Source organism: Azospirillum griseum (genome assembly GCF_003966125.1).
GTDB lineage: Bacteria > Pseudomonadota > Alphaproteobacteria > Azospirillales > Azospirillaceae > Azospirillum > Azospirillum griseum.
In genome coordinates, this window is sequence record NZ_RXMA01000010.1 from 1 (window position 1) to 195,028 (window position 195,028).

The window sequence follows — 195,028 nt, forward strand, 5'->3', positions numbered from 1 at the left end:
GGTTGCACGAATTGCTCCCGTGGAATTGGAAAGCCGCTCAAAATATCAGGAAAGCAGCCTGACCGCGTCACTCGCCGGATGGTTACGGTGGTCGCCACGCTGGCCACCGGCAACGACCGCTCGCGCCGGGTGGTGGAGCGGCTGGGGATGCGCTTTGTCGGCGAGGGCCGGTACGAGGGCGAGCCGTGCCTGGTCTATGAGGCGCGCCCGGCGGGAACCGACCGCTGACCGCTGCCGCTGACCGGTCAGGCGAAATCGCGGAAGCTGTCCGCCGTGGCCCGGTCATAGCCCTGGCTGGCGCGCAGCAGTTGGCGGGTGTAGGGCTGGTGCGCCTCGCCCCGGCGCAGCGCCTCCACCGTCAGCTCCTCCACCAGACGCCCGCGATTCATCACCGCCAGCCGGTCGCACAGGTTGGCGACGACCGCCAGATTGTGGCTGACCAGCACCATGGTCAGCCCATGGGCGGCGCGCAGGCGGCGCAGCAGGTTGAGGATCTCCGCCTGGACCGACACGTCGAGCGCGGAGGTCGGCTCGTCCAGCAGCAGCACGCGGGGTTCCAGGATCAGGGCGCGGGCGATGGCGACGCGCTGGCGCTGGCCGCCCGACAATTGATGCGGGTAGCGGAAGCGGAAGGAGGGGCCGAGTCCCACCTCGCGCAGCGCCCGGTCGATCCGGCCATCGGCGTCGTCCAACCCGTGGATGGCCACCGGCTCGGCCAGGATCCGGTCCACCGAATGGCGGGGGTGGAGCGAGCCGTAGGGATCCTGGAACACCATCTGGCAGGTCTTGAAAAAGCCCTTGCTCCGTTTCGCCGTCTGGTCGGTGCCGCCGATGGACAGGCGGCCGGTCCAATCCGGGTTCAGGCCGCTGACCGCGCGCAGGACGGTGGATTTGCCCGATCCCGATTCGCCGACCAGCCCATAGCATTCGCCGTCCGCCACGCGCAGCGACACGCCATCGACCGCCACCACCCGCTGCGCCCCATGGCCGAAGGCGACCTGGAGCGATTGAAGGTCAATCATGGGCGCGCTCATCGCTGGGCCTCCGCCGCCGGACCGTCGGTCAGCCACGCCGGATCGCGGGTCAGCACCGGCAGGTCGCGGCGGTTGTCGTCCAGCCGGGGCAGGCTGTCGAGCAGGCCGCGCGTGTAGGGGTGGCGGGCGTTGTGCAGGTCGGCCGCGCGGCAGCTTTCCACCACCCGCCCGGCGTACATGATGAGCACCCGGTCGCAGAAGGACGCGACGAGATTCAGATCGTGGCTGACGAAGATCATGCCCATGCCGCGCTGGCCGCACAGATCGTCCAGGATCGCCAGGATCTGCATCTGCACGGTGACGTCGAGCGCGGAGGTCGGCTCGTCGGCGATCAGCAGGGCGGGGTCGGGGATCAGCATCATGGCGATCATGATCCGCTGGCCCATGCCGCCCGACACCTCGTGCGGGTAGCGGTCGTAAACCCGTTCGGGATCGCGGATGCGCACCGCCGCCAGCATCTCCAGGGCGCGGCGCTTGGCCTCGCGGGCGCTGGCGCGGCTGTGGACGCGGTAGGCCTCGGCGATCTGGTGGCCCACCGTCATCACCGGATTCAGGGAGAATTTCGGATCCTGCATCACCATGGCGATGTCGCTGCCCCGGATGGCGCGCAGCCGCTTGTCGGACGTAGTGCGCAGATCCTCGCCGCGAAAGGCCAGCCGGTCGGCGGTGACGCGCCCCGGCGGCGGAACCAGCCCCAGGATGGAGCGCCCGGTCATCGACTTGCCGGACCCCGACTCGCCGACGATTCCCAGCTTTTCCCGGCCCAGGGTGAAGGAGACGCCGCGCACCGCCTCGGTCACGCCCTGGCGGGTGGGGAAGGACACGCGGAGATTCGACACCTCCAGCAGCGGTTCGCTCATCGCCTCAATCCCCCTTCGGATCCAGCACGTCGCGCAGCCCGTCGCCCAGCAGGTTGAATCCCAGACTGACGACGAAGATGGCCAAACCGGGCATGGCCGCGACCCACCATTGTTCGAGCACGTTCTGACGCCCGGCGGCGATCATCGCCCCCCACTCCGGCAAGGGCGGTTGCGCCCCCAGCCCCAGAAAGCCCAGACCGGCGGCGGTCAGGATCACCCCGGCCATGTCCAGCGTCGTCCGCACCACCAGCGAGGCGACGCACAGCGGCATGATGTGGCCCAGCACGATGCGCGGCCCCGACGCCCCTTGCAGCCGGGCCGCGCTGATGAAATCGGCGTGGCGGATGGTCAGGGTTTCGGCCCGCGCCAGACGGGCGTAGGGCGGCCAGGAGGTGATGGCGATGGCGATCACCGCGTTTTCGATGCCGGGGCCAAGCGCGGCGACGAAGGCCAACGCCAGGATCAGCTTGGGAAAGGCGAGAAAGATGTCGGTCACACGCATCAGCGCGGCGTCGACCCAGCCGCCGCGATAGCCCGCCACCGTGCCGATCACCAGCCCGATCACCGGGGCGGTCAGCGCCACCAGCGCGACGATCATCAGGGTCAGCCGCGCGCCGTGGATCAACCGGGACAGGATGTCGCGCCCGAAACCGTCGGTCCCCAGCCAATGCCCGGCCGTGGGCGGTTGCAGCCGGTTGGCGAGATCCTGGTCATAGGGATGGTGCGGGGCCAGCAGCGGGGCCAGGGCGGCCACCACCACCAGCGCCAGCACGATCAGCAGGCCGATCATCGCCATCCGGTTGCGGCGGAAGGCGCACCAGCCGGCCCAGGCGCGGCCAAGCCGGGCCTGCGCGCGCGACTGCGGCGTGTCGGTGGTCAGCCACGCGCGCCAGGAGGGGCTTTGGGGTTGGCGGGTCATGACGGGAGCCTCATCGCGCGCGCGGGTCCAACAGGCGGTAGAGCAGATCGGACAGCAGATTCAGCCCGATGAAGACAACGCCCACCACCAGCGTGCCGCCCAGCACCGCGTTCATGTCGGCGCTCAACAGCGAGTTGGTGATGTAGAGGCCCAGACCGGGCCAGGCGAACACCGTCTCGGTCAGCACCGACCCTTCCAACAGGGTGGCGTAGGACAGCGCGATCACGGTGATGAGCGGCACGGCGATGTTGCCGAGCGCGTGCCGCCAGACCACGCGAACCTCCGACAGCCCCTTGACCCGCGCGGTGGTGATGTATTCCTGGCGCAACTGGTCCAGCATGAAGCTGCGCGTCATCCGCGCGATGTAGGCGACGCTGTACAGCCCCAGAATCGAGGCGGGCAGCACCAGATGGTGCAGGGCGCTCCAGAACACGTCGGTTTCCCCGGCCAGCAGAGCGTCGATGGTGGCGACCCCGGTGCGCGGATCCACCAGCCCTTCGTAAAAGACATCGACGCGGCCCGGCCCCGGGACCCAATCCAATTTGGCGTAGAACAGCAGCAGCCCCATCAGCCCCAGCCAGAAGATCGGGGCGGAATGGCCGATCAGCCCCAGCAGGCGGATGATGTGGTCGAGCCAGCCGCCGCGATGGGTGGCGGCCAGCACTCCGGCGGGGATGCCCAGCGCCGCACCGATCACCACGGCGACCGTCGCCAGCTCCAGCGTGGCGGGAAACACCCGCAGCACGTCGTCCAGCACCGGGCGGGAGGTGAGGATGGAGGTGCCGAGATCGCCCTGCAACACGGCCACGAGGTAGCGCAGGAACTGCCGCCACAGCGGCAGATCCAGCCCCAGTTCACTCCGGATGCGGGCGTAGGTGTCGGCGGTGGCGCGGTCGCCGACGATGGCCAGCACCGGATCGATCGGCACGACCCGGCCGATCAGGAACGTGACCAGGATCAGGCCGAACAGGGTGGCCGCGACCGAGGCGATCAGGCCAGCGGCGCGGGTCAACGCGCGCGGGGAGGAACCGGTCAAGCGCTTCGCCCTCGAATGGTTTCAACCGATAAGGATGACAGGCAATCACACTCGCCGCCGTCTGCAAAGCCTTGTGTCATAAATGAGTGGGATGTTTCTGGCCCTTTGGTCAGGAACGCGGGCGCGTTGAAGCGGACTCCGCCGCCGTTTATGGTGGGAACCGGCGCGGCGACCGATGGCGCTGCCAAACCTGTTGGGGGGAATTGAGATGCGGATCGACGGCGAAGCCTACCGGACCATCTGGCCGGTGGAGGATGGGGCGGCGGTGGCCATCATCGATCAAACCCGCCTGCCGCATGATTTCGCCATCGTCCATCTGACGACGCTGGAGGAGACCGCCCACGCCATCCGCGCCATGCTGGTGCGCGGCGCGCCGCTGATCGGGGCGACGGCGGCCTATGGCGTGGCGCTGGCGATGCGGGCCGACCCATCCGATTCGGGGTTGGAAACCGCCTGCGCCACCCTGCTCGACACCCGCCCGACAGCGGTCAACCTGCGCTGGGCGTTGGAGCGGATGCGCGACCGGCTGGCGGCGGTCCCGACCGCCTTTCGCGCGACGGCGGCCATGGGCGACGCGGCGGTGATCGCGGACGAGGATGTGGCGATCAACCACGGCATCGGCCTGCACGGGGCGACGCTGATCCGCGCCGCCGCCCGCCGCAAGGGCACGGACGAGCCGGTCCAGGTGCTGACCCACTGCAACGCCGGTTGGCTGGCGACGGTCGATTGGGGCACGGCGCTGGCCCCGGTCTACGCCGCCTTCGACCAGGGCATTCCGATCCATGTCTGGGTCGATGAAACCCGCCCGCGCAACCAGGGGGCCAGCCTGACCGCCTGGGAGTTGGGCCGCCACGGCGTGCCCCACACGGTGATCGCCGACAACGTCGGCGGCCATCTGATGCAGCATGGCATGGTCGATCTCTGCATCGTCGGCACCGACCGCACGACGGCCACCGGCGACGTCTGCAACAAGATCGGCACCTATCTGAAGGCGCTGGCGGCCTTTGACAACGGTGTGCCCTTTTACGTCGGCCTGCCGTCGCCGACCATCGATTGGGGGATGAGCGACGGCGTGCGCGAAATCCCCATCGAGCAGCGCGACGGGCGCGAACTGACGCACATGACCGGGCGCACCGCCGATGGCCGACTCGAAACCGTCCAGATCACGCCCGACGGCAGCGCGGTGGCCAATTACGGGTTCGACGTGACGCCCGCCCGTCTGGTGACGGGCCTCATCACCGAACGCGGCGTGTGCCCGGCCAGCCGCGAGGGGCTGCTCGGCCTGTTTCCCGAACGGCGCTGACGGACGTTTTGGGCGTGCGCTGTCTGGCGGTGGGGATCACCTCACCGCCGGGCGGCGCAACAGGCGTCGCCACAGCGGGCGGGGGCGGGGAGTGGCGTCCTGTTCGGCCAGCCACTGATCGGCCAGTTCCCGCACCTGCCAATCGCCGAGGAAGCGTTCGCAATCGACGGCGGCGTAAAGGCGCACGCGCTCTTTGCCGAGTCGTTCGAAATACTCCAGCGTTCGTTGGCGGTCGACGTCTTCCAGGATCCGCGCGCGTTCGGCGGATGGGCGTCCCGTGGCGAGACGGGAGGAGAGACGGCGGTGTCCGCCTTTGTGCGATTCCCCCATGCCCACATAGTGGGTGAGTTGCGACACCGGTGCAAGTGTTTGATCGGCAAGGCCATCGCCGATTGGTGCGACGTTCTGCCCCGCAACCGGCACGACCATGGCGTGTGCGATCGCTGGGGGAGGCCCCGGAATGGTCACAGCGATCCCCGTCCGCCCATCCCATATGCATGTTGTGATGACGCGCGTCGGCGGTTGACGGGGCGCGGGCATCAGACCGTCGAACACAGGAGACAAGGAGAGGTCCGATGACCACGACGATTCAACGCACGACCATGAGCAAGACGACGCGCGCGGCCACCGGTCTGACGCTGTTGGTGCTGGCGGCGGGTGCCCTGGGCGGCTGTTCCAACCTGAGCCATCGGGAAAACAACGCGCTGGTCGGCGGTGGCCTGGGGGCGGCGGGCGGTGCGGTCATCGGGGCTGTGACCGGCGGCAGCGCGCTGTATGGCGGCCTGTTGGGCGGTGCTGCGGGTGCGGCGGTCGGCGCGCTGTCCAGCGGCGAGCGTCACGGGCGTTGATCGGGTGGTGTGACCGGCTGGTGTCCGCTCAGCCCGCACCCCATCAGCCCGCGTCGTCCTCCTCATCCTCGAATTGGTCGAGGCTGAGGGACCGCACCTCCGGCGGTGGTTGCGGGGTGGGGGGCGGCATGGCCTGCGCCCGGCCCGGCGGGCGCGGCGGCAGCCCGGCACCGGGACCTTTCAGCGGGCTGTTCAGCGTGCCTTTCGGGCCGATGCTGGGTTCCTCGCCGAAATCGGGCAGGGGCGGGATGCGGTCCATGATGATGCGGATCAGGCCGATGATGCGGTCGGTCTGCGCCCGCAACGCCGTCCCGCGTTCGCCGTCATAGAGCGGATCATCCAGGAATTTGCGGATCTCCACGACGCTGCGCAGCTCCACCCCGCACATCTCGTGCGTGCCGATGGGCAGCGCCTTCACCCGCGCGTAGGCACCGAAGAAGGCGGCGGTCCCCTCGACGAACAGCACGACCATGCGGGTGTGCAGCCGTTCCAGCGCCGTCGTCATCGCGTCGATCAGGTCCTCCATCTCCTCCGGGGCGGCGTCCAACCGCTCCTGGGCGACGGCGGCGAGCGCGAAGAAATCGCGCACCCGGCGGCTGAACCGGCGATAGCGGGTCAGGCCGCCGATCGACACCCGTTCGCGCGCGTTCACCGCCAGCTCGTTGGCCTGTTTCAACATGGCGTCCAACCGCATCAGCAGCGTGGCGATTTCGCGCTGCCGTTGGGCGGGGGTTTTGGCGACCGGCGGGGACGCGGCGCGACGTTGGTGAATCGGGCGGTTCATGCCGCTGCAACCATGTCCTTTCTCATCGACTCCACGGGGGTTCGGGTCATGGTCCTCTGGCCCGCGATCATTTCGCGGTGCGCACGGTCAGGGATTTTTGCGCGCCGTTGCGCACCACCGTAACCTGAACCGGGGTGCCAACGCGCAGCAATCCGATGCGGTTGCGGAAATCGGTGGCGCTGCGCACCGGGCGGCCATCGACGGCGATCACCACGTCGCCGCTGCGCATGCCACCGCTGTCGGCGGGCGATCCCGGTTCGATCTTGGCGATCAGCGCGCCCTCGTCGCCCACCAGATTCAGGCTTTCGGCCAGATCGGGGGTCAGATCCTGGATGGCCACGCCCAGCCGCCCGCGCCGCACCTCGCCATACTCGCTCAATTGGTCGATCACCGAGCGGACGATGCTGACCGGCACGGCAAAGCCGATGCCGACCGACCCGCCCGCCGGACCGATGATGGCGGTGTTGATGCCGATCAGCTCGCCGCTGAAGTTGACCAGCGCGCCGCCGGAGTTGCCTGGGTTGATCGACGCGTCGGTCTGGATGAAATCCTCGTACCCCTCGATCTTCAGGCCGCTGCGGCCCAGCGCGGAGACGATGCCCGACGTCACCGTCTGCCCCAACCCGAAGGGGTTGCCGATGGCCACGGCGAAATCGCCGACCTTCAGCTTGTCCGAATCGCCGATCGGCAGGGCGGTCAGGCCCTTGGCCTCGATCTTCAACAGGGCGATGTCGGTGGCGGCGTCGCGCCCGATCAGCTTGGCGCGCAGACGGCGGCGGTCCTTCAGGGTGACGGCGATCTCCTGCGCGTTCTCCACCACATGGTTGTTGGTGACGACCAGACCGCGCGCGGCGTCGACGATCACGCCCGACCCGGCGCTCATCTGCGGGCGGGCTTGCGGCTGGTCGGGAATGTTGAAGAAGCGGCGGAACAGCGGATCGCGCAGCAGCGGGTTTTCCGCCTGCGGTGCGCGCGACAGGACCGAGATGTTGACGACGGCGGGCGTCACCTGCTCCAGCATCGGCGCGATGGTGTGGACCCCGGTGACACCGGCGGGCAGGGCCGCCGCCGCCGGGTTGACCGTCAGGCCGCCGCCGGCAACCATCCCCAGCGCCAACAACGCGGCCGCACCGACCGCCGCCGCCATCGCCGCCTTGCCCGTCCGTGCCGCCAACCCTGCCGTCAACCGCGCCATGGCTCCGCCCTCTCCGTTGTGAACCGGGCTGATTTGGGAGAAAAGGAAAGCGTGTTCAAGCCCGTTGCCGCCATCATAGCCGACGCCGACACCAGATCGGAACGGCCATCATGCGCCATGGAACGGGGGCGTCGTCGGATCGCTTGGCCCGGGGGGCGCTCTCGGGGTAAAGTGGGGTCATAGCCCTTTGGGATGGGCGACGGGTCAGAGGTGAATCGCTTGGGGCGGATGGATGGGATGAGCGGCGGGCCACTCCTGGAACTGACCGAGCAAGATTACTTGCAGATGGAAGAGGCGCTGTCGCAATCGGCGCGCGGTCGGGCCTTTCTGCGCATGCGCGACCGGCGCAGCCGCGTGGTGGCCTCCGATGATTTCCAGCGTCTGGTCGGGCAATTGGAGGGGCAGGTCAACCGTTTGGCCGGTTTGGGGCCGATGGGCATGCCGGGTTCGGTTGGTGCCGTGGGCGGCGACCAGCGGTTCCAGCAGGAATTGACCGCCATCACCCAGGTGGTGCGGGAGGCCCGCAGCGACATCGCCGCCCTGAAGGCGACCGACACCGGATCGAACCGGATCGAGGCCGCGACCAGCGAGCTGGACGAAATTGTCGCGGCGACGGAACGCGCGACCACCGATATCCTGAACGCGACGGAGAAGATCCAGGAAATCACCATGTCGATCCCGCGCGACGATCCCGATCTGGCCGAACAGATCGACGCGATCGAAGCCTGGTGCATCGAGGTGATGACCGCCTGTTCCTTCCAGGACATCACCGGCCAACGCACGACCAAGGTGGTGAACACGCTGCGCTACATCGAAGAGCGCGTGAACACCATGATCGAGATTTGGGGCGTGGAGCGGTTGGCCGGGGTCGGGTCCAGCGCCGGACCGGGGGAGGATGTCACCTCCCACCGCAAGATCGGCGACACCCGACCCGACGCGCATCTGCTCAACGGGCCGCAATTGGGCGGGCCGGAGGTCAGCCAGGACGCCATCGACGCCCTGTTCGACAGCTTTCCCGCCGCGATGGAGCGCGCCGAACCGGCGTTCGAAACCTCGCCGCCACCCCCACCTCCGCCTCCACCCCCGCCACCCCCTCCGGCGAAGAAGAAGGCGGCTCCCCCGCCGCCGCCACCTCCCCCGGAACCGACCGGCGGCGGGACGGAGATTTCGCAATCCGACATCGACGCCCTGTTCGCGTGACCGTTTGAGTGATCCCTGATGGCGCAAGACGGCAAATCCCGCATCCGATTGTCCCAGGAGCAGCTCGACCGGGTCTGCGAACGCCACCTCCGTTTTCTGGAAGGGCGTCCGAACGGGGCGCGGGCCAATCTGCCGTTCTTTGACCTGTCGGGGTTGAACCTGTCGGGGCGCGATCTGACCGGGGCGCACATGTCCGGCGTCATCCTGCGCGACGCCAAGCTGGTGGGCGCGCGGCTGGACCACGCCGACCTGTACGGGGCCGATCTGCGCGGGGCCAACCTGACCGAAGCCCGCCTGTACCGCACCGACATGCGCGGGGCCAACGTGCGCGGCGCGCAGCTTGACGGGGCCACCATGGTCGAAGTCGATCTGCGCGACGGCAGCGTCTACAACCGCAGCAGCGACGGTGAGTTGAAGGTCGTCGGTTTCGATCCCGGTCCGGCGGACATGGCGTCGGCCAAATTGACCAACGCCAACATGGCGCGCGCCCGGCTTTCGGGCAGCTTTGCCCAGGCCGCCGATTTCACCAACACCTCGCTGTCGGGCGCGCGGCTGGACCGCACCGATCTGCGCGGCTCCAACTTCACCGGGGCCGACCTGCGCGGGGCCGACCTCAACGGCTCCGACCTGCGCGGCGCCATTCTGACCGGTGCCCATGTGGACGAGGTCGGGATGATGCAGGCGATCCGCAGCGACGAGGACGCCCGCCGCGCCGCCCGCGAGGCGCAAGCCGCCGGAGCGGCGGCGGAACCGGAGCCGGACGAGGAGGCGGTGGTCGCCGCCGAAATGCCGGCCCTGCCCGCCGAACAGCTTGATACCATGCTGAAGCAGCACATGATCTGGCTGGGGACCAGCGGCAAGCAGGGCAGCCAGCTCGACCTCACCGGCCTCAACCTGGAAGGGGCTGACCTGTCGGGCAAGATCATGACGCTGGCCAAGGGGACCGGGGCCAAGCTGCGCAACGCCCGCCTGCACGGCGCGCAGCTTCAGGCCGCCCAGTTCGACGGGGCCGATCTGCGGTCCGCCGACCTGCGGTCGGCCGATCTGCGTGGGGTGAAGCTGGACCGCGCCATCCTGATCGATTGCCAATTGGACCACGCCAACCTCGGCATGCTGCTGATCAGCGCCGGGGCGAAGGTGATGCGCGCGTCGCTGGTGCGGGCGCGTCTGGCCGGGGCGTCGCTGCTGCAAACCAACATGAAGGGCAGCGACCTGACCATGGCCGACCTGACCGGCTGCGACCGCAGCTCGGTGGTGCTGGACGACGCCATCCTGGAAGGGACCCGGCTGGGGGCGGTGTGAGGGCGCAGCCCCCCGGTCGCCGCAGGCCCCCACCGTCGGCGTCAGGCCGCCCGAATGGTCCCGAGGAAACGGCTCATTTCCTGTTTCAACCGCTGGGCCTGATCGGTCAGAGCGTTGGCGGCCCCCAGCAACTGGGACGCCACCGCCCCGCTGGTCATCGCGGCGTTGGTCACGGTTTCCATGTCCTCGGCCACTTGGCGCGCACCCGTCGCCGCCTCTTCCACGCTGTGGGCGATGCCGCTGGTGGCGGCCCCCTGCTGGTCGATGGCGGCAGCGATCACGGTTCCCAACTCGTGGGCTTCGCCGATGGTGGTGGCGATGCCCTGGATGGCCTCCACCGCGTCGGTGGTCGCCGTTTGGATCGCGGTGATCTGGGAGGCGATGTCCTCCGTTGCCTTGGCGGTCTGGTTGGCCAGCGCCTTCACCTCGCTCGCCACAACGGCGAAGCCCTTTCCGGCCTCCCCGGCGCGGGCGGCTTCGATGGTGGCGTTGAGCGCCAGCAGGTTGGTCTGCCCGGCGATGGACTGGATCAGCCCGACGATTTCGCCGATCCGATTGGCCGCCTGGGCCAGGCTGCCGACCGTTCCATCGGTGCGGGCGGCTTGCTGGGCGGCGGTGTCGGTGATGCGGCTGGATTGGAGGATGTGCTCGGAGATGGCGGCGACTGCGGTGTTCATCTCCTCCGTCGATGACGCGACCATCCGCACATTGTCAGAGGTTTGCAGGGAGGCCGAGGCGGCGCTCGCCGCCCGTTTCTGGGTGTTGTCGGTGGCCGCCGCCAAATCCTGGGCGCTGACGCGCAACTGTTCGGCGGAGGCGGCCACGGTGCCGACCACCCCGGCCATGGCCGCTTCAAATTGGTCGGCCATGCGGATCATGGTGGCGCGACGCTCCCGTTCCGCCCGTTCCTGGGTGGCGGCGGCTTCGGCCTGAAGGCGCAGCATCTCCGCGCCGTTGCGCTTGAAGACCTCCGCTGCGCGGGCGAGCGCACCAATCTCATCCGCCCGATCCAGGCCAGGGATCGTCAAATCCTGGCGGTTTCGGGCCAAATCTTCGACGGTGGTGGTGATCGCGCGCAGCGGCGCGGTGATCGACCGGCGAACCATCAGCGCGGCCAAGCCCAGCACGGCAAGGATGCCGCCGATCGCCAATCCGCCAAACAACCAGCGCATGGAGTGTTCGAACTGGGCCAGATCGGCGACGACCCAGTCGATTCGCTCGTTGTTGCGCTTGGCCAGCGCCTCAATGGCGCGGTTCAGCGCTTGCCGATTGCTGCGGTTGGCGTCGTTGTCGCCAAAGGCACGAGCGGCGGGCGATCCCTGGCTGCGTCCCAACTCGACCAATTGAGTGCGGAACTGGATGAAGGACCGAGCGGCGGCGCGCGTCTGTTCAAACTCCCCGTGCAAATCGCCGGGCGTGACACGCTCCCACCTGTTCAGCAGATCGTCCAACTTGCGCAGATTGGCCAGCAGAGGTTTGCCGAACGCCTCGACCTCCGCAGGGCTGTTGGCGATGTAGATCCCTCGTGAATCCATGACCACAGCCAGAACGGTGGCGTTCACCTGCTCGCCGATGACGGCGCTGTTGGATGCCTCTTGTATGTTATCGACTTTGGTCTGATAGACATTCAGAGCGTACCAAGCCAAAGCAGCAATGCCCAGAGAAACGGCCCCCAAAAGAACAATCAGGGTATAGACGCGGAATGCAATGCTGGATGCGAAAATCCTTGGCATGGTTTTCTCCGCCAAAGTTAAAAGTTGGCTTTATCTTAAAATTCTTAGTGACTACTCTTAACATATGATGGTGTGAATTTCATGGCGAAATCTGATGATTAAAAAGAAATTTATCGAAAGTAAATTGTAATTTCTCCCCATTCTTGGAAATGACTTTTCCAACATTTGGTTGGAAACATTCGCCCACTGACTGAAAGATGTTTGGTCTGAACGCCTTAGCTTGACGGAGTGGGGGAGCGGTGGCACGCTTTGATCAAGCGGGGAACGGACGCCAACACGTCCCGCAACGAATTGGGGGAACGTCAACGGCCATGACCAAGTCGGAACTGATCCAACGTCTGGCGGAGCGCAATCCGCACCTGTACCAGCGCGACATCGAAAAAATCGTCGGCACCATCTTTGATGAGATCAGCGAGGCGCTGGCCCGTGGGGATCGGGTGGAACTGCGCGGATTCGGCGCGTTCTCGATCAAACGGCGCGACGCGCGCACTGGTCGCAACCCGCGCACCGGGGAATCGGTTGACGTGGGCGAGAAATGCATCCCTTTCTTCAAGACCGGCAAGCAACTGCGGGAACGGCTGAACACCGATTGACCGCTCCCCGCCGGGCTTGGGGAACCGTTATCGCGAGGAATCGTCGCTGTGCGTTATCTGTCTTGGATCGTCACCCTTCCGATCGCTTTGGTCGCCGTTCTCTTCGCGGTGTCCAACCGCGAGGGCGTGACCCTGTCGCTCTGGCCGCTGCCCTTCACGCTGGACGCGCCGCTGTATCTGGCCGCGCTGCTGGCGCTGTTGGCCGGGTTTCTGGCGGGCGGCTTCGTCGTGTGGAACAGCCAGCGCCGTCACCGCCGCCGCGCCCGGCGCGAAAGCAACCGCGTCCTGTTCCTGGAGCGTGAGGTGAAGGAGGCGCAGGCCCGCGCCGCCGCCGCTGAAAAGCGTCTGGCCGAGCTGTCGCGCCCGGTGTCCGGCCCGCTTGGCGGTTTGCCGGTGGCCGCGCCACCGACCAACGCGCTGACCAACGCGCCGACGACGGTGCATTGATCCGACCCGATCCGGCCCGGTTCCCGCCGCCGCACGCCGCCATCGGTTGGTAGGCCGTTCGTTTGCCGGATGGTCCGGCGCGCGTCGTCGTTTCGGGAGCCTTGCCGATGCGGATCATCCCCGGTGCCGAACTCCGCTCCGTCCTGCATTACCCGATGCTGGTTGAACGGATGCGGCAGACCTTCCGCGCCGGGGTGAACGCGCCGCCCCGCCACGAACACCGGGTGGACACCTATGGCAAGAGCGACGCGTCGCTGTTGCTGACCCCGGTCTGGCAGATCAACCAGTCGATCGGCCTGAAAATCGTCACCGTGTTTCCCGACAACGGCGCGCAGGATCTGCCCGCCGTGCAGGGCGTTTATCTGCTGATGGACGGCAAGACCGGGGTGCCGCAGGCCATCATCGACGGGCCTGCGCTGACCAAACGGCGGACGGCGGCGGCCTCGGCCCTGGCGGCCTCCTATCTGGCGCGGCCCGACTCCGAACGGTTGCTGGTGGTCGGCACCGGTGCCCTGGCCCCCGAACTGATCGAAGCCCACACGGCGACCCGCCGGATCAAGCAGGTGCTGGTCTGGGGCCGCCATCTGGACAAGGCCAAAAAGATCGTCTCCCGCTTCCACCGCCCGAAATTCAAGATCGAGGCGACCGACGATCTGGAAGGGGCGGTGCGCGGCGCGCACATCATCACCTGCGCCACCCCGGCGACCGACCCGATCATCCGGGGGGCGTGGCTGGAGCCGGGCCAGCATCTCGACCTCATCGGCGGTTCCACCCCGGACGCGCGCGAGGCCGACGACGAGTGCATCCGCCGCGCCCGCGTCTTCGTCGACACCCGCGAAGGAGCCTGTCAGGAGGCGGGCGACATCGTCCAACCCCTGCGCGACGGCGTGCTGACGGCGGACGACATCGCGGGCGACCTGTTCGACCTGACGCGCGGCGAACGGGCGGGGCGCCGCTATTACGACCAGATCACCGTCTTCAAATCGGTCGGCACCGCGCTGGAAGACCTCTGCGCCGCGCAGTTGGCGGTGGAGATGGTGCTGCACAACGACTCGATCCGGTGAGGGGAGAGGGTGTTTTGACACAGATGAACACAGATAAACACAGATGGACTTTGATGATGGGTTGGTGGATTTGTGATTGGATGGGCTTTTTGGGTGAATTCCATTTTTTAATTAAAGAATAACCTATATATTCATTTTTAGAAATCGCGATAAATTCCACTATTATTAAAAATTATCTTTCTAAATCTGTGTTCATCTGTGTTCATCTGTGTCAAAAAAACCGATCCCAGCGCCCCACTCATCCCCAACCCTCACCCCCAGCCCTACGGCCGATGCTGATCCGGCCTCTCTCCCCCGCACTGGCGCGCGCCGGTTCCGCTTGCTAGGGTGCGGGCCGTTCCGATGACCTTGGTTTTGGGAGGCTCTGCCCCATGATCCCCGCCGCTTCGCGCGTGTTCTGTTCCATCGACACCACCGAGATCGACGGCGCGCGCCGTTTGGCCGCCCAGGTCAATGGGGTGGTCGGCGGCATCAAGCTGGGGTTGGAGTTCTTTTCCGCCCAAGGCCCGGCGGGCATCCGCGCGGTGGTGGGGGAGGATGGCCCGCCGCTGTTCCTGGATTTGAAGCTGCACGACATCCCCAACACGGTGGGGGCGGGGGTGCGCGCCGCCTTGCCGCTGAAGCCGGCCTTCATGACCATCCACAGCTCCGGCGGTCCGGCGATGATCCGCGCGGCGGCGGACGCGGCGGCGAGCGCCGGGGCGATCCGCCCGAAGATCCTGGCCGTCACCGTGCTGACCAGCCTGGACGACGGCGATCTGGGCAAGGTCGGGCAGTCGGTTCCGGTGGCCGATCAGGTGACGCGGCTGGCCCTGCTGGCGCGGGATTCGGGGGCCGACGGCGTTGTCTGCTCCCCGGCGGAGGTTGCGATCCTGCGCGCCGCCTGCGGACCGGATTTCATCCTGATGGTCCCGGGCATCCGCCCGGTCTGGGCCGCCGCCAACGATCAGAAACGCATCATGACGCCCGTCCAGGCGCTGGCCGCCGGGGCTGACCATCTCGTCATCGGCCGCCCGATCACCGCCAGCGACGACCCCGCCGCCGCCGCCCGCCGCATCGCGGCGGAGATCGCAGAGGGCGTTGGCACAGAGGGCGTTGGGGGTGCCGCATGACCGTCGCGGCCAAAATCTGCGGCCTGTCGGAACCCGACACCCTGCGCGCCGCCGTGGCCGGTGGGGCGCGCTACGTCGGCTTCGTCTTCTACCCGCCCAGCCCGCGCGCGGTCGCCCCGGCGTTGGCGGGGGAACTGGCGCGGCTGGTCCCGACCGGCGTGCGCTCCGTCGGGTTGTTCGTCGATCCCGACGACGCCTTTCTGGAGCATGTCCTGGGGCAGGTGCCGTTGGACATGATCCAACTGCACGGGTCAGAAAACCCGCGCCGCATCGCCGAGATCAAGGCCCGCCACCGCATGCCGGTGATGAAGGCGATCAAGATCGGCGGGCCGGACGATCTGGCGCTCGCCGCCGCCTGCGCCGAGGTTGCCGACCGCCTGCTGTTCGACGCCAAGCCGCCCAACCGCAGCGACGCCCTGCCCGGCGGCAACGGCGTGGCCTTTGACTGGACGCTGCTGGCCGGTCGCCGCTGGGACAAGCCGTGGATGCTGTCCGGCGGGTTGACCCCGGACAATGTCGCCGAGGCGGTGCGCGTCACCGGTGCCGTGGAGGTCGATGTCTCGTCGGGCGTGGAAGACCGTCCGGGCCACAAGGACGCGGGCTTGATCCGCGCCTTCCTGTCCAACCTGTCGGGGCTGTGAGATGAGCGCGCTCCGGCTGTCGCGCCTGTCGCTGGTGGCCGGGGTGGCGCTGTTCTTCACCCTGGTCGCCTGGGGCAACCTCGCCGATTACGGCAGCAACTTTGCCTTCGTTCAGCATGTGCTGTCGATGGACACCACCTTTCAAAGCCCGGCGCTGATGGGGCGGGCGATCACCGACCCCACCCTGCACCACGCCGCCTATTGGCTGATCATCGGCTGGCAGATCCTGACGGCGGCGCTGTGCTGGGCCGGGGTGGGGCGGCTGTGGCGGGCGCGGAACGGGTCGGCGGCGGCCTATGACACGGCCAAGGGGCTGGCCCTGCTGGGCGTGACCGCCGGGTTCCTGCTCTACGCCGTCGGGTTCGTCACCATCGGCGGCGAATGGTTCGCCATGTGGCAGTCCCAGACCTGGAACGGCCAACGCAGCGCCCACCTGTTCCTGACCATCCTGGGCGTCGTTCTGCTGCTGCTCGCTCTGCCGGAGACGGACCGGCGGTGATGGGGGCGCTGATCCCCGCATGGTGTTGACCCGCCCTTTCGGCTAGGATGATGGTATGAGCGACACCACCTCCTCCCCGTCCGCCACCGAACTGCTGGGCGTGGTTCTGGACGAGCATTTGCGCTGGATCGGGCAATGGCACCGTGCGGCCTTTTTCCGCGACGGGGTGGGCGGCGAACGCCCCTCCGCCCCCGCCGCTTTCGCCGCCTGGTGCGTGGCGGCCAACCGCGACGATCTGGTCCACCAGCCCGCCGTTCTGAAGCTGGCCAACCTGCACGAACAGATGCACCGTCAGGCCAAGCTGGTGCTGCTGAAGGCGTCGGGCGGCGACACCCCCAGCGAGGGGGAGTATGAGGCGGTCATCGCCCGGTTTGAGGAATTCGTGCTGCATCTGCGCCGGATGGAGCGCGCCTTCGGGGCCGCCGCGTCGGGCCTGGATCCGTTGACCGGCCTGCGCACCCGGCGCGGGATGATGGAGGCGCTGGAGCGGGAGCACAACCGGTTCCACCGCACCGGCCAACCCTATTGTCTGGCGCTGGCCGACATCGACAAGTTCAAGAGCATCAACGACACCTACGGCCACGACATCGGCGACCGCGTGCTGGCCGCCACCGCCGCCGTCATCAGCCGGGGCGTGCGCAGCTTCGACGAAGCCTTTCGCATGGGCGGTGAGGAGTTCCTCGTCTGCCTGAAGGAAACGGAGATGGAGGAGGGCTTCGCCGTCATCGACCGGCTGCGGCTCGACCTGATGGAGTCGCCGGTGCTGCTGGCCGATGGGCGGGAGATTCCCGTTACCGCCTCCTTTGGGCTGGTGGAGGTGGAGGACGACGCCAGCATCGACGATCTGCTGATCCGCGCCGACCGCGCGCTCTATCAGGCCAAGCACGCCGGGCGCAACCGGGTGATCCGCCACGGCGTGGACCGCCCCCCCGCCGTTCCCGCCAGCAAACCGGCCCGTCCGCGCGCCTGACGGCGGCACTGATCGGGGCTTGGGCGGCTGCGGAACATCCTCATCTTGGCTGAAGCTCATCTTGGCTGAACTGGGGCGGGGGGAGTAGGATCGCCGCCAATTTCAGCCAATGGCGATCCAAACCCATGCGCATCGAACCCGCGTTCCCCAACCTGTTCATCCTCGACCACCCGCTGATTCAGCACAAGCTGACGCTGATGCGCGACAAGCAGCGCTCGACCGGCGGCTTCCGCACCCTGCTGCGCGAAATCTCGCTGCTGATGGGCTATGAACTGACCCGCGACCTGCCGCTGACCACCGAACGGATCGAGACGCCGTTGCAGGAGATGGACGCCCCGGTCATCCTGGGCAAGAAGCTGGCGGTCGTGCCGGTGCTGCGCGCCGGGCTGGGCATGTCGGCCGGTCTGCTGGAACTGGTCCCGTCGGCGCGCGAGGGCCACATCGGCCTGTACCGCGACCACGACACCAAGCAGCCGCATGAATATCTGGTGAAACTGCCGCCCGCCGACGGCCGCCTGTTCATCGTCGTCGATCCGATGCTGGCCACCGGAAACTCCGCCGTCCACGCCTGCGACGTGCTGAACCGCCACGGGGTGGAGGACGCCAACATCCGCTTCATGTCGCTGGTCGCCGCCCCGGAGGGGGTGCGCCGGTTCCACCAGTCCCACCCGGATGTGAAGGTGTTCACCGCCTCGCTCGACAGCCATCTGAACGAGGACGCCTACATCGTTCCCGGCTTGGGCGACGCGGGCGACCGGATGTTCGGCACCAAGTAACCGGCCCTGCGACGGCGGCGCGGCGGGACGGGGTGTTGGGCCGGAATTGTTCCGGTTTTCGCAACACTCTTCCCCCGCGCCGCGCTCTTAACGGGCGGGATGGAAACGGTTAACTCTGGACTCGTGCTTTTTGAGAGGAGTCGTCCGATGACCGCCGCTGTTCCCACCGTCCGCCCCGTGATCGCTTCGGTCGAAGGGATGCCCACCTCCGACGGGGCCGGGGTGTCGATGACCCGGATGCTGGGCACGCCGCGTCTGCGCACGCTCGACCCCTTCCTGATGCTCGACCTGTTCGGGTCGGACGAGCCGACCGACTATCTGGCGGGCTTTCCCGATCATCCCCATCGTGGCTTTGAAACCGTCACCTATATGCTGGCCGGGCGGATGCGCCACGCCGACAGCCGGGGGCATGAGGGGGTGATTGAAACCGGCGGGGTGCAGTGGATGACCGCCGGGCGCGGCCTGATCCATTCGGAAATGCCCGAACAGACCGAAGGGCTGATGAAGGGCTTCCAGCTTTGGATCAATCTGCCCGCGCGGCTGAAGATGACCGAACCGCGCTATCAGGAATTCCCGGCCGACCGCATCCCGGTGGAAAATCGCGACTCGGGCGTGCGGCTGGTGGTGATCGCCGGAACCACCGCCCAGGGGACCAGCGGGCCGGTGCGGGCGGAGGCGACCGACGCGCGTTACTTTGACGTGACCCTGCCCGCCGGGCAAAGCCTGGACGAACCGGTTCCTTACGGCCACACCGCGTGCCTGATCCTGTTCGAAGGCAGCCTGCGCGTGGGCGCGGAAACGGGAGAGCGCAACGGTCCGCGCGTGGTCGTGCTGGGGCCGGGTGACCGCATCACCGCCACGGCGGGGGCGGTGGGCGCGCGTTTCCTGCTGCTGTCCGGTCGTCCGCTGGGCGAACCCATCGCCTGGGGCGGGCCGTTCGTGATGAACACGCGCGAGGAGGTGATCCAAGCCTTCCGCGATTACGAGGAAGGCCGGATCGGCTGAGGCGTGGTGAGGCCCGGCGGCTGGCGTTCGGGGTTATTGGCCTTGAGGAACGGCGGCCAGCCGTTGCGGGATCAGCGCGCTCATGACGCGGCTCTGGTCGTCCAGCCGACGAGCCTGTTCGTCCAGCCGACCATCGATCCGCGACAAGAGCTGATGAACCAACGAGAGGGTGCTTTTGATCTCGGTGATTTCACCCGCTTGGCGGTGCTGCTCGGCTTCAATGGCGGCGAGGCGTTGATCGGTGTTGGCTGACATCGCGCGATCCTTCGGGGCGCATTCCTTTGGGGTGGGCGCTTCGCCCCTCCGACACCTCAAAAATTGGACCAACGCGCTTGCCTGTCAACCCTTCGTTTCATTCGTCTGATCGGTGCCCGGCGTCGCTGGGGGGAATGGGCGGGGCGTGTGCGCCTGGTCGCGTGTCAGCAATCCTTTGATCCGCCGCCCCTTGCGGCAACACACGCCTTGCGCGCCGTCGATCCCCGGTTATCATGCCCGCTCACGACAACCGGAACGGCGGCAAGGGGTCTGCGATGGGTTGGAAAGGTCTTTTGGGCGGGTTGGTGATGGCGGTGATGGCCGCTGTCGGTGTCCAGCCCGCCGCCGCTGCGGATTTTTCCAAGGCCGATCTGGGACCGGAAGGGGCCTGGACCAATCAATGCGATGTGGACCGGATGACCGACAGCAAGGTCTGTCGCCTGATGGTCTACCGTCTGTTTGATGACGGCAAGGAGGTCGGCTTCATCGCCTTGAGCGTCATTCCGACCGGCAGCGACTATCACTTGTTTTTGACCACCAGCCAGGGGCTGGTCGATTCCTGCGCCATCCGGGTGGATCGCCAGCCGCGCATCGAATCGCACATCGCCACGCTGAACATGTGCATGTTCCCGAACTTCGTGTCGGGCCGGGTCGCCGACCAGTTCCGCAACGGCTCGTCGATCCTGGTCCGCGTCAATTTCGTCAAGGCGGGCAAGCGCGACATCGATTTCCCGCTGAACGGCTTCTCGCGGAATTTCGAAGAGATGCAGCGCAACCTGCAATGAGGGGAGTCGCCCGACTTCCGGGTGGGCATGAAAAAGGCGCGTTCGACCGTCGGTCGGCGCGCCTTTTTGCTTTTGGAAACGGTAAGGGATTGAGCCAGAAGGCGCGGTTCAATGCCGGGTGCGGGCCGGGGTGACGTAGACGCCATCCCAATCAACCCCGAGCAGGGCGTCGTCGCCCGCCGCCTCCACCAACTCATCGTAGTCGTTGGCGTCGATCAGGCCAAAGATCGAGGCGGTTCCGTTGGCGTCCAGATCGCACGTCACCACACGCCCGCCAACCTCGACGGAGGTGAAATAGACCTCCGGCAGTTCCAGACTGTCGAGATCGCAGGTGACGGCCTGTTCGATGTCGTGGATGGCGCGCGCGCTCAAGGAGGAGCGCAGCGCGGCAGCCTGGGAGGCCCAGAGGATGCGGGCGACCCGCGCGGCCGGTTGGGCATCGACCGAAGCGGCGCTGCCGTCGGTCTGGTCGGTCACGCCAACCGGCTGGACATCCGCAACCGGGCTGTCGGGTGCGCGCATGAACATATCTCCGCAGTCGAACGAAACCACACTCACGCCTAGGGGGTTAACGGGTTGTTAAGACGGCGTGCGGGGCGCACCGGATTCCGCCCTTTTCAACGCGCTCAGGGCGGTCGCGATGGCGGCGCCCACCCGCGCGTTGTGGCGAATCAGCGCCATGTTGGCGATCAGGCTGCGCCCTTGCGTCAAGCGCTCCAGCCCGGCCAGCAGATGCGGGGTGATCGCCTTGCCGGTGATGCCCTGCGAGTCGGCCTCGGCCAACGCCTGTTCGATCGCCTGCTCCATGGCGTCGGCGTCCAGTTCGTCGGCGGCGGGGATCGGGTTGGCCAGCAGAACGCCGCCCTCCAGCCCCAAATCCCATTTGGTCTTCAGGATCGCGGCGACCTCGGCGGGGCTGTCGCAGCGCTGATCGACCGGCAGGCCGCTGCGGCGGCTGTAGAAGGCGGGAAACTCGTCGGTCTGATAGCCCAGAACCGGCACGCCGCGCGTTTCCAGCACCTCCAGCGTCTTGGGCAGGTCCAGGATGGATTTGGCCCCGGCGCAGACGACGCAGACCGAACTGCGGGCCAACTCGTCAAGATCGGCGGAAATGTCGAAGCTGCGTTCGGCCCCGCGATGCACCCCGCCGATGCCACCGGTGGCGAACACGGCGATTCCGGCCAGACGCGCGGCGATCATGGTGGCGGCCACCGTGGTCGCTCCCAAGCTTCCGGTGGCGAGCGCGATGGGCAGATCGCGGCGGCTCAGCTTGCGCGCCGCGCGCCCGGCGGTGGCCAGCCGTTCCAGCGCCTCGTCGTCCAGCCCGACGCGGATGCGCCCATCCATCACCGCGACGGTGGCGGGAATCGCCCCGGCGCTGCGCACCTCCGCCTCCAGCGCGCGGGCGGTGGCGAGGTTGTCGGGGTAGGGCATGCCGTGGGAAATCACCGTCGATTCGAGCGCCACCACCGGGCGGTGGTCGGCCAGCGCGTCGGCGATCTCAGGCGTCACGGTCAAAACACGGTGCATGGCGGGTGTCCGTTGGGCGTTGGTGGGGGCGGGGTCAGTGTAGGCGCTTGCCCCGGTTGGCTCCATGCTTTCGCCTTTGGGTGCCGGTGGCGCGGTTTGAGGGGTGTGCTGATCGTGTGGATGGATCGGGCTGGTTTCACAAACGGTGTGAAACCCGGATCGGCGGGCGTGTTGCGGATTTCCAGTGTAATTTTCTGCCAACGACTGGACAATTCGGCTTGTGAAATACCGTGGTGTCCGTGTAAAAAATCACCATCCAACAGGCCAGCGCTGGGGGAGGCGATGCGCGCCATCCGGGCACGCCCCGCCCGCGCGCTGGAACCGGGGCCGGGCCGTGCGCCAGGGTCCTCTTCATCCGTGTCCTTCAGGGGTGGTCGCGATGCTCCGCATCTCCAAAAAGCTGATGTTCGCCATCGAGGCGGTTCTCGACATCGCCTACAACGCGGGCACCGAGCCGGTGCAGTCCGGGGAAATCACGCGCCGCCAGGGCATTCCGAAACGCTATCTGGAACAGGTGCTTCAGCAATTGGTGCGCGACGGCGTGCTGGCCGGGGTGCGCGGGCCGCGCGGCGGCTACCGGCTGGCGCGCGAACGGCGGCGCATCACCCTGGGCGAGATCGTCCGCGTCGTCCGCTCGATGGAAACCGCGTCGGACCCGATCGAGGAACCGGCGGGGTCGATTTTGGGCCACAAGGTGGTTCGGCCCTTGTGGGGTGAGCTTCAGGAAGAGACGATGAAGCAGCTCGACACCATCACCATCGAGGATCTGTGCATGCGCGCCCGCGCCGCCGGTGTGGAAAGCGAAACCGAAGACCGCATCGACTTTACGATTTGATTCGGCCTGTGGGACGGGTAAATTCCAATCCAGGTCGTTGAAATCGGAAAAAACAACACATCACAGAGGTGAAATCATGGCTGCTCCCGAGTTTCGCGGCAAGATTTACGACAGCGTCCTCGACACCATCGGGGCCACGCCGTTGGTTCGCCTGTCGCGTTTGGCCGCCGACGCGGGCGTCAAGGCGCAGGTCGTTGGCAAGCTGGAGTTCTTCAACCCGCTGGCCAGCGTCAAGGATCGCATCGGCAACGCCATGATCGAAGCGGCGGAAGCCGCTGGCACGATCCAGCCGGGCCGCACCACGCTGGTGGAGCCGACGTCGGGCAACACCGGCATCGCGCTGGCCTTCGTCGCCGCCGCCAAGGGCTACCGCCTGATCCTGACCATGCCGGAAAGCATGTCGGTCGAACGGCGCAAGATGCTGAAGCTGCTGGGGGCCGAACTGGTGCTGACCCCGGCGTCGGAAGGCATGAAGGGGGCCATCCGCAAGGCCGAGGAGATCCTCGCCGCCGATCCGAACGCCTTCCTGCTCCAGCAGTTCAAGAACACCGCCAACCCGCAGGTTCACCGCGTCACCACCGCCGAGGAAATCTGGGCCGACACCGCCGGTGCGGCGGACATCCTGATTTCCGGTGTGGGGACCGGCGGCACCCTGACCGGTGTGGGCGAGGTGCTGAAGCAGCGCAAGCCCGGCTTCCGAGTCGTCGCGGTGGAGCCGGAAGACAGCCCGGTCCTGTCGGGCGGCATGCCCGGCCCGCACAAGATCCAGGGCATCGGGGCCGGCTTTGTCCCCGACATCCTCAAAAAGGATCTGATCGACGAGGTGGTGCGCATCTCCAACCAGCGTGCCTTTGAAACCGCCCGCAAGGTCGCCCGCCTGGAAGGCGTGCCGGTCGGCATCTCGTCGGGCGCCGCGCTGGCGGCGGCGCTGGAGATCGGCGCGCGCCCGGAGAATGAGGGCAAGCTGATCGTCGTCGTTCTGCCGTCCTTTGCCGAGCGTTACCTGTCCACCGCCCTGTTCGAAGGGCTGGAATAAGGCGCAAACCGCCGCGTTGGGGGTGTGTGCCCCAACGCGGCGGACACTCCGTTCGGTCGTGCGCGCTCCCTGGAAAATAGGGCACGCAATTTGACTTTTTCGCCGCATTTTCGTATTTTCAAGGCTGATTGTCCGTGCTGGTGGTTGGCTCAACACCGTGACGCGGTGGTGTGCTGATCGGGAGATCGCCATGAGCGTGTCCATACCGAACCTGTCGCTGTCGAATTTTTCGCAGCTGAAGGGCAAGACGACTGGCGTCGCCGCCAATGGCGCGCCCGCCGATTACCGCACCTTCACGGTCAGCAAGCCCGGCGAATTCAATTTCAAGATCAACAACAGCTTCACCAACGTCGACATCGTCGACACCAGCACCAACAAGGTGATTGCCAACCTGCGGTCGCAGCAGGACGCCACCGACGTCAGCGCGCGGTTGGGGCCGGGCACCTATTCGGCGGTCATCTCCCAAGCCAACCGCACGGCGGGGCAACGCGATTACTCGTTGGACGTGACGGAAAAGCAGAACATCCTGATGACGGCGGGCGGTGCCGTGATGAAGGGCACGGCGCAGCCACCCGGCAACGGCGACACCGGCATTCAAAAGCACAACATCACCGTTGTTCAGGGCGGCAGCTTCACCGCCAACTTCACGTTGCCCAACTCGCGCTGGGCGATGATGACCAAGGAGGGGAAAGTGGTCGCGTCCAGCGACTCCTCCAACCCCGACGGGCAGGATTTCTTCAAGAAGCCGACCTACAAGATTGATCCCGGCGAGTATCAGCTCGTCATCATCCCACCGTCGAAACTGTCGTCACCAACACCCTTCCAGTTCAATTTCGTGCCGCGCGATCCGACGGTTCAGGCCAATGGAAGCACCACCCAGGAAAGCGAGATTTCCAAGACGCTGCGCGAACGCCAGGTGCGTTTGAAGCAGTGGGCGGCGGAAGCCAAGAGTTCGTCGACCAAGGCCTGAGCCTGACGCGCACCAGAGTCCGGCGCTCGGTGCGCGCTGGTTGCGCCGCTGCGTGTCTGCGCTATGCTGTCGGCCATGGACTTCACCGACGATCAACTTCACCGCTATTCCCGCCACATCATCCTGCCCGAAGTGGGCGGGGTGGGACAGGAACGGCTGTTGCGTTCCAAGGTTCTGGTGGTTGGGGCCGGGGGGCTGGGCGCGCCGCTGCTGCTCTATCTGGCCGCCGCCGGGGTTGGCACGCTGGGCGTGGTCGATGACGATGTCGTTGACCGTTCCAACCTGCAACGGCAGGTCATCCACGACGAATCCGGGCTTGGCCGTTTGAAGGTGGAGAGCGCGGCGGCGCGGATCGCCGCGCTCAACCCCGATGTGCGGGTGCAGGCCCACCCCACGCGGATCACCCGCGACAACGCGCTGGAGTTGATCGGCGGGTATGATCTGGTCGCCGACGGGTCGGACAATTTCGCCACCCGCTTTTTGCTGAACGACGCCTGTTTTCTGGCGAAAAAGCCGCTGGTTTCGGCGGCGATCTTGCGGTTTGACGGGCAAATCAGCAGCTACAAGGCCCATCTGGGCGCGCCGCACCCCTGTTACCGCTGCCTGTTCCCCGAACCGCCGCCGCGCGGGCTGGTGCCGTCCTGTTCGGAGGGTGGGGTGCTGGGCGCGTTGGCCGGGGCGGTCGGCTCGCTCCAGGCGACGGAGGTGCTGAAGGAACTGTTGGGGCTGGGCGAAAGCCTGTCGGGCAGCCTGCTGATGATGGACACGCTGCACGCCTCCTTCCAGCGCATCGGTTTCAAGCGCGATCCGGCCTGCGCGCTCTGCGGCGACCATCCGACCATCCACGATCTGTCCGCCCATTGACCGGGCGCGGCCCGTCTTCGAGGTTCATCATGGCTGACCAGCCAACCGCCCCAGCGGCCCCGTCGGGCCTTGCCATCGTTGTGTTCGCCGGGGGCTTTGACCGCGTGCATTACGCGTTGGTGATGGCCAGCGCGGCGGCGGCGACCAACCGACCCGTCACCCTGTTTTTCACCGGCCGCGCCCTGCTGGCGCTGAGGCGGGAGGATGAGGCGGGCGCGCCGGGCTGGCATGGCCTGGATCCCGCCGACGATGGCAGCGCCCCGGCGGAGCGCGACCGCTTTTTCACCGGCAACGGGCTGGCCGGGTTCGACGAGCTGCTGTCCGCCTGCGTGGCGCTGGGCGTCACCGTGATGGCCTGCGAGATGGGGATTCGCGCGCTTGGGCTGCCGTCCGGCGCGCCCCTGCGCCCCGATGTGCCGGTGACGGCGGGCGGCGTCGTCACCTTCCTCAACGACGCGCCCAAGGGCGGCGCGATGCTGTTCGTGTGACGATCCATGACCACCACCGATGCGACCCCGGCCGATGCGACCCCTGCCGACCAGGCCCACGATGACATCCGCGCTGTCCTCGACCTTGCCAACCGGTTCGAGGCCATCGCGGCGGACGGGTTCGAGGGACGGCCCTATCGCGCGGCCCTGGCCGCGCTGGCCCAACAGGTGACGGCGCAGCCGGGCATGGCCCCGCGCGTGGCCCACGCCCTGGGCATCATGATCAACCTGATCGGCGAGAGCGACCCGGCGGGCCGCTTCGCCGCCAAGATCGCCATCCTGCGCGAAGGGGTGGGGTTGCTGGAGGGGTGATATGCGCCGGGCGGGGATCGGCCATGCGTCACGTTTGCGGTTGCCGGTCCGTCTTGTCGGTGATTGCAACGCCAAAAGGATCGGACCCGATCATGGACAGCCGCTTCACCGTTTTCGCCGACGCCCCCGCCCTTTACAAATCCCTGGTCGCCGTCACCGCCGCGCTCAACGCGTCGGTGCTGCCCGCCGGGTTGAAGCATCTGATCGATCTGCGGGTGTCGCAGATCAATGGCTGCGCCTTCTGCATCGCCAAGCACAGCGAGGAAGCGCTGCGCGATGGCGACCGCGCCGAGCGGCTGGCGGCGCTCCCCCATTGGGCCGAGTCGCCGCTCTTCACCCCGGACGAACGCGCCGCGCTGACCTGGGCGGAGGCCCTCACCCGCAGCGAGGCTCATCGTGTGGATGAACTGCACGCCGCGTTGGGTCGCCATTTCAGCGCCGAACAGATTGCTGTCCTGACCGTGGCGGTGGCGGCGATCAACGCCTGGAACCGGGTGGGCATCGCCCAATTCCGCGAACCGGTCGCGGCAGCGGCCTGAGTCGGCGCGTGAGCGGGGCAACGGATCGTCCGGACCACGCCCCGCTCGCCCTGTTCGCGGGCGAGCGGGGGCGCTTGCGGGCCTTGGCCTACCGGCTGTTGGGATCGGTGGCGGAGGCCGACGACGTGCTGCAAGACGCCTGGCTGCGGTGGAGCGCGGTCGAAGCGTCGGCGGTCGCCTCCGCCCCGGCGCTGCTGACCACCATCGTCACCCGGCTGGCGTTGGACCGGCTGCGCGCGGCGCGCGCGGTGCGGGAGCGCTATTACGGGCTGTGGCTGCCCGAACCCGAGGTGTCGGTGTGGGAGGAGGAGGCCGACGAGGCCGACTCCACCCCCATCGCCCTGATGCTGCTGCTGGAACGGTTGGGGCCGGATCAGCGCGCGGTGTTTGTGCTGCGCGCGGCCATGGATCTCGATTACGCCGACATCGCCCCGATTCTGGGAAAATCGGTGGAGGCCTGCCGCCAGATCATGCGGCGGGCGCGCGAGAAAATGCGGGACGTGGACGAGTCCGGGCCGCCGCGCAGCCAGACCGCCGGGCGCAAGCTGGCCGCCGCCTTTGCCGAGGCCAGCCAACGCCGCGATTACGCGGGCATCGTCGCCCTGCTGGCGGACGAGGCGCAGTGGTTGAGCGACGGCGGCGGCGTGGTGCGGACCGCCATCAACCCCCTGCGCGGCCCTGACCGCATCGCCCGCTTCATCCTGGGCGTTCAGCGCAAGCGCAACAAAAGCTATGGCTTCACCCCCGTGCGGGTGAATGGCGGGCCGGGCCTTCTCGTCACCTTCGGCGGGACGTTTCACGCGGTGTGGGGGATGGAGATCGCCGACGGGCGGATCGCCCGGCTCTATCAGGTGTCGAACCCGCACAAGCTCGGGCATGTGGTCCGGCCCGCTGCGGACACGGCCCCGTCAGCGCTGTAGCGACTCCAGCCAACGGTCGAGCTGGTCGAGGTTGACCGGGCGGTGCAGGACGGGAAAGGGTTCGTCCCCCGCCGCGCCGACCGTTTCCCCGCCGACACCCTCCGGGCTGGCGGTGACAAGGATGCGGGTGTGGGGGTAGAGCATCGCCGCGAGCGCGGCGGTGCGCTCGCCGCTGCCGTCCGCGCCGTGGCGTTGCAGCAGGGCGACGCTGGGGGCCTCCGACCCGATCAGGGTCAGGGCGTTCATGCCGTCGCTGGTCGCCGACACGCGGAAACCGCGCGCGGTCAGATGCTGGATCAGGGTGGCCCGCTGCTGGGGATCGTCATCGGCCACCAGCGCGCGCCGACCGCCGGGTTCGGGCGTTTGGATGTCGGCGTCAATGCTGAACACCGCCGTCTCCTTGTCGCGATCGGGGCGAGGATCGTTCATCAGGGTTTGACGATAGACAGATGCGCTAAGGTTGTAAACCCGGCGTGGGTTGGGGTTTTCCCCGCTTGATCGTCACCACCTCACCGCGCTGCATCAGGGCCAGCATCGGCAGGTCGCTGGGGCGGTTGCCATAGCCCCAGGTGGTTCCGATCGGGGCGTGCTCCTGCATCCAGGCGCGCACCCGGTCGGCCTTGTCCCGCCGCACGCAATTGCCGGTGCTGAGCCGCCCGGTCAAACGGTCGTCCACCACCTCCATGCCGGTGGCCAGCAGATCATCCACGCCCAGGCCGCGCAGCAGGGCGGGCATGTACAGGTCCAGCGCCCCGGTGGCGACGACCACGCGGCGGCCGTGACGTTGGTGGGTCTTCAGGATCTCCAGAAGCGGCGCGTGCCAGCGGACCCGCCGGACCATCCGTTCGGCGGCGGCGGCGGCGTCGGCCAGCGGCAGGCCGCGCAGGGTGCGCTTCAGATAGACCGCCTTGACCGATCCGGGAAAATCCACCCCCGGCCCCTTTCCCCGCACATGGCGGTGCAGGCAGGAGCGGATGGCGTCGGCCAGGGCCAGGGCGGCGCGGCGCTGCCCGATCACCTCACCCACGAACATCGGCAGGCTGTCGCCGTGGATCAGCGTGCCGTCGAAATCGAAAAACGCCACGCCCGGGGCATCATGGTCGATGCCGGGCGGCGGCGGGGTGGGGAGAGCCGTGGTCTGCATGGCCGGGTTATCACGCCGGGTGGCGGAAAAGGGCAAGCGGATTCCCGCAGGATCAGGGGCGATCCGTGATGACCAGGAGGCCGGACGATGGGGAGAGGCGCTCAGGCCCCGTCGCCGGAGTCGCTGCGCCGGTTGCGCGGCACGCCGTACAGCTCCAGCCGGTGGCCGATCAGGTCATAGCCCAGCTCGCGGGCGATGGCCTCCTTCAGCCGTTCCATCTCCTCGCTGGTGAACTCGATCACCTCACCGGAATTCACATCGATCAGGTGATGGTGATGGTCGGTGCGGGTGCCTTCGTAGCGGGCGCGGCCATCGCCGAAATCCAGCCGGTCGATGACGTGCGCCTCTTCCAGCAGCCGCATGGTGCGGTAGACGGTGGCGATGGAAATCCGGTGGTCGATGGCGGCGGCGCGGCGGTGCACCTCTTCCACGTCGGGGTGATCGGTGGCGTCCGACAGCACGCGCGAGATCACGCGCCGCTGGTCGGTCATCTTCAACCCCTTCTGGACGCACAGATCTTCAATGCGCGACGTCATGACGCTCCCCTGCGATGGCGTGACGGATGGGAGCCTGTCCCCCGCCTCCCGGCAAATACCCGACCATCATACTGTGTTTCAAGCCGATTCTCAAACCGTCACGCGGGCCGTTACGCGGGCCACCGCCGTGGCGGTCGGGGGGAAAGGATGGCACGCGCATGGCCGCTTTGACATCGGGATTGAAACCAATTGCTCATAAACCACTGTTACCGTTTTCCTAACGCTTAAGCGGGCCGGATCGCCCCCGGCTGGCGTTGGCGGCGGTGTTTGGGAGGCTCAAGCCATCGTGACGTCCCCTCCAGTGAACGGTTCGGCCCCGTCCTTGGGCGATGGAGAGGCGGTCTACACCGCCGCCGGGTTGGCCGTGCCCGTGGCCCCGCTGGCGGCGGACGGGCTGTGCGGGGACGCGCGCGACCGTTTCGCCCGCAAAGCCGATCTGTGGGCGCTGGCGGTGGTCGGGCGCGACGGTTGTCCGGTCGGGCTGGTGGAGCGTCACGCCCTGCTTTCCGCCTGTGCAACCACTCCCGACTGCGACCAGCGCCCCATCACCGAGGCGATGGATCCGGCCCCGCTGCTGGTCGAAGCCGCCTTGCCGTTGGGGGAGGTCGGGCGGCGGTTGGCCCGTTTCCGCCCCGCCCCCGGGCATGGCAGCTTCATCGTGGTGGAGGCCGGTCTTTACCGGGGCTTGGCGACGGTGGCCGATCTGATGCTGCTGTCTGCCGAACAGTCCGACCTGCGCGCCCGCCAGTTGGAGGCGGCCCGGCGGCAGGCCGATCAGGCCAACCGCGCCAAGACGGCCTTTCTGGCCAACATGAGCCATGAGATCCGCACGCCGCTCAACGCCATGATGGGCTTTGCCGAAATCCTGGAACAGGAGGTTCTCGGCCCCCACACCATCCCGCTCTACGCCGAATACGCCCGCGACATCGCCGACAGCGGGCGGCACCTGATGGATCTGATCAACGATCTGTTGGACCTGTCGAAGGCGGAGGCGGTGCGGCTGGAGCTGTCTGAAACGCGGATCGATGTGCCGCGCGTGGCGGCCAGCGGCGCGCGGCTGCTGTCGGAACGGGCGTCGCGCAGCGGCGTGCGCATCGTCAGCACCGTGCCGACCGATTTGCCGCCCCTGCGCGCCGACGAACGCAAGCTGCGTCAGATGCTGCTGAATCTGCTGTCGAACGCGGTGAAGTTCACCCCGCGCGACGGGGTGGTGACGGTGGGTGCCCGCATCGCCAACACCGGTGCCCTGTGGCTGTCGGTGCACGACACCGGCATCGGCATGTCGGGATCGGAGCTGGCGCGGGCGATGGAGCCATGGGGGCAGATCGACAGCGCGCTGGGCCGTGGCCATGTCGGCACCGGTCTGGGGCTGCCCCTGACCAAATGCCTGATCGAACTGCACGGCGGGCGGCTGGACGTGGTCAGCACGCCCGAACGTGGCACGACGATGTCGCTGATCTTCCCCGCCGCGCGGGTGGAACGCTAAATAAGGTTCAGTTACTCTTCACAGCCCATTGGGCCACCATAGGCTTTGATAAAGGATGTCATCATCCAACAAGCCCATTCATCTGTCATGAAGCTGTTCTCATGCATGCAAATTTGGAAATCACGCTCTAGATTTCCAGTTTGACTTGTGTCTTTGACGCCTGCAAAAGCGCAAATTAGCTTAAAAGTAAAGTCAATAAACATTTTCTCCATGAAATCATCTGATAAATCAGCAGATTTTTGGCTAAATAAAGCAGCCCAATTGTGTTCTGTGCACGTTTTCAGAAGTAGAGCGCATATCTTCTCTTGGTTTATTCTCTGATCTTTTTTGTATGCGTTCCTTACTTTAAACAAGGAAACATTGTAAAAATATGCCTTAACAAGATTGCTTGCGCCATCTTCTTTAACGCACACAGCATCGGATAGATTGTGATCACGCAGAGCAATGCGATTGCATGTCTTAACACTAATCTCCGCAGTTTTTTGAACAACATCGATACGGTTTAATTTCTTGAAATCGGAGGGTTGAAAATCATCAACGGAATACAATGGCATGATACCGCATTCTAATTGCAAAAATGGCAGCTCTAGTGAGCTGCCATTTCAATTGATTCTGTTTATCAACAAGAAAAACAGGTCTACTTCGTTATGGCATCATAACGACGAATGCCATCCGCAATAAGCTTTTCTTCGTTTTCGATCAGGAAGCGCAGAACCTTGCCATCATCATGCTCCGGTGATGAGTTTGTCATCTTCAGATCGTCAAGCGTACGTTCACGGCTTGGAGCAGACTCTAGTGTGGTTGAAGGAACCGTCATGGCATTTGACCGAAGTTAAACCTTTTCCAGGTGATAGATTGAATCCTCCCCCATAGAGGCCAACTCACCTTACTTTAAAAATTATATAGACCTATTCCTGCTGCCTTTCAATCAGGATAAATCAAAAACAAAGGTGAAAAAATCCTATATAAATACAATTGGATGATTTCGGTTAATCCGTTGATTTGGCTTAGAGCGTCGCGCCAAAAAAGTGGCGCAACACGGCGCTCTAAGCCTTGATTTATCGAGAAAATTCACGCGTTGAATCGATTCTGATTTAACGCGATCTGCCCCCAAATGCATACATAGGAAGTCATTGAGAAATATCAGATATAGGAAGTTGAAAAACAAGCAAGGCGGTCTCCCGCCTTGCTGAATTCTCTCTTGATCAATGCCTCTTGTGGTCAGCCCCTTACGCCAGACCCTTTTCCATCGCACCGGCCATGCGGCGGGCGAAGGCGGCGGGGTCGGGGACCGGTTCGCCTTCAACGATGCGGGCCTGATCCAGCAGCAGCCACGCCGCATCCTCCAGCGCCGTCGCCGCGCCGTCGGCCTTGGCCCGGTCGGCCAGACGCTTGATGAGCGGGTGGGCGGGGTTGATTTCCAGGATGCGCTTGGCGGTGGAGCCGCCCAACTGCTTGTGCTGCTTCAGCAGGCGTTCCAGATGCATGTCCATGTCGTTGTCGTCCGACACCAGACAGACGGCGCTGTTGGTCAGGCGTTCGGACTTGCGGACGTCCTTCACCGAGTCGCCCAGCGTCAGCTTCAGCAGGGCCAGCAGATCGACGACCTCGCCGTCGGGGGTCTTGTCCTCCGGCTTGTCCTCGCCGCCCTGGATCTTGCCCAGATCGGCCCCGCCGCGCGTCACCGACTTGAAGGGTTTGGAGTCGTAGACGCCGACCGACGGCATCCAGAACTCGTCCACCGGGTCGGTCAGCAGCAGGACCTCCACGCCCTTGGCCTTGAAGCCTTCCAACTGCGGGCTGCGCAGCAGGCTGTCCACATCCTCACCCGAAATGGTGTAGATGGCGTCCTGGCCCTCCTTCATCCGCGCGACATACTCGTCGAGCGAGACCAGCCCGTCGCCGACGGTGGAGCGGAAGCGCAGCAGCTTCATCAGCTCGTCGCGGTGCTCGTAATCCTCGTACAGACCTTCTTTCAGGACCGCGCCGAATTTCTCCCAGAAGGTGGCGTATTCGGCGGCCTTCTCGCTGTCCTTGGCCTTCTTGGCCAGCTCCGACAGGATGCGGCGGGTCAGACCGGCGCGGATCTTGGCCAGCATCGGGTTGTGCTGGAGCATCTCGCGGCTGATGTTCAGCGGCAGATCCTCGCTGTCCACCACACCCCGGACGAAGCGCAGATAGGGCGGGATCAGCCCCTCGGCCGCGTCGGTGATGAACACGCGCTTGACGTACAGCTTCACCCGGTGGGCGCGTTTGGGGTCGAACAGGTCGAACGGCTTGGTCGAGGGGATGAACAGGAGGTTGGTGTATTCCAGCGCCCCTTCCGCCCGCCAATGCAGGGTCAGCCACGGCTCGTCAAAGGCGTGGCCGACATGGTGGTAGAATTCCTTGTACTGCTCCGCCGTGATCTCGTTCTTGGAGCGGGTCCACAGGGCCGACGCGCTGTTCAGCGCCTTGGCGTCCTCGCCCTCGCCGAACAGGATGGGGATGGCGATGTGGTCGGAGTATTTGCGGACGATGGCCTGGAGCCGGTGCTCCTCCAGATACTCGTCATCACCCTCGCGCAGATGCAGGATGATCTTGGTGCCGCGCGGCAGGTCGGCGACCTCGGCGATGGTGAACTCGCCCTTGCCGTCGGACTGCCAGCGCCAACCCTGGCTGTCCCCGGCCTTGCGGGTCAGCACCTCCACCCGGTCGGCGGCCATGAAGGCGGAGTAGAAACCGACGCCGAACTGGCCGATCAGGTTGACGTCCTTCTTGGCGTCGCCCCCGTTGGCCTTCAGCGAATTCATGAAGGCGGCGGTCCCGGAGCGGGCGATGGTCCCGAGATTGTCGACCAGATCCTGGCGGTTCATGCCGATGCCGTTGTCGGCGACGGTCAGGGTCCGCGCCTCCTTGTCGGCCAGCAGGCGGACCTTCAGATCGGGGTCGTCGGACGAGAGTTCAGGCTGGGTCAGCGCGGCGTAGCGCAGACGGTCGCAGGCGTCGGACGCGTTGGACACCAGTTCGCGCAGGAAGACTTCCTTCTCGCTGTAGAGCGAGTGGGCGACGATGTCGAGCAGACGGCTGACCTCGGCCTGAAAACTGAGCCGTTCCTCGGTCATGGTGGGCACCTTCATCCGTGTGGTGGGCGTGATCTTGAGACGGCGGAGATATGTGAAAGCGGCTCCGCCGTTCAAGGGGGAACGGCGCGCAAAAACACATCGGGCCAAGGGGATGATCCCTTGGCCCGGCGCGGTTGGTGCGGTGATGGCGCGCTTACTTCTTCGGCTTGCCCGCGTCCGCCGGGGCCGGGGTGGGGGCGGAGGTCTGGGGGCCGCCCAGCAGCGGGGCCATGTCGCCGCCGTTCAGCAGCAGTTGGCCCGCCTCGGTCAGCTCGATCTTGTAGCTGCGCAGCTCGGCCCCGCTCTCGTCCTTGCTGATCTGGCCCATGGCCTGGAGCATGCCGATCATGCCCAACGCGTCCTGCGCGTCCTTGTCCAGCTTCTTGCCGGGGGCGGGTTGCAGGGCCTTGGCCGCCGCGTCCAGCCCCTTCAGCAGGATGGTGACGCCGCCGACGACGCCGAAATCGGATTTGGGGGCCACCCGCATCGCCCCGGTGGCGGTCCCGGTGGTGGCCGGGGTTTCGACCTTCAGCGCGTCGAGTCGCAGTTCGGCCCCGGCGTCCACCAGCGCGGCCATGGTCCGGGCGATCACCGCGTCGGGCGTGGGCAGCGGGGTGGCTGGGGCCGGGGCGGTCTTGGCCTTGTCCCCCTTCTTCGGCTTCGGTTCGGCGGAAGCCTCCATCGACAGGGCCAGATCGCTCACCCCCTGCCACAGCGCGGCGTTGGGCAGCTTGGCCACCGACAGGCCGACCTCGACCGTCTTCGGGACGAAGGCGACGGGGGCGGCCAACGGAGTCATGGTGAAATCGCGGGCGGACAACCCGGCGCTGATGGTCGAGAAATCCTGATCCAGCGCGGCGACGCCGGTGGAGACCGACAGATGGCCCAGATCGATCTTGGTCCCGTCGCTGGGGTCGGTGCCGCTCAGGCCGGACAGGGTGAAACGGCTGTCGAAACCGGCGATGGTCCCGCGCAACACGGGCAGGATCTCCGCCACCTTCGGCGGCTTGCCGGTGGCGGACACGCGCTGTGCCATCGTCTGCAAGGCGTTGATGCGCGAGAAATCGGCGCGGGTGTAGGTGTTTTCCACCGACAGACCGGCCATCTTGAAGACGTCGCGCTTCTTTTCGTCGGTGGCGATGATGTTGCTGAATGCGAAGTTGGAGGGGCCTGACCAGGTCGTCGGACCGTCGGCCTTCAAATCCTGCTTCAGCACCACCCCGCCGATGGTCAGACCACCCTTGCCGTCCGGGCTGGTCACGGCGACGTCGTTGAACGTCCCGTCCATCGTCAGCATGGTTTCCAGCGCGGCCGACCACACGCCGCTGAAGCTTTGGCGGCCCAGCGTGACGGTGGCGGCGTCCTTGTAATCCTCCTCCTGCTCGTCAAAGCTCTGGACGAGGATCTTGTTCGGCAGGGTGACGGACACGCCGAATTGACCGCCGTCGCGCGGGGTGACGCTGAGCAGCACGGTCCCGACCTCGATCCGCAGGCCGTCGCTTTCCGCCGCCAGACGGGGCAGGGCGATGTCGTAATGGTCGCCCGACACCTTGACCGTCGGTTCCCCATCCCATTCGAAGCTCACGTCGCTGTCGTCGGTGCCGGGCGGCATCCAGCGGGTCAGCCCGCTTTTCAGCGTGCTGGCCAGGGCGCGGGCACCCGCGTCATCGACCACGGGCACGTCGGCGCGCACCGGTGACCACGCGGTGACGGCCAGCGCGAACAGGCCGCCCGCCAACAGGCCAGGCGCAACGGAACGGACGGATGGACGACGCATCGGTGGTCTCCCTTTGGGAATGGTTTGAACCAGTTAACCCTGATATTCGACGTTGGTCCACCCCCACCGAAACGGAGGATCGGGTTGACCTGTGTCAGAAATCCAGGTCCGCGTAATGGCGGGGGGGCGGGCAACCGGTGATGTTGTCGGCCAGGATGGCGCGGAAGCTGGGGCGCGACTTGATCCGCGCGTACCAGTCCTTGGCCTCCGGGTTCTTGTCCCACGGCACGTTGTCGATGTAATCGACGCAGGACAGCGCGGCGGCGGCGGCGATGTCGGCCAGGGTGAAGGTCGGACCGGCCAGCCAGGGGCGGCGTTCCGACAGGAAGGCGATGTAATCCAGGTGGTAATGGATGTTGGCCAACCCGGCGCGGATCGCCGGGGCAAAGGGATGGCCCTGGCCCGACAGCCGTTTCATCAGCTTTTCGCCGACCAGATTTTCCGTGACCTCGCGGTCGAACTTCAGCAGGAACCAGTCGGCCAACCGCCGCACCTCCGCCCGGTGCACCACGTCGCGCGGCAGCAGCTGGGTGTTGTCGGGGTAGGCCTCCTCCAGATACTCGATCAGCGCCCAACCGCCGACGATGACCGCGCCATCCTCCTCCACCAGCACCGGAACCTCGGCGGCCGGGGTCATGCGCAGGAAGGCGTCGCGCCGTTCCCACGGGCGTTCGATCACCGGCTCGAAAGGAATGCCCTTTTCGGCCAGCGTGATGCGGACGACGCGCGACAGCACGTTCAGCGGGTGATGGTACAGGATCCTCATGGCGGGCGGACTTTAGCGCAACGCAGCAGAGGAAAACAGCCCGCGCGTGCGCCTCCCTCTGTGGCGAAGCTGACGCAAGGCCAAACCTGTTGATTGTGGGGAAAACGAAAACGGCGGCCCGGCAAGGTGCCGGACCGCCGCTCTCAGGGTTGCGTGGGTCCTGTTATTCGGCCGGGATCGCCTTGGGCAGCGTCACCGGAACCGCCAGACGGCTCAGCATCTCCTTGGGCACGATCTGCCAGAACTTGCCGAGTTCCCGTTCCCAATCGTTGAGGATTTCGGCGGCGAAACGGCTTTGCGTTTCGGCGACGTGCTCCTCGATCAGGCTGCGGAGCTGGGCTTCGTAGTGGCTGACCTCGACGCGCTGGAAGATGACGCTTTCGTCGTTGATGTAGAGCGGCAACTGATCGGCCTCGTCATAGACATAGGCCATGCCGCCGGTCATTCCGGCCCCGAAATTGTCACCGACCTTGCCGAGGATGACGGCGACACCGCCGGTCATGTACTCGCAGCCGTTCGATCCGCAGCCCTCGACCACCACGGTGGCCCCGGAGTTGCGCACCGCGAAGCGTTCCCCGGCCTGACCGGCGGCGAACAGCTTGCCCGCCGTCGCCCCGTACAGAACGGTGTTGCCGATGATCGTGTTCTTGTTCGACTCCAGCGTGCTGTTGCTGGGCGGACGGACGACGATCATGCCGCCCGACAGACCCTTGCCGACATAGTCGTTGGCGTCGCCCATCACCTCCAGCTTGATGCCCTGGACCGCGAAGGCCCCGAGCGACTGACCGGCGGTGCCGCGCAGGCGGACGGTGATGTGGCCGGGTTGCAGCCCGGTCATCCCGTATTTGCGGGTGATCATCGACGACAGGCGGGTGCCGATGGCGCGCTGGGTGTTCCGCGCGTTGTAGGCGAGCTGCATCTTCTCGCCCTCTTCGAACAGCGGGCGGGCGTCGGCGACGATGCGGGCGTCGAGCGTGTCCGGCACCTCGTTGCGGCCCTGGAGCGTGCAGTAGCGCGCGTTCTCACCCGGATCGACCTGGGCCAGCAGCGGGTTCAGATCGAGGTCGTCGAGGTGTTCGGCACCACGGCTGACCTGATGGAGCAGATCGGTGCGACCGATCACCTCGTTCAGCGTGCGGAAGCCCAGCTTGGCCAGGATCTCGCGGACCTCTTCGGCCAGGAAGGTGAAGAGGTTGACCACCTTTTCCGGCGAGCCGATGAACTTCTCGCGCAGCTTTTCATCCTGCACGCAGACGCCGACCGGGCAGGTGTTGGAATGGCACTGGCGCACCATGATGCAGCCCATGGCGATCAGGCTGGCGGTGCCGATGCCATACTCTTCCGCGCCCAGCATGGCGGCGATGACGATGTCGCGGCCCGTCTTCAGACCACCGTCGGTGCGCAGCCGCACGCGGTGGCGCAGACGGTTCAGCGTCAGCACCTGATGCACCTCCGACAGGCCCATTTCCCAGGGCAGACCGGCGAACTTGATCGAGGTCTGCGGGCTGGCACCGGTGCCGCCGGAATGGCCGGAAATCAGGATGATGTCGGCGTTGGCCTTGGCCACGCCCGCCGCGATGGTGCCGATGCCGGACCGGCTGACCAGCTTGACCGTGACCTTGGCGTCCGGGTTGATCTGCTTCAGGTCGTAGATGAGCTGGGCCAGATCCTCGATCGAATAGATGTCGTGGTGCGGCGGCGGGCTGATCAGCATCACGCCGGGGGTGGCGTGGCGCAGCTTGGCGATCATCTCCGTCACCTTGAAGCCGGGCAGCTGCCCGCCTTCACCGGGCTTGGCCCCCTGGGCGACCTTGATCTCCAGCTCGCGGCACTGGTTCAGGTATTCGGCGGTGACGCCGAAGCGGCCCGAGGCCACCTGCTTGATGGCGGAGTTCCAGTTGTCGCCGTTCTTGTCGGGACGGAAGCGCGCCGGATCCTCGCCGCCCTCCCCCGAGTCGGATTTGGCGCCGATGCGGTTCATCGCGACGTTCAGCGTGCCGTGCGCCTCGGGCGACAGGGCGCCCATCGACATGCCCGGGGTGATGAAGCGCTTGCGGATCGCGGTGATGCTTTCCACCTCGTCCACCGGCACGGCGGGCTTGGTGGAGCGGAACTCCAGCAGGTCGCGCAGCTGCATCGGCGGGCGGTTGTTCACCTGCTCCGAATATTTCTTGAAGGTGGTGTAGCTGTCGTTGGTGACGGCCTGTTGCAGGGTGTGGATGACCCCACCCTCCCAGCCATGGCGGTCGCCCGATTTGCGGAAGCGGTAGAAGCCGCCCACCGGCAGGGCCACGACCTCCTCGTCATAGGCCACGGCGTGCTGTTCCAGCACCTTCTTTTGGATGCCGGTCAGGCCGATGCCGGAAATCCGGCTGACCATCGCCGGGAAATGCTCGGCGACCAGGGCGCGCGACAGGCCGATGGCCTCGAAATTGCCGCCGCCGCGATAGCTGCTGATGACCGAGATGCCCATCTTGGACATGATCTTCAGCAGGCCGTCGTCGATGGACTTCTTGTAGTTCGCCATCGCCTTTTCCAGCGGCAGCGCGCCCAGCAGGCCGCGACGGTGGCGTTCGGCCACCGCTTCCTGCGCGAGATAGGCGTTGACCGTGGTGGCCCCGACGCCGATCAGCACGGCGAAGAAATGCACGTCCAGGCATTCCGCCGACCGCACGTTCAGCGAGGTGAAGGTGCGCAGGTTGCTACGGATCAGGTGGGTGTGGACGGCGGCGGTGGCGAGGATCGCCGGGATGGCGGCGCGGTCCGCCCCCATCGCCTCGTCCGTCAGCACCACATGGCTGGCCCCGCCGCGCACGGCGTCCTCGGCCTCCAGGCGGATGCGGCGCAGGGCGTCGCGCAGGGCGTCGGGACCGCCATCGACCGGGAAGGTCGCGTCGATCTGCGCCAGCGTGTCGCCCATATAGGCGCGCATGGCGCGGAATTCGGCGGTGGTCAGCACCGGGCTGTCGAGCTGCAGCAGGCGGGTTTGGCTTTCATCCTCGTCCAGGATGTTGCCCAGATTGCCCAGACGCGTCTTCAGGCTCATCACGCGGCGTTCGCGCAAGGAGTCGATGGGCGGGTTCGTGACCTGGCTGAAGTTCTGGCGGAAGAAGTTGTGCAGGCCGCGATATTTGTCGGACAGCACGGCGATGGGGCTGTCGTCGCCCATCGAGCCGATGGCCTCCTTCCCGTCCTCCGCCATCGGGTGGAGGATGAGTTCCATGTCTTCCATGGTCAGGCCGAAGGCCATCTGGCGCTTGCGCAGCCCGGCCTTGTCCATCTCCGACGGCTCGCCCTTCTCGGCGGCGGTCTTGACCAGCTCGTCCAGGTGGGTGGTGTTCTTCACCCACTGGCCCCACGGCTTTTGCGCGGCGAGGTGATCCTTCAGCTCGCGGTCGTGGTAGAGCTTGCCCGCCACCAGATCGACGGCGATCATCTCCCCCGGACCCAGGCGGCCCTTTTCGATGACCATCGCCTCGTCGATCTTCACCATGCCGGTTTCCGAGCCGCCGATGATCAGGCCGTCGGTGGTGATGGTGTAGCGCATCGGGCGCAGGCCGTTGCGGTCCATGCCGCCGACGACCCAACGGCCATCGGTCATCGCCAGGGCGGCGGGGCCGTCCCACGGCTCCATCACCGAGTTGCAGTAGGCGATCAGGGCCTTGTGGTTGTCCGGCGTGGTCTTGGAGCTGGTCAGCGCCTGCGGGACCAGCATCATCTTGACCATCGGCGCGGTGCGACCGGCGCGGACCATCACCTCGAACACCGAGTCGAAGGCACCGGAGTCGGACAGGCCGACGCCGATGATCGGCTTGAGATCCTGCATGTAGGGGCCGAAGGCCGCATGCTCCATGCGGGTTTCGTGCGCCTTCATCCAGTTGACGTTGCCCTTCAGCGTGTTGATCTCGCCGTTGTGGGCGAGCATGCGGAAGGGCTGGGCCAGCGGCCAGGTGGGGAAGGTGTTGGTCGAATAGCGCTGGTGGTAGATGGCAAAGCTCGACTCGAATCGCTCATCCGTCAGATCGGGGTAGAAGGTGGTGAGCTGTTCGGCCAGGAACATGCCCTTGTAGATCAGCGAACGGGCCGACAGCGAGCAGATGTAGAAATCGTTGATCTGCTCCCCGCGCACCGCCTTTTCGATGCGGCGGCGGATGATGTAGAGGTCCAGCTCGAACTGCTCGTCCGACACGCCCTTGGTGTTGCCGACGATGATCTGCTCGATCTCCGGCCGGGTCGCGTTGGCCTTCTCGCCGATGATGTCGACGTTGATCGGCACCTGACGCCAGCCATAGATGTAATAGCCGAAGGCGAGGATTTCGGTTTCGACGATGCAGCGGCAGGCTTCCTGCGCGTCCAGGCTGACGCGCGGCAGGAAGACCTGACCGACCGCCAGATTGTTGTCCGGCGCGCGGTGGCCGATGATCCGCACATGGTCCTTGAAGAACTTCTGCGGGACCTGGACATGGATGCCCGCCCCGTCGCCGGTCTTGCCGTCGGCGTCCACCGCGCCACGGTGCCAAACGGCCTTCAGCGCCTCGATGCCTTTTTCGACCACCGAACGGCGGGGCTTGCCGTCAATCGCGGCGATGAAGCCGACGCCGCAGGCGTCGTGCTCATCTTCCGGGTTGTAGGCGTTGGCAGTGGTCAGGGCCGCTGCGTTGGCGCGGAACTCTTCGACGAACTGCTCACCCTGGTTCAACTCGGTGGTCATGGAACGACCCTTTCACAGTCTTGACGTTGACCTGAGGGGGAATGGCCCCCTTGGGGTAGAGGGGGGCGGACCGACGCTGCCCCCATCCTGACCCTCGCCCGGTGATGATCGGGGAGGGGACTGCCGCGCCACCGCACAGGGGCGGCGCGGGCCAACATGCGTTATTCCGCCGCCGTCGCCAGGGCGTCCGCCTTCAGCGCTTGGGCGTAGGCGTGGATCGAGTCCGCCGCGTCGCGGCCATCGCGGATGGCCCAGACCACCAGCGACGCGCCGCGCACGATGTCACCGGCCCCGAACACGCCGTCGATGGCGGTCATCTTGGTGCGGTGATCGACCAGCAGCGTGCCCCAACGGGTGACGGTCAGGTCCGGCGCGCCGAAGGCACCGGGCAGATCCTCCGGCTCGAAGCCGAGCGCCTTGATGACCAGATCGGCGGGTTCGGTGAACTCCGACCCTTCGATGACCTGCGGGGTCTGGCGGCCGGTGGCGTCGGCCACACCCAGATGGATGCGCACGGCGCGGACGCCGGTGACGACGTCCTCACCGGTGAAGCCCTCCGGCGCGACCTGCCAGACGAATTCGACGCCCTCTTCCTCGGCGTGCGCCACCTCGCGCTGCGAGCCGGGCATGTTCTTGCGGTCGCGGCGGTAGAGGCACTTGACCGACGTGGCGCCCTGGCGGATCGCCGTGCGCACGCAATCCATCGCGGTGTCGCCGCCGCCCAGAACCACGACCTTCTTGCCCTTGGCGTTCAGCGAGCCGTCGTCATAGGCCGCGACCGAGTCGCCCAGGCTCACCTTGTTGGAGGTGGTCAGGTATTCCAGCGCGGGCACGATGTTCTTCAGGCCGCAGCCGGGGGCCTTGATGTCGCGGGCCTTGTAGACGCCGGTGGCGATCAGCACGGCGACGTGCTTGGCGCGCAGATCGGCGAGGCTGGCGTCGCGGCCAACCTCGAAATTCGGGTGGAAGACGACGCCCGCGTCGGCCAGCAGCTTGACCCGGCGGCCCACCACGTCCTTTTCCAGCTTGAAGCCGGGGATGCCATAGACCAGCAGGCCGCCCATGCGGTCGTGACGGTCATAGACATGGACGGCGTAGCCCTTGGCGCGCAGCTCCTCGGCGGCGGCCAGACCGGCGGGACCGGCCCCGATGATGCCGACCGACTGGCCGTTCTCGCGCGAGGGCGTGCGCGGCTTGACCCAGCCCTGTTCCCACGCGGTGTCGGTGATGTACTTCTCGACCGAGCCGATGGTGACGGCCCCGTGGGTCGATTGCTCGATCACGCAATTGCCTTCGCACAGGCGGTCCTGCGGGCAGATGCGACCGCAGATTTCCGGGAAATTGTTGGTGGCCTGGCTGACCTCATACGCCTCTTCCAGGCGGCCTTCGGCGGTCAGGCGCAGCCAGTCGGGGATGTTGTTCGAGACCGGGCAATGCACCTGGCAGAAGGGAACGCCGCACTGCGAGCAGCGGTTGGCCTGCTCGTTGGCGCGTTCGGTGCTGAAGCGGGCGTAAATCTCGTTGAAGTCCTGGCGGCGCTCCGCAGCGGAGCGTTTGTCGGGCATGGTCTGCGCGGTGTGCACAAAGCCCAACATCTTCTGGTTCGCCATGACCTCTGCTCCTGTTGCGTGGCGTCGCGCGCTTGCGGGCGGTCGCCTGACCGGGCGGCGTCGGGCATGCCGGTGCGCCGTCGGTTGGGTTGAAACCGAACACCCGCGCTTGTGCGGGTCCTCGTCATATAACGCATGCCGCGATGCGGCGAAAGCACAAAAACGACGAAAGGTCCTGTTTGTTGACCTTTTCATCGGCAATGACGTGCGGGCAGTGGCGTTTCCGGTGGAGCGCCGCAAAAGTGAAAGAAAATTAGTCCCAAATCGGACCTATGACCAAAAAGGGCGGAAAACCGCCCTGCGGTCGCCAAGCCGGTTGGTCCCTGCTATAAGCCGCCGCGAAGCCTCCCAACCCGCAGCCAAGGCGTTTCCGCGCATGCTGATCGACCAATATCTTGACGCCATCCTGCTCGGCCTCGTCGAGGGCGTGACCGAGTTTCTGCCGGTGTCCTCCACCGGCCATCTGATCCTGCTCGACACGCTGCTGGGGTTCGACGGCCCGCCCGGCAAGGTGTTCGAGGTGGTGATCCAGCTGGGCGCGATCCTGGCGATCTGCGTGGTCTATTTCGCCCGCCTGTGGCGGGTTGCGGTCGGGCTGAAGGACGATCCCGCCGCCCGCCGCTTCGTGCTGTCGGTGCTGCTGGCCTTTTTGCCCGCGATGGTGTTGGGGGCGGGGCTGCACGGCTACATCAAGAGCGTGCTGTTCAACCCCACGGTCGTCAGCGTCGCCCTGATCGTCGGCGGCGTGGCGATCCTGCTGGTCGAACGGGTGGTTCCCACCGCGCGTTACCACGCCATCGAGTCGTTTCCGGCCCCGCTCGCGCTCAAGATCGGCCTGTGCCAGTGCCTGGCGCTGATTCCCGGCGTGTCGCGGTCCGGGGCGAGCATCCTGGGCGCGCTGCTGATGGGGGTGGACCGCAAGGTGGCCGCCGAGTTTTCCTTCTTCCTGGCGGTCCCGACCATGGCGGGGGCGACAGTCTATGACCTTTACAAGAATTGGAAGCTGATGAGCCTCGACAGCGGGCTGCTGATCGCCGTCGGCTTCGTCGTCGCCTTCCTGGCGGCGGCGCTGGTGGTCAAGACGCTGGTGGATTTCGTCGGGCGCTACGGCTTCGCCCCGTTCGGCTGGTACCGCATCGCGGTCGGCGCGGTGATGCTGGCGGCGCTGTATTTGTGATGCGTGTGTGGTGGTCCGGCGGATTATCGCCGAGAGACCACCATACGCTTGATTGTGACCAGGGTGTAAGGCGTGGTTGAGGGCTTTCCTGCAACCATGTAGTAGGTCCCTGTTGGTGGAGTTTTTTGACGCACTTGGTAAATGATTCCGCCAACGACGTTGGGTGAAAATGTAGCGTGGGCAGAAACGATGTTTAGAAGTTCGCCATCTACCATGCGTTGTTTGTCACAAGTGTATGGATCTTTGACTATTTTTTCTAATGCGACCATAAGTCCGCTGATTTCAGATGGATCGGGAGGAAAAGTAATCTTATTAAAATCAACCAACACAGGCTCGGTCATCGCACACCGGAGGCTAGGGTGATTTCAACACCCTGCCAGCACACGTGTTTCATGGCAACTGTGTTCAACCGATGGGATTCAGTTGCCGTTAAAACAGCTCAACCCCATCCTCTTCCTCTGTGCCAAACACGGCTATGCGAGTGCCCTGGCTGTCAAGAATTTCGACTATTAAATCGTCAGGGCAATCGTCGTGGATGGCTTGTGCCAAATCGAATAAGGGCGATTTCAGTGTCAACGGGTTTAACGTGGGATTGTGCTTGTAGGGTGCGGTGGTGGCGAAAGTCACCTGTGTAACGTTTCGACCAATCGATAACTGCTCTTCCGGCGGTGTAGTGACCCCAGCTGAAATTAAAGCAGGAGGCTGCTCGCGCTCCAGCTCCGCCATCACCAGATCGAGATCGCGCTTGTCTTCATCCGACAGCGACCGAACACGCACCCGTGACAGAGCCATAACGCCACGGCTGGTGTCGTACAACTCCTCGCGGCTGGCCAAGCGCAGATGAGAGGGCGGCGACTCGGCTGTCGGCTGCCTTTGGATCACAACCGGTTCGTGCCTCAGGGCGGGCGTCTGATGCTGCAAAGGACGGCGTTCCGGCGACAGGGCAACCGGATGCGCGGCCATCCCAGGGTGAGCACGATCCGAAGTTGTGGATGTGGAAAAGCCAAGAAGCGTGTTTTGGCTGTTGCTGTTGTTCTTCCAGGACACCGGACCGTCTCCAAAGCCTTTGCGGAACAGACACGCCAGCGCTTCAGGTTCAGACGGGGGCGCTTCCCAGAATCTGAAGCGGGAAGCATAGGCGTGGCTTGCCGGTCTGTCAAATCATCTGGGAATGGAAACACCCGCATCCAAGGGGGGAAAACCCGAATGGGGCAACCCCGGCGGTCCTCCGGGTGCCCCATCTCATTCGTTCGCTTGGCTCAGTGCGCGCCGCCGGGAACCGTCGGGTTGCGGCCACCGACGATGAAGCGGGCGAGGTAGGTCGGGACAACGACCTCGCAGGAGGACAGGGCGGTGATGCCCAGGTCGGCGAAACCGGCGGCGGTCGGCGACACCACATTGTCGCGCTTGAGCAACTCGACCTGATCGCGGGTCAGCGCCGGGGCCAGCACCGGCACCTTTTCCAGGACACCGCCCAACGTTTCGGCGACGGTCCAGGGGACCGGAACCAGGCAGCGGCTGCGGTGAACCTCCTTCATGGTCAGTTGCAGCAGCTCCTTGAAGCTGTAGGCGCGCGGGCCACCCAGCTCGAAGCTGCGGCCCTTGGCGCTGTCCAGGCTGAGGGCGGCGGTGATGGCCTCGGCCACGTCGCCGACATAGACGGGCTGGAAGCGGGTCGTGCCGCCGCCGATCAGCGGCAGGGCCGGGGCGATCTGGGCCATCGCGCCGAACTTGTTGAAGAAGCCGTCCTCGGGGCCGAACACGACGCTGGGGCGCAGGATGGTGGCGGCCGGGAAGGCCGACAGCACCGCCTGTTCGCCCGCCGCCTTCGACCGCGCGTAGGAGGAGGCCGACCCGGCGTCCGCCCCCAGGGCCGAGACATGGACCAGACGGCCAACCCCGTTGGCGGCGGCCAGACGGGCGATGCGGGCCGGGGTGTCGACATGGGCGGCCTGGAAGGTCTGCGCACCGCGTTCGAACAGCACGCCGATCAGGTTGATGGCGACGTCCGCCCCCTGGAGCGCGCGGGCGACCGATTCATCCTTGGTCACGTCGGTGGCGAAGGGAACGATCTGGCCGACCGCGCCCGCCGTCTTCAGGAACGCCGCCTTGGTCGGGTTCCGCGTGGCGATGCGGACGATGGCGCCGGACTTGGCAAGACGCCGGATCAGGTGGCGGCCAATGAAGCCCGAGCCGCCGAACACCGTGATAACCTGAGTGCGAATGGACATCGACCGTCTCCCCATGCTGATGGCGTCACGCGGTTCGCGGGGCCGCGCCCGCGCGCCGATCAGCCCGCTGTGCCATGAATTCCGCGCAAGCTTATAGCGAATGCGCCCGCGCCAAGCTAGCCCTTGCGCCGCTGGGGATTTGCCCGGATGCCGCAGGCCGGGCAATGGGGCGGGCGGGCGCGGTTCAAAAAAATGCAAGGCGGGTGAAAATAGATGTTGACGCTGCCGGGCCGGATCATTAGAAAACGCCCCACACCGAGCACCGAAGCCCAGGTGGCGGAATTGGTAGACGCGCAGGTTTCAGGTACCTGTGGCAGAAATGTCGTGGAAGTTCGAGTCTTCTCCTGGGCACCATTTCTTTCTACCCGGCTGCGCCGCATGCACAACTCCTTCGCAAGAGGGAAACAGTGCAGAGCGGCGTTCGTCGTTTCTGGGGTCCGTGGCCGGGGGCCTGACACTCCGGGAAGCGACCATGTCCATTGAATTGCACGTCGGCGATCTGCCGGATGGCCTCGACCTCGCCGCCACCGCGCGCGACAACGCCATCGCCATCGACACCGAAACCATGGGGCTGAACCCCCACCGCGACCGTCTGTGCCTGGTCCAATTGTCGACCGGCGACGGCAGCGCCCATCTGGTCCAGTTCCGCCAGGGCGCATACGACGCCCCCAACCTCAAGCGGCTGCTGACCGACCCCGCCGTCACCAAGCTGTTTCACTTCGCTCGCTTCGACGTGGCGGTGATGAAGGCCTATCTCGGCATCACCTGCCAGCCGATCTATTGCACGAAGGTGGCGTCCAAGCTGGTCCGCACCTTCACCGACAAGCATGGGCTGAAGGATCTGAGCAAGGATCTGCTGGGCGTGGAGATGTCCAAGCAGCAGCAGTCCTCGGATTGGGGGGCCGCCGACCTGAACGCCGAGCAGATGAAGTATGCCGCCTCGGACGTGCTGCACCTGCACGATCTGAAGGCCAAGCTGGACGTCATGCTGGCGCGCGAAGGCCGCACCCATCTGGCCAAGGCCTGCTTCGATTTCCTGCCCGCGCGTGGCGAGCTGGATTTGGGCGGCTGGGAAATCCCGGACATTTTGGCGCACTGATCCACCGGAATCCGCGCAGGATCATGGCTCCGGCCCCGTATCGGACGGGGCCGGGTTTGACCCGGCGCGCGGCGGTGGGCATACTGCGGGCGCGGAGACCGTCGGGTTCCCCCGGCGGTTTCGCCGTCTGCGCTCCTTTGCCGAAGGCCCACTGCGTTCATGTCCAGCCTGATGAATGAGGTCGCGGAGTTGATCACCGATTTGACCAGTCGGCTTGCCGCCACGGCGTCCGTGGCCGACGACACCGCCGTGCCGGGACCATCCGAAACGGGCGCGCGCCGCCCAGAGGATGATCTCGCCTGCGCGGCCCGTGTTCTGCGGACGGAGGCCGAGGCGTTGGGCGCGCTTGCCGATGGCCTGAACGGCGCGTTCCTGCGCGCGCTTGACCTGTTGGGTGGTGTGTCGGGGCGGGTCATCGTCACCGGCATGGGCAAATCCGGCCATGTCGGGCGGAAGATCGCGGCGACGCTGGCCTCCACCGGCACCCCGGCCTTCTTCGTGCATCCCGGCGAGGCCAGCCACGGCGACCTGGGCATGATCGCCCGCAGCGACGCCGTGCTGGCGCTGTCCAATTCCGGCAACACGCACGAGCTGTCGGACATCATCGCCTACACCCGGCGATTCGACATTCCCCTGATCGGCATCACCAGCCGCGACGCTTCGGCTCTGGGTGAACAGTCCGATGTGGCCTTGATCCTTCCCTCGGCCCCCGAAGCCTGCCCGCTGGGGCTGGCCCCGACCACCTCCACCACCCTGATGCTGGCGCTGGGCGACGCGCTGGCGGTGGCCTTGCTGGAACGGCGCGGCTTTTCCGCCGCCGATTTCCGCGAATTCCACCCCGGTGGGCAATTGGGCCGCGCCCTGCTGAAGGTGACGGACATCATGCACAAGGACGACGGGCTGCCGCTCTGCCGCTTCGACGCGTCCCTGTCCGAGGTGATCCTGGAGATGACGGCCAAGCGGCTGGGCTGCGTCGGCGTCACCGACGCGCAAGGGGCGCTGATCGGCATCATCACCGACGGCGACCTGCGCCGCCATCTGGCCCCGGAACTTCTGTCCGAACGGGCCGACCGCATCATGTCACCCCGGCCCAAGACGATTCGCCCCAAGGCGTTGATCGCCGAGGCGCTGCGGGTGATGAACGACAAGCAGATCACCACCCTGTTCGTGATCGAGGCCGACCGGCCGCTGGGCATCGTGCACATCCACGATTGCCTGCGCGCGGGCGCGGCCTGATCGGCCGGACCAACGGGAAAGGGGCGTCTTCATGACCACCGAGGCTCCAGGGTCCGATCAACGCGGCCCCGGTCCGGCGCTGGCCGCCGCCAAGCGGGTCCACCGCCGTCGCGACACCCGCCCGGTCAGTCGCCTGTACAGCCGTTTCGTCACCGGCATGAAGGTCGTGCTGCCCGCGTCGGCGCTGGCGCTGGTGGCGGTTCTTGCGGCGTGGCCATCGTTGAACAGCGTCCCCACGCCGCGCATCGCCGCCGACAAGGGGCAGACGGAAATGGTCAAGCCGCGCTATTTCAGCGTGGATGAACACAACCAGCCCTTTTCCCTGGTGGCCGCCCAGGCTGACAAATCCACCGACCAGCCCGACATCGTTCTGCTGGATCTGCCCGAAGCGGAATTGACCGAGACGGGCGGCACCTGGGTGACGATCCGTTCGGACAAAGGATGGTACAATCAGGTCACGGGCATTCTGCTGATGCGTGGCCATGTCCGTTTCCTGCGCGACGACGGCAGCGAGTTCACGACGGAAGAGGCGGAAACCGACATCCGCAAGGGCAACGCGTGGGGCAACGTCCCCGTTGTCGGGCAGGGGCCGCAGGGCGAAATCAACGCCAAGGGCTTTCGTATGACCGACCATGGCAAAACCGTGGTCTTCCTCAATCAGTCCAAGGCCGAGGTTCAGGCGGCAGAGCGTCCGGGAGGAAAGAAGCGGTGATGCAGCGATGGGGCAAACCGGGAGCGGGATTCGCCGCGCCGAGCACGCCGGACGGGGTTCTGCGCGCCTGCCGCGCCGCCGGGTTGGCCTTGGCCCTGATGGCCGGGGGGGGCGGAATGGTCGAAGGGGCGTTGGCCCAGGGGCTGCCGGGCATGGCGGCGGGCAAGACCCCGGTGGAGGTCAACGCCGATCAGGCCATCGAATGGCACCAGGATGTCCGCGCCTATGTCGCCCGTGGCAATGCGTCGGCCAAGCGCGGCGAATCCACCGTCTATGCCGACGTGCTGACCGCCTATTACCGCGAGGTTCCCGGCAAGGGGAACGAGGTGTTCCAACTGGTGGCCGAGGGATCGGTGCGGCTGGTCAGCCCGACCCAGCAGGTGTTCGGCGACCGTGGCGTGTATGATGTCGACAAGCAGATCGCCGTCGTCACCGGCAAGGCGCTGAAGCTCATCACCACCAAGGACGTCGTCACCGCCCGTGACAGCCTCGAATATTACGAGGCGCGGGAACTGACGGTGGCGCGTGGTGACGCCGTGGCCGTGCGCGGCACCGACCGCATGCGCGCCGACGTGCTGATCGGCCAGTTGAAGAAGATGCCCGACGGATCGACGCAGATGGAACGCATCGACGGGTCCGGCAACGTGGTGGTGACGACGATCAACGACGTCGCGGTCTCTGACAAGTTGATCTATTCCATCGCCGACAACGTCGCGGTTCTGATCGGCAACGTGAAGATCACGCGCGGCGACAACCAGATCAACGGCGAATCCGCCGAAATGAACATGACGACCAAGGTCAACCGGGTCATCGCCGGCCCCAACGCCGGGCGGGTCAACGGCCTGCTGATTTCCGGCCAGAAGCCGGAGGCCGACGGCAAGGCCCCCCCGAAGCCAGTTGACGGGAAAAAACCGTGACCCAACCGCCCCGCACCCCCCCCACGCTGGGGGACAGCGCCACGCCGAGGGAGGGCCTGATCGCCCGCCATCTTGGCAAGTCCTTCAAAAAACGGCCGGTCGTGCGCGACGTTTCGGTCAGCGTCCAGCGGGGGGAGGCGGTGGGGCTGCTCGGCCCCAACGGGGCGGGCAAGACGACCTGCTTCTACATGATCACCGGGCTGATCGCCGCCGATTCCGGCTCCATCACCCTGGACGGGCAGGACATCACAGCCCTGCCGATGTACCGCCGCGCCCGGCTGGGCATCGGCTATCTGCCGCAGGAGGCCTCGATCTTCCGGGGCATGACGGTGGAGAACAACATCCGTTCGGTGCTGGAGGTGGTGGAAAGCGACCGCGACGCCCGCGAAGCGATGCTGGACGAGCTGCTGGCCGAATTCTCCGTCACCCATCTGCGCCGCGCCCCGGCCCTGGCCCTGTCGGGCGGTGAGCGGCGGCGTGTGGAGATCGCCCGCGCCCTGGCCGGGCAACCCCATTTCATCCTGCTGGACGAGCCGTTGGCGGGCATCGACCCCATCGCCGTCAACGACATCCGCGAGCTGGTCGGTCATCTGCGCGACCGGGGCATCGGCGTCCTCATCACCGATCACAACGTCCGTGAGACTTTGGACCTTGTGGATCGGGCATACATCTTGCACGATGGGGTCGTACTGATGGAAGGCGGTCCCGAAGAGATCGTGGCGCACGAAGGTGTGCGCAAGGTCTATCTCGGCGACCGATTCAGCCTCTAGCTTTCGGTTTCCCACCCATGGCGCTCGCGCAACGGCTCGATCTTCGGCAAGCTCAAACCCTGGTGATGACACCGCAGTTGCAGCAGGCGATCAAGCTGCTGCAACTGTCGAACATCGAGCTGTCGGATTTCGTCGATCGCGAGATCGAACAAAATCCGCTGCTGGAGCGCGACAGCGGCCCCGGCGACGGCGGCGACGCGGCGGCGGGGGAGATCAGCGGTGGGCTGGACGGGCCGGTCGGCGAGTTCGGCGGCAGCGCCGACGGGCTGAACGGGCGCGACGACGGACCGGCCGCGCCGCCGACCGACGGACGCACCCGCGACACGGTCGAGATGACCTCGTCGGAAACCATGGGCGCGTCGTCCGAAGCCCCGCTCGACACCGATTTCGAGAATGTCTATTCCGACGACCGTTTTTCCGACGGGTCGGACGGTGGCAACGAGGTGTATGGCTCCTACAGCGACCGGGGCGGGCGCAGCGGATTCGACGACGACGACTCGAATCTGGAAGCGACGCTGACCGGCGAAAAGAGCCTGCGCGAGCATCTGATCGAACAGCTCAAGATCGACCTGCCCGACCATGGCGACCAGCTCATCGGGCTGGCCCTGATCGATATGCTGGACGGGGCGGGCTGGCTGGTCGGCTTCGACGCGGAGATCCTGGCCGGGCAGTTGGGCTGCGACGCCGCGCGGGTGGACCGGGTGCTGGCCGCCTGCCAGCGCTTCGATCCGGCGGGCATCTTCGCCCGCTCGCTCAAGGAATGCCTGGCGATCCAGTTGCGGGAAAAGAACCGGCTGGATCCGGCAATGGAAACGCTGCTCGACAACCTTGATCTGCTGGCGGCGCGCAACCTGCCCGCCATCATGAAGGTGTGCGGGGTGGACGCGGAGGATGTGGCCGACATGGTCGCCGACATCCGCAAGCTGAACCCCAAACCGGCGATGCTGTTCGACCACACCCCGGCCCAACTGGTGACGCCCGACATCCTGATGCGGGCCAACCCCGGCGGCGGCTGGCTGATCGATCTGAACCCGGACACGCTGCCGCGCGTGCTGGTCAACCACCGCTATTTCGCCAAAATCTCCGATTCCACCAAGAACAAGGCGGACAAGGAGTATCTGACCGAGAAATTCCAGTCGGCCAACTGGCTGGTGAAGTCGCTGCACCAGCGCGCCACCACCATCCTGAAGGTGGCCAGCGAGATCGTGCGCCAGCAGGACGCCTTTTTCATCCACGGCGTCTCGCACCTGAAGCCGCTGATCCTGCGCGACATCGCCGAGGCCATCGGCATGCACGAAAGCACGGTCAGCCGGGTGACGACCAACAAGTTCATGGCCACGCAGCGCGGCGTGTTCGAACTGAAGTATTTCTTCACCTCCTCGATCCAGGGGGCCGATGGTCAGGCCGCCCATTCCGCAGAAGCGGTTCGGCACCGCATCAAAACCATGATCGACGCCGAAAAGGCCGAAGACGTCTTGTCCGATGATAAACTTGTCGAAATCCTCCGCAGCGAAGGGATCGACATTGCGCGGCGGACCGTTGCGAAGTATCGTGAAGCTATGAAAATACCGTCATCGGTGCAGAGGCGCCGCGCCAAGATGTCACGTATGTAGCGGGACTTGCATGGTGTGGGCTTCGTTGACAGGCTCCACAACCGTCACTAAGGTCCCGCCCCGCACGCGAGATCCAGCCGTCTTTACACCGTCCCCAGCGGATCAATTTTTGGAAACGTTCCAACATGCAACTGACCGTCAAAGGCAAGCAGCTTGACGTGGGCGACGCCCTGCGCACCCATGTGGCCGACAGCCTGAACGCCGTGGTCGGCAAGTATTTCAACAAGCCGATCGAAGCCAACGTCGTCCTGACCAAGGACGCGCACCTGTACAAGGCCGATATTCAGGTCCATGTGGGCCGTGGCATCGTCCTGCAAAGCGCGTCGGACGCGACGGAGCCGTACCCGGCGTTCGACACCGCGTGCGACAAGCTGGCCAAGCGTCTGCGCCGCTACAAGAGCCGCCTGCGCGACCACCACAGCGAAAACGGCGCTGCCGAGGTCATCCCCGCCCGCTACCAGATCCTGGAAGCCGAGGCGGAGGAGCATCACGAAGAGGTTCCGGCCGACGCCGCCCACCCGATGGTCGTCGCCGAAATGGAAACCTCCATCGCCACCCTGTCGGTCAGCGAGGCGGTGATGCGCCTTGAACTGGCCCAGGCCCCGGCGCTGATGTTCCACAACGGCGCGCACGGCCGTCTGAACATGGTCTACCGCCGTGCCGATGGGAACATCGGCTGGGTCGATCCGGCGGAGAAGGCCGGGGCCTGATCCCCGGCTCCGACGTCCGGCCCGAACCGTCATGCTCGACCTCATCACGCCGCAAGCCATCCTCCCGCACCTGAAGGCCGGCAACAAAAAGCAGGCCTTGCAGGAGCTGGCGCGCAAAGCGTCCGAGCTGACCGGACAGCCCGAGCGGACGATCTTCGACGTCCTTCTGGACCGCGAGCGGCTGGGCACGACCGGCGTGGGGCATGGCATCGCCATTCCCCACGGCAAACTGTCCAGCCTCGACCGCGTCCACGGCGTCTTCGCCCGTTTGGAGCGGCCCATCGATTTTGACGCCATCGATGAGCAGCCGGTCGATCTTGTCTTTCTGTTGCTGGCCCCCGATCAATCGGGTGCCGACCACCTGAAGGCGCTGGCCCGCGTGTCGCGGCTGCTGCGCGATCAGTCGATGTGCGAAAAACTGCGCGGCGCGCAATCCGGCGACGCGATCTTTGCCTTGCTGACCACCCAGCAGGAAGCCACCCCCGCCGCGTGACGGGGGCCTCAACACCGGAATTCAAAAGGGCCGCCGCCTCCGTCGCGCGGCCTTTTTCTTTGGCGTGGCGGTGGGCGCGCGCGGTGGCGCGGGGCGCTGGGGTGGGGTAGACTGCGCGGCATGACGAACGCGCTGCGCAAGCCGTGGATTTCCCCGGACGACTACCTGTCAGCGGAACGGGTGGCGGAGGTGCGTCACGAGTATGTCGATGGCGAGGTCTTCGCCATGGTCGGGGCCAGCCGACGGCACGCGCAGATCGTGGCGCGGTTCGGCCACGCCATCCGGCAAGCCGCGCTCCGCCGGGGTTGCGACGCTTATCTCAACGACGTCAAGGTTCGGGTCGAGGCCGCGAACGCCTATTATTACCCGGACGTGGTCGCCACCTGCGCGCCCGGCGACGATGATCCTTACGTGGTCCACGCCCCGGCCCTGATCGTCGAGGTCCTGTCCGACAGCACGGAGGCCGTCGACCGCCGGGAAAAGCGCGCCAACTACCAGAAAATCCCCAGCCTGCGGGAAATCGTGCTGGTGGCCCAGGACGACCGCCGTGTCGAGATTTACCGCCGTGACGGCCCCCATTGGGTGGCCGACATCGTGACGGAGGGCGACGTCGCGTTGACGTCGCTGGACCTCACTTTGCCGCTGGCCGCGCTTTACGAGGATTGAGTGGGGGCGTCAACGCGCCGCCTGAGCGCCCACCTCCGCCTGCCTCCTTGAGCCTGCGGATGATTATTCCGGCGGTGTCCTCAGCCTTCCGGCCAGTTTCAGGATTTGTTCAATGTCTTTGAACCCCTCCGCATAGCGGGCAACGACGCTGATCGCCTCCGTCTGAGTGGCGACGAAGTAAAGCGGCGCGGTGCCAGCGGCGACGAGCAGGCTGTAGGCGGTTCCTTTCACCAGAAGCCCGCGAAACTCCTTGCCTGAGTCCTTCATGAAGCGCCAGAGCGCCCCGGCTGTGGCTTTGACCGCCATGCCCGGCACGCGCAGCGCCTTCAGCAATAGGTTGCGCACCGTCGCCATCAACAGTGCGACCCGCCGTTTTTTCAGCGCCGGAACGGCGGGTTCGGCGGCGTCTTCGGACAATCCGGCCAAAGCGGCTCGGGCGTCGGGGCCAAGAAGTTCGGCCTCTTCGGCGCCGCGCCGGATGGCGTCCAGGCCGCTGCGGGCGGTTTCCGCGTCTTCCACGGACGCCATGGCGTCAACCAGCCGCTCGATGTCCTGGCGAGCCAGATCGGGTAGGCTGGCGCACAATTCCTTGGCGGTGAGGTCAAGGTCGATCAAGTCGGCCAACACCCCAGCGGACAATTCCCGTTCGTCCTGCGGGGTGTTGTGGGCGTCGGCCAAGGCGGTGATGGACAGGCTGCGGGACTTGACCAACGCTGGGCGCAGATCGGTAACCCGTTCAGTCAACACGTCCAACAATTTGCCAATCTTGCGGCGGATGTCGGGATCGGTGTTGGTTCGCTCCAACCGCTCGAACAGACCGCCCGCCTTCTCGCGGGTTTCGTCCAAAAAATCCTGCGCCAGTCCACCATCTTCCGGCAACGCGTCCGGCGGCAGAACCACCATGCGCCCGTCGCGCCAATCGAACTGATAAGGGGCGGGCTGCTGGCCGGGGAGGGCGTCCAACGCTTCGGTCAGTTGGATGGAAAGGTCATCGGTGGGCGGGGGGGATGGGACGGTCTGTTCCTCCGCCAACCAGCGCGCGATGTCGGTGTTGATTTCCTCGGCTGGACGCTTCCACCACACGTTGGACTGCGTAGCAATGCGCCTTGTCAGGGCTTCACCAAAGGCGTCCCGTGGAGTTGTTGTCGCGTCGAAGGGAGAAAGAGCCTCATACCATCGGATCCAGCACTCGAATCTGTGACGTGTGGCAAGCTCGCTGTTGGCCAAATGATGCCATTTGGCTTGAAGTCTTTTCGGGGCGTTCCCATGCCAAAGCGGTTGCCTTGCCAGAAGGGCACTCCGTTTTGGGCTAGGAAATTCCTTGTGTAACTCAAGCCAAAGCGCATCAAGGGATATCGATAACCAAAGACGGCGCACGCCGTCATCGTCTTTGTAGTCGTCATTGTCTTCGTAGGCGGCATCGGCGGCGGCGTAGGTCGCGCTGCCGACGGTTTGGGTGGCACAGTTTCTGGCAACCTCGACGTCGTCATCGTGGGCGGCGGCGCTGGCGGCTGCGGCGCATCCTGCGGCTGTCACGGCTCCTGCGGCAGCTTGCATGGCTCCTGCAACGTTGCCGACGGCGCTATTCACCGCTCTGTACGTAGCATCTGCGGCGTCGTCGGCGGCGGCAGAGATTATACGATCAGCTTGGTGTGTATGTAGCGCCGATGACAGTAAGTTTGATCGAAAGGCTACGATGATTAAATTCTTATCGCGATTCAGTTTGGGTCCAACCTGTGGAGGGTTGGTTAGGTCTCCTAATGCGGGCAATACGCGCAATGCACTGCGGAAGGCAATGATCTGCGACCAAGCGGCGGGCTTGTCTTTCAGCCAATCCTCCAACTCGTCGGGATTGTTGAGCTTCAGCTCTTCAGCCATGCATCGTCCGTCGCAATCGCTGCCACAGGCTTTGTGATTGTGGCGTACGTCAGCCCCAGACGGCACGCGCGCCACGGCGCAAAGCTATTCTCGGAAAATAGCAAATTACCGGGGCAAACTCTACCGAAGAAGGTGAGGCGGGAGCGTGCGCCGATGATCACCTTCTCCCATTCCGGTGGGGGGAACGCCTGTAAACCGCCTCCCTCACCCCCGCTCCGCCCACCCCATGTAGTTCACCCCCAAATCCCGCGCGTTCAGTTTGAACGTGTCGGTCAGCGGGTTGTAGGTGACGCCGGTCAGGTCGCGCATGGTCAGGCCGTGGGCGCGGACGGCGGTGGCGAGTTCCGACGGGCGGAGGAATTGACGCCAATTGTGGGTTCCGCGCGGCAGCCAGCGCAGGACATATTCGGCCCCGACGATGGCCATGGCGAAGCTTTTAGGCGTGCGGTTCAGGGTGGCCAGGAACAGGACGCCGCCGGGGGCCAGCAGGTCGGCGCAGGATTTCAGGAACAGCGGCACGTCGGCGACATGCTCGATCACCTCCATCGCCAGCACCACGTCAAACCGTTCGCCCGACGCCGCCAGCGCCTCCGCCGTGGTGGCGCGGTAATCGACGGTCACGGCGTTTTCGGCGGCGTGGGTGGCGGCGGTCTTGATGTTCTTGTCCGACGCGTCCACCCCGACCACCTCGGCCCCCATGCGGGCGAAGGGTTCGGCCAGCAGCCCGCCGCCGCAGCCGATGTCCACCAGCCGCAGCCCGGCCAGCGGGCTGGGGGCCAGCGGGTCGCGCCCCAGCCGCTGGCATACGGTGTCGCGGATGTAGGTCAGGCGCAGCGGGTTCAGCCGGTGCAGCGGGCGGAATTTGCCGGTGGGATCCCACCATTCGGCGGCGATGGCCGAGAAACGGGCGACGTCCGCCGGATCGATCGTGCTGGCCCCGCCGCCAACGCGGTCAGCCGGGGTGGACGGGCGGGAAGGGGCGGTCGCGGTCATCGGGGCGGGATTCCATAACAGAGGGACGGTTGGCATGCGGGGCAACCTTGCCTCGCTGTGAACGAGAGAGTATGGATACGCCGCCCCGCGCCGGCAACGGTAGAGCGGGGGTGCCGCACGCCGCCCTGTTCCACGCGACATAACCACGCGCTGGGGGCGGCCAGAGATTGGTGTGAGGTATGGCGCGGATCGTCCTGAAATTCGGAGGCACGTCGGTCGGCGACATCGACCGCATCAAGAACGTGGCTCGAAAGGTGGAGCAGGAAGTCAAGGCGGGCCATCAGGTGGCCGTCGTCGTGTCGGCGATGTCCGGCGTGACCAACCAGCTCGTCAAATACTGCAACGACATCGACAAGCTGCACGACGCGCGTGAATACGACGCCGTGGTGGCCTCGGGCGAACAGGTGACGTCCGGCCTGCTGGCCGTCGCCCTGCAGTCCATCGGCATTCCGGCGCGCTCGTGGGCGGGCTGGCAGATCCCGATCTACACCGACGACACGCACGGCAAGGCCCGCATCGTGTCGATCGACACCACCCAGATGGAAAAATCCCTGCAAACCGGCGAAGTCGCCGTGGTCGCCGGGTTCCAGGGGGTGACGAAGGACGGGCGGATCACCACGTTGGGCCGTGGCGGCTCCGACACCTCGGCGGTGGCGCTGGCGGCGGCGGTCAAGGCCGACCGTTGCGACATCTACACCGACGTCGATGGCGTCTACACCACCGACCCGCGCATCGTGACCAAGGCCAAGAAGCTCGACAAGATCACCTACGAGGAGATGTTGGAGCTGGCCTCGCAGGGCGCGAAGGTGCTGCAAACGCGCTCGGTCGAAATGGCGATGAACCACCGCGTGCGCGTGCAGGTGCTGTCGAGCTTCGAAGCCGCTGCGGGCAGCGCGCTTCCCGGAACCCTGGTTGTTGACGAGGACGAGATCGTGGAAAAGGAAGTTGTGAGCGGCATCGCCTACAGCCGCGATGAGGCGAAGATCACGCTGGTCGGCGTCGCCGATCAGCCGGGCGTGGCCGCCAGCATCTTCGGCCCGCTGACCGATTCCGCCGTCAACGTCGACATGATCGTGCAGAACGTGTCGGAAGACGGCAAGTCCACCGACATGACCTTCACCGTCGGCAAGGCCGACATCGCCCGCGCCGTCAAGGTGCTGGAGGATGCGCACGAAACCTTGAAGTTCAAGCGGATCGTGTCGGACGCCAACGTCGTGAAGGTGTCGGTCATCGGTGTCGGCATGCGCAGCCACGCGGGCGTGGCCCAGCGCATGTTCCGCGCGCTGGCCGACAAGGGCATCAACATTCAGGTCATCTCGACCTCGGAAATCAAGATTTCGGTCCTGATCGCCGAGGAGTATGCGGAGCTGGCGCTGCGCGCCCTGCACACCGCCTACGGCCTGGACGCCGCCTGATCGCGGCGTTGACACAAGGCGGGACGGGTCGGCCATGACCGAAACCACGGCACGGGCGCGGCTCGACCAGCTTTGGGCGCGCGGGTGCGCCTTTCTCGGCACACGCACCGCCGTGATGGGCGGTGCGATGAGCTGGGTGTCCGAACGGCATCTGGTGGCGGCGATCTCCAACGCCGGGGGGTTCGGGGTGTTGGCCTGCGGGTCGATGCCGCCCGACGCCCTGGCGGCGGAAATCGCCGCCACCCGCGCGTTGACCGACAAGCCGTTCGGCGTGAACCTCATCAACATGCACCCCGAATTGCACCGGCTGATCGACGTCTGCCGGGAACAGGCGGTGGGGCATGTGGTGATCGCGGGCGGTTTGCCGTCCGGCGCGACGCTGACCCGCATCAAGGATGGCGGGGCCAAGGCCATGGCCTTCGCCCCCACGTTGGCCAGCGGGCGGCGTCTGGCCCGGCTGGGGGCCGACGCGCTGGTGATCGAGGGGACGGAGGCGGGCGGCCACATCGGCCCGGTTTCCACCACCGTGCTGGCGCAGGAAATCTTGCCCGATCTGCGCGAGGTCCCGGTGTTCGTCGCCGGTGGCATCGGGCGCGGCGAAGCCATTCTCTCCTATCTGGAGCTGGGGGCGGCGGGGGTGCAGATCGGCACGCGCTTTGTCTGCTCCACCGAATGCATCGCGCATCCCAATTTCAAAAAGGCGTTCATCCGCGCCTCGGCCCGCGACGCGCAGGCGTCGGTGCAGATCGACCCGCGTTTCCCGGTGATCCCCGTGCGCGCGCTCGCCAACGCGGGCAGCAAGGCGTTCCTGGACCGGCAACGGGCGGTGATCGCCAAGGTCGATGCGGGCGAACTGACCCGCGACGAAGGGCTGTTGGAGATCGAGCATTTCTGGGCGGGCGCGCTGCGCCGCGCCGTGATCGACGGCGACGTCGAATTCGGATCGCTGATGGCGGGGCAGAGCGTCGGCCTCGTCACCCGCGAACAGCCGGTGGCCGACATTCTGGCCGAATTGATCGCCCAGGCTGAAACGGCGCTGGCGGTTCGTCATCGGGTTGGGGCAGTCTGAGGGTTGTACTGGTAAGACCAATGGGTTGAGACGCCGGGCGGCACGCCCGGCCCCGGCAGGGTGGAAGGGGTGGAGAGCATGGGCAGGACCTACGATGGGGCCTCGTCGCGGCGTTTGCTGGCCTCTCTGCGCGACATCATGGCCGCGTCCGGGACCGGTCAGGAGCGGCTCGACAAGATCGTGTCGCTGATCGCGGCGGAGATGAGGGCCGATGTCTGCTCCTGCTACGTCATGCGCGCGGGCGAGGTGCTGGAGCTGTTCTCCACCGAGGGCCTGAACAAAACCGCCGTCCACAACACCCGCCTGCGCGTGGGCGAGGGCATCGTCGGCTACGTCGCCAACCACGCCCGCCCGGTGGCGCTGGACAACGCGCCATCCCATCCCAGCTTCGCCTACCGCCCGGAAACCGGCGAGGATCCCTTCCTGTCGCTGGCCGGTGTGCCGATTTTGCGCGGCAGCAAGGTGCGCGGCGTGCTGGTGATCCAGCACAAGGACCGCCGGGGCTATGCGGAGGAGGAGGTCGAAACCCTCCAGACCATCGCGATGGTGGTGGCCGAACTGATCGCCCAAAGCGAACTGGTCAGCCCGTCGGAGGTGTCCACCACCGGCGATCCCGTCCTGTTGCCCGCCCGCCTGTCCGGCACGGCGATGAGCGCCGGTCTGGCCATGGGGCTGGCGGTGATCCACCGCCCGCAACTCACCGTCCGCCAGATGGTGGCCGAGGACAGCGAAGCGGAGCTGGAGCGCTTCAACGCTGCGCTCGTCACCATGCACAGCGCCATCGATGACCTGCTGGAAGCGGTGACGCTGGCGGGGTTGGGCGAATCGCTGGACATTCTGGAAACCTACCGGATGTTCGCCGAGGATCGCGGCTGGCTGTCGCGCATCCGCGAGGCGATCCATGTCGGCCTGACGGCGGAAGCGGCGGTGCAGCAGGTGCAGAACGACACCCGCGCCCGCATGAGCCACCTGACCGACCCCTACATCCGCGAACGCGTGCAGGATCTGGAGGATCTGACCAACCGGCTGATGCAGCATCTGGCGGGCAAGACCTCCGGGGCCGACGCCGCGACCCAGCCGGATGACATGATCCTGGTCGCCCGCTCCATGGGACCGGCGGAGCTGCTGGATTACGACCGCTCCCGCCTGCGCGGGCTGCTGCTGGAGGAGGGGACGCCGTCCAGCCATGTTTGCATCGTCGCCCGTGCGCTGAACATCCCGGTTGTCCAGGCCAGCGAGGCGCTGAACCGGATCGAGCCGCTCGACCAGCTGATCGTCGATGGCGACCATGGCCAGGTCTTCATCCGGCCCGCCGAAGACATCCAGATGGCCTTTTCCGAAGCGGTGGCGTTGCAGCACCGCAAGGAGCAGATGTACGCCGAAATCCGCAGCCTGCCGTCGGTGACGCGCGACGGGGTGCCGATTTCGATCCAGTTGAATTGCGGCCTGCTGATCGACCTGCCGCATCTGAAGGCCAGCGGGGCGGAGGGCATCGGCCTGTACCGCACCGAAATCCCCTTCATGGTGCGCTCGTCCTACCCCGATGTGCAGGCGCAGACCGATCTGTACGCCCGCATCATCGACGAGGCGGGCGACAAGCCCGTGATTTTCCGCACGCTGGACGTCGGCGGTGACAAGATACTCCCCTACATGAGCGGCGAGGCGGAGGAAAACCCGGCCCTGGGCTGGCGCGCCGTGCGCATCGGGCTGGATCACCCGTCGCTGCTGCGCCAGCAACTGCGGGCGCTGCTGCTGGCCGCCGCCGGGCGTCCGCTGTCGGTGATGTTCCCGATGATCGCCGAGGTGGCGGAGTTCGACGGCGCGCGCCGTCTGCTGGATCTGGAGCTGAAGCGGCTGGCCGCCCAGGGGGTGGAGGCTCCCAGCCGCCTGCGCGTCGGCACGATGATCGAGGTGCCGTCCCTGCTCTGGCAGTTGCCCGCCCTGCTGCCGAAGCTGGATTTCCTGTCGGTCGGCTCCAACGACTTGACGCAATATCTGTTCGCGGCCGATCGCGGCAACCCGCGCACCTCCACCCGCTATGACTCGCTGTCGCCGCCGATGCTGTGCGTGCTGCGCCGTCTGGTCGATGAATGCGCCAGGCACAAGGTGTCGCTGAGCCTGTGCGGCGAAATGGCGGGGCGGCCGCTGGACGCCATGGCGCTGATCGGGGTCGGTTTCCGCACCCTGTCGATGTCGCCGCCGTCGGTCGGCCCGGTCAAGACCATGCTGCGCTCGCTGGAGGTGGCGGCGCTGCGCGATTACATGACCGGCCTCTATTTCGGCAGCGACCACAGCCTGCGCGACAAGCTGAAAACCTTCGCCAAGGACCACGGCGTGGACATCTGAACGGTCGTTTCAACGCTTGCCGGGCGTTGTCACCGGGGATGCGTCCCGCGCACGGTCATTCCGGTTGCGCCGCAGGGGTGGCTTGTCGTACCCCTTTTGGCAAAGGCGTCCGGTGGCGGGGCCTAGTGGCGAGCAGACGGCGATTCCATGGCCAAGCGCAAGGTTTTCGACAGCTTCGATTCGACCCCGACCGGCCCGACCGTGGCGCAGACGTTGCGGGACGCGCGTCTGGCGATGGGGCATGAACTGCGCGACGTCGCGACGATGCTGCGCATCCGCTATCCTTACCTGCAAGCCATCGAGGATGGCCGGTATCAGGATTTGCCGGGATCGGCCTACGCCGCTGGCTTCCTGCGCTCCTACGCCGAATATCTCGGCCTGGATCCGGTGGACATCGTCGCCCGGTACAAGGCCGAAGCGGCGGGCGCGATGCGCGACCAGGAGCTGTATCTGCCGACCCCGGCGACGGAGGAGCGGATCCCCGGCGGGACCCTGCTGCTGCTGACGCTGATCCTGGCCGGGGCCGTCTATGGCGGCTGGTATTATCTGTCGGCGACCGACCGGTCGATGGCCGATCTGGTCCCGCGTCTGCCCGACCGTCTGGTGTCGTTGCTCGACGCGCTGCCGACGAAGAGCGGCGGTCCGACCTCCGCCGCCGACAGCGCCCCGGCGGCTCCGGTTCAGGCTCCGGTGGTCGCCAACCTGTCCACCGCCGCTGCGCCGCCGGTGCCGCCGCTGGTGTCCGGTTCGACCGTGACCGCGCCGTTGGGCGCTCCGGCTCCGGCGGCCCATGGGACCATGACCACCACGACCGCTCCCGCCACGCCCGGCGCGAACGGGGCGGCGACCGCCGCCAGTGCCACCAGCGCCGCCGCCGCCAACGCTGCGGCCGCTGCGGCGGCAGCGCTTCCGCCCAGCCCGGCGGCCCCGGTGATGATTCCGCCCTTGCCCACCATCAAGCCCACCCCGTCGCCGGTGGTCGCCAGCGCGGCGGACGACGAGGATTCGGAAAGCTCGCCGCAGGAGCCGACGCCGTTGGCGGCGGCGGCGACCGCACAGGCGGCTTCCGCGCAAGCCGCCCAAACGGCGGCCAACGCTGCGGCGGCCAATACCACGGGGGCGAACGCCGCCCGCACCCCGGCGGAGCCAGCCAACCCGAACGCCAAGGTCTATGGGATGCAGAATCAGAATCCCAAGCTGATCATCAAGGCGACCCAGGAAAGCTGGCTGCAAATCCGCGATGGCAACGAGATCGTGTTCACCCGCGTGCTGAAGCCGGGCGACACCTACCGCGTGCCCGACAAGGTGGGCGTGCGCATCCGCACCGGCAACGCCGGTGGGCTGGTGGTGGTCGCCGACGGGGCGGAAAGCCAACCCTTGGGGTCGGTCGGCATGGTGCTGCGCGACGTTCCCATCGACGCCAGCGGCGTGGTGAAGAGCCGCTGACCCGTGGTCCACGCTTGAAACCATCGCGCCGGACCGCATGTCTGGCGTGATGGTGTTGCTTGTGAGAGGTCTGTCATGTCCGTTCGCGCCTATCGCCAGATTCTGCGCCGCAAGTCCCGGCAGATCCGGGTTGGCAACGTGTTGGTCGGCGGCGACGCGCCGATTTCGGTCCAGACCATGACCAACACCCCGACCACCGACGTCAAGGCGACGGTCGAGCAGATCCAAGCGGCGGAGCGGGTGGGGGTGGACATCGTCCGCGTGTCCTGCCCCGACCGGGAATCGGCCCTGGCGCTCAAGGACATCGTCAAACAGGTTTCGGTTCCGGTCGTCGCCGACATCCATTTCCATTACAAGCGCGCCATCGAGGCGGCGGAAAGCGGCGCGGCCTGCCTGCGCATCAACCCCGGCAACATCGGCTCGGCCGAGCGGGTGCGCGAGGTGGTGAGGGCGGCCAAGGATCACGGCTGTTCGATGCGCATCGGCGTCAACGCCGGGTCGCTGGAGCAGGATTTGCTGGAGAAATACGGCGAACCCTGCCCCGAAGCGATGGTGGAAAGCGCGCTCAATCACGCGAAAATCCTGGAAGACAATGATTTCCGCGAGTTCAAGATTTCGGTGAAGGCGTCCGATCCCTTCCTGGCCGTGGCCGCTTACCAGGGCTTGGCCGAGGCTTGCGACTATCCCCTGCACATCGGCATCACCGAGGCCGGGGGGCTGCGCGCGGGCACGGTCAAATCCTCCATCGGGCTGGGCATGCTGCTGTGGTCGGGCATTGGCGACACCGTGCGCGTGTCGCTGTCCGCCGAACCGGCGGAAGAGGTGCAGGTCGGCTACGAAATCCTGAAATCTCTGGGGCTGCGGCGGCGCGGGGTGACGGTGATCTCCTGCCCAAGCTGCGCCCGCCAGAATTTCGACGTCATCAAGACGGTGGAGATCCTGGAAGCCCGTCTGGCCCACATCACCACGCCGCTGACCCTGTCGGTGATCGGCTGCGTCGTCAACGGCCCGGGCGAGGCGCGGGAAACCGACATCGGCCTGACCGGCGGCGGCAACAACACCCACCAAATCTACCTGTCCGGCGTCACCGACCACCGGCTGAAGGACCAGGACATCGTCGCCCACCTCGTCGGTCTGGTCGAGAAAAAGGCGGCGGAGATCGAGGCGGCGAAAGCGGCGGCGGAGGGGTAAGGGTTTTTGTCCACCGATGAACACAGATAAACACAGATAGAAGAATGGATTGAAATTTTAGTGATCGTGGTGAGGCGCGTTCCTGACCTGATCACGCCTCGCCACGATAAAGATCATCTGTGTTTATCTGTGGAAAAATAAAACCTTTCCTCTCTCATTCAATCCCCCCGCAACTGGCAGGAATGAAACGACCCCCGGCGTGACCACCGCATCCTATCTTGTCATCGGCGCCAGCCACCGGACCTGTTCCGGGGTGATCCGTGATCGCCTCGCGACCGATGACGTGGAGGTGCCGGGCGTGCTGGAGCGGTTGCGGGCCGTCGGGGTGACGCAAGCGGTGTGGTTGAGCACCTGCGACCGGGTGGAGGTTCAGGCCGTCCACCCCCGCCCGAACGAGGCGGCGTTGGCCATCGCGGCGGTGATGGCGGAGCGGGTCGGGATGGCGGCGGCGGAGTTCACCGATCAGCTCTACATCCGCACCGGGCCGGAGGCGATCCGCCACCTGTTCGCGGTCGCCTGCTCCCTCGACAGCCAGATCATCGGCGAGCCGCACATTCTGGGCCAGTTGAAGGCCGCCCATCGCGGGGCGGCGACGCAGGGGGTGACCGGGCCGGAGTTGGAGGCGGTGTTGCAGGCCGCCTACGCCGCCGCCAAGCGGGTGCGCAGCGAAACCCCGATTGCGGAGGGGGCGACCTCGCTCGCCGCCGCCGCCATCCAGGTGGCGCGCGATCTGCACGGCGATTTGCGGCGCTGCGCGGCCCTGCTGATCGGGTTGGGCGACATGGGCACGCTGGTGCTGGACGGGCTGCGCGAGGCCGGTTTGCCGCGCCTGACCGTCGCCGCCCCGGTGGACCGCCGGGCCGAAGCGGCGTCGCGGCGGCTGTCCGGCCATTTCGCGCCGTGGGCCGATCTGGACGCGGCGCTGGCCGGGGCCGATATCGTCGTGACCGCGACCGGGTTGGGGCGCTATATCCTGTCCAGCGCGATGGTGGAGGTGGCGTTGAAGCGCCGCCGCCGCCGTCCGATCTTCGTCGTCGATGCGGCGATCCCGTCCGACGTCGATCCGGCGGTGGCCGGGATGGACGGGGCCTTCGTCTATGATCTGGCCGATCTGGAGCGGGTGGCGCTGCAAGGCCGGGTCGGGCGCGAAGCGGCGACGCAAGCCGCCTGGAGCATCGTGGAGGAGGCGGTCGCCGCCTTTGCCCGCGACCGCGCCGAACGGGCCGCCGTGCCCGCCGTGGCGGCGCTGCGGGCGCATTTCGAGCGGGAACGGCGGCGTCTGCTGGCCGATCACAGCGGGTTGGACGCCGGATCGGCCACCCGGCTGCTGGTGAACCGGCTGCTGCATCACCCGTCGGAAGCCCTGCGGGAACTGGCGGCGGATCCGGAGGGTGGGAACGCGATGGGGCTGGCCGAACGGGCGGCGGCGGAACGCTTGCTGTTCCGGCTGTTCCATCTGGACGGGGTGGCGGAGGAACGCGCGGCGACGGAGTGCGCCGGGCAGGACAGGGATGAGGACGAGCGACGTGAATCTGGACGACACCTTCAATAAGGTCGTGGCCCGCCATGACGAACTGCGCGACGCGCTCGCCGCCGGTCTGGTCGATTCCGGGGAGTTTTCCCGGCTGTCCAAGGAATACGCCGACCTTACCCCCATCGCCGACGCCATCCTGGCCCTGAAAAAGGCCAAGGGCGAAGCCGCCGATCTGGCCCAGATGATCGCCGACCCCGACGGCGACGCCGAGATGAAGGCGTTGGCGGAGGAGGAGTTCCGCGACCTGTCCAAGCGCATCCCGGAGTTCGAACGCCGGGTGCAACTGTCCCTGCTGCCCAAGGACGAGGCCGACGAAAAGAACGCCATCCTGGAGGTGCGCGCGGGCACCGGTGGGGACGAGGCCGGGCTGTTCGCCGCCGAACTGTTCGAGATGTACCGCCGCTACGCCGGTTTGCGCGGCTGGCGGTTCGAGGTGATGGACGTCAGCGAATCCGGTGTGGGCGGGTACAAGGAGGCGACGGCCAACATCACCGGGCGCAGCGTGTTCGCCCGGCTGAAGTTCGAATCCGGCGTCCACCGCGTGCAACGGGTTCCGGCGACGGAGGCGCAGGGCCGCATCCACACCTCCGCCGCCACCGTCGCCGTTCTGCCGGAAGCCGAAGAGGTGGACATCCACATCGACGAAAAGGATTTGCGGATCGACGTGTTCCGCTCCTCCGGCCCCGGCGGCCAGTCGGTCAACACCACCGACAGCGCGGTGCGCATCACCCATTTGCCGACCGGGCTGGTGGTCAGCCAGCAGGATGAGAAATCGCAACACAAGAACAAGGCCAAGGCGTTGAAGGTGCTGCGCGCCCGCCTGTACGATCTGGAGCGCGCCGCCAAGGACGCCGCCCGCGCCGCCGACCGCAAGAGCCAGGTCGGCAGCGGCGACCGTTCCGAACGCATCCGCACCTACAATTTCCCACAGGGCCGCGTCACCGACCACCGCATCAACCTGACGCTCTACAAGATCGACAAGATGATGGCGGGCGAAGCGCTCGACGAGTTTGTCGATGCCCTGGTGTCGGAGGATGAGGCCGCCCGTCTGGCCGACATGGGGTGAGGCCGCCCCTGCTTCACCCGAACGGAGACCCCCTGTGACGATCACCCTGTCCGCCCTGCGCCGTCTGGCCGAAACCCGCCTGCGCGGCGCGGGGGTGGACACCCCCGATCTGGACGCGCGGCTGCTGCTGGAACACGCGCTGGGCGTCACCCGCACGGATTTCATTACGAAATCGGAACAAATTATAGCGGCGACGGATCAGGCCCGCGCGCTGGCTCTGATCGACCGGCGCGCGGCGCGCGAGCCGGTGGGGCGCATCCTGGGGCATCGGGAGTTCTGGACGATCGATCTGGCCCTGAATCCCGACACGCTGGAACCCCGTCCCGACACCGAAACGGTGGTGGACGCGGTGCTGGCGGCGATCCCGGACCATGACGCGGCCTTGACCCTGCTGGATCTCGGCACCGGAACGGGCTGCATCCTGCTGGCGCTCCTGTCGGAACTGCCCAACGCGCGCGGTCTGGGGGTCGATCTCAGCCCGCTGGCGGTCGCGGCGGCCCGCGACAACGCCGACCGCAACGGGCTGGCGGCGCGGGCGCGCTTCCAAACCGGCGATTGGGCCAGTGACATCAAGGATCGTTTCGACATCGTTGTGTCAAACCCGCCCTACATCCCCAGCGCCGACATCGCCGCCCTTGCCCCGGAGGTGCGGGAGCATGACCCGATGCGCGCCCTGGATGGCGGGCCGGACGGGCTGGATCCCTACCGCGTCATCGCCGCCCAATTGCCGGACCTGCTGACTCCCGGCGGGCTGGTGGCGTTCGAGGTCGGCCAGGGGCAGGCGGCCGATGTCGCCGCCCTGCTGGAACGCCAGGGGTTGGGCGACATCGCCCGGCTGCGCGATCTGGGCGGGATCGAACGCTGCGTCCGCGCCCGGAACGGCGGCTCCACCGGGGGCTGAGAAAAGACGGGATGGGCAAAAAAAGGATTGGATTGACCGGCGGCGGCGGATAGTGTGCGGTGATACGACCGAGATTGTGGCGTGTGCGGGCCTTTGTGCCCTGGCGTGGGGCAACGCCGGGCGTTTCACCGCAACAGGCAGGCGCAGCCGCCCGAACCGTGTCGTTTGATCCCCGTGACCCATCCATGGATGACCATGGCGGGCTTGGCGGCCGAACCGAACAGGTCGGAAGGGCCGCTGCCGCGTTCCGGGGAATGCGCTTCTCTTGCATGGGGCCTTAAGAGCCGAATGAGACAGGGACCGAACTCCAGGCGTTCGCGTGGCCGTGGCAACAATGGCGGCGGGGGCGGGGGCGGTGGCGGTGGTGGCAACGGCGGCGGCAACAACGCCGGTCGCCGTCAGAATGTGCCGCTGCGCCATCAGAACTTCGACAGCAACGGGCCGGACGTGCGCATTCGCGGCAACGCGTGGCAGGTCCATGAGAAGTATCAGGCGCTGGCGCGCGACGCGATGTCGGCGGGCGACCGGGTGCAGGCGGAAAACTACCTGCAGCACGCGGAGCATTACCTCCGCATCATCAACCAGATCCAGGAATCGGAAAACCGCCAACGCGGCGGCGCACCGGCGTCCGGCCACGCCCAACCCTCCAGCAGCGCCGCGCAACCCGGCGATGATGAGGATGGCGGGGGCGAGGATGAGGCCGACGGCGTCGAAGAGCGCGCCACGGTCAACGCCTGAGGTCAACGCCTGACGGCTGGTGAGGGTCCGGGAAACCGTTGGCCCTCATCCGACCGTCGTGTTTCGGTTCGCCCCGCTTGCGCCGGGGTAGCGGACGGTGGGCCGTAAAGGCGGGCTGTGGAGCGTGGCCAGCAAATGAGGCTGTGTTCAGGCCCCGGTCAATTCCCCTCGGTCAGCTCCACCCGGTCGCCCAGGGCGATGCGCCCGTCGGCGATCACGCGGGCGCGCAGGGCGATGTGGGCGTGGCCATAACCGCGCTCCATGATCGGCCCCAGGGCCAGATCGGCCACGCCGCTGTCCGGATTCACGTTGTTGGCCGGGCGGCACTCCACCGCCTCGATCACGCGCAGGGTGGCCCCGCCGACGGTCAGTTCCCGCCCGATCCACGCCCGTTCGGCCCAGGGGGCCAGCCCATCCAGCAGCAGATTGGCGCGCATCCGGCGCGGGTCGATCGGCTGCTTGGCGATCCGCTCCTCCACATCGCGCAGGCTGGCGCGGTTCAGCAGCAGCAGCGACGGCTCCTCGGTGTCGCCGAACGACCCGCCGTCCTTGGCGTCGACCAGACGCGGCATGCCGGGGACGATGCCCGCCAGATAGGCGGCGAAAAACTGCTCCAGCAGCGTCCGCCCCATCGGCTGGTCCAACCGCCCGCGCGACACCTGCCGCCCGCCCCGCCGGATGATGAGCGACTGGGTGTCCTCATCGAACAGGGTGTCGAGCGCGGCCAGCTTTTCCGTGCGGTCCAGCGTGAAGAAATCGGAGGGCAACCGCCAACCGTCGGACTCCGTGTCCAACGCCGCCGGGCCGTGCAACAGCCCATAACGGCGGTCAAGCGGAATGGCCTGCCCGGCGGTCAGATCGACGGCGGGCAGATCCTGGCCGCTCAACCCCTTCACGGGGTAACGGCGAATGGCGGCGACGGTGGTGTTCATTGCACTGCACAATGAACAGGCTGGGGTCGGATCTGTCAACCACGGCGAAGGTCTGGGGGTGGTGAGCAAGCACCCTTATCGGTTGAATTTTGGTGTTCGCTCGTGTCATTTTGGCGGCGCTTCTTCCGCCACCGGCTCTTTGCTCCGCATGATTGATCTGCCCAGCGCCATCAACGATTACCGATCCCGTGGAGTCACCTCGTTCCATGCCCGGGCGGACAATGTTGCCTTTGAGGAAATTTTGTCGGCGGAGCGTGTGGCGGGTTACGTCGCGCACCCGTCTGTAACCCCTGATTGGGCGGAGCATCACAGCGGCTATGTTGGCGCGCGGATCAACCGCAGCGGGCGCGCTGTGCCGGAAACCTTTGAGGCGATCAACGGACCGGCCCATCTCAACCGGTTGGACGAGAACCAGTTCATCGTCCGGGTCGAGGCGGTCGATTGGGTGCTGAAGGAGAAGGGCCTCAGCGTCGCCCAGCTTGTTGGTTGGTGGGCGGTGGTGAAGGGCGCGGCCAAAGCGGACCCGCATGAGCGGGAAGAGGCGCAAGACAGCCTGGATGAGCTGTTCGATGTCTGGAACCGCAAACGCGACAACCGGCCCATCTTCGCCGGGTTCGAGGGGGATGTGGCGGATGATCTGGCGGCTTTGGATTGGCCCAACCGCCTGCGCGACCGCTGGGGCCTGGGGCATTACGCGCCCTTTTCCGGCCAGAGCATCACGGTTCTGCTGATGCGCTATGCGGTTCGGGATGTGGTGAAGACGGTTGCCAAGCGGGGCGGCGCTGCCTTTGCCCGGCCCACGGCGTTGGATGGTGGGTTGAACGACTGGTTTTTTTCCGCGCCGAAAGGCGTGTCGTTCGGTCGGGCGATGGATCTGCAACCCGATGGGAATTGCGAGCGCCACGTTGCGGAAATTCTGCATCAGCGTATAGACTACCGCGTCAGCCACGCGGCGCGGCTGGGTGCGATCACCGCGCCATTGCCCGCCGTGTCGCTGCGGCAGCGGCGCAACGATCACCTCGCCTGTTTGCAGTATCACAGCGACCGGGACGATTTCGGACAGGACATTCCCGCGCATGTCGTCGATTGATCCCATTCCCCCGCGCCCGGATCATCCGTGGTGGGCGGACTTCGAAGCGGACCCGGCGGCGGCGTTCGATGGGGTGATCCGTAGCGTTGCGGTTCCGTTTCCCTACAGCCGTGGCGAACCGCGCGAGGCGCTGGCCCTGCTGTTCGGGGCCTTGTCCGAACAGGACGCGCTGCGCGCCCAACTGGATCAGACGCTGGGCGACTGGATCGAGCGGCGGCGGCACGACGAGCCAGACCGGCGGCTCTCCTATGGCCTGGAACGCTACATTCAGGAGCTGTCCGACGCCCTGCATCTGATCCACCGGCTGGATCTGCGGAACAGCGCGGAGCGGTTGCGGCGGGGTTATTTTCTGTATCGCGGTTGGTTTGGCGCGCTGCGGTTGAACGACGCGCGCGACGCGCTGGGCGCCTTTTGGACGGTGTTGGCCCACAGCCAGACCGACGCCCGGTTCCTGTCGCGCTGGTACGCCCTGTGCGAAGAGGCGGCGCGGGCGCGCAACCCGGTGGATCTGTCCATCGGGCTGCTGGGGTTGCGGCAATTGCCCGCCGATGGCGATCCCAAACCGCTGGACGCCGCCCTGTCCGGTCTGGCCCGTTGGGGGGCGCTGTTGGGCGAACAGGACCACGCGCGTTTCCGGCGGCAATGGCGTGCCTTGCGCGCGCTGTACCCCCGTGGGCCGCAGGCCTGGGTGGATCACGTCCTGCCGCTGCTGAAGGGGCGCAACGAACCCTTCGCCGACTGGTGGCGGGCGGAGTTGCCGAAGACGAAGGGCGGCGGGGCGCGAGGGGGCTTTGCGGTCAATCCTCCCTTGGCACGCGTTCAGAGTCTTGCCGAGCGCATCGGTTACGAGCCGATTGAACGCGTCCGCCCAGACATTGAACGGTTGATCGACGACCAACTCCACTACGCCGAAGCGACTGGTGTGTCGCATTACGTGGTGCGGACGGCTTGCAACATCGGGACGCGGGTTTTGGCTGACGCGCCCGACCTGGCGTACCGGCTGGCCCGCATCGCCGTGCGCTGGGAACCGCACAACCCCTTTGGTTGGAATTTGTGGAGCGCTTCACTGATTGGTCTGGGGCGAGACGATCTGGCTGAATTGCTGATGTGGGACATCACCCGCCGTTTTCCCGACGATGCAGCTAGCCGCCCCGCGCTGGCGGAGCTTCTGGGGCGGACGGGCCGTGATGCGGAGGCCGAGGCGCTGTACCGGGCGACGATGGACCGCTTCCCGGACAATGATGTCAGCCGCACCGCCTTCATCACCCTGCTGATCCGCCGGTCGCGTCTGGCGGAGGCGGAACGGTGGTTGCCCGACCTGCGTCGTTTGAATACTGAGAGCGCCAACAACCTCACCGCTGCGCTCAACCGGGCCAAGCGGGGGGAGCCGCCGTTTGCCGGGCACGGATCGACGACGCGCGCGTCTGTGGGGAACGCCCGCGACCTCGATGCGGAGGCGGTGCGCGGCGATGGCCGGGCGGCGCGGGCCGCGTTCCGCCTGTCGATGGCGGCGGATGGCGCAGCGGGGGGCGACCCGTGGCGGGAGGCGGCGGAGGCGGAGTTGGCCGACCTGTTGCGCGACCGTCCCGACCACGCCGCCGCGCGGCTCATCCAGGTCCGCCACGCCCAAGCCGGGGCGGCGGATCGGGCGGCGCGCTGGGCGGCGTTGGCCTGTGCCTATCCCAACGATTACGGCCTGCGGCTGGACGCCGCGCGCGCGACGGCGGACGCGGCGGCGTTGGCGGGTTTGATGGAGGATTTTCCCCGCCGCGCCCCGGTCACGCGGCTGGCCCGTTTGCAAGCGGGGCTAGGCGACGCCGCCGACGCGCACCAGCTGACCGACTGGCTGGCGGACAAGGTGCAGGATGGTGATCCGGTCCTGTCCAGCCTGTGGACCAGCCTGACGACCCGCATCGGCCCATCGCCTGACCCGCAGCGCCTGACCGCTCTGGCGCAGAATGATCCATCGGGATGGCTGGCGATCCGTTTGTCCGACGCCGCCTTTGCCGCCACCGGCGACGCGCTGCCGCTGGTTGCCTGACGTCCCCTCCGGCCCCTGTCTCTGAGCCGCGACGTTTCTCCGCACCCCCTTTGCGGCGATGCCCTTTCCCGCGCCATGGTCTTGCGTGGCGGATGGCCATGACTACATCTGGTGCAGCATCCTTGCGGATCGCACATTCGTGGATCGGAACGACCGGGCTGCCGCGCGGACGGTCGTCGGAAGAAGGGGGGCCGCCTCATGGATTTCGAGAAATACACCGAACGCAGCCGGGGCTTTGTCCAGGCCGCGCAGACGCTGGCGACCCGGCGGGGCCATCAGCGGCTGACGCCGGAACATCTGCTGAAAACCCTGCTGGACGACAAGGAGGGGCTGGCCGCCAACCTGATCCGCGCCGCCGGGGGCGATCCCGTGGCCGCGCTGTCCGCCGTGGACGCGGAGCTGGACAAGCAGCCGAAGGTGGAGGGCAGCGGGGCCGGGCAACTGTTCCTGTCGCCCGAGCTGTCGCGCGTCTTCGAACAGGCGGAAAAGGTCGCGGAAAAGGCCGGGGACAGCTTCGTCACCGCCGAACGCATCCTGCTGGCCCTGACGATGGCCGACGGCACCCCGTCCGCCCGGCTGCTGAAGGCGGCGGGCGTCACCCCGCAGGGGCTGAACACCGCGATCAACCAGGTCCGCAAGGGCCGCACCGCCGACAGCGCCAGCGCCGAGCAGGGCTATGACGCGCTGAAGAAATACGCCCGCGACCTGACCGAATCGGCGCGCGAGGGCAAGCTGGATCCCGTGATCGGGCGCGACGAGGAAATCCGCCGCACCATCCAGGTTCTGGCCCGCCGGACCAAGAACAACCCGGTTCTGATCGGCGAACCCGGCGTCGGCAAGACCGCCATCGTCGAAGGGCTGGCCCAGCGCATCGTCAAGGGCGACGTGCCGGAGGGGCTGAAGAACAAGCGGCTGCTGGCGCTCGACCTCGGCGCGATGGTGGCCGGGGCCAAATACCGTGGCGAGTTCGAGGAGCGGCTGAAGGCCGTGCTGTCGGAAATCCAGGCGGCGGCGGGCGAGATCGTCGTGTTCATCGACGAGCTGCACACGCTGGTCGGGGCGGGCAAGGCCGATGGGGCGATGGACGCCTCCAACATGCTGAAACCGGCGCTGGCGCGCGGCGAGCTGCATTGCGTCGGCGCAACCACGCTGGACGAATACCGCAAGCACATCGAAAAGGACGCCGCACTGGCCCGCCGTTTCCAATCGGTCTTCGTGCCCGAACCGACGGTGGAGGACACCATCTCCATCCTGCGCGGGCTGAAGGAGCGGTACGAGGTCCATCACGGCGTGCGCGTGACCGACGCGGCCATCGTCGCGGCGGCCACCCTGTCCAACCGCTACATCACCGACCGCTTCCTGCCCGACAAGGCCATCGACCTGATCGACGAGGCGGCGAGCCGCCTGCGCATGGCGGTGGACACCAAGCCGGAACACATCGACGAACTCGACCGCCGCATCATCCAGTTGAAGATCGAACGCGAGGCGCTGAAGCGCGAGTCCGATCAAGGCTCCAAGGACCGTTTCGCCAATCTGGAACGCGAACTGGCGGAACTGGAGCAGGAATCGGCCGAACTGACCGCCAAATGGCAGGCGGAGAAGGACCAGCTTCAGGGCGCGCAGCGGATCAAGGAGGATCTGGAAAAGGCGCGGACCGAACTGGACGCCGCCCAGCGCGCGGGCAACTGGGGCCGGGCGGGCGAGCTGACCTACAGCGTCATCCCCAGCCTGGACAGCGCGCTGAAGGCCGCCGAGGCGCACGCCGCGAACCGGATGCTGAACGAGGAGGTGCGCGACACCGACATCGCCGGGGTGGTCAGCCGTTGGACCGGCGTGCCGGTGGACAAGATGCTGGCGGGCGAGCGGGAAAAGCTGCTGGCGATGGAAAGCCGCCTGCGCGGCCGGGTCATCGGCCAGGAGGAGGCGATCGTCGCCGTGGCCAACGCCGTCCGCCGGTCGCGGGCGGGGTTGCAGGATCCCAACCGTCCCATCGGCTCCTTCCTGTTCCTCGGCCCCACCGGCGTCGGCAAGACCGAACTGACCAAGGCGCTGGCCGAATTCCTGTTCGACGACGAAACCGCCATGGTCCGGCTCGACATGTCGGAATACATGGAGAAACACTCCGTCGCCCGCATGATCGGCGCGCCCCCGGGCTATGTCGGCTATGAGGAGGGCGGGGCGCTGACCGAGGCGGTGCGCCGTCGGCCCTATCAGGTCGTGCTGTTCGACGAGGTGGAAAAGGCCCACCCGGACGTTTTCAACGTGCTGCTTCAGGTGCTCGACGACGGGCGTTTGACCGATGGGCAGGGGCGGACGGTGGATTTCCGCAACGTCGTCATCATCATGACCTCCAATCTCGGCTCGCAGGCGCTGGCCGAACAGGCGGAGGGCGAGGATTCCTCCGCCGTGCGCGGCGAGGTGATGGAGGCGGTGCGGGCGCATTTCCGCCCCGAATTCCTCAACCGGCTCGACGAGATCCTGCTGTTCCACCGGCTCGACCGGCGGCACATGGGCGGCATCGTCACCATCCAGCTGGGGCGTCTGGTCAAGATGCTGGCCGACCGCGACATCACCCTGGAGGTGGACGCGGCGGCGACCGAATGGCTGGCCGAGGCGGGCTATGACCCCGTCTATGGCGCGCGGCCGCTGAAGCGGGTGATCCAGCGCGAGCTGCAAAACCCGCTCGCCACCATGATCCTGGAGGGCTGCGTCAGCGACGGCCAGACGGTCACGGTGGGGGCGGAGGCCGGGGTGCTGACCATCAACGGCGTGGCGGTGTCCGAACAGGGCCGCCGCACCGACGCGCCGGTCGCCAAGACCGTGCATTGACGGCGCGCTGACCGGAACGGCGCGCCCGTCTCCCGCCACAGGGGGGGGATGGGCGCGGCGTTCTGCGAATTCCCAAACAGCCCCATCGACACCGGCATCTGAGCGCGCTAGATCCAGGCGATGACCGACACCACCCTCGCCGCTCGCGGCGTCGCGCTTGATCTGCTGCGCGACGTGCTGCGCAAGTCCGTTCCCTTTGACGACGCGTTCGACGCGCACCCCGACCTTGCCGGGCTGGAGCCGCGCGACCGTGGTTTCGTCCGTGTGCTGGTCGCCACGGTGCTGCGCCGTCTGGGCCAGATCGACGAGCTGATCCAGACCAGCCTCGCCAAGCCGGGGCTGCCCAAGGCGGCGATCCACGACATGCTGCGGTTGGGGGTGGCGCAACTGGTCTTCCTCAACACCCCGCCGCACGCCGCCGTGGACACGGCGGTGGAGCTGGCGGCCCAGCGCAACGCGGCCCCCTACAAGGGCCTGATCAACGCGGTGCTGCGCCGGATCGGGCGGGAGGGCGCGACGCTGGCGGCCCAGCAGGACGCCGGGCGGCTCAACACCCCCGATTGGATGTGGCTGTCCTGGCGCACCGCCTACGGCACGGCGCGGGCGCGCGGGATTGTCGAGGCGCACCTGCACGAGGCCCCGCTCGACTTCACCGCCAAGAACGACCCGGCCCCCTGGGCGGAGCGGTTGGAGGCGGCGTTGCTGCCCACCGGCACGCTGCGGCGGACGACCAGCGGTTCCGTGCCGGAATTGCCGGGCTTTGACGAGGGCGCGTGGTGGGTTCAGGATCTGGCCGCCGCGCTGCCCGCCAAGCTGTTCGGCGATCTGCGCGGCAAGCGCGTGTTCGATCTGTGCGCCGCCCCCGGCGGCAAGACGGCGCAACTGGCCGCGCAGGGTGCCCGCGTCACCGCGCTCGACCGCTCGGCCAAGCGGCTGGAGCGGGTGACGGAAAACCTCGCCCGCCTGCGGCTGGAGGCCGAGGTCATCACCGCCGACGCGGCGGCCTGGACGCCGGAGGAGGCCGCCGACGCGGTGCTGCTCGACGCCCCCTGTTCGGCCACCGGCGCGGTGCGCCGCCACCCCGACATCCTGCGGGTCAAGACGCCCGACGACATCGCCAAGCTGGCCAAGGCGCAAGGGCGGCTGCTGGCCCACGCGGTCGATCTGACCAAGCCGGGCGGGACGCTGATCTACTGCACCTGCTCCATCCAGCCGGAGGAGGGCGAGGCGCAGATCACCCGCCTGCTGGCGCGCGACGCGCGGGTGCAACGCCACCCCATCACCCCGCACGAGTTGGGCGGTTTGACCGAGATCCTGAATCCGCTGGGCGAGGTGCGTTCGCTGCCCGGCATGCTGGCCGATCTGGGCGGCATCGACGGGTTCTTTGTGTCCCGGCTGCGGCGTGTCGGCGCATGATTGGGCGCATGATTCATGGCGGCCCGGCGGTTCCGTGCCTTGCGGCGGCGGCGGTGACTTGATAGGACACAGTCATGCCCCTGTCCTTGCTGCACCGCACCGCAACACGCCTGCCCGCCGGCCGTTTCCGCCGTCAGCGGTCCTGAAGGGGTGGCCGCGATGGGCAAGGGGGCGGGCAAGGGGGCGGGCAGGGCCTCGGGCGGCGGCGGGCGGTTCCGCAGCGGACTCGCGCGGATCGCCTACGGCAACCCCCTCTATTCCTTGATCTTGAGCGGACGGGCACCGGCGGCGCTGGCCGTCGTTCCGCCCGATCCCTGGCCCGGCGACCCCAGCGATGGTTCGGCCTTTCTGGCCGGAATGCTGCGCATGGCCGGGCAATCCATGGCCATCGACCCCAACGGTGAACCGCCCTGGCGGATGCCGGGGGCCAGCCCGGTTTGGTTGAAGGCGCTGCACGGATTCGACTGGATGCGCGACCTGCGCGCCGTCGGCGGCGACATGGCGCGGCGGCGGGCGCGGGTGCTGGTCTGGTCCTGGCTGGAACACAATGGCGGCTGGAACAGCCAAGGTTGGGCACCCGACACCCTGGGCACCCGGGTCGCCAACTGGATCGGCCTGCATGATTTCTACTGCGCGTCGGCTGACGACGAGTTTCGCGCGCGGGTGTTCGAGCATCTTGGGCGGCAGGTCCGCCATCTGGCCCGCGTCCTGCCCGCCCGGTTGGACGGCGCGCCACTGATCGCCGCGATCAAGGGGCTGGTCTATGGCGGTTTCTGCCTGCCCGGTCTGGAGCGGGCGGGGCAGGACGGCTTGCGGCTGCTCGACCGCGCCCTGCCGGGCCAGATCCTGCCCGATGGCGGGCATGTGGAACGCAACCCGTCGGCGCATCTGCGGGTGCTGCGCGACCTGATCGACATCCGCGCGGTGCTGCGGGTGGCCCGCGTCGAGGCCCCGGAATCCCTGCAACCGGCCATCGAGCGGATGACTCCGGCCCTGCGCTTCTTCCGCCACGGCGACGGCGGTCTGGCCCTGTTCAACGGCGGGCGGGAGGAGGAACCGGCGCTGGTGGACACCGTGCTGGCCCAGGCCGACGTCCGTGGCCGCACCCTGCGCAGCGCCCCCCACAGCGGCTATGAGCGGTTGATCGCCGCGCGCACCCTGGTCCTGCTCGACACCGGCGCGCCGCCCTCGGCCGGGTTGGACCGGATGGCCCACGCCGGAACCCTGTCGATGGAGATGTCCGTCAACAAGGAGCGGCTGATCGTCAATTGCGGCAGCCACCCGGCCCAGCGCGGGCCGTGGCGCTTGGCGCTGGCCGGATCGGCGGCCCATTCCACCGTCGTCGTCGCCGACACCAATTCGGCGGAGGTGCTGGAGGCGGGCGGGCTTGGCCGCCGCCCCGCGCATGTCGGCTGCGAGCGGCAGGAATCGGGCAGCGCCGTTCTGGTCGTCGCCACCCACAACGGCTACAGCAAGGGGTTCAGCCTGCTGCACCGCCGCCGCGTCTATCTGGCCGACAACGGTGAGGATCTGCGCGGCGAGGACACGCTGGAACCGGTGCTCGGCGCGCAGGCGACCGACCAGCCCTTCGCCATCCGCTTCCACCTGCACCCGACGGTGCAACCGATCCTGGTGCAGGGCGGGGCGCAGGTGATCCTGCGTTTGCCCAGCGGCAACGTGTGGCGGTTGCGGGCGACCGGCGTGGCGCTGGAACTGGCCGAAAGCATCTATCTGGGGACCGGCGACGAACCGCGCCGCACCATCCAGATCGTGATGCACGGGCATAGCGGCCCCGACGGCGTGACGGTCAAATGGGCCTTGCGCCGCGAACGCAAGGCGGCGTAAATCCCGCCATCCGCCGTGGCCGGACCTGATCGCCGAGGCGCTTCGCATCAGCGGACGGGAACGGAGGCACGGACGAACAGGATCGACGCACGGACGAACGCGGGGTATTCACTCTGTGTTTATCTGTGTTCATCGGTGGACACAAACCGGGTTGCGGCCCGGTTGGGCTTTCCACAGATAAACACCGATAAACACGGATGATTGTCTTCACGCTCATCCGTGCTTTTCTTATTCCGTGTTCATCCTGTGTGTCTTCTGGCCGCGTCGTGCCCGTGCAACACCACACGACCATCAGGAACACGCCATGAGTCCGCCGAAAGCCAACCACGCCCCCGCCCCCGACAAGGTTCGCATCACCCGCGCGCTGATTTCCGTGTCCGACAAGACCGGTCTGGTCGCGCTGGGGCAGGCGTTGGCCGCCCGTGGCGTGGAAATCCTGTCCACCGGCGGCTCGGCGCAGCGGCTGGCCGAGGCGGGCGTGCCGGTGAAGGAGGTGTCCGACCACACCGGTTTCCCGGAAATCATGGATGGCCGGGTCAAGACCCTGCACCCGCGCGTTCACGGCGGCATCCTGGCCCGCCGCGACATCCACGCCGACGCGATGGCCCAGCACGACATCCCGCCGATCGATCTGGTGGTGGTCAACCTCTACCCGTTCGAAGCGACGGTCGCCCAGGGGGCTGATTACGCCAACTGCGTCGAGAACATCGACATCGGCGGCCCGGCGATGATCCGCGCGGCGGCCAAGAACCATGATTTCGTCACCATCATCACCGAACCCTCGGATTACGAGGCGGTGATCGACGAGCTGGCGGCGCACGACGGCTGCGTCACGCTGGGGCTGCGTCGCAAGCTGGCCCAGCGCGCCTACGCCCGCACCGCCGCCTATGACGCCGCCATTTCGACCTGGCTGGCCGGTCAGCTGGGCGAAACCTTCCCGCCGCGCGTCACCCTGTCGGGCGCGCTGGCGCAGACCCTGCGCTATGGCGAGAACCCCCACCAGCAGGCCGCCTTCTACGTCACCGGCGACCAGCGCCCCGGCGTGGCGACCGCCGTGCAGCTTCAGGGCAAGGAGCTGTCCTACAACAACCTGAACGACACCGACGCCGCGTTCGAGCTGGTGGCCGAGTTCGAACAGCCCGCCGTCGCCATCATCAAGCACGCCAACCCCTGCGGCGTCGCCCAGGGGGCCAATCTGCTCGACGCCTACCGCTCGGCCCTGCTGTGCGACCCGGTCAGCGCCTTTGGCGGCATCATCGCCGTCAACCGCTCGCTCGACGCTGAAACCGCCGAGGAGATCGCCAAGCTGTTCGCCGAGGTGGTGATCGCCCCCGACGCGGACGACGCGGCCCGCGCCCTGCTGGCGACCAAGAAGAACCTGCGCGTGCTGCTGACCAAGGACGTGCCGAACCCCGCCGACACCGGGATGATGATCAAGCATCTGTCGGGCGGCTTCCTGTTGCAGAACCGCGACTCGGGCCGCGTCAACCCGGCGGAGCTGAAGGTCGTGACCAAGCGCGCGCCGACCGAACAGGAACTGGCCGATCTGCTCTTCGCCTTCCGCGTGGCCAAGCATGTGAAGTCGAACGCCATTGTCTACGCCAAGAACGGCGCCACGGTCGGCGTCGGCGCGGGGCAGATGAGCCGCGTCGATTCGGCCCGCATCGCCGCCATCAAGTCGGCGGAAGCGGCCAAGGCCGCCGGTCTGTCCGAACCGCTGACCAAGGGGTCGGTCGTCGCCTCCGACGCCTTCTTCCCGTTTGCCGATGGCCTGCTGGCGGCGGCGGAAGCGGGCGTGACGGCGGTGATCCAGCCCGGCGGCTCGATCCGCGACGCCGACGTGATCGCGGCGGCGGACGAAAAGGGTCTGGCCATGGTCCTGACCGGGATGCGCCATTTCCGCCATTGATCGCGGGCGGATGGATCGCACGCTGATCGCGCGCTGATCGTCAAACGGAAAAGGGCCGGTTCCCCGCGTTGGGAACCGGCCCTTTTTTTGTCGCTTTGGTGGCGGTGGACGCTGTGAACGGCGCGTCAGGCCGCCGTGGACTTCACCAGCGCCGTGGCGGTGGCCGGGGGCAGGCCCGGTTCCATCAGCGACACGGCCAGGGTCGGAGCCTTCCATTCCAGGCTGTCAAACGCGCCGCAATGGCCGCACAGCCCGCCCCAGGCGTGGCTGACGGCGTTGCAGGACCCGCAGGTCCAGGCCGGATCGGCGGGGGCGTTGGCCGCCTTGGCCAACCAATCGCGGGCGGCGGTTTCGTCGTGGCGCTCGTTCCGCTCCAACTCGGCGAGCAGGCGGTAGAGGCGGTGCGACGGCTCGATGCCCAAGGCGCGCTTCAGATGGTCGCGCGCCTCGCCCCACAGCTTGGCGTCGAGCGCGGCGCGGGCGAGCGCGATGTGCGATTCGACGTGGTTGGGGGCCTGGGTCAGCAGCTTTTCGAACAGCTTGACGCGGGTCAGCGCGTCGTAGCTGCCCAGCACCTCGCGGTAGGCTTCGGCCAGGTCGGGGTGCGGGGCCTGTTTCCAGGTCCGCTCCACCACCTTGGCGGCGGGCTTCAGCCGACCGGCGGCGACCAGCAGACGGGCGAGACGCGCGGCGGCCGGAACGAAACCGGGCAACAGGTCGTGCGCCGATTGCGCGTGGGCCAGGGCGGCGTCGCTGCGGCCCCGCCGCTCCGCCTCGAAGCTGCGTTCCAGCAGCAGGACGGCGCGGTGGCGGCGGCCATCCTCGGTCGGGATCGCGCCCGCCTGGATCGCCTGTTGCAGCGTGCCTTCCGCCGACGCCCAATCCCCGGCGCGGGCTTCCAGATCATAGAGGGTGCCGAGCAGCCAGGGGGTGTTGGGTTGCAGGGCGCGGGCCTTGCGGGCCAGCTCCAGTGCCTCCACCCGGTCGCCGATCTTGATGGCGTGGGTCAGCAGACCGCGCAGGCCGAGAAAGGCGGTTTCCGGGCGGTCGAGCATGGCGGTGAAATACTGCTGCGCGGCGCGGTCGTCGCCCTGCAACTGGGCGGCCTGGGCGGACAGCAGCATGGTCAGCGGCGGCTCGTTCAGCAGCCCGTCGGCCTTGCGGGCCATCTTGCGCGCGGTCACGGCGTCGCCCGCCGCCACCGCGACCATGCCCTGGGTCAGGGCGCGGTAGCCCGCCTCGCGCACGCGGGAACGGCGGTAGCGGCGGATGCTGCCCGGTGCCCGCAGGACGGAGCGGAGGAAACGGTAGCCGAAGGCCGCCAGCCCCATCGCCGCCAACGCCAGCAGCAGCGCGACGGTGAAGGACATTTCCACGACATAGCCCAGCCAATGGACGCTGACCATGCCGGGCCGTTCGACCAGCCAGACCGCCGCCGCGATGACGGCGGCGAGCTTCAGGATGAACCAGAGGGCGCGGATCATTGGGTCGCTCCCTTCCCGCCCGACGCGGTGGTCAACAGGGCGATGGCGCGCTGGGTCAGGGCGCGGGCGGCCTGATCGGCGGCCAGACGGGCCTTGGCCTCGGCCAGCCACGCGGCGGCGGCGGCACCTCCGGGGCCTTGCAGGGCCGTCAGCTCCTCCACCGCCTTGGCGAGGTTGTTTTCGTTCAGGGCCGCTTCGGCGCGGGCGACCACGGCGTCGGCCCCGGTGCCGACCACGCCGCCGCCCTCGCGCCGGACCGTGACCAGGGTGGTCAGCTTGCCGGTGACGCTTTCGATCCAGTTGCTGCCGTCACCGCGTTCGGCGGCGCGGACGATCTCCGACGCCAGCGGGCGGAAGCGGTCGGTGATCTGCGCCTGGGTCGGGATGCCCTTGGCGGCGAAGGGGGCGACGGCGTCCAGCGGCTGGGTCACGCCGGCGTCGGCGATGCCCAGCGCGCGGACGCTCTGCAAATCCTGCTGGAACGGCTGCCCGGCGGCCAGCGTGGCGCGCAATTGCCCGGCAGCCAGCACCAGGGCTTGCGCGGCGACGCCCGAGTCGCGGCGGGTTTCGACGCTCTGGCCGACGCTGGCGATCTGCTGCTTGAGCGCGTCGATCTCCTTGCCCAGATCCTGCGCCGCCTTGGTCCCGGTCCCCAGCGCGGTCAGGCGCTGTTCCAGCCCGTCCAGACGCGCGGTGTCGCCGCCGCCGGTCGCGGCGGGGCGCTTTTCCAGGCTGTCGAGTCGTTGGGTCAACTGCCGCACCGCCGCGTCGAACGCGGCGCTGTCGCCCGCCGGGGCGGCGGCGCTGGCGGCCGGGCGCTGTTCCAGCTTGCCGACGCGGTCGGCCAATTGCTGAAGCTGGGCGCGCAGGGTGGGGTCGACGCTGGCCGGGGCGGAGGCTGCCGGGACGCTCGCCCCGTTGGGCCAGCCGGACAGCTGCGGCCCCCACCAGGGTTCGGCCAGGGCGGCGGCCCCGACCAGCAGCGCCACGATGGACAGCGCGCTGGCAAAGCCACCCGCCGCGCGCGGCTCCTCCAGATAGGAGGGCGAGGGCGGGGTGATAGTTTGAACCGGTTCAGAAACGATCTTGTCCGGCTGGGCGGCGGGCGTCGGCTCGCTCAAGGGCGCGGTGGTCGTTTTGGTTGCGGAAGGAGCGTTGTCGGTCGGCGCAACCTCCGCGCTGGCGGCAGCCGTGGCGCTGGCCGGGGTTTCCGGCGTGACGGGGACCGCAGCGGTCTCGGCGGGGGTGCTGCTGTCGCTGGTGGTGCGCTCTTCCGACGGGGTGGCGGCGTCGAGGTCGGCGTCGTCCAGGGTGATGGCGTGTTTGGTCGCCGCGCCGCGCAGGTCAGCGTGACGGGCCAGCGGGATCGCGCCGCGCTTCTTCCAGCCCTGCACCGTGGTCACGGGGATGTCCAGCTTGTGGGCCATCGGGCGGATGCCGCCAAACCGTTCGACGATGCGGTCCACCGCGCCGGTGTCGCTGGTGCCGCCGACGGTCTGGGGAGCGGTCTGGGGGGCGGTCTGGGAGGCGGTGGCGGGGCTGCTGGTCGACTCACCATCCTGTTCGGTGACGGGACGGTCGGCACCGACACGCTCGGGGCCTGGACGAGAGGTCATGGGGTGTACCTTCGGTTCGCTGTTGTTCGTCGCAACGCCACAGCCACCGAACCGGCATCCTCACCCCGTACCGCCGGTCAGCGGCGGCAACAGGTCGAGCAAGGCGTCCTGATCCGGTCGGGACGCCACCCGTACGCGGTGCCACGGCGTTTCACCGCCTTGGCCGTACGCGCGGGCAGCCTCCGCAACGGCGGGGCTGAGGCAGAGCGCATCGACCGTACGACACCGGTCGATCAGGTCCGCCTCGGCCAGCAACTTAACAAAGGAACGCGCGGTGCGGGGAGAGAAAAACAAGACATTGCCGATCGCCGACGTACGCAAAAACGCCGCAGTCGGCGCGGACAGCGCGGTGGCGGGTACGGCGTCGTACAGCACGGCGCGGGTCAGGGTGAATCCGGCCGTTCCCAGCAGCCCGGCCAGATCGCCCGCGACCTTGCTGCCCGCCACATGCAGCAGGGAACCGTCCACCGGCTGGCAACGGCGGCGGACGAGGTCGGCCAGCGCGTACACATCGCCCGCAGCGCTCTCCACCTGGGAAAACCCGGCCCCGGTCGCCGCCCGCGCGGTGGCGTCGCCGACGGCGTAGACCGGGCGGTCGCGGCGGTCCGTACGCCGCGCATACCCCCGTACGCCGTTGGCGCTGGTGAACAGCAACGCCTGTACGCCGGTCAGGTCCGGTTCCGGCCCGTCGAGCCACACCATCTCCAGCATCGGTTCGATGGCGCAGGCGTAGCCCAGGGCGGACAGCCGCCGCACCAGCGGTTCGGCGTCCTCCCATGGGCGGGTGACGAGCAGACGCGTACGCCCGTCCGTCGAGGGGGGAACCGGTGCGGCGGAGCGGTCGCTCATGCGGTTTCGGTCAGGGCGTGGTGAAGAAATCGGCGGGAAGCTGCGCCTTGATCTCCGCCCCGGCGTCGGCCCCCATCGTGGCGGCGTCGCCCGCCGTTCCGCTGCGCGCGGCGTGGAAGACGCGGCGTCCGTCGTTCGACAGCACCTTGACCCGCAGGGACAACGCCTCGCCGTCCAGCGTCGCCAGCGCGGCGATGGGCGTGCGGCAGGACCCATCAAGGGCGGCGAGCAAGGCCCGCTCCGCCGTCACCCGCGTGGCGGTGGCCGCGCAGTTCAGCGGGGCGATCAGGGCGCGGGTGGCGTCGTCGGCGCTGCGGATTTCGATGCCGATGGCCCCCTGCGCCACGGCGGGCAGCATGGTGTCCGGTTCCAGGATCGTGGTGATGCGGTCGGTCAGGCCCAGACGGCGCAGCCCGGCGAGCGCCAGCAGGGTGGCGTCCACCTCCCCGGCGTCCAGCTTGGACAGGCGGGTTTGCACGTTGCCGCGCAGCGGGAAAATGGTCAGATCAGGGCGCAGCTCCAGCACCTGGGCCTGACGGCGCAGACCCGCCGTGCCCACCACCGCACCCGGCGGCAGATCGGCCAACGCGCAGCCGGTCCGGGAAAAGAACGCGTCGCGCGGATCCTCGCGCGGCAACAGGGTGGCGATCTCCAGCCCGTCGGGAAGCTGGGTCGGCACGTCCTTCATCGAATGGACGGCCAGATCGGCGCGGCCATCAAACAGCGCCTCCTCCAGCTCCTTGGTGAACAGGCCCTTGCCGCCCGCCTCCGCCAGGGTGCGGTCCTGGATGCGGTCGCCCGTGGTCTTGAGGATCACGATCTCGATCGCGCCGGGAGCGGCGAGGTGGGGGTGGGCGGCGATCAGGCGATCGCGGGTTTCGTGGGCCTGCGCCAGCGCCAGCGGGCTGCCGCGCGTGCCGATGCGGAGCGGTTGCGTCGTCGTCATGGCGTCCACTTCTAGGCCATCCGCGCGGCTTTGCAAGGGTTGGCTCAGCCGGAGTCATCCGGCTTGCTGCGGCGATCCGGCGCGGCCACCGACGGCGACGATGCGGGGGCTGGCATCGGTCCAGGGCGCGCCGTCGAAATCGCCGTGGAACGCGTCGGCCCTCAACCCGGCCTCGGCCAGCATGGCGGTCAACTCGGCCCGGTCGATCATCCGCCAATCGAAGGCAAAGCGGGTGGTGTGGATGCCGCCATCGGGCCGCAACTCGTCGTACCAGCCGGTGATCCGCTGCACCCCACGCCCGTCCACCGCCGACAATTGGGCGTGACGCACGTAAGGATGGCCGGTGCGCGGGTTGCGGCGCGGCTGCGATGGGGCGGGGGCGTGGTCGGCCTCCTGCGGCAGCGTGGCCGGGTTCATCACGTCCAGGGCGAAGCGGCCATCGGGGGCGAGGTGACGGGCACCGGCGGCCAAGGCCCGCACCGCCTGCGCGCGGTCGGGGATCAGCATCAGCAGGTTGAAGGGCAGCAGCAGCAGGCCCGCGCCGGGATGGGGTGGGGCGAGCGCGGGCAGATCCAGCGCGGCGGCGTCCTGCCGCACCAGCCGCAACCGCGCCCGCGTGTCCGCCGACTCGGCGGTGAGCCGGTCGCGCAGGTGGTCGAGCATCGCGTCGGCAATCTCCACGCCCCACACCGCGAACCCCCGGCGGGCCAGCGGGATGGCGATCCGCCCGGTCCCGCAGCCCAGTTCCAGCACGGGCCGACCACCCGCCGCGTGCGCCGCCGCCTGTTCGGCGTAGAAGCCGACATCGCCCAGCAGACCGATGCGGGCCAGCGCCCGCACCGCGTCCGGGCTGGCCGGGCCAAGCTCCAGCGAGGGGTAATCGGCGTCGTAATAAAGGATGCTGGCGTCGTCGGCGGGCGTGTCGGGGTTCATCGACGGTCCAGGGTGGGGATCTGGGGCTGGGATCTGGGGCTGGGATCCGGGGCGGGGGGCGCGGAAAGGGGAGCCGGGGGAGGGAGGCCGCCAAAACCCTATACCCACGCCGCCAACGCGGCTAGTTTGGCGGCATGATCGTCCTGGGAATCGAAACGAGCTGCGACGAGACGGCCGCCGCCGTCGTCACCGACGCGCGCGAGATCCGCGCCGACGTGGTCCTGTCGCAATTGGACGACCACACGCCCTATGGCGGTGTGGTCCCGGAAATCGCCGCGCGCGCCCATCTGGAGCATCTGGACGGGCTGGTCCGCCGCGCCATGGCCGAGGCCGGGGTCGGCTTTGGCGATCTGGACGCCATCGCCGCCACCGGCGGGCCGGGGCTGATCGGCGGCGTCATCGTCGGGGTGATGACCGCCAAGGCCATCGCGGCGGCGCGCAACCTGCCCTTCGTCGCCGTCAACCATCTGGAAGGTCACGCCCTGACCGCGCGGCTGACCCACGACGTCGCCTTTCCTTACCTGCTGCTGCTGGTGTCGGGCGGTCACTGCCAATTGCTGGTGGTCGAGGGCGTCGGGCGCTACCGCCGACTCGGGACCACCATCGACGACGCGGTCGGTGAAGCCTTTGACAAGACCGCCAAGCTGCTGGGGCTGGGCTATCCCGGCGGGCCGCTGGTGGAACAGGCCGCCGCGCGGGCCAGAAACCCTGGCCGCTTCGCCCTGCCGCGCCCGCTGGTCGGGCGGCCCGGCTGCGATTTCTCCTTTTCCGGCCTGAAAACCGCCGTGCGGCGGCATGTGGAGGAGGTGGGCGCTCTGTCGGGCGCCGGACTCTCCGACGCCGACCGCGACGACCTCGCCGCCGCCTTTCAGGCCACGGTGGCGGAGGTGATGGCCGACCGTTGCGCCCGCGCCATCGCCCGTTTCAAGCAGGATCACCCGCAGGGCGGCGCGCTGGTCGTCGCCGGTGGGGTGGCGGCGAACAAGACGCTGCGCGCCCGTTTGCAGACGCTGGCCGACCGCGAAGCCATGCCCTTCGTCGCCCCGCCGCTGCGGCTGTGCACCGACAACGCGGCGATGATTGCCTGGGCCGGGATCGAGCGGTTCCGGTTGGGCGAACAGGATCCGTTGAGCTTCGCCCCGCGCCCGCGCTGGCCGCTCGACCCCAGCGCCGCCCCGGTGATCGGGCGGGCGGGGGTGGGGTCGGGCGTGAAGGCGTGATGACGTCAGGCCCTTTGCCGCAAGGATCGCTTCCATGACCACCCATCTGTCTCCCGCCCTGTCCCGCATCGGCGTGTTGGGGGCCGGGGCCTGGGGCACGGCGTTGGCGCTGGCCGCGCACCGCGCCGGGCGCGACACCTGGCTGTGGGCGCGCAAACCGGCGCAGGTGGCGGCGATGGCCGCCGACCGCGAGAATCGCGATTACTTGCCCGGCGTGCCCTTCCCCGAGGCGCTGCGCGTCACCGGCGACCTTGCCGACATCGGGGCGTGCGACGCCGTTCTGCTGGTCTCGCCCGCCCAGCACGCCCGCGCCATGTGCGCCCAACTGGCCCCGGCGTTGCGCCCCGGCGTGCCGGTGGTGGTCTGCGCCAAGGGCATCGAGCTGGACAGCTTCGCCCTGATGAGCGAGGCGGTGGCGGCGGCGCTGCCCACCGGAACGCCGCTGGCCATCCTGTCCGGCCCGACCTTCGCGGCGGAGGTGGCGCGCGGTTTGCCGACGGCGGTGACGCTGGCCTGCGCCGACGCCGCGCTCGGGACCGCGCTGGTCGAGGCGCTGGGCAGCCGCAGCTTTCGCCCCTACCGCAGCGACGACGTGATCGGATCGCAGATCGGCGGGGCGGTGAAAAACGTGCTGGCCATCGCCTGCGGCGTGGTCGAGGGCCGACGGCTGGGCGACAACGCGCGCGCCGCGCTGATCACCCGTGGGTTGGCGGAAATCACCCGGCTGGCGCTGGCGCTGGGCGGGCGGGCCGACACGCTGATGGGGCTGTCGGGCCTGGGCGACCTGACCCTGACCTGCTCCAGCCTGCAATCGCGGAACATGTCGCTGGGTGCGGCGCTGGGCGCGGGCCAGACGCTGGCCGACATCCTCGCCGCCCGCCGGTCGGTGGCCGAGGGCGTTTACACCGCCGCCGCCGTGGTCGGTCTGGCCGCGCGGCTGGGGGTGGAAATGCCGATCTGCGCGGCGGTGGACGCCATCCTCAACCGGGGGGCCGGTCTAGACGCCACCATCGACGGGCTGCTGTCCCGCCCGTTCCGGGGCGAGGGGGCCTGAGGCGCACGAGCACCCTCGGCAAAGGCAACGCTGACAAAAGCAAAGTCGGCAAAAACAAAACCGGGAGCCTCGCGGCCCCCGGTTTTTTCATGCCGTCACCGGCAACCGCTGCGCAACGATCAGGCGTTGTTCATGCGGTTGTCGATCAGGTCCGTCACCACGCCCGGATCGGCGAGCGTCGAGGTGTCGCCGAGCGAGTCGTGTTCGTTCGCGGCGATCTTGCGCAGGATGCGGCGCATGATCTTGCCCGACCGGGTCTTCGGCAGGCCGGGCGCCCACTGGATCAGGTCCGGCGAGGCGATCGGGCCGATTTCCTTGCGGACCCAGTTCACCAACTCCTTGCGCAGCTCTTCCGATGGCTCTTCCCCGGCGTTGAGCGTGACGTAGGCGTAGATACCCTGGCCCTTCAGGTCGTGCGGGTAGCCGACGACGGCGGCCTCCGCCACCTTCGGGTGGGCGACCAGCGCGCTTTCGACCTCGGCGGTGCCCATGCGGTGGCCCGACACGTTGATGACGTCGTCCACACGGCCGGTGATCCAGTAATAGCCATCGGCGTCGCGGCGGCAGCCGTCACCGGTGAAATACTTCCCGGCGAAGGTCGAGAAGTAGGTCTGGACGAAGCGTTCGTGGTCGCCATACACCGTGCGCATCATGCCGGGCCAGGCGTCGGCCATGCAGAGGTTGCCCTCGGTCTCGCCGTCCAGAACCACGCCTTCGTTGTCGACCACGACGGGCTGCACGCCGAAGAAGGGCTTGGTCGCCGAGCCTGGCTTCTGGCCGATGGCCCCGATCAGCGGGGTGATCAGGATGCCGCCGGTTTCCGTCTGCCACCAGGTGTCCACGATCGGGCAGCGGCCATCGCCGACGACGTTGTAGTACCACAGCCAGGCTTCGGGGTTGATCGGCTCGCCCACCGACCCCAGGACGCGCAGCGACGCGCGCGAGGTCTTCTTCACCGGGCCTTCGCCCTCGCGCATCAGCGAGCGGATGGCGGTCGGCGCGGTGTAGAAGATGTTGACCTTGTGCTTGTCGATCACCTGCCAGAAGCGGGAGACGTCCGGGTAGGTCGGGATGCCTTCGAACATCAGCGTGGTGGCACCGTTGGCCAGCGGGCCATAGACGATGTAGCTGTGGCCCGTGACCCACCCCACGTCGGCGGTGCACCAATAGACGTCGCCGTCCTTGTAATCGAAGACATACTGGTGCGTCATCGACGCGTAGACCAGATAGCCGCCGGTGGTGTGCAGAACGCCCTTGGGCTTGCCGGTGGAGCCAGAGGTGTAGAGGATGAACAGCGGATCCTCCGCGCTCATCTCTTCCGGCGGGCAATCGGCGGACACCGACGCGACTTCCTCATGGTACCAAAGATCGCGGCCCTCGGTCCAATCGACCTTGCCGCCGGTGTGCTTGACGACCAGCACATGCTTGACGACGCCCGCCGCCGCCACCGCCTTGTCGGCGTTGGCCTTCAGCGGCACCTTGCGGCCGCCGCGCAGACCCTCGTCGGAGGTGATGACGAAATGGCTGTCGCAATCGACGATGCGGTCCTTCAGGCTGTCGGGCGAGAAGCCGCCGAAGACGATGGAGTGGATCGCGCCGATGCGGGTGCAGGCCAGCATCGCATAGGCCGCTTCCGGGATCATCGGCAGATAGATGGTGACGCGGTCGCCCTTCTTGACGCCGTTCTTCTTCAGCACATTGGCCAGACGGCAGACCTGCTCGTGCAGTTCCTTGTAGGTGATGGCCTTGGACACGCCCGGGTCATCGCCTTCGAACAGGATGGCGGTCTGGTCGCCACGGGTGGCGAGATGGCGGTCGATGCAGTTGGCCGACACGTTCAGCGTGCCGTCGTAGAACCAGCGGATGTGCACGTCGCCGCTGAAATCGACGTCCTTCACCTTGCTGTAGGGCTTGATCCAGTCCAGACGCTTGCCCTGCTCGCCCCAGAAGCCTTCGGAATCCTCGACCGACTGCTTGTACATCCGGGCATAGGCGTCGGCATCGATGTGCGCCGCCTTGGCAACCTCGTTGGACACCGGAAAATAGCTGTTGTCGCTGGTCATAGCTGCGCGATTCCCCCGTTGGCCTCCGCGTTGATTCGGAAGCTGTTTGGTGGGCGGCGGGCCGCCGCCCGTGTTGAGGCGTATTATCCACACAAGTTGCAGTGCGAACAAGCGGAACGGCCCGAAGACACCCCCGACCAAAGGAGGATTGTGTCGTGTTGCGTGCTGCGCGAGACTTATTATTCCCTAGACATATCTTCGGGTTTTCCCTGATTCGCGCGCCCCACCGCGACCGGGTGACGCAACGGCGGGCACCGGTATGACCATGGCCTCTTCTTGACCGGTCTTGATCGAAGCGGCGACAGGCCCTGTTTTTCTTGTGAAGCGACGCTTGAGTGGAAGGCTCGGGAATGTCCCTTGCTTAACGGGGCTTTAACCGGGCGTCCCTACCATCATGCGGTGTGCCGGGATCGTCTGGACAAAGGGCGGAACAGGGATCAGAGGATGACCAACACAACCAGCGCGGATGAAGCGGTCGTGGCGGACGGCGCGGTGCAGCGGCAACCCATCGCTAATCGAGTCATCACCGATCACGCCATCGCCAACGCCGCCCGGTTGACCCAGATCGGCGACCGCACCAGCCTGATGGCGATCGACGCCACCTTGCGCCTGTTGCCCGCCGGGGGGCTTGATGGAGCCTCGCCGCTCGGCCTGTCCAACGCGGCGGCCGCACAGGAGGTGCGGGAACTCGCCCGCCGGATGCTTCAGGCCACCCAGGATTTCCAGGCGGCGATCCGCGAACCGGCGGACGGTTGAGCAAGAGTGCCGGGGGATCGGGGGCTTTACGCCTCGATCCCCGCGAGCGAACACACGCGCGCCCATTCGGCGTCCGTCACCGGGCAGACCGACAGGCGGGATTGGCGGACCAGCGCCATGCCCTGCAACTCCGGGTCCGCCTTCATCTGCTTCAGCGTGACCGGCGTGACCACCGGCTTGACCGGCTGGACATCGACCATGCCGAACCGTCCCGCCGGATCGCTGGGATCGGGGTAATAGGTGCGGGCGATCTCCACCACGCCGACCACCGCCAACCCTTCGTTGGAATGGTAGAAAAAGGCGCGGTCGCCGACCTGCATGGCCTTCAGGTTGTTGGACGCCTGATGGTTGCGCACGCCGTCCCAGTGGGTGCGCCCGTCAGCGAGCATCCGGTCCCAGGAGTATTTGAAGGGTTCCGATTTCAGCAGCCAATAGGCCATGGTTCCGCCGCTCCCGCTCAGGCCTTGGGGAAAACGCGGCGCCAGGGGCGGATCGTCACGCTGTCGAACAGGCCGGCCTTGGCGTAGGGATCGTTGGCGGCGAAGCTCTGGGCCGCGTCGGCGTCGGCGCATTCGACGATCAGCAGGCTGCCGACCATGCCCTGCGCCCCGGCGGCGTCCGGTTCGGACAGCAGCGGACCGGCGGCGAACAGGCGATCCGCGTGGTTTTCCAGATAGGCCAGATGATCGGCGCGGTTGGCGGCGCGGATGTCGGCGGCCCCGGCTTTGTCGGTGCAATGGAACATGTACAGCATCGGAAAAACGCTCCTCCCGTTCGGTGGGGCGGGAGCCTAACCCAGGTGGCTGCGTTGGGAAAGGCCGGTTGGAACCGTCCACAGGCGCGCCCGCGCTCACCCTCCGGTCAGTTGACGCAACTTGGCGAAGGGGTGATCCGGGTTGACTGCTGCGCGCCCGTTTGCCTTGCCTCCGCCCTTGCCGCCGGGGGTCGGTCCGGTTGGCCGCCGCCGCTTCCACGTCACCGCGCCATCCTCGGCCTCGGCGCGGGTGTAGCCCAGGCCGGTGAGCACCGCCGCGACCTCCTCCGCCGACAGGCCGACGCGCTGGCCCAACGCCACCTCGCGCACCGGCGCGTTCGTTTTGACCAGCCCCAGCAGCTCCGTTTCCAGCCGGTCGAGCATGTCCACCCGCAACGCCCGCGCGCCGCCTTTGCCGGGCATGGTTTTACCGGGCATGGTCTTGCCGGGCAGGGGATAGCCGATGGCCTCCCAGAAGGCGGGCGGGGCGTCCGCCGGATCGACCGCCACCCGGCCCGGCGGCGGCAGCGGCACCGGCAGGGGATGGCGCGCGGCCACCGCCCACAACAGCCCGCGCAGGGCCACCGCCGCCGGTTTGGCCAGGGCGGTCAGGTAGAGATGCGACACCCCCAACCGCACGCCCAGCCGGGCCAGCGCCTTGCGGTCCTCGCGCGACAGGCCCTCGACCAGGGCGGCGACCGGCGCGCGCGCCAGCACCCCCAGCCCCTCGACCAGTTGGAAGACCAGCCCGCGCGCCGCGCCGGACAGGCCATTGCCAGCCGTCGATCCGGCCCCATCGGTGGCCGCCAGGGTGAACAGCGGTTTCAGCCGCGCGGAGATGTGCTGTTTCACCCAACTGTCGAGGCGGAGGCGCACCCGCTCGCGCTGGGCCTGATCGAGCATCCCGTCGTCGAACGGAACCACCAGCGGCGACAGCACCGACGGCCCGGCCCCCAGCCGCGCCACCGCCAACCCCTGCGCGCGCAGCACGCCATCGGGATCCAGGGCAAAGGCGCTGTCGGGATCCTGTTCGAAGGCGCGCAGCCGTTTGGCGAGTTCGTCGCGCAGGGCGCGGCGCGCGGCGGTTTCCAGGGCGCGCGCCTCCTCCGACCGGTCGGGGGCGTCGGCGACGAAGCGGAAGCCCTCCAGACGGCCGACGACGTGCCCCTCCACCACCACCTCCCCGTCGGCGCGCACGCCGCCGATCAGGGCGCGGCCATCCTTCAGCGTGCGCGACAGGGTGGCCGACCGGCGGTCGATGAAGCGTTGCGTCAAGCGCTCGTGCAGGGCGTCGGACAGCCGGTCCTCGATGGCGCGGGTGCGCTCCTGCCAGTGCAACGGGTCGCTCAACCACGCCGGGCGGTTGGAAATGTAGGTCCAGGTGCGGATGTGGGCGATGCGGGCGACCAGCGCGTCGATGTCGCCCTCCGTGCGGTCGAGCCGGGCGATCTGCTTGCCCACCCAATCGCTGTCCAGCCGCCCGAAGCCGGTGCGCAGGGATTTGAAGATCTGCGCCAAGAGCCGGGTGTGGGCGTCCGACAGCACCTTGCGGAAATCGGGGATCTGGCAGACCTCCCACAGCAGCCGCACGGCGTCGCGGCCCTTGGCCAGATCCATCACCTCGGAATCGCGGACCAGGGCCTGGAGGGCGAGATGGTCGTCGGCGTCGCGCGCGCGGTGCAGTTCCGCGATGGGCGCGCGTTCCTCCAGCGATTTCAGCAGAAAGCCCGGCGTGTCGAATCGCAGGGCGCTGTTGCGCCAGGTCAGCGTCTTCAGCGTTTCGAATTCGTGGTTTTCCACCCGGTTGATGGTGTCGGCGTCCAGTTCCCCCACCTCGTCGGTGGTGCCGAAGGTGCCGTCGCGCATGTGGCGACCGGCCCGCCCGGCGATCTGCGCCACCTCGGCGGCGCGCAGGCGGCGCGGGGCGAAGCCGTCGAACTTGACGATGCGGGCGAAGGCGACATGGTCCACATCCATGTTCAGGCCCATGCCGATGGCGTCGGTCGCCACCAGATAATCGACCTCACCGGCCTGATAGAGCGCCACCTGCGCGTTGCGCGTGCGCGGCGACAGGGCACCCAGAACCACCGCCGTGCCGCCGCGCTGGCGGCGGATCAGCTCGGCCATGGCGTACACGTCGGTCGCGGAAAAGGCGACGATGGCCGAACGCGGCGGCAGCCGGGTGAGCTTCTTGTGCCCGGCGTAGGTCAGTTGGGAAAAGCGCGGGCGGTTGATGAACTCGGCGCGCGGAATCAGCTTGCGGATCAGCGGCTGCATCGAGTCGGAGCCGAGAAACATCGTCTCCACCAGACCGCGCGCGTTCAGCAGCCGGTCGGTGAAGATGTGGCCGCGTTCGGGATCGGCGCAAAGCTGGATTTCGTCCACCGCCAGGAAATCGACCACGCGGTCGAGCGGCATGGATTCGACCGTGCACACCCACCAGGACGGGTTGGGGGGCAGGATCTTTTCCTCCCCCGTCACCAGGGCGACGGCGTTGCGGCCCTTGATGGCGACGATGCGGTCGTAATTCTCCCGCGCCAGCAGACGCAGGGGAAAACCGATCATGCCCGATTTGTGACCAAGCATCCGCTCGATCGCCAAATAGGTTTTGCCGGTGTTGGTCGGCCCCAGCACGGCGACCACCCGGCCACCCAGCCCCAGACCGCCGCCCGACGAAGCGTGAGAGGACGTCATGATGGTAAGCTTTGGTGGGTCCGGCGGCGCTTTGCAAGACTTTGGCGCGCGGGTGGCGCGCGGGTGGGCTGCCCCGTCAGGGTGCTTTGGGTTTGTCCGCCGGTTTGTCTGTCGTTTTATCCGACGCCTTTTCCGGCGGGGCGCTGGCCATCTTGGCGGCGCGGTCCAGATTGACGGCGGCTGCGCGGGCAAACGCGCTGTCGGGGGCCAGACGCTTGACCAGCGCCCAATCCTCGCGTGCGGCGTTGACGCTGCCGCTCAACGCCTTGACGTTGCCGCGCAGCAGGATGGTTTCGGGATCGCCGGGTTTCAGCTCCAGTGCGCGGTCGATGTCGGCCAGGGCCTGGCGGTGGTTCGACAGCGCCTTGTGCGCGGCGGCCCGGTACAGATAGGCGTCGGCGCGTTTGGGGTCGGCGGCGAGCGCGGCGTCCAGATCGGCCACGGCGTCCCAGAAACGTTCGGCCTCCGCACGGGCGAAGGCGCGGTCGATCAGCAGATCGACGTCGCCCGGCTGCTTGGCCAGCGCGGCGCTGTACAGCGTTTCGGCCTTGGTCTGGTTGCCCGCGCGCAGCCACGCCCACCCGCCGCGCGCCAGGATGGCGGCGGCGGCCTTGGGGTCGTCCTTGCCCAACAGCGGGGCTAGCGTTTCCAACTGCTCACCCGCCGCCTTGAACTCCCCCTTGTGGAAGCGGGCCAGGGCCTGACAGAGCCGGGCGTAATCGCCCCCGCCGCTGTCCTGCCAACGCAGGGCGCGGTCCAGCGCGGCGACCGGGTCGCTCTCCGCCTGGGCCGCGCACTCCTTCAGCTTGCGGTTGATGTCCTGGGTTGCGGAAGCCGTAGCCGGGGCTTGGGCGGTGGTTGTGGTCGGGGCGGCGGCCTGGGCCAGCGGCGGAAGCGCGACCGTCGCCGACAGGGACAGGGCGGCGAGCGCGATGAAAGCGTTGCGTCGGATCATGGTGGCCTTACACTCCGCCATCACCCGACCCGACGCAAGGGCTTGCCACCAGGCCCGCCCAAGGACGTTTCCTGATGCCCGATTCCCGCCCGACTCCCCCCCGCCTGTTCGTGTTTGGTCTTGGCTACACCGCCCGTGTCTTTGCCGACCGGCTGCGCGCCGAGGGCTGGCGCGTCGCCGCCACCTGCCGCAGCGAGGAGAAGCGCGCGGCGCTGGCCGCCGATGGGATCGAGGCGTTTCTGTTCGACCGGGGCAAGCCGTTGGCCGACGCGGCCGCCGCGCTGGCGGGAACCACCCATCTGCTGGTCAGCGTGCCACCCGACGCCAAGGGCGACCCGGTGCTGGATCATCATGGCGCGGATCTGGCCAGTCTGGTGACGCTGGATTGGGCGGGCTATCTGTCCACCACCGGGGTCTATGGCGACACCAAGGGCGATTGGGTCAGCGAAGCGGCGTGGCTGAAGCCGACCGGCGACCGCCAGAAACGCCGCGTCGAGGCCGAACGCGGGTGGCTGAACCTGTACCGTCAATACGGCGTGCCGGTGCATCTGTTCCGGCTGGCCGGGATCTATGGGCCGGGGCGCAGCGCGCTCGATTCGGTGCGGGCGGGCGAGGCCAAGCGGGTGGACAAGCCGGGACAGGTCTTTTGCCGGATCCATGTGGACGACATCGCCACGACGCTGCGCGCGTCGATGGACCGCCCGACCCTGGGCGCGGTCTACAACGTCGCCGACGATCTTCCGACCCCGTCGCATGAGGTGGTCGAGTACGCGTGCCGTCTGCTCGGGCTGGACCCGCCGCCGCTGGTTCCCTTCGAACAGGCTGATTTGTCGCCGATGGCCGCCAGCTTCTACAGCGACTGCCGCCGGGTGAAGAACGATCGCATCAAGCAGCGGTTGGGGGTGACGTTGACCTATCCCGATTACCGCACCGGTCTGGATGCTCAATTCGCGGCGGAGCGGACGGCGTGAGCGGGTAAGAACAGATTGCTTTGCCCCCTAAGCAAAACAAAACATACTCGGATACTTATCGCAAACGTCACACAAGAATCGGTTAGCCGGAAAAGGATATTTAATAATCACCCCGGATCATGTTTGGATTGGTGACGACCGTCCGGCGAGGTTCTGGGGCATGAACAGCGCGATATCCACTTTGTTGCCAAGCGACCTCCCGTCCTCCCCTGAAAGCCGGGCTACGGGAAGTCTGGAATCCGCCGCGTTCCGGCGACAGATGGACGAGGTGGTGGCGCGCATCCCGATGCACGCCATCCGCTCTGTCCTGGACGCCGTGGATGGTGCCTCCAGCTCCAACGGCGAACGCGCCCGGCATCTGCGCGAGGCGTTGGTCGATCACTTCAACCGCCTGCGCCCGATGAAGGCGCGCCGTCTGTTCACCAGCCTGTTCGAACCCTTTCTGGTGGACGACCACATCCTGTACCGCGCGCCCGAAGCGGTCCCGGCGCTGATCCAGCGGGTGGACATGGGCGGCATCTGGGCGGCGCTGGTCCAGTACGCGTTTCCAGGGCTGGCCGCCGAGGTTCAAAACCATCTCGATGATCTGTCGCGCGATGCGATGCTCGACGCCGTGATGGCCAGCCCGCAGGCGATGGCGATGCGCGAGACGATGCGGCGCGAGGCGCTCGGCCATCTGATCCGGCTCACCGCCGACCGCAAGGCGTGCGACCGCTTCCTGGCGCTGGCCAACGACGAGGCGCTGCAGGACGCCCGCCTGCGCACCCAGTATCTGAACCGCAAGGCCACCATCGACAGTGATCTTCTGGGCTTTGTCCGCGCGTTGCTGGAGCACAACGCGGTGCTGGTCCCCCTGACCGAACGGATGCGCCGCGACATCGAGGCGATGCAGGACAACGGCGACGAACGATCCGCCGAGGTCGATTGCCAATCCGCCCTGATGGTCGGCTTCGTTCGTCGGGTGCGCGATCTTGGGGTTCCCTTCCGCGACCAGAGTCAGATTCTGGCCTGGTTCGCCCCGCTCTATGGCCTGAACGTCAAGCGGCGCTACGACGTTTTCCTGCGCCACATCCGCGAGCATGGCGGGCCGACGGTGCGCGAGTCGCACCCGCTGCTGCGCGCCCTGCTGGCCCACTTCAACGCCGCCAGCATCACCGTGCGCGAGGTGGTGGACGGCATGTTCGGCGATGTGGACATCCGCGATGGCGGCGTGCTGTCGGTCAACACCGCCACGCGCGAGCTGATGGCCAACGCGGTGGAGCGGCTCGACCGGTCCCTGACGGCGCTCACGGGCTGCGGCTTTCTCGCCAGCCGCAGCAGCGGCCCGGCGATCCGCGCGCAATTGACCGACGTCAGCCGCTGTCTGACCGGCACGGTGATGCCGGCGTTGGCCGCGCGCCTGCAAGCGGCGATGATCTCCCGTCACAACCCGGTGGCCGATCACGAGGATGTGGTGTGGCTGCTGGAACTGGTGTGTCGCTGGGGGCGTTATCTGGGAGCCGCCGGTTACGCCAACCCGGAGCTGAAATCGCTGCGGATGTTTGCGGTGGAAAGCGGGCGCATCGCCTTCATCCAGGCCATGAAGGCGGAGGAGCATGAAAAGCCGACCCACCGCATGGCCCATCTTCTGCGCATCCGCCGCCTGATGAAGGCGATGGGTGAGAGCGTCGACCCCTGGATCAGCCCGGTCAGCCAAGGATTGCACCGCGTCGTCCACGTCTATCTCGCGGACATCGCGACGATCAGCGAGGATGAATGGGCGGTGATCGACGCCTTTGTCGCGTCCATCCGCGCCGAACTCACCCGCTCCCGCCATTGGCAAAGCGCCGATTTCGTCGCCATCCTGCGCCTTCACGAAACCCGGCGACGGTGAGCGCAGCGCGGCGGCCACACTCCTGGTGATGAACAAATTTCGTTCGCTGCAGGGTGCTTTGTGGTAAGCTACCCGCCCGTTTGTGGCCAACACCTGCCCTGCGGCCCTGTCGCCACCCGCTCAACCCCACCGACCCGACGCCGAGACGATCCCAGCAATGAAAATCACCATTGAACGCGCCGCCCTTCTCCGGTCCTTGGGTCACGTGCAAAGTGTGGTCGAGCGGCGGAACACCATTCCCATCCTGTCGAACGTCCTGCTGCGCGCCCAGCACGACGAGCTGTCGCTGGCGGCGACCGACATGGACCTGGAGATCATCGAGTCGGTGCCCGCGACCGTCAGCACTCCCGGCGGAACCACAGCCCCGGCCCACACCCTGTACGACATCGTGCGCAAGCTGCCCGATGGATCGCAGGTGGAGTTGGAGGTGGAGGGCGGCGGCTCTCAGTTGACCCTGCGGTCGGGGCGTTCGCAGTTCCGCCTGTCCTGTCTGCCGGTGGATGATTTTCCGCAATTGTCGGGTGGCGATCTGCGTTACAATTTCGATGTGTCCGCCGCCGATCTGCGTGGCTTGATCGACCGCTCGCGCTTCGCGATTTCGACCGAGGAAACCCGTTATTACCTGAACGGCATTTACCTGCACGCCGCCGTCAGCCGCAGCGCCGGTGGTGAATTGCCGGTGCTGCGCGCGGTCGCCACCGACGGCCACCGTCTGGCGCGCGTCGAAGTGCCGTTGCCGGAAGGGGCGACCGGCATTCCCGGCGTCATTGTGCCGCGCAAGACCGTGACCGAGATTCGCAAGCTGATCGACGAGGCCGCCGCCGGCATCGCCATCTCGCTGTCGGAAAACAAGATCCGCTTCGCCTTCGACTCGGTCGTCGTCACCTCCAAGTTGATCGACGGCACTTTCCCGGATTACGAACGCGTCATCCCGGTGGGCAACGACAAGGTGATGGAGGTGGACGCCAAGCTGTTCGCCGCCGCCGTGGATCGTGTCGCCACCATTTCGACCGAAAAGAGCCGGGCGGTGAAGCTGGCCTTGACGCGCGGCGTCATGACCCTGTCGGCGACCAGCCCGGAGGCGGGCAGCGCGACAGAGGAGTTGGAGGTCAGTTACCAGGAAGGGCCGCTGGAGATCGGCTTCAACTCCCGCTATCTGCTCGACATCACCCAGCAGATCGAGGGGGAGGGCGCGCGCTTCACCCTGGCCGACGCGGCGTCGCCGACCATCATCCGCGACGTGGCCGACAGCACCGCGCTCTATGTGCTGATGCCGATGCGGGTGTGACGGCGGTTGCTGCGCCGCCCGTTCTGCCGTGACCGTGCTCGCCGCCGCCGTTCGGCGCTCTGTCCCCATGCGATCCCTCCCCATGCGATCCGTCGCCTTGCGGACCGATGGCCGCTGCCCTCCCGGGCCGCGCCTTGCCGGTGCCTGCCATGACGGCTGACGCCATGCCGGTCGAGGATGCGGGCGTTCCCCGTGGCGTCACGCCCGCGCTGGCGGTGCGGCGGCTGACGCTGACCCGCTTTCGCGGCTATGACAGCGCACGGCTGGACTGCGACCGCCGCCCGGTGGCTCTGATCGGGCCGAACGGGGCGGGCAAGACCAACCTGCTCGAAGCCATCAGCTTTCTCACCCCCGGCCGTGGCCTGCGCGGCGCGCGGCTGGCGGAGGTGGAGCGCATCGGCGCGCCCGCCGGATCCGGCTGGGCCGTCGCCGCCACCCTCGACACGCCGGGCGGCCCGGTGGAGATCGGCACCGGGCGCGAGCCGCCGCCGCCCAACCCACGCCCCAGCGACCGCGACCGCCGCGTCGTCCACATCGACGGGCGACCGGCGAAAAGCCAAACCGCGCTGGCCGACCATGTGTCCGCCCTGTGGCTCACCCCCGCCATGGACCGGCTGTTCGTGGAAAGCTCCAGCGGACGCCGCCGTTTTCTCGACCGGCTGGTCTTCGGCTTCGATGCGGGCCACGCCGGGCGGTTGTCGCGCTACGAACACACGCTGCGCGAACGCGCCCGGCTGCTGCGCGACGGGCGGTTTGACGACGGGTGGCTCGGCGGGTTGGAAGACCAGATGGCCACCACCGGTGTGGCCGTCGCCGCCGCCCGGCGCGAGGTGACGCAGCGGCTGCGCGCCGCCTGCGACCGCGCCGTCGGTCCCTTTCCCGGTGCCGATCTGACGGTGGCGGGCACGGTGGAGGAGTGGCTGGACCAAGGCCCGGCGCTGGAGGCCGAAGACGCCCTGCGCCGCAGCCTGCGCGACAGCCGCCGGCGCGACGCCGACAGCGGCGGTGCGGCGGTCGGTCCGCACAAAAGCGATCTGGCCGTGCGCCACGCCGCCAAGGACATGCCCGCCGCGCTCTGTTCGACCGGGGAGCAAAAGGCGCTGCTGATCGCCATCGTGCTGGCCAACGCCCGGCTGTTGGCCGCCGAACGCGGGGCCGCCCCACTGCTGCTGCTGGACGAGGTCGCGGCCCATCTCGACCCGGACCGGCGCGACGCCCTGTTCGGGGAGATTCTGGCGCTGGGCGCGCAGGCCTGGATGACCGGAACCGACGCGGCGGTCTTCGCCCCGCTGGCGCAGGAAGCGGCCCGCGTCTTCGTGGACGACGCCCGCATCCGGCCCGGATAGCGGCGAACACGCTCCGGTCTCTTCGCGCCGGGCGGGCGGGCGAAAAAACGCGCGAAAAAACGCAGGTGGCGGCAGCGAAACCGCCGAAACTCTTCACGGATCTGGTATAGTCGGCGCATGGCACAGGAAGCACTGAAAAACGACCTCCCGCAGCAGGACTATGGGGCCGAGTCGATCACCGTTCTGCGCGGGCTGGACGCCGTGCGCAAACGTCCGGGCATGTACATTGGCGACACCGACGACGGGTCGGGTCTCCATCACATGGTGTATGAGGTGGTCGACAACGCCATCGACGAGGCGCTGGCGGGGTACTGCGACAAGGTCGAGGTGCAGCTCAACGCCGACGGATCGGTGACGGTGCGCGACAACGGGCGCGGCATCCCCACCGACATCCACGCCGAGGAAGGCGTGTCGGCGGCGGAAGTCGTGATGACCCAGCTGCACGCGGGCGGCAAGTTCAACCAGAACAGCTACAAGGTGTCCGGCGGTCTGCACGGTGTGGGCGTGTCGGTGGTCAACGCGCTGTCGGAAACGCTCGATCTGCGCATCTGGCGCAACGGGCGCGCCCACACGATGCGGTTCCGTCATGGCGTGGCTGACGCGCCGCTGGCCGATTCCGGTCCGGCACCGCAGGTTTCCGATGGCAAGGGCGGGACCAAGCCGCTGAGCGGCACCGAGGTGACGTTCCTGGCCTCGAAAGAGACCTTCAGCAACACCGAATTCGATTACGCGACGCTGGAACACCGGTTGCGCGAGCTGGCCTTCCTGAATTCCGGCGTCCGTCTGGTCTTGACCGACGCGCGCGGGGTGGAACCGAAGGTCCAGGATCTGCATTACGAAGGCGGTCTGGAAGCGTTCGTGTCTTACCTCGACCGCTCCAAGGTGGCGCTGCACAAGCCCGCCGTGACGCTGAAGGCCGAACGGCCCACCGAGCATGGCGGCATCGTCACGGTCGAATGCGCGTTGCAGTGGAACGACAGCTATCACGAAACAACGCTGTGCTTCACCAACAACATCCCGCAGAAGGACGGCGGGACCCATCTCGCTGGGTTCCGCGCCGCCCTGACCCGCGCGATCAACAATTACGCCAACGAATCCGGCATCGCGAAAAAGGAAAAGGTCAATCTGTCGGGCGATGACGCCCGCGAGGGCCTGACCTGCGTGCTGTCGGTGAAGGTGCCGGATCCGAAATTCTCCAGCCAGACCAAGGACAAGCTGGTCTCGTCGGAGGTTCGTCCGGTGGTCGAGACCATCGTCGGCGAGGCGCTGGCCCAGTTCTTCGAAGAGCATCCGGCCGACGCCAAGCGCGTGGTGATGAAGGTGGTGGAAGCCGCCGCTGCGCGTGAGGCCGCCCGCAAGGCGCGCGAGCTGACCCGGCGCAAGGGCGCGCTGGACATGGCGTCGCTGCCCGGCAAGCTGGCCGACTGCCAGGAGCGTGACCCCGCCGGTTCCGAACTGTTCATCGTCGAGGGCGACTCGGCGGGCGGCTCGGCCAAGCAGGGGCGGTCGCGCCAGTTCCAGGCGATTTTGCCCCTGCGCGGCAAAATCCTGAACGTGGAGCGCGCGCGTTTCGACAAGATGCTGTCCTCGGCGGAAATCGGCACGCTGATCGCCGCGCTGGGGACCGGCATCGGGCGCGACGAGTTCAACGCCGACAAGGCGCGCTATCACAAGATCATCATCATGACCGACGCGGACGTGGACGGCAGCCACATCCGCACCCTGCTGCTGACCTTCTTCTTCCGGCAGATGCCGGAGTTGATCGAGCGCGGCTACCTCTACATCGCCCAACCGCCGCTCTACCGGATCAAGCGTGGCAACGCCAAGGAACGCTATCTGAAGGACGACCGGGCGCTGGAAGAGTATCTGGTCGAAGCCGCGCTGGGCGATCTGTCGGTGCAATTGTCCGACGGCACGCTGCTGATCGGCGATCAACTCTCCGGTCTGGTCGAACAGGCGCGCGCCGCCCGCCCGGCCATCGACACGCTGGCCCGCAAGGTCGGCAACGCCACGGTGGTGGAACAGGCCGCCGTGGCCGGTGCCCTGTCCTCCAGCCTCGCCCACAACGCCGAGGCCGCCCTGACCGCCGCCCAGGCGGTGGCGGAGCGGTTGAACGCGCTGCTGGAAGACGGCGGTTGGCGTGGTGAAACCCTGCCGAACGGCGGTTACGCCGTCGTCCGCACCCGGCGCGGCGTCACCCATCGCCACCGCTTCGACACCGACCTGCTGAAGAGCGGCGAGGCCCGCCGCCTGGACGCCCAGGCCGCCGACCTGCACCGCGTGTTCGGCACGCCGGGCCGCGCCTTTGAAAAGCAGAAGGAAACCCGCGCCCTGACCGGCCCGGTGGCGCTGTACGACACCGTCATGGAACTGGGCCGTCGCGGCGTGACCATCCAGCGCTACAAAGGTCTGGGCGAGATGAACCCCGATCAATTGTGGGAAACCACGCTGGATCCGACCAAGCGGTCGCTGTTGCAGGTTCGCGTCCACCACGCCGATCAGGCGGAGGAGGTCTTCTCCACCCTGATGGGCGACATCGTCGAACCCCGGCGCGAGTTCATCCAGGACAACGCGCTGAAGGTCTCGAATTTGGACGTGTAAGGATGGTGCTAGGGGCTGCGGGCCGAAAAACGCCCGTTTGTCCGGTCAGCAACATTCTATTGAATTGAAAAATATACAGAAATTATGGAAAGAGCGGGCGGAAGCGCCCGCTTTTTCCATGTCTGGCCTCTTCCTATCCTTACGCACTTGTGGTGGCGTGTTCGCGACTTCCCACCGCGCTCCGGCGTGAGCGCGCGCCGCAGGACCGGCGGTTGCCCGGCGTATCAGGGTCAGACCATTTTGGCGGCTGATCATGAGCGGACACCCGACACGACACACCGACAGCCTGCTGCGCAAGGCGGTGCAACACCACAAGGCCGGGCAGACGGAGCGGGCGGCGCGGTTTTACCGCGAAATTCTGCGCCTCGACCCCGGCCACGGCGACGCTGCGCATTTGTTGGGGCGCATCGCCCATCAGGATGGTCGTCCGCAGACCGCCGCCGCCCTGTTCACCACCGCCGCGCGCGGCAACGCCACGGTTGCGCCCTATCATCTGGCGCTGGGGCTGGCGCAATGGGACAGTGGCAACCCGCGTGCCGCCGCCGCCAGCGCCCGCCGCACTCTGACCCTCTGCCCCGACGACGCTGACGCGCTGTGCCTGCTGGGGGCCGCCGCCGGGAGGTTGGGCGACCGCCGGACCGCGCTGCGCTGCTTTCACGCCGCCGTCCGCGCCGCGCCCCGGTTGCCGGAGGCGCGCACCGGTTTGGGGCGGGTGTGGGAACGCTTGGGCCGCCCTGAGGCCGCCCTTGGTTGCTATCGTGCCGCCACCCGTTTGCGGGGGTGCGACGCCGACGGATGGCGCGCGCTGGCCGACGCCTTTCGCCGTTTGAACCGTCCCCTGGAAGCCGCGTCCGCCTATCAGGAGGCGCTGAGGCTTCGGCTGGATTGGGTGGCTGTTTGGGCGGGTCTGGGAAGTGTCTGGCACGCGATGGGGCTGACCACCGGGGCGCAAGAGGCCTACACACAGGCGCTGCGCCGTGACCCAACCCATGCGGACGCGCGCAACAATCTCGGGCTGCTCCGGTTGGGGGTGGGGCAGGATGCGGCGGCGCTTCGGTCGTTGACCACAACGCTGACTCTCGCCCCACAGCACGGCCCGGCCCTGGTCAATCAGGGCCTGGCCGAGGCGTCCGTCGGGCGGTTTGACGCGGCCGTTGCCTGGCACCGTCGCGCCATCGCGCTCGATCCCAACCAGTCGGAAGCCTGGAACAATCTGGGCGTCGCGCGCAAGGGGCTGGGCCAAGCGGCGACGGCCTGCTGGAAACGGGCGCTGGCGCTCAACCCGGCCTTTGCGGACGCGCTTGGCAATCTGGGCGTCGAGGCGACCGCTGGCGGGCGGGCGGGGGACGGTGTCCGCCTGTTGCGCCGGGCCAGCCGACTGATGCCGGAACACGCGCCGTTGCGCGCCGCCTGCGCCCGCGCGCTGTGCGATGCGGGGCGGCTTTTGGCGGCGGCGGAGCACAGCCGGAAAGCGTTGGCGCTGGTCCCGTCGCTGATCAGCCCCCGCCAGACCTTGGCCGTGATTGAAGCCCGGTTGGGGGTTGTCGCCCCGAAACGCGGCCTGATGGCCATGGGGGTCGCCCCGCCAGCGGAGTTCAGCCGGGGGATTCTGGCGTTGGATCGCGCGGCGCTGGCTCCTGGATGGGACGATTGTCTGCACCGTCCCGATCACACCCATCCTGTGCCTGCCCGAATGTCAGGACCTGGCGCGTTGGCGGCGATCCCTGAATGGGGGGGCGAGACGCTGGCGGGCAAGCGCTTGATCATCACCACCCCATCGGAGGCGTGTGACGTGTTTTCCGCCGCCGCCTGCTGGCCGGACGCTCTCACCCTGGCGGAGCGCGTCGACATCCGCTGCACGTCCGAGGTGGCGGGCTTGCTGGCCCGGGCCATGCCCCGCGCGGTCATCCGGATCGTTGGCGATCCCGACGCCGACGAAAACCTGGATATGCCAACCGTTCAGAGCAGCGCCGCCGCGTTGCCAGACCGCTTGCGCGGGCGGTTGGGCCGTTTGCCGGTACGCGCGTCCTGGCTTTACGCCGATGCCGGGCGGATGATGGATTGGCGGGATCGCTTGGACCGTTTGGGCGGCGGTCTGCGGGTGGGGGTGATTCAGCGGGGGACGGGGGAGAGAACGCGGGCGCTGTCCGCGATCGATTGGGAGCCGGTGTTGCGCGTGCCCGGACTTGTCTTCCTCGACCTTTCGGACGAAAGGGTGGGGGATGGCCCGAGGGCGGCGTCCTGGGCCGCCCCCCTGTCAGACGGTTGGCGGGGTGATGTCGAGGAAACCGCCGCGCTGTTGAGCTGCCTGGATCTGGTGATCGCCCCGCCGCGTTCGTTGGCGGAACTCGCCGCCGCGTTGGGGGTGCCGGTCTGGTGTTATGGGGTGCGGGCGGGAGATGGGGCGTTGCCGTTTCCCGTCGGGGCGATGGTTCGGGCGATCCACCCGGCACCGGGGCAGGCCCTGGCCAGCGTCGTGCCGCGAATCGCAACCGATCTGCGGCGTCTGGCCCGCTTGAATCGCGCGGATGACGCCGCTGCCATGCCACGCGACGCAGCGCAGCGCCGCCTGAACTGAGCGCATAACCCTTACGGCCCTTGCGTCACCCATTCGTCATCTTTGTTGTGGTGGAGGATGGCCGCAATTCCGGCGTGACACGGCCCTGGATTGCGGGTCTCATCCATCATTCGCAACACAAAGGACACGCGCCGCCCGTGTGCGGCGTCGGGAGGAGCGGGATGGGGGTTTTGGCGACGGTTCTGGTCGCGGCGGTCGGGCTGCTGCATGTCTGGATTTTGATTTTGGAAATGGTCCTGTGGACCAAGCCGATGGGGCTGCGGGCCTTTGGGAATTCGGCGGAAAAGGCGCGGATCACCGCCGTGCTGGCCGCCAACCAGGGGCTGTACAACGGTTTCCTCGCCGCTGGCCTGTTCTGGGGGCTGATCGACCCCGATCCCGCCGCCGCTTTGCGCATCAAAAGCTTCTTTTTGATCTGCGTGATCGTCGCCGGTGTCTATGGCGCGTGGACGGCCAGCCGCAAGATCCTGTTCATCCAGGCGCTGCCCGCCGCGCTGGCGCTGGCGGCGGTCTGGCTGTCGTGAGCGTGGCTGAGGGGGTGGGGCGCTCAGTGCCCCGCCTCTTCCCGCCACGGGCCGACATCCTCGACGACAAAATGCGGGCCACGCCGATCCTGGTCGCGGCGCAGGATGAAGCGGTTGGTGCCGCCCGCCTTGATCGTCCACAAACCAACGCTGTCCAGACCACCGCCGCTCAACGGACGGATGTCCAGCTCAACCGGGATCGGGTAATCGCCCAACCGTTTCAGGGCGCGGTCGGCGCGCACGCGGTCGTCGGGCGGCAATTGCTCCATCGCGCGGGCGTCGAAACGGTCGCTTTTGACGTAGCGGGTTCCCAGGCCCTGGATCGGGCTGGATGGCGCGCCGGGATCGGTTGCGGCCCGCCGCGCCATCAAACGCCAGCGCGCCCGCGCGCACTCCACCACCGCGTCGGCGTGGGCCAGGCGCAGCCGCTCCAGCAGGGGCGGAAACAGCGGCAGCAGCGCCCGCCGTTTGAAGGCCACCCGCTCCATCACGCCGTGCACGGCGTTGTCGGCGCTGGAGGCCGCCTCCGGCAGCAGCGCGGTTTCCGCCTGGAGCAAAGGGCGAATGTGGGTGGGATCGCCGCTCAACTCCACGTCCTGCAAGCGGTGGCGAAACCGCTCCTGCGCGTCGTGCATCTGGGCAAGCGCGGCGGCGATCACCGACGCGGCGGCGTCTGCTGGCAGATCGGGTGACAGCGGTGCCAGCCACGCGTCGGCGAACAGGCGGTGGGTCGTGACCATGGGACGCGCGAAGGGACTGGTCAGCCGTCGGCGCGCATGCGGGCGATGATGGCGTCGAGCACCGCCGCCGCCTCGTCGTTGGCAACCTGGCAGGTGCCCGCCGCCTGATGGCCGCCGCCACCATACTCCAGCATCAACGGGCCGATGTTGGTCTTGGAACTGCGGTTGATGATCGACTTGCCGCAGGCCAGGACCGTGTTCTGCTGCTTCAACCCCCACAGCACATGGATCGACACGTTGGTGTCGGGGTGGAGCGCGTAGATCATGAAGCGGTTACCGGCGTAGATTGTTTCCTCATTGCGCAGATCCAGCACCACGACGTTGCCGTGCACGGTGGAGCAGCGCTTGAGCTGGTCGACGAATTGTTCCGCGTGCTGGGTGTAGAGGTCCACCCGTTCCTGCACGTCGGGCAGCTCCAGAATCTGGTCGATGCTGTGGGTGCGGCAATAGTCGATGAGGTCCATCATCAACTGATAGTTCGACACCCGGAATTCGCGGAAGCGGCCCAGCCCGGTGCGCGCGTCCATGATGAAGTTCAGCAGCGTCCAACCGGTGGGGGTCAAAATGTCGTCGCGGTCGTAGCGGGCCGAGTCGGCCTGATCGACGGCGGCCATCATCTCGTCCGAAATGGTCGGAAACCGGTCCTTGCCGCCATAGTAATTGTAGACGACGCGGGCCGCCGACGGGGCCGACGGGTCGATGACGTAATTGGGCTTTTCCCCGACGCGGATGGTTTCCGACAAATGGTGATCGAACACCAGATGGGCACCGTCCACATAAGGCAGGTTGGTGGTGATGTCGCGGTCGGTGATGGCGATCTTGCCGTCCTGCATGTCCTTGGGGTGGACGAACTTGATCTCGTCCAGGATGCCAAGCTCCTTCAGGAGCACGGCGCACACCAGCCCGTCAAAGTCGGAACGGGTGACAAGGCGGTATTTCGCGGCGTCGGACATGCGGGCTTCCCTTGGGCAACGGAACCATCAACACGCGCGCAAGGGTAGTCGCGAGACCACCGCTGCGCAATCCCTTAACCATGACGACGCGGACCATGGATCGCCGATTTGGCGCGGCGTGTGGACGCGGGGCGTGCCTAATCTTTCCAGCCCGATCCACGGGTGCTACAGCCATCGGATTGCCTGAATCCCAAGGATGGTTGCTATGACCGAACAGCCCAAGCCCGACGCGGCTTCCGCCCCACCCAACACCACAGCCGACGCCCAAGCCGCCACACCCAAGACGGGAGCTGCCACAGGGCCGGAACAGAAACCCGGCGAAATCGGCGGCCCGCAGGGGCCGGAACCCACCCGTTATGGTGATTGGGAGTTCAAGGGCCGTTGTTCCGACTTTTGATTCGCACCGTGTCGGCGACCGGAGCCGGGGGCGGGCGCCACCCCTCCCGCCTCCTCGTCGAAGCCGCCGTCTTCCTGCCTGTTCTTCTCCGCCCTTCTGGTGTCACGCGCCGTGTCGGCCCGACGGCGCGCGGCAAACGGATCGCTGGGCGCAATCAAAACACGCCTTGCGTGTTTTTTTGAAATCCCCACCCCGTGAACACGACGAAAATTGAGAAGAACTGTCGCACAAAGAGACATTTGTGCATGGGCTGTAATCGATGATACAAATAAACTCAATGCGCGAAAAAGCCTCGCTGATTGCTCAAATCCAATTATAATTACCCCCACAACACGCCTTATCCTTAAATCGCTTCAGAGCCTTCAAGGGTTTGCTGTTGTGAACCTATTGTTTCATTCCACTCAATTCAGGAGAACATCATGCAGGCCGCCTCGACCGACTTCGCCGTTACCAAGAAAAATGGCGAGAAAGTTTCCGTCGTATCCTTGGTTGTTGGTGATCTGTGCATTCTGGAGGAGGGGAGCGAAAGCATTTATGAGGTTGTTTCAAAAGACGATGACATTGTTGTTTTCAAGTCGGGATCCGAGCACGCCGCCATCTGCTTGAATCAAGACATCAGCGACGAATGGAAAGCCCTGCTGGAGGCTTCGACCTCCGACGCCCCGGCCTCAGACGATGAAACGATCGATACCGTCGACGATGACGACACCGAAGGGGCGGGTTTCATCAAGGCTCTGGCCAAGCGGACCATTGCCGTCATCCCCAACAAGGTGAATCCCTTTACTGGGAAGGGGATTCTCACCCCCGTGCTCAAGGTCACGCCCATCAACACGGACCTTCTCAAGACGAATGATCCGCAGGTTGCCGGCATCGCTGGCCTGCAGAAGGGTGACATTCTGCTCAAGCAACTCAAGGTGAAGCTGAAGAACTGGGATTCCGTGTTGATCGCTGCGGCCCAAGGCGGTCTGAACGATTCGGAGCACAGCTACCTCGGTTCCAGCACGCTGACCCACGCCATGATATACATCGGGGATGGCAAGGTGGTCGAAGCGGTGCGCAAAGGGGTGGGCGTCACCAAACTGAACGCATCCAGCAGCTTCAACGACAGCGACTACAACGAATACAACTTTTACGTTCTGCGCTGCAAGCACGGTGACGTCGCCCAAAAGGCGGTGGATGCGGCGCTGGAACTGGTCACGACCACCGAACCGCACCACGCAGGAACCGAAGTGAAGGTGAAATACAACGACAAGGAATTGTATCTGGGTATTGGCTTCCGGGCCGCGCAGAAATTCTCGTCGAAAATCGTGTTCGAACCTCTCGACCTCATCACGGCGATGGGCGATGCGACCAACAGCTTCATCCGGAAGCTGCGGGGAGGGAACAAGCCTGAACTGTTCTGTTCCGAACTGGTTGCGTACTGCTTCCACGTCGCCGCTGACAAAACCGGACGTCGGCGCTTCTTCAAGAGCGCCCAGCAGGACCGGATCGCGCCGGAAGAGCTGTATGTGCTGGGCCGCGAGGACGGCACCAACTTCACCTATGTCGGTGAACTGCACCAACACCGCCGCTGACCGCATGGGCAACGCGCGGGCGGAAACCGTTCTTTCCGCTCGCGTGGAGCCTGCGATCGCTTTCGTGCTTTCGGCCCAACCTCACATCTCCGGTCCAACCGCATGAGAAGGTGTCCAAGAATGCCGCCACAGATTGATTTCGCTCTGCTTGCCGCGCGGCTCCATCTGCTGTGGCGGCGCACGATCAAGGCGGTGCCGTTGGGGGTGTTTGTGGTTTGCGTGACCGTGGCGGTCTGGGTGACGGCCTTTCCAGCACTGGCGCTCCGTTCGGCGGAGGTCGTTGGACCGCCCTCCGCGACGGGAGCCGATACGCCCGCAGCACCGCTTGACCAGCTTCGGAGCCGGGCAAGCTATTGGCGGTCGGGCGACGAACGGACACTGACCTACTGGATCAACCTCCGCTCCTTCTGTCACACCGAAGCCAATCCAGACACCGGGTGTGCCAGGGCGGACGGCATCTCCGCCAATCTGGCGGCGGCGGCGCAGGATTGGATGGACGCCTGCCCTGATTGCCGCCTGCGCTTTGAGCGGGTGGATCGGAAGGACAAGGCGGTCTTCACCGTCCAATATGTGACGCGGACGCGCGACAGCCCGTTGCCGCCGCGCTACGTTGCCCACGCCTTCTATCCATTTTCCGCCAAGACCTCCCGCGTGCTCCGCATCTCGTCACGCTACCGGACCGATCACCCGGACTATGACGCCGTCGGTGTGCTGCGCCATGAGTTGGGGCATATCCTGGGGTACACGCACGAACACGCGGCGGCCGATCCCAAACAACAAACGACCTGCGGCTGGACCGGTGAACGCCTGCCCGCCAAGGTGCGCGCGATTGCCGTGACCGAATACGACCCTCAGTCCATCATGCATTACCCCTGCGGGACCTCACGGGCCAAGGCGACCTTCGCCCTGTCGCCACGGGACATTGCGGGGCACCGGGCGCTGTACGGCCCTTCCCCGTCTCCCTGACCGGCGAGAGGCCACACAACCAGGGCCGCCCCTTGCGCAGGGGTGCCCCGGCGGTGGCTTTGCGCGTGTCAGTGACTCATCAGCACGGGCACGGTCATGTGCTGGAGGATGAAGCGGGTCATGCCGCCCAGCACCAGTTCGCGCAGGCGCGACCGGCCATAAGCCCCCATCACCAGCAGATCGCACCCTTCGTCGGCGGCCATGTTCAGCAGGCTGTCACCGGGTTCCACCACATCGGTGACGACGTGACTCGCCTCGACCTTGCAGCCGTGGCGTGACAGGTGGCGGGCGATGTCGGCGCACGGTTCGTCGCCCAGGCCATGCGGTCCGGTCTTCGGGTTGGCGGCCATCACCACCACGCGCTTGGCGCGGCTCAACACCGGCAGGGCGTCGCCGATGGCGCGCGCGGCCTCCCGACTGCCGTTCCACCCCACCAGCACCCGTTCGCCGACGCTGGCGAACCGCCCGGCGTAGGGAACCACCAGCAGCGGACGACCGGCCTCGAACAGCAGATCCGCCGGTTGGGCCACCGGGGTGTCGCGGTCGCGGTCCGGGTCGGGCTGGCCGACGATGATGAGGTCGGCGTACCGCCCGCGCACCGCCGCCGCGATGGTCGGATCGCCGTCCACCGCCAGCCACTCCGACCGGTCGGTCAGGCCATGCTGGCGCATCACGGTGGCGAAGTGTTCAGCCTGACGAGCGGTCTGCTCGTCGCGGTTGCGACGGCGGGTGGCGCGCAGAGCATCGGGAAGTTCAGCTTCGATGTAACCGGGAAGCAGCACATCGTTGACGGCGTACAGGCCGGTCAGATGGGCGTCGTTCTGGGCCGCGAGACGGGCGGCGAGGTCAAGACGCACCGCCGACGCGGCGCTGTCATCGACCAGAACGAGCAGATCTTTGAAAGACATGGCGTGTTCTCCCCGGCGTTCGCTGATGCGTCCGCTCATTGCGGTTGTTGGCTGGGAGCCGCCCATGCGGGCCAACGCCCCCACTTCGCTTGGCAGTATAGGCTCACAAACGACCGGCGCGACCAGCCGAAAGCGGGGCACAGGCATACGAACTTCGCGGCTCACGACCAGAGGCGGCGGGGGCCTGTGATCGGGGGGGACCGCCGAAAGTATCCCCTCCGACAACCGCCTGCGTATGGGTTTGCTTTTGACGGGTGGGCGACACATCGCGTAAGTGTTGTGGGGTCAATTGTCTCACGTGTCCTCGAATTTCTGGCGCCATGACACCCGATACCCACATCACCGCCTTGGTCGAGGCTTTGTCCGCCGCTCCGTCCGGTGATCCGGCGCTCGACACGTTGCGCCAGATCCTGGACGCCATGCCGGTGATGGTCGGGGTTTTCGACCGTGACCGGCGGCACATTTTCGCCAACCGCGCCTACCTCGAGATGCTGGGGACCACGCTTGATCGGCTGGTCGGCACCACCATCGGTGACATTCTGGGGCCGGACACCTTCCGCAGCACCTTGGGGGCGGCCAAACGCGCGCTGGATGGCGAGGCTGTGGTGTCGGAAGCCTGGACGATCCAACCCGATGAGCGCCAGCGCTACTTTCTGCGGATGCACGCGCCGCACCGAGCACCGAACGGGGCCATCGCCGGTTACTTCATCGTCATGCAGGACATGACGGAGCGGCGGCAGACCGAGGATGACCTTTTCCGACTGGCCTATTACGACCCGGTGACAGGTTTGGCCAACCGCCTGATGCTGTTGAAGCATCTGGCCGATTACCGGGCGATGGGCGAACCCTTCACTCTCATCATCCTGGACATTGACCGTTTTGCCGATGTCCGCACCAGCCTGGGACAGGGCTTCGCCAACGAGTTGTTGGACGATCTGGCGCATCGGATGGGCGCGCATGGGACGGCGTTCGATCTGATCGCGCGCGTCAGCGATCACGCCTTTGCCCTGCTGATCGCCGGCCCCTGCGACCGTCCTGCCGTGGAGGAGGCGGTCGAGGAGTTGGCCGCCATTGTGCGGTCGGCGCGCTCCAACACGGGCGGCACGGTGTTTCTGTCGGCCAGCATTGGTGTGGCTGTGGCCCTGCCCAGCCATGAACGCCCGGAAGACGTGCTGCGCGACGCCGAAATCGCGACGGGCCGCGCCCGCGAATTGGGGGGCGGGCGGCAATCCTGGTTCGATCCGGCCATGCATGGTCAGGTCGTGGAACAGGTGCGGTTGGAGCATGATCTGCGCGGGGCGCTGGCCAGCGGCACCGATCTGTGGGTGGCCTATCAGCCCATCGTGGAGATGGTGACGAGCGGGTTGGCCGGGTTCGAGGCGTTGGTGCGCTGGGATCATCCCGAACGGGGCAACATTCCGCCGGGTGTCTTCATTCCGATTGCGGAAAGCACCGGCCTTGTGGTGACGCTGGGCACCTGGGTGCTGCGCGAAGCCTGTCGGCAGATCGCCATCTGGCAGGAGGAGCGGGAACCCGGTTCCGCTCCGCTGTTCATCAGCGTCAACCTGTCCACCCGCCAACTGGCCGATCCGAACTTCGTCGATGTCGTGCGGCAGGTGCTGCGCGAGACCGGTGTCGAACCGTCTTGGTTGAAGCTGGAACTGACCGAAAGCGCGGTCATGGACAAGGCCGAACAGTCGATCCGCCTGCTGCAGGAGTTGCGCACCCTGGGGGTGAAGCTGTCCATCGACGATTTCGGGACCGGCTATTCCTCGTTGTCCTATCTGCACAAGCTGCCGATCGACAGCCTGAAGGTGGACCGCTCCTTCGTTTCGGCCATGCACCAGTCGGAGGAAAACCGTGCCATTGTCCGCATCATCCTGGATTTGGCCCGGCTTCTTGGTTTCGACGTGATCGCCGAGGGGATCGAAACAAGCGCCGACGCCAACCTGCTGCGCGCGTTGGCCTGCGATTACGGGCAGGGCTATCATTTTGCCCGTCCGCTGCCTCCCGCCGAGGCGGGCAAGCTGGTCGGTGGCTCTTTGTCCTGGCAGTCTTGACCAGGGTGTTCAGCGGAGCCGTCAAAAAAATGCAGGGACCTGCATTTTCCTCTTGCCGAGGGGGGCGGATTTCCGTAAAAAGCCGCTCCCGGACGACGGGAACGCGGGCGTAGCTCAGGGGTAGAGCACAACCTTGCCAAGGTTGGGGTCGAGGGTTCGAATCCCTTCGCCCGCTCCAGTTCTCCGGTGATGAAAGCGAAGACCAAGGGCCGAGCGCACTGCGCATCGGCCCTTCGCTTTTCTGGCCTTGCACTTCCCTGATCTTGCTGGTGTCTGTCTGGCGCGCTGTGGCGCTTGCTGCGGTCTTGTTGGTTTGCTTTGGCGGCTTGTGCTTGGGATGTCCCGTGCCCGGTCGTCGCCGTTGCGCCCACCACCCGGCATCGACTTGCGCGGTCGGCTGGATTACCCTTTTCCCCAGACCGCCCAGGCTCACCCGCCGACACCCCCATCGAAGTGCAGAGGTTGACGGACTGACGTCTTGCGGGACCGCCAATCACCATGGATCAGACCGGCATGACCGACGACGACCGCGACGACCCGCCCACCGGACGCCTGCGCATCGACAAATGGCTGTGGTACGCGCGCTTCTTCAAAACGCGCAGCCTCGCCGCCAAGATCTGCAACGATGGAGGGGTGCGCCTGTCGGGGGCGGTGGTGTCGAAGGCGCACGCGGCGGTGAAGCCGGGGGATGTCCTGACCTTCGCCCAAGGGCGGCACATCCGCGTCGTCAAGGTGGTGGCGCTGGGAACCCGCAGAGGTCCGGCCCCGGAAGCCCAGGCCCTTTATGACGATCTCGCCCCACCGGTGGCCGAGGAACGGCTGGAGGACCCCTACCGTGCGCCCGGTGCCGGTCGTCCGACCAAGCGCGACCGCCGCGCCATCGACGCCTTGCTGGGGGAGGGGGAATAAACTCCGTCCGCTGGCGTCCTACCCGATGAGCGGCTCTGAATCTGGAGTGATTCAAAAAAGTTCCAGCCCGCGTGATCCAAACGCTTTTGCGATGCGTATCACCAACAACCGGGTGCGCTTGCCACCGTCCCCCCGCCCTTCATGGTGAAGGACCGGGGAGAACCAGGACGGGGCCAAAGGCCACCCCAACGCGCGAGACTGGCTGCACCATCGCTGCACGGCGCCGCCCAGACGGGAAGGAAGGGACGGATGGCTTACATTGATGACCCGGAGACTCAGCGGGCGAATCTGAGCTTCATCAAGGCATCCATGCGCGAACCGCTGCTGTCGCGCGATCATGAATTCGAACTGGCCCGGAAATGGCGGGAAGAGGGGAACGAGCGCGCCCTGCACGAGCTGGTGCGCGCCTACACCCGTCTGGTCATCGCCACCGCGTCGCGGTTCCGCAACTATGGTCTGCCGATGGGCGATCTGGTGCAGGAGGGCAATGTTGGGCTGATGCAGGCCGCCAGCCGCTTCGAACCCGACCGCGAGGTGCGGTTTTCCACCTACGCCGCTTGGTGGATCCGCTCGGCGATGCAGGATTACATCCTGCGCAACTGGTCGATCGTGCGCACCGGGACCACGGCCGCGCAGAAATCGCTGTTCTTCAACCTGCGCCGCCTGCGCGCCAAGATCGACAGCGCGTCGCAGAACGGCAGCGGCAACCGGCTGACCAAGGAAGGCCGGGAGTGGATCGCCGGTGAACTGAACGTGGATGTGGCCGAGGTCGAGGCGATGGAAATGCGCCTGTCCGGGGCCGACCAGTCGCTCAACACCCCGGTCGCCGACGGATCGGACGATGATTGGCAGGATTTCCTGGCCGATCAGCGCCCCTCGCCGGAAGAGGTGGTGATCGGGATGCGCGACGCGCACACCCGCTCGCAATGGCTGGCCGAAGCCCTGGGCGAACTCAGCCCGCGCGAACGCACCATCATCCGCGAACGCCGCCTGCGCGACGAAGGGGCGACCTTGGAGGAGTTGGGCCGCGAACTGGGCGTCAGCAAGGAACGCGTCCGCCAGTTGGAACACCGCGCCATGATGAAGCTGCGCGATTCGATGCTGAAGCGCGTGGAGGATTCCGGCGATCTGGTCGCCAACCCGTAAGGGACACTGACCGGGGGCAAGGCCCCATCAGTCGCTTCGTCTGGTCAATCGGCCCCGGACAGCGCCCGCCCGCGTTCGCGCGGGTGGGCGTTGTCGTGGTGGGCGTTGTCGTCTGCGCCGAGCGGCAACACGCCCCCAACCTCTTCCGTCTCCTCATCCGCCGCCACCAGCCGCCACAATTCGGTCATGCCGGTGCGGCCGCGCAGGGAGCGGCCACCCTGGCGCACCAGCGGGGCGGCCCCGTCGCCCTTGCTGGCGGTGACGCCGCTGGTCAGCACGATCACGTCGGCGTCGCCCTGAAGCGCGGCGGACAGCTCCTCGATCCGGGCGGCGACGTTCACGGTGTCGCCGATGATGGTGTAGTTGATGCGGTTGGCCGACCCGATGTTGCCGACCACCACCGGGCCACTGTGCAGGCCGACGCGCACGCGGATCGGTTCCTGCCCGGCGGCGACGCGTCGGCGGTTGTCGGCCAGCACCGCGCGGTGGATGGCGTGGGCGGCGCGCAGGGCGCGGGCGGCGTGGTCCTCCTGCTTTTCCGGCGCGCCCCAAAAGGCCATCAGCGAGTCGCCGATGAATTTGTCCACCGTGCCGCCTTCCGCCTCGATGCAGGCGGCCAGCAAGGTGAAATGCTCGTTCAACAGGGTGGCGGTGTCGGCGGCGCTGCGGTGTTCGGCCATGCGGGAAAAGCCGCGAATGTCGGTGAACATCACCGTCACCTCGCGCTGAACCGAATCCAGCCCGTCGCCCTGGGTGGCACGCTGGCGCATCAGCCGCAGCACCAGCGCCTTGGGCACATAGGTTTCGAACCAGCGCAGCCCCGCGACCATCGCGTTGAACGCGGTGGCGGCGCGCGCCATCTCCTGCAACCGCGAATCGGGCAGGTCGGTGATGGTCTGGAACTCAAAGGCGCGGACGCGGTCGGCGGCCTCGGCCAACCGGGCGATCTGGCGGCTGATCCGCCGCCCGACGAACAGCGCCACCGCCACCGAAATCAGCAGGATCGCCAGCCCGGCCAGCCCGGTTTTCACCAGCCGCCGCACCTCGCCGTTCATTTCGCTTTCGCGGAACCCGATGCCGATGATCCATTCCTGCTGGCCATAGCCCGCCATCGACCGCATCAGGAACAGGTAATCATCCCCGCCGATGTGGACGGATTGGCCAACCACGCGCTTTTTCAGGGCGTCCACCGGCACGCCATTGGTCCAGATCGCGGCGAGCGCGGGATCGTCCACCTGATCGATGCGCGGCAGCGGTGGGCCGTCCGGCTTGTTGGAAAAATCGAAGCTGCGGCCGACCAGGGCCGGATGGGCCAGCACATGGGTGCGGTCGTACAGGACAAAGGCGTTCAGCCCCTGTTCGACGTACAGCGCCGACAGAAAGCGCGACAGGTCGCCCAACGACACCCCGACCGCCACCTGCCCCAGATAGCGCCCATCGCGTCGCACCGGCTGGTACAGGGTGATGAGGCTGTTCGACGCCTCTTTCAGCCAAAAGGGATCGGCCCAGGCGGCGGCCCCCCGGCTGGGGCCGTTCAGCAATTCCGGCGGGATGGTGCTGTCGCCCTGCAAATCCATGCCCCCGGCCATCAGACCGCCGCTCATCCGTCCGGCCTGCGCGCCGGTCAGGTCGGGGCGAACGAAGGCCACGCCGGTCACGTCCGGGGCGGCGGCGAGCGCGCCGCGCAGGGTGATGGTCAAACGGTCGGTGTCTGTGGGGTCGAGGTCGCCGCGCTCGATCAGACCGGCCACGAAACGCGCCATGTCGCGGGCGGGGTCGAGCTGGTGGCGCACCCGCACCTCCACCCCGGCGAGCGCCAGATCGGCCTTGTCGTTCAGCAGGGCAAAGGTGTTGGTGCTGGCGCTGACCAGCCCCAGGACCAGAACGCTCGCCACCGCCGCCAGCATCAGCGAGCCGAACCCGGCGACCAGCACCGCCGCAATGGGCAGGCGCAACCGCTTCCGGGGCAAGGGCCGGGCGTGGTCCGTCGGGGACGCTGATGGGCTGTCGAGCATGCAGGCACCGTACCCGACCGGGGCGGACGGGGGCAACCCGTGCCGCACCCGCGAAGGGTGAAAGATTTGCGACAGGCTTGCCGGGTGGCCCCGACCCGCTGATAGGATGCGGGCATGACACCCGCGCCCGCTTGCTTGAAGCTTGCGACGGTGATCCGGACGCTGCTTCTGGCCCTGGTTTTTCCGCTGTTGTGGCCCACCACCGCCCCGGCGGACTCCTGGCGCGTGGCCTCGGTGATCGACGGTGACACGCTGGAACTGGCCGACGGGCGGCGTGTCCGTCTGGCCGGGATCGAGGCGGCGAAACCACCCCGCTTTGCCGTGCCCGGGGAACGGTCCTGGCCGCTGGCCGACGCGGCGACGGCGGCCTTGGTTCATCTGGTGCAGGGGCGGGCGGTGACGCCGCGCGGGGCGGTGACGACCGATCGCCATGGCCATCTGCTGGCCCATCTGCTGCGCGACGATGGGCTGTGGCTGCAAACGGAATTGCTGGCGCAGGGCCACGCCCGCGTCCACACCCGCCCCGACGCCCGCGCCTTTGCCGCCGAATTGCTGGCGACGGAGGATGGGGCGCGGCGCGACCGGCGCGGCCTGTGGCGCACCCGCGTCTACGCCGTGCGCGCGGCGGACCCGGAGACGCTGGCCCGCGACCGCGACAGCTTCCAGATCGTGGAAGGGCGGGTGTTGCGCGTCACCAAGACCGGTGGCGAAGCCTATCTCGATTTCGGCGAGGATTGGCGCAGCGACGTGACCGTGCACATCGCGCGTGGGGTGATGCGGGAGTTTGCCAAGGCGGGCATCGACCCGCTATCGTATGAGGGCAAAACAATCCGTGTGCGCGGCTGGATCGGGCTGCGCAGCGGCCCGATGATCGAAGCCACCCATCCGGAGCAGATCGAACGGGTGAGCGTGAGGGCTGGTTCGCCGGAGCCGCCCGCCGCCGCCCCGCGTGTGGTCCGGCCATCCGGTGCCACCTCCTCCACCTCCTCCACCGCCACCACCTCCACCACCCCCCTGCCCACCGCCCCACCCACCGACGAAGAGGACGACCCGGAATGATCGCTCGTCTCTTGACCGCCTGTCTGTTGCTGATCGCGTCACCGCTGCTGGCCGCCGGGCCGGAGCTGACCATCTCCGTCGCCGGGGTGGAGCGCCGCATCGACCGCGACGCGCTGCTCGCCCGTCCCGACGCGGTGACGGTGGACATCGCCAACGACGTCGCCTATGGCCGGGCGATGCGCTACCGCGCCGTGCCGCTCGCCAGCCTGATCGCCGCCGACAGCGTGCCGAAGGACGCGACGCTGGAGGGCATCGCCAGCGACGGATTCGCCGCCCTGCTGCCGCCGGAGCTGTGCCTGCGCACCGGCGACAGCGGTGCGGTGGCCTTCCTGGCGGTGGAACCGGCCGATCAACCCTGGCCGCCGCTGCCGGGCAAGACGGTGTCCGCCGGTCCCTTCTATCTGGTGTGGGTGCGGCCGGAAGCCTCGGGCGTCCGCAGCGAGCAATGGCCCTACCAGCTTGCCCGCATCGCCAGCACCGACAACCCGCTGAAGCGCTGGCCGCAATTGGCGGTGGATGCAGGGCTGGCGGCGGATTCGCCGATTCGCGCCGGTCAGGCTGTGTTTGTCGCCCAATGCATGGCCTGCCACACGCTGAACGGGGCGGGCAGCGCCAACGTCGGGCCGGACCTGAACCGCCCGATGAACCCGACCGAGTATCTGACCCCGACCGGGCTGGCCAAGCTGATCCGTGACCCGCGCGCGGTGCGGACCTGGCCCAACCAGCAGATGCCCGGTTTCGATCCAACGATGCTGAGCGACGCCGATCTCGATCGGCTGGTCGCCTATCTTGGCCATATGGTCGGCAGGAAGACGCCGTGACGATGGTGCGTGGCGGTTGAAAGGCCGCCCCCTTGGGGTTTTGCCCGCTGGCGCAACCCGGCGTCGGTCCTTTACACTCGCGCCTCGCACCACAGGACCGACGCACTCCAAGGATTCCCGTCATGCCGCGCAGTGAGTTTTACCCGCCCATCGACCCGTACCAGGCTGGAACGATCGCGGTGGACGATCTCCACACGGTCTATTGGGAGCAGGCGGGCAACCCGCGCGGCGTGCCGGTGATGTTCCTGCACGGCGGGCCGGGGGCCGGGGCCTCGCCCACCCACCGCCGCTTTTTCGATCCGGCCCATTACCGCATCGTCGTGATGGACCAACGCGGGGCCGGGCGCTCCACCCCGTTGGGCGAAACCCGCGACAACACCACCGAAAAGCTGGTGGAGGACGTCGAAACCCTGCGCCGCCATCTGGGGATCGAGCGCTGGCATTTGTTCGGCGGCTCCTGGGGATCCACGCTGGCGCTGGCCTACGCCCAGACCCACCCGGAGCGCTGCCTGGGCCTGATCCTGCGCGGCATCTTCCTGATGCGGAAGAGCGAGATCGATTGGTTCCTCTATTCGATGCGCGTCCTGTTCCCGGAGGCTTGGGCCGCCTTCGCCGCCCACATCCCGCCCGAGGAGCAGGGCGATCTGCTGGAAGCCTATTGGAAGCGGCTCGATTCGCCCGACCGTGCCGTGCGCATCGCCGCCGCGCGGGTGTGGAGCGTGTATGAAGGCAGTTGCTCGTCCTTGCTGCCCTCGCCCGAACTGATCGCGGCGAGCGGGGAGGACACCCACGCGCTGGGGCTGGCGCGGATCGAGGCGCATTACTTCCGTTCCAACCGCTTCACCCCCGAAGACAAGCTGTTGCGCGACGTCCACCGCATCCGCCACATCCCCGCTGTCATCGTGCAGGGGCGGTACGACGTGGTCTGTCCTGTGGTGTCGGCGGACGAGTTACACCGGGCGTGGCCGGAGGCCGATTACCGCATCATCCCCGACGCCGGTCACTCCGCCATGGAACCCGGCATCCGCGCCGCGCTGGTCCAGGCGACCGAGCGGTTCAAGGAGTATCGCTGATCGGCGGTCCGAAGACTCTTCACAGTGGAAGCGAGTAAAGGAGATCGCGTGAAATCGGAAAGGATTTCACGCGATCCGCTCGATCAATCAAAGCTTGGAGCGCCGGGTTGTTTCACATTTCAGGCGCGGCGCTTTAGACCCGATCGAGGTACTTGGTGTCGTTTGTGTAGATCAGGCGGTCGCTTCCGCCTTTTCCATAAACAAGGCGGAATTGCATCTGGCTGCCGCTGTCGTTTGTTCCAAACAGAGTGTAGCTGACGTCCGAATCATCTCCGGGATAGTGGTACTCCCCACCGCCAAAATAATGATCTTTGTTCAAGTCGATGTGATACGTGACGCCAGACATGACAAGAACGAGTTTCAGGGATGTGAACTGCGATCCGGGTTTGTCATTGTAACTTGCCATGAAGGTTTGCCCAAACCGCAAATGCTTCAGGTTGCCAGTGATTTCTGTGCCATTGATTGAGAAGCTGTTGATTGAAATGCCTTTTCCAGCAAGGTTCGTGAGGTTGACCATACCCATATTTTTTCTCCAAAAAATTCGTCGCTTGCCGAATTGGCGACAAACAGTCGCAAGGAATCAAATTTCATTCAACCATTTGCGCGCTTGATAATGCAATTTGACGCAAAAGATGTATATTTGGCGAAATTGAGCGATAAAAGCGCGCGCAGCATTGTTGGTGCTCGAAAATGGGTTTCCCGCCATTCGAAAGAAAATCAAGCGGATTCCACAGTCTTAAATTGATATGGCTTGATATTGTGTGAAGGGCGGGTGCTCGTCGTCGCGACCCAGGCGACCCGGCGGTTCAAGGAGCGTTGCGGAACCGGTCGCAGGCGGCGGCGATCCAGGCGCGGAAAGCCCGCATTCCGGGCGTGACGTGTTTTGATTTCAGCCAGGTCAGCCAATAGCCGCCCAGCGTGACGTCGATGGCGAAGGGGCGGACGATCCGCCCGGCCTCCAACGGGGGTGCCCAACCGCAACCGCCCGTTGGGCTGGTTCGTGGGCTGGGTCGAACGGGGCGGCGGGCGCATCGTCTTCGCCCGCCTGGAGTTGGGCGACCGCGCGTCGGACACGCCGGGCGGCGCGCGATGCGCTGCTGGCGGAGCTGCCGAGCGTCGCTCGGCCATAACCGGCTCTTGCGTTGCGGCGGGCGGGCGCGTATAAGGCGATCCTTCCACGGGCGGCGAGGCCAGGCCGAAAGGCCAGGGCATGCCCAACCGTCCGTTGGAAGTCGACCCTATCCGATAGGACTGAAAATGCCCAAGCTGAAGACCAAGAGCGGCGCCAAGAAGCGTTTCAAGGTGACTGCCACCGGTAAGGTCCGCGCCCAGGCGGCCTACAAGCGCCACTGCCTCGAGCCGAAGTCCCCGAACATGAAGCGCAACGCGCGCGGCATGATGACTTTGTGCGACTCCAACGCCCGCACGGTGTTGAAGAACTGGCTGCGCAACGCCTGATACTGGGAAGGAACTGAACCATGGCTCGTGTTAAGCGCGGCGTCACCACGCACGCCCGTCACCGTAAGATCCTGAAGCTCGCCAAGGGCTATCGCGGTCGCAATTCCAAGAACTTCCGCATTGCGATTGAAAAGGTCGAAAAGGCGCTTCGTTACGCCTACCGCGACCGTCGCAACAAGAAGCGCGATTTCCGTGGCCTGTGGATCCAGCGCATCAACGCCGGCGTCCGTCAGTATGGCCTGACCTACTCGCGCTTCATCAACGGCATCAAGCTGGCCGGCATCGAGATCGACCGCAAGGTTCTGTCCGATCTGGCGGCGCGTGAGCCGGAAGCCTTTAAGACCTTGGTGGACAAGGCCCAGGCCGCGCTCGCCTCCAAGGCCGCCGCGTAAAGCACTCGCGACCCGTTCGCGGACGCTTTTTCAGGCGCCACGTGTTAGAGAAGGGAGCCGGGCCTTTGGGTCCGGCTCCCTTTTTGTTTCGATTCCGAATTTTCCCCACGTTTGCCGGGAACCGCCATGCTCGACGCGCTGAAAGACGAACTCCTGTCGCTGGTCAACGCCGCCGCCGATCTTCCGGCGCTGGACGAGGTGCGCGTGAACGCGCTGGGCAAGAAGGGGCGCATCACCGGCTTTATGAAGGAGCTGGGCGGCCTGTCGCCGGACGAGCGCAAGGAGCGCGGTCAGGCGCTGAACGCGCTGAAGGACGAGATCGCCGCCGCGCTCGACGCCCGCAAGCTTGACCTCGCCGCCGCCCACATGAAGGCGCGGCTGGAGGCCGAGCGCGTGGACGTCACCCTGCCGGTCCGCCCGGAAACCGAAGGCCGCATCCACCCGATCAGCCAGACGATGGACGAGATGATCGCCATCTTCGCCGAGATGGGCTTCTCCGTCGCCGAAGGGCCGGATGTGGAGGATGATTTCCACAACTTCACCGCCCTGAATTTCCCGGTCGGCCACCCGGCGCGCGACATGCACGACACCTTCTATCTGCCCGACGCAGACGACAAGAAGATGCTGCTGCGCACCCACACCAGCCCGGTGCAGGTCCGCACCATGCTGAACAACAAGCCGCCGATCCGCATCGTGGCGCCGGGCCGAACCTACCGTTCCGACTATGACATGACCCACACGCCGATGTTCCACCAGATCGAAGGTCTGGTGATCGACGAGGCGACCAACATGGGCCACCTGAAAGGTTGTCTGGTGGAGTTCTGCCGCGCCTTCTTCGACGTGGACGATCTGCCGCTGCGCTTCCGCCCCAGCTTCTTCCCCTTCACCGAACCGTCGGCGGAGGTGGACATCGGTTGCCTGCGCAAGGGCGGCGAGCTGAAGCTGGGCAATTACGGCGATTGGCTGGAAATTCTCGGCTGCGGCATGGTGCACCCGAACGTGCTGGAAGCCTGCGGCATCGACAGCACCAAATACCAGGGCTTTGCCTTCGGCATGGGGGTGGAGCGCGTGGCGATGCTGAAATACGGCATTCCCGATCTGCGCACCTTCTTCGAAGCCGATCTGCGTTGGCTGAAGCATTACGGCTTCGTGCCGCTCGACATCCCCAACATCGCCCATGGCCTGACGCGATAAGGAGCCGGTTCCATGAAGTTCACGCTGTCCTGGCTGAAGGACCATCTGGACACCGAGGCCACGCTCGACCAGATCACCGACAAACTGACCGCCCTGGGCCTGGAGGTTGAAGGCGTTCAGGACCGCTCGAAAGAGCTGGCCCCCTTCCGCGTCGCCCACGTCGTGTCGGCGGAGAAGCACCCGGACGCCGACAAGCTGCGCGTTCTGGTGGTGGACACCGGCACCGAAAAGCTCCAGGTCGTCTGCGGCGCGCCCAACGCGCGCGCCGGGCTGAAGGGCGTTTTCGCGGCGGAAGGGGCCTACATCCCCGGTTCCGACATCACGCTGAAGAAGGGCGTCATCCGGGGCGTCGAATCCAACGGCATGATGTGCTCCAAGCGCGAGTTGAAGCTGTCCGATGAGCATGACGGCATCATCGAACTGCCCGAGGACGCGCCGGTCGGGGCCAGCTTCGCCGACTATGCCGGTCTGAACGACCCGGTGATCGACATCAACCTCACGCCCGACCGCGCCGATTGCGCCGGGGTGCGCGGCATCGCCCGCGACCTCGCCGCCGCCGGTCTCGGTCGGTTGAAGCCGCTGACCGAGGGCCGTCTGAACGCCACCCCGGTGGCCGGTTCCTTCCCCAGCCCGCTCGGCGTGACGATCGAGGCGCTGGACGGTTGCCCGATGTATGTCGGCCGCACCATCCGGGGGGTGAAGAACGGCCCGTCGCCGCAATGGATGCAGGACAAGCTGCTGGCCATCGGCCTGCGCCCGATCTCGGCGCTGGTGGACATCACCAACTACATCACCTTCGACGTGGCGCGCCCGCTGCACGCCTTTGACGCCGACAAGGTGCAGGGCGGCATCGTCGTCCGCATGGCGCGCGAGGGCGAAAGCCTGAAGGCGCTGAACGGCAAGGAGTACACGCTCGACCCGTCGATGGTGGTCATCGCCGACCACGCGCGGGCCGAAGCGCTGGGCGGCATCATCGGCGGCGAGGAATCGGGCTGCACCGAAACCACCACCACCCTGTTTCTGGAAGCGGCGATCTTCGACACCGTGCGCGTGGCCCAGGCCGGGCGGCGTCTGGGCGTCGAATCGGACGCCCGGTACCGCCTGGAACGCGGCGTCGATCCGGCGGCGGTGGTCGAGGGGGTGGAACGCGCCACCCGCCTGATCCTGGAGATCTGCGGCGGCGAAGCCTCCGACCTCGTGATCGCCGGGGCCGAACCGGCGTGGAAACGCGCGCTGACCCTGCGTCCGGGCCGGGTCAAGAGCCTGGGCGGGGTCGATCTGCCGCACGACCGTCAGGTCCGCATCCTCACCGACCTCGGCTTCACGATCGAGGGCGAGGAGGATGACGGCTCCCTGCGCGTCGGCGTTCCGTCCTGGCGCGCCGATGTCCATGGCGAGGCCGATCTGGTGGAGGAGGTGTTGCGCGTCAACGGCTTCGACGCCATCCCGGCCACCCCGCTGCCGCGCGACACCGTGCTGACCCGCCCGGCGCTGACGCTGAAGCAGCGCCGCGTGGCCGCCGCCCGCCGGGCGCTGGCCGCGCGCGGCCTGTCGGAAGCGGTGACGTGGTCGTTCCTGGCCTCGGCCACCGCCGCCCTGTTCGGGGCCAGCCACGAGGGGCTGCGGCTGGTCAACCCGATCAGCAGCGACCTGGACGTGATGCGCCCGTCGGTGCTGCCCAACCTGATCCAGGCGGCGGGCCGCAACGCCGACCGTGGCTATCCCGACGTCCGCCTGTTCGAAGTGGGGGCGGCCTTCCGCACCCCGGCCCCCGATGGGCAGGACAGCGTGGCGGCGGGCATCCGCGCCGGGGCCGCCGTGCCGCGCCACTGGTCGGAAAAGACCCGTCCGGTGGACGTGTTCGACGCCAAGGCCGACGCGCTGGCCGCGCTGGAGGCGGCGGGCGCGCCGACCGCCAACCTGCAAGTCACCACCGACGCCCCCGGCTGGTACCATCCGGGCCGGTCGGGCGTGCTGCGCCTTGGCCCGACGGTGATGGCCCGCTTTGGCGAGATTCACCCGTCGATCCTCGACACGCTGGGCGTCAAGGGGCCGCTGGCCGGGTTCGAGGTGATGCTCGACACCATCCCGCTGCCCAAGAAGAAGACCGGCACCGCCAAGCCGATGGTCCAGCTTTCCGCCTTCCAGCCGATCGAACGCGATTTCGCCTTCCTCGTCGGCCAGGGCGTGGAGGCCGACAAGATCCTGCGCGCCGCCAAGGGGGCCGACAAGGCCCTGATCAAGGACGCGACGGTGTTCGACGTCTACCAGGGGGCGGGCGTGGGCGAGGGGCAAAAATCCGTCGCCGTCTCCGTCACCTACCAACCGACCACCGCGACCCTGACCGACGAGGCCATCGAGGCCATCGGCCAAAAGATCGTCGCGGCGGTCATCAAGGCGACCGGCGGATCGTTGCGCGGGTGATCCTGCGCGTGGGGTGAGAGCGGTTTAGGTTCAGAAAGGCTCCCGCCGGTGGCGGGGGCCTTTTTTGTGGGGGGGCGTTGGTACTGGGGCGCGCATGACGACATTGCCGAAGGCTCCAAAACACGGGCACCACCGTCAGCGTCGTGGAGCAACCGTGGATTCACCCAGGCGGCTTATCGTCGGCCATCAAAAGGTGCTAAAGAATGCTCTGCCACTGACGATCTCTGTCGTGCATCCTTACGGAATGGCGAATTTCCTAGCTGTCAGGTCGCTGAAGGACTTTGGGGAGAGGACATTGCAGGCGGATTTCCTGGATGCGCATCAAAGGCACTTGGACGATGCCGAGAGCCTGTTCCAAGCGGAGCGCTATGCAAACGCCGATCACCTGTATGGTATGGCTGCTGAATGCGGCCTCAAGCGGCTGATGATAGCTTTTAAAATGAAGACCCGCTCAAGCGATGGTTCTCCAGAGAAAAAGGAAGATCGTCAACACGCCGATATAATATGGAAGCGTTTTGAAACCTATCGAGATGGTAAAGATGCAGAGTATCTTTTAGCCAACCCCAGCCCTTTTGACGACTGGAAGGCAGAGCAACGCTATGCTCATCAAGGGGATTTTAATGCGTCTCGAGTGGAGCCGCATCGCAAAGCTGCTCAAGATGTTCATGCGTTGATAAAAAGGGCAGAGAAGGATGGGCGGATATGATCGTATTTGACAGAATCCTGCCCATCACGACGGACGTGCTGCGGGCGCACCGCGAGGTGGTTGCCCAACTGGAATGGTTGCTGGTGAATCGCGACCTCAATGGTCGCGTGCGCTTGATCGTGCCGGAAAGCGTCACTGCGAGCGATGGTCTTTCTGAGCAGCTTGAGACCATGTATGGGGTGTTGGCTGGTCAGATCGCCCCTCACGCACATGTGGCGGGATCGGGTGTTCTTTATGAGGTTTCACAGGAGGAAGCCTGCCAAGGGGCGTCGGCGTTCCCGCTCGGCGATCTCGACAGGGTCTGGTTTGTTGACCGTCTGGCGACAGCAAGCCGTTGGGAAACAATCGCGAATGTTGCCCCTGGCGCTCCACGCATTGTGTTTTTCTCCATCAAAGGCGGTGTTGGCCGGTCCACGGCGCTGGCGGCCAGCGCGTGGTCTCTTGCTTCGCAGGGAAAGCGGGTGTTGGTGCTGGATTTGGATCTGGAGTCCCCAGGGCTATCGAGCGCTTTGCTTCCGTTAGAAAGGCAACCAGAATACGGCATCACCGATTGGCTGGTGGAGGATTTGGTCGATAACGGGGAGGCGTTGCTGCCTGATCTTTATGCCACCAGTGATCTTCCAACCAGCGGTTCAATCTATCTGGTGCCAGCCCATGGCCGACAGATCGGGGAGTATGTGTCCAAGCTGGGACGTTGCTGGATGTCCAAGCGCAACGCTCAAGGGGGACTGGACACTTGGTCAGCGCGTCTCAACCGGTTGGTTGACCGATTGCAATCTCTTCATCAACCCGATGTCATCCTCGTTGATTCCCGCGCTGGGATTGACGATGTGGCAGCGGCTTGTGTGACGGATCTTGGGGCACACACGGTCTTGATGTTTGCGATCCAGGGGCAACAAACCTGGACAGGGTATCGCGCGCTGTTTTCGTATTGGAGCCAGCGCGGAGTCATTACCGAAATCCGAGATCGCTTGCAACTGGTGGCGGGGCTTGTGCCGGATGACGAGCGCCGATTGGAGTATCTGGCGGCGCTGCGGAGCGATTCCTATGACTTGTTCGTGGATACTTATGATGCAGTTCCGCCGGGAGAAATCAGCGAGTGGAACTATGACGAGGATGATGACAACGCTCCCCATTCGCCCCTGAGTGTTCGCTGGAATCGTGGCTGGTATGGTCTGTTGAGCTTGCAGAATCGCATGGGCCAAGTGGATCAGGCTGAAGTGAAGGCCGTTTTCGGTGCGCTGTTGGATTTTCTGGATCGCGCCATTGGCCAGGGGAGGACGCTGTGACATCGCCGCAGGCAATACGGCAGGCCATTCAAGCCGCTCCATTTGAGCTGGACATTGCGGGTGACATCCCAAGACCGGGCACGCTTCACATTCCGCAGGCTCACCGCAAGGCATTGACACGTGAAGCTGTTTTGGTGATTGGTGCGCGTGGCGTTGGTAAGTCGTTTTGGACGTCTGCTCTGGGGGATGCTGACCTGAGGCAGCAGATTGGCGCAACGGTGCCGGAACTAATCCGCACAATCATCCGCATCGGCCATGCGGCGAAGCCAAGCATCGAATCCTATCCGAATTCTGACAGCTTCAAAAAATTGCTTCGTGAGGGGTATGACCCATACACCGTTTGGCAGGCGGTTGTTTTGAGGTGGTTGGCGGGGGTTGTCAATCGACAGATCCCTATCGGTTCATGGGGGGAAACAGCAGAGTGGGTGACTCAAAACCCTGAGGCATTTGCCCAGATTGTTGAGTCATCAAATCAAAAGTTGTTACAGGACCAACAGTTCGGTCTCATTGTCTTCGACGCTCTGGACCGTACAAGTCCCGACTGGGGAACGATGAACCGTATCGTTCGTGATTTGTTGCGTATCTCTCTTTGGTTGCGCGACTTTTCAATGCTCCGTGCAAAAATATTTTTGCGGCCCGATCAAATGGAGCGCACCGTCACCTCTTTTCCTGATGCGTCAAAACTCACATCCACAAGCGCCAACCTCACGTGGGATCGGCATGATCTGCATGCCATGTTGTGGCAACGCCTCATAAACGCTCCAAGTCCGCATGGTGAGTGCCTGCGGTCTGTGGTGACCTCTGTGTTACCACCCGCCGAAGTGTTGAGCGATTACGGGCGTTATTGGTCTCTGCCTCCGGTGTTGATGTCCGATTCGCCCTATCAGCGGCGTCTGTTTGAGGTTTTGGCCGGGGACAAGATGGGAAAGGATGCGCGCCGTGGCGTGCCGTATGTGTGGAGCGTCGGTCATCTGGCCGATGGGCATGGCTGGACGTCTCCGCGATCATTCTTGGCCGCCATTGCCGGAGCGGCGGACGACAGCGCTCAACGCTATGCTGACCATCCGTTGGCGCTTCACTATGAAAGTTTGAAGCGCGGCATTCAAAAGGCATCGCAGATTCGTGTGGACCAAGTCGCGGAGGATGATCCGTGGGTGCCCGCAGCCATGGAGCCTCTTCGGGGAATCAATGTGCCTTGCGATTCCGAGACGATTTTCTGCGCTTGGTGGGATGAGTTTCCTGGAGGGGCCGATACGATCTTGTCAGACTCAGACCGCTTGCCGCCTCAGCACGCGGAAAGTTGGGACGGGGTTCGCAAGGATCTGGAACGTCTTGGCATTTTTGTTACCCGCAAAGACACGAGGATTGATATGCCCGATCTTTATCGAGTCGGGTTTGGATTGGGCCGTCGCGGTGGGGTGGCTCCTAGAAAGCGAGCATAAATTGCCTTATCCGAGGCATTGGTCATAGCCCCTCACAACCCCGCGATCTCCCCCTCCACCGCCAGGAAGGCGGCCACGACCACCGGGTCGAAGCGGTGGCCGGAATCGTTGCGGATTTCGGTCAGGGTGGCGTCGTGGCTGAGCGCGGCGCGGTGGGGGCGGTGGTGGCGCATGGCGTCGTAGGCGTCGGCGACGGCGACGATGCGGGCGCTCAGCGGGATCGCGTCCCCGGCCAGACCGTCGGGGTAGCCGCGCCCGTCCCAATTCTCGTGGTGCCAGCGGGCGACGTCGGCCCCGATGTGCAGATGGGTCTGTCCGTCGGTCAGGCGGCTGGCGCGGGTCAGCAGGTCGGCCCCGGCCAGGGTGTGGCGCTGCATCGCCGCGCGTTCGTCGGGGGACAGCGGGCCGGGTTTGGCGGTGATCGACGGGTCGATGGCGGCGTTGCCGACGTCGTGCAGGATCGCCGACAGGCCGATGATCGACAGGAAGGACTCGTCGATGATCTCGGGAAAGCGGTTCTCGTCGCGCAGTTGGCGGGCGATCCGCTCCGTCACCGCCGCGATGCGCAGGGACCGGGCGAAGCGGTTGTCGCCGTCCGCGTCCGCCGCGCGCCGTTCGGCCAGATCGGCCAGCGCCGCCAGCGTGCCTTGCTGGGCGCGGTGCAACTGTTCGTACAGATACAGATTGTCGAAGCCGACCGAGATCTTGCCGCAAAACACCTCGATCAACTCGCGGTCCAGATCGGACAGCGGGCGGTCGGAGCGGAGATAGACGACGTTTTCCCGCCGGTTCGGCGTGCGGATGTACAGCGTGATGTGCTCGCCCGCGTAATGGTTCGCGCGGCTTTCCAGGCAGGCCATCACCAGCCCCAGCACGTCGGGGTCGACATGGTTCAGCGCCGGTTCGTTGATGAGGGTTTCGAACCGCCCGGCCCCGGCCAGCACATACAGCCCGTCGCGCGCCCCGCCCAGCACCGACCCGCGCTGCACGCACAGGATGGCGTCCGGCCCGACGCCGAGCAGGCCGGAAAGTTGCGTCAACACGCCCCCGGCGAACAGCTTCATCGAGCGCGCCTGGAACAGCGACGACGACGCGTCGATGATCTTTTGCAGGCCGCGCCGGTTCGCTTCGATCGCCATGATGTCTTCGTAGGAGCGCAGGGCGGCGACCGTGGTGGTGAAGAGCTGCTGGGCGGTGAGCTGGGTCTTGGCCTTGTAATCGTTGATGTCGTAATCGAGGATCACCGCCCGTTCCGGGGCCTGCCCCGGTTGGCCGGTGCGCAGGATGATGCGGACGTGGCGGTTCTTCAGCTCTTCGCGGATGTGGTGGACCAGTTGCAGCCCGGCGTCCTCGGTTTCCATCACCACGTCCAGCAGGATCATGGCGATGTCGGTTTCCCGCGCCAGGATCGTCCGCGCCTCCTCCGCCGAATGGGCGGAGATGAAGTGCGCCGGACGGCCCTTGTAGGCGAAATCGGACAGCACGAGCTTGGTGATCGAATGCACCTCCGGCTCGTCATCGACGATCAGCAGCTTCCACCGCTGGCCCGACGGTGCCGCCGCCAGCGGGTGGGCGGGGGCATCCACGTCCGGTGGGACCGCCGCGCTCTCCTCCCCCTCGTCCAGAAAGAACAGATCGTCGTCGGGGGCGTCGCCGGTGGTTTGATCGGTGTGGGTCATGCGGGCGAGGTCCGAAAGGCGGTCGGGTGGGGCGGCGGAAGGGCGGTGCGCCACAATGCGGCACAAAGCTTAACGAATGGTCAGAAGGTTTCCAATTCGATGACCGTGCAATCCAACCCGCGTTGGGCCAGCGTGCCGCAGGCGGTGTCCACCTGCAACCGGGTGAAGGGGCCGACGCCCAGATCATACAGCGTGCGCCCGCCCTTGAAGACCGGCCACACCATCGGCGGCAGATCGCGATAGGCGCTGCCCGGCCCGGCGGTGAACTCCTTCCAGGCGCGCATCCCCTCGCTGTAGCTCACATATTGGCCCAGCTTCGCGCCATAGAGCATGCCCGGTTCGATCGGCGGCATGCCGGGCAGGGGATAGGGGGCGACGACGCCGATCATCCCCTCCACCGGGGCGGTGGCGCGGGTTCCGGCGGGCAGCGCCAGGGTGGCTTGGCCGTTGGCGATGCTGATGACGGCGACGACGTCGCCCTTGCGCAGGGTGAAGGGGCGGCGCTTCTTCGAATCGACGAATTCGGTGGCGCTGATCGGCTTGGCGGCGACGACATAGCCCTGACCGGGCGTTTGCGCCGCCTTTTCCCACGCGTCGCGCGGAACGACGGCGGCGGTGCGGCCGCTGTAGGGCGGCTCGGCGGGTTTGCCGTTGGCGGCGGGCTTGGCCGGTTGCGGCCCTTCGCCGCCCACCGCCGGGCGGCCCGTGACCATCAGCGCCGGATCCAGGCTGTCGGCGGGGACATAGCCGATGGGCTGGCCGCCGATGGCGACCTTGGTCCAATAGGTGCCGCGCGGCGTGTCCAGCGCGTTCAGCGCCTTGCCCTGCTTCAGCGTCATCACGATGCGGGCGTCGGCGTTGGGGTCGATCCGCACCTCGATGTCGCGGTTCAAAATGACCTCGCCGGTCAGCGGCGCGCCGATGGCGACCGGGCTTTGCGCCCGCGCCAACGGGGGGGCGGCCATCAGCGCGGCGAGCAGGGACAACGCAAGAAGGAACAGGGGCATCCGCCGGGTCATCGCGCGGTTTCTCCCACCAGATCATGGATGGCGTCGGCCAGCAGCCGCGCCGGTTTGGCCAGGGCACCGGGCGCGCGGTGCAGGGCGATGTGGATGTCGGGCAGGTCGGGGAAGCCGTCCGCCGAGTCCAGCCGCCGCAGGCTGGTCGGGACCGTGCAGGCCTCCATCGCCGTCACCCCCAGCCCGCCCAGGATCGCCCCATGCACGGCGACCACGCTCTTGCTGGTGAAGGCGACGCGCCAGTCGCGGCCGATGCGGTCCAGCGCGTCCACCGCCAGATCGCGGACGACGCAGCCCTTGGGAAACAGCGCCAGCGGCAGCGGATCGAGATCCTCCACCGGGCGGGGCAGGGCGGGATCGCGCGGCGGGGCGACCCAGGCCACCGGCTCCCGCCGCACCAGCTCGCCGCCGGGGGTGTCGGACCGCTGCGTCACCAGCGCCAGATCGTAACGCCCGCGTTCGATCTCCGCGACCAGATCGGGGCTGTTGTCGCACACCACCTCCACCATCACGTCCGGGTAGCTGGCGTTGAAACGGGCCAGCACCTCCGGCAGCAGCATGGTGGCGTAATCGTCGGGCGTGCCGATGCGCACGCTGGCCACCGTGGTGGTCCGGCGCATCAGGGCCATCACCTCGTCGTTGAGCGTCAGCATCCGGCGGGCGTAGGCCAACAGCACCTCGCCGTCGCGGGTCAGGCGCACGCCCTTGGTGTCGCGTTCGAACACGCGCTTGCCGACGGTGTCCTCCAGCCGCCGCACCTGTTGGCTGACCGCCGCCTGGGTGCGGAACAGCTGCTCACCGGCGCGGGTGAAGCTCAGCGTGTCGGCGACGGCGGTGAAGGCGCGCAGCAGGTCGGTGTCGAGGTTGGCGGGCATGGCGGTGGGCACTCACAACAGCGTCACCCATTCAAGCAGAGCCGCCCGACCGCCGCAACGGCTGGTCATCACGATTCGTGATGAGGTCATAATGCCTATTCGTTTCAAAGGGAATGTCGGGGCGCGCATGGTCGGCCCACCCCCGCCGCCTCTGTTCCCTGGAGCCGATCATGTCCCTGCTGTCCGCCTGCGCCCATCTGATCCTGACCGCCGCCGGCGCGCCCGGCCCCACGTCCAGCACCCGCCCCATCCCGGAGGACGCCACCCCGCCCCGCCTGCGGCTGGAGCACGCGCCCGTCCTGACGCCCGCCCGGTTGGACGCCCCGCTGTGGGATCCGCGCGCCACCCCGACCGGCGGCGTCACCGTGCGCGTGATTCTGCGTTGAGGAACGCGCCGATCTGCACTATCGTTTCGGCGAACATATCCCGATAATACAATTCGGGGTGGTGGCTGGCGGCGACCCGCTCGACGCGAGCCGGTCCCAATCAACGATGGCGCGGAGAAACAGGCGATGGCAAAGGTCTATGTCCTCTACACCGGCGGAACGATCGGCTGCAAGCCGAACGATCAGGGCGCGCTCGCCCCGATGCCGGGGCCGGAGTTCGAACAGCTCGTCCTGTCGATGCCGGGGCTGGCGAATCATCAGGTCGCCGATTACCCGGGCCTGACCTGGACGATGGAGTGGTTCGACACCACGCTCGACAGCTCCAACATGACGCCGTCGGATTGGATCACCATCGCCCGCAAGCTGACCAGCGTCTACCAGGAGTATGACGGCTTCGTCGTGCTGCACGGCACCGACACCATGGCCTACACCGCCTCGGCCCTGTCCTTCCTGCTGCCCGGCCTGTCCAAGCCGGTGGTGGTCAGCGGCTCGCAGGTGCCCTTGATCTTCTCCCTGACCGACGCGCTGACCAATCTGGTCGGGGCCATCGTGGTGGCGGGGACCGTGGCGATCCCGGAGGCGACGGTCTATTTCGACACCAAGCTGCTGCGCGGCAACCGGTCGGAAAAGATCAACGCCAACCAGTTCGCCGGGTTCGGTTCGCCCAACTTCCCGCCGCTGGCCGAGGTTGGCAGCTTCATCACCCAGAACACCGCGCTGTGGCTGCCGATGCCGGGGCCGGACACCTCCTTGTCGGAACCGGCCAACCTCGCCGCCTGCCAAGCCGCCCTGGACGCGCAGGCCCAGGCCGTCACCGGCTTTTCCGCCGTGATGCTGTGGCTGTACCCCGGCATCCAGGCCAGCACGGTCACGGCGGTGCTGAACGCCACGCAACCGGCGGTCAAGGGTGCGGTCCTGCTGGCCTTCGGCGAGGGCAACGGCCCGTCCGACCCGGCCTTCCTTCAGGCGCTGTCCGACGCCAACGCGAACGGTGTCGTGCTGATGGACAACACCCAGGTGCAGGCCGGTTCCGTGCTGCCCGGGGCCTACGCCACCGGTCTGGGTGCCGTCGGGGCCATCGGTGCCTATGACATGACCCCGGAAGCCTCGCTGGCCAAGCTGGTCTGCCTGTTCGCGTCGGGCAAATCGAGCGCGGAGGTCAAGGCGCTGATGCCGGTGCCGCTGGTGGGCGAGTTGACGGTGACGGCGGGGTAAGGGATTGGGGGAGCGGGCGAATGCCTGCTCCTCCGTTTCCTCGGACAACACTGGTTCGCTGGACTTCCACTGAATCGTTTTAGGGTAGCGTTCCTGTTAGGCGGCGATCAAAGGCTGCGATACTGAAAGTCGGATTTCAGGACTTCGATCTCGTCACCGTAGCCGTGGTGCTTCAGGAACGCTTTGACCGACTCCGGGGTGGTGTCGTGGGCGGCAGCGGGTCCGATCCACACCCGCTTCAGGGGGCAAGGGGTGGCGGATTTCCAGTTGAATTCTGTGTATGGAACGAGGCTGTTGCCTCGGGTTCGGTATTCAATTTCTTGCTCTTGTTTTTCATTTCCCATATAAATCAATATCCTCCATTCTTTTTCTTCTCGATAGTGCTTGTTTTTTTGATAAAAAGATAGACGGAGGGATGCGGTAATTACATTAATCAGAAATCCAAGTGAATCATTTGTTCTTTCATTCGATGCGTACTTGTTTGTTAAAGCAATGATTTTATCAGACGCGACGTGAAAAACCTCGTAGTCATAAAAAATTTCAGACGAGAAAAATTTATGTTTATGGGGTATCTCAGGGTCTTTCATGTATGAATTGATAAAATCGTAAGAAAACTCAAGGGAGAAGCCAGAGCAATCTTTGGCGTATGATCTCCATTGATTAAGGTCATCTTCCTTTTTGCTAAATGATATAGAGAAAAATTGATCGGAAATTTTCCGTATTGTGCTGTTGTCGGTGCCAGAAAGACACTTATCCCAGAATTTTCTTAGGTCCCCGGATAGAATCGGCAATTTTTGTTGGAGGTATTCATTAAATTTTTCCACGCCATGGATTAATTCAGTGGGATCATTCATGTGGGGAAGGGCGGTGGCCCATAAGGTACCGTTTCTGATTATCGCTTCGAACCCCGCAACCGATGTGTAGTGGAACAATTTCTCTGGGTTGTTTGCGCAACGAGATTTGATGAACTCGTCAACAATCTGGTCGCACTCACGACCGTGCCGATCAAAAACGCTGTCGTTCGGTGGCATGATCATGAGCGCGATCCCTCGTCATGGGTGGGCTGGGGCGGTCAAGGCCGACGGCCTCACTCATCCCCCATCTTGAGCGCGGCGATGAACGCGCTCTGCGGGATTTCGACCTGGCCGAATTGGCGCATGCGCTTCTTGCCTTCCTTTTGCTTGTCCAGCAGCTTGCGCTTGCGGCTGATGTCGCCGCCATAGCATTTGGCCAGCACGTCCTTGCGCATGGCGCTGATGGTTTCGCGGGCGATCACGCGGCCGCCGATGGCAGCCTGCACGGCGATCTTGAAGAGCTGGCGGGGAATCAGCTCCTTCAGCCGTTCGCACAGCATGCGGCCCCGGCGTTCGGACTGGCTGCGGTGGACGATCATCGACAGCGCGTCCACCGGCTCCGCGTTCACCAGGATCGACAGCTTGACGAGGTCGCCCTCCTCATACGCGTCCATCTGGTAATCGAAGCTGGCGTAACCCCGGCTGATCGATTTCAGGCGGTCGTAGAAATCGAACACCACCTCGTTCAGCGGCAGGCGATAGACCAGCATGGCGCGCGACCCGGCGTAGGTCAGCTCGATCTGTTGGCCGCGCCGTTCGGTGCAGAGTTGCAGCACGCCGCCCAGATACTCGTCGGGCAGCATGATGGTGGCCTTGATCCACGGCTCGTCGATGTGGTCGATCTTGACCACGTCGGGCATGTCGGCCGGGTTGTGCAGGTCCATCACCGTGCCGTCGGTCATGGTCAGTTTGTAGACCACCGAGGGGGCCGTGGTGATCAGGTCCAGGTTGAATTCGCGTTCCAACCGCTCCTGGATGATTTCCAGATGCAGCAGGCCCAGGAAGCCGCAGCGGAAGCCGAAGCCCAGCGCCGCCGACGTCTCCGCCTCGTAATGGAAACTGGCGTCGTTCAGCTTCAGCTTGCCCAAACTGTCGCGCAGCCGTTCGAAATCGGCGGCGTCCACCGGGAACAGACCGCACCACACCACCGGGATCGACGGCTTGAAGCCCGCCAGCGGTTCGGTGGCCGGGCGGCGTTCGTCGGTGATGGTGTCGCCGACCTTGGTCTGGGTGATGTCCTTGATCGCCGCCGTGATGAAGCCCATCTCGCCGGGGCGCAGCTCGCCGGTCAGCAGGGCCTTGGGCGTGAACACGCCGACGCGGTCCACGTCGTGGGCGCTGCCCGCCGCCATGAAGCGGACCTTCTGGTTGACCTTCAGCACGCCATCGACGACGCGCACCAGAATGACGACGCCCAGATAGGGGTCGTACCAGGAATCGACCAGCAGCGCCTTCAGCGGCGCGTCGGCGTTGCCCTGGGGGGAGGGCAGGCGCTTGACCACCGCCTCCAGCACCGCGCCGATGTTCAGGCCGGTCTTGGCCGAGATCTCCACCGCGTCGGACGCGTCCAGCCCGATCACATCCTCGATCTGCTGCTTGATCCGGTCGGGTTCGGCGGCGGGCAGATCAATCTTGTTCAGGACCGGGATGATTTCGTGGTTGTTGTCGATGGCCTGATAGACGTTGGCCAGCGTCTGCGCCTCCACCCCCTGGCTGGCGTCCACCACCAGGATGGAGCCTTCGCAGGCCGACAGCGACCGGCTGACCTCATAGGCGAAGTCGACGTGGCCGGGGGTGTCCATCAGGTTCAGGGTGTATTGCTTGCCGTCTTCGGCCTTGTAGAGCAGGCGGACGGTCTGGGCCTTGATGGTGATCCCGCGCTCGCGCTCGATGTCCATGCTGTCGAGCACCTGTTCGCGCATCTCGCGCGCGTCAAGGCCGCCGCACTGTTGGATCAACCGGTCGGCCAGGGTCGATTTGCCGTGGTCGATGTGCGCGATGATCGAGAAATTGCGGATGTGCGAAAGGTCAGTCATCGGTGCCCAGGGACTTTCAGAGTTTGCCGCGCACCATAGGGCCGATGCGGCAGGGGCGCAACGCTGGTGTGCGGCGGGCAGGGCAATCGCTTGAACGAACGATCACCGTCATGCAAGCAAGAATGGACACGGATTCCACGGATAAAATTAAGGATTACACGGATTTCTGATCTCAATTGCCTCATCCATGCCGTCATGAGGTTTGGGCCAAGGTCACAATCAGGATGGTTCTGAGACGCGTTCTGTGAAATCCGCGAAAAAATCCGTGAAATCCGTGGCGGATCTTAAAATCCACAGTCCCGCCCCTTACGGCACCAATCCCCGGTACAGCTCCATATACTCCTCCGCCGGGCCGCGCCAGCCGAGGTCGCGGGTCATGGCGTGGCGTTGCATGGCTTGCCAGCGGTCGGGTTTGCGGTACAGCGCGATGGCGCGGCGCAGGGACCACAGCAGTTCCTGCGCGGTCGGGGCGACGAATTGGAAGCCGGTGGCGCTGCCGTCGGCGATGGCGGCGGGGTTGGCGTCGATGATGCTGTCGGCCAGACCGCCGGTGCGGCGGACCAGTGGCAGGCTGCCGTATTTCAGGGCGTACATCTGGGTCAGGCCGCAGGGTTCCGAGCGCGACGGGACCAGGAACAGGTCGCACCCGGCCTGGATGCGGTGGGACAGCGGCTCGTCATAGCCGATGCGGACACCGACCGATTGCGGGTGCTGTTGGGCCAACTGGCGGAAACCGGCCTCGCTGGCCGGGTCGCCGCTGCCCAACACCACCAGTTGACCGCCCCAGCCCACCCAGTGCGACGCGGCGTCGAGCACCAGATCAAGCCCCTTGTGCCAGGTCAGGCGGCTGACCACGGCGGCCAGCGGCGCGTCCGGGCGGCGGTCCAGGCCGAAGGCGGATTGCAGATCGGCCTTGCAGGCGTCCTTGCCGCCCAGATCGTCGGGGGTGTAGCGGGCGGCGATGTGGGGGTCGCGCGCCGGATCCCAGATGTCGTAATCCACCCCGTTCAGGATGCCCGACAGATCGGCGGCCCGCCCGGCCAGCAGCCCTTGCAGGCCGGTCCCATGCTCCGGCGTCTGGATTTCGTGGGCGTAGGTCGGGCTGACCGTGGTCAGGCGGTCGGCGTAATAGCAGCCCGCCTTCAGAAAGCCGATGTTGCCGTAATACTCCACCCCATCCATGCGGAAGCAGGAGGCGGGCAAGCCCAGCTCCCCCAGCATCCAGGGGCCGACGTTGCCCTGATAGGCGATGTTGTGGATGGTCAGGATGGTCCCGGGGCGCGACGGCCCGCCGAAACGGTCGGGGCGCAGGGTGAGATAGGCGGGGATGAGGCCGGTTTGCCAATCATGCCCGTGCAGCACGTCGGGCCGCCACCAGGGATCGTAGCTGGTGTGGGCGGCAAAGCCGGCGGCGGCCCAGGCCAGCGCGGCGAAACGCTGGGCGTTGTCCGGCCAATCCCGCCCGTCCGGCCCCAGATACGGGTTTCCCGGCCGGTTGTAGAGCGACGGCGCGTCAAGCGCGTAGGCCAGCACGCCGTCCGCCGTGCGCCCCAACAGCAGGCGGGCGCGGTCGCAGCCGGGCAGGTCGGTGATGAGGTCGCCCACCTCGTGCAGGTTCGACAGCCCGTTCAGCACCGCCGGATAGCCCGGCAGCAGCAGGCGGACGTCGGCCCCGGCGGCGTTCAGCGCGGGCGGCAGGGCGGCGGAGACGTCGGCCAGCCCCCCGGTCTTGACCAGCGGGTAGCATTCGGAGGTGGCGTAAAGGACGCGCATCGGCGGGGCGGCTCGGTCGGGAAGGGGAATGGAACGGAACAGCGGGCGCACCGCCCGCGCCCTCTCCCCGCCGGGGCGGGGGAGGGGGCGGGACGGCGTTGGCCGGTCAGTCCTTGGGCAGGGCGTCGATCATGTCGCGGGTGATCAGGCAGACGCCGCCCTCGCTGCGGTAGAAGCGCTTGGCGTCGAGTTCGGGATCCTCGCCCACCACCAGCCCGTTGGGGATGGTCACGCCCCGGTCGATCACCACCTTGGTCAGGCGGCAATGGCGGCCGATGTCGCAATCGGGCAGCACCACCGCCTCGTGCAGCTCGCTGTAGGAGTTGACGCGGACGGAGCTGAACAGCAGCGACCGGCGCACGGTGGAACCGGAGATGATGCAGCCGCCCGACACCAGCGAATCCACCGCCATGCCGCGCCGGTCCTCGTCGTCGAACACGAATTTGGCCGGGGGCAACTGCTCCTGATAGGTGAAGATCGGCCAGTCGCGGTTGTACATGTTCAACTGCGGCGTGACGTGGCACAGGTCGAGATTGGCTTCCCAATAGGCGTCGATGGTGCCGACGTCGCGCCAATAGGGCACATCGTCGGGCGCGTCGATCACGGCGCTGTCGGCGAAATTGTGCGCCATGATCCGCGCGCCGGACGTCACCAGATGGGGGATGATGTCCTTGCCGAAATCGCGGCTGGATCCCGGCGTGCTGACGTCGCGCTCCAGCTGGTCGTAGAGGAACTGGGCGTTGAAGACATAGATGCCCATGCTGGCCAGCGACATGTCGGGCTTGCCGGGCATGGGGGGCGGGTCGGCGGGCTTTTCGACGAAATCGATGATGCGGCGCTCGTCGTCCACATGCATGACGCCGAAGCCGGTGGCCTGTTCGCGCGGCACCTCCACGCAGGGCACGGTCACGTCGGCCCCGCGCGCGATGTGGTCGAGCAGCAGCGCGCCGTAATCCATCTTGTAGATGTGGTCGCCCGCCAGGATCAGGATGTGTTCGGGGTCGTGGCTGCGCAGGATGTCGAGATTCTGATACACCGCGTCGGCGGTCCCCTGGTACCAGGAGGTCTCGTCGATGCGCTGCTGGGCGGGCAGCAGGTCGCAGAACTCGTTCATCTCGCCCCGGAAGAAGTTCCAGCCGCGTTGCAGATGGCGCAACAGGCTGTGCGACTTGTATTGGGTGATGACGCCGATGCGGCGGAAGCCGGAGTTCACGCAGTTGGACAGCGCGAAATCGATGATGCGGAACTTGCCGCCGAAATAGGTGGCGGGCTTGGCGCGGCGGTCGGTCAGCTGTTTCAGGCGGCTGCCGCGCCCCCCGGCCAGAACCAGGGCCACGGCACGGCGCGGTGCCAGACGCAAATCCCGTTTGTCGAGCATGACCGTCACTCCCTAATGCTTCTTTTTGCCCCAACGCTTCCTTGGGGTTGCCGTTGCCGGTCGGCGATCCCGATGAAGGCGTTGACGGTGCCACATCTGCACCCGTGGGCCAAGGGGTGGCGGAAGTCGGTGCTTTTTTCGCGGTTCGGTCGGTTGGATGCGCAAGAGTGCGGCGCACAATGTGCTTAAAAAATCACCACATGCATCATTCGCGTACAGACTCGGCGGGGAAGGGGCGGGATTTTTCGGGAAGTGGGTGCCCAAAGCCCGAAAAGCGCGGCGGATTTCCGTTTGGCATGGTTGCCTGTTTTTCGTGCAGATTGAGGGTGCGACTCGGTGTCCAGGCGGTGGCGGTGGTGGGTGGTCGATAACAACCCCGACGATTCCCCGCCATTTTTGGCTGGCACGCTTCTTGAAGAGTGTGGGGCGTCCTTGGTCCCGTCCGCCGCCCCGTCTTTGCCGGGGACGGGGCGACCGGGACGGGGTGCCCCTTGCGGGGATCGTCCGGCAGACCTCGGGTTCCGGACGGGCCGCAACGGGCGGGAGTGATATCGAAGAAAGAGGAGCCTCGATGAACCGTCTGTTCCTTTTGGCCGCACCGATGATGGCGGTTGCTCTGGGCTTGGCCGGTCTGCCCGCCGACGCCCTGGCGCAAGATCCTGCGGCGGCTGCGGCCGCTGCGGCAGCTGCGGCGGCTGCCGCCGCAGCGGCTCCGGCGGCTGCTGCGACGCCGACCATCAACGGTGGCGACACCGCTTGGATGCTGGTTTCGACGGCGCTCGTCCTGATGATGACCATCCCCGGTCTGGCCCTGTTTTACGGCGGCATGGTCCGCAAGATGAACGTGCTGGCCACGGTGATGCAGAGCTTTGCCATCACCTGCCTGGTCAGCGTGCTGTGGTACGTCATCGGTTACAGCCTGGCCTTCACCGGCCAAGGCCCCTACATCGGCGGTCTGGATCGTCTGTTCCTGAAGGGCCTGAACTTCGCCACCCCGTTCATCCTGGGTGAAGGCGGCGCGTCTCCGGTCCCGACGACGATCCCCGAGCCGGTCTTCATGATGTTCCAGATGACCTTCGCGATCATCACCCCGGCGCTCATCACCGGCGCGTTCGCCGACCGCATGAAGTTCTCCTCGCTGCTGGTCTTCACCGCCCTGTGGTCGCTGGTCGTCTACGCGCCGATCGCGCACTGGGTCTGGCACCCGGCGGGCTTCCTGTTCGGTCTGGGCGTTCTGGACTTCGCCGGCGGCACGGTCGTCCACATCAACGCGGGCATCGCCGGTCTGGTCGCCGCGCTGGTGATCGGCAAGCGCAAGGGCTATCCGAAGGAAGCCTTCATGCCGCACAACCTGGTGCTGTCGCTGATCGGCGCCTCGCTGCTGTGGGTGGGTTGGTTCGGCTTCAACGCCGGTTCGGCGCTGACCGCCGGTCCCCGCGCTGGCATGGCCATGGCCGCCACGCACATCGCCTCCGCCGGTGCGGCGCTGGGTTGGCTGCTGGCTGAATGGGCCGCCAAGGGCAAGCCCTCGGTCCTGGGCATCATCTCGGGTGCGGTTGCCGGTCTGGTCGCCGTCACGCCCGCCGCCGGTTTCGTCGATCCGACCGGTGCGGTCATCATCGGCCTGATCGCTGGCGTCATCTGCTTCTGGTCGGCCACCAGCCTGAAGAAGGCCCTGGGGTACGACGACAGCCTGGACGCCTTCGGCGTGCACGGCGTGGGCGGTCTGATCGGTGCCGTGCTGACCGGTGTGTTCGCCAAGATGTCGGTGTCCAACAGCGAAGGCGGCTTCGCGGCGGTCCTCCAGGCCGACCCGAAAGCCACGCTGGGCCTGCTGGAAGGCAACGCGTCGGCGGTGTGGATCCAGATCCAGGGCGTGGCTTGGACCATCGGCTGGTGCGCCATCGCCACCTTCGTCCTGCTGAAGATCATCGACGTGGTCATGGGCCTGCGTGTGGAAGAGGATGTGGAGCGCGACGGCCTCGACCTCGCCCTGCACGGCGAAAGCATCCACTGAGCGCAATGAGTACGGCTGGTTAACTCCTTCCATCCAGAACCTGGCCGCCGGGGCAACCCGGCGGCCTTTGTTTTTGGTGTGGGTGTTGCGCTTGACGGGGTCCGCCTCATCCCCTCACCGGCGCACGTACATTTTCCCAACGCTGTTCAGCGCCTCGAACAGCGCCTTGGCCTGTTGGAAGAACAGATCCCAGCTGGCCCCGGTCTTGGGCGCGATGGCGGCGTGAATCTCCGCCAACGTCGCCGTGCCATCGATCTGGGACAGGATCGGCCCGGCCAGACGGGGCAGCGGCAGGGGCAGGACGCTGCCCAGCACCTCCACCTCCAGGCTGCCGCCGGGCGGCAGGCCCTTGGCCACCGCCGCGCCATCCAGATCGCGCAGCACCGGGATGACCTCCGGCCCGTCGAAGGGGGCGACGGCCCCTGCCAGATCGGCGGGGCGCAGCAGATAGGCGATGTGCTTGGTCATGCTGCCGCAGATTTGTTCGGCCCAGGCGGCGCGCTCCAGCCGCGACAGCCCGTCCAGCCGTTTCAGCAGGCGGGGGTCGCGCGCCCAGGTGGACGGCTCGTAACGGATCGGGTCGATCAGGGTGCCAACGGCCAGCCCGGCGCTGTCGGCCAGTTCCGCCAGCTCCGTCACCGTGTAAGGACGGTCGCAGGAGTGCAGCAGCAGGTCATAGAGGTTGGCGTCGGCCTGCCGGTGGTCGCTGACGAAGGGGTTGTTCAGCAACCAGTTGGACGCGGGCAGGGTTTGGATCAGGCGGCGGGCCAGCGCCACCCGCTCCGCCGGGGGCAACCCGTCGGTCATGGTGCGCAGCGCGGCCTGCATCGGGTAGACGCCGGTGCGGCCATAGGGGGCGTAGACCATCAGGCCGATCCCGCCGCCCGGGGCCAGAGCGGCGGCGAGCGAGCGCAGCCCCGCCGACGGGTCGGGCAGATGGTGCAGCACGCCGCAGCAATCGATGTAGTCGAACGGACCGTCCTGCGCCGTCACCTCTTCCAACTCCAGCAGCGAGCCGCGTTGGAAGCGGATGTTGGTCAGGCCGCGCGCGTCGGCGCGGGCCTGGGCGATGGCGCGGCTGGCGTCGGACAGATCGACGTAGGTGATGCGGGCGGGCGGGATGCGGCCCGACCGTTCGGCGTCGGCCAGTTGTTGGGCCAGCATGATGGTGCCGTCGCCGGTTCCCCCGCCCGCCACCAGCACCCGCAGCGGCCGGTCGCTGGGCAGCCGACCGCCGAAGACGCAATGGGTGATCTCGTCCAGATGGCTGGGCGATCCGGTGATCAGGCGCTTGGCCTCGTCCGCCGGGGCGCGCGCCGGGTAGGGATAGACCTCGTACTGGGCGCGCAGATCGTCGATGCTCATGAAGGGGGCTGCCGTGGCTTGTGCGGGGAAAACGGTGCGGTGGCGGACCATAGCACCGCGCCCCCGCCGCTGGGCAGCCCCCTGCGCGCCGAGGAGGCTATCCTTACCTCCGCGCTTTCCTGACCTGAGCGATGGCCCGTTTGGCGGAGGGCGGCGTGGGCGGCGACTCACCCGGCGAGCGGCACGCAGATGCGGGTCAACCACTCCTCCGGCGGGGTGGCGCGCGGGTCGTTCAGATACTCTTCGAAACAGGGTTGATCGGCGGGCGTGTGGCCGCTGGCGGGCAGCCACTCCCCATACAGCCATTGATAGGCCGCCCCCAATTCGGCGTATGGCCCCTTGTGGATCATGGTGGCGTGGCGGCCGCCCGGCAGCGACAGGCTGCGCGCGCCATCCTCCAGCGCTGGGGTTCCCGCCACCACGAATCCGGCGAAGGCGCGCAGATCGGCGGGCGCGACCGCCGACGGATCGTCGAAATAGACGCCGATGCAGCGGGTGGCCGGGGTCAGCAGGTTGCGCCCGACCATCCAGGCGTGGGCGCGGGAAAAGGCGGTGTTGATCTCCATGTAAGGACCGCGATGGTCGAAGCCGATCAGGGTGGCCGGGGCCAGGGTGTCGATGGTGACGCTGCGCATGGCGCTCTCCGCGTTGGCGTGGGGTGGGGTCGCGTGGAACGGGTCGGCCAGGGGCCAGACGAAGGGCGAGGCCAGGCCCTGACGCCGGTAGGCGGCGGGGGTGAGGCCGTAGCTCTGGGCAAAGGCGCGGGTGAAGGCGGCGACGCTGCCATACCCGGCCCGCCGCGCGATGGCGGCGATGCTCTCCCGCCCCGTCACCAGCATCCCGGCGGCGCGGTGCAGCCGCTGGCGGCGCAGGGTGTCGGTCACGGTTTCCCCGATCATCGCCCGGTAGATGCGGTGGAAATGGTAGGGCGAGAAGCAGGCCACCGCCGCCAACGCGTCCAGATCCAGCGGATCGTCGAGATGCGCGGCGATGTGCGTCACCACCCGATCCATCCGCCGCCCGTACTCCAACAGCGTGTCGGCCTTTGCCGGACGGTCGGGGTGTGGGGCGCTGGCAAATCCGGGAAACGGTGGATGGGGGGAGGATGTGGTCATCGTCGTCTGGCTCCTGTGCCCAAACCCTAACCGGGGTGCTGTTGATCGCGCTTGCGGAGTTGGTGGAGGTGAAGGGCGCTTGACACCTAGTGAAACTAGGCTTAGTGATGCTTGGTATGGAAGGCGATCTGCTCAAAGGACACCTCGACGCCATCGTGCTCGCCGCCCTTGCGGGGGAGGCGGCGCACGGCTACGCGGTCATCGAGGCCATCAGACGGCGCAGCGGCGGCGTTTTCAACCTGCCCGAGGGAACCGTCTACCCGGCGCTGCACCGGCTGGAAAAGGCCGGGGCGGTCAACAGCGATTGGACGACCGCGCCCAGCGGGCGGCGGCGGCGGGTCTACACCCTGACGCCGCAGGGCCGGGCGGCGCTGGACCGTCACCGCGACGTCTGGCGCGCCTTTGCCGAGGCGGTCGAACGGGTGATGGCCGACGCCGGAGACGGTGGCGGAAACGGTGGCGGTGTGGCGGATCAACCGCCCCCGGCGGCGGGCGCGCCATGACCGAGTCGGTGTCCGAAACCGCGACCGAATCGGCGGTGGAGGCGGTGGACGCCTATCTCGACGCGCTGGCCGACGCGCTGCGCTTCGATCCGCCCCTGGCCGCCCGCGTGGTGGAGGAGGTCGGCGATCATTTGGAATGCGCGCTGGCGGCGGAAGCCGATGGTGCGGACCCAGACGCCACGGATGCGGGCGGCGCGGCGGCGCGGGTGATCGCCCGCTTTGGCGCGCCCCGGCGCATCGCCGCGCAATTCGCGGCCTTGGCGCTGCAGCAGCAGGCCGACCGGCTGTGGCGGCTGGCGGCGTTGGTGGCGCTGGTGGCCTTCGCCGCGATGGGGCTGCGCCGCTGGCACCTCGACCCGGTGGAGATGGACAGCGATCCGCTGGCGCTGGCGGCGTTGGCGCTCGACCGGCTGGCCTTCATCGCCGCGCTGCTGCTGGGGCTGTGGGGCGGCTGGCTGGCCCGCGACGCCCGCCGCCGTTGGCAACCCGGCGCGCGCGACTGGGCGCGGCTGTTCGCCGGGTTGCGGTTGTCGCTGGTGGCGCTGGCCGCCCTGATGCTGTCGGTGGCGGCCGACACCGCCCTGACGGTTCCGCGTCTGACCGACGCCGCCGTGGAAAACGTGGGACCCGGGACGCTGTGGCCCGCTGCCGCGCTGACCCTGGAAATCACCTTGGTGCTGGTGCTGGCCGTCGCGGTCAGCCGGTGCCGCGACCACGCGGCGGTGGTTCGCCGTCTGCTCGCGTAACCCCCTGTCCATCCCGTTCACAGAGCAAAAGGTGCGAGACTCATGAACGCATCCCCGAACGCGCGCGCCTCATCGGCCCCCCTTGCGGGCGGGCGGGCGGGCTGGTGTCTGGTTGGTGGAACCGCCGCGCTGCTGGTGGTGGCCATCGCCGCCCTGGTCGGGACGGCGGCGGAGACGACCGACGGGTTGCGGGCGGGGGTCCGGCTGACGGCGCGCAGTTCCCTGCTGCTGTTCCTGCTGGCCTATTGCGCGGGACCGCTGGCGACCCTGTGGTCCAACCGGATCACGAGCGGTCTGCGGGCGAACCGGCGCTTCCTGGGTCTGTCCTTCGCCCTGTCGCACGGCCTGCACGCCGCGCTGTTGCTGGCGCTGGCCCAGCGCGACCCGGCGCTGTTCTGGACTCTGACCAACGTCGGCACGCTGCTGTCGGGCGGGGTGGTGTACGCCCTCATCCTGCTGATGGCGGCGACCTCTTTTCCGGCGACCGCCGCCGCGCTGGGCGGGCGGGGCTGGGGGTGGCTGCACCGTGTTGGCCTGCACGCTGTGTGGATCACCTTCCTGGTGGCGTTCGGCAAGCGGGTGGTGTTGGTGGACGTGGCTTATGCCCTGCCGACGGCGCTGCTGCTGTTGGCGCTGGTGTTGCGTGTGGCGGCGGCACGGCGTCGTGGCCGGGGGTGAGGCGACTCACGCCTCCAGAACCGGCCAGCCTTCCGCCGCCTGGATCACGCCCACCTCGCGCCCGGCCCGGTTGAGCTGCGGCACGATCAGCAGATCGGCGGCCCGGCTCCATTGCTCCTCGTTGAGCGCATCGGTGGCGCGGATCAGCGCGGCCATGGCGACGTCGCGGGCGCGGGCGGAGCCATCCTCGATCTTCAGGGCGATGGCGACGCCCTCCTTGGGCAGCACGGCGCAGGCGATGCCCTCCGCCCCGCTCTTGACCAGCACCCGCCCGCCCGACGCCTGCATCATCCGGGTGTCGAAGCTGTCCTTGCCGCCGATCAGGTGGGGGTGGGCCTTCCACGCCTTGACGATGCGGTTGGCGGCGCTGGCGCGCGCGTCGGGCAGATCGACCGGGTCGGCGAGCCGGGCCATGGCGTAGGCGACGGCCTCCAGCGGGATGCCGATGGTGGGAAGGCCGCAATGGTCCACGCCCCAGGGCGCTTGCGACAGATCCTGCCCGCTCATCTGCTCCAGCACGCCCAGCAGGCGTTGCTGCGCCGGGTGGTCGAAGCGGGTGTAGCCCTTCACCGGTTCGTTGCGGTGGCGGATGGTGGTCAGAAGGCCAGCGTGCTTGCCCGCCCCGGTGTTGTGGAACACGGTGGGGGCCTGGCCGTCGCGGATCAGGTCGGCGGCGGTGTCGGGATCGGTCGGCACCTGTGGCCCGCAATCCAGATCGTCGGCGCTCAGGCCCAGCCGCTTGACCCAGCTTTCCAGCAGGCGGGTGTGGCGGATTTCGCCGCTGTGGCTGGCGCAGGCCAGAGCCAGCTCGGAATCCCCCAACTCGAACGCGTCGAGCGCGCCGCTGTCCACCAGGGGCAGGGCCTGGAGCGCTGCGATGGCCGAACGCGGGTAGACGGGGGCGGTGACATCGCCCCACTGGGCCAGACGATGCCCGGCGGCGTCCACCAGACAGGCCCGCCCGCGATGGACCGATTCCACCATGCCGCCGCGCGTCACCTCGACCAGGATCGGGCTGTCGATCGGGCCGCCGTGGTCAACGTGGCCGTGGGCGGCGTGGGTGGTGTGGGTGTGCGTGTGCGTCATAACGTCCAGAGTGCCGTCCGGCGTGGCGGGAGGCAAGGGGGGCGCGCGCAAATCAGGGACAGCCCGCATGGACAATTCGGTTCCCCCGCCCCCACACTTTCCGGACTTTTGCGAAATTTGCGTCTTTTCCGCGTCCAACCCCGGTTGGCGCGCCGCCGTGACGCAACCACCGCCGCCAGGGGAGTGCCGATGATGATTCGCGTCTGCTTGCTTGCTGGATGTGTCGCCCTCGCCCCCGTTGCCGCGCGGGCCGACATCCTGCTGACGACCGAGGAATACCCGCCCTTCAACATGACCCAGGACGGCAAGGTGGCGGGCATCGCCACCGATCTGGTCCGCGCCATGTTCGACAAGGCGGGGGTGGCTTACAAGATCGAGGTGCTGCCCTGGAACCGCGCCTATCAGACCGCGCAAAGCCAGAAGGACTCCTGCGTCTACAGCACCACCGAAACGCCCGAGCGCAAGGGTCTGTTCGAATGGGTCGGGCCGCTGGTGCGCAACGACTGGGTTCTGTTCGCCAAGGCCGACAACGCCACCCCGCTGAAAAGCCTGGAGGACGCGCGCGGCAAGACGATTGGCGGCTATGGTGGCGACGCGGTGGCCGTCTATCTCGAAAAGGGCGGGTACAAGCTGGACGCCGCCCCGCGCGACGAACTGAACCTGCCCAAGCTGGCGGCCGGGCGCATCGATTATTGGGCGTCGGGGTCAGAACTCGGCCCCTATCTGGCCAAGCTTCAGGGCGTGGCCGACCAGATCAAGCCGGTGCTGACCTTCAACACCACGGTGATGTCGCTGGCCTGCCACAAGGACACCGACCCGGCGGTGCTGGCCAAGCTGCGCGCGGCGCTGGAGGCCGTGCGGAAATAGGGCGCGCACGGCGCGGGCACGCTTGGTCTTGCGCGGGCGGGGCGGGCGAGGCAAGCTCCGCCCCGTTTTTCCTTCAGACCACGGCACGATCCTGACCATGCGCGGCTATTTCGCCATCGGCGTCGAGCGCATCAGCAAACCCGGCAACGTCGGCAACCTGATGCGCACCGCCCACGCCTTCGGCGCGTCCTTCTTCTTCGCCATCGATCCCGAACCGGAATTGCGGGAAACCAAGCTGGTCGACACGTCCGGCGCGACGATGCATCTGCCCTTTTACGTGCACGACCGGGTGGCCGACCTGACGCTGCCGCGCGATTGCGCCCTGGTGGGGGTGGAACTGACCGACGACGCCATCGAACTGCCCAGCTTCCGCCACCCCAGCCGTGCGGCCTATGTGCTGGGACCGGAGCGGGCCAGCCTGTCGCAGCCCTTGATCGACCGCTGCGACTTCGTGGTGAAGATCCCGATGGCCTTCTGCATCAACGTCGGCGTTGCCGGGGCGCTGGTGATGTACGACCGCATGATCTCGCTGGGCCGCTTCGCCGAAAGGCCGGTGCGCCCCGGCGGGCCGCTGGAAGGCCCCTCGATCCACAAGCACGGCAAGCAGATCATGCGCCGCGCCGATCGTCGCCGCCGGATCGCCGGGGAACCGCCGCCGCTGGCCGGGGGCGATGATGGTGAATGATGGGCGGCGAGTAAGGAAGTGTGGGGCAAGCGTTAGGTCCATCGCTTGAACGCGTGATCATCGTCACCGAAACAAGACTGAACACGGATTTCACGGACAAGAACACGGATTTCACGGGTTTTTGAATCCCAGTGTCTCGCCGATCCCGTCCGATGACTTGTCATGAGGCCAGTCCTTCGATGGACCTGCCACCCATTCCGCGAAATCCGTGAAAAAATCCGTGGAATTCGTGGCAACTCCTGTTCCGGTGCGGGCGCGCTCGGGCGTCAAGCGATTGATCTGGGGCAAGCGCGGCGGTTGATCCGTCCCGCCTTGCGCGTCACCCCCGCCCGGTCAGGCGCAACCACGCCATCGCGGCGGCCAGCGCGGTTCCCCGGGCGTCGTCGGCGCGCACCGGCAGGTCCAAATCCGCGATCATCCGGTCCAGCCGCAGATCGACCGCGTGTTTCAGCGCGGTCTTGATCTTGCGGTCGTAATAGAGGCCGGACACCTCGATCCGTTCGTTGGACAGGGGCGCGCCGATCAGCCGCTCCACCAGCGTCGCCGAGAAATCCAGGAAATAGCCGATCAGCGGGCGGTCGCCGAGGAAGGCGGCCAGACGCGCGCCCGCGTCCGCCGGAAACCCATCCTCCCCCGCCCGCAGGATCAGGGCGCTGCCGGTCAGGATGCGGTTGCCCCGCAAGCGGACGGCGGCGATCCGCAGCGGTTCGGCGCGGGCGGCGTCGAAGGACGTGGCGTCGCAATGGATGGCGACGCGCTCACCGTGTGGTGGAGCGTGCGCCGGGGTGGTGGGGGTGGGCATCGCCAGCGTCTCGGCTCTTGCGGTCTCAATGGTTGAGGCGGAAGTGATAGGCGATGGTTTCCTTGAAGCTTTTGACCAGCGCCAGACAATCCTTGAACTGGTCGCGGTCCAGCTTCCCCAGCCGGTCGGGGTGGACCATGTTGTCGATGGCCAGTTCCGCCGCCGGGTCGCCGGTCCCCTCGCCGCCGGACTCGACGCGGGCCTTCAGGCGGATGGTGGACAGGATGGCGAAGGCCTCCGTCAACTCCCCGGCCAGCTTGCGGTCCAGCGCGCCCATTTCGGCCAAGGCCCAGATGCGGGCGACCGTGTTGGTTTCGGTCATGTGTTTTTCCAGCGCCAACGCCCGCACGCCGTGGACGATGGGGAAGACGCCCGCCTTCTTGATGTCCACCGGCTCGGCCCGCCGCCGTTCGAACAGCGCGGCGAACAGGCCCGACGGCGTGTCGAAGGCCAGGGTCGGGCGGGCGAACTGGCTGAAGAACATCTGGTTGTCCTGCAGGCGGCTCAACAGATAGCCCTTGGCCTCGTCCAGCAGGCTGGTGTCCCCGGCGACGGCGGCGGCGTCGTAGAAGATGGCCAGATTCATCGCCGCCGCTTCGTCGGGATGGTGGATCCAATGGAAAATGGCGTCCTTGTACCCGGCCAGCGGGCGGGTCCAGTCGGGGTTGGACACCATGATGTTGCCGGGGCAGGGCGGGTAGCCGAAGGACACGAGATGACGCGCGAAGGCGGCGACGATCTCCGGCAGATCGGGGCAGACATAGCCGTCGCGCAGGATCAAGCCATTGTCCTGGTCGGTCTTCAGCAATTGCTCGCCGCGCCCCTCGCTGCCCATGACGATCAGGCAGGAATTGTCGAGCAGATCGGGCGGGGCCAGCAGTTCGAACAGCTTGCGGAAGATGCGGCGGTTCAGTTCGGTGACAAGGTCGGCGATGAAGGCCACCTTGACGCCGGTGGCGTGCAGGGTGCGGATCAGGGCGACGATGGACAGGCTGGCCTGCCGCAGATCCTCCGGCGAGGTCGCCTGTTCCACCTGGACGCCGATGACCTGGGAATGGTTGGACAGCGCGGCGAGAAGGTCGCTTTGCCCCAGCAGCCCGACCACCGCGCCGTTTTCGGTGACGACGACGCGGCGCACCGCGTGCTTGGTCATCAGCACCAGCGCGTTGAACAGCAGATCGTCGCGGTCGATGGTCAGCAGGCCATAGCGGGCGAGCGGGCCGACCGGCTCATCGACCGGGCGGCCTTCCAGCACGACTCGGTCGCGCAGATCGGTTCCGGTCAGGATGCCGATGCGTTCCTCCCCCGGCCCGTCGCCGTTCGCCCCGCTGTCGCGCACCAGAACGCTGCTGGCCTTGTTGCGCTTCATGGTTTCGGCGGCGTCGCGCAGGCTGGCGCTGCCCGCGACGAACAGCGGCGGGTGCAGATAGGCCTGGCGGATGCGCGCCATGGTCAGCGCCGTCATCTCGCGGTTGGTGCGCTCGGCCGCCAGAGCGCGCATGCGCTGGGCAAAATCGCCGAGCACCGCCGCGCCAAAGGCCGGGTTGTCGCGCGCCAACCCTTCCAGCGCCGGGCGGGGAAACAGGTGACAGACGCTGTCCTCCGCCGCGACGAAGCTGCGGATCAGCCCGCCGCCATACAGGGCGGCCAGATCGAAGCTGTCGCCCGGCCCGTGCAGCGCGGCAACCTCCCCACCATGGCGTTCCTGCACCGACCCGCGCAGCACGATGAACAGCGCGTCGGCGGGGTCGTCGCGCCCCAGAACGACGCTGTCCTTGGCGTACATCCCGATGTCGAGCGCGTCGGCCAGCGCGGCGCGCTGGTCCGGGGTCAGCAGGTCGAAGGGCGGGCGGTCGCTGTCGAAGGCGATGGGAGCGGGCGTGCTGGAATCGCGGGAACGGTCAGTCACGGGAATCCCCCCTCCGTTGGACAGCGGACACAAAAAAAGACGCCCCTGGCACGATGTCCAGAGGCGCTTGGAGGGTACACCCGTCCCGCAGGGCACGGAAAGCCGGGTGCGACAATTGGCGTGCGGGGGAGGCGGGGCGGTTTCATGTGAAACGCCGCACCGCCTCCGCCCGTGGTCATCAGTGCGCCGAGGCTCCTTCGGCACCCAGACCGGTTTGCGACCGGACATACTGGGCTTCGAAATCGCGGCGTTCCTTCTGCGCCTGCTCGCTGTTGTCGGTGATCGAGAAGAACCAGATCGCGACAAAGGACAGGGTGATGGAGAACAGGCCGGGGTTGTCGTAGGGGAAGATCGCCGCCGGGTTGCCCAGCACGGCCTTCCACACGGTCGGCCCCAGGACCAGCATCGTGACCGAGGAGACCAGACCGATGGTCCCGCCGATGACGGCCCCACGGGTGGTCATCTTGCCCCAGAACATCGACATCAGCAGGATCGGGAAGTTCGCCGACGCCGCGATGACGAAGGCCAGGCCGACCATGAAGGCCACATTCTGGTTTTCAAAGGCGATGCCGAGGAAGATCGAGACGATGCCGATGATGACCGTGGTGATCTTCGACACGCGGATTTCGTCGGCCTCGTTGGCGCGGCCCTTGGCGAAGACCGAGGCGTAGAGGTCATGGCTGACCGCCGACGCGCCGGCCAGCGTCAGACCGGCGACCACCGCCAGGATGGTGGCGAAGGCGACGGCCGAGATGAAGCCGTAGAACAGATCCCCACCCACCGCGTGGGCGGTGTGGATGGCCGCCATGTTGGTGCCGCCGATGATGCTGGTGATCGCCGCCTTGGCACCGGCCGCCGGGGCCGCCGTCAGGAAGGGATAGGCACCGTTGGCGTCGGGGGCCAGGATCATCAGGATGGCGCCGAAGCCGATGATGAAGGTCAGGATGTAGAAGTATCCGATGAAGCCGGTGGCGTAGAACACGGACTTGCGGGCTTCCTTGGCGTCGGCGACGGTGAAGAAGCGCATCAGGATGTGCGGCAGACCGGCGGTCCCGAACATCAAGGCCATGCCCAGCGAGATGGCGGAGACCGGATCGGTGATGAGCGCGCCCGGCGACATGATCGCCACGCCCTTCGGATGGACCGAGACGGCGGCCTGGAACATCGCTTCGGGGCTGAAGCCGAACTTGGCCAGGATCATGAAGGCCATGAAGGAGGCACCCGACAGCAGCATCACCGCCTTGATGATCTGCACCCAGGTGGTCGCCAGCATGCCGCCGAAGGTGACGTAGCCGATCATCAGCACGCCGACGATCACGACCGCCCAAATGTAATCCATGCCGAACAGCAGCTGGATCAGCTTGCCGGCACCCACCATCTGGGCGATCAGGTAGAAGGTGACGGTCGCCAGCGAACCGCAGGCCGACAGCGTGCGGATCGGGGTCTGCTGGAAGCGGTAGGACGCGACGTCGGCGAAGGTGTATTTGCCGAGGTTGCGCAGCCGTTCGGCCACCAGGAACAGGATGATCGGCCAGCCGACCAGCCAGCCCACCGAGAAGATCAGGCCGTCGAAGCCGTTGGCGTAGACCAGACCGGCGATGCCCAGGAAGGAGGCCGCCGACATGTAGTCACCAGCGATGGCCAGACCGTTCTGGAAGCCGGTGATGCCACCGCCAGCGGCGTAGAAATCCTTGGCCGACTTGGTGCGGCGCGCCGCCCAATAGGTGATGCCCAACGTGAACAGCACGAAGGCCAGAAACATCAGGATGGCTTCCCAATTGGTCGCCTGTTTCTGAACCGCGCCTTCAACGGCCGCCGCGTGAACGGCGGCGGGAACCAGTGCGCCAGCGGCGGCGAGCGCCCCGGCGATGCGGGTGGTGGCTGCGCGCATCACTTCAAATCCTCCATGATCTGGCGGTTCAGCTCGTCAAACTCGCCGTTGGCCCGGTTGACGTAGATGCCGGTCAGGATGAAGGCCGAAACGATGGTGAACAAACCGATGGGAATGCCCCAGGTCGTCACACCGGCACCGATCGGCGTGCCCAGGAAGCCCTTGCCGAAGGCCACCAGCAGGATGAAGCCGTAATAGATCACCAGCATGGCGACCGACAGAGTCCAGGCGAAGGCGGATCGCTTGGCGATCAGCTCCTGGAACTTCGGATTGCTCAGAATCCGTTGTGCATTTTGATTCATTGTGCGTCCCCTCACGAGTGCCGAGCGGTTGTGCGACGGTCCTTAGAAGACACTCAGGCTGTGCCGTCCCACAGGTGTAGGCCCTTGATCCGTCCAATTGTTTGATACAGATCACTGTTGGGTGCACCCCCGACCATGGTCGGGGCGGGGGAACCCCTAGTGGCCGGGGCGCGCGCGCGAAAAAGGCGTGGCCGGGCTGGCCACGCCTTGCAAATTGTCCGTTTTCCCAATGGTTTCTGGCGGAATCAACCGTCGCGCGGTCAGGAATCCGTGCGCGGCAGCCAGGGGATGCGGTGAAATGTCACACCCTCCTCGTTCAACTCCTCCACCTCTTCGGCGGACGCCTCGCCATAGATGCCGCGCGGGTCGGCCTCGCCGTAATGGATGCGGCGGGCCTCCTCGGCGAACTGGTTGCCGACATAGTCGCAGCTGCTTTCCACCGTGCGGCGGACCTCCGCCAACTGGCGCATCACCTCGGCCACCGCCTCGCGCTGGCGGTCGCTGACGGTCGGCGGCAGGGACGCCACGACGTCCGCCGGGTTGGCGGGCAGGGCGGGCAGGGCGGGCGGCGTGGGGACGGCCGGAGCGGCGGCGGGTTGTGGCGGGCTGTCCGCCTGCTGCGACTCGGCGGTTGCGTTGGCGCGGTCCACGGCGCGGGCCACGCCCTTGGCGATGCGCGGGGCCATCGGGGCCTTGGTGATCGCGCTGTCGCCGCAGACCGGGCAGGCGATCATGTGGGCGGCGGCCTGCTCCTCATAGGCAGCGCCGTTGCGGAACCATCCTTCGAACCGATGGTCGGACGAGCATTTCAAGGCGAAGAGGATCATGTCCCCGGAAAACCCCAGCGAAAGCGGCAGCGTGAAGCGGGTGGGGCCGAGTCGGTGATCGAACCCGGGCGGTGGTGGCGCGGGCTTGCGGTGCGACTCGGCATCGGTCTTAATTCAGCACGCGCGGGCCGTCCGCGTCAAACCCCCGCACCGGGTTTTGTGCACCTCCCCGTTCAGGACACGCCGCCGTGACCGCCCAGCCGCCCGCGCCCCATTCCAGCCTGTCCCCTGTGTCCCCGTGGGTGGCGCGCTTCGCGCCGCTGGTTCGGGCGGGCGGGACCGTGCTGGATCTGGCCTGTGGATCGGGGCGGCATCTGCGGTTGTTCCACCAGCGCCGCCACCCGGTGGTTGGGCTGGACCGCGACCTGTCCGGGGTGGCCGATCTGGCCGGGGCCGATGGGGTGACGCTGGTTCAGGCCGATCTGGAGGCGGGGGACGACGCGGGTGATGCCCTGGAATTGCCAGGGTTGGAGGCGCGGCGCTTTGACGGGATCGTCGTCACCAACTACCTGCACCGCCCGTTGTTTCCCGCGCTGCTGGACGCGCTGGCCCCGGACGGGGTGCTGATTTACGAAACCTTCGCCGTCGGCAACGCCCGCTTTGGCCGCCCCTCCTCCCCCGCCTTCCTGTTGCGGGACGGGGAGTTGCTGGAGGTCGCGCGCGGGCGTCTCTCGGTCGTGGCGTTCGAACAGGGGGAGATCGCCGCACCGAAGGCGGCCGTCGTGCAACGGTTGTGCGCGGTTCGACCGGGGGCGGACACGGGGCCGCTGCGCCTGGACTGACGCGGGCGGCCTTCCGTGTCGTGGCCGGAGCGGATCAGCCCAGATTGTATTTGGCGACGACGGCGGCGAAATCATCGCCGAAATGCTCGCCCACCCGGATGACCGACACGCCGTAAGGAATTTCCTTCAGCGCCGGGTTGTCGAGGTTGAGCGAGGTCAGCAGCGCCATCGGCACATTCTGGGTCACGCTCATCGCCCGCAGGCCACGAATCAGATCCAGACCCGACAGGCCATCCATCACCATCGACGCGATCACCAGATCGGGCGGAACGCGCACGGCCAAACTGATCGATTCGATGGGGTCGGTGACGGTCATGGTGCGGAAGCCGCAGGCGGCCAGCTCACCGCCCAGCTTCTTCGCGATCACCTTGGACGGCGTCACCAGCATGATTTCAACGTTGCGGACCTCGACGTCCGTCACCTGGAATTCGTAACGGACCGGCAGGGCGCGGATGATGCGGTTGGTTTCGGCCAACAGCGGCTGTTCGGCGCGATCCACCAACTCGGCGATGCGGTCGATGAAGATCTGCGCGTCGGACAGCTGCTTGGCCTCCAACTGCTTCAGACCGCTGAGGTAATCCTCCATCCGGTGGGCGATCAGGCTGACGGTGGGATAGCCGAAGCTGGTCCCCATGCCCTTGAAATTGTGGGCCTCCAGCCGCAGCACGCCGATGGTTTCGGCGTCGCTGCGCGTGCCTTCGGCCCGACCGGCGAGCGCGTTGTTCATCACCTCCAGACGATCGCGCGCGTCGTCCACAAACTCCATGCGCAAGCGGTCTTCAAGATCGTCGGTCGTCAGGATCGAGGCCATGGAGAAGCATTCCGGCTGTTTGAGAGCGGTCGAAGACAGGTGCGCTAGGCTACACGAAAATCCGGGGGCAAAACAGACGATGGCGCGGCCCCCGGTGAAAAGGCCGCGCCCTGTGATGAGGATTCTGCGTGCTGGTGGGGTTACAGCCGGGCCAGCAACCCTTGCAGCCACGCCACACGCTCTTCGGCTTGGGCGATGTCGTGGTCGAGCCAGGCGGCGAAATGTCCGGTGTCGCCGCCCGTCACCCGCCGCAGGTCGCCCAGCCGCACCAGCTCGGTTTCGCAGAGCGCGGCGAGGTTGTCGATCTGCTCGCGTTGCGAATCGATGTCCAGCAGATGCAGGAAACGCAGCTTCAGCGCGATGACCAGCTTGTTGATGCCGTCGGCGGATGGCGCGCGGACGTTGGCGCGGATCAGCGTGTCGAACTCCGCCTGTCCGGCCTTGGTCGGGCCGAGCAGGGCGTTGTCCTCCATCCCGCTGCCGTCCAGCGCCTCGATCAGCCCTTCGTAGCGCAGCATCTCCAGCGACGTGCCCATCAGGTCCAGCGACGGACCGACGATGCGGTCGAGGAAATGGCGCACCGATCCGGCAAGCTCGGCGTAGCGCAACGGCCCGTCCTGGATCAGCGTGCCCAGGACGACGAGGCGCACCGCCTCTTTCGGCATCAGCGAGTTGTCACGGTACATGGCGACCCCCTGGGCGTGGCGTTGAGATGGATCCGGCTGGCCCAAAAGCACGGAACGGATTGCGAGCGGCTCGCAATCCGTTCCTGAACATAGGCGTCGCCCGACCGTCTGTCCAGTGGACAAAAGGTCCGACGCACGCACGACCCACGCGCCGCCGAAAAGGAGGGTGCCGATCCTTATGCGGCCAGACGCAGATCCAGGCGGCTCCACACGTCGAGCAGGGCAGCGACCAGCCGGTCCATCTCGGCGTCGCTGTGCAGCGGCGTCGGGGTGAAGCGCAGCCGTTCGGCCCCGCGCGGCACGGTCGGGTAGTTGATCGGCTGCACATAGATGCCGTGGCGGTCCATCAGCTCGTCCGACGCGCGCTTGCAGCGGTGGGCGTCGCCGACCATCACCGGCACGATGTGGCTGACCGACGGCATGACCGGCAGACCGGCGTCGGCGAACAGCCGCTTCAGCTTGGCCGCGCGCTCCTGGTGCTGGGCGCGTTCGGTCTGGCTGGATTTCAGATGGCGGATGCTGGCCAACGCCCCCGCCGCGATGACCGGGGCCATCGAGGTGGAGAAGATGAACCCGGCGGCAAAGCTGCGCACGCAATCGATCAGCGCCGCCGAGCCGGTGATGTAGCCGCCCTGGACGCCGAACGCCTTGCCCAGCGTCGCTTCGATCACGGTGATGCGGTCCATCGCGCCGTCGCGTTCGGCCACCCCGCCGCCGCGCGGCCCGTACATGCCGACCGCGTGCACCTCGTCCAGGTAGGTCATCGCGCCGTGCTTGTCGGCCACGTCGCACAGGTCATGGATGGGGGCGATGTCGCCGTCCATCGAATAGACGCTTTCGAACGCCACCAGCTTGGGCCGGTCCGGGGCGATGCCGGACAGCAGCTCGTCCAGATGCTTGGGGTCGTTGTGGCGGAAGACGTGCTTTTCGGCCCCGGAATTGCGGATGCCGGTGATCATGGAGTTGTGGTTCAGCGCGTCCGACAGGATCACGCAATTGGGCAGGATTTTGCCCAGCGTGGTCAGCGTTGCGTCGTTCGACACATAGCCGGAGGTGAAGAGCAGGGCGGCGTCCTTGCCGTGCAGATCGGCCAGTTCGCGTTCCAGCAGCACATGATAGCGGTTGGTGCCGGAGATGTTGCGCGTGCCACCGGCCCCGGCCCCCACCTCGTCCAACGCGTCGTGCATCGCCTTCAGCACGGCGGGGTGCTGACCCATGCCCAAATAGTCGTTGGAGCACCAGACCGTCACCTGCTTTTCGCGGTCCTGGGAGTCGCGGTAGGTCGCCGTCGGGAAATTCCCGGCGTGCCGCGCCAGATCGGCGAAAAAGCGATAGCGGCCATCCTGTTTCAGGCTGGCGATCTGGCTGCGGAAAAAGCTTTCGTAATCCATCGCGCGGGTCCGTTCGCGGTCATCCACACCGGGTGTGATGCGCGGGGCCGGGCGGTGTCACCGTTCGTACACCCCTCGCATCGGGAAGATCGCATCTTTGACGGCAAAGCGCCATCCGGCATTGATGCGCATCAAGCCAACCCGGACGGCACCTTCGCACGCGGCGGGTGGCTCTGTCCCTTGCGGTTGCGGCGGGTCTGCCGCGCGGGCGCTTTCGGCGCGTGCGGGTTGGGTGTATAAAAAGAGCAATTCATACACACGGAGGGTGCCGTGCGCACCAACATCGACATTGAGGACAGCTTGATCGCCGAGGCGATGGCCGTCACCGGTCTGGTTACGAAAAAGGCCGTTGTGGAAGAAGCCTTGCGTCGCCTGATTCGATTCAAGCAGGAGGAACGCACCTTGAGCCTGTTCGGCACCGTCGATTGGCAAGGGGATCTGGCGGAAAGCCGCTTGGGGCGCGGGGACGCGGCGTGATCGTCGTCGACACCAGCGTCTGGGTGGATTTCTTTCGTCGTCGTGAAACGTTGCAGACCGTAAAATTACGGTCTCTGATCGGGCGTGGCCTGATTCTGGTGGGCGATGTCGTGTTGTTGGAGGTGCTGCAAGGCGTGCGCGACGAGGCGGAGGCTGCGCGCGTCGAGCAGATCCTGCGCGTTCATGCCGTCGAGGCGATGCTGACGCCCGCGCTGGCCCCCCTGGTGGCGGCCAACGACCGCGCTTTGCGAGCCAAGGGGATTACGGTTCGCAAAACCATCGACATGATGATCGGCACATTCTGCATCACCGGCGGGCATGTCCTGCTGCACGCGGATCGGGATTTTGAGCCGATGCGGGAGCATCTGGGCTTGCATGTTTTTTAGGGTGCCGCTCCAACCGGAGCCAAAGGGGCGCGCCGCCGGTTGAGGGGGCGAGCTTCCCCGCCCCCTCATCATCCTCACCCGCGCAGGACCGGGATCGCGGCGTCGAGCGCCGTGGTCAGGCGGTCGAACAGCTCGTTCAGGTCGGCCTCGCCGATCACCAGCGGCGGGCAGAGCGCGATGGAATCGCCCATGGCGCGGACGATCAGGCCGTTGTCCTGGGTCAGGCCATTGACCACCGCCCCGGCGCGGCCCACCGGATCGAACGGGGTCTTGCTGGTCTTGTCGGCCACCAGTTCCAGCGCGCCGATCAGGCCGACGCCACGGGCCTCGCCGACCAGCGGGTGGTCGGCCAGCGCGCGCAGGCGGCGCTGGAACAGCGGGGCGACGTCGCGGACATGGTTGAGAACGCCGCGTTCCTCGTAGATCGCCAGGGTTTCCAGCGCCACCGCCGCCGCCACCGGGTGGGCGGAGTAGGTGTAGCCATGGCCGAAGGTGCCGATCTTCTTGCTCTCGTCCACGCAGGCGCGATAGATCGCGTCCGACACCATCACCGCCGAAATCGGCAGATAGCCCGAGGACAATTGCTTGGCGCAGGTCAGGATGTCGGGCTGCATGCCCATCGTCTGGCTGCCCCAGAAATGGCCGGTGCGGCCAAAGCCGCAGATCACCTCGTCGGCGACCAGAAGCACGTCATACTTTTTCAGGACCGCCTGAATCTTCTCGTAATAGGTGGCGGGTGGAACCACGACGCCGCCAGCCCCCATCACCGGTTCGCAGAACATCGCGGCGACCGTCTCCGGCCCTTCGGCCAGGATCTGCGCCTCAAGCTGGTCGGCCAGACGGGTGGCGAACGCCTCCTCGCTCTCGCCCGGCTGGGCGTTGCGGTAATGGTGCGGGCAATCGGCGTGGGAGATGCGGGCGATCGGCAGATCGAAATCGCGGTGGTTGTTCGGCAGGCCGGTCAGGCTGGCGGTGGCCACCGTCACCCCGTGATAACCGCGCACGCGGGCCAGGATCTTTTTCTTTTCCGGGCGGCCAAGGGCGTTGTTGTAGTACCAGATCAGCTTGACGGCGGTGTCGTTGGCTTCCGATCCCGAATTGGCGAAGAAGACCTTGGACATCGGCACCGGGGCCAGTTCGATCAGCTTTTCCGCCAGATCGATGCCGGGTTCGTGCGATTTGTGGCCGAAGATGTGGTAGCTGGACAGGGTGCGCATCTGCTTGGCCGCCGCCTGGACCAACCGCTCCTCGCCCCAGCCCAGCGACACGCACCACAGGCTTGCCATGCCTTCGATGTAGGCCTTGCCGCTGTCGTCGAAGACGCGCACGCCCTCGCCGCGTTCGATGATGAGCGGGCCTTGCGTCTCGTGGGCGTGCAGGTTGGTGTAGGGGTGGAGGATGAAAGCCTTGTCCCGGCTCGCCGCCGAATTGCCGATCGCGCTCATGCTGTCCTTCCTGCTCCGTGCGGGATGAACCCCCGTTGCGACGCCCGGATGGGGCGCTGGGTGTTCGATTTGTTAAACGTTGATGCCGATCATACCCACAGTTCGCGACGCCGACAAACCCGCGTCACGGTCAGGCGTGCCATGCGTCGGCGGGGGAACGCGGGCGTCGTCTTGCGGGCGATGGGGCGGGGCGAATCCCCCTCGCGCGGCCAAAAGCGCCGCGCCGTCGGGGGTGAGATGGCCGCCGGTTCATGCCCGGCCCTTATGGCGGCATGCGGAAATCTTATCACCGTCGGGGCTGCGGCTCCGCGCGTGAGGGGATGACCGGGCGAGGGAGGATCAGAGAGAGGGAGGATCAGAGGGAGGCGAGGCCGGTCATCAGCAGCGCGACCAGCCCGGCCAGCAGCAGCCCGCCGACGGCGAACAGGGCCAGGGCGCGGCCGATGTCGGAGGCGGTGGCGCGGGCGCGGCCGTCGCCGATCCACGCCTCGGTGATGACGACGCCGCCGTCGCGGTGGGGGCCGCCCAGCGACAGGCCGAGCGCCCCGGCCATGGCCCCGATCGGCCAGCCCATGTTGAGCGAGGGGTGTTTGCGGGCGTCGCGCGCCATCGTCCGCACCGCCCCGCGCAGGCTGGCGGCCCCGATGAAGGGCGCGCCCAGCGCCAGCAGCAGCGCCGCGAGGCGGGCGGGCAGGGCGTTCAACGCGTCGTCCAGCGTCGCGGCGGTCAGGCCGAAGCGTTCATGGCGCACGCCGGGGCTGCCCAGCGCGGCGTCGGCCCCGTCCACCGCCGTCCACACCAGCAGGCCGGGCAGCCCCAGAAGGGCGTAGGCGAAGACGGGGGCGACCAGCTTGCGGGCAAAGGCGCGGGCGGTGGCCTCCACGGCGGCGCGGGCGACGCCATGCTCGTCCAGCCCATAGGCGTGGCGGCGGGTCAGGGGTTGGATCGCGGCCTGCCCGGCCACCGCCCCGCCGCTGTCCAGCGCCCGGCGCACCGCGCGGATGCGGGTCCAGGCCGCCCGCCCGCGCAGGCCGCACAGCACGGCCAGCAATTCCAGCAGCCAGCCGCGCCCATGGCCGCCGATCCAGGCGATCAACAGCCCGGTCGCCCCGGCGATCACCACCAGCGCGCCCACCACCAGCGCGCCGCGCAGCAACCGGTCGGTTGGACTGCGCTCCGTCCGGTTCAGGCGGGCGTCGGCGGCGTTGCAGAAGCGTTTGGCGAGTTGGGCCGGGTCGGGCAGGAGCCGGTCCAGCCAATCGCCAAAGGTGGCGTCGATCACCAACGCCAGCAGCAGGATCAACAGCGGTCCCGGACCGCCAAGGGGAAGACCGCCCATCGCCACGCCGCCTGTCTGAAAGGTCTGTCCGAAATGGGGATCAGCGCGCGCCCGCTTGGCGCAACAGAGTGGTTACGCGGGCGTTGCGCCCGTCCTGCGCCCAATTCAGCGCGGTGCGCCCGGTGAAATCGGCGCGGTCCACCTTGGCCCCGCCCTTCAACAGCCGTTCGACGAGGTCGGCCCGACCGGTCCGCGCGGCGGCCATCAGCGGCGTCACCCCTTCGCGGTTGTCCTGATCGACCTTGGCCCCCTTCTTCAACAGGATGTCGACGATCTCGGCGTTGCCGGCCTCCACCGCCAGCAGCAGCGGGGTGTTGCCCGCCTTGTCGGCGCGGTTGGCGCTGGCCCCGCCATCGAGCAGAAGCGACACCATGGTCGGGTTGGATTGGCTGATGGCGGACATCAGCACCGTCTTGCCGTGAACGTCGGTCTGGTTGGCGTTCTCCCCCTTCAGCAACTGGGATTTCAGACCGGCGATGTCCCCCTTGGACACCGCCCCGGACAGGCCGCTGTCCTGGAACAGGCTGATCTGGGCGTGCGCCGGGGCGCTCATCCCCAGGGCGACAACGCTGGCGAGCAACAGCCGCTTCATGGTGGGGGTCCTTTTCCTCTGCAGTCCGGCGCGGGTGCGGGCCGGGGTCACGACGACGGGGTGATCCGGCCATCGGGTGGTCAACCGTCTGGCCTTGATCGGGGGGTGGGGCGATACTAGCGAAAAGATCCGGCTCTTTGCCAGTTTGGCCTTGCCCTTCGCCGCAACCCGCATCCGTTCGGACGATCATGCTCCGCAACCCGCTCGCCCGCCACGTCGCCCTGTTCCTGTTGGTCAAGCTGCTGCTGATCGGTTTGGGGCTGTGGTGGTTTCTCGGCGATCCGCCGCCGCCGCGTGGCCTTCCGCCCGCCGCACCGACGGTGAGCGGCCTTGTCCTGACGGGTTGAGGCGCTGACGGGTTGACGCACGTCATGGCCGGGTGTACGCGCCGCGTGCCATGTTCGGCCTTGCCCGACGTCGGTCCCGAAGGCGGGACGGCGTCCGCCCACCGGAGAACGCCCCTTGGACGCCCTGTCGCTGCTGCACGATGGCCTCAACCAGTGCGCCCTGGTCATTGACCGGGACGGCGGGCTGTTTCTGGCCCTGCTGACGGCGGGGCTGGTCGGCGGGGTCAGCCATTGCACCGGCATGTGCGGCCCCTTTGTGCTGGCCCAGGTGTCGGCCCGGCTGGAACAGGTCCCCGCCGCGCGCATGTCGGAGTTCAGCCGCCTGAGCGGGGCGGCGGTCCTGCCGTATCATTTCGGTCGTGCAACAACCTATGCGGTGATCGGCGCGGTGGCGGCGACGGTGGCCGGGCATGTCGGGGCGCTGCCCGGTCTGCGCTGGCTGTCAGTGGCCTTGTTGTGTTTTGCGTCCCTGTTTTTTTTCGGATACGCAACGAAAAGCGCGCTGGTGTTTCTGCCGCGTTGGGGTGGCGGTGGGCGCTGGTGGAGCGACCGCGTGTCCGGTCTGGCCCGGCCGCTGTTCGGCAACCCGGTGGGCTGGCGCGGCTATGGGCTGGGTCTGGCCCTGGGCTTCATCCCCTGCGGCCTGCTGTATGGCGCGGTCGCGGTGGCGGCGGCCAGCGGCAGCGCGCTGAGTGGCGCTCTGGGCATGGTCTGTTTTGCCACCGGAACGGCTCCAGGGCTGCTGGCCGTCGGTTTGGCCGGGCATCTCGCCGGGCGGACGTGGCGGACCATGGCCGCCCGCGTCGCCCCGGCGATCATGCTGGTCAACGCGGGCGTGCTGGGCTGGATGGCGTGGAAGCTGGTGGCCTGACCGCCCGCGCGCGCCAGCAGCCTCAGCGACCGTTACGATTCCGGTGTGTTGCTGTTCAGTGCCTGACCGAGCGGGATCGCCCCGCTGCCCGGCTTCAGCGGCTGCTGTTGGCTTTCGTGCGGCGACCAGCCCGCCAGATACAGCACGTCGAAGGTCACGGGGATGCGCCCGTCCGGCTCGGCGTGCTGCTCGGCGTAGCGGCGGGCGGCGTCGAACAGCATGGCGCGGGTGGCCGGAACCTTGCGGCGGGCCAACACGGCGTTGGTTTCGGCCATGCCGCGCAGCTCGCGCATCAGGGCGAAGGCGTCGGAATAGGTGACGGTCAGCGTGTCGCTGTCCACCACCGGCAGGGCGAATCCGGCGCGCTGCAGCAGGCCGCCGGCATCGCGAATCTCGGCAAAGGGCGACACGCGCGGCGACACGCCGCCCGCGATCTCCAATTCGGCCTCATACAGGCATTGCCGCAGCTCGATCAGCGTGTTGCCGCCCAGCATGGCCCCGCAGAAGAAGCCATCGGGCTTCAGGCATTGGCGGATTTGCAGCAGCGCGCCCGGCAGATCATTGACCCAATGCAGGCTGAGGTTGCTGACCACCAGATCGAAGCTGTGCGGGGCGAAGGGCAGAAACTCCTCGTCCGCCGCAACCCCCTGGGCCGCGCGGGCGAAGCCGGGGGCCAGATCGCAGGCGATCAGCCGTTCGATGCCCTTGCGCCCGGCCAGCGCCCGGCCCATCGCCCCGTCGTGGCAGCCCACGTCCAGCGCCAACGGGAAGGGGCGGAGCACATCCTCCAACCGGTCGGCGAGTCGCTCGGCAATCTCGTCGAACAGGAAGGAATGGTTGGCAAAGTTGGGGACGGCGCGTTCGCGGTGGCGGCGGACAAGCGCGCGGTCGAACACGGTCATGCGGTCGGTGGTCGTCATGCCCGGCACTATAGCGCAGCCGCTTGCGCTCTCAAGCGTCGGCAGGGTCCGGTGGATGTGCTAGGGTCATGGCGCAGACGGTCGGGCGCGAAGGACGGGGTTCGCATGGGCATCGAGGAAGCCATCGGCGTGACGTATGAGGCGTTGATCGTCATCATCAAGATCACCTTTCCCACCCTGGCGATCACCACCGCGCTGGCGGCGGGGCTGACGATTTTCCAGTCGGTCACGAACATCAACGAATCTTCGATCCAACAGGATCTGAAGATCTTCGCCACGCTGGCCATCCTGTTCGTCACCGGCCCGGCCATCTTCATCGCGCTGCGCGATTACACGCTCGTGATCTTTGAACGAATCGCCATGCTGCAATAGGCGGGGGCCGGGAGGATGACCGCCGTCCGCCGGATGTCCCGCGTCACCAGGGCCGCCGCGTCGGCGCTGCTGGACGCGCTGTTGCCGCCGCGCTGCCTGTCCTGCGGTGTGGCCGTGGACCGGCAGGGTGGCTTGTGCGCGGCCTGCTGGGGCGGGCTGACCTTCATCGCGCCGCCCTTCTGCGCGGTCTGCGGCCTGCCCTTCGAGTATGAGGCGCAGGGCGATGTGATCTGCGGGGCCTGTCTGGCCGCGCCGCCGCCCTTTTCCCGCGCCCGCGCCGTGTTGGCCTATGACGATGGCAGCCGCCCGCTGGTGTTGAGCTTCAAGCACGGCGACCGCATCCACGCCGCCGGGGCCTACGCCGCGTGGCTGGCCCGCGCCGGGCGGGAGTTGCTGGCCGACGCCGATCTGCTGGTCCCGGTGCCGTTGCACCGCCTGCGCCTGTTCCGCCGCCGCTACAACCAGGCGGCCTTGCTGGCCCAATCCTTGGGCCGACAGGCCGGGGTGGCGGTGATCCCCGACGCGCTGCTCCGCCACCGCGCCACCCCGACCCAGGGCGGTTTGGGCCGCCAGGAGCGGCAGCGCAACGTCAAGGGCGCGTTCCGCCTGCGCCCCGGGGTGTCGGTGGCGGGCCAGCGGGTGGTGGTGATCGACGATGTGCTGACCACCGGGGCGACGGTGGCCGAATGCGCCCGCGTGCTGACCCAGGCCGGAGCGGCCCGGGTGGAGGCGCTGACCCTGGCGCGCGTGGTTCCGGAGTGAAGGGGCGGCGGCGGCATGGCAGCCCGCCGGGAGCGGCCGCTGGCGTCGGTCCGGCGGTTCTTTTACAATCCTTCCAAACTGTGTCCCGTCCGGTTCAACGCCCAAATCCGATGGATGGCCCGTTGCAACCGTTAGCCCAGGAGCCGCGCATGGCCGAGGTTGTCATCTACACCACCCCCTTTTGCCCCTACTGCTCGCGCGCCAAGCGGTTGCTGCAGAGCAAGGGCGTGACCTATCAGGAAATCGACCTGTACGAGCAACCGAACCGCCGCGACGAGATGGTGAACCGCGCCGGGGGCCGCACCACCGTGCCGCAGATCTTCATCGATGGCCAAGCCTATGGCGGCAGCGACGACATCCACGATCTGGACCGCCAGGGCAAGCTGGACGGTCTGCTGGGGGTGGCGGCGTGAGCGCGGTGGTCAAGGCGGCCTGCGTCCAGGTCAGCGCGGGAACCGAACTGCAACCGAACCTGGACGTGGCGGGCGATCTGGTCCGCCGGGCGCGCGACGCCGGGGCGGAGTTCATCACCCTGCCGGAGAATGTCGGCTGGATCGTCCAGGGCCGGGCCAAGACGATGGCGCGGGTGAAGACCGAGGCGGAACACCCCGGCATCCCCTTCTTCGCCGATCTGGCGCGGGAAACCGGGGCGTGGATTCTGGCGGGCACGCTGGGTGTGTTGCAGGACGACCAGCGGGTCGCCAACCGCAGCTATCTGTTCAACCCGCAAGGGCAGGCCGTCAGCCATTACGACAAGATCCACATGTTCGACGTGGATTTGAAGGACGGCGAGAGCTACCGCGAATCGGCGACCTTCCGGCCGGGCGAACGCGCGGTCGTCGCCGCCACGCCCTGGGGCGGGGTGGGGATGACGATTTGCTACGACGTGCGCTTTCCTTACCTGCATCGGGCGTTGGCGAAGGCGGGGGCGTCGATCATCACCGCCCCGGCGGCCTTCACGGTCCCGACCGGGCGGGCGCACTGGCACACGCTGTTGCGGGCGCGCGCCATCGAAACCGGCTGTTTCGTGGTGGCTCCGGCCCAGACCGGCACGCACGACGAGGGGCGGCAGACCTACGGCCATTCCCTGATCATCGCGCCGTGGGGCGAGGTGCTGGCCGACGCGGGCGAGGGGGTGGGCGTCATCACCGCCGATCTCGACATGGCGCGGGTGGAGGAAGCCCGCCGCATGGTTCCGGCCTTGAACCACGACCGCGACTTCGTGGTGGTGCGGGACGGTTTCTGATTGGGCGGTTTTCGAATGCGGCCGGGCCGGTTGGGGGATGTCCCGACGGGTCCGGCCTGCGGATGGGGCGGGTGGACCGGCAACGACGTCCGAAAAGAGGCCCGAAAAGGTTCGAGGCTCCAAGGGGGTGCCCTTGGAGCCTCGTGCATGGTGGTCCCGACTGGGATTGAACCAGTGACCCCTACGATGTCAACGTAGTGCTCTCCCGCTGAGCTACGAGACCATGGTGGCGCGAGTGACGGGACTTGAACCCGCGGCCTCCGGCGTGACAGGCCGGCGCTCTAACCAACTGAGCTACACCCGCGCAATGGGAGACGATCCGTCTCCGAACTCTCAAAGCCATCCGACGGAGCGGTTGACCTTGTGGATGGTGGGCACGACTGGGATCGAACCAGTGACCCCTACGATGTCAACGTAGTGCTCTCCCGCTGAGCTACGCGCCCATCCGATACGCTGTTGCGGTGCGTGGCGGTTGCCAGCGCCCCGTTCGGCGTGGGCGGGTTTCTACCCGCATCCGCTGGGCGTGGCAAGCCTTTTGTTGGGGGCTTTGGCGCGTCGGGAGATTTTTTCCATGGAAGGGCGGCGGCGATGGGGCGGGATCGTGACAGGGCGCGCCGCCTCCATTACATCAGAACCCATTATGAACGCAGAGAACGCCACCGCCGCCGGACCGGTCCCGGCCTATGAGATTCTGGCCCCGGAGCGCCAGAGTCACCCGCTCGTGCTGGCCTCGCCCCACAGCGGCAACCACTACCCCGACGATTTCCTCGCCGCCGCCCGGCTCGACGCCCGCGCGCTGCGCAAGTCGGAGGATTGCTTCGTCGACGAGATTTTTGCCTTTGCCCCGGCGCTGGGGGTGCCGCTGCTGCGCGCCCTGTTCCCGCGCGCCTATCTGGACGCCAACCGCGAGGCCTATGAACTCGACGCCGACATGTTCATCGATCCGCTGCCCGCCTACGTCAACACGCGCTCTCCGCGCGTGGCCGCCGGGTTGGGGACCATCGCGCGGGTGGTGGCGAACGGCGAGGACATCTACAAGCGCCGCCTGCGCTTTGCCGAGGCCCAGGCCCGGATCAACGCCTGCCACGCCCCCTACCACGACGCGTTGCGCCGTCTGGTGGACGACACCCGTGCCGCCTTCGGCCACGCCCTGCTGATCGATTGCCATTCGATGCCGTCGCCGGTCGCTGTGTCGGGGACCGCGCCGGGGGGCGAGCGGGCGGCTGAGCGGGGGCGCAACCGGCCCGACATCGTGCTGGGCGATTGCTACGGCAACGCCTGCGCCCCGGCGGTGATCGACGCCGCCGACGCCTTCCTGACCGGGCTGGGCTATCGGGTGAACCGCAACAACCCCTACGCCGGCGGCTACACCACCCGCCATTACGGGCGTCCGCGCCAGGGCATCCACGCCCTGCAAATCGAAATCGCCCGCGATCTCTACATGGACGAAACCGCCCTGACCCGTCTGCCCTTCCTGGATGTGCTGGCCCGCCACATGGGTGAACTGGTGCAGACGCTGGGGGCCTTGCCCGGCGACCGGCTGGAACCGCGCTGACGGACGGTTTTTTGCTGCGCCGCAGCGTGAAAATCCCGTCGCCAAGCGGGAAGGGGCGTGCCAGATTTGTCGGCCGACCGCCGCGCGCCTGTGGCGGGCGTCTTCCTCTTAGCAACCGCGCACCGGATCCATGACGAACCACGCCGCAGCCCCGATCCTCGTCGCCGACATCGGCGGCACCAACGCCCGTTTCGGCCTGATCGACGGGCGCGACATCCGCGAGGTGCGGATTTTGCGCTGCGCGGATCATCCGTCGCTGGAGGACGCCGCCCGCACCTATCTGGCGGCGGTGGGGTTGGCGGAGGTCGGCGCGCCGGGCCGCCCGCGCCGGGGGGCCTTCGCGGTGGCCGGGCCGGTCACGTCCGATCATGTCGCGATGACCAATCTGGTCTGGGAATTCTCCATCAGCCGCGTGCGCGACGGGCTGGGGCTGGACGGTCTGGCCGTCATCAATGATTTCACCGCCGTGGCGCTGTCGGTCCCGCGTCTGGCCCGCACCGACCGCCGCGCCGTCGGCGGGGGGGAGGTCAAGCCTGGGGGCGTCGTCGCCGTTCTCGGGCCGGGCAGCGGGCTGGGCGTCTCGGGGCTGGTCGCGGGCGCGGACGGGCGCTGGTCGGCGCTGGCCGGGGAGGGCGGTCACGTCACCATGGCCGCAACCGATCCGCGCGAAGCCGCCGTGCTGGAGGTGCTGCGCGGGCGCTTTGGCCACGCGTCGGCGGAACGCGTGCTGTCGGGGCCGGGGTTGGTCAATCTGCACAGCGCGCTCAGCGAACTGGATGGCGGCGCGGCGGCGTTGACCCCGGCGGCGATCACCGAGTCGGCGCTGGCGGGCGAAGATCCGCTTTGTGTGGAAGCGGTGGCGATGTTCTGCGGCATGCTCGGCACGGTGGCGGGCAATCTGGCGCTGACGTTGGGCGCGCGCGGCGGCGTGTACATCGCCGGTGGCATCGTGCCCCGGTTGGGGGCGCTGTTCGACCGCTCCAGCTTCCGCGACCGTTTCCTCGACAAGGGGCGGATGCGGGCGTTTCTCGATCCGATTCCGACCTTTGTCATCACGCACGAGCTGCCCGCCTTCCTTGGGCTGGCCGAGGCGGCGGACGCGGTCTGATCGTTTTTTCCACCGGATGGACGCCGTTTTGGCCGTCCGTTCGCGGCAGACACCCTACGCATGGGGGATGGGGGGTGGCGGGGAATGGTGCGCCGCCGCGCTTGTATCCCCACGCCCGGAACGCTAGAAGGTCGCTCCAGCGGGTTGCCGGTCAAAGGTCTTGACCACGCGGCGGCGATGACCACGCGGGACCGGCTCCGAGTGACCATTGGGCGAGCGAGGATGTTTGCTATGGGCCAGGGCGAGAGCAAGTGGGTCTACAGCTTCGGCGGCGGTGCCACCGAAGGGCGGGCCGAGATGAAGAACCTGCTGGGCGGCAAGGGTGCCAATCTGGCCGAAATGGCCAATCTGGGCCTGCCGGTTCCCCCCGGCTTCACCATCACGACCGAGCTGTGCACCTATTTTTACGCCAACGGCCGGGCTTACCCGCCGGAGCTGAAAACCCAGGTCGCCGCCGCCGTCGCCCGTCTGGAAACGGCGATGGGGGCCAATTTCGGCGATCCGGCGAACCCGCTGCTGGTCTCCGTCCGGTCGGGCGCGCGGGCCTCGATGCCGGGCATGATGGACACGGTCCTCAACCTCGGCCTCAACGACGCGACGGCGCGCGGTCTGGCCCTGCGGTCGGGCGACGCGCGTTTCGCCTATGACAGCTACCGCCGCTTCATCCAGATGTACTCCAACGTCGTGCTCGACGTGGATCATCACCATTTCGAGGACATCCTCGATGGTCACAAGCGCGACAAGAATTACAGCCTCGACACCGATCTGAGCGCCGCCGACTGGCAGGCCGTGATCGAGGATTACAAGAAGGCGGTCGAGCGCGAGCTTGGCACCCCCTTCCCGCAGGACGTTCAGGAACAGCTGTGGGGGGCCATCGGGGCCGTCTTCGGCTCCTGGATGAACGCGCGGGCCATCACCTACCGCAAGCTGCACGACATCCCCGCCGATTGGGGGACCGCCGTCAACGTGCAGTGCATGGTGTTCGGCAACATGGGCGAGGATTGCGCCACCGGCGTCGCCTTCACCCGCAACCCGTCCACCGGTGAAAACGCCTTCTACGGCGAATATCTGGTCAACGCCCAGGGCGAAGACGTGGTGGCCGGCATCCGCACGCCCCAGCATTTGACCATCGCGGGCAAGATCGCCAACAAGTCCGACCTCCCCGCCATGGAGGAGGTGATGCCGGACGTGTTCAACCAGCTCAACGAGGTGCGCCTCAAGCTGGAACTGCATTACCGCGACATGCAGGACATCGAATTCACGGTGCAGCAGAACAAGCTGTTCATGCTGCAAACCCGCAACGGCAAGCGCACCGCGCCTGCGGCGCTGAAGATCGCCGTCGATCTCGCCAACGAGGGCGTGATTGATCGGAACGAGGCGGTCAAGCGCATCGATCCGGCCTCGCTCGACCAGTTGCTCCACCCCACGCTCGACCCCAAGGCCGACCGCAAGGTGATCGCCAAGGGCCTGCCCGCCTCGCCGGGGGCGGCGTCGGGCAAGGTGGTGTTCAACGCCGACGAGGCCGAGCAGATGGCCGGTGTCGGCGATTCGGTCATCCTCTGCCGCATCGAAACCTCGCCGGAGGACATCCACGGCATGCACGCGGCGCGCGGCATCCTGACCAGCCGGGGCGGCATGACCAGCCACGCGGCGGTCGTGGCGCGCGGCATGGGCCGTGCCTGCGTGTCGGGGGCCGGTGAACTGCGCATCGATTACAAGACCAAGCAGATGTCGGTGCGCGGCGTCACCATCAAGGAAGGCGACATCGTCACCATCGACGGGTCGACCGGCGAGGTCATGCTGGGCGAGGTTCCGACCATCCAGCCGGAATTGTCGGGCGATTTCGCCACCCTGATGGGCTGGGCCGACGGCATCCGCCGCATGAAGATCCGCACCAACGCCGAAACCCCGCTGGACGCCCGCACGGCGCGCAAGTTCGGGGCGGAAGGCATCGGCCTGTGCCGCACCGAGCACATGTTCTTCGACCCGGCCCGCATCCTGGCCGTGCGCGAAATGATCCTGGCGGAAAGCGAAGAGGGCCGCCGCACCGCGCTGGCCAAGCTGGAGCCGTTCCAGAAGCAGGATTTCGTCGATCTCTTCACCATCATGGCCGGGCTGCCGGTGACGATCCGCCTGCTGGATCCGCCGCTGCACGAGTTCCTGCCCAACACCGACGCCGACATGGCGGAGGTCGCCAAGGCCACCGGGGCCGACCCGCTGCGGGTGCGCCACCGCGTGACGCAACTGCACGAAGCCAACCCGATGCTGGGGCATCGCGGTTGCCGTCTGGGCATTTCCTACCCGGAAATCTACGAGATGCAGGCCCGCGCCATCTTCGCCGCCGCCGCCGAGGTCTCCAAGACCAGCGGGACCACGGTGACGCCGGAGGTGATGATCCCGCTGGTCGGCACCAAGAAGGAGCTGGACATCCTGAAGGCGGTGGTCGACCGCGTCGCCAAGGAGGTGATGGCCGCCACCGGGCAGAGCTTCGAGTATCTGGTCGGGACCATGATCGAGCTGCCGCGCGCGGCGCTGCGCGCGGCGGACATCGCCCAGTCGGCGGAGTTCTTCTCCTTCGGCACCAACGACCTGACCCAGACCACCTTCGGCCTGTCGCGCGACGACGTCGGCAATTTCCTGCCGGAATACCAGCGCCAGGGCATTTTCGAGCATGACCCGTTCCAGACGCTCGACACCACCGGCGTGGGCGAACTGATCGCCATCGCCGCCGAGCGTGGCCGTGGCACCCGCCCCGGCATCAAGCTGGGCATCTGCGGCGAGCATGGCGGCGATCCGGCCTCCATCACCTTCTGCGAGTCGGTGGGGTTGGATTACGTGTCCTGCTCGCCCTACCGCGTGCCGATCGCCCGTCTGGCGGCGGCGCAGGCGGCGTTGAACAGCGACACCGTCAAGCGCGACTGATCGCGAATCGGCTGGTGACACAGCGCGGGGCTGGAAGGGAGACCTTCCGGCCCCGTTGCCGTTTTCCCCACTGCGCCCAACCCCAATGGGAGTCCACCCACTGTTGCCAATCCGAAATTTGCCCATTCTGTCGGGTATGGAAAAACGCGCGCGGGTGCGCAGGGCAAGAGGTGGGTGATGGCCGACGCGTTGGATGATCCGGCCCGGATGGCGTTTCTGATCGACGGGTTGCAACAGTTGCTGAACGAAAGCGCCGCCTCCACCGGGGCGGCGGAGGTTGGGCGGGCCGCAACGGTGGCGGTGGTGTCGGTTCAGCAGGACGGGTGGAGTTGGAGCGTCGGGTTGACTCGCCGGGGGATGGCGGACGCCCGCCCTGCGCCGGACGCGCGCGGGTTGGTTTACAGCCTGACCAAGAGCCTGATGGCGGCGGCGGTGCTGCGGCTGGCGGCGCGGGGCATGGTCGATCCCGACGGCCCGGCGGCCTTCTGGCTGCCGGAGCTGGCTGACCGCGATGAGGCGGTGACGGTGGCGAACCTGCTGGAACACCGCGCCGGGCTGCCGGATTATGGCGGGCGGGCGGATTATCACCAAGCGGTTGCGGCGGGCGATCCATCGTGGAGCGAAGAGGAGTTTCTGGCCCGCTGTGGCCTGTCCGGGCCGCCGGTCGGGAGTTTCGCCTATTCCAACATCGGCTATCTGCTGGTCCGCCGCCTGCTGGTGCGGGCCAGCGGTCTGCCCTTTGCCCTGGCGCTGCGGGAGGAGGTGTTCGCACCGCTGGGCCTGACTTCCGCCAACGTGCCGGTGGACCGCGCGGATTTGGCCGGGCTGTTGTTCGGGAGCAGCCCGTTGTACGGCGGGGCGGCGGTGGCCGACCGCTATCATCCCGGTTGGGTCGCGCACGGTGTGGCGGCGATGACGGCGCGGGACGCCGCCCGCTTCGTCCATGGGCTGTCCGATCCCGCTTACCTGCCCGCCGCGCTGGCGCAACGGATGCGCTGCGGCGCGCCGGTCAACGCCCCGATGGGCGGGCGGCCCTGGGTTGAGCCGGGGTATGGCCTGGGGCTGATGGTGGAACGGGATCCGGCGCGCGGTGGGTTCTGGGGCCACACCGGCGGCGGTCCCGGCCTGACCGTGGCGGCCTATCACTGTCCGGGTGGTGGTGCTCCCGAAGCCGGGCCGCTGTCGGTTGCGGTTTTCACCGACAGCGAGGATCCGGCGCTCGCCGAATGGATGGCGGTGGAGGCTGTGCAGAGCCTGCGGTGATGGCCTGCGGTGATGCCGGGTTGTGTTTTTCCTCCCCTTGAGTCGCGGTCTGGCCGCACCATGTGCAGGTCATATGGGACAGTCCTGCCCTATAGGGTATAGGATTGCCCCAACGGACGCCGCAGAGCGCCCGCACAAGACACGTCAATGGGGAGAAAACGCATGGGCGACACGGCCAACCCTGCAACCGCTTTTCCGTGGCTGGCCTCCTACCCGGCGGGGGTGGATTGGGGGATGCCGATCCCGGCGCTGCCGCTGACCCGCCTGATCGACGACGCCGTGGCCCGCCACGCCGACCGCAATTGCCTGAACTTCCTGGGCAAGATCTACAGCTACCGCAAGGTGGGCGAGTTGGTCGACAAGGCCGCGCGCGGCTTCCAGGCGGCGGGCGTGACCAAGGGCACGCGGGTCGGGCTGTTCCTGCCCAACACGCCCTATTCGGTCATCTGCTTCTTCGGGATTCTGAAGGCCGGGGGCGTGGTGGTGAATTTCAACCCGCTCTACGCCGACCGGGAGCTGGTGCACCAGATCACCGACAGCGGCGTCAGCCTGATGGTGACGCTGGATCTGAAGCTGCTGCACGACAAGATGGCGCGGATGCTGACGCAAACGCCGCTGAAGCGTCTGGTCATTTGCAAGATGGCGGAGATCCTGCCCTTCCCGAAAAACTGGCTGTTCCCCATCGCCAAGCGGGCGGAGATCGCGGCGATCCCCAAGGACGACCAGCATCTGCCCTTCGCCACGCTGATCGACAACGACGGACGCCCGGCCCCGGTGTCGGTGGACGCGGTGGAGGATGTGGCGGTGCTGCAATACACCGGCGGGACCACCGGCGTGCCCAAGGGGGCGATGCTGACCCACGCCAACCTGTACGCCAACGTCGTGCAATGCGCGGTGTGGTATCAGGCCCGGGTGTGCCGTCCCACCGATACCGGCGGACCGGACAAGCTGCTGGGCGTGCTGCCGCTGTTCCACGTCTTCGCCATGACCACGGTGATGAATTTCGGCCTGCACACCGGGGCGGAAATCGTCCTGCTGCCGCGTTTCGATCTGGATCAGGTGATGGAGACGCTGGCCAAGGAGCGGATCACCCTGTTCCCCGCCGTGCCGACCATCTACACCGCGATCAATCACCACAAGCGGCTGTCGGAGTTCGATCTGTCCTCCATCCGTTTCTGCATGTCCGGCGGCGCGCCGCTGCCGCTGGAGGTGAAGGAGGCGTTCGAGCGGACGACGGGCTGCACCTTGGTGGAGGGGTATGGCCTGTCGGAATCCTCGCCGGTCGCCACCGTCAACCCGGCGGTGCTGCACCCGACCAAAAAGGGATCCATCGGCCTGCCGCTGCCCGGCACGGTGATCGAGATCGTCAGCCTGGACGAACCGCGCCGCGTCCTGCCCCCCGGTGAAAAGGGCGAGGTCTGCATCCGTGGCCCGCAGGTGATGAAGGGCTATTGGAACAAGCCGAAGGAAACGGCGGAGACTCTGGTCGATGGGCGGCTGCACACCGGCGATGTCGGCGTGATGGACGCGGACGGCTTCACCACCATCGTCGACCGCATCAAGGACATGATCCTGTGCAGCGGCTTCAACGTGTATCCCCGCAACGTGGAGGAGGCGATCTATCTGCACCCCGCCGTCGCCGAATGCGTGGTGGCCGGGGTGCCGGACGAGTATCGCGGCCAGACGGTGAAGGCCTATGTCCGCGTTGACGACGGCCACAGCCTGACCGCCGACGAGCTGATCGCCTTCCTTCAGGACAAGCTGTCGCCGATCGAAATGCCCAAGCTGGTTGAATTCCGCAGCGAATTGCCGAAAACCATGATCGGCAAACTCTCGCGCAAGGCCCTGCTGGACGAGGAGGAGCGCAAGCGCGCTCAGGGGTGATGGTGTGGGCGTGACGGTGTGGGCCTTGCGGGGGCGCTGAGAACCACAGTGGGGGCGGGGATGACCAAGGGGACGGCGGACGGGATGGTGGACGGCGCGCGCAGGGCGGTGCTGGCCCGGATCGGCGGGACGGTTCAGGGCGTGTGGTATCGCGGTTGGACGGTGGAGACCGCCCAAAGCCTTGGCCTGTCCGGCTGGGTGCGCAACCGCGCCGACGGCACGGTCGAGGCGCTGTTCGCCGGACCGGTGGCGGCGGTGGACCATATGCTGGTGGCCTGCCAGGATGGTCCGCCCGCCGCCCGCGTCAGCGGCGTCACCGTGTCGGCGGCGGCGGATCCGGGGGAGGGCGTGTTCGAACAGCGCCCGACGCTGTGACCGCGCGCCGTATTAGGACTCCGCTAACCGTGCCGGTCGCAGCATGATGGCGGGGCCGTGCGTCGGGGCGCGCTGGCTGGGACGCGCCGGTGTGGCGCATGGGGTGGGAGGTGGTCGTGATCGGGTCGGACATTGGCAATTTGAAGTCCATGCTGTCCAACGTCTTCACCAAGGCGGCGGAGGCGAAGGACAAGGCGACCGGCAAGTCCGGCGATTCCGATGCCGGCAAGACGGCCGCCACCCCGCCGAAAAACCCCTCCGACCCCGCCTTTCTGCTCAGCGCCAACCTGGAGGATCTGACCAAATCGCTGCGCGGGATGGCCGACGGTGCGGGCGAGGCGGCGCAGGCCGGAGTGGCCCAGGCCGACGGTGCGCTCGGCCAGTTGGATGGGTTGAAGGAGTACAACGACGCCTTCGCCGACCAGCTTGATCAGGTGATGAGCGCGATGGGCGAGGATTTGGGCCGGATGCTCAAGGCCTTCGGCCTGGACGACGACAAGGTCGACGAGGCGGTGAAGGGCTTCACCGGGCGATTCGACGAGCAGGACCGCAAGGCCGCCTTTGCCGCCATGGACAGCGGCGACGCCCAACCCATCGCCGTCGCCAACGCCGAAAGCCACGAGCGCACCGGTGTGTCGGTGGAGGCCGCCAACATCGACCTGACCCTGGAGCAGGGCGGCAAAACCCTGTCCATCAGTTTTGACCGGACCAAACTGGCGATGGCGCGCACCGCCGACAGTGCCTTTGCTGTCACCGATGGCAAAACAGCGATCTCGGGCGCGGAACGCTCCACCACCACGCTGAACGCCCAGTCGGAAGGGCTGACGATCAAGGCCGACGGCTTCAGCAAGGACGAGTTGGACAAGATCATGGGCGCGCTGCAAAAAGGCATGCCGAGCGCGCCCGACGGGCTGACGGGCAGCGCCACCCTGACGCCGAAGACCGCGCCCAAGGACGGCGAGGCGCTGCATCTGTCGCTGGATTTGCAAGGTGTGCTGACGGCGGCCTTTGGCGAAAAGGGAACCAAGGCGGCGGCGTCGATGGGCAAAGAGATACAGAAGCAGGGGTTCGATGTGCGGATCTGATGACCGTGCTTCCCGCGTGGGGCTGTTGCGCCGGGGCGTTGGGGTGTTGGCCACCGTCTTGACCTCCGTTCTGGTCGCCACACCCGCCCTGTCGTGGGCGGGAATGATGGATCGCACAGAGCCGGGGCACATGCCGCCGGTGGTGCCGGGGCAGGACCTGCCCATCGCGCCGCCGGTGGTGCAATTCCCGATGCCACCGCAATGGGTGACGATCCGGTCGAACCAGGAGTGGCGCAAGGTTGGCAAATTTGAAAAGGATCTGAGCAAGGATTGCGCCGCCCGCCGGTTCCGCGAGCTGTCACCGTTGCGCTTCCGCGCCTATTTCAAGGGGGAGGTGGTTGGCGTGGCCTTTGGCCATGGGCTGAACCTGTACGATCCGCAGAAAAAGGCCGACCGCAAGCTGATCTACCTGTTCCGCGACGGCGATTCGACCGCCTGCACCATCCAGACCATCACCAACGAGGATGTGCGGGTGATGAACGAGGCCCAGGCCCCGCAAACCGGCGGCAGTTACAAACCGGTGTCGCCGGGGGGCGGTGCGGACAACACCAACGGTGCCCGCAACACCCAGCCGGGGGGAAATTACAAACCCAATTGAGGCCCGGTGCCCTGGGCCACGGTCATCCGCCCGGTCACGCGTCGGTGTCCGACTCATCCTCACCGCGCATAGGCCCGCCGAACACGGTCGGCCAGGCGGCGATCAGGGCCGAATCCACGTCGTCCATCGTCACCGGATGACCCAGCGCGACCAGCGAGGTGACGCCGTGCTCGTTGATGCCGCACGGCACGATGCCGGTGAAGTGGCTGAGGTCCGGTTCCACATTCAGCGCGATGCCGTGGAAGCTGACCCAGCGGCGCACCCGCACGCCGATGGCGGCGATCTTGTCCTCCTGCCCGCGCAGGCCGCCATAGGGGGCCTTGTCCACCCAGATGCCGACGCGGCCCTCGCGCCGTTCCCCCTTGATGGTGAAGGCGGCCAGGGTCTGGATGATCCATTCCTCCAGATCGCGGACATAGGCGCGGATGTCGGCCCCGCGCGCCTTCAGGTCGAGCATGACGTAGGCCACGCGTTGGCCCGGCCCGTGGTAGGTGAACTGGCCGCCGCGCCCGCTGCGGTAGACCGGGAAGCGGGTGGCGTCCAACAGATCCTCGTCCCGCGCGCTGGTTCCGGCGGTGTAGAGCGGCGGGTGTTCCAGCAGCCAGACCAGTTCCGGCGCGGTTCCGGCGCGGATGGCCTCCACCCGCTCCTCCATGGCGGCCATCGCCTCCGGGTAGGGGACGGGTTCGTCGGAAATGCGCCATTCGATGGGGGGGCGCTGCGTGGGGGGCAGGGTGGGCTGGCTGGCGGCGGCGCTGGCGGGCGGGGTGGTCATCGGGAAAAAACGGCCTTTTGACAATTTTCTTCGTGGAGGGTGATTGTAACGCTTGATCGCGCTTCGGGAAGCTGATATCTACCCGCTCCACCCGATGAGGCGCGCAAGCGTACCTCGGGTCTACCAGCCTCGTGCGGTCGTGGCGGAATTGGTAGACGCGCAGCGTTGAGGTCGCTGTGGGGCAACCCGTGGAAGTTCGAGTCTTCTCGACCGCACCACTCACTCCCAAGCGGAGCGTGTGACAGGCACCAAGGCAGGCGAGGCGGAGCGGCGCAACAGCGTCACATCCGCCGCCAGCCGCCCAAATCCCCTCAGCAAACATTGTTCATAAAATCAGACATTGACTTGAAGCGCACCACCCGCAGCCGTGGTTGCGCGTGATGGTTCCGTGTGTTGATTGGCGATCCCTGCTGTCAGAACAGCTCGACCGAGTCCTCCTCCACCGCGCCGAACACCGCTTCGCGGACGCCGTTGCTGTCGAGCACTTCGACCACCACATCGTCCGGGCAGTCGTCGTGGATGGCTTGGGCCAGAGCGAACAGCGGGGTTTTCTGGACCGATGGGCGGCGTGCGTGGTCGGATCCGCAGGGCGAGATGGTCACTTTCATGGCCGAACCTCGGGTTGTCGTGGTCTCCTTCTTTTGTACGAGAGCTTGGTTGCGCTTGGATTACATAAGAAGAAAATAATTTTTCGAATTGTGACAGGTTTGTCCTTAGGACAAACAAAACAACGTCTTTTTGAAAGAGGTTCTTCAGTAAAAAGCTATTTTAAAAATCGTGACCTTTGCGGGTGTTCCTTATGGTGGAAATTCTTTTTCACACCACCCTCCGCCAAAAGCGACGCGGTCAACGAAACTCGATGTAGGGATCGAGCGCGGCGCGGCGCAGTGCCTTGACGATGTGGCCGGGGGCACCGCTGACGACGATGTGGCCGCCCGCGTCCCGGCAGCGGTTGGCCAGGATGAACAGCATTCCGATGGCCGCCGAATCGATGAAGGTGACAAAGCGCAGATCCAGGGGGACCACCGGCTTGGCGGTGAAGTCCCACTCGGTCAGCATGGCGTTGAAGCGTGGCGCGTCGTCGTAGGTGCAGCGCCCGGACAGCAAAAGGCCGTCCTGCCCGTCCACGCTGGTGAAGGCGTACTCCATACGGTGTGTGTCCTGACGGTTGGTGATCCCGGATGATGCCAGGGGATCATGACGCGGCGGCCGGCGCAAGGCCAGCCCCGCGCCGGTTGTCCTGAGCGGGTTGGAAAAGACGGCTCACTCCGCCGCCTGATCCAGGCTCTTCAGACGGCTGACATACTCGTTGATCTCGGCCATGTGGCTGGCGTGCTGGTTCAGTGCGTCCAGGCGGCTTTCGATTTCGGTTTGCGCCGTCGTCACCTCGACGACCACGGCGTGGATGCTGTCCAGCAGGGTGGCGGCGTTGTGGGCGGCGGAGTCCATCCGGTCGCCGGTTTCGTTCAGCTTGCCGCCGACCTGCCCGACCGAGGCCATCACCTGACCGATCGCGCCACGGGTGGTTCCCAGCGTCTGTTTGGTGTCGCTGGCCAGCTTGCGCACCTCCGACGCCACCACGGCAAAGCCACGCCCGGCCTCGCCCGCGCGGGCGGCCTCGATGGTGGCGTTCAGCGCCAGCAGGTTGGTCTGACCGGCGATGGTGTCGATCACGCCCAGCACGCCTTCGATGCCCTTGACCACCCGGCTCAATTGGGCGAACTCCCGCAACAGCTCCTCCTTGCGCTCGGCGTGGCCGTCGAAGGAGGCGGCGTGGCGGTCCAGGCTTTTTTGGATCGCGGTCATCGACTCGCCGATGCGGCTGGCGTAGCGGGCCGTGTCCTGCACCCCGCTGTGCAGGCTGACCAGCGCCTCCAGATAACCGCGCATCCGGTCGATGATGCTGCTGCGGATGCGGTTGAGCAGATGCAGGCGGTTGTAACGGGCGTTGATGAAGGAGCTGTGGAAGCGGGCGTAATGGATGGGAAAGCGGTCGACGAAATCATCAGCGAAGTCGGTTCCCTCGGGCGCGTCGAAGAACAGCAGGGCCGACAGGGTTTGATTGACGTTGATGCCGAACAGCTCGCCGAAGGTGGAAAAACCGGCGACGGTCATGCCGTCGAACGCCCGCACCCGCGCCAGGGCGTCGCCGTTGTTCAGACGGCGCAGGATGCAGTCGTTCAGGATCGCGCCCACCGGCTGGGGTTTGCCGCGCAGATAGGCGGCCAGATCCTGCGCGGTCTGCTGGGCGAAGTCGGTGGCCTCCACCAGGGTCAGAGCGTCTCCGGCGTTCACGTCGCAATAGAAGGTCGCTTCCCCCGTCTCCAGATTGAATCCGGCGACGGAGCGCACATACAGCTCATCCTCCATCTGGATGGCGAAGGTGCTCTTGCCCAGGCGGCTGGACAGCTCCTCCGGTCGGCAACGCAGGGCGGCGGCCAACGCGTCGGTGAAGCGCATCACCTCGAAGCTGTCGGGATCGATCACGCGGCGCACGACACGGCGGATCGGGTCGGCGTCCACGATGGTGAAGCGGGTGGCGGTCGGGCGGAAATTCTGGCTCTTGAACACGCCATAGCGCGTTCCCGGTGCCACCTTCAGGAGCAGGATGACCGCCGCGTTTTCCAACACCCGGTCGCCGTCGAACAGGCGGGTGTGTTGGAAATCCAGTGTTCCCCCCGCCGATCCGCCGATGAACAGGCAGGGGAAACGCCCGCTGCGGTACACGGCCTCCATCAGTGAGCTTTCGCTGGCCGACAACCCGTCGACGAAGGTCAACGCCACGGTGTCGCGGCTGTCGATCCGAAAGGACGGGCGGATGCGCTCCAACTCGCCCTGGATCGCCTCAACCCGTTTGGTCTGGCTGTGGCGCAGGGGGCCACCGCTGCGGATGTCTTCGCAATGCAGCGGGACCGTGTGGACGCTCAGGCCGCTGAACAGGCGGGGGCTGAAGGCCTGGAACACCACCCGGTCCCAGCGCTCCCCGGTGGGGCAATAGAGCGGTTGGCCGGGGGCCGTGCACAGCTCCCCGGCGGTGGAGACCAGCAGCAGTTTGCAATCGGGCGGCAGCGCGGCCTTGGCCGCGCGGGCCACCGTCGGGAAATCGACGTGGGGGGACACGAAGCCGACGACCAACGCCGGTCCACCCGCCGTGAAGGTCAAGGGGGCCAGCGCGTCGCGGGTGATCGCCGCCGCCGACAGGCTGAGGGTGCGGATCGGCGGTTCGGGGGGCGTCGCGGTGCCGGGCGTGTTGGCCGGGCGGAAACGGTCGGGCGATGGCGACGCCGCTTGAGACGTGGCGACGGTGCCGGTGGCGCTGGCGGAGGTGCGGAAAAGAGTCAGCATGGGAAAGCTCACGTCCAAGGGCGGTCACGACGGGGCGCGCGAAGATCGTTTGGGATGGTACGAGTCCGCCGTTCGTTTGTTATCCGGGTATTCCCGAAGTCCTATGACTCTTTGGTATCAGAACCGGGCGCTGCCTTGGTTTCGGTGGGGCGGCTGAGACAATCAGCCGCGCGCGGTGATCGGCCTGTCGGCCCGCAGTCGGTCCGCGTGGGACCCCATGACTTTTTTCTTGCAATGCGTGCGGCGGAGCGGAACTATCGCGCCATTGGCTTGGGGTGCCGCGCGGTCCTGTGCGCGGCTGAGATCAGACCCATCGAACCTGTCTGGGTAATGCCAGCGAAGGGAGCCGTTGCATGGTTCACGCGCGTGGGATCCGTTTGCCGTCCGTCGCCATTCTGGGGGCGGGCTGTGTTGGCTTGTCGATCGCGTGGCGGTTGGCCGCTGCGGGCTGTTCGGTCGATGTCTTCGATTCGGGGGAGGCCGGGCGCGGGGCCACCCACGCCGCCGGGGGGATGCTGGCCGCCTGCGTGGAAAGCGAACCGGGCGAGGAAAGCCTGTTGCCGCTGACCCGCGCGTCGCAAGCGCTGTGGCCCGCCTTCGCCGCCGCGTTGGAGGCCGCGACCGGCCTGTCGGTCGATCTCCGCACCGAAGGAACCATGGTCATCGCGCTGACCGCCGACGACGCGGCCAAGGTCCGCTTTCTCCACCGTTTCCAAACCGACCTGGGCCTGCCGGTGACGTGGTTGAGCGGGGCGGAGGTGCGCCGCCGCGAACCCTGCCTGCAACCCGGCGTCGTCGGTGCGCTCTATTGCGCCGAGGATCATCAGGTGGACAACCGCAAGCTCGCCGTCGCCCTGCTGCGCGCGGTGCGGGCGGCGGGCGGGCGGGTGCACGAACGCTGCCCCACGCCGACGCTGGTGCTCGACGACGGGCGGGCGACCGGGGTGCAGGTTGGCGACGTGCGGGTGTCGGCCGACCGGGTGGTGCTGGCCGCCGGGGCGTGGTCGGGCATGGTCGCCGGGCTGCCGCCGTCGGCCAGACCGCCGGTGCGGCCGATCAAGGGGCAAATGCTGTGCCTGCGCATGGACCCGGCGGCCCCGCTGCTGCGCCACGTTGTGTGGACGCCCGGCACCTATCTGATTCCGCGCCTGGACGGGCGGCTGTTGGTGGGGGCGACGACGGAGGAGCGTGGCTTTGACAGCCAATTGACGGCGGGCGGGCAATTGGCCTTGCTCGATGGCGCGTGGCGGGCGCTGCCCGGTGTGGCCGAACTGCCGATCGAGGAAAGCTGGGTCGGGTTCCGCCCCGGCAGCCGCGACGACGCGCCCCTGTTGGGCGAAACGGCGATTCCGGGCCTGATCCTCGCCACCGGCCACCACCGCAACGGCATCCTGCTGACCCCCGTCACCGCCGACAGCGTGGCGCGGCTGGTGTTGACCGGGGAAACCGATCCGCTGATCCGCCCCTTCGCCCCCGACCGTTTCGCAACAGACCACATCACCGCCGCCGGAGCCGCCGCATGAGCGCCACCATCCCCCCAGCCACCATCCGCCTGAACGGACAGGACACGCCCTTGACCACCGCCAGCCTGACCGGGCTGCTCGCCGGGTTGGGGCTGGACGAGGCGTCGCGTGGGGTCGCCGTCGCTCTGAACGGGGCGGTCGTGCCGCGCCGCCGCTGGCCCGACACCGCGCTCGCCCCCGGCGATGTTCTGGACATTGTCCGCCCGATCCAGGGCGGTTGAGGATTTTTCAGCATGACCACCGATCTGACCCTTTCCGTCGCACCGCCTGTCCTGGCGGCATCGTTGCCCGCGCGGAGCGACGACGCGCTGACCATCGGCGGTCGCTCCTTCGGCTCGCGCCTGTTTCTCGGCACGGCGGGCTATCCCAACCAACGGGTGATGCTCGACGCGCTGGCGGCCAGCGGGACCGAACTGGCCACCGTCGCCATCCGCCGCATCAGCCTGGACGGCTATTCGGAAAGTCTGGTCGATGTGCTGGCGCGGGTGGCGGGCGGGCGGATCAACCTGCTGCCCAACACGGCGGGCTGCCTGACCGCGCGCGAGGCGGTGCTGACCGCGCAATTGTCGCGCGAGGCGCTGGACACGCCCTGGATCAAGCTGGAGGTCATCGGCGACCGCGATCTGCTCTACCCCGATGTGGAGGAGCTGTTGCGGGCGACGGAGGAGTTGGTCAACGACGGCTTTGTCGTGCTGCCCTATTGCAACGACGATCCCGTCACCTGCCGCAAGCTAGCCGATCTGGGGGCGGCGGCGGTGATGCCGCTGGGGGCCTACATCGGGTCGGGCCAGGGCATCCGCAACCCCCACGCCATCGAAACCATCTGCGCCCGCAGCCCGGTGCCGGTGGTGCTCGACGCCGGGATCGGCACCGCGTCCGACGCGGCGTTGGCGATGGAGCTGGGCTGCGCGGCGGTGCTGCTGAACACGGCGGTGTCGAAGGCGCGCGACCCCGTGCGGATGGCGGCGGCGATGCGCGACGCGGTGGCGGCGGGGCGTGCGGCCCGGCTGGCGGGGCGGATGCCGGTGCGCGGCTTCGCCGAACCGTCCAGCCCGCAACTGGGCTTGATCGGCGGGTAAGGGCGATGTCACCAAGCGTGGCTTGATCGCGGCGGCGGCTTGCCGCAGGCTGGAGGCCGATTGTCCCCCGCTGGAGAGCGAGCCGTGAGCAGCCGTTTCGAACCACGCGACCCCGATTGGAAGGCGCGCTGTCTTGCGTCTTTTGACAAGCAGGCCATCTGCAAGACCCTGGGCATTGAGCTGACGGCGGTGGAGCCGGGCTTTTGCGAAATGCGGTTGCCCTTCCGCGCCGACCTGACCCAGCAGAACGGCTTTTTCCACGCGGGCATGGTGGCGACCCTGGCCGACAACGCCGGGGGCTACGCCGCCGCCTCGCTGATGCCGCCGGGGGCCGATGTGCTGGCGGTGGAGTTCAAGATCAACCTGATGTCTCCGGCCAAGGGCGATGTGATGATCGCGCGCGGCCGCGTGGTGAAGGCGGGCCGCACCCTGGTCATCACGCAGGTCGAGGTGTCGATGCTCGACGGCGGCGTGGAAAAGGATTGCGCGCTGATGCAGCAAACCACCTTCTGCGCGATGCCGAAGTGACGGCCACCCCGCACAACCGCCGGAATCCCCCTTTCACCCCCGACGCAGGACACCGCCGCATGACCCTCCCGCCCGTTTCGTCCGTTTTCGCCGTGGCTTTGGCCGGTTTGGCGCTGGCGGTGTCGTCCCCGGCGCAGGCGAAGGAGCCGCCGGTCTGCTCCGCCCTGTCCTTCCGCACCATCGCGGCGGGCGGGCCGGACGGGGTGCAGGACGCCGGGATGTACAAGTCCCACCTCGCCAAGCTGGAGCTGAAGGCCGACGTCAAGGGCGGGGTGGGGACGAATTATTTCCTGGTCGCCAACGGCCAGCGGGTGGACGGCCCGGCAACCCCGCCCAAGCTGGCGCAATCCTGCCTGACCGCCAAGAACGTCAAGACGCCCTTTGCCAAGCAGCCCGCCGGGGTGTGCACCGGCGACCGTTTCCGCGTGGTGATCGACCGGTCGAGCGGCAAGCCGGTCGCCGCGCTGTTCGGCCTGCAGAACGACGCCTGGGCCTATTGCAGCGCGACGACGCTGTAACCGTTCAGGTCTTCGAACCGTTCAGAGCTTCAGGGACCGCACCCGCTCGCGCAGGGTGGCGCGGGCGGATTCGGCCTCGGCGCGGGCGGTGGTGAGGTCGCGCCCCAGGGCGTCGAGCCGGTTTTCCGCCTCGCCCATCTTGGCCAGGGTGCGCTTGTGCAGGTCGCTGCCGTTGGGCAGGGCGGCGAGGTTGGCGCGCAACCGCTCCTGTTCCGCCACCCGGTCCTGCTGCTCCCGTTCGATGTCGGCGATGCGGCGTTCCTTGTCGGCGACGGCGGCGCGCAGGGCGGCGAGCGCCTTCAACCCGTCGCGCAGGGCGGCGGGGAGTTCTTGCGCGCTGGCCTGGGCGGTCAACTGGTCGGCGGACAGGTCGCCCAACACGATCCGTTCCTGGCGCGGGCGTTCGGTGCTGACCGCCAGCGTCACCGTCTGCCCGGCGGGCACGGCGAGCGTGAGCCGGTGGGCGGTGGCGGTGGTGTCCACCGGCTCCGCGCCGGTTCCGGTCTTTGGCTCCCCGTCCTTTGGCTCCACCAGCGTCCAGCCGGGGCGGCGCGGGTGTTCGATCACCAGCTTGCGGTCGCCATCCCGCGCCCCGGCGACGGTGTAGACGGAGGTTTGCCGGTCGCTGACCGTCAGCAGCATCACCCCGTCGGCGGCGGTGGCGCGGGTCAGGTGGCGGCTGGGCTGGTCGGCGCGGTCGATGGTGACGGCGGAATCGACGGCGAAGGACAGCAGGCGGCTTTCCCCCACCGGCAGGGTGGCCATGCGGGCGTCCCCGACATGGGTCGGGGCGTTGTTGACCGTCTCGTAAAAGGTCAGCAGGCCGGGCGGCAGCGCGGTTTGCGAATCGTTGCGCAGCCGCAGCGCGGCCAGCGGGTGGCGTGGCTGGGTGTTGGGCTGATACAGCGCGATGCGCTCCACCGGCAGGGCGCGGTCGGCGATGGGCATCATCAGCGTGCCGCCGTTGGCCAGAGTGACCGGTTGCGGGTAGCGGAACAGCACCTGCGTGCTGGTGTCGGCGGCGGTCGCCTCGGCGCTGGTCACGCTGGCCGACGCGAGCGGCGGCGGCGGGGCGGCGGCGAAGGGGGCGGCCTTTGCCATCGGGGCCGCCATCGGGGCGGCCATCGCGGGGGGGGGCGGTGCCGCCATGGCGACCGGGGCCGGGCGGGCGGATTCCGCCGCCGACAGGCCGCGCCCGCGATCCAGGGCGACGCCGCCCTCGTCGCTGGTCGGCAGCACGCGGCCCAGAACCTCCACCGGCACCTCGGGCCGCTCCACGGAATAGGGGGTGTAGAGCGCCTGACGCAGCGTGACCGGGTTGCCGGAGACAACGCTCAGGCTCACGTCGCGCCAATCCTCTCCGCTCAGATTTTCCAGAACCGCCCAGCCTTGCAACCCGCCTTGCGCTTGGGTGGCTTGCCCGTTTGTTTGGCCCTGCCCGTTGGTTTTGTTGGAAGCACCGACGGCGGGCAGGCTCAGGCGGTAGGTGGCCTTCCACAGCGGGGTGGCGGCGACAAAGGCGACGCGCACGGTGCGTTCGCCCTCTGCGCCGTTGGCCAGGCTCCGCACGGTCAACCGCCGCCGCTCGCGCCGGGCGTTGTCGGCGATGGCGGCCAGGGCGGCGTTCACCTGCGCCTGCACGCGCGGATCGGTGAAGCGCAGCGCGTCGGTGTCCTCCAGAATGAGTTGGCGCACGCCGCTGGCGGTCATCAGGCTGAGGCGGTGGCGGGTGATGGTCGCGCCTCCTGCGCTGTTGGCCCCTGTAAAGGTGGTTTGCGCGGTTTCCTCCGTCACTGACAGCACCCGCCCGGTCAGGGCGCGCGCGCCGTCGGTTTCCACCTCCGCCCCCTTCAGCGCGGTGAGCAGCGCGGCGGGGGAGGTGAGATCGTCGCGCGAGAAGGGCAGTTCGCGAAAGGCGGTGTCCAGCGGCTCCGCCCCCGGCAGGTCGATGGTCCCGACGCCGCCCCGGTCGTCGTACACCACCACGCTTTTCAGCACGTCATCCACCTGATCGCGGCGCACCTCCAGCGTCAGGGCGGCGTCGCCGGTCACGCGGGCCTCATATTCAAAGGACCCGACACCGCCGGTGGACAGCTGCACCCGCTTCAACACCAGCGCGTCCGGTGTCTGGGCCAGCGCGGGGGAGAGGGTGAGCAGCGCGGCGGTGGAGACGAGCAGGGCGGGGCGGAGCATCGGGCGGCCTTTCCAAATCACAACGGACAACCCTCAACGTGCCCCCCAATTGGGGCGGGATTGCGGGCGGTCCCGATGGGCGGATGGGCGGGGCTGTGCCATGCTTCTTTTGCGGTGCGGTGTGTTGCGCCCCAGCCCGTGGTTTCATCCCCTTGGTTCCGGCCCTTGGCTTTCCGGCCTGGGCTTGCCTTTTCTGCCTTTCCGCCGTTGGAGAATGCCGCCATGACGTCGCTCGCCGCCATCGCCCGCACCGCCCCGCCGCCGGAGCGCCGATTCATCGGCACCGCGTCCCCCTTGGAGCGGGCCGCCGGTTTGTCCCGCGCGCTGGTTCAGGATGGCTGGGTGTTCGTGTCGGGAACCACCGGCCACGACCACGCCGCCGGGACGATCGCCGAGGATGTGGCGCAGCAGACCCATCAGGCGCTGCACACCATCGCGTCGGTGCTGGCGGAGGTTGGGGCCGGGTTGGCCGATGTGGTCAGCGTCCGTGTCCATCTGTCCGATCCGGCGGACGCCCCGCGCGTGGCACCGGTGCTGAACGCCTATTTCGGCGACAGCCGCCCGGCGGGCACCATCGTCGCGTCGGTGCTGATCGACCCGCAGGCCAGGATCGAAATCGACGCGACGGCCCGTCTGCCCTGAATCCGTCTTGAAGGTTTGCCGGGACCGCCCGGTCATGCGGCGTTGCCCAACCACCGGGTCATCATGGCGTTCCACAGCGGGTGGTGCGGATCGCCGCGCCCGGCGTCGTGAAGCGGTTCGCGGCGGTCCGTTCCGCAAGGGGCCAGACGCGGGAAGCGATCGGTTGGAGGCGCAAGGGCGGAGTCACGGCGATGGCTGCTCATGGGTGGCTGTCCGTCACCAAGCGCTGTCAACCGCGCGCGCGGAATCAAAATGACGACGGGCCTCCCCCAACAACGCCCGATACCGCTCCAGAGCGTCGCGCATCGAACCTTGCGCGCTGTAAAGTCGCACCTCGTTCAACAGCCGATCAGCCTGATCCAGCAAAGCCAGCCGCTTCAGGCAACGGTCGATGGTTGGCACGATGTCCGCCCCGTGTGGTGATGGATGGTTGATGAAAAGGTGACTGACAAGACGCGCGCGGATGACGTTTCACGCGTTTTCTCCACTCAATGGATGTGGATTAAAACCGATGCGTGTGTCCCGCTGATGTCACGGCGATGGATTTTTGATGTCTGGCGCGGGTAGAGTTGTTTCAATCAAATCACCGAACGTTGCGCGGTTCATCAGCTGTTACGGACTTGTAACGCATTGCGCGGCGCTCCCGCGTGGGCTAAGAAGAGCGTGGGAGGTAACGGGCATGCACATTCTCGCGGTCGATGACGATGAACCGATCAGGGAGCTGTTGGCGTCCTATCTGACGGCAGAGGGATACCGCGTCACCACGGCCCCCGACACGGCGGCGGCCAAACAGGCGCTCGACGGCGACCCCATCGACCTTGTGGTGTGCGATCTGCGCCTTCCCGACGGCGATGGGTTGGGGCTGGTCCGTCAGATTCGCAGCGAAACCCAGATCCCGGTGATCATCCTGTCGTCGAAAGATCAGGATGTGGACCGCATCGTCGGGTTGGAGCTGGGGGCCGACGATTACCTGACCAAACCCTTCAACCCGCGTGAATTGCTGGCCCGCATCAAGGCGGTGCTGCGCCGTGTCTCCGGCGAAGGCCGCCCGCCGCGCGGGGCCGACGAGCTGCGCGCCGTGGTTCAGTTCGCCAGTTGGGAACTTGACCTGACCGCCCAGCGTCTGCGTGGTCAGGAAGGGCGCGAGGTTGAGCTGACCAAGGCGGAGTTCGGCCTGCTGGCCGCTTTCGTCAAACGGCCCCAGCGGGTGCTGACCCGCGACCAGCTTCTCGACCTGACGCGGGCCGACGGGGCGGAGGTGTTCGACCGCTCCATCGACGTGCTGATTCTCCGTCTGCGCCGCAAGATCGAAGCGAATCCGAAGGAACCGCGCATCATCAAGACCGAGCGCGGGGCTGGTTACGTGTTCGACGCCAAGGTTCGCGCGATCTGATCGCGATCCTGGTGCCACGCCCGGGCGGATGCCGGATCGGTCCTCCCCCGATCCGGCATTTTGTCGGTTGCGTGTTGGATCGGGTCACGCTGGACGCGCCCCGCCCTGTGCATTAGCCTTTCCGCAAGGACGCAGAGGCCGTCCAATCCGGGAGGAAACGCGCGTGGCCGACCCCATCGACTTCTATTTCGATTTCGCATCCCCCTACGGCTATTTCGCCAGCTTGCGGATCGATGAGCTGGCGCGCGCCCATGGCTGCCGCGTGACGTGGCACCCGATCCTGTTGGGCGCGATCTTCAAGGTCACGGGCATGAAGCCGAACCTGGAGCAGCCCTTGCGCGGCGAGTATCTGAGTCACGACGTCGGTCGGATCGCGCGGCTGATCGGTGCGCCCTTCACCCTGCCGGACTCCGCACCGGTCAACGGGGTGGCGGCGTCCCGCGCCTTTTATTGGCTGGCCGACGACCAACCGGAGCAGGCCAAGGCGCTGGCCCGTGCTCTGTACCACGCCCATTTTGCCGAGGGTCGCGACATCGGCCCGGCGGACACGGTGGCGGAGATCGCCGTACAGGCTCTGGCTGGGGCGGTGGGCGACCGCGCCGCCGTCCTGGCCGCCTTGGGCAACCCGACGGTCAAGGACCGCTTGCGCGCCGAAACCGAACAGGCGGTGGCGCGCGGTGTTTTCGGCTCGCCCTTTGTTTTGGTGGGGAACGAACCCTTTTGGGGGTGGGACCGGCTCGACATGGTGGACCGCTGGTTGTCCAACGGTGGCTGGTGAGGCGGGCCGGGGGGAAATCCGGGCCGGGCGGGCGGAAAAGCTTGATGATCGGGCAAGCGGACCGGCTATAAACCAGATCCATGCTGTTCGTTGGCCCCGCTTGCGGATGGTCCGCGAACGCCCATCCGTTCTCGTCGGGGCTTGCTGTCGCCTATGGATCCCATCGTTTCCGACCGCCGCCCGCGTTCCTCCGCCCCCCACTCCACGGCGTCCGCGCACGCGGGCCGGTGGAGCGGGCGGCCATCCTGGTTGGGCGGGGCGCTGCTGACGGCGATGCTGTTGGGGTTGATCGCGCTGTCGATCCGGTCGGTGTCGGGCGATTTGACCTTCGTCCTGCTGGGATCGGTCGGTCTGGTGGTGGGGGCCTTCCATTATCTGTTTCCGGGCAGCCAGTTTTTCACCTTGGCGCTGACCAACTTCATCGGCGTCTACGCCTGCATCTTCGTCTTTTTCCTGGAAAGCAATTTCCACAACATTTCCCCCCTGTTGCAAGGGGTGGCGTTTGTGCTGCCGCTGGCCGCGTTTTTGGGGGGGGCCTGGTGGCGGGCGGACGACATTCGCCGCATCGTGATGTCGCGGCGTTTGCGCGACGGCGGGCATTTCGACCGGATTTTCCTGTGGATGGCCCCGGTCTGGGGCATCGGCGCGTTGACCTTCCTGGTCCCTGGACATGGCGTGTCGCCGGAGTTGCTCAACGCGATCTTTCTGGTGGCGATGTCGGCGATCGCCGGGATCGTCGGCCTGGTCGCCCGCGACATCGCCATCTTTCTGCTCGACGCCGGTCTGCTGTTCGAAGGCTTCTTCCAGCAGGCGGCGCGCCTGGTGTTGCCCGCCTTCGCCTTCCTGACCTTCTATTCGCTCTGCATCATCATGTTCGGCGCGGTCTACACCATCATGGACCGCTTCATGGCCGAACCCAATTTCGTGATCGAGGGCGTGCGGCGCGACCTGACCTTTTCCGAAGGGCTGTATTTCTCCATCGTGACCTTCGCCACGGTGGGCTATGGCGACATTCACCCGGTGTCGGGGGCGGTGCGTCTGGTCTGCGGGGTGGAGATCGTGATGGGGGTGCTGCTGCTGCTGTTCGGCTTCAGCGCCATCATCGGCCACGCCAAGCCGGAGCGGCACGACCGCAACGATCCGCTGTAACGGCTTTCAACGGAACCCCTATGCCTTTGCATCTCATCAAGCTGTCCGTCGGCGTCCGCGATCTGGATCATCTGGCGGAGGTGCAAGACCGGCGCGCCGTCCGCGTCGATGGCCAGACGCGGATTCCCGTCCACACCCGCAGCCTGCCCAAACGGGCCGACGAGATTGTGGCCGGTGGGTCGCTCTATTGGGTCATCAAGGGCAGCATCGCCGCGCGTCAGCGGGTGTTGGCCATCGACAGCGGCGTTGATGGGGAGGGGCAGGGCTTCTGCCTGTTCCAGCTCGACGCCCTGCGGGTGCCGACCGTTCCCACCCCCCACCGCCCCTTCCAGGGCTGGCGCTACCTCAACCCGGACGCCGCACCGCCCGATCTGGCCGCTGCGGCCCCCGGGGAGGAGGCGCTGCCCCCGCATCTGGTGGCGGAACTGCGCGCTTTGGGGCTTCTATAATTCGCTGAACGAAGCGCTTTTCGCTAAACCCATGGATTCACAAAAACTGCGAAAAAAATGCACGGATGCGCAAAAAAGGAGTTGCGCGGTTTGGTGTGGTGCCACTATAACCCGCTCCACCGACGGGGCGGCGCTTCACGAAGCGACG

The 195,028-nt window shown here is 67.1% G+C and carries 182 protein-coding genes, 6 tRNA genes and 1 riboswitch; of the genes, 113 read left to right on the forward strand and 75 right to left on the reverse strand.

Annotated elements, in window-relative coordinates:
* Positions 1-87 precede the first annotated feature (87 nt).
* Entirely contained in the window at positions 88-228 is a 141-nt protein-coding gene (locus EJ903_RS26995; protein WP_158627928.1) for a hypothetical protein, read from the forward strand.
* Between the two features lie 17 nt (positions 229-245).
* On the opposite strand, the gene EJ903_RS12110 is transcribed toward EJ903_RS26995, so the two are convergent.
* The 4 genes from EJ903_RS12110 to EJ903_RS12125 are packed head-to-tail and all read right to left on the reverse strand — an operon-like array spanning position 246 to position 3,849.
* A complete protein-coding gene (locus tag EJ903_RS12110; RefSeq protein WP_126615525.1) occupies positions 246-1,022 on the reverse strand; it encodes an ABC transporter ATP-binding protein in 777 nt (258 codons plus the stop codon).
* An 8-nt stretch (positions 1,023-1,030) separates the two neighbouring features.
* A complete protein-coding gene (locus EJ903_RS12115) occupies positions 1,031-1,894 on the reverse strand; it encodes an ABC transporter ATP-binding protein (RefSeq protein WP_126615527.1) in 864 nt (287 codons plus the stop codon).
* 4 nt (positions 1,895-1,898) lie between these two features.
* Positions 1,899-2,813: a nickel transporter permease gene (gene nikC / locus EJ903_RS12120; protein ID WP_126615529.1), complete on the reverse strand. Its 915-nt coding sequence runs from the start codon at positions 2,811-2,813 to the stop codon at positions 1,899-1,901.
* Positions 2,814-2,823: 10 nt separating this feature from the next.
* Positions 2,824-3,849, reverse strand: coding sequence for an ABC transporter permease (locus EJ903_RS12125; RefSeq protein ID WP_174237291.1), 1,026 nt, complete (start codon positions 3,847-3,849; stop codon positions 2,824-2,826).
* Positions 3,850-4,057: 208 nt separating this feature from the next.
* Between EJ903_RS12125 and mtnA the strand changes: the two genes are divergently transcribed.
* Positions 4,058-5,152: an S-methyl-5-thioribose-1-phosphate isomerase gene (mtnA, locus tag EJ903_RS12130; protein ID WP_126615861.1), complete on the forward strand. Its 1,095-nt coding sequence runs from the start codon at positions 4,058-4,060 to the stop codon at positions 5,150-5,152.
* Between the two features lie 36 nt (positions 5,153-5,188).
* On the opposite strand, the gene EJ903_RS12135 is transcribed toward mtnA, so the two are convergent.
* The gene (locus EJ903_RS12135) at positions 5,189-5,581 is read right to left on the reverse strand and encodes a hypothetical protein (RefSeq protein ID WP_126615531.1); all 393 of its coding nucleotides are present in this window, start codon (positions 5,579-5,581) and stop codon (positions 5,189-5,191) included.
* Positions 5,582-5,727: 146 nt separating this feature from the next.
* On the opposite strand from EJ903_RS12135, the gene EJ903_RS12140 reads away from it, so the two are divergent.
* On the forward strand, positions 5,728-6,000 hold the full coding sequence (locus EJ903_RS12140) for a hypothetical protein (protein WP_246015500.1): 273 nt from the start codon (positions 5,728-5,730) through the stop codon (positions 5,998-6,000).
* Positions 6,001-6,043: 43 nt separating this feature from the next.
* On the opposite strand, the gene EJ903_RS12145 is transcribed toward EJ903_RS12140, so the two are convergent.
* Both EJ903_RS12145 and EJ903_RS12150 read right to left on the reverse strand, forming a co-directional pair.
* On the reverse strand, positions 6,044-6,784 hold the full coding sequence (locus tag EJ903_RS12145) for a hypothetical protein (protein WP_126615532.1): 741 nt from the start codon (positions 6,782-6,784) through the stop codon (positions 6,044-6,046).
* A gap of 67 nt (positions 6,785-6,851) precedes the next feature.
* Positions 6,852-7,979 (reverse strand): Do family serine endopeptidase, encoded by a 1,128-nt coding sequence (locus tag EJ903_RS12150; protein ID WP_246015503.1) that lies wholly within the window; start codon positions 7,977-7,979, stop codon positions 6,852-6,854.
* A 237-nt stretch (positions 7,980-8,216) separates the two neighbouring features.
* Here EJ903_RS12150 and EJ903_RS12155 point away from each other — a divergent pair, with 237 nt between their 5' ends.
* Entirely contained in the window at positions 8,217-9,179 is a 963-nt protein-coding gene (locus EJ903_RS12155) for a hypothetical protein (protein WP_126615534.1), read from the forward strand.
* A gap of 18 nt (positions 9,180-9,197) precedes the next feature.
* Complete coding sequence (locus EJ903_RS12160; protein ID WP_126615536.1) at positions 9,198-10,481, forward strand: pentapeptide repeat-containing protein; 1,284 nt, start codon at positions 9,198-9,200, stop codon at positions 10,479-10,481.
* Positions 10,482-10,522: 41 nt separating this feature from the next.
* Here the strand turns inward: EJ903_RS12160 and EJ903_RS12165 are convergent, their stop codons facing one another.
* On the reverse strand, positions 10,523-12,016 hold the full coding sequence (locus tag EJ903_RS12165; protein ID WP_158627929.1) for a methyl-accepting chemotaxis protein: 1,494 nt from the start codon (positions 12,014-12,016) through the stop codon (positions 10,523-10,525).
* 509 nt (positions 12,017-12,525) lie between these two features.
* Here EJ903_RS12165 and ihfB point away from each other — a divergent pair.
* The 9 genes from ihfB (at position 12,526) to EJ903_RS12210 (ending at position 19,321) form a co-directional block, all read left to right on the forward strand.
* Complete coding sequence (gene ihfB, locus EJ903_RS12170; protein WP_119828808.1) at positions 12,526-12,807, forward strand: integration host factor subunit beta; 282 nt, start codon at positions 12,526-12,528, stop codon at positions 12,805-12,807.
* A 48-nt stretch (positions 12,808-12,855) separates the two neighbouring features.
* Positions 12,856-13,254 carry a lipopolysaccharide assembly protein LapA domain-containing protein gene (locus EJ903_RS12175; RefSeq protein ID WP_126615540.1) on the forward strand — a complete coding sequence of 133 codons (399 nt, stop codon included), beginning with the start codon at positions 12,856-12,858 and terminating at the stop codon, positions 13,252-13,254.
* 107 nt (positions 13,255-13,361) lie between these two features.
* Positions 13,362-14,318, forward strand: a complete 957-nt coding sequence (gene lhpI, locus EJ903_RS12180; protein WP_126615542.1) for a bifunctional Delta(1)-pyrroline-2-carboxylate/Delta(1)-piperideine-2-carboxylate reductase — start codon at positions 13,362-13,364, stop codon at positions 14,316-14,318.
* Positions 14,319-14,689: 371 nt separating this feature from the next.
* Complete coding sequence (pyrF, locus tag EJ903_RS12185) at positions 14,690-15,430, forward strand: orotidine-5'-phosphate decarboxylase (protein WP_126615544.1); 741 nt, start codon at positions 14,690-14,692, stop codon at positions 15,428-15,430.
* Complete coding sequence (locus EJ903_RS12190) at positions 15,427-16,071, forward strand: phosphoribosylanthranilate isomerase (RefSeq protein WP_126615546.1); 645 nt, start codon at positions 15,427-15,429, stop codon at positions 16,069-16,071. The genes pyrF and EJ903_RS12190 overlap by 4 nt, the downstream gene beginning before the upstream one ends.
* Before the next feature lies 1 nt (position 16,072).
* Positions 16,073-16,570: a DUF2165 family protein gene (locus EJ903_RS12195; protein WP_126615548.1), complete on the forward strand. Its 498-nt coding sequence runs from the start codon at positions 16,073-16,075 to the stop codon at positions 16,568-16,570.
* A gap of 55 nt (positions 16,571-16,625) precedes the next feature.
* Positions 16,626-17,540: a diguanylate cyclase gene (locus EJ903_RS12200; protein ID WP_126615550.1), complete on the forward strand. Its 915-nt coding sequence runs from the start codon at positions 16,626-16,628 to the stop codon at positions 17,538-17,540.
* A 125-nt stretch (positions 17,541-17,665) separates the two neighbouring features.
* The gene (upp, locus tag EJ903_RS12205) at positions 17,666-18,316 is read left to right on the forward strand and encodes a uracil phosphoribosyltransferase (protein WP_126615553.1); all 651 of its coding nucleotides are present in this window, start codon (positions 17,666-17,668) and stop codon (positions 18,314-18,316) included.
* 147 nt (positions 18,317-18,463) lie between these two features.
* Positions 18,464-19,321, forward strand: coding sequence for a pirin family protein (locus tag EJ903_RS12210; RefSeq protein ID WP_126615555.1), 858 nt, complete (start codon positions 18,464-18,466; stop codon positions 19,319-19,321).
* Between the two features lie 33 nt (positions 19,322-19,354).
* Here EJ903_RS12210 and EJ903_RS12215 read toward each other — a convergent pair whose 3' ends face one another.
* Positions 19,355-19,576: a hypothetical protein gene (locus tag EJ903_RS12215; RefSeq protein ID WP_126615557.1), complete on the reverse strand. Its 222-nt coding sequence runs from the start codon at positions 19,574-19,576 to the stop codon at positions 19,355-19,357.
* A gap of 275 nt (positions 19,577-19,851) precedes the next feature.
* Between EJ903_RS12215 and EJ903_RS12220 the strand changes: the two genes are divergently transcribed.
* Positions 19,852-20,361, forward strand: coding sequence for an invasion associated locus B family protein (locus EJ903_RS12220; protein WP_126615559.1), 510 nt, complete (start codon positions 19,852-19,854; stop codon positions 20,359-20,361).
* 108 nt (positions 20,362-20,469) lie between these two features.
* Here EJ903_RS12220 and EJ903_RS12225 read toward each other — a convergent pair whose 3' ends face one another.
* Together EJ903_RS12225 and EJ903_RS12230 are read right to left on the reverse strand one after the other, a co-directional pair.
* Positions 20,470-20,883, reverse strand: coding sequence for a hypothetical protein (locus EJ903_RS12225; RefSeq protein ID WP_246015505.1), 414 nt, complete (start codon positions 20,881-20,883; stop codon positions 20,470-20,472).
* A 57-nt stretch (positions 20,884-20,940) separates the two neighbouring features.
* Positions 20,941-21,891, reverse strand: coding sequence for a pseudouridine-5'-phosphate glycosidase (locus EJ903_RS12230; RefSeq protein ID WP_126615561.1), 951 nt, complete (start codon positions 21,889-21,891; stop codon positions 20,941-20,943).
* Positions 21,892-22,270: 379 nt separating this feature from the next.
* Here EJ903_RS12230 and EJ903_RS12235 point away from each other — a divergent pair, with 379 nt between their 5' ends.
* The 8 genes from EJ903_RS12235 (at position 22,271) to sigJ (ending at position 27,855) form a co-directional block, all read left to right on the forward strand.
* On the forward strand, positions 22,271-22,726 hold the full coding sequence (locus EJ903_RS12235) for an RrF2 family transcriptional regulator (RefSeq protein ID WP_126615563.1): 456 nt from the start codon (positions 22,271-22,273) through the stop codon (positions 22,724-22,726).
* Between the two features lie 76 nt (positions 22,727-22,802).
* Positions 22,803-23,762: a cysteine synthase A gene (gene cysK / locus EJ903_RS12240; RefSeq protein WP_126615565.1), complete on the forward strand. Its 960-nt coding sequence runs from the start codon at positions 22,803-22,805 to the stop codon at positions 23,760-23,762.
* 190 nt (positions 23,763-23,952) lie between these two features.
* A complete protein-coding gene (locus tag EJ903_RS12245) occupies positions 23,953-24,732 on the forward strand; it encodes a hypothetical protein (protein WP_126615567.1) in 780 nt (259 codons plus the stop codon).
* A 63-nt stretch (positions 24,733-24,795) separates the two neighbouring features.
* On the forward strand, positions 24,796-25,596 hold the full coding sequence (gene moeB, locus EJ903_RS12250) for a molybdopterin-synthase adenylyltransferase MoeB (protein ID WP_126615569.1): 801 nt from the start codon (positions 24,796-24,798) through the stop codon (positions 25,594-25,596).
* A gap of 29 nt (positions 25,597-25,625) precedes the next feature.
* Entirely contained in the window at positions 25,626-26,084 is a 459-nt protein-coding gene (locus EJ903_RS12255; RefSeq protein ID WP_126615571.1) for a DsrE family protein, read from the forward strand.
* Between the two features lie 6 nt (positions 26,085-26,090).
* Positions 26,091-26,396 carry a hypothetical protein gene (locus EJ903_RS12260; RefSeq protein WP_126615574.1) on the forward strand — a complete coding sequence of 102 codons (306 nt, stop codon included), beginning with the start codon at positions 26,091-26,093 and terminating at the stop codon, positions 26,394-26,396.
* Positions 26,397-26,488: 92 nt separating this feature from the next.
* A complete protein-coding gene (locus EJ903_RS12265) occupies positions 26,489-26,935 on the forward strand; it encodes a carboxymuconolactone decarboxylase family protein (protein ID WP_126615576.1) in 447 nt (148 codons plus the stop codon).
* 8 nt (positions 26,936-26,943) lie between these two features.
* Positions 26,944-27,855, forward strand: coding sequence for an RNA polymerase sigma factor SigJ (sigJ, locus tag EJ903_RS12270; RefSeq protein WP_126615578.1), 912 nt, complete (start codon positions 26,944-26,946; stop codon positions 27,853-27,855).
* On the opposite strand, the gene EJ903_RS12275 is transcribed toward sigJ, so the two are convergent.
* From EJ903_RS12275 to EJ903_RS12285, 3 genes are all read right to left on the reverse strand, one after another.
* A complete protein-coding gene (locus EJ903_RS12275) occupies positions 27,844-28,284 on the reverse strand; it encodes a response regulator (RefSeq protein WP_126615580.1) in 441 nt (146 codons plus the stop codon). The two genes, sigJ and EJ903_RS12275, sit on opposite strands and share 12 nt — an antisense overlap.
* A 25-nt stretch (positions 28,285-28,309) precedes the next feature.
* Positions 28,310-28,999, reverse strand: a complete 690-nt coding sequence (locus tag EJ903_RS12280; RefSeq protein ID WP_126615582.1) for an HAD family hydrolase — start codon at positions 28,997-28,999, stop codon at positions 28,310-28,312.
* Positions 29,000-29,100: 101 nt separating this feature from the next.
* Positions 29,101-29,535, reverse strand: a complete 435-nt coding sequence (locus EJ903_RS12285) for a Fur family transcriptional regulator (RefSeq protein ID WP_126615584.1) — start codon at positions 29,533-29,535, stop codon at positions 29,101-29,103.
* Between the two features lie 286 nt (positions 29,536-29,821).
* Here EJ903_RS12285 and EJ903_RS12290 point away from each other — a divergent pair, with 286 nt between their 5' ends.
* The gene (locus EJ903_RS12290) at positions 29,822-31,021 is read left to right on the forward strand and encodes a sensor histidine kinase (RefSeq protein ID WP_246015507.1); all 1,200 of its coding nucleotides are present in this window, start codon (positions 29,822-29,824) and stop codon (positions 31,019-31,021) included.
* A gap of 11 nt (positions 31,022-31,032) precedes the next feature.
* Here EJ903_RS12290 and EJ903_RS12295 read toward each other — a convergent pair whose 3' ends face one another.
* The 7 genes from EJ903_RS12295 to EJ903_RS12325 form a co-directional block, all read right to left on the reverse strand.
* A complete protein-coding gene (locus tag EJ903_RS12295; protein WP_126615588.1) occupies positions 31,033-31,575 on the reverse strand; it encodes a hypothetical protein in 543 nt (180 codons plus the stop codon).
* A gap of 83 nt (positions 31,576-31,658) precedes the next feature.
* Positions 31,659-31,838: a hypothetical protein gene (locus EJ903_RS12300; protein WP_126615590.1), complete on the reverse strand. Its 180-nt coding sequence runs from the start codon at positions 31,836-31,838 to the stop codon at positions 31,659-31,661.
* Between the two features lie 412 nt (positions 31,839-32,250).
* The gene (gene htpG, locus EJ903_RS12305) at positions 32,251-34,125 is read right to left on the reverse strand and encodes a molecular chaperone HtpG (RefSeq protein ID WP_126615592.1); all 1,875 of its coding nucleotides are present in this window, start codon (positions 34,123-34,125) and stop codon (positions 32,251-32,253) included.
* Between the two features lie 154 nt (positions 34,126-34,279).
* Positions 34,280-35,902 carry a YdgA family protein gene (locus EJ903_RS12310; RefSeq protein ID WP_126615594.1) on the reverse strand — a complete coding sequence of 541 codons (1,623 nt, stop codon included), beginning with the start codon at positions 35,900-35,902 and terminating at the stop codon, positions 34,280-34,282.
* A gap of 94 nt (positions 35,903-35,996) precedes the next feature.
* Positions 35,997-36,668 (reverse strand): glutathione S-transferase family protein, encoded by a 672-nt coding sequence (locus EJ903_RS12315; RefSeq protein WP_126615597.1) that lies wholly within the window; start codon positions 36,666-36,668, stop codon positions 35,997-35,999.
* A 163-nt stretch (positions 36,669-36,831) separates the two neighbouring features.
* A complete protein-coding gene (gltB, locus tag EJ903_RS12320; protein ID WP_126615599.1) occupies positions 36,832-41,379 on the reverse strand; it encodes a glutamate synthase large subunit in 4,548 nt (1,515 codons plus the stop codon).
* A 161-nt stretch (positions 41,380-41,540) separates the two neighbouring features.
* Positions 41,541-42,989, reverse strand: a complete 1,449-nt coding sequence (locus tag EJ903_RS12325; RefSeq protein ID WP_126615601.1) for an NAD(P)-dependent oxidoreductase — start codon at positions 42,987-42,989, stop codon at positions 41,541-41,543.
* 376 nt (positions 42,990-43,365) lie between these two features.
* Here EJ903_RS12325 and EJ903_RS12330 point away from each other — a divergent pair, with 376 nt between their 5' ends.
* Positions 43,366-44,166, forward strand: a complete 801-nt coding sequence (locus tag EJ903_RS12330; protein ID WP_126615603.1) for an undecaprenyl-diphosphate phosphatase — start codon at positions 43,366-43,368, stop codon at positions 44,164-44,166.
* 23 nt (positions 44,167-44,189) lie between these two features.
* On the opposite strand, the gene EJ903_RS12335 is transcribed toward EJ903_RS12330, so the two are convergent.
* The 3 genes from EJ903_RS12335 to EJ903_RS12345 form a co-directional block, all read right to left on the reverse strand.
* A complete protein-coding gene (locus tag EJ903_RS12335; protein WP_126615605.1) occupies positions 44,190-44,507 on the reverse strand; it encodes a hypothetical protein in 318 nt (105 codons plus the stop codon).
* Between the two features lie 88 nt (positions 44,508-44,595).
* On the reverse strand, positions 44,596-45,213 hold the full coding sequence (locus tag EJ903_RS12340; protein ID WP_126615607.1) for a hypothetical protein: 618 nt from the start codon (positions 45,211-45,213) through the stop codon (positions 44,596-44,598).
* Between the two features lie 212 nt (positions 45,214-45,425).
* Positions 45,426-46,397, reverse strand: coding sequence for a complex I NDUFA9 subunit family protein (locus EJ903_RS12345; protein WP_126615609.1), 972 nt, complete (start codon positions 46,395-46,397; stop codon positions 45,426-45,428).
* Positions 46,398-46,664: 267 nt separating this feature from the next.
* Here EJ903_RS12345 and EJ903_RS12350 point away from each other — a divergent pair.
* From EJ903_RS12350 to EJ903_RS12395, 10 genes are all read left to right on the forward strand, one after another.
* Positions 46,665-46,751 (forward strand) — tRNA-Leu (locus tag EJ903_RS12350).
* A gap of 118 nt (positions 46,752-46,869) precedes the next feature.
* Positions 46,870-47,496 (forward strand): ribonuclease D, encoded by a 627-nt coding sequence (locus tag EJ903_RS12355; protein ID WP_126615611.1) that lies wholly within the window; start codon positions 46,870-46,872, stop codon positions 47,494-47,496.
* 159 nt (positions 47,497-47,655) lie between these two features.
* Positions 47,656-48,732: a KpsF/GutQ family sugar-phosphate isomerase gene (locus EJ903_RS12360; protein ID WP_246015509.1), complete on the forward strand. Its 1,077-nt coding sequence runs from the start codon at positions 47,656-47,658 to the stop codon at positions 48,730-48,732.
* A gap of 31 nt (positions 48,733-48,763) precedes the next feature.
* Entirely contained in the window at positions 48,764-49,444 is a 681-nt protein-coding gene (lptC, locus tag EJ903_RS12365; protein ID WP_126615613.1) for an LPS export ABC transporter periplasmic protein LptC, read from the forward strand.
* Complete coding sequence (locus EJ903_RS12370) at positions 49,444-50,361, forward strand: LptA/OstA family protein (protein ID WP_246015525.1); 918 nt, start codon at positions 49,444-49,446, stop codon at positions 50,359-50,361. The genes lptC and EJ903_RS12370 overlap by 1 nt, the downstream gene beginning before the upstream one ends.
* Complete coding sequence (gene lptB / locus EJ903_RS12375; RefSeq protein WP_126615615.1) at positions 50,358-51,131, forward strand: LPS export ABC transporter ATP-binding protein; 774 nt, start codon at positions 50,358-50,360, stop codon at positions 51,129-51,131. The genes EJ903_RS12370 and lptB overlap by 4 nt, the downstream gene beginning before the upstream one ends.
* Positions 51,132-51,148: 17 nt before the next feature.
* Positions 51,149-52,744, forward strand: a complete 1,596-nt coding sequence (gene rpoN / locus EJ903_RS12380; RefSeq protein ID WP_126615617.1) for an RNA polymerase factor sigma-54 — start codon at positions 51,149-51,151, stop codon at positions 52,742-52,744.
* A 125-nt stretch (positions 52,745-52,869) separates the two neighbouring features.
* Complete coding sequence (hpf, locus tag EJ903_RS12385; RefSeq protein ID WP_126615619.1) at positions 52,870-53,454, forward strand: ribosome hibernation-promoting factor, HPF/YfiA family; 585 nt, start codon at positions 52,870-52,872, stop codon at positions 53,452-53,454.
* A gap of 31 nt (positions 53,455-53,485) precedes the next feature.
* Positions 53,486-53,947: a PTS IIA-like nitrogen regulatory protein PtsN gene (gene ptsN, locus EJ903_RS12390; RefSeq protein WP_126615622.1), complete on the forward strand. Its 462-nt coding sequence runs from the start codon at positions 53,486-53,488 to the stop codon at positions 53,945-53,947.
* Between the two features lie 120 nt (positions 53,948-54,067).
* Positions 54,068-54,613, forward strand: coding sequence for a Uma2 family endonuclease (locus EJ903_RS12395; protein ID WP_126615624.1), 546 nt, complete (start codon positions 54,068-54,070; stop codon positions 54,611-54,613).
* A gap of 63 nt (positions 54,614-54,676) precedes the next feature.
* Here the strand turns inward: EJ903_RS12395 and EJ903_RS12400 are convergent, their stop codons facing one another.
* The gene (locus tag EJ903_RS12400) at positions 54,677-56,491 is read right to left on the reverse strand and encodes a hypothetical protein (protein ID WP_126615626.1); all 1,815 of its coding nucleotides are present in this window, start codon (positions 56,489-56,491) and stop codon (positions 54,677-54,679) included.
* Between the two features lie 204 nt (positions 56,492-56,695).
* On the reverse strand, positions 56,696-57,484 hold the full coding sequence (gene ubiG / locus EJ903_RS12405) for a bifunctional 2-polyprenyl-6-hydroxyphenol methylase/3-demethylubiquinol 3-O-methyltransferase UbiG (protein WP_126615628.1): 789 nt from the start codon (positions 57,482-57,484) through the stop codon (positions 56,696-56,698).
* 179 nt (positions 57,485-57,663) lie between these two features.
* On the opposite strand from ubiG, the gene EJ903_RS12410 reads away from it, so the two are divergent.
* From EJ903_RS12410 to EJ903_RS12450, 9 genes are all read left to right on the forward strand, one after another.
* Positions 57,664-58,899, forward strand: a complete 1,236-nt coding sequence (locus tag EJ903_RS12410) for an aspartate kinase (RefSeq protein WP_126615630.1) — start codon at positions 57,664-57,666, stop codon at positions 58,897-58,899.
* 34 nt (positions 58,900-58,933) lie between these two features.
* Entirely contained in the window at positions 58,934-59,968 is a 1,035-nt protein-coding gene (locus tag EJ903_RS12415; protein WP_126615632.1) for an NAD(P)H-dependent flavin oxidoreductase, read from the forward strand.
* A 78-nt stretch (positions 59,969-60,046) separates the two neighbouring features.
* On the forward strand, positions 60,047-62,314 hold the full coding sequence (gene ptsP, locus EJ903_RS12420) for a phosphoenolpyruvate--protein phosphotransferase (protein ID WP_126615634.1): 2,268 nt from the start codon (positions 60,047-60,049) through the stop codon (positions 62,312-62,314).
* A gap of 147 nt (positions 62,315-62,461) precedes the next feature.
* A complete protein-coding gene (locus EJ903_RS12425) occupies positions 62,462-63,760 on the forward strand; it encodes a helix-turn-helix domain-containing protein (RefSeq protein WP_126615636.1) in 1,299 nt (432 codons plus the stop codon).
* Between the two features lie 75 nt (positions 63,761-63,835).
* On the forward strand, positions 63,836-64,951 hold the full coding sequence (gene ispG, locus EJ903_RS12430) for a flavodoxin-dependent (E)-4-hydroxy-3-methylbut-2-enyl-diphosphate synthase (protein WP_126615638.1): 1,116 nt from the start codon (positions 63,836-63,838) through the stop codon (positions 64,949-64,951).
* Between the two features lie 199 nt (positions 64,952-65,150).
* A complete protein-coding gene (hemA, locus tag EJ903_RS12435; RefSeq protein ID WP_126615640.1) occupies positions 65,151-66,503 on the forward strand; it encodes a glutamyl-tRNA reductase in 1,353 nt (450 codons plus the stop codon).
* The gene (gene prfA, locus EJ903_RS12440; RefSeq protein WP_126615877.1) at positions 66,478-67,551 is read left to right on the forward strand and encodes a peptide chain release factor 1; all 1,074 of its coding nucleotides are present in this window, start codon (positions 66,478-66,480) and stop codon (positions 67,549-67,551) included. Before hemA (EJ903_RS12435) ends, prfA begins: the two co-directional genes overlap by 26 nt.
* A 40-nt stretch (positions 67,552-67,591) precedes the next feature.
* Positions 67,592-68,452 carry a peptide chain release factor N(5)-glutamine methyltransferase gene (gene prmC, locus EJ903_RS12445; RefSeq protein ID WP_126615880.1) on the forward strand — a complete coding sequence of 287 codons (861 nt, stop codon included), beginning with the start codon at positions 67,592-67,594 and terminating at the stop codon, positions 68,450-68,452.
* Between the two features lie 288 nt (positions 68,453-68,740).
* Positions 68,741-69,190, forward strand: a complete 450-nt coding sequence (locus EJ903_RS12450) for a DUF4167 domain-containing protein (RefSeq protein WP_126615642.1) — start codon at positions 68,741-68,743, stop codon at positions 69,188-69,190.
* 158 nt (positions 69,191-69,348) lie between these two features.
* Here the strand turns inward: EJ903_RS12450 and EJ903_RS12455 are convergent, their stop codons facing one another.
* Entirely contained in the window at positions 69,349-70,122 is a 774-nt protein-coding gene (locus EJ903_RS12455) for an MOSC domain-containing protein (protein ID WP_126615644.1), read from the reverse strand.
* 148 nt (positions 70,123-70,270) lie between these two features.
* Between EJ903_RS12455 and EJ903_RS12460 the strand changes: the two genes are divergently transcribed.
* The 6 genes from EJ903_RS12460 (at position 70,271) to purH (ending at position 81,252) form a co-directional block, all read left to right on the forward strand.
* On the forward strand, positions 70,271-71,212 hold the full coding sequence (locus EJ903_RS12460; RefSeq protein ID WP_126615646.1) for a hypothetical protein: 942 nt from the start codon (positions 70,271-70,273) through the stop codon (positions 71,210-71,212).
* Entirely contained in the window at positions 71,199-73,253 is a 2,055-nt protein-coding gene (locus EJ903_RS12465; protein WP_126615648.1) for a hypothetical protein, read from the forward strand. Before EJ903_RS12460 ends, EJ903_RS12465 begins: the two co-directional genes overlap by 14 nt.
* Before the next feature lie 198 nt (positions 73,254-73,451).
* Complete coding sequence (gene clpB, locus EJ903_RS12470; RefSeq protein WP_126615650.1) at positions 73,452-76,082, forward strand: ATP-dependent chaperone ClpB; 2,631 nt, start codon at positions 73,452-73,454, stop codon at positions 76,080-76,082.
* 120 nt (positions 76,083-76,202) lie between these two features.
* Complete coding sequence (locus EJ903_RS12475; protein ID WP_126615652.1) at positions 76,203-77,498, forward strand: RsmB/NOP family class I SAM-dependent RNA methyltransferase; 1,296 nt, start codon at positions 76,203-76,205, stop codon at positions 77,496-77,498.
* 159 nt (positions 77,499-77,657) lie between these two features.
* Positions 77,658-79,343 (forward strand): heparinase II/III family protein, encoded by a 1,686-nt coding sequence (locus EJ903_RS12480; RefSeq protein ID WP_126615654.1) that lies wholly within the window; start codon positions 77,658-77,660, stop codon positions 79,341-79,343.
* Between the two features lie 304 nt (positions 79,344-79,647).
* Complete coding sequence (gene purH / locus EJ903_RS12485; protein WP_126615656.1) at positions 79,648-81,252, forward strand: bifunctional phosphoribosylaminoimidazolecarboxamide formyltransferase/IMP cyclohydrolase; 1,605 nt, start codon at positions 79,648-79,650, stop codon at positions 81,250-81,252.
* Positions 81,253-81,377: 125 nt separating this feature from the next.
* On the opposite strand, the gene EJ903_RS12490 is transcribed toward purH, so the two are convergent.
* From EJ903_RS12490 to EJ903_RS12510, 5 genes are read right to left on the reverse strand one after another with little or no spacing between them, the layout of a single operon-like run.
* Positions 81,378-82,736 (reverse strand): heme biosynthesis protein HemY, encoded by a 1,359-nt coding sequence (locus tag EJ903_RS12490; RefSeq protein ID WP_126615658.1) that lies wholly within the window; start codon positions 82,734-82,736, stop codon positions 81,378-81,380.
* Positions 82,733-84,352, reverse strand: coding sequence for a COG4223 family protein (locus EJ903_RS12495; RefSeq protein WP_126615660.1), 1,620 nt, complete (start codon positions 84,350-84,352; stop codon positions 82,733-82,735). Before EJ903_RS12495 ends, EJ903_RS12490 begins: the two co-directional genes overlap by 4 nt.
* Before the next feature lie 60 nt (positions 84,353-84,412).
* Positions 84,413-85,201, reverse strand: a complete 789-nt coding sequence (locus EJ903_RS12500; RefSeq protein WP_126615662.1) for a uroporphyrinogen-III synthase — start codon at positions 85,199-85,201, stop codon at positions 84,413-84,415.
* 10 nt (positions 85,202-85,211) lie between these two features.
* Positions 85,212-86,147 carry a hydroxymethylbilane synthase gene (hemC, locus tag EJ903_RS12505; RefSeq protein WP_126615664.1) on the reverse strand — a complete coding sequence of 312 codons (936 nt, stop codon included), beginning with the start codon at positions 86,145-86,147 and terminating at the stop codon, positions 85,212-85,214.
* A 54-nt stretch (positions 86,148-86,201) separates the two neighbouring features.
* Positions 86,202-87,080, reverse strand: a complete 879-nt coding sequence (locus EJ903_RS12510; protein ID WP_126615666.1) for a class I SAM-dependent methyltransferase — start codon at positions 87,078-87,080, stop codon at positions 86,202-86,204.
* 134 nt (positions 87,081-87,214) lie between these two features.
* Between EJ903_RS12510 and tsaD the strand changes: the two genes are divergently transcribed.
* Entirely contained in the window at positions 87,215-88,300 is a 1,086-nt protein-coding gene (gene tsaD, locus EJ903_RS12515) for a tRNA (adenosine(37)-N6)-threonylcarbamoyltransferase complex transferase subunit TsaD (protein WP_126615668.1), read from the forward strand.
* A gap of 46 nt (positions 88,301-88,346) precedes the next feature.
* Positions 88,347-89,354, forward strand: a complete 1,008-nt coding sequence (locus EJ903_RS12520; protein WP_377007001.1) for an NAD(P)H-dependent glycerol-3-phosphate dehydrogenase — start codon at positions 88,347-88,349, stop codon at positions 89,352-89,354.
* Between the two features lie 119 nt (positions 89,355-89,473).
* Here EJ903_RS12520 and acs read toward each other — a convergent pair whose 3' ends face one another.
* Positions 89,474-91,417: an acetate--CoA ligase gene (gene acs, locus EJ903_RS12525; protein WP_126615672.1), complete on the reverse strand. Its 1,944-nt coding sequence runs from the start codon at positions 91,415-91,417 to the stop codon at positions 89,474-89,476.
* A 444-nt stretch (positions 91,418-91,861) separates the two neighbouring features.
* On the opposite strand from acs, the gene EJ903_RS12530 reads away from it, so the two are divergent.
* A complete protein-coding gene (locus EJ903_RS12530) occupies positions 91,862-92,173 on the forward strand; it encodes a hypothetical protein (protein ID WP_126615674.1) in 312 nt (103 codons plus the stop codon).
* A gap of 26 nt (positions 92,174-92,199) precedes the next feature.
* On the opposite strand, the gene EJ903_RS12535 is transcribed toward EJ903_RS12530, so the two are convergent.
* From EJ903_RS12535 to EJ903_RS12550, 4 genes are all read right to left on the reverse strand, one after another.
* Positions 92,200-92,613, reverse strand: coding sequence for an EVE domain-containing protein (locus EJ903_RS12535; protein ID WP_126615676.1), 414 nt, complete (start codon positions 92,611-92,613; stop codon positions 92,200-92,202).
* A gap of 17 nt (positions 92,614-92,630) precedes the next feature.
* Positions 92,631-92,927: a YciI family protein gene (locus EJ903_RS12540; RefSeq protein WP_126615678.1), complete on the reverse strand. Its 297-nt coding sequence runs from the start codon at positions 92,925-92,927 to the stop codon at positions 92,631-92,633.
* Positions 92,928-93,023: 96 nt separating this feature from the next.
* Positions 93,024-95,621, reverse strand: a complete 2,598-nt coding sequence (locus EJ903_RS12545) for a helicase-related protein (RefSeq protein WP_126615680.1) — start codon at positions 95,619-95,621, stop codon at positions 93,024-93,026.
* A 76-nt stretch (positions 95,622-95,697) separates the two neighbouring features.
* Entirely contained in the window at positions 95,698-96,576 is an 879-nt protein-coding gene (locus EJ903_RS12550; protein ID WP_126615682.1) for a tetratricopeptide repeat protein, read from the reverse strand.
* Between the two features lie 74 nt (positions 96,577-96,650).
* Here EJ903_RS12550 and EJ903_RS12555 point away from each other — a divergent pair, with 74 nt between their 5' ends.
* The 7 genes from EJ903_RS12555 to EJ903_RS12585 all read left to right on the forward strand — a co-directional run bounded on the left by EJ903_RS12555 (position 96,651) and on the right by EJ903_RS12585 (position 107,757).
* Positions 96,651-97,547: an SDR family oxidoreductase gene (locus EJ903_RS12555; protein WP_126615684.1), complete on the forward strand. Its 897-nt coding sequence runs from the start codon at positions 96,651-96,653 to the stop codon at positions 97,545-97,547.
* Positions 97,548-97,707: 160 nt separating this feature from the next.
* Entirely contained in the window at positions 97,708-99,420 is a 1,713-nt protein-coding gene (locus tag EJ903_RS12560; protein WP_210211436.1) for a hypothetical protein, read from the forward strand.
* A gap of 157 nt (positions 99,421-99,577) precedes the next feature.
* The gene (gene dnaN / locus EJ903_RS12565; RefSeq protein WP_126615686.1) at positions 99,578-100,708 is read left to right on the forward strand and encodes a DNA polymerase III subunit beta; all 1,131 of its coding nucleotides are present in this window, start codon (positions 99,578-99,580) and stop codon (positions 100,706-100,708) included.
* A gap of 149 nt (positions 100,709-100,857) precedes the next feature.
* Positions 100,858-102,054: a DNA replication/repair protein RecF gene (gene recF / locus EJ903_RS12570; RefSeq protein WP_246015511.1), complete on the forward strand. Its 1,197-nt coding sequence runs from the start codon at positions 100,858-100,860 to the stop codon at positions 102,052-102,054.
* 117 nt (positions 102,055-102,171) lie between these two features.
* Complete coding sequence (gyrB, locus tag EJ903_RS12575; protein WP_126615688.1) at positions 102,172-104,655, forward strand: DNA topoisomerase (ATP-hydrolyzing) subunit B; 2,484 nt, start codon at positions 102,172-102,174, stop codon at positions 104,653-104,655.
* Positions 104,656-104,908: 253 nt separating this feature from the next.
* On the forward strand, positions 104,909-107,233 hold the full coding sequence (locus tag EJ903_RS12580) for a tetratricopeptide repeat protein (RefSeq protein ID WP_126615690.1): 2,325 nt from the start codon (positions 104,909-104,911) through the stop codon (positions 107,231-107,233).
* Between the two features lie 161 nt (positions 107,234-107,394).
* Positions 107,395-107,757, forward strand: a complete 363-nt coding sequence (locus EJ903_RS12585) for a DUF1304 domain-containing protein (RefSeq protein ID WP_126615692.1) — start codon at positions 107,395-107,397, stop codon at positions 107,755-107,757.
* Between the two features lie 23 nt (positions 107,758-107,780).
* Here the strand turns inward: EJ903_RS12585 and EJ903_RS12590 are convergent, their stop codons facing one another.
* Both EJ903_RS12590 and EJ903_RS12595 read right to left on the reverse strand, forming a co-directional pair.
* Complete coding sequence (locus EJ903_RS12590) at positions 107,781-108,497, reverse strand: hypothetical protein (protein WP_126615694.1); 717 nt, start codon at positions 108,495-108,497, stop codon at positions 107,781-107,783.
* A gap of 20 nt (positions 108,498-108,517) precedes the next feature.
* The gene (locus EJ903_RS12595; RefSeq protein WP_126615696.1) at positions 108,518-109,450 is read right to left on the reverse strand and encodes a DHH family phosphoesterase; all 933 of its coding nucleotides are present in this window, start codon (positions 109,448-109,450) and stop codon (positions 108,518-108,520) included.
* 205 nt (positions 109,451-109,655) lie between these two features.
* On the opposite strand from EJ903_RS12595, the gene EJ903_RS12600 reads away from it, so the two are divergent.
* The 3 genes from EJ903_RS12600 (at position 109,656) to EJ903_RS12610 (ending at position 112,387) form a co-directional block, all read left to right on the forward strand.
* Positions 109,656-109,847: a DUF1674 domain-containing protein gene (locus EJ903_RS12600; protein ID WP_126615698.1), complete on the forward strand. Its 192-nt coding sequence runs from the start codon at positions 109,656-109,658 to the stop codon at positions 109,845-109,847.
* Between the two features lie 419 nt (positions 109,848-110,266).
* Positions 110,267-111,421 (forward strand): hypothetical protein, encoded by a 1,155-nt coding sequence (locus tag EJ903_RS12605; protein WP_126615700.1) that lies wholly within the window; start codon positions 110,267-110,269, stop codon positions 111,419-111,421.
* 120 nt (positions 111,422-111,541) lie between these two features.
* Positions 111,542-112,387 carry a matrixin family metalloprotease gene (locus EJ903_RS12610; RefSeq protein WP_158627930.1) on the forward strand — a complete coding sequence of 282 codons (846 nt, stop codon included), beginning with the start codon at positions 111,542-111,544 and terminating at the stop codon, positions 112,385-112,387.
* 68 nt (positions 112,388-112,455) lie between these two features.
* Here the strand turns inward: EJ903_RS12610 and EJ903_RS12615 are convergent, their stop codons facing one another.
* Positions 112,456-113,295, reverse strand: a complete 840-nt coding sequence (locus EJ903_RS12615; RefSeq protein WP_126615704.1) for a universal stress protein — start codon at positions 113,293-113,295, stop codon at positions 112,456-112,458.
* Between the two features lie 320 nt (positions 113,296-113,615).
* Between EJ903_RS12615 and EJ903_RS12620 the strand changes: the two genes are divergently transcribed.
* From EJ903_RS12620 to EJ903_RS12635, 4 genes are all read left to right on the forward strand, one after another.
* Positions 113,616-115,355 carry a putative bifunctional diguanylate cyclase/phosphodiesterase gene (locus EJ903_RS12620; RefSeq protein ID WP_126615706.1) on the forward strand — a complete coding sequence of 580 codons (1,740 nt, stop codon included), beginning with the start codon at positions 113,616-113,618 and terminating at the stop codon, positions 115,353-115,355.
* Between the two features lie 103 nt (positions 115,356-115,458).
* Positions 115,459-115,533: transfer RNA gene (locus tag EJ903_RS12625), tRNA-Gly, on the forward strand.
* A gap of 335 nt (positions 115,534-115,868) precedes the next feature.
* Positions 115,869-116,264, forward strand: coding sequence for an RNA-binding S4 domain-containing protein (locus EJ903_RS12630; RefSeq protein WP_126615708.1), 396 nt, complete (start codon positions 115,869-115,871; stop codon positions 116,262-116,264).
* 249 nt (positions 116,265-116,513) lie between these two features.
* On the forward strand, positions 116,514-117,410 hold the full coding sequence (locus EJ903_RS12635) for an RNA polymerase factor sigma-32 (protein ID WP_126615710.1): 897 nt from the start codon (positions 116,514-116,516) through the stop codon (positions 117,408-117,410).
* Between the two features lie 44 nt (positions 117,411-117,454).
* Here EJ903_RS12635 and EJ903_RS12640 read toward each other — a convergent pair whose 3' ends face one another.
* The gene (locus tag EJ903_RS12640; protein ID WP_126615712.1) at positions 117,455-119,425 is read right to left on the reverse strand and encodes an adenylate/guanylate cyclase domain-containing protein; all 1,971 of its coding nucleotides are present in this window, start codon (positions 119,423-119,425) and stop codon (positions 117,455-117,457) included.
* A gap of 114 nt (positions 119,426-119,539) precedes the next feature.
* Here EJ903_RS12640 and EJ903_RS12645 point away from each other — a divergent pair, with 114 nt between their 5' ends.
* The 3 genes from EJ903_RS12645 (at position 119,540) to pip (ending at position 122,378) form a co-directional block, all read left to right on the forward strand.
* Complete coding sequence (locus EJ903_RS12645; RefSeq protein WP_126615714.1) at positions 119,540-120,484, forward strand: thermonuclease family protein; 945 nt, start codon at positions 119,540-119,542, stop codon at positions 120,482-120,484.
* The gene (locus EJ903_RS12650) at positions 120,481-121,305 is read left to right on the forward strand and encodes a c-type cytochrome (RefSeq protein ID WP_126615716.1); all 825 of its coding nucleotides are present in this window, start codon (positions 120,481-120,483) and stop codon (positions 121,303-121,305) included. Before EJ903_RS12645 ends, EJ903_RS12650 begins: the two co-directional genes overlap by 4 nt.
* A 122-nt stretch (positions 121,306-121,427) precedes the next feature.
* A complete protein-coding gene (pip, locus tag EJ903_RS12655) occupies positions 121,428-122,378 on the forward strand; it encodes a prolyl aminopeptidase (RefSeq protein ID WP_126615718.1) in 951 nt (316 codons plus the stop codon).
* Between the two features lie 133 nt (positions 122,379-122,511).
* On the opposite strand, the gene EJ903_RS12660 is transcribed toward pip, so the two are convergent.
* Both EJ903_RS12660 and EJ903_RS27000 read right to left on the reverse strand, forming a co-directional pair.
* Positions 122,512-122,901: a hypothetical protein gene (locus EJ903_RS12660; RefSeq protein ID WP_126615720.1), complete on the reverse strand. Its 390-nt coding sequence runs from the start codon at positions 122,899-122,901 to the stop codon at positions 122,512-122,514.
* 283 nt (positions 122,902-123,184) lie between these two features.
* Positions 123,185-123,340 carry a type 2 periplasmic-binding domain-containing protein gene (locus tag EJ903_RS27000; protein WP_158627931.1) on the reverse strand — a complete coding sequence of 52 codons (156 nt, stop codon included), beginning with the start codon at positions 123,338-123,340 and terminating at the stop codon, positions 123,185-123,187.
* A gap of 295 nt (positions 123,341-123,635) precedes the next feature.
* Between EJ903_RS27000 and rpmI the strand changes: the two genes are divergently transcribed.
* The 7 genes from rpmI (at position 123,636) to EJ903_RS12695 (ending at position 131,283) form a co-directional block, all read left to right on the forward strand.
* Entirely contained in the window at positions 123,636-123,836 is a 201-nt protein-coding gene (rpmI, locus tag EJ903_RS12665) for a 50S ribosomal protein L35 (RefSeq protein ID WP_126615722.1), read from the forward strand.
* Between the two features lie 20 nt (positions 123,837-123,856).
* Positions 123,857-124,228: a 50S ribosomal protein L20 gene (rplT, locus tag EJ903_RS12670; RefSeq protein WP_012975157.1), complete on the forward strand. Its 372-nt coding sequence runs from the start codon at positions 123,857-123,859 to the stop codon at positions 124,226-124,228.
* A 126-nt stretch (positions 124,229-124,354) separates the two neighbouring features.
* A complete protein-coding gene (pheS, locus tag EJ903_RS12675) occupies positions 124,355-125,422 on the forward strand; it encodes a phenylalanine--tRNA ligase subunit alpha (RefSeq protein ID WP_126615724.1) in 1,068 nt (355 codons plus the stop codon).
* Positions 125,423-125,434: 12 nt separating this feature from the next.
* Positions 125,435-127,846, forward strand: a complete 2,412-nt coding sequence (gene pheT, locus EJ903_RS12680) for a phenylalanine--tRNA ligase subunit beta (RefSeq protein WP_126615726.1) — start codon at positions 125,435-125,437, stop codon at positions 127,844-127,846.
* Positions 127,847-127,940: 94 nt separating this feature from the next.
* A complete protein-coding gene (locus EJ903_RS12685; protein ID WP_246015513.1) occupies positions 127,941-128,552 on the forward strand; it encodes a hypothetical protein in 612 nt (203 codons plus the stop codon).
* Entirely contained in the window at positions 128,549-129,841 is a 1,293-nt protein-coding gene (locus EJ903_RS12690) for a KGGVGR-motif variant AAA ATPase (protein ID WP_126615728.1), read from the forward strand. Before EJ903_RS12685 ends, EJ903_RS12690 begins: the two co-directional genes overlap by 4 nt.
* Positions 129,838-131,283 carry a hypothetical protein gene (locus EJ903_RS12695; RefSeq protein ID WP_126615730.1) on the forward strand — a complete coding sequence of 482 codons (1,446 nt, stop codon included), beginning with the start codon at positions 129,838-129,840 and terminating at the stop codon, positions 131,281-131,283. The genes EJ903_RS12690 and EJ903_RS12695 overlap by 4 nt, the downstream gene beginning before the upstream one ends.
* Positions 131,284-131,315: 32 nt before the next feature.
* Here the strand turns inward: EJ903_RS12695 and EJ903_RS12700 are convergent, their stop codons facing one another.
* The 3 genes from EJ903_RS12700 to EJ903_RS12710 all read right to left on the reverse strand — a co-directional run bounded on the left by EJ903_RS12700 (position 131,316) and on the right by EJ903_RS12710 (position 134,868).
* On the reverse strand, positions 131,316-132,962 hold the full coding sequence (locus EJ903_RS12700; RefSeq protein ID WP_126615732.1) for a DUF3369 domain-containing protein: 1,647 nt from the start codon (positions 132,960-132,962) through the stop codon (positions 131,316-131,318).
* A gap of 80 nt (positions 132,963-133,042) precedes the next feature.
* On the reverse strand, positions 133,043-133,969 hold the full coding sequence (locus tag EJ903_RS12705) for an SH3 domain-containing protein (protein ID WP_246015515.1): 927 nt from the start codon (positions 133,967-133,969) through the stop codon (positions 133,043-133,045).
* A gap of 8 nt (positions 133,970-133,977) precedes the next feature.
* A complete protein-coding gene (locus EJ903_RS12710) occupies positions 133,978-134,868 on the reverse strand; it encodes a LysR substrate-binding domain-containing protein (RefSeq protein ID WP_246015517.1) in 891 nt (296 codons plus the stop codon).
* A gap of 158 nt (positions 134,869-135,026) precedes the next feature.
* Between EJ903_RS12710 and EJ903_RS12715 the strand changes: the two genes are divergently transcribed.
* Positions 135,027-135,242 (forward strand): hypothetical protein, encoded by a 216-nt coding sequence (locus tag EJ903_RS12715; RefSeq protein ID WP_126615734.1) that lies wholly within the window; start codon positions 135,027-135,029, stop codon positions 135,240-135,242.
* Positions 135,243-135,368: 126 nt separating this feature from the next.
* Positions 135,369-136,457 carry an asparaginase domain-containing protein gene (locus EJ903_RS12720; RefSeq protein ID WP_126615736.1) on the forward strand — a complete coding sequence of 363 codons (1,089 nt, stop codon included), beginning with the start codon at positions 135,369-135,371 and terminating at the stop codon, positions 136,455-136,457.
* 107 nt (positions 136,458-136,564) lie between these two features.
* Here the strand turns inward: EJ903_RS12720 and EJ903_RS12725 are convergent, their stop codons facing one another.
* From EJ903_RS12725 to glgC, 4 genes are all read right to left on the reverse strand, one after another.
* Positions 136,565-137,494, reverse strand: coding sequence for a DUF2971 domain-containing protein (locus tag EJ903_RS12725; RefSeq protein WP_126615738.1), 930 nt, complete (start codon positions 137,492-137,494; stop codon positions 136,565-136,567).
* 50 nt (positions 137,495-137,544) lie between these two features.
* Complete coding sequence (gene lepA, locus EJ903_RS12730) at positions 137,545-139,347, reverse strand: translation elongation factor 4 (protein WP_126615740.1); 1,803 nt, start codon at positions 139,345-139,347, stop codon at positions 137,545-137,547.
* A gap of 306 nt (positions 139,348-139,653) precedes the next feature.
* Positions 139,654-141,120 carry a glycogen synthase GlgA gene (gene glgA / locus EJ903_RS12735; RefSeq protein WP_126615742.1) on the reverse strand — a complete coding sequence of 489 codons (1,467 nt, stop codon included), beginning with the start codon at positions 141,118-141,120 and terminating at the stop codon, positions 139,654-139,656.
* A gap of 106 nt (positions 141,121-141,226) precedes the next feature.
* The gene (glgC, locus tag EJ903_RS12740; RefSeq protein WP_126615744.1) at positions 141,227-142,498 is read right to left on the reverse strand and encodes a glucose-1-phosphate adenylyltransferase; all 1,272 of its coding nucleotides are present in this window, start codon (positions 142,496-142,498) and stop codon (positions 141,227-141,229) included.
* Positions 142,499-143,069: 571 nt separating this feature from the next.
* Between glgC and EJ903_RS12745 the strand changes: the two genes are divergently transcribed.
* A complete protein-coding gene (locus EJ903_RS12745) occupies positions 143,070-144,515 on the forward strand; it encodes an ammonium transporter (protein ID WP_126615746.1) in 1,446 nt (481 codons plus the stop codon).
* A gap of 114 nt (positions 144,516-144,629) precedes the next feature.
* Here EJ903_RS12745 and EJ903_RS12750 read toward each other — a convergent pair whose 3' ends face one another.
* Both EJ903_RS12750 and EJ903_RS12755 read right to left on the reverse strand, forming a co-directional pair.
* Entirely contained in the window at positions 144,630-145,880 is a 1,251-nt protein-coding gene (locus EJ903_RS12750; RefSeq protein WP_126615748.1) for a class I SAM-dependent methyltransferase, read from the reverse strand.
* A 167-nt stretch (positions 145,881-146,047) separates the two neighbouring features.
* Complete coding sequence (locus EJ903_RS12755) at positions 146,048-146,995, reverse strand: AraC family transcriptional regulator (RefSeq protein ID WP_126615750.1); 948 nt, start codon at positions 146,993-146,995, stop codon at positions 146,048-146,050.
* A gap of 107 nt (positions 146,996-147,102) precedes the next feature.
* Here EJ903_RS12755 and EJ903_RS12760 point away from each other — a divergent pair, with 107 nt between their 5' ends.
* Genes EJ903_RS12760 through EJ903_RS12770 form a run of 3 tightly spaced genes read left to right on the forward strand, consistent with a single transcriptional unit; the run spans position 147,103 to position 148,922 of the window.
* Entirely contained in the window at positions 147,103-147,498 is a 396-nt protein-coding gene (locus EJ903_RS12760) for a PadR family transcriptional regulator (protein ID WP_210211437.1), read from the forward strand.
* Complete coding sequence (locus EJ903_RS12765; RefSeq protein WP_126615754.1) at positions 147,495-148,244, forward strand: hypothetical protein; 750 nt, start codon at positions 147,495-147,497, stop codon at positions 148,242-148,244. Before EJ903_RS12760 ends, EJ903_RS12765 begins: the two co-directional genes overlap by 4 nt.
* Positions 148,245-148,286: 42 nt before the next feature.
* A complete protein-coding gene (locus tag EJ903_RS12770; protein ID WP_126615756.1) occupies positions 148,287-148,922 on the forward strand; it encodes a hypothetical protein in 636 nt (211 codons plus the stop codon).
* Between the two features lie 6 nt (positions 148,923-148,928).
* Here EJ903_RS12770 and EJ903_RS12775 read toward each other — a convergent pair whose 3' ends face one another.
* On the reverse strand, positions 148,929-150,008 hold the full coding sequence (locus EJ903_RS12775) for an asparaginase (protein WP_126615758.1): 1,080 nt from the start codon (positions 150,006-150,008) through the stop codon (positions 148,929-148,931).
* Positions 150,009-150,197: 189 nt separating this feature from the next.
* Here EJ903_RS12775 and EJ903_RS12780 point away from each other — a divergent pair, with 189 nt between their 5' ends.
* Positions 150,198-150,875: a substrate-binding periplasmic protein gene (locus EJ903_RS12780; RefSeq protein WP_158627932.1), complete on the forward strand. Its 678-nt coding sequence runs from the start codon at positions 150,198-150,200 to the stop codon at positions 150,873-150,875.
* 97 nt (positions 150,876-150,972) lie between these two features.
* Entirely contained in the window at positions 150,973-151,560 is a 588-nt protein-coding gene (locus EJ903_RS12785; RefSeq protein WP_126615762.1) for an RNA methyltransferase, read from the forward strand.
* Between the two features lie 319 nt (positions 151,561-151,879).
* On the opposite strand, the gene EJ903_RS12790 is transcribed toward EJ903_RS12785, so the two are convergent.
* The 5 genes from EJ903_RS12790 to EJ903_RS12810 form a co-directional block, all read right to left on the reverse strand.
* Positions 151,880-152,362 carry a 3'-5' exonuclease family protein gene (locus EJ903_RS12790; protein WP_126615764.1) on the reverse strand — a complete coding sequence of 161 codons (483 nt, stop codon included), beginning with the start codon at positions 152,360-152,362 and terminating at the stop codon, positions 151,880-151,882.
* Positions 152,363-152,387: 25 nt separating this feature from the next.
* Positions 152,388-154,271: a DUF294 nucleotidyltransferase-like domain-containing protein gene (locus tag EJ903_RS12795; RefSeq protein ID WP_126615766.1), complete on the reverse strand. Its 1,884-nt coding sequence runs from the start codon at positions 154,269-154,271 to the stop codon at positions 152,388-152,390.
* Between the two features lie 178 nt (positions 154,272-154,449).
* Entirely contained in the window at positions 154,450-156,162 is a 1,713-nt protein-coding gene (locus EJ903_RS12800; RefSeq protein WP_126615769.1) for a cation acetate symporter, read from the reverse strand.
* Positions 156,162-156,464, reverse strand: a complete 303-nt coding sequence (locus EJ903_RS12805; protein WP_126615771.1) for a DUF485 domain-containing protein — start codon at positions 156,462-156,464, stop codon at positions 156,162-156,164. Before EJ903_RS12805 ends, EJ903_RS12800 begins: the two co-directional genes overlap by 1 nt.
* 260 nt (positions 156,465-156,724) lie before the next feature.
* Positions 156,725-157,291, reverse strand: a complete 567-nt coding sequence (locus tag EJ903_RS12810; RefSeq protein WP_126615773.1) for a DUF1178 family protein — start codon at positions 157,289-157,291, stop codon at positions 156,725-156,727.
* Between the two features lie 188 nt (positions 157,292-157,479).
* Between EJ903_RS12810 and EJ903_RS12815 the strand changes: the two genes are divergently transcribed.
* Positions 157,480-158,073, forward strand: coding sequence for a class I SAM-dependent methyltransferase (locus EJ903_RS12815; RefSeq protein ID WP_126615775.1), 594 nt, complete (start codon positions 157,480-157,482; stop codon positions 158,071-158,073).
* Between the two features lie 34 nt (positions 158,074-158,107).
* Here EJ903_RS12815 and EJ903_RS12820 read toward each other — a convergent pair whose 3' ends face one another.
* From EJ903_RS12820 to hemA (EJ903_RS12830), 3 genes are all read right to left on the reverse strand, one after another.
* A complete protein-coding gene (locus tag EJ903_RS12820) occupies positions 158,108-158,884 on the reverse strand; it encodes an Hpt domain-containing protein (protein WP_126615777.1) in 777 nt (258 codons plus the stop codon).
* 140 nt (positions 158,885-159,024) lie between these two features.
* Positions 159,025-159,570: a hypothetical protein gene (locus EJ903_RS12825; RefSeq protein WP_126615779.1), complete on the reverse strand. Its 546-nt coding sequence runs from the start codon at positions 159,568-159,570 to the stop codon at positions 159,025-159,027.
* A 176-nt stretch (positions 159,571-159,746) separates the two neighbouring features.
* Positions 159,747-160,961: a 5-aminolevulinate synthase gene (hemA, locus tag EJ903_RS12830; protein ID WP_126615781.1), complete on the reverse strand. Its 1,215-nt coding sequence runs from the start codon at positions 160,959-160,961 to the stop codon at positions 159,747-159,749.
* Positions 160,962-161,231: 270 nt separating this feature from the next.
* Between hemA (EJ903_RS12830) and EJ903_RS12835 the strand changes: the two genes are divergently transcribed.
* Complete coding sequence (locus EJ903_RS12835; protein ID WP_126615783.1) at positions 161,232-161,438, forward strand: type II toxin-antitoxin system VapB family antitoxin; 207 nt, start codon at positions 161,232-161,234, stop codon at positions 161,436-161,438.
* The gene (gene vapC, locus EJ903_RS12840; RefSeq protein WP_126615785.1) at positions 161,435-161,824 is read left to right on the forward strand and encodes a type II toxin-antitoxin system VapC family toxin; all 390 of its coding nucleotides are present in this window, start codon (positions 161,435-161,437) and stop codon (positions 161,822-161,824) included. Before EJ903_RS12835 ends, vapC begins: the two co-directional genes overlap by 4 nt.
* Positions 161,825-161,898: 74 nt before the next feature.
* Here the strand turns inward: vapC and EJ903_RS12845 are convergent, their stop codons facing one another.
* The 3 genes from EJ903_RS12845 to EJ903_RS12855 form a co-directional block, all read right to left on the reverse strand.
* The gene (locus EJ903_RS12845; protein WP_126615787.1) at positions 161,899-163,269 is read right to left on the reverse strand and encodes an aspartate aminotransferase family protein; all 1,371 of its coding nucleotides are present in this window, start codon (positions 163,267-163,269) and stop codon (positions 161,899-161,901) included.
* A 355-nt stretch (positions 163,270-163,624) separates the two neighbouring features.
* A complete protein-coding gene (locus EJ903_RS12850; RefSeq protein ID WP_126615789.1) occupies positions 163,625-164,608 on the reverse strand; it encodes a CobD/CbiB family cobalamin biosynthesis protein in 984 nt (327 codons plus the stop codon).
* A 40-nt stretch (positions 164,609-164,648) separates the two neighbouring features.
* On the reverse strand, positions 164,649-165,200 hold the full coding sequence (locus tag EJ903_RS12855) for an ankyrin repeat domain-containing protein (RefSeq protein WP_126615791.1): 552 nt from the start codon (positions 165,198-165,200) through the stop codon (positions 164,649-164,651).
* A gap of 188 nt (positions 165,201-165,388) precedes the next feature.
* Here EJ903_RS12855 and EJ903_RS27255 point away from each other — a divergent pair, with 188 nt between their 5' ends.
* Positions 165,389-165,547 (forward strand): hypothetical protein, encoded by a 159-nt coding sequence (locus EJ903_RS27255; protein WP_174237293.1) that lies wholly within the window; start codon positions 165,389-165,391, stop codon positions 165,545-165,547.
* Between the two features lie 115 nt (positions 165,548-165,662).
* Positions 165,663-166,418, forward strand: a complete 756-nt coding sequence (locus tag EJ903_RS12860; protein WP_174237294.1) for a sulfite exporter TauE/SafE family protein — start codon at positions 165,663-165,665, stop codon at positions 166,416-166,418.
* 32 nt (positions 166,419-166,450) lie between these two features.
* On the opposite strand, the gene EJ903_RS12865 is transcribed toward EJ903_RS12860, so the two are convergent.
* Complete coding sequence (locus EJ903_RS12865) at positions 166,451-167,338, reverse strand: methyltransferase domain-containing protein (RefSeq protein WP_126615793.1); 888 nt, start codon at positions 167,336-167,338, stop codon at positions 166,451-166,453.
* Positions 167,339-167,443: 105 nt separating this feature from the next.
* Between EJ903_RS12865 and EJ903_RS12870 the strand changes: the two genes are divergently transcribed.
* The 4 genes from EJ903_RS12870 to EJ903_RS12885 all read left to right on the forward strand — a co-directional run bounded on the left by EJ903_RS12870 (position 167,444) and on the right by EJ903_RS12885 (position 169,718).
* Positions 167,444-167,710: a flagellar biosynthetic protein FliQ gene (locus EJ903_RS12870; RefSeq protein ID WP_126615795.1), complete on the forward strand. Its 267-nt coding sequence runs from the start codon at positions 167,444-167,446 to the stop codon at positions 167,708-167,710.
* Between the two features lie 15 nt (positions 167,711-167,725).
* On the forward strand, positions 167,726-168,472 hold the full coding sequence (locus tag EJ903_RS12875) for a ComF family protein (protein WP_126615797.1): 747 nt from the start codon (positions 167,726-167,728) through the stop codon (positions 168,470-168,472).
* A 149-nt stretch (positions 168,473-168,621) separates the two neighbouring features.
* Entirely contained in the window at positions 168,622-168,885 is a 264-nt protein-coding gene (grxC, locus tag EJ903_RS12880) for a glutaredoxin 3 (RefSeq protein WP_126615799.1), read from the forward strand.
* Entirely contained in the window at positions 168,882-169,718 is an 837-nt protein-coding gene (locus EJ903_RS12885; RefSeq protein WP_126615802.1) for a carbon-nitrogen hydrolase family protein, read from the forward strand. The genes grxC and EJ903_RS12885 overlap by 4 nt, the downstream gene beginning before the upstream one ends.
* Positions 169,719-169,866: 148 nt before the next feature.
* Here the strand turns inward: EJ903_RS12885 and EJ903_RS12890 are convergent.
* From EJ903_RS12890 to EJ903_RS12900, 3 genes are all read right to left on the reverse strand, one after another.
* A tRNA-Val gene (locus EJ903_RS12890) sits at positions 169,867-169,941 on the reverse strand.
* Between the two features lie 4 nt (positions 169,942-169,945).
* A tRNA-Asp gene (locus tag EJ903_RS12895) sits at positions 169,946-170,022 on the reverse strand.
* Positions 170,023-170,086: 64 nt separating this feature from the next.
* Positions 170,087-170,161 (reverse strand) — tRNA-Val (locus EJ903_RS12900).
* Between the two features lie 197 nt (positions 170,162-170,358).
* Here EJ903_RS12900 and EJ903_RS12905 point away from each other — a divergent pair.
* The 8 genes from EJ903_RS12905 (at position 170,359) to EJ903_RS27630 (ending at position 180,508) form a co-directional block, all read left to right on the forward strand.
* Positions 170,359-171,273, forward strand: a complete 915-nt coding sequence (locus EJ903_RS12905; RefSeq protein ID WP_126615804.1) for an N-formylglutamate amidohydrolase — start codon at positions 170,359-170,361, stop codon at positions 171,271-171,273.
* Between the two features lie 130 nt (positions 171,274-171,403).
* Positions 171,404-172,381 (forward strand): glucokinase, encoded by a 978-nt coding sequence (locus tag EJ903_RS12910; RefSeq protein ID WP_126615806.1) that lies wholly within the window; start codon positions 171,404-171,406, stop codon positions 172,379-172,381.
* A gap of 231 nt (positions 172,382-172,612) precedes the next feature.
* Positions 172,613-175,303, forward strand: a complete 2,691-nt coding sequence (gene ppdK / locus EJ903_RS12915; RefSeq protein ID WP_126615808.1) for a pyruvate, phosphate dikinase — start codon at positions 172,613-172,615, stop codon at positions 175,301-175,303.
* Between the two features lie 177 nt (positions 175,304-175,480).
* A complete protein-coding gene (locus EJ903_RS12920) occupies positions 175,481-176,566 on the forward strand; it encodes a serine hydrolase domain-containing protein (protein WP_126615810.1) in 1,086 nt (361 codons plus the stop codon).
* A 162-nt stretch (positions 176,567-176,728) separates the two neighbouring features.
* Entirely contained in the window at positions 176,729-178,450 is a 1,722-nt protein-coding gene (locus EJ903_RS12925) for a long-chain-fatty-acid--CoA ligase (protein ID WP_126615812.1), read from the forward strand.
* A gap of 60 nt (positions 178,451-178,510) precedes the next feature.
* On the forward strand, positions 178,511-178,825 hold the full coding sequence (locus tag EJ903_RS12930) for an acylphosphatase (RefSeq protein ID WP_246015519.1): 315 nt from the start codon (positions 178,511-178,513) through the stop codon (positions 178,823-178,825).
* Positions 178,826-178,923: 98 nt separating this feature from the next.
* Positions 178,924-179,910 (forward strand): hypothetical protein, encoded by a 987-nt coding sequence (locus EJ903_RS12935; RefSeq protein WP_126615814.1) that lies wholly within the window; start codon positions 178,924-178,926, stop codon positions 179,908-179,910.
* Entirely contained in the window at positions 179,897-180,508 is a 612-nt protein-coding gene (locus EJ903_RS27630) for a hypothetical protein (protein WP_246015521.1), read from the forward strand. The genes EJ903_RS12935 and EJ903_RS27630 overlap by 14 nt, the downstream gene beginning before the upstream one ends.
* A gap of 34 nt (positions 180,509-180,542) precedes the next feature.
* Here the strand turns inward: EJ903_RS27630 and lipB are convergent, their stop codons facing one another.
* A complete protein-coding gene (lipB, locus tag EJ903_RS12945; RefSeq protein ID WP_126615816.1) occupies positions 180,543-181,283 on the reverse strand; it encodes a lipoyl(octanoyl) transferase LipB in 741 nt (246 codons plus the stop codon).
* Between the two features lie 133 nt (positions 181,284-181,416).
* Between lipB and EJ903_RS12950 the strand changes: the two genes are divergently transcribed.
* Positions 181,417-181,501, forward strand: a tRNA-Leu gene (locus tag EJ903_RS12950).
* 195 nt (positions 181,502-181,696) lie between these two features.
* Here EJ903_RS12950 and EJ903_RS12955 read toward each other — a convergent pair.
* The 3 genes from EJ903_RS12955 to EJ903_RS28005 form a co-directional block, all read right to left on the reverse strand.
* The gene (locus tag EJ903_RS12955) at positions 181,697-181,891 is read right to left on the reverse strand and encodes a hypothetical protein (protein WP_126615819.1); all 195 of its coding nucleotides are present in this window, start codon (positions 181,889-181,891) and stop codon (positions 181,697-181,699) included.
* A 238-nt stretch (positions 181,892-182,129) separates the two neighbouring features.
* Positions 182,130-182,432, reverse strand: coding sequence for an STAS domain-containing protein (locus EJ903_RS12960; RefSeq protein ID WP_126615822.1), 303 nt, complete (start codon positions 182,430-182,432; stop codon positions 182,130-182,132).
* 114 nt (positions 182,433-182,546) lie between these two features.
* On the reverse strand, positions 182,547-184,628 hold the full coding sequence (locus EJ903_RS28005) for a methyl-accepting chemotaxis protein (RefSeq protein ID WP_126615825.1): 2,082 nt from the start codon (positions 184,626-184,628) through the stop codon (positions 182,547-182,549).
* Between the two features lie 261 nt (positions 184,629-184,889).
* Positions 184,890-184,989, forward strand: a riboswitch (TPP riboswitch).
* Between EJ903_RS28005 and thiO the strand changes: the two genes are divergently transcribed.
* The 5 genes from thiO (at position 184,982) to EJ903_RS12990 (ending at position 188,276) form a co-directional block, all read left to right on the forward strand.
* Entirely contained in the window at positions 184,982-186,151 is a 1,170-nt protein-coding gene (gene thiO, locus EJ903_RS12970; RefSeq protein WP_126615827.1) for a glycine oxidase ThiO, read from the forward strand. It overlaps the preceding riboswitch by 8 nt.
* Positions 186,148-186,372 (forward strand): sulfur carrier protein ThiS, encoded by a 225-nt coding sequence (gene thiS, locus EJ903_RS12975; protein WP_126615830.1) that lies wholly within the window; start codon positions 186,148-186,150, stop codon positions 186,370-186,372. The genes thiO and thiS overlap by 4 nt, the downstream gene beginning before the upstream one ends.
* 12 nt (positions 186,373-186,384) lie before the next feature.
* Entirely contained in the window at positions 186,385-187,230 is an 846-nt protein-coding gene (gene thiG, locus EJ903_RS12980; protein ID WP_246015523.1) for a thiazole synthase, read from the forward strand.
* Positions 187,231-187,314: 84 nt separating this feature from the next.
* Positions 187,315-187,758 (forward strand): PaaI family thioesterase, encoded by a 444-nt coding sequence (locus EJ903_RS12985; RefSeq protein WP_126615833.1) that lies wholly within the window; start codon positions 187,315-187,317, stop codon positions 187,756-187,758.
* 59 nt (positions 187,759-187,817) lie between these two features.
* Complete coding sequence (locus EJ903_RS12990; protein WP_126615836.1) at positions 187,818-188,276, forward strand: hypothetical protein; 459 nt, start codon at positions 187,818-187,820, stop codon at positions 188,274-188,276.
* Positions 188,277-188,297: 21 nt separating this feature from the next.
* Here EJ903_RS12990 and EJ903_RS12995 read toward each other — a convergent pair whose 3' ends face one another.
* Positions 188,298-190,469, reverse strand: a complete 2,172-nt coding sequence (locus EJ903_RS12995; RefSeq protein WP_126615839.1) for a hypothetical protein — start codon at positions 190,467-190,469, stop codon at positions 188,298-188,300.
* Between the two features lie 222 nt (positions 190,470-190,691).
* Between EJ903_RS12995 and EJ903_RS13000 the strand changes: the two genes are divergently transcribed.
* Entirely contained in the window at positions 190,692-191,111 is a 420-nt protein-coding gene (locus EJ903_RS13000) for a RidA family protein (RefSeq protein ID WP_126615841.1), read from the forward strand.
* 32 nt (positions 191,112-191,143) lie between these two features.
* Here the strand turns inward: EJ903_RS13000 and EJ903_RS27005 are convergent, their stop codons facing one another.
* Positions 191,144-191,314 carry a hypothetical protein gene (locus tag EJ903_RS27005; RefSeq protein WP_158627933.1) on the reverse strand — a complete coding sequence of 57 codons (171 nt, stop codon included), beginning with the start codon at positions 191,312-191,314 and terminating at the stop codon, positions 191,144-191,146.
* A gap of 13 nt (positions 191,315-191,327) precedes the next feature.
* Positions 191,328-191,513, reverse strand: a complete 186-nt coding sequence (locus tag EJ903_RS13005) for a hypothetical protein (RefSeq protein WP_126615844.1) — start codon at positions 191,511-191,513, stop codon at positions 191,328-191,330.
* A 277-nt stretch (positions 191,514-191,790) separates the two neighbouring features.
* Between EJ903_RS13005 and EJ903_RS13010 the strand changes: the two genes are divergently transcribed.
* The 4 genes from EJ903_RS13010 to EJ903_RS13025 all read left to right on the forward strand — a co-directional run bounded on the left by EJ903_RS13010 (position 191,791) and on the right by EJ903_RS13025 (position 194,880).
* Positions 191,791-192,504 (forward strand): response regulator, encoded by a 714-nt coding sequence (locus tag EJ903_RS13010; protein ID WP_126615846.1) that lies wholly within the window; start codon positions 191,791-191,793, stop codon positions 192,502-192,504.
* A gap of 163 nt (positions 192,505-192,667) precedes the next feature.
* Positions 192,668-193,282 carry a 2-hydroxychromene-2-carboxylate isomerase gene (locus EJ903_RS13015; protein WP_126615849.1) on the forward strand — a complete coding sequence of 205 codons (615 nt, stop codon included), beginning with the start codon at positions 192,668-192,670 and terminating at the stop codon, positions 193,280-193,282.
* Positions 193,283-193,435: 153 nt separating this feature from the next.
* Positions 193,436-194,431, forward strand: coding sequence for a potassium channel family protein (locus tag EJ903_RS13020; RefSeq protein WP_126615852.1), 996 nt, complete (start codon positions 193,436-193,438; stop codon positions 194,429-194,431).
* A gap of 20 nt (positions 194,432-194,451) precedes the next feature.
* On the forward strand, positions 194,452-194,880 hold the full coding sequence (locus EJ903_RS13025; RefSeq protein ID WP_126615855.1) for a DUF1489 family protein: 429 nt from the start codon (positions 194,452-194,454) through the stop codon (positions 194,878-194,880).
* Positions 194,881-195,028 lie beyond the last annotated feature (148 nt).

What these genes read in the sequence shown, in the direction of transcription:
- EJ903_RS12110 (WP_126615525.1), bottom strand. Translation starts at nt 1,022, where the DNA reads ATGATTGACCTTCAATCGCTCCAGGTCGCCTTCGGCCATGGGGCGCAG.
- EJ903_RS12115 (WP_126615527.1), bottom strand. Translation starts at nt 1,894, where the DNA reads ATGAGCGAACCGCTGCTGGAGGTGTCGAATCTCCGCGTGTCCTTCCCC.
- nikC (WP_126615529.1), bottom strand. Translation starts at nt 2,813, where the DNA reads ATGACCCGCCAACCCCAAAGCCCCTCCTGGCGCGCGTGGCTGACCACC.
- mtnA (WP_126615861.1), top strand. Translation starts at nt 4,058, where the DNA reads ATGCGGATCGACGGCGAAGCCTACCGGACCATCTGGCCGGTGGAGGAT.
- EJ903_RS12135 (WP_126615531.1), bottom strand. Translation starts at nt 5,581, where the DNA reads ATGGTCGTGCCGGTTGCGGGGCAGAACGTCGCACCAATCGGCGATGGC.
- EJ903_RS12140 (WP_246015500.1), top strand. Translation starts at nt 5,728, where the DNA reads ATGACCACGACGATTCAACGCACGACCATGAGCAAGACGACGCGCGCG.
- EJ903_RS12145 (WP_126615532.1), bottom strand. Translation starts at nt 6,784, where the DNA reads ATGAACCGCCCGATTCACCAACGTCGCGCCGCGTCCCCGCCGGTCGCC.
- EJ903_RS12150 (WP_246015503.1), bottom strand. Translation starts at nt 7,979, where the DNA reads ATGGCGCGGTTGACGGCAGGGTTGGCGGCACGGACGGGCAAGGCGGCG.
- EJ903_RS12155 (WP_126615534.1), top strand. Translation starts at nt 8,217, where the DNA reads ATGAGCGGCGGGCCACTCCTGGAACTGACCGAGCAAGATTACTTGCAG.
- EJ903_RS12160 (WP_126615536.1), top strand. Translation starts at nt 9,198, where the DNA reads ATGGCGCAAGACGGCAAATCCCGCATCCGATTGTCCCAGGAGCAGCTC.
- EJ903_RS12165 (WP_158627929.1), bottom strand. Translation starts at nt 12,016, where the DNA reads ATGGATTCACGAGGGATCTACATCGCCAACAGCCCTGCGGAGGTCGAG.
- ihfB (WP_119828808.1), top strand. Translation starts at nt 12,526, where the DNA reads ATGACCAAGTCGGAACTGATCCAACGTCTGGCGGAGCGCAATCCGCAC.
- lhpI (WP_126615542.1), top strand. Translation starts at nt 13,362, where the DNA reads ATGCGGATCATCCCCGGTGCCGAACTCCGCTCCGTCCTGCATTACCCG.
- pyrF (WP_126615544.1), top strand. Translation starts at nt 14,690, where the DNA reads ATGATCCCCGCCGCTTCGCGCGTGTTCTGTTCCATCGACACCACCGAG.
- EJ903_RS12190 (WP_126615546.1), top strand. Translation starts at nt 15,427, where the DNA reads ATGACCGTCGCGGCCAAAATCTGCGGCCTGTCGGAACCCGACACCCTG.
- EJ903_RS12195 (WP_126615548.1), top strand. Translation starts at nt 16,073, where the DNA reads ATGAGCGCGCTCCGGCTGTCGCGCCTGTCGCTGGTGGCCGGGGTGGCG.
- EJ903_RS12200 (WP_126615550.1), top strand. Translation starts at nt 16,626, where the DNA reads ATGAGCGACACCACCTCCTCCCCGTCCGCCACCGAACTGCTGGGCGTG.
- upp (WP_126615553.1), top strand. Translation starts at nt 17,666, where the DNA reads ATGCGCATCGAACCCGCGTTCCCCAACCTGTTCATCCTCGACCACCCG.
- EJ903_RS12210 (WP_126615555.1), top strand. Translation starts at nt 18,464, where the DNA reads ATGACCGCCGCTGTTCCCACCGTCCGCCCCGTGATCGCTTCGGTCGAA.
- EJ903_RS12215 (WP_126615557.1), bottom strand. Translation starts at nt 19,576, where the DNA reads ATGTCAGCCAACACCGATCAACGCCTCGCCGCCATTGAAGCCGAGCAG.
- EJ903_RS12220 (WP_126615559.1), top strand. Translation starts at nt 19,852, where the DNA reads ATGGGTTGGAAAGGTCTTTTGGGCGGGTTGGTGATGGCGGTGATGGCC.
- EJ903_RS12225 (WP_246015505.1), bottom strand. Translation starts at nt 20,883, where the DNA reads ATGCGCGCACCCGACAGCCCGGTTGCGGATGTCCAGCCGGTTGGCGTG.
- EJ903_RS12230 (WP_126615561.1), bottom strand. Translation starts at nt 21,891, where the DNA reads ATGCACCGTGTTTTGACCGTGACGCCTGAGATCGCCGACGCGCTGGCC.
- EJ903_RS12235 (WP_126615563.1), top strand. Translation starts at nt 22,271, where the DNA reads ATGCTCCGCATCTCCAAAAAGCTGATGTTCGCCATCGAGGCGGTTCTC.
- cysK (WP_126615565.1), top strand. Translation starts at nt 22,803, where the DNA reads ATGGCTGCTCCCGAGTTTCGCGGCAAGATTTACGACAGCGTCCTCGAC.
- EJ903_RS12245 (WP_126615567.1), top strand. Translation starts at nt 23,953, where the DNA reads ATGAGCGTGTCCATACCGAACCTGTCGCTGTCGAATTTTTCGCAGCTG.
- moeB (WP_126615569.1), top strand. Translation starts at nt 24,796, where the DNA reads ATGCTGTCGGCCATGGACTTCACCGACGATCAACTTCACCGCTATTCC.
- EJ903_RS12255 (WP_126615571.1), top strand. Translation starts at nt 25,626, where the DNA reads ATGGCTGACCAGCCAACCGCCCCAGCGGCCCCGTCGGGCCTTGCCATC.
- EJ903_RS12260 (WP_126615574.1), top strand. Translation starts at nt 26,091, where the DNA reads ATGACCACCACCGATGCGACCCCGGCCGATGCGACCCCTGCCGACCAG.
- EJ903_RS12265 (WP_126615576.1), top strand. Translation starts at nt 26,489, where the DNA reads ATGGACAGCCGCTTCACCGTTTTCGCCGACGCCCCCGCCCTTTACAAA.
- EJ903_RS12275 (WP_126615580.1), bottom strand. Translation starts at nt 28,284, where the DNA reads ATGAACGATCCTCGCCCCGATCGCGACAAGGAGACGGCGGTGTTCAGC.
- EJ903_RS12280 (WP_126615582.1), bottom strand. Translation starts at nt 28,999, where the DNA reads ATGCAGACCACGGCTCTCCCCACCCCGCCGCCGCCCGGCATCGACCAT.
- EJ903_RS12285 (WP_126615584.1), bottom strand. Translation starts at nt 29,535, where the DNA reads ATGACGTCGCGCATTGAAGATCTGTGCGTCCAGAAGGGGTTGAAGATG.
- EJ903_RS12295 (WP_126615588.1), bottom strand. Translation starts at nt 31,575, where the DNA reads ATGCCATTGTATTCCGTTGATGATTTTCAACCCTCCGATTTCAAGAAA.
- EJ903_RS12300 (WP_126615590.1), bottom strand. Translation starts at nt 31,838, where the DNA reads ATGACGGTTCCTTCAACCACACTAGAGTCTGCTCCAAGCCGTGAACGT.
- htpG (WP_126615592.1), bottom strand. Translation starts at nt 34,125, where the DNA reads ATGACCGAGGAACGGCTCAGTTTTCAGGCCGAGGTCAGCCGTCTGCTC.
- EJ903_RS12310 (WP_126615594.1), bottom strand. Translation starts at nt 35,902, where the DNA reads ATGCGTCGTCCATCCGTCCGTTCCGTTGCGCCTGGCCTGTTGGCGGGC.
- EJ903_RS12315 (WP_126615597.1), bottom strand. Translation starts at nt 36,668, where the DNA reads ATGAGGATCCTGTACCATCACCCGCTGAACGTGCTGTCGCGCGTCGTC.
- gltB (WP_126615599.1), bottom strand. Translation starts at nt 41,379, where the DNA reads ATGACCACCGAGTTGAACCAGGGTGAGCAGTTCGTCGAAGAGTTCCGC.
- EJ903_RS12325 (WP_126615601.1), bottom strand. Translation starts at nt 42,989, where the DNA reads ATGGCGAACCAGAAGATGTTGGGCTTTGTGCACACCGCGCAGACCATG.
- EJ903_RS12330 (WP_126615603.1), top strand. Translation starts at nt 43,366, where the DNA reads ATGCTGATCGACCAATATCTTGACGCCATCCTGCTCGGCCTCGTCGAG.
- EJ903_RS12335 (WP_126615605.1), bottom strand. Translation starts at nt 44,507, where the DNA reads ATGACCGAGCCTGTGTTGGTTGATTTTAATAAGATTACTTTTCCTCCC.
- EJ903_RS12345 (WP_126615609.1), bottom strand. Translation starts at nt 46,397, where the DNA reads ATGTCCATTCGCACTCAGGTTATCACGGTGTTCGGCGGCTCGGGCTTC.
- EJ903_RS12355 (WP_126615611.1), top strand. Translation starts at nt 46,870, where the DNA reads ATGTCCATTGAATTGCACGTCGGCGATCTGCCGGATGGCCTCGACCTC.
- EJ903_RS12360 (WP_246015509.1), top strand. Translation starts at nt 47,656, where the DNA reads ATGTCCAGCCTGATGAATGAGGTCGCGGAGTTGATCACCGATTTGACC.
- lptC (WP_126615613.1), top strand. Translation starts at nt 48,764, where the DNA reads ATGACCACCGAGGCTCCAGGGTCCGATCAACGCGGCCCCGGTCCGGCG.
- EJ903_RS12370 (WP_246015525.1), top strand. Translation starts at nt 49,444, where the DNA reads ATGCAGCGATGGGGCAAACCGGGAGCGGGATTCGCCGCGCCGAGCACG.
- rpoN (WP_126615617.1), top strand. Translation starts at nt 51,149, where the DNA reads ATGGCGCTCGCGCAACGGCTCGATCTTCGGCAAGCTCAAACCCTGGTG.
- hpf (WP_126615619.1), top strand. Translation starts at nt 52,870, where the DNA reads ATGCAACTGACCGTCAAAGGCAAGCAGCTTGACGTGGGCGACGCCCTG.
- ptsN (WP_126615622.1), top strand. Translation starts at nt 53,486, where the DNA reads ATGCTCGACCTCATCACGCCGCAAGCCATCCTCCCGCACCTGAAGGCC.
- EJ903_RS12395 (WP_126615624.1), top strand. Translation starts at nt 54,068, where the DNA reads ATGACGAACGCGCTGCGCAAGCCGTGGATTTCCCCGGACGACTACCTG.
- EJ903_RS12400 (WP_126615626.1), bottom strand. Translation starts at nt 56,491, where the DNA reads ATGGCTGAAGAGCTGAAGCTCAACAATCCCGACGAGTTGGAGGATTGG.
- ubiG (WP_126615628.1), bottom strand. Translation starts at nt 57,484, where the DNA reads ATGACCGCGACCGCCCCTTCCCGCCCGTCCACCCCGGCTGACCGCGTT.
- EJ903_RS12410 (WP_126615630.1), top strand. Translation starts at nt 57,664, where the DNA reads ATGGCGCGGATCGTCCTGAAATTCGGAGGCACGTCGGTCGGCGACATC.
- EJ903_RS12415 (WP_126615632.1), top strand. Translation starts at nt 58,934, where the DNA reads ATGACCGAAACCACGGCACGGGCGCGGCTCGACCAGCTTTGGGCGCGC.
- ptsP (WP_126615634.1), top strand. Translation starts at nt 60,047, where the DNA reads ATGGGCAGGACCTACGATGGGGCCTCGTCGCGGCGTTTGCTGGCCTCT.
- EJ903_RS12425 (WP_126615636.1), top strand. Translation starts at nt 62,462, where the DNA reads ATGGCCAAGCGCAAGGTTTTCGACAGCTTCGATTCGACCCCGACCGGC.
- ispG (WP_126615638.1), top strand. Translation starts at nt 63,836, where the DNA reads ATGTCCGTTCGCGCCTATCGCCAGATTCTGCGCCGCAAGTCCCGGCAG.
- EJ903_RS12450 (WP_126615642.1), top strand. Translation starts at nt 68,741, where the DNA reads ATGAGACAGGGACCGAACTCCAGGCGTTCGCGTGGCCGTGGCAACAAT.
- EJ903_RS12455 (WP_126615644.1), bottom strand. Translation starts at nt 70,122, where the DNA reads ATGAACACCACCGTCGCCGCCATTCGCCGTTACCCCGTGAAGGGGTTG.
- EJ903_RS12460 (WP_126615646.1), top strand. Translation starts at nt 70,271, where the DNA reads ATGATTGATCTGCCCAGCGCCATCAACGATTACCGATCCCGTGGAGTC.
- EJ903_RS12465 (WP_126615648.1), top strand. Translation starts at nt 71,199, where the DNA reads ATGTCGTCGATTGATCCCATTCCCCCGCGCCCGGATCATCCGTGGTGG.
- clpB (WP_126615650.1), top strand. Translation starts at nt 73,452, where the DNA reads ATGGATTTCGAGAAATACACCGAACGCAGCCGGGGCTTTGTCCAGGCC.
- EJ903_RS12475 (WP_126615652.1), top strand. Translation starts at nt 76,203, where the DNA reads ATGACCGACACCACCCTCGCCGCTCGCGGCGTCGCGCTTGATCTGCTG.
- EJ903_RS12480 (WP_126615654.1), top strand. Translation starts at nt 77,658, where the DNA reads ATGGGCAAGGGGGCGGGCAAGGGGGCGGGCAGGGCCTCGGGCGGCGGC.
- purH (WP_126615656.1), top strand. Translation starts at nt 79,648, where the DNA reads ATGAGTCCGCCGAAAGCCAACCACGCCCCCGCCCCCGACAAGGTTCGC.
- EJ903_RS12490 (WP_126615658.1), bottom strand. Translation starts at nt 82,736, where the DNA reads ATGATCCGCGCCCTCTGGTTCATCCTGAAGCTCGCCGCCGTCATCGCG.
- EJ903_RS12495 (WP_126615660.1), bottom strand. Translation starts at nt 84,352, where the DNA reads ATGACCTCTCGTCCAGGCCCCGAGCGTGTCGGTGCCGACCGTCCCGTC.
- EJ903_RS12500 (WP_126615662.1), bottom strand. Translation starts at nt 85,201, where the DNA reads ATGAGCGACCGCTCCGCCGCACCGGTTCCCCCCTCGACGGACGGGCGT.
- hemC (WP_126615664.1), bottom strand. Translation starts at nt 86,147, where the DNA reads ATGACGACGACGCAACCGCTCCGCATCGGCACGCGCGGCAGCCCGCTG.
- EJ903_RS12510 (WP_126615666.1), bottom strand. Translation starts at nt 87,080, where the DNA reads ATGAACCCCGACACGCCCGCCGACGACGCCAGCATCCTTTATTACGAC.
- tsaD (WP_126615668.1), top strand. Translation starts at nt 87,215, where the DNA reads ATGATCGTCCTGGGAATCGAAACGAGCTGCGACGAGACGGCCGCCGCC.
- acs (WP_126615672.1), bottom strand. Translation starts at nt 91,417, where the DNA reads ATGACCAGCGACAACAGCTATTTTCCGGTGTCCAACGAGGTTGCCAAG.
- EJ903_RS12530 (WP_126615674.1), top strand. Translation starts at nt 91,862, where the DNA reads ATGACCAACACAACCAGCGCGGATGAAGCGGTCGTGGCGGACGGCGCG.
- EJ903_RS12535 (WP_126615676.1), bottom strand. Translation starts at nt 92,613, where the DNA reads ATGGCCTATTGGCTGCTGAAATCGGAACCCTTCAAATACTCCTGGGAC.
- EJ903_RS12540 (WP_126615678.1), bottom strand. Translation starts at nt 92,927, where the DNA reads ATGCTGTACATGTTCCATTGCACCGACAAAGCCGGGGCCGCCGACATC.
- EJ903_RS12545 (WP_126615680.1), bottom strand. Translation starts at nt 95,621, where the DNA reads ATGACGTCCTCTCACGCTTCGTCGGGCGGCGGTCTGGGGCTGGGTGGC.
- EJ903_RS12550 (WP_126615682.1), bottom strand. Translation starts at nt 96,576, where the DNA reads ATGATCCGACGCAACGCTTTCATCGCGCTCGCCGCCCTGTCCCTGTCG.
- EJ903_RS12555 (WP_126615684.1), top strand. Translation starts at nt 96,651, where the DNA reads ATGCCCGATTCCCGCCCGACTCCCCCCCGCCTGTTCGTGTTTGGTCTT.
- EJ903_RS12560 (WP_210211436.1), top strand. Translation starts at nt 97,708, where the DNA reads ATGAACAGCGCGATATCCACTTTGTTGCCAAGCGACCTCCCGTCCTCC.
- dnaN (WP_126615686.1), top strand. Translation starts at nt 99,578, where the DNA reads ATGAAAATCACCATTGAACGCGCCGCCCTTCTCCGGTCCTTGGGTCAC.
- recF (WP_246015511.1), top strand. Translation starts at nt 100,858, where the DNA reads ATGACGGCTGACGCCATGCCGGTCGAGGATGCGGGCGTTCCCCGTGGC.
- gyrB (WP_126615688.1), top strand. Translation starts at nt 102,172, where the DNA reads ATGGCACAGGAAGCACTGAAAAACGACCTCCCGCAGCAGGACTATGGG.
- EJ903_RS12580 (WP_126615690.1), top strand. Translation starts at nt 104,909, where the DNA reads ATGAGCGGACACCCGACACGACACACCGACAGCCTGCTGCGCAAGGCG.
- EJ903_RS12585 (WP_126615692.1), top strand. Translation starts at nt 107,395, where the DNA reads ATGGGGGTTTTGGCGACGGTTCTGGTCGCGGCGGTCGGGCTGCTGCAT.
- EJ903_RS12590 (WP_126615694.1), bottom strand. Translation starts at nt 108,497, where the DNA reads ATGGTCACGACCCACCGCCTGTTCGCCGACGCGTGGCTGGCACCGCTG.
- EJ903_RS12595 (WP_126615696.1), bottom strand. Translation starts at nt 109,450, where the DNA reads ATGTCCGACGCCGCGAAATACCGCCTTGTCACCCGTTCCGACTTTGAC.
- EJ903_RS12600 (WP_126615698.1), top strand. Translation starts at nt 109,656, where the DNA reads ATGACCGAACAGCCCAAGCCCGACGCGGCTTCCGCCCCACCCAACACC.
- EJ903_RS12605 (WP_126615700.1), top strand. Translation starts at nt 110,267, where the DNA reads ATGCAGGCCGCCTCGACCGACTTCGCCGTTACCAAGAAAAATGGCGAG.
- EJ903_RS12610 (WP_158627930.1), top strand. Translation starts at nt 111,542, where the DNA reads ATGCCGCCACAGATTGATTTCGCTCTGCTTGCCGCGCGGCTCCATCTG.
- EJ903_RS12615 (WP_126615704.1), bottom strand. Translation starts at nt 113,295, where the DNA reads ATGTCTTTCAAAGATCTGCTCGTTCTGGTCGATGACAGCGCCGCGTCG.
- EJ903_RS12620 (WP_126615706.1), top strand. Translation starts at nt 113,616, where the DNA reads ATGACACCCGATACCCACATCACCGCCTTGGTCGAGGCTTTGTCCGCC.
- EJ903_RS12630 (WP_126615708.1), top strand. Translation starts at nt 115,869, where the DNA reads ATGACCGACGACGACCGCGACGACCCGCCCACCGGACGCCTGCGCATC.
- EJ903_RS12635 (WP_126615710.1), top strand. Translation starts at nt 116,514, where the DNA reads ATGGCTTACATTGATGACCCGGAGACTCAGCGGGCGAATCTGAGCTTC.
- EJ903_RS12640 (WP_126615712.1), bottom strand. Translation starts at nt 119,425, where the DNA reads ATGCTCGACAGCCCATCAGCGTCCCCGACGGACCACGCCCGGCCCTTG.
- EJ903_RS12645 (WP_126615714.1), top strand. Translation starts at nt 119,540, where the DNA reads ATGACACCCGCGCCCGCTTGCTTGAAGCTTGCGACGGTGATCCGGACG.
- EJ903_RS12650 (WP_126615716.1), top strand. Translation starts at nt 120,481, where the DNA reads ATGATCGCTCGTCTCTTGACCGCCTGTCTGTTGCTGATCGCGTCACCG.
- pip (WP_126615718.1), top strand. Translation starts at nt 121,428, where the DNA reads ATGCCGCGCAGTGAGTTTTACCCGCCCATCGACCCGTACCAGGCTGGA.
- EJ903_RS12660 (WP_126615720.1), bottom strand. Translation starts at nt 122,901, where the DNA reads ATGGGTATGGTCAACCTCACGAACCTTGCTGGAAAAGGCATTTCAATC.
- rpmI (WP_126615722.1), top strand. Translation starts at nt 123,636, where the DNA reads ATGCCCAAGCTGAAGACCAAGAGCGGCGCCAAGAAGCGTTTCAAGGTG.
- rplT (WP_012975157.1), top strand. Translation starts at nt 123,857, where the DNA reads ATGGCTCGTGTTAAGCGCGGCGTCACCACGCACGCCCGTCACCGTAAG.
- pheS (WP_126615724.1), top strand. Translation starts at nt 124,355, where the DNA reads ATGCTCGACGCGCTGAAAGACGAACTCCTGTCGCTGGTCAACGCCGCC.
- pheT (WP_126615726.1), top strand. Translation starts at nt 125,435, where the DNA reads ATGAAGTTCACGCTGTCCTGGCTGAAGGACCATCTGGACACCGAGGCC.
- EJ903_RS12685 (WP_246015513.1), top strand. Translation starts at nt 127,941, where the DNA reads ATGACGACATTGCCGAAGGCTCCAAAACACGGGCACCACCGTCAGCGT.
- EJ903_RS12690 (WP_126615728.1), top strand. Translation starts at nt 128,549, where the DNA reads ATGATCGTATTTGACAGAATCCTGCCCATCACGACGGACGTGCTGCGG.
- EJ903_RS12700 (WP_126615732.1), bottom strand. Translation starts at nt 132,962, where the DNA reads ATGACCCACACCGATCAAACCACCGGCGACGCCCCCGACGACGATCTG.
- EJ903_RS12705 (WP_246015515.1), bottom strand. Translation starts at nt 133,969, where the DNA reads ATGCCCCTGTTCCTTCTTGCGTTGTCCCTGCTCGCCGCGCTGATGGCC.
- EJ903_RS12715 (WP_126615734.1), top strand. Translation starts at nt 135,027, where the DNA reads ATGTCCCTGCTGTCCGCCTGCGCCCATCTGATCCTGACCGCCGCCGGC.
- EJ903_RS12720 (WP_126615736.1), top strand. Translation starts at nt 135,369, where the DNA reads ATGGCAAAGGTCTATGTCCTCTACACCGGCGGAACGATCGGCTGCAAG.
- EJ903_RS12725 (WP_126615738.1), bottom strand. Translation starts at nt 137,494, where the DNA reads ATGATCATGCCACCGAACGACAGCGTTTTTGATCGGCACGGTCGTGAG.
- lepA (WP_126615740.1), bottom strand. Translation starts at nt 139,347, where the DNA reads ATGACTGACCTTTCGCACATCCGCAATTTCTCGATCATCGCGCACATC.
- glgA (WP_126615742.1), bottom strand. Translation starts at nt 141,120, where the DNA reads ATGCGCGTCCTTTACGCCACCTCCGAATGCTACCCGCTGGTCAAGACC.
- glgC (WP_126615744.1), bottom strand. Translation starts at nt 142,498, where the DNA reads ATGCTCGACAAACGGGATTTGCGTCTGGCACCGCGCCGTGCCGTGGCC.
- EJ903_RS12745 (WP_126615746.1), top strand. Translation starts at nt 143,070, where the DNA reads ATGAACCGTCTGTTCCTTTTGGCCGCACCGATGATGGCGGTTGCTCTG.
- EJ903_RS12750 (WP_126615748.1), bottom strand. Translation starts at nt 145,880, where the DNA reads ATGAGCATCGACGATCTGCGCGCCCAGTACGAGGTCTATCCCTACCCG.
- EJ903_RS12755 (WP_126615750.1), bottom strand. Translation starts at nt 146,995, where the DNA reads ATGACCACATCCTCCCCCCATCCACCGTTTCCCGGATTTGCCAGCGCC.
- EJ903_RS12760 (WP_210211437.1), top strand. Translation starts at nt 147,103, where the DNA reads ATGCTTGGTATGGAAGGCGATCTGCTCAAAGGACACCTCGACGCCATC.
- EJ903_RS12765 (WP_126615754.1), top strand. Translation starts at nt 147,495, where the DNA reads ATGACCGAGTCGGTGTCCGAAACCGCGACCGAATCGGCGGTGGAGGCG.
- EJ903_RS12770 (WP_126615756.1), top strand. Translation starts at nt 148,287, where the DNA reads ATGAACGCATCCCCGAACGCGCGCGCCTCATCGGCCCCCCTTGCGGGC.
- EJ903_RS12775 (WP_126615758.1), bottom strand. Translation starts at nt 150,008, where the DNA reads ATGACGCACACGCACACCCACACCACCCACGCCGCCCACGGCCACGTT.
- EJ903_RS12780 (WP_158627932.1), top strand. Translation starts at nt 150,198, where the DNA reads ATGATGATTCGCGTCTGCTTGCTTGCTGGATGTGTCGCCCTCGCCCCC.
- EJ903_RS12785 (WP_126615762.1), top strand. Translation starts at nt 150,973, where the DNA reads ATGCGCGGCTATTTCGCCATCGGCGTCGAGCGCATCAGCAAACCCGGC.
- EJ903_RS12790 (WP_126615764.1), bottom strand. Translation starts at nt 152,362, where the DNA reads ATGCCCACCCCCACCACCCCGGCGCACGCTCCACCACACGGTGAGCGC.
- EJ903_RS12800 (WP_126615769.1), bottom strand. Translation starts at nt 156,162, where the DNA reads ATGCGCGCAGCCACCACCCGCATCGCCGGGGCGCTCGCCGCCGCTGGC.
- EJ903_RS12805 (WP_126615771.1), bottom strand. Translation starts at nt 156,464, where the DNA reads ATGAATCAAAATGCACAACGGATTCTGAGCAATCCGAAGTTCCAGGAG.
- EJ903_RS12810 (WP_126615773.1), bottom strand. Translation starts at nt 157,291, where the DNA reads ATGATCCTCTTCGCCTTGAAATGCTCGTCCGACCATCGGTTCGAAGGA.
- EJ903_RS12820 (WP_126615777.1), bottom strand. Translation starts at nt 158,884, where the DNA reads ATGGCCTCGATCCTGACGACCGACGATCTTGAAGACCGCTTGCGCATG.
- EJ903_RS12825 (WP_126615779.1), bottom strand. Translation starts at nt 159,570, where the DNA reads ATGTACCGTGACAACTCGCTGATGCCGAAAGAGGCGGTGCGCCTCGTC.
- hemA (WP_126615781.1), bottom strand. Translation starts at nt 160,961, where the DNA reads ATGGATTACGAAAGCTTTTTCCGCAGCCAGATCGCCAGCCTGAAACAG.
- EJ903_RS12845 (WP_126615787.1), bottom strand. Translation starts at nt 163,269, where the DNA reads ATGAGCGCGATCGGCAATTCGGCGGCGAGCCGGGACAAGGCTTTCATC.
- EJ903_RS12850 (WP_126615789.1), bottom strand. Translation starts at nt 164,608, where the DNA reads ATGGGCGGTCTTCCCCTTGGCGGTCCGGGACCGCTGTTGATCCTGCTG.
- EJ903_RS12855 (WP_126615791.1), bottom strand. Translation starts at nt 165,200, where the DNA reads ATGAAGCGGCTGTTGCTCGCCAGCGTTGTCGCCCTGGGGATGAGCGCC.
- EJ903_RS27255 (WP_174237293.1), top strand. Translation starts at nt 165,389, where the DNA reads ATGCTCCGCAACCCGCTCGCCCGCCACGTCGCCCTGTTCCTGTTGGTC.
- EJ903_RS12865 (WP_126615793.1), bottom strand. Translation starts at nt 167,338, where the DNA reads ATGACGACCACCGACCGCATGACCGTGTTCGACCGCGCGCTTGTCCGC.
- EJ903_RS12870 (WP_126615795.1), top strand. Translation starts at nt 167,444, where the DNA reads ATGGGCATCGAGGAAGCCATCGGCGTGACGTATGAGGCGTTGATCGTC.
- EJ903_RS12875 (WP_126615797.1), top strand. Translation starts at nt 167,726, where the DNA reads ATGACCGCCGTCCGCCGGATGTCCCGCGTCACCAGGGCCGCCGCGTCG.
- grxC (WP_126615799.1), top strand. Translation starts at nt 168,622, where the DNA reads ATGGCCGAGGTTGTCATCTACACCACCCCCTTTTGCCCCTACTGCTCG.
- EJ903_RS12905 (WP_126615804.1), top strand. Translation starts at nt 170,359, where the DNA reads ATGAACGCAGAGAACGCCACCGCCGCCGGACCGGTCCCGGCCTATGAG.
- EJ903_RS12910 (WP_126615806.1), top strand. Translation starts at nt 171,404, where the DNA reads ATGACGAACCACGCCGCAGCCCCGATCCTCGTCGCCGACATCGGCGGC.
- ppdK (WP_126615808.1), top strand. Translation starts at nt 172,613, where the DNA reads ATGGGCCAGGGCGAGAGCAAGTGGGTCTACAGCTTCGGCGGCGGTGCC.
- EJ903_RS12920 (WP_126615810.1), top strand. Translation starts at nt 175,481, where the DNA reads ATGGCCGACGCGTTGGATGATCCGGCCCGGATGGCGTTTCTGATCGAC.
- EJ903_RS12925 (WP_126615812.1), top strand. Translation starts at nt 176,729, where the DNA reads ATGGGCGACACGGCCAACCCTGCAACCGCTTTTCCGTGGCTGGCCTCC.
- EJ903_RS12930 (WP_246015519.1), top strand. Translation starts at nt 178,511, where the DNA reads ATGACCAAGGGGACGGCGGACGGGATGGTGGACGGCGCGCGCAGGGCG.
- EJ903_RS12935 (WP_126615814.1), top strand. Translation starts at nt 178,924, where the DNA reads ATGGGGTGGGAGGTGGTCGTGATCGGGTCGGACATTGGCAATTTGAAG.
- EJ903_RS27630 (WP_246015521.1), top strand. Translation starts at nt 179,897, where the DNA reads ATGTGCGGATCTGATGACCGTGCTTCCCGCGTGGGGCTGTTGCGCCGG.
- lipB (WP_126615816.1), bottom strand. Translation starts at nt 181,283, where the DNA reads ATGACCACCCCGCCCGCCAGCGCCGCCGCCAGCCAGCCCACCCTGCCC.
- EJ903_RS12955 (WP_126615819.1), bottom strand. Translation starts at nt 181,891, where the DNA reads ATGAAAGTGACCATCTCGCCCTGCGGATCCGACCACGCACGCCGCCCA.
- EJ903_RS12960 (WP_126615822.1), bottom strand. Translation starts at nt 182,432, where the DNA reads ATGGAGTACGCCTTCACCAGCGTGGACGGGCAGGACGGCCTTTTGCTG.
- EJ903_RS28005 (WP_126615825.1), bottom strand. Translation starts at nt 184,628, where the DNA reads ATGCTGACTCTTTTCCGCACCTCCGCCAGCGCCACCGGCACCGTCGCC.
- thiO (WP_126615827.1), top strand. Translation starts at nt 184,982, where the DNA reads ATGGTTCACGCGCGTGGGATCCGTTTGCCGTCCGTCGCCATTCTGGGG.
- thiS (WP_126615830.1), top strand. Translation starts at nt 186,148, where the DNA reads ATGAGCGCCACCATCCCCCCAGCCACCATCCGCCTGAACGGACAGGAC.
- thiG (WP_246015523.1), top strand. Translation starts at nt 186,385, where the DNA reads ATGACCACCGATCTGACCCTTTCCGTCGCACCGCCTGTCCTGGCGGCA.
- EJ903_RS12990 (WP_126615836.1), top strand. Translation starts at nt 187,818, where the DNA reads ATGACCCTCCCGCCCGTTTCGTCCGTTTTCGCCGTGGCTTTGGCCGGT.
- EJ903_RS12995 (WP_126615839.1), bottom strand. Translation starts at nt 190,469, where the DNA reads ATGCTCCGCCCCGCCCTGCTCGTCTCCACCGCCGCGCTGCTCACCCTC.
- EJ903_RS13000 (WP_126615841.1), top strand. Translation starts at nt 190,692, where the DNA reads ATGACGTCGCTCGCCGCCATCGCCCGCACCGCCCCGCCGCCGGAGCGC.
- EJ903_RS27005 (WP_158627933.1), bottom strand. Translation starts at nt 191,314, where the DNA reads ATGAGCAGCCATCGCCGTGACTCCGCCCTTGCGCCTCCAACCGATCGC.
- EJ903_RS13010 (WP_126615846.1), top strand. Translation starts at nt 191,791, where the DNA reads ATGCACATTCTCGCGGTCGATGACGATGAACCGATCAGGGAGCTGTTG.
- EJ903_RS13020 (WP_126615852.1), top strand. Translation starts at nt 193,436, where the DNA reads ATGGATCCCATCGTTTCCGACCGCCGCCCGCGTTCCTCCGCCCCCCAC.
- EJ903_RS13025 (WP_126615855.1), top strand. Translation starts at nt 194,452, where the DNA reads ATGCCTTTGCATCTCATCAAGCTGTCCGTCGGCGTCCGCGATCTGGAT.